Origin of the sequence: Janthinobacterium sp. Mn2066, assembly GCF_049319705.1 — a bacterium.
Lineage (GTDB): Bacteria > Pseudomonadota > Gammaproteobacteria > Burkholderiales > Burkholderiaceae_D > Janthinobacterium.
This window is the reverse complement of sequence record NZ_JBMOUF010000003.1, coordinates 1-230686: the sequence shown is the minus strand read 5'-3', so window position 1 is coordinate 230686 and position 230686 is coordinate 1. Positions and strand designations below refer to the sequence as shown.

207 protein-coding genes, 1 tRNA gene and 1 rRNA gene (1 of these 209 cut by a window edge) are annotated in these 230686 nt (G+C 59.7%); 74 read left to right on the top strand and 135 right to left on the bottom strand.

The window, feature by feature from the left end; translation table 11 throughout:
- Positions 1-326: the start of an NAD kinase gene (locus ACL9RI_RS07370; protein ID WP_422725928.1), read on the bottom strand. It extends 637 nt beyond the left edge of the window; the window shows 326 of its 963 coding nt (coding positions 1-326); its start codon is at positions 324-326; its stop codon lies beyond the left edge, outside the window.
- Between the two features lie 292 nt (positions 327-618).
- Between ACL9RI_RS07370 and ACL9RI_RS07365 the strand changes: the two genes are divergently transcribed.
- The 4 genes from ACL9RI_RS07365 to gloA all read left to right on the top strand — a co-directional run bounded on the left by ACL9RI_RS07365 (position 619) and on the right by gloA (position 3196).
- Positions 619-888 (top strand): hypothetical protein, encoded by a 270-nt coding sequence (locus ACL9RI_RS07365; protein ID WP_422725927.1) that lies wholly within the window; start codon positions 619-621, stop codon positions 886-888.
- A gap of 16 nt (positions 889-904) precedes the next feature.
- Positions 905-2209 carry a PQQ-dependent sugar dehydrogenase gene (locus ACL9RI_RS07360; protein ID WP_422725926.1) on the top strand — a complete coding sequence of 435 codons (1305 nt, stop codon included), beginning with the start codon at positions 905-907 and terminating at the stop codon, positions 2207-2209.
- A gap of 78 nt (positions 2210-2287) precedes the next feature.
- A complete protein-coding gene (locus tag ACL9RI_RS07355) occupies positions 2288-2710 on the top strand; it encodes an OsmC family protein (RefSeq protein WP_422725925.1) in 423 nt (140 codons plus the stop codon).
- 78 nt (positions 2711-2788) lie between these two features.
- Positions 2789-3196, top strand: a complete 408-nt coding sequence (gene gloA, locus ACL9RI_RS07350) for a lactoylglutathione lyase (RefSeq protein WP_422725924.1) — start codon at positions 2789-2791, stop codon at positions 3194-3196.
- A gap of 88 nt (positions 3197-3284) precedes the next feature.
- Here gloA and ACL9RI_RS07345 read toward each other — a convergent pair whose 3' ends face one another.
- The 7 genes from ACL9RI_RS07345 to ACL9RI_RS07315 all read right to left on the bottom strand — a co-directional run bounded on the left by ACL9RI_RS07345 (position 3285) and on the right by ACL9RI_RS07315 (position 8702).
- On the bottom strand, positions 3285-4595 hold the full coding sequence (locus ACL9RI_RS07345) for a TolC family outer membrane protein (protein ID WP_422725923.1): 1311 nt from the start codon (positions 4593-4595) through the stop codon (positions 3285-3287).
- Between the two features lie 149 nt (positions 4596-4744).
- Positions 4745-5068: a rhodanese-like domain-containing protein gene (locus tag ACL9RI_RS07340; protein WP_422725922.1), complete on the bottom strand. Its 324-nt coding sequence runs from the start codon at positions 5066-5068 to the stop codon at positions 4745-4747.
- A gap of 7 nt (positions 5069-5075) precedes the next feature.
- Positions 5076-5726: a protein-L-isoaspartate O-methyltransferase family protein gene (locus ACL9RI_RS07335; RefSeq protein WP_300752405.1), complete on the bottom strand. Its 651-nt coding sequence runs from the start codon at positions 5724-5726 to the stop codon at positions 5076-5078.
- 169 nt (positions 5727-5895) lie between these two features.
- Positions 5896-6546 carry a TetR/AcrR family transcriptional regulator gene (locus tag ACL9RI_RS07330; protein ID WP_300752404.1) on the bottom strand — a complete coding sequence of 217 codons (651 nt, stop codon included), beginning with the start codon at positions 6544-6546 and terminating at the stop codon, positions 5896-5898.
- Positions 6547-6692: 146 nt separating this feature from the next.
- Positions 6693-7469, bottom strand: coding sequence for a molybdopterin-dependent oxidoreductase (locus ACL9RI_RS07325; protein WP_422726134.1), 777 nt, complete (start codon positions 7467-7469; stop codon positions 6693-6695).
- Between the two features lie 5 nt (positions 7470-7474).
- On the bottom strand, positions 7475-8173 hold the full coding sequence (locus ACL9RI_RS07320; protein ID WP_422725921.1) for a cytochrome b/b6 domain-containing protein: 699 nt from the start codon (positions 8171-8173) through the stop codon (positions 7475-7477).
- Complete coding sequence (locus ACL9RI_RS07315; protein WP_422725920.1) at positions 8088-8702, bottom strand: hypothetical protein; 615 nt, start codon at positions 8700-8702, stop codon at positions 8088-8090. The genes ACL9RI_RS07320 and ACL9RI_RS07315 overlap by 86 nt, the downstream gene beginning before the upstream one ends.
- A gap of 137 nt (positions 8703-8839) precedes the next feature.
- Between ACL9RI_RS07315 and ACL9RI_RS07310 the strand changes: the two genes are divergently transcribed.
- The 8 genes from ACL9RI_RS07310 to ACL9RI_RS07275 all read left to right on the top strand — a co-directional run bounded on the left by ACL9RI_RS07310 (position 8840) and on the right by ACL9RI_RS07275 (position 16193).
- Complete coding sequence (locus ACL9RI_RS07310; RefSeq protein WP_422726133.1) at positions 8840-9796, top strand: GlxA family transcriptional regulator; 957 nt, start codon at positions 8840-8842, stop codon at positions 9794-9796.
- A 135-nt stretch (positions 9797-9931) separates the two neighbouring features.
- Entirely contained in the window at positions 9932-10660 is a 729-nt protein-coding gene (locus ACL9RI_RS07305) for an SDR family NAD(P)-dependent oxidoreductase (protein ID WP_422725919.1), read from the top strand.
- A 35-nt stretch (positions 10661-10695) separates the two neighbouring features.
- Positions 10696-11955: an MFS transporter gene (locus ACL9RI_RS07300; protein WP_422725918.1), complete on the top strand. Its 1260-nt coding sequence runs from the start codon at positions 10696-10698 to the stop codon at positions 11953-11955.
- 17 nt (positions 11956-11972) lie between these two features.
- Positions 11973-12827, top strand: a complete 855-nt coding sequence (locus ACL9RI_RS07295) for an oxidoreductase (protein WP_422725917.1) — start codon at positions 11973-11975, stop codon at positions 12825-12827.
- A 160-nt stretch (positions 12828-12987) separates the two neighbouring features.
- Entirely contained in the window at positions 12988-14493 is a 1506-nt protein-coding gene (locus tag ACL9RI_RS07290; protein ID WP_422725916.1) for a DASS family sodium-coupled anion symporter, read from the top strand.
- Between the two features lie 184 nt (positions 14494-14677).
- Positions 14678-15547 carry a GIN domain-containing protein gene (locus ACL9RI_RS07285; RefSeq protein ID WP_422725915.1) on the top strand — a complete coding sequence of 290 codons (870 nt, stop codon included), beginning with the start codon at positions 14678-14680 and terminating at the stop codon, positions 15545-15547.
- Between the two features lie 31 nt (positions 15548-15578).
- Positions 15579-15857, top strand: a complete 279-nt coding sequence (locus tag ACL9RI_RS07280) for a hypothetical protein (protein ID WP_422725914.1) — start codon at positions 15579-15581, stop codon at positions 15855-15857.
- Between the two features lie 60 nt (positions 15858-15917).
- Positions 15918-16193: a YkgJ family cysteine cluster protein gene (locus ACL9RI_RS07275; protein WP_422725913.1), complete on the top strand. Its 276-nt coding sequence runs from the start codon at positions 15918-15920 to the stop codon at positions 16191-16193.
- A gap of 4 nt (positions 16194-16197) precedes the next feature.
- Here ACL9RI_RS07275 and ACL9RI_RS07270 read toward each other — a convergent pair whose 3' ends face one another.
- Positions 16198-16548 carry a hypothetical protein gene (locus ACL9RI_RS07270; protein ID WP_422725912.1) on the bottom strand — a complete coding sequence of 117 codons (351 nt, stop codon included), beginning with the start codon at positions 16546-16548 and terminating at the stop codon, positions 16198-16200.
- Positions 16549-16593: 45 nt separating this feature from the next.
- A complete protein-coding gene (locus tag ACL9RI_RS07265; RefSeq protein WP_422725911.1) occupies positions 16594-16830 on the bottom strand; it encodes a hypothetical protein in 237 nt (78 codons plus the stop codon).
- Positions 16831-16978: 148 nt separating this feature from the next.
- Here ACL9RI_RS07265 and ACL9RI_RS07260 point away from each other — a divergent pair, with 148 nt between their 5' ends.
- The 3 genes from ACL9RI_RS07260 (at position 16979) to recQ (ending at position 21006) form a co-directional block, all read left to right on the top strand.
- Positions 16979-17749, top strand: a complete 771-nt coding sequence (locus tag ACL9RI_RS07260; protein ID WP_422725910.1) for a DeoR/GlpR family DNA-binding transcription regulator — start codon at positions 16979-16981, stop codon at positions 17747-17749.
- Between the two features lie 55 nt (positions 17750-17804).
- A complete protein-coding gene (locus ACL9RI_RS07255; RefSeq protein WP_422725909.1) occupies positions 17805-18953 on the top strand; it encodes an MFS transporter in 1149 nt (382 codons plus the stop codon).
- A 229-nt stretch (positions 18954-19182) separates the two neighbouring features.
- Positions 19183-21006: a DNA helicase RecQ gene (recQ, locus tag ACL9RI_RS07250; protein WP_422725908.1), complete on the top strand. Its 1824-nt coding sequence runs from the start codon at positions 19183-19185 to the stop codon at positions 21004-21006.
- A 13-nt stretch (positions 21007-21019) separates the two neighbouring features.
- Here the strand turns inward: recQ and ACL9RI_RS07245 are convergent, their stop codons facing one another.
- Positions 21020-21805: a helix-turn-helix domain-containing protein gene (locus tag ACL9RI_RS07245; protein ID WP_422725907.1), complete on the bottom strand. Its 786-nt coding sequence runs from the start codon at positions 21803-21805 to the stop codon at positions 21020-21022.
- A gap of 276 nt (positions 21806-22081) precedes the next feature.
- Here ACL9RI_RS07245 and ACL9RI_RS07240 point away from each other — a divergent pair, with 276 nt between their 5' ends.
- Positions 22082-22990 carry a DMT family transporter gene (locus ACL9RI_RS07240; RefSeq protein ID WP_422725906.1) on the top strand — a complete coding sequence of 303 codons (909 nt, stop codon included), beginning with the start codon at positions 22082-22084 and terminating at the stop codon, positions 22988-22990.
- Here ACL9RI_RS07240 and ACL9RI_RS07235 read toward each other — a convergent pair.
- Together ACL9RI_RS07235 and ACL9RI_RS07230 are read right to left on the bottom strand one after the other, a co-directional pair.
- On the bottom strand, positions 22974-24029 hold the full coding sequence (locus ACL9RI_RS07235) for a porin (RefSeq protein ID WP_422725905.1): 1056 nt from the start codon (positions 24027-24029) through the stop codon (positions 22974-22976). The two genes, ACL9RI_RS07240 and ACL9RI_RS07235, sit on opposite strands and share 17 nt — an antisense overlap.
- Positions 24030-24101: 72 nt before the next feature.
- Positions 24102-25397 (bottom strand): hypothetical protein, encoded by a 1296-nt coding sequence (locus tag ACL9RI_RS07230; RefSeq protein ID WP_422725904.1) that lies wholly within the window; start codon positions 25395-25397, stop codon positions 24102-24104.
- A gap of 124 nt (positions 25398-25521) precedes the next feature.
- On the opposite strand from ACL9RI_RS07230, the gene ACL9RI_RS07225 reads away from it, so the two are divergent.
- Positions 25522-26445 carry a LysR family transcriptional regulator gene (locus ACL9RI_RS07225; RefSeq protein ID WP_422725903.1) on the top strand — a complete coding sequence of 308 codons (924 nt, stop codon included), beginning with the start codon at positions 25522-25524 and terminating at the stop codon, positions 26443-26445.
- The gene (locus tag ACL9RI_RS07220) at positions 26442-27647 is read left to right on the top strand and encodes a cation:dicarboxylate symporter family transporter (protein ID WP_422725902.1); all 1206 of its coding nucleotides are present in this window, start codon (positions 26442-26444) and stop codon (positions 27645-27647) included. The genes ACL9RI_RS07225 and ACL9RI_RS07220 overlap by 4 nt, the downstream gene beginning before the upstream one ends.
- 56 nt (positions 27648-27703) lie before the next feature.
- On the opposite strand, the gene ACL9RI_RS07215 is transcribed toward ACL9RI_RS07220, so the two are convergent.
- On the bottom strand, positions 27704-30490 hold the full coding sequence (locus tag ACL9RI_RS07215; protein WP_422725901.1) for a M16 family metallopeptidase: 2787 nt from the start codon (positions 30488-30490) through the stop codon (positions 27704-27706).
- A gap of 182 nt (positions 30491-30672) precedes the next feature.
- Here ACL9RI_RS07215 and ACL9RI_RS07210 point away from each other — a divergent pair, with 182 nt between their 5' ends.
- Both ACL9RI_RS07210 and ACL9RI_RS07205 read left to right on the top strand, forming a co-directional pair.
- Complete coding sequence (locus ACL9RI_RS07210; RefSeq protein WP_422725900.1) at positions 30673-31635, top strand: LysR family transcriptional regulator; 963 nt, start codon at positions 30673-30675, stop codon at positions 31633-31635.
- A gap of 159 nt (positions 31636-31794) precedes the next feature.
- Entirely contained in the window at positions 31795-33081 is a 1287-nt protein-coding gene (locus ACL9RI_RS07205; RefSeq protein WP_422725899.1) for a Glu/Leu/Phe/Val family dehydrogenase, read from the top strand.
- Between the two features lie 109 nt (positions 33082-33190).
- On the opposite strand, the gene galE is transcribed toward ACL9RI_RS07205, so the two are convergent.
- Positions 33191-34210, bottom strand: a complete 1020-nt coding sequence (gene galE, locus ACL9RI_RS07200) for a UDP-glucose 4-epimerase GalE (RefSeq protein ID WP_422725898.1) — start codon at positions 34208-34210, stop codon at positions 33191-33193.
- Between the two features lie 78 nt (positions 34211-34288).
- Positions 34289-34969, bottom strand: coding sequence for a tRNA (guanosine(46)-N7)-methyltransferase TrmB (gene trmB / locus ACL9RI_RS07195; protein WP_422726132.1), 681 nt, complete (start codon positions 34967-34969; stop codon positions 34289-34291).
- A 383-nt stretch (positions 34970-35352) separates the two neighbouring features.
- Between trmB and ACL9RI_RS07190 the strand changes: the two genes are divergently transcribed.
- Positions 35353-36336: an NPP1 family protein gene (locus ACL9RI_RS07190; RefSeq protein WP_422725897.1), complete on the top strand. Its 984-nt coding sequence runs from the start codon at positions 35353-35355 to the stop codon at positions 36334-36336.
- A gap of 153 nt (positions 36337-36489) precedes the next feature.
- Here the strand turns inward: ACL9RI_RS07190 and ACL9RI_RS07185 are convergent, their stop codons facing one another.
- From ACL9RI_RS07185 to ACL9RI_RS07170, 4 genes are all read right to left on the bottom strand, one after another.
- Complete coding sequence (locus tag ACL9RI_RS07185; RefSeq protein WP_422725896.1) at positions 36490-36732, bottom strand: HNH endonuclease signature motif containing protein; 243 nt, start codon at positions 36730-36732, stop codon at positions 36490-36492.
- 81 nt (positions 36733-36813) lie between these two features.
- Positions 36814-37149 carry a group II intron maturase-specific domain-containing protein gene (locus ACL9RI_RS07180; protein ID WP_422726131.1) on the bottom strand — a complete coding sequence of 112 codons (336 nt, stop codon included), beginning with the start codon at positions 37147-37149 and terminating at the stop codon, positions 36814-36816.
- A gap of 56 nt (positions 37150-37205) precedes the next feature.
- Positions 37206-38150: a reverse transcriptase domain-containing protein gene (locus tag ACL9RI_RS07175; RefSeq protein WP_422725895.1), complete on the bottom strand. Its 945-nt coding sequence runs from the start codon at positions 38148-38150 to the stop codon at positions 37206-37208.
- A 17-nt stretch (positions 38151-38167) separates the two neighbouring features.
- Positions 38168-38241, bottom strand: a tRNA-Gly gene (locus tag ACL9RI_RS07170).
- 306 nt (positions 38242-38547) lie between these two features.
- Between ACL9RI_RS07170 and ACL9RI_RS07165 the strand changes: the two genes are divergently transcribed.
- The 5 genes from ACL9RI_RS07165 (at position 38548) to ACL9RI_RS07145 (ending at position 44627) form a co-directional block, all read left to right on the top strand.
- Entirely contained in the window at positions 38548-38796 is a 249-nt protein-coding gene (locus ACL9RI_RS07165) for a hypothetical protein (RefSeq protein ID WP_422725894.1), read from the top strand.
- Between the two features lie 568 nt (positions 38797-39364).
- Positions 39365-40783, top strand: a complete 1419-nt coding sequence (locus ACL9RI_RS07160; protein ID WP_422725893.1) for a mannose-1-phosphate guanylyltransferase/mannose-6-phosphate isomerase — start codon at positions 39365-39367, stop codon at positions 40781-40783.
- A gap of 79 nt (positions 40784-40862) precedes the next feature.
- Positions 40863-42326 carry an undecaprenyl-phosphate galactose phosphotransferase WbaP gene (wbaP, locus tag ACL9RI_RS07155; protein ID WP_422725892.1) on the top strand — a complete coding sequence of 488 codons (1464 nt, stop codon included), beginning with the start codon at positions 40863-40865 and terminating at the stop codon, positions 42324-42326.
- A 194-nt stretch (positions 42327-42520) separates the two neighbouring features.
- Positions 42521-43765, top strand: coding sequence for a hypothetical protein (locus ACL9RI_RS07150; protein WP_422725891.1), 1245 nt, complete (start codon positions 42521-42523; stop codon positions 43763-43765).
- Positions 43755-44627: a glycosyltransferase gene (locus ACL9RI_RS07145; protein WP_422725890.1), complete on the top strand. Its 873-nt coding sequence runs from the start codon at positions 43755-43757 to the stop codon at positions 44625-44627. Before ACL9RI_RS07150 ends, ACL9RI_RS07145 begins: the two co-directional genes overlap by 11 nt.
- Positions 44628-45024: 397 nt before the next feature.
- On the opposite strand, the gene ACL9RI_RS07140 is transcribed toward ACL9RI_RS07145, so the two are convergent.
- The 10 genes from ACL9RI_RS07140 to rfbF all read right to left on the bottom strand — a co-directional run bounded on the left by ACL9RI_RS07140 (position 45025) and on the right by rfbF (position 54552).
- On the bottom strand, positions 45025-45558 hold the full coding sequence (locus tag ACL9RI_RS07140) for a hypothetical protein (protein ID WP_422725889.1): 534 nt from the start codon (positions 45556-45558) through the stop codon (positions 45025-45027).
- Between the two features lie 197 nt (positions 45559-45755).
- Positions 45756-46100 (bottom strand): hypothetical protein, encoded by a 345-nt coding sequence (locus ACL9RI_RS07135; RefSeq protein WP_422725888.1) that lies wholly within the window; start codon positions 46098-46100, stop codon positions 45756-45758.
- 164 nt (positions 46101-46264) lie between these two features.
- Positions 46265-47239, bottom strand: coding sequence for a GDP-L-fucose synthase (gene fcl / locus ACL9RI_RS07130; protein WP_422725887.1), 975 nt, complete (start codon positions 47237-47239; stop codon positions 46265-46267).
- Position 47240: 1 nt separating this feature from the next.
- Positions 47241-48359 (bottom strand): GDP-mannose 4,6-dehydratase, encoded by a 1119-nt coding sequence (gmd, locus tag ACL9RI_RS07125; protein WP_422725886.1) that lies wholly within the window; start codon positions 48357-48359, stop codon positions 47241-47243.
- A 172-nt stretch (positions 48360-48531) separates the two neighbouring features.
- Complete coding sequence (locus tag ACL9RI_RS07120; protein WP_422725885.1) at positions 48532-49458, bottom strand: transketolase family protein; 927 nt, start codon at positions 49456-49458, stop codon at positions 48532-48534.
- Positions 49455-50264, bottom strand: a complete 810-nt coding sequence (locus ACL9RI_RS07115) for a transketolase (protein WP_422725884.1) — start codon at positions 50262-50264, stop codon at positions 49455-49457. Before ACL9RI_RS07115 ends, ACL9RI_RS07120 begins: the two co-directional genes overlap by 4 nt.
- 11 nt (positions 50265-50275) lie before the next feature.
- Positions 50276-51328: an NAD-dependent epimerase/dehydratase family protein gene (locus ACL9RI_RS07110; protein ID WP_422725883.1), complete on the bottom strand. Its 1053-nt coding sequence runs from the start codon at positions 51326-51328 to the stop codon at positions 50276-50278.
- A 46-nt stretch (positions 51329-51374) separates the two neighbouring features.
- Entirely contained in the window at positions 51375-52700 is a 1326-nt protein-coding gene (gene rfbH / locus ACL9RI_RS07105; protein ID WP_422725882.1) for a lipopolysaccharide biosynthesis protein RfbH, read from the bottom strand.
- A 14-nt stretch (positions 52701-52714) separates the two neighbouring features.
- The gene (gene rfbG, locus ACL9RI_RS07100; RefSeq protein ID WP_422725881.1) at positions 52715-53782 is read right to left on the bottom strand and encodes a CDP-glucose 4,6-dehydratase; all 1068 of its coding nucleotides are present in this window, start codon (positions 53780-53782) and stop codon (positions 52715-52717) included.
- A gap of 2 nt (positions 53783-53784) precedes the next feature.
- On the bottom strand, positions 53785-54552 hold the full coding sequence (gene rfbF, locus ACL9RI_RS07095) for a glucose-1-phosphate cytidylyltransferase (RefSeq protein WP_422725880.1): 768 nt from the start codon (positions 54550-54552) through the stop codon (positions 53785-53787).
- Positions 54553-54628: 76 nt separating this feature from the next.
- Here rfbF and ACL9RI_RS07090 point away from each other — a divergent pair, with 76 nt between their 5' ends.
- Positions 54629-54883, top strand: coding sequence for a hypothetical protein (locus ACL9RI_RS07090; protein WP_422725879.1), 255 nt, complete (start codon positions 54629-54631; stop codon positions 54881-54883).
- Positions 54884-55577: 694 nt separating this feature from the next.
- On the opposite strand, the gene ACL9RI_RS07085 is transcribed toward ACL9RI_RS07090, so the two are convergent.
- From ACL9RI_RS07085 to leuS, 20 genes are all read right to left on the bottom strand, one after another.
- Positions 55578-56741, bottom strand: coding sequence for a glycosyltransferase (locus tag ACL9RI_RS07085; RefSeq protein WP_422725878.1), 1164 nt, complete (start codon positions 56739-56741; stop codon positions 55578-55580).
- Between the two features lie 35 nt (positions 56742-56776).
- Complete coding sequence (locus ACL9RI_RS07080) at positions 56777-57820, bottom strand: acyltransferase family protein (RefSeq protein WP_422725877.1); 1044 nt, start codon at positions 57818-57820, stop codon at positions 56777-56779.
- 49 nt (positions 57821-57869) lie between these two features.
- A complete protein-coding gene (locus ACL9RI_RS07075) occupies positions 57870-58988 on the bottom strand; it encodes a hypothetical protein (protein WP_422725876.1) in 1119 nt (372 codons plus the stop codon).
- A gap of 206 nt (positions 58989-59194) precedes the next feature.
- Positions 59195-59953, bottom strand: a complete 759-nt coding sequence (locus tag ACL9RI_RS07070; protein WP_422725875.1) for a glycosyltransferase family 2 protein — start codon at positions 59951-59953, stop codon at positions 59195-59197.
- 45 nt (positions 59954-59998) lie between these two features.
- Positions 59999-61138: an acyltransferase family protein gene (locus tag ACL9RI_RS07065; RefSeq protein WP_422725874.1), complete on the bottom strand. Its 1140-nt coding sequence runs from the start codon at positions 61136-61138 to the stop codon at positions 59999-60001.
- A 108-nt stretch (positions 61139-61246) separates the two neighbouring features.
- Complete coding sequence (locus tag ACL9RI_RS07060; protein WP_422725873.1) at positions 61247-62461, bottom strand: GumC family protein; 1215 nt, start codon at positions 62459-62461, stop codon at positions 61247-61249.
- 176 nt (positions 62462-62637) lie between these two features.
- A complete protein-coding gene (locus ACL9RI_RS07055; protein WP_422725872.1) occupies positions 62638-64548 on the bottom strand; it encodes an SLBB domain-containing protein in 1911 nt (636 codons plus the stop codon).
- A gap of 55 nt (positions 64549-64603) precedes the next feature.
- Positions 64604-67576, bottom strand: a complete 2973-nt coding sequence (locus ACL9RI_RS07050) for a YjbH domain-containing protein (RefSeq protein WP_422725871.1) — start codon at positions 67574-67576, stop codon at positions 64604-64606.
- 376 nt (positions 67577-67952) lie between these two features.
- Positions 67953-68657: a DUF4197 domain-containing protein gene (locus ACL9RI_RS07045; RefSeq protein ID WP_422725870.1), complete on the bottom strand. Its 705-nt coding sequence runs from the start codon at positions 68655-68657 to the stop codon at positions 67953-67955.
- 229 nt (positions 68658-68886) lie between these two features.
- Positions 68887-70446 carry a tetratricopeptide repeat protein gene (locus ACL9RI_RS07040; RefSeq protein ID WP_422725869.1) on the bottom strand — a complete coding sequence of 520 codons (1560 nt, stop codon included), beginning with the start codon at positions 70444-70446 and terminating at the stop codon, positions 68887-68889.
- A gap of 3 nt (positions 70447-70449) precedes the next feature.
- Positions 70450-72654, bottom strand: coding sequence for an EAL domain-containing response regulator (locus ACL9RI_RS07035; protein WP_422725868.1), 2205 nt, complete (start codon positions 72652-72654; stop codon positions 70450-70452).
- Between the two features lie 5 nt (positions 72655-72659).
- On the bottom strand, positions 72660-74831 hold the full coding sequence (locus ACL9RI_RS07030) for an HDOD domain-containing protein (protein ID WP_422725867.1): 2172 nt from the start codon (positions 74829-74831) through the stop codon (positions 72660-72662).
- A gap of 204 nt (positions 74832-75035) precedes the next feature.
- The gene (locus ACL9RI_RS07025; RefSeq protein ID WP_422725866.1) at positions 75036-76316 is read right to left on the bottom strand and encodes a multidrug effflux MFS transporter; all 1281 of its coding nucleotides are present in this window, start codon (positions 76314-76316) and stop codon (positions 75036-75038) included.
- A gap of 192 nt (positions 76317-76508) precedes the next feature.
- The gene (locus ACL9RI_RS07020) at positions 76509-77711 is read right to left on the bottom strand and encodes a THUMP domain-containing class I SAM-dependent RNA methyltransferase (RefSeq protein WP_422725865.1); all 1203 of its coding nucleotides are present in this window, start codon (positions 77709-77711) and stop codon (positions 76509-76511) included.
- A 90-nt stretch (positions 77712-77801) separates the two neighbouring features.
- Positions 77802-78422 carry a 2-hydroxychromene-2-carboxylate isomerase gene (locus ACL9RI_RS07015; RefSeq protein ID WP_422725864.1) on the bottom strand — a complete coding sequence of 207 codons (621 nt, stop codon included), beginning with the start codon at positions 78420-78422 and terminating at the stop codon, positions 77802-77804.
- 10 nt (positions 78423-78432) lie between these two features.
- Positions 78433-78870 (bottom strand): CopD family protein, encoded by a 438-nt coding sequence (locus tag ACL9RI_RS07010; RefSeq protein WP_422725863.1) that lies wholly within the window; start codon positions 78868-78870, stop codon positions 78433-78435.
- An 88-nt stretch (positions 78871-78958) separates the two neighbouring features.
- The gene (locus ACL9RI_RS07005) at positions 78959-80224 is read right to left on the bottom strand and encodes a glutamate-5-semialdehyde dehydrogenase (protein ID WP_422725862.1); all 1266 of its coding nucleotides are present in this window, start codon (positions 80222-80224) and stop codon (positions 78959-78961) included.
- A gap of 38 nt (positions 80225-80262) precedes the next feature.
- The gene (holA, locus tag ACL9RI_RS07000) at positions 80263-81279 is read right to left on the bottom strand and encodes a DNA polymerase III subunit delta (protein WP_422725861.1); all 1017 of its coding nucleotides are present in this window, start codon (positions 81277-81279) and stop codon (positions 80263-80265) included.
- Between the two features lie 16 nt (positions 81280-81295).
- On the bottom strand, positions 81296-81910 hold the full coding sequence (gene lptE / locus ACL9RI_RS06995) for an LPS assembly lipoprotein LptE (protein ID WP_422725860.1): 615 nt from the start codon (positions 81908-81910) through the stop codon (positions 81296-81298).
- Between the two features lie 4 nt (positions 81911-81914).
- Positions 81915-84554 carry a leucine--tRNA ligase gene (leuS, locus tag ACL9RI_RS06990; RefSeq protein WP_422725859.1) on the bottom strand — a complete coding sequence of 880 codons (2640 nt, stop codon included), beginning with the start codon at positions 84552-84554 and terminating at the stop codon, positions 81915-81917.
- 179 nt (positions 84555-84733) lie between these two features.
- Here leuS and ACL9RI_RS06985 point away from each other — a divergent pair, with 179 nt between their 5' ends.
- Both ACL9RI_RS06985 and ACL9RI_RS06980 read left to right on the top strand, forming a co-directional pair.
- Positions 84734-85498: an AraC family transcriptional regulator gene (locus ACL9RI_RS06985; RefSeq protein ID WP_422725858.1), complete on the top strand. Its 765-nt coding sequence runs from the start codon at positions 84734-84736 to the stop codon at positions 85496-85498.
- A 77-nt stretch (positions 85499-85575) separates the two neighbouring features.
- Complete coding sequence (locus ACL9RI_RS06980; protein ID WP_422725857.1) at positions 85576-85941, top strand: VOC family protein; 366 nt, start codon at positions 85576-85578, stop codon at positions 85939-85941.
- Here ACL9RI_RS06980 and ACL9RI_RS06975 read toward each other — a convergent pair.
- Positions 85938-86834, bottom strand: coding sequence for a LysR substrate-binding domain-containing protein (locus ACL9RI_RS06975; RefSeq protein ID WP_183742360.1), 897 nt, complete (start codon positions 86832-86834; stop codon positions 85938-85940). The two genes, ACL9RI_RS06980 and ACL9RI_RS06975, sit on opposite strands and share 4 nt — an antisense overlap.
- 160 nt (positions 86835-86994) lie before the next feature.
- Between ACL9RI_RS06975 and ACL9RI_RS06970 the strand changes: the two genes are divergently transcribed.
- Entirely contained in the window at positions 86995-88173 is a 1179-nt protein-coding gene (locus tag ACL9RI_RS06970; protein WP_422725856.1) for an acyl-CoA dehydrogenase, read from the top strand.
- Complete coding sequence (locus tag ACL9RI_RS06965) at positions 88173-89420, top strand: CaiB/BaiF CoA transferase family protein (RefSeq protein WP_422725855.1); 1248 nt, start codon at positions 88173-88175, stop codon at positions 89418-89420. The genes ACL9RI_RS06970 and ACL9RI_RS06965 overlap by 1 nt, the downstream gene beginning before the upstream one ends.
- Positions 89421-89458: 38 nt before the next feature.
- Here ACL9RI_RS06965 and ACL9RI_RS06960 read toward each other — a convergent pair whose 3' ends face one another.
- The 5 genes from ACL9RI_RS06960 to ACL9RI_RS06940 are packed head-to-tail and all read right to left on the bottom strand — an operon-like array spanning position 89459 to position 92402.
- Entirely contained in the window at positions 89459-89785 is a 327-nt protein-coding gene (locus ACL9RI_RS06960) for a barstar family protein (protein WP_422725854.1), read from the bottom strand.
- Between the two features lie 19 nt (positions 89786-89804).
- A complete protein-coding gene (locus tag ACL9RI_RS06955; RefSeq protein ID WP_422725853.1) occupies positions 89805-90230 on the bottom strand; it encodes an ExbD/TolR family protein in 426 nt (141 codons plus the stop codon).
- The gene (locus tag ACL9RI_RS06950; RefSeq protein WP_422725852.1) at positions 90230-90913 is read right to left on the bottom strand and encodes a MotA/TolQ/ExbB proton channel family protein; all 684 of its coding nucleotides are present in this window, start codon (positions 90911-90913) and stop codon (positions 90230-90232) included. The genes ACL9RI_RS06955 and ACL9RI_RS06950 overlap by 1 nt, the downstream gene beginning before the upstream one ends.
- Before the next feature lie 11 nt (positions 90914-90924).
- Entirely contained in the window at positions 90925-91734 is an 810-nt protein-coding gene (dapB, locus tag ACL9RI_RS06945) for a 4-hydroxy-tetrahydrodipicolinate reductase (protein WP_422725851.1), read from the bottom strand.
- 20 nt (positions 91735-91754) lie between these two features.
- Positions 91755-92402 carry an outer membrane protein assembly factor BamE gene (locus tag ACL9RI_RS06940; RefSeq protein ID WP_422726130.1) on the bottom strand — a complete coding sequence of 216 codons (648 nt, stop codon included), beginning with the start codon at positions 92400-92402 and terminating at the stop codon, positions 91755-91757.
- A 195-nt stretch (positions 92403-92597) separates the two neighbouring features.
- Here ACL9RI_RS06940 and fur point away from each other — a divergent pair, with 195 nt between their 5' ends.
- Positions 92598-93029 (top strand): ferric iron uptake transcriptional regulator, encoded by a 432-nt coding sequence (gene fur / locus ACL9RI_RS06935; RefSeq protein ID WP_096238086.1) that lies wholly within the window; start codon positions 92598-92600, stop codon positions 93027-93029.
- Between the two features lie 51 nt (positions 93030-93080).
- On the opposite strand, the gene hrcA is transcribed toward fur, so the two are convergent.
- Entirely contained in the window at positions 93081-94091 is a 1011-nt protein-coding gene (gene hrcA / locus ACL9RI_RS06930) for a heat-inducible transcriptional repressor HrcA (RefSeq protein WP_183742344.1), read from the bottom strand.
- 92 nt (positions 94092-94183) lie between these two features.
- Positions 94184-94909, bottom strand: coding sequence for an HAD family hydrolase (locus ACL9RI_RS06925; protein ID WP_422725850.1), 726 nt, complete (start codon positions 94907-94909; stop codon positions 94184-94186).
- A 265-nt stretch (positions 94910-95174) separates the two neighbouring features.
- Here ACL9RI_RS06925 and ACL9RI_RS06920 point away from each other — a divergent pair, with 265 nt between their 5' ends.
- Together ACL9RI_RS06920 and ACL9RI_RS06915 are read left to right on the top strand one after the other, a co-directional pair.
- Positions 95175-95753, top strand: a complete 579-nt coding sequence (locus ACL9RI_RS06920; RefSeq protein ID WP_422725849.1) for a hypothetical protein — start codon at positions 95175-95177, stop codon at positions 95751-95753.
- Positions 95754-95790: 37 nt separating this feature from the next.
- Complete coding sequence (locus ACL9RI_RS06915; RefSeq protein WP_422725848.1) at positions 95791-96411, top strand: hypothetical protein; 621 nt, start codon at positions 95791-95793, stop codon at positions 96409-96411.
- Between the two features lie 181 nt (positions 96412-96592).
- Here the strand turns inward: ACL9RI_RS06915 and mmsB are convergent, their stop codons facing one another.
- The 5 genes from mmsB to ACL9RI_RS06890 are packed head-to-tail and all read right to left on the bottom strand — an operon-like array spanning position 96593 to position 102104.
- Positions 96593-97492 carry a 3-hydroxyisobutyrate dehydrogenase gene (gene mmsB, locus ACL9RI_RS06910; protein WP_422725847.1) on the bottom strand — a complete coding sequence of 300 codons (900 nt, stop codon included), beginning with the start codon at positions 97490-97492 and terminating at the stop codon, positions 96593-96595.
- A gap of 19 nt (positions 97493-97511) precedes the next feature.
- Complete coding sequence (locus ACL9RI_RS06905) at positions 97512-98651, bottom strand: enoyl-CoA hydratase/isomerase family protein (RefSeq protein WP_422725846.1); 1140 nt, start codon at positions 98649-98651, stop codon at positions 97512-97514.
- On the bottom strand, positions 98644-99429 hold the full coding sequence (locus tag ACL9RI_RS06900) for an enoyl-CoA hydratase (RefSeq protein WP_422725845.1): 786 nt from the start codon (positions 99427-99429) through the stop codon (positions 98644-98646). The genes ACL9RI_RS06905 and ACL9RI_RS06900 overlap by 8 nt, the downstream gene beginning before the upstream one ends.
- A complete protein-coding gene (locus ACL9RI_RS06895; RefSeq protein WP_422725844.1) occupies positions 99426-100586 on the bottom strand; it encodes an acyl-CoA dehydrogenase family protein in 1161 nt (386 codons plus the stop codon). The genes ACL9RI_RS06900 and ACL9RI_RS06895 overlap by 4 nt, the downstream gene beginning before the upstream one ends.
- A gap of 9 nt (positions 100587-100595) precedes the next feature.
- Positions 100596-102104: a CoA-acylating methylmalonate-semialdehyde dehydrogenase gene (locus tag ACL9RI_RS06890; RefSeq protein WP_422725843.1), complete on the bottom strand. Its 1509-nt coding sequence runs from the start codon at positions 102102-102104 to the stop codon at positions 100596-100598.
- 155 nt (positions 102105-102259) lie between these two features.
- On the opposite strand from ACL9RI_RS06890, the gene ACL9RI_RS06885 reads away from it, so the two are divergent.
- Positions 102260-103642, top strand: coding sequence for a short-chain fatty acyl-CoA regulator family protein (locus ACL9RI_RS06885; protein WP_422725842.1), 1383 nt, complete (start codon positions 102260-102262; stop codon positions 103640-103642).
- On the opposite strand, the gene ACL9RI_RS06880 is transcribed toward ACL9RI_RS06885, so the two are convergent.
- Genes ACL9RI_RS06880 through ACL9RI_RS06850 form a run of 7 tightly spaced genes read right to left on the bottom strand, consistent with a single transcriptional unit; the run spans position 103643 to position 110635 of the window.
- Positions 103643-104725, bottom strand: coding sequence for an adenosine deaminase family protein (locus ACL9RI_RS06880; RefSeq protein ID WP_422725841.1), 1083 nt, complete (start codon positions 104723-104725; stop codon positions 103643-103645).
- Between the two features lie 50 nt (positions 104726-104775).
- A complete protein-coding gene (locus ACL9RI_RS06875; protein WP_422725840.1) occupies positions 104776-105720 on the bottom strand; it encodes a nucleoside hydrolase in 945 nt (314 codons plus the stop codon).
- 27 nt (positions 105721-105747) lie between these two features.
- Complete coding sequence (locus tag ACL9RI_RS06870) at positions 105748-106779, bottom strand: ABC transporter ATP-binding protein (RefSeq protein WP_422725839.1); 1032 nt, start codon at positions 106777-106779, stop codon at positions 105748-105750.
- Positions 106780-106786: 7 nt separating this feature from the next.
- Positions 106787-107566 carry an ABC transporter permease gene (locus ACL9RI_RS06865; protein ID WP_183681364.1) on the bottom strand — a complete coding sequence of 260 codons (780 nt, stop codon included), beginning with the start codon at positions 107564-107566 and terminating at the stop codon, positions 106787-106789.
- Positions 107563-108402 carry an ABC transporter permease gene (locus ACL9RI_RS06860; protein WP_422725838.1) on the bottom strand — a complete coding sequence of 280 codons (840 nt, stop codon included), beginning with the start codon at positions 108400-108402 and terminating at the stop codon, positions 107563-107565. Before ACL9RI_RS06860 ends, ACL9RI_RS06865 begins: the two co-directional genes overlap by 4 nt.
- A 21-nt stretch (positions 108403-108423) precedes the next feature.
- Entirely contained in the window at positions 108424-109446 is a 1023-nt protein-coding gene (locus ACL9RI_RS06855; RefSeq protein WP_422725837.1) for an ABC transporter substrate-binding protein, read from the bottom strand.
- 58 nt (positions 109447-109504) lie between these two features.
- Positions 109505-110635, bottom strand: a complete 1131-nt coding sequence (locus ACL9RI_RS06850; protein ID WP_422725836.1) for a porin — start codon at positions 110633-110635, stop codon at positions 109505-109507.
- Positions 110636-110868: 233 nt separating this feature from the next.
- Between ACL9RI_RS06850 and ACL9RI_RS06845 the strand changes: the two genes are divergently transcribed.
- The gene (locus tag ACL9RI_RS06845) at positions 110869-111786 is read left to right on the top strand and encodes a LysR family transcriptional regulator (RefSeq protein ID WP_422725835.1); all 918 of its coding nucleotides are present in this window, start codon (positions 110869-110871) and stop codon (positions 111784-111786) included.
- A gap of 1 nt (position 111787) precedes the next feature.
- On the opposite strand, the gene rsmA is transcribed toward ACL9RI_RS06845, so the two are convergent.
- The 4 genes from rsmA to ACL9RI_RS06825 all read right to left on the bottom strand — a co-directional run bounded on the left by rsmA (position 111788) and on the right by ACL9RI_RS06825 (position 117559).
- Entirely contained in the window at positions 111788-112567 is a 780-nt protein-coding gene (rsmA, locus tag ACL9RI_RS06840; RefSeq protein ID WP_422725834.1) for a 16S rRNA (adenine(1518)-N(6)/adenine(1519)-N(6))-dimethyltransferase RsmA, read from the bottom strand.
- A gap of 51 nt (positions 112568-112618) precedes the next feature.
- Positions 112619-113662, bottom strand: a complete 1044-nt coding sequence (gene pdxA / locus ACL9RI_RS06835) for a 4-hydroxythreonine-4-phosphate dehydrogenase PdxA (protein ID WP_422725833.1) — start codon at positions 113660-113662, stop codon at positions 112619-112621.
- 74 nt (positions 113663-113736) lie between these two features.
- Complete coding sequence (locus ACL9RI_RS06830) at positions 113737-115185, bottom strand: peptidylprolyl isomerase (RefSeq protein WP_422725832.1); 1449 nt, start codon at positions 115183-115185, stop codon at positions 113737-113739.
- Between the two features lie 100 nt (positions 115186-115285).
- Complete coding sequence (locus ACL9RI_RS06825; protein ID WP_422725831.1) at positions 115286-117559, bottom strand: LPS-assembly protein LptD; 2274 nt, start codon at positions 117557-117559, stop codon at positions 115286-115288.
- 99 nt (positions 117560-117658) lie between these two features.
- On the opposite strand from ACL9RI_RS06825, the gene ACL9RI_RS06820 reads away from it, so the two are divergent.
- From ACL9RI_RS06820 to ACL9RI_RS06800, 5 genes are all read left to right on the top strand, one after another.
- Positions 117659-118726 carry an aminoglycoside phosphotransferase family protein gene (locus ACL9RI_RS06820; protein WP_422725830.1) on the top strand — a complete coding sequence of 356 codons (1068 nt, stop codon included), beginning with the start codon at positions 117659-117661 and terminating at the stop codon, positions 118724-118726.
- 60 nt (positions 118727-118786) lie between these two features.
- Complete coding sequence (murU, locus tag ACL9RI_RS06815; RefSeq protein WP_422725829.1) at positions 118787-119506, top strand: N-acetylmuramate alpha-1-phosphate uridylyltransferase MurU; 720 nt, start codon at positions 118787-118789, stop codon at positions 119504-119506.
- Positions 119506-120828: an aminopeptidase P N-terminal domain-containing protein gene (locus ACL9RI_RS06810; protein WP_422726129.1), complete on the top strand. Its 1323-nt coding sequence runs from the start codon at positions 119506-119508 to the stop codon at positions 120826-120828. The genes murU and ACL9RI_RS06810 overlap by 1 nt, the downstream gene beginning before the upstream one ends.
- Before the next feature lie 9 nt (positions 120829-120837).
- Positions 120838-121986, top strand: coding sequence for an FAD-dependent monooxygenase (locus tag ACL9RI_RS06805; protein WP_422725828.1), 1149 nt, complete (start codon positions 120838-120840; stop codon positions 121984-121986).
- Positions 121987-122058: 72 nt separating this feature from the next.
- The gene (locus ACL9RI_RS06800) at positions 122059-123003 is read left to right on the top strand and encodes a GGDEF domain-containing protein (protein WP_422725827.1); all 945 of its coding nucleotides are present in this window, start codon (positions 122059-122061) and stop codon (positions 123001-123003) included.
- Positions 123004-123010: 7 nt separating this feature from the next.
- On the opposite strand, the gene ACL9RI_RS06795 is transcribed toward ACL9RI_RS06800, so the two are convergent.
- From ACL9RI_RS06795 to ACL9RI_RS06785, 3 genes are read right to left on the bottom strand one after another with little or no spacing between them, the layout of a single operon-like run.
- On the bottom strand, positions 123011-124465 hold the full coding sequence (locus ACL9RI_RS06795) for an NAD(P)(+) transhydrogenase (Re/Si-specific) subunit beta (protein ID WP_422726128.1): 1455 nt from the start codon (positions 124463-124465) through the stop codon (positions 123011-123013).
- A gap of 8 nt (positions 124466-124473) precedes the next feature.
- The gene (locus ACL9RI_RS06790; protein WP_183681392.1) at positions 124474-124788 is read right to left on the bottom strand and encodes an NAD(P) transhydrogenase subunit alpha; all 315 of its coding nucleotides are present in this window, start codon (positions 124786-124788) and stop codon (positions 124474-124476) included.
- A gap of 22 nt (positions 124789-124810) precedes the next feature.
- The gene (locus tag ACL9RI_RS06785) at positions 124811-125923 is read right to left on the bottom strand and encodes a Re/Si-specific NAD(P)(+) transhydrogenase subunit alpha (protein WP_422725826.1); all 1113 of its coding nucleotides are present in this window, start codon (positions 125921-125923) and stop codon (positions 124811-124813) included.
- Between the two features lie 409 nt (positions 125924-126332).
- On the opposite strand from ACL9RI_RS06785, the gene ACL9RI_RS06780 reads away from it, so the two are divergent.
- On the top strand, positions 126333-126812 hold the full coding sequence (locus tag ACL9RI_RS06780; RefSeq protein ID WP_422725825.1) for an NUDIX hydrolase: 480 nt from the start codon (positions 126333-126335) through the stop codon (positions 126810-126812).
- A 31-nt stretch (positions 126813-126843) separates the two neighbouring features.
- Entirely contained in the window at positions 126844-127959 is a 1116-nt protein-coding gene (gene mnmA / locus ACL9RI_RS06775; RefSeq protein WP_422725824.1) for a tRNA 2-thiouridine(34) synthase MnmA, read from the top strand.
- On the opposite strand, the gene ACL9RI_RS06770 is transcribed toward mnmA, so the two are convergent.
- The 3 genes from ACL9RI_RS06770 to ACL9RI_RS06760 all read right to left on the bottom strand — a co-directional run bounded on the left by ACL9RI_RS06770 (position 127942) and on the right by ACL9RI_RS06760 (position 129916).
- Complete coding sequence (locus ACL9RI_RS06770; RefSeq protein WP_422726127.1) at positions 127942-128379, bottom strand: response regulator; 438 nt, start codon at positions 128377-128379, stop codon at positions 127942-127944. The genes mnmA and ACL9RI_RS06770 overlap by 18 nt on opposite strands.
- 29 nt (positions 128380-128408) lie before the next feature.
- A complete protein-coding gene (locus tag ACL9RI_RS06765) occupies positions 128409-129182 on the bottom strand; it encodes a 5'-3' exonuclease (RefSeq protein ID WP_422725823.1) in 774 nt (257 codons plus the stop codon).
- Positions 129183-129244: 62 nt separating this feature from the next.
- Positions 129245-129916: a glutathione S-transferase gene (locus tag ACL9RI_RS06760; RefSeq protein WP_422725822.1), complete on the bottom strand. Its 672-nt coding sequence runs from the start codon at positions 129914-129916 to the stop codon at positions 129245-129247.
- Positions 129917-130071: 155 nt separating this feature from the next.
- On the opposite strand from ACL9RI_RS06760, the gene ACL9RI_RS06755 reads away from it, so the two are divergent.
- The 8 genes from ACL9RI_RS06755 to nagZ all read left to right on the top strand — a co-directional run bounded on the left by ACL9RI_RS06755 (position 130072) and on the right by nagZ (position 139956).
- Positions 130072-131121: a YjgN family protein gene (locus ACL9RI_RS06755; RefSeq protein WP_422725821.1), complete on the top strand. Its 1050-nt coding sequence runs from the start codon at positions 130072-130074 to the stop codon at positions 131119-131121.
- Entirely contained in the window at positions 131118-132122 is a 1005-nt protein-coding gene (locus tag ACL9RI_RS06750; RefSeq protein ID WP_422725820.1) for a M48 family metallopeptidase, read from the top strand. Before ACL9RI_RS06755 ends, ACL9RI_RS06750 begins: the two co-directional genes overlap by 4 nt.
- Positions 132123-132229: 107 nt before the next feature.
- Entirely contained in the window at positions 132230-133840 is a 1611-nt protein-coding gene (locus ACL9RI_RS06745; RefSeq protein ID WP_422725819.1) for an FMN-binding glutamate synthase family protein, read from the top strand.
- A 279-nt stretch (positions 133841-134119) separates the two neighbouring features.
- A complete protein-coding gene (locus ACL9RI_RS06740; RefSeq protein WP_422725818.1) occupies positions 134120-135337 on the top strand; it encodes an MFS transporter in 1218 nt (405 codons plus the stop codon).
- Between the two features lie 33 nt (positions 135338-135370).
- Positions 135371-136798, top strand: a complete 1428-nt coding sequence (locus tag ACL9RI_RS06735; RefSeq protein WP_422725817.1) for a glycosyltransferase — start codon at positions 135371-135373, stop codon at positions 136796-136798.
- A complete protein-coding gene (locus ACL9RI_RS06730; RefSeq protein WP_422725816.1) occupies positions 136795-137400 on the top strand; it encodes a GNAT family N-acetyltransferase in 606 nt (201 codons plus the stop codon). Before ACL9RI_RS06735 ends, ACL9RI_RS06730 begins: the two co-directional genes overlap by 4 nt.
- On the top strand, positions 137397-138359 hold the full coding sequence (locus ACL9RI_RS06725) for a phytanoyl-CoA dioxygenase family protein (protein WP_422725815.1): 963 nt from the start codon (positions 137397-137399) through the stop codon (positions 138357-138359). Before ACL9RI_RS06730 ends, ACL9RI_RS06725 begins: the two co-directional genes overlap by 4 nt.
- 55 nt (positions 138360-138414) lie before the next feature.
- Positions 138415-139956 carry a beta-N-acetylhexosaminidase gene (gene nagZ / locus ACL9RI_RS06720; RefSeq protein ID WP_422725814.1) on the top strand — a complete coding sequence of 514 codons (1542 nt, stop codon included), beginning with the start codon at positions 138415-138417 and terminating at the stop codon, positions 139954-139956.
- Between the two features lie 65 nt (positions 139957-140021).
- Here nagZ and ACL9RI_RS06715 read toward each other — a convergent pair whose 3' ends face one another.
- Both ACL9RI_RS06715 and ACL9RI_RS06710 read right to left on the bottom strand, forming a co-directional pair.
- Positions 140022-140183, bottom strand: coding sequence for a hypothetical protein (locus ACL9RI_RS06715; protein ID WP_422725813.1), 162 nt, complete (start codon positions 140181-140183; stop codon positions 140022-140024).
- A gap of 82 nt (positions 140184-140265) precedes the next feature.
- Positions 140266-140580, bottom strand: coding sequence for a hypothetical protein (locus ACL9RI_RS06710; RefSeq protein WP_422725812.1), 315 nt, complete (start codon positions 140578-140580; stop codon positions 140266-140268).
- A gap of 235 nt (positions 140581-140815) precedes the next feature.
- Between ACL9RI_RS06710 and ACL9RI_RS06705 the strand changes: the two genes are divergently transcribed.
- A complete protein-coding gene (locus ACL9RI_RS06705) occupies positions 140816-141421 on the top strand; it encodes a TetR/AcrR family transcriptional regulator (RefSeq protein ID WP_422725811.1) in 606 nt (201 codons plus the stop codon).
- A gap of 6 nt (positions 141422-141427) precedes the next feature.
- Here ACL9RI_RS06705 and ACL9RI_RS06700 read toward each other — a convergent pair whose 3' ends face one another.
- Genes ACL9RI_RS06700 through ACL9RI_RS06690 form a run of 3 tightly spaced genes read right to left on the bottom strand, consistent with a single transcriptional unit; the run spans position 141428 to position 143901 of the window.
- The gene (locus tag ACL9RI_RS06700) at positions 141428-141703 is read right to left on the bottom strand and encodes a hypothetical protein (RefSeq protein ID WP_422725810.1); all 276 of its coding nucleotides are present in this window, start codon (positions 141701-141703) and stop codon (positions 141428-141430) included.
- 9 nt (positions 141704-141712) lie between these two features.
- Complete coding sequence (gene feoB / locus ACL9RI_RS06695; RefSeq protein ID WP_422725809.1) at positions 141713-143614, bottom strand: ferrous iron transporter B; 1902 nt, start codon at positions 143612-143614, stop codon at positions 141713-141715.
- Positions 143615-143616: 2 nt separating this feature from the next.
- Complete coding sequence (locus ACL9RI_RS06690; protein WP_422725808.1) at positions 143617-143901, bottom strand: FeoA family protein; 285 nt, start codon at positions 143899-143901, stop codon at positions 143617-143619.
- Positions 143902-144304: 403 nt separating this feature from the next.
- On the opposite strand from ACL9RI_RS06690, the gene ACL9RI_RS06685 reads away from it, so the two are divergent.
- Together ACL9RI_RS06685 and ACL9RI_RS06680 are read left to right on the top strand one after the other, a co-directional pair.
- Complete coding sequence (locus tag ACL9RI_RS06685) at positions 144305-144520, top strand: (2Fe-2S)-binding protein (RefSeq protein ID WP_422725807.1); 216 nt, start codon at positions 144305-144307, stop codon at positions 144518-144520.
- Between the two features lie 18 nt (positions 144521-144538).
- Positions 144539-145240, top strand: coding sequence for an energy transducer TonB (locus ACL9RI_RS06680; protein ID WP_422725806.1), 702 nt, complete (start codon positions 144539-144541; stop codon positions 145238-145240).
- A gap of 211 nt (positions 145241-145451) precedes the next feature.
- On the opposite strand, the gene ACL9RI_RS06675 is transcribed toward ACL9RI_RS06680, so the two are convergent.
- The gene (locus ACL9RI_RS06675) at positions 145452-146132 is read right to left on the bottom strand and encodes a Fe2+-dependent dioxygenase (RefSeq protein WP_422725805.1); all 681 of its coding nucleotides are present in this window, start codon (positions 146130-146132) and stop codon (positions 145452-145454) included.
- 417 nt (positions 146133-146549) lie between these two features.
- Between ACL9RI_RS06675 and bfr the strand changes: the two genes are divergently transcribed.
- Positions 146550-147026: a bacterioferritin gene (gene bfr, locus ACL9RI_RS06670; RefSeq protein ID WP_300759783.1), complete on the top strand. Its 477-nt coding sequence runs from the start codon at positions 146550-146552 to the stop codon at positions 147024-147026.
- Between the two features lie 50 nt (positions 147027-147076).
- Here bfr and ACL9RI_RS06665 read toward each other — a convergent pair whose 3' ends face one another.
- The 5 genes from ACL9RI_RS06665 to ACL9RI_RS06645 form a co-directional block, all read right to left on the bottom strand.
- The gene (locus ACL9RI_RS06665; RefSeq protein WP_422725804.1) at positions 147077-148414 is read right to left on the bottom strand and encodes an MFS transporter; all 1338 of its coding nucleotides are present in this window, start codon (positions 148412-148414) and stop codon (positions 147077-147079) included.
- 127 nt (positions 148415-148541) lie between these two features.
- On the bottom strand, positions 148542-150413 hold the full coding sequence (locus tag ACL9RI_RS06660) for an alpha-amylase family protein (protein ID WP_422725803.1): 1872 nt from the start codon (positions 150411-150413) through the stop codon (positions 148542-148544).
- Positions 150414-150452: 39 nt separating this feature from the next.
- Positions 150453-152801, bottom strand: coding sequence for a TonB-dependent receptor domain-containing protein (locus ACL9RI_RS06655; protein WP_422725802.1), 2349 nt, complete (start codon positions 152799-152801; stop codon positions 150453-150455).
- Positions 152802-153095: 294 nt separating this feature from the next.
- Positions 153096-154130 (bottom strand): LacI family DNA-binding transcriptional regulator, encoded by a 1035-nt coding sequence (locus tag ACL9RI_RS06650; protein ID WP_422725801.1) that lies wholly within the window; start codon positions 154128-154130, stop codon positions 153096-153098.
- Between the two features lie 25 nt (positions 154131-154155).
- Positions 154156-154770: a glutathione S-transferase family protein gene (locus tag ACL9RI_RS06645; protein ID WP_422725800.1), complete on the bottom strand. Its 615-nt coding sequence runs from the start codon at positions 154768-154770 to the stop codon at positions 154156-154158.
- Between the two features lie 225 nt (positions 154771-154995).
- Here ACL9RI_RS06645 and purB point away from each other — a divergent pair, with 225 nt between their 5' ends.
- The 6 genes from purB to ACL9RI_RS06615 all read left to right on the top strand — a co-directional run bounded on the left by purB (position 154996) and on the right by ACL9RI_RS06615 (position 161304).
- A complete protein-coding gene (gene purB / locus ACL9RI_RS06640; RefSeq protein WP_422725799.1) occupies positions 154996-156375 on the top strand; it encodes an adenylosuccinate lyase in 1380 nt (459 codons plus the stop codon).
- A gap of 188 nt (positions 156376-156563) precedes the next feature.
- Positions 156564-157088 (top strand): cytochrome b, encoded by a 525-nt coding sequence (locus ACL9RI_RS06635; RefSeq protein ID WP_422725798.1) that lies wholly within the window; start codon positions 156564-156566, stop codon positions 157086-157088.
- Between the two features lie 54 nt (positions 157089-157142).
- Positions 157143-157697, top strand: a complete 555-nt coding sequence (locus tag ACL9RI_RS06630) for a YceI family protein (RefSeq protein WP_422725797.1) — start codon at positions 157143-157145, stop codon at positions 157695-157697.
- A 144-nt stretch (positions 157698-157841) separates the two neighbouring features.
- Positions 157842-158414 (top strand): YceI family protein, encoded by a 573-nt coding sequence (locus ACL9RI_RS06625; protein WP_422725796.1) that lies wholly within the window; start codon positions 157842-157844, stop codon positions 158412-158414.
- Positions 158415-158582: 168 nt separating this feature from the next.
- Positions 158583-158852, top strand: a complete 270-nt coding sequence (locus tag ACL9RI_RS06620; RefSeq protein WP_422725795.1) for a GlsB/YeaQ/YmgE family stress response membrane protein — start codon at positions 158583-158585, stop codon at positions 158850-158852.
- Between the two features lie 298 nt (positions 158853-159150).
- Positions 159151-161304, top strand: coding sequence for a S46 family peptidase (locus tag ACL9RI_RS06615; RefSeq protein ID WP_422725794.1), 2154 nt, complete (start codon positions 159151-159153; stop codon positions 161302-161304).
- Positions 161305-161384: 80 nt separating this feature from the next.
- Here ACL9RI_RS06615 and ACL9RI_RS06610 read toward each other — a convergent pair whose 3' ends face one another.
- Positions 161385-161942 carry a hypothetical protein gene (locus ACL9RI_RS06610; RefSeq protein ID WP_422725793.1) on the bottom strand — a complete coding sequence of 186 codons (558 nt, stop codon included), beginning with the start codon at positions 161940-161942 and terminating at the stop codon, positions 161385-161387.
- 151 nt (positions 161943-162093) lie between these two features.
- Between ACL9RI_RS06610 and ACL9RI_RS06605 the strand changes: the two genes are divergently transcribed.
- Entirely contained in the window at positions 162094-163782 is a 1689-nt protein-coding gene (locus ACL9RI_RS06605) for a M14 family zinc carboxypeptidase (protein ID WP_422725792.1), read from the top strand.
- A gap of 85 nt (positions 163783-163867) precedes the next feature.
- Positions 163868-166042, top strand: a complete 2175-nt coding sequence (locus tag ACL9RI_RS06600; RefSeq protein WP_422725791.1) for an FUSC family membrane protein — start codon at positions 163868-163870, stop codon at positions 166040-166042.
- On the opposite strand, the gene ACL9RI_RS06595 is transcribed toward ACL9RI_RS06600, so the two are convergent.
- Both ACL9RI_RS06595 and ACL9RI_RS06590 read right to left on the bottom strand, forming a co-directional pair.
- Entirely contained in the window at positions 166030-167979 is a 1950-nt protein-coding gene (locus ACL9RI_RS06595) for an alpha/beta fold hydrolase (RefSeq protein ID WP_422725790.1), read from the bottom strand. The two genes, ACL9RI_RS06600 and ACL9RI_RS06595, sit on opposite strands and share 13 nt — an antisense overlap.
- Before the next feature lie 67 nt (positions 167980-168046).
- Positions 168047-169513: an amino acid permease gene (locus ACL9RI_RS06590; protein ID WP_422725789.1), complete on the bottom strand. Its 1467-nt coding sequence runs from the start codon at positions 169511-169513 to the stop codon at positions 168047-168049.
- A 50-nt stretch (positions 169514-169563) separates the two neighbouring features.
- Between ACL9RI_RS06590 and ACL9RI_RS06585 the strand changes: the two genes are divergently transcribed.
- Positions 169564-169758: a hypothetical protein gene (locus ACL9RI_RS06585; protein WP_422725788.1), complete on the top strand. Its 195-nt coding sequence runs from the start codon at positions 169564-169566 to the stop codon at positions 169756-169758.
- A gap of 66 nt (positions 169759-169824) precedes the next feature.
- Here the strand turns inward: ACL9RI_RS06585 and ACL9RI_RS06580 are convergent, their stop codons facing one another.
- The 4 genes from ACL9RI_RS06580 to ACL9RI_RS06565 form a co-directional block, all read right to left on the bottom strand.
- Complete coding sequence (locus ACL9RI_RS06580; protein ID WP_422725787.1) at positions 169825-171255, bottom strand: amino acid permease; 1431 nt, start codon at positions 171253-171255, stop codon at positions 169825-169827.
- 132 nt (positions 171256-171387) lie between these two features.
- Positions 171388-171846, bottom strand: a complete 459-nt coding sequence (locus tag ACL9RI_RS06575) for a RidA family protein (protein ID WP_422725786.1) — start codon at positions 171844-171846, stop codon at positions 171388-171390.
- A gap of 148 nt (positions 171847-171994) precedes the next feature.
- A complete protein-coding gene (locus tag ACL9RI_RS06570; protein WP_422725785.1) occupies positions 171995-173581 on the bottom strand; it encodes an ATP-binding cassette domain-containing protein in 1587 nt (528 codons plus the stop codon).
- 150 nt (positions 173582-173731) lie between these two features.
- Complete coding sequence (locus ACL9RI_RS06565; protein WP_422725784.1) at positions 173732-174844, bottom strand: NADH:flavin oxidoreductase/NADH oxidase; 1113 nt, start codon at positions 174842-174844, stop codon at positions 173732-173734.
- A 182-nt stretch (positions 174845-175026) separates the two neighbouring features.
- Between ACL9RI_RS06565 and ACL9RI_RS06560 the strand changes: the two genes are divergently transcribed.
- Positions 175027-175584 (top strand): hypothetical protein, encoded by a 558-nt coding sequence (locus ACL9RI_RS06560; RefSeq protein ID WP_422725783.1) that lies wholly within the window; start codon positions 175027-175029, stop codon positions 175582-175584.
- Positions 175585-175689: 105 nt separating this feature from the next.
- On the opposite strand, the gene ACL9RI_RS06555 is transcribed toward ACL9RI_RS06560, so the two are convergent.
- From ACL9RI_RS06555 to ACL9RI_RS06510, 10 genes are all read right to left on the bottom strand, one after another.
- Positions 175690-176199 (bottom strand): DUF1993 domain-containing protein, encoded by a 510-nt coding sequence (locus ACL9RI_RS06555; RefSeq protein WP_422725782.1) that lies wholly within the window; start codon positions 176197-176199, stop codon positions 175690-175692.
- A 64-nt stretch (positions 176200-176263) separates the two neighbouring features.
- Positions 176264-177220: a DUF2167 domain-containing protein gene (locus tag ACL9RI_RS06550; RefSeq protein ID WP_422725781.1), complete on the bottom strand. Its 957-nt coding sequence runs from the start codon at positions 177218-177220 to the stop codon at positions 176264-176266.
- Positions 177221-177368: 148 nt separating this feature from the next.
- A complete protein-coding gene (locus ACL9RI_RS06545) occupies positions 177369-178385 on the bottom strand; it encodes a succinylglutamate desuccinylase (RefSeq protein ID WP_422725780.1) in 1017 nt (338 codons plus the stop codon).
- Positions 178385-183088, bottom strand: a complete 4704-nt coding sequence (locus ACL9RI_RS06540) for an NAD-glutamate dehydrogenase domain-containing protein (protein WP_422725779.1) — start codon at positions 183086-183088, stop codon at positions 178385-178387. The genes ACL9RI_RS06545 and ACL9RI_RS06540 overlap by 1 nt, the downstream gene beginning before the upstream one ends.
- Before the next feature lie 153 nt (positions 183089-183241).
- Complete coding sequence (gene astB / locus ACL9RI_RS06535) at positions 183242-184582, bottom strand: N-succinylarginine dihydrolase (protein WP_422725778.1); 1341 nt, start codon at positions 184580-184582, stop codon at positions 183242-183244.
- A 9-nt stretch (positions 184583-184591) separates the two neighbouring features.
- A complete protein-coding gene (gene astD, locus ACL9RI_RS06530; protein ID WP_422725777.1) occupies positions 184592-186073 on the bottom strand; it encodes a succinylglutamate-semialdehyde dehydrogenase in 1482 nt (493 codons plus the stop codon).
- Entirely contained in the window at positions 186066-187112 is a 1047-nt protein-coding gene (gene astA, locus ACL9RI_RS06525; RefSeq protein ID WP_422725776.1) for an arginine N-succinyltransferase, read from the bottom strand. The genes astD and astA overlap by 8 nt, the downstream gene beginning before the upstream one ends.
- Positions 187113-187124: 12 nt before the next feature.
- Entirely contained in the window at positions 187125-188156 is a 1032-nt protein-coding gene (locus tag ACL9RI_RS06520; RefSeq protein ID WP_422725775.1) for an arginine N-succinyltransferase, read from the bottom strand.
- Positions 188157-188258: 102 nt separating this feature from the next.
- On the bottom strand, positions 188259-189500 hold the full coding sequence (gene astC / locus ACL9RI_RS06515; protein WP_422725774.1) for an acetylornithine/succinylornithine family transaminase: 1242 nt from the start codon (positions 189498-189500) through the stop codon (positions 188259-188261).
- 128 nt (positions 189501-189628) lie between these two features.
- The gene (locus ACL9RI_RS06510) at positions 189629-190573 is read right to left on the bottom strand and encodes a GlxA family transcriptional regulator (protein ID WP_422725773.1); all 945 of its coding nucleotides are present in this window, start codon (positions 190571-190573) and stop codon (positions 189629-189631) included.
- 197 nt (positions 190574-190770) lie between these two features.
- Between ACL9RI_RS06510 and ACL9RI_RS06505 the strand changes: the two genes are divergently transcribed.
- From ACL9RI_RS06505 to ACL9RI_RS06495, 3 genes are all read left to right on the top strand, one after another.
- On the top strand, positions 190771-191160 hold the full coding sequence (locus ACL9RI_RS06505; protein ID WP_422725772.1) for a MarR family winged helix-turn-helix transcriptional regulator: 390 nt from the start codon (positions 190771-190773) through the stop codon (positions 191158-191160).
- A 47-nt stretch (positions 191161-191207) separates the two neighbouring features.
- On the top strand, positions 191208-191492 hold the full coding sequence (locus ACL9RI_RS06500) for a hypothetical protein (protein ID WP_422725771.1): 285 nt from the start codon (positions 191208-191210) through the stop codon (positions 191490-191492).
- A gap of 173 nt (positions 191493-191665) precedes the next feature.
- Complete coding sequence (locus ACL9RI_RS06495) at positions 191666-192514, top strand: HDOD domain-containing protein (RefSeq protein WP_422725770.1); 849 nt, start codon at positions 191666-191668, stop codon at positions 192512-192514.
- Positions 192515-192653: 139 nt separating this feature from the next.
- Here ACL9RI_RS06495 and ACL9RI_RS06490 read toward each other — a convergent pair whose 3' ends face one another.
- The 7 genes from ACL9RI_RS06490 to queA form a co-directional block, all read right to left on the bottom strand.
- On the bottom strand, positions 192654-193280 hold the full coding sequence (locus tag ACL9RI_RS06490; RefSeq protein ID WP_422725769.1) for a glutathione S-transferase family protein: 627 nt from the start codon (positions 193278-193280) through the stop codon (positions 192654-192656).
- 69 nt (positions 193281-193349) lie between these two features.
- Complete coding sequence (locus ACL9RI_RS06485) at positions 193350-194048, bottom strand: helix-turn-helix transcriptional regulator (RefSeq protein ID WP_422725768.1); 699 nt, start codon at positions 194046-194048, stop codon at positions 193350-193352.
- 89 nt (positions 194049-194137) lie between these two features.
- Complete coding sequence (gene secF, locus ACL9RI_RS06480) at positions 194138-195160, bottom strand: protein translocase subunit SecF (RefSeq protein WP_422725767.1); 1023 nt, start codon at positions 195158-195160, stop codon at positions 194138-194140.
- 90 nt (positions 195161-195250) lie between these two features.
- Positions 195251-197119, bottom strand: a complete 1869-nt coding sequence (gene secD / locus ACL9RI_RS06475) for a protein translocase subunit SecD (RefSeq protein ID WP_422725766.1) — start codon at positions 197117-197119, stop codon at positions 195251-195253.
- A gap of 96 nt (positions 197120-197215) precedes the next feature.
- On the bottom strand, positions 197216-197548 hold the full coding sequence (yajC, locus tag ACL9RI_RS06470) for a preprotein translocase subunit YajC (RefSeq protein ID WP_422725765.1): 333 nt from the start codon (positions 197546-197548) through the stop codon (positions 197216-197218).
- 180 nt (positions 197549-197728) lie between these two features.
- On the bottom strand, positions 197729-198868 hold the full coding sequence (gene tgt / locus ACL9RI_RS06465; RefSeq protein ID WP_422725764.1) for a tRNA guanosine(34) transglycosylase Tgt: 1140 nt from the start codon (positions 198866-198868) through the stop codon (positions 197729-197731).
- Positions 198869-198880: 12 nt separating this feature from the next.
- Positions 198881-199930 carry a tRNA preQ1(34) S-adenosylmethionine ribosyltransferase-isomerase QueA gene (gene queA / locus ACL9RI_RS06460; RefSeq protein WP_422725763.1) on the bottom strand — a complete coding sequence of 350 codons (1050 nt, stop codon included), beginning with the start codon at positions 199928-199930 and terminating at the stop codon, positions 198881-198883.
- 177 nt (positions 199931-200107) lie between these two features.
- Here queA and recG point away from each other — a divergent pair, with 177 nt between their 5' ends.
- Complete coding sequence (gene recG / locus ACL9RI_RS06455; protein ID WP_422725762.1) at positions 200108-202234, top strand: ATP-dependent DNA helicase RecG; 2127 nt, start codon at positions 200108-200110, stop codon at positions 202232-202234.
- Here recG and ACL9RI_RS06450 read toward each other — a convergent pair.
- The 13 genes from ACL9RI_RS06450 to ACL9RI_RS06390 form a co-directional block, all read right to left on the bottom strand.
- On the bottom strand, positions 202231-205545 hold the full coding sequence (locus ACL9RI_RS06450) for an SNF2-related protein (RefSeq protein ID WP_422726126.1): 3315 nt from the start codon (positions 205543-205545) through the stop codon (positions 202231-202233). The genes recG and ACL9RI_RS06450 overlap by 4 nt on opposite strands.
- A gap of 27 nt (positions 205546-205572) precedes the next feature.
- Positions 205573-205698, bottom strand: a complete 126-nt coding sequence (locus ACL9RI_RS06445; RefSeq protein ID WP_422725761.1) for a hypothetical protein — start codon at positions 205696-205698, stop codon at positions 205573-205575.
- Positions 205698-206921 carry an MFS transporter gene (locus ACL9RI_RS06440; RefSeq protein ID WP_422725760.1) on the bottom strand — a complete coding sequence of 408 codons (1224 nt, stop codon included), beginning with the start codon at positions 206919-206921 and terminating at the stop codon, positions 205698-205700. The genes ACL9RI_RS06445 and ACL9RI_RS06440 overlap by 1 nt, the downstream gene beginning before the upstream one ends.
- Before the next feature lie 7 nt (positions 206922-206928).
- Positions 206929-207918 (bottom strand): Gfo/Idh/MocA family protein, encoded by a 990-nt coding sequence (locus tag ACL9RI_RS06435; protein ID WP_422725759.1) that lies wholly within the window; start codon positions 207916-207918, stop codon positions 206929-206931.
- 43 nt (positions 207919-207961) lie between these two features.
- Positions 207962-208765, bottom strand: a complete 804-nt coding sequence (locus ACL9RI_RS06430) for a DUF3025 domain-containing protein (protein ID WP_422725758.1) — start codon at positions 208763-208765, stop codon at positions 207962-207964.
- A 6-nt stretch (positions 208766-208771) separates the two neighbouring features.
- Positions 208772-209824: a dihydroorotase gene (pyrC, locus tag ACL9RI_RS06425; protein ID WP_422725757.1), complete on the bottom strand. Its 1053-nt coding sequence runs from the start codon at positions 209822-209824 to the stop codon at positions 208772-208774.
- A gap of 78 nt (positions 209825-209902) precedes the next feature.
- Entirely contained in the window at positions 209903-210238 is a 336-nt protein-coding gene (locus ACL9RI_RS06420) for a helix-turn-helix domain-containing protein (RefSeq protein ID WP_422725756.1), read from the bottom strand.
- Positions 210204-210596: a type II toxin-antitoxin system RelE/ParE family toxin gene (locus tag ACL9RI_RS06415; protein WP_422725755.1), complete on the bottom strand. Its 393-nt coding sequence runs from the start codon at positions 210594-210596 to the stop codon at positions 210204-210206. Before ACL9RI_RS06415 ends, ACL9RI_RS06420 begins: the two co-directional genes overlap by 35 nt.
- 164 nt (positions 210597-210760) lie before the next feature.
- On the bottom strand, positions 210761-211486 hold the full coding sequence (locus ACL9RI_RS06410; protein ID WP_422725754.1) for an amino acid ABC transporter ATP-binding protein: 726 nt from the start codon (positions 211484-211486) through the stop codon (positions 210761-210763).
- Between the two features lie 19 nt (positions 211487-211505).
- Complete coding sequence (locus tag ACL9RI_RS06405) at positions 211506-212198, bottom strand: amino acid ABC transporter permease (protein WP_422725753.1); 693 nt, start codon at positions 212196-212198, stop codon at positions 211506-211508.
- A complete protein-coding gene (locus ACL9RI_RS06400) occupies positions 212199-212948 on the bottom strand; it encodes an amino acid ABC transporter permease (protein WP_422725752.1) in 750 nt (249 codons plus the stop codon).
- Positions 212949-213029: 81 nt separating this feature from the next.
- A complete protein-coding gene (locus ACL9RI_RS06395; protein WP_422725751.1) occupies positions 213030-213986 on the bottom strand; it encodes an amino acid ABC transporter substrate-binding protein in 957 nt (318 codons plus the stop codon).
- A gap of 178 nt (positions 213987-214164) precedes the next feature.
- Positions 214165-216009 carry an ABCB family ABC transporter ATP-binding protein/permease gene (locus tag ACL9RI_RS06390; protein WP_422725750.1) on the bottom strand — a complete coding sequence of 615 codons (1845 nt, stop codon included), beginning with the start codon at positions 216007-216009 and terminating at the stop codon, positions 214165-214167.
- Between the two features lie 61 nt (positions 216010-216070).
- Between ACL9RI_RS06390 and ACL9RI_RS06385 the strand changes: the two genes are divergently transcribed.
- Positions 216071-216511 carry an acyl-CoA thioesterase gene (locus ACL9RI_RS06385; RefSeq protein WP_183681598.1) on the top strand — a complete coding sequence of 147 codons (441 nt, stop codon included), beginning with the start codon at positions 216071-216073 and terminating at the stop codon, positions 216509-216511.
- 15 nt (positions 216512-216526) lie between these two features.
- Positions 216527-218119 carry an alkaline phosphatase D family protein gene (locus ACL9RI_RS06380; RefSeq protein ID WP_422725749.1) on the top strand — a complete coding sequence of 531 codons (1593 nt, stop codon included), beginning with the start codon at positions 216527-216529 and terminating at the stop codon, positions 218117-218119.
- Here ACL9RI_RS06380 and ACL9RI_RS06375 read toward each other — a convergent pair.
- Entirely contained in the window at positions 218116-218985 is an 870-nt protein-coding gene (locus ACL9RI_RS06375; protein ID WP_422725748.1) for a LytR/AlgR family response regulator transcription factor, read from the bottom strand. The two genes, ACL9RI_RS06380 and ACL9RI_RS06375, sit on opposite strands and share 4 nt — an antisense overlap.
- A gap of 162 nt (positions 218986-219147) precedes the next feature.
- Between ACL9RI_RS06375 and ACL9RI_RS06370 the strand changes: the two genes are divergently transcribed.
- Entirely contained in the window at positions 219148-220320 is a 1173-nt protein-coding gene (locus ACL9RI_RS06370; protein WP_422725747.1) for an acyltransferase family protein, read from the top strand.
- Here ACL9RI_RS06370 and ACL9RI_RS06365 read toward each other — a convergent pair.
- From ACL9RI_RS06365 to ACL9RI_RS06350, 4 genes are all read right to left on the bottom strand, one after another.
- The gene (locus ACL9RI_RS06365) at positions 220317-221999 is read right to left on the bottom strand and encodes a long-chain-fatty-acid--CoA ligase (protein WP_422725746.1); all 1683 of its coding nucleotides are present in this window, start codon (positions 221997-221999) and stop codon (positions 220317-220319) included. The two genes, ACL9RI_RS06370 and ACL9RI_RS06365, sit on opposite strands and share 4 nt — an antisense overlap.
- 70 nt (positions 222000-222069) lie before the next feature.
- Complete coding sequence (locus ACL9RI_RS06360; protein WP_422725745.1) at positions 222070-223758, bottom strand: long-chain-fatty-acid--CoA ligase; 1689 nt, start codon at positions 223756-223758, stop codon at positions 222070-222072.
- 275 nt (positions 223759-224033) lie between these two features.
- Positions 224034-225083 carry an aminopeptidase gene (locus ACL9RI_RS06355; protein ID WP_422725744.1) on the bottom strand — a complete coding sequence of 350 codons (1050 nt, stop codon included), beginning with the start codon at positions 225081-225083 and terminating at the stop codon, positions 224034-224036.
- A gap of 1 nt (position 225084) precedes the next feature.
- Positions 225085-227163: a molybdopterin-containing oxidoreductase family protein gene (locus ACL9RI_RS06350; RefSeq protein WP_422725743.1), complete on the bottom strand. Its 2079-nt coding sequence runs from the start codon at positions 227161-227163 to the stop codon at positions 225085-225087.
- Between the two features lie 207 nt (positions 227164-227370).
- Between ACL9RI_RS06350 and ACL9RI_RS06345 the strand changes: the two genes are divergently transcribed.
- Entirely contained in the window at positions 227371-228564 is a 1194-nt protein-coding gene (locus ACL9RI_RS06345; protein ID WP_422725742.1) for a M20 aminoacylase family protein, read from the top strand.
- Between the two features lie 6 nt (positions 228565-228570).
- On the opposite strand, the gene ACL9RI_RS06340 is transcribed toward ACL9RI_RS06345, so the two are convergent.
- Positions 228571-229473: an NAD(P)-dependent oxidoreductase gene (locus ACL9RI_RS06340; RefSeq protein ID WP_422725741.1), complete on the bottom strand. Its 903-nt coding sequence runs from the start codon at positions 229471-229473 to the stop codon at positions 228571-228573.
- A 130-nt stretch (positions 229474-229603) separates the two neighbouring features.
- Between ACL9RI_RS06340 and ACL9RI_RS06335 the strand changes: the two genes are divergently transcribed.
- Positions 229604-230164, top strand: a complete 561-nt coding sequence (locus ACL9RI_RS06335) for an acyloxyacyl hydrolase (RefSeq protein ID WP_422725740.1) — start codon at positions 229604-229606, stop codon at positions 230162-230164.
- Between the two features lie 208 nt (positions 230165-230372).
- Here ACL9RI_RS06335 and rrf read toward each other — a convergent pair.
- A 5S ribosomal RNA gene (gene rrf, locus ACL9RI_RS06330) occupies positions 230373-230485 on the bottom strand.
- Positions 230486-230686: the final 201 nt, after the last annotated feature.

Here is a 230686-nt window from a genome sequence, read left to right as displayed (position 1 = left end):
AATGGCGCCAGCTGGCGCGCAATGCCCAGCATGGTGCCATCGCCGCCCATGACGATGGCGCAATCGGCGGCGGCGCCGATCTCGGCCGCCGTCATCGCGCATACGCCCGTGAACACCAGGTGCGCGGCCGTCTCCGCTTCAAACACGACGCGGTGGCCCAGCCCCTGCAGAAAGTCGACGATGCTGCGCACGGAGTCGACGATGCCGTCGGTATTCTGGCGCACGACCAGGGCAATGGTCTTGGCGCCCTGGTTAAAGTTCGGCACTGCGTTGGACTCTGCGGCAGGCAGGTCCTTGGGCAAGTCAGCGTGTTTATCGACGGGCATAAAAGTCTCGGCAAATGAATTCGGTGGCAATACGCCCCAGGCTTGCACCCGCCAGCAATCAAAAACTGCTGTCAAAATACTGTATATATGAACAGTATAGTGCGATGGCGGCATGCCCGCAAGAGGCGTTCGGTAAGTCTTGCATGCAGTGTAATCGGGATGGCAGGACAGGAATAGCACAAAAGAAGCCGCCATGTGTGCGTCAACGCGCCGTCGGCCCTCGTTTGTGCTTGTAGACTGGCTGGCAATGGCGCGATGTGCTTCGTGCGCCCCCCACACTACAGGAGGCCATATGGTTGCCGAACATGCCGACCGCAAGATCAATACCGATGAAAAGGTCAAGAATGATGGCGCGCGCCGCTTGCCGCATGAGCGCGACGAATCGCCCGATGCGCAGCACCCGAAACAGCGCGGCGTGATGAAACAGGCTGCCAGCGACCTGGAACAGGGCCTGGTCGATACCGACCGCCGTGCCCAGCCTGGGGTAGAAAAAGTCAAGCCGGCGCCGCCACGGCAAGCCAGGCCCGAAGCCGGGTCCGATACCGATACCAAACCAGACTGAACACCAGGGAGCCACCATGCGACAGCTTGCTTACGTCCTGACATTGACGGCGCTGGCCAGCGCCAGCCTGGCCCATGGCCAAACCATGCCGCCCGGCTTTGGTCCCAACCCCGTCTTGCCGGCGCCCGAGAAACAACTGATTCCCACCGTAAACGTGGCGCCCGTGCAGCGCTGGCAAGGCAAGGCGCACCCCACGGTGGCGGCCGGCTTTGCCATCAGCGCCTATGCGAGCGGCCTCGACCATCCACGCTGGCTGTATGTCTTGCCGAATGGCGACGTGCTGGTGGCGGAAACCAATGCGCCGCCCAAGCCCGACGATAACAAGGGCATCAAGGGCGCCATCATGCAGATGCAGATGAAAAAGGCGGGCGCCGGCACCACCAGCGCCAACCGCATCACCCTGCTGCGCGGCCTCGATGCACATGGCGTGGCGCAATCGCGCACGGTCTTCCTGCAAAACTTGCAGTCGCCGTTCGGCATGGCGCTGGTGGGCAACGATTTATACATTGCCAATGCCGATGCGCTGGTGCGCTTCCCCTACCAGGCCGGGCAGACCAGCATCACGGCGCAGGGCACGAAAGTGATGGACTTGCCTGGCGGCCCCATCAACCATCACTGGACCAAGAACGTGGTGGCCAGTCCTGACGGCAAGTTCCTGTATGTCTCGGTGGGGTCGAACAGCAATGTAGGCGAGAATGGCATCGCGGCGGAACAGGGCCGCGCCGCCATCTGGCAATTCGAGCGCGCCACCGGCAAGGCGCGCCTGTATGCCAGCGGCTTGCGCAATCCGAACGGCATGGATTGGCAACCGTCGAGCAAGGTGCTGTGGACGGCCGTCAATGAACGCGATGAACTGGGTAACGAGCTGGTGCCGGACTACATGACGTCGGTCAAGGATGGCGCGTTTTATGGCTGGCCCTACAGCTATTACGGCCAGCATGTCGACACGCGCGTCAAGCCGCCACAGCCCGATATGGTGGCCAAGGCGATCGCGCCCGACTACGCGCTGGGGGCGCACACGGCGTCGCTGGGCCTGGCCTTTTATGACAGCAAGCTGTTCCCTGAGCGCTATCAGGGCGGCGCCTTTATCGGCCAGCACGGCTCCTGGAACCGCAAGCCGTTCAGCGGCTATAAAGTCATCTTCGTGCCGTTTGCCCAGGGCGTGCCGTCGGGACCGCCACAGGATTTCGTCAGCGGCTTTCTGGACGCCGATGGCCATGCGCAAGGCCGGCCCGTCGGCGTCGCCGTCGACAAGGCGGGCGCGCTGCTGGTGGCCGACGACGTGGGCAACGTGATTTGGCGCGTGGCGCCGGCAAAGTAAAAACAGTGTGACGCAACGAACGGAAGCGCAAGGGTGTGGCGCGCATGATGAACGTTCATACCACGCAAGGAGGACATCATGAAAAAAACAGGATCGGCCGTCTGGAGTGGCGGCCTTAAAGACGGCAAGGGGTTTATTTCCACCCAAAGCGGCGCACTCGACAATATTCCTTACGGCTTCAACACGCGTTTTGAAGACAAGCCCGGCAGCAACCCCGAAGAATTGATCGGTGCTGCCCATGCCGCCTGTTTCACCATGGCCTTGTCGGGCCAGCTGGGCGAAGCGGGCTTGCGCGCTTCAGCCCTGAAAACCACGGCCGATGTGACGCTGGAAAAAATCGATGACAGTTATGCGATCACGGCGGTGCACCTGACCTTGACGGCCAGCATACCGGGGGCGACGGATGCGGTTTTCCAGGACGCAGCGCTGCGGGCCAAGCTGGGCTGTCCGGTGTCCAAATTGCTGGCCACGCAAGTGACTTTGGACGCCCATCTGGAATAAATTCTATGCCGGCCTCAGCAGAATCGTCGCAAAACGCATAAAATCCTGCCATTCCCCTATCACCATCAAGGATTTACGATGCGTATTTTGCACACCATGTTGCGGGTCGGCGACCTGCAACGCTCTATCGATTTCTACACCAAGGTGCTGGGCATGAAGCTGCTGCGCACCAGCGACAATCCGGAATACCAGTACACGCTGGCCTTCGTCGGCTATGGCGCGAATCCAGACCACGCGGAACTGGAACTGACCTATAACTACGGCACCAGCAGCTACGACCTGGGCACGGCCTACGGCCATATTGCCATCTCGGCCGAAGATATCGTTGCCGCCTGCGACGCGGCGCGCGCCAATGGCGGCAATGTCACGCGCGAACCGGGCCCCGTAAAAGGCGGCAATACCGTGATCGCCTTCATCACCGATCCCGATGGCTACAAGATCGAATTGATCGAGCGCAAGTTCGACGGCCAGGGTGCAGGACTCTAATCGCGGACTCTGATCTCATTACGGCGTACGAAAAAAAACCAGCCCCGTTACCGGTGCTGGTTTTTTTATGCCTGCCGAATGAACTGGATTATCTGTCGAGCAGCGCGTTCACGGGCATCAGGTCCGTTTCCTTCAGGGTGCCAGCCGCCGACTTCAGGCGCAAGCCATTCATGATGGTGTCGTAGCGGGCTTTCGACAGGTCTTTTTGCGTCGAGAACAATTGTTTCTGCGCATTCAAGACGTCGATATTGATACGCACGCCCACTTGATAACCCAGCTGGTTCGATTCCAGCGCCGATTTGCTCGACACTTCCGCCGCTTCCAGCGCCTTCACTTGCGCCAGGCCACTGTTGACGCCCAGGTAAGCCTGGCGCGCATTTTGCGCAGCCGTGCGGCGCGCCGTTTCCAGGTCGTTGCGGGCCTTGTCTTCCAGCGCGATCGATTCGCGCACCTTGCTGGTGACGGCAAAACCGCTGAAGATCGGGATGCTCCACTGCACGCCGATGGCGTTGTTGTTGCTGCCGCCCGCCCCCGCCGTGGTGTAGGTGTGGCCTGTGTTGGCGATCAGGTCCAAGGTCGGGTAATGGCCGGCACGGTTGCGACCGATATCACGCTTGGCCGACTCCACGTTGAACTGGGCCGTGACGACACCATAGTTCTGCTCTTCGGCCGACGATACCCACGGCTCGACGGCGGCAGGCTCGGGCGCATTGAGCAGCACGCCGGTGCGCATTGGCGCCAGCGCCGGCGCCGTTGTGCCGATAATGGTTTGCAGGGCGCTGCGCTTGTTGGCCAGGTCATTGATGGCGGCAAACTCTTGCGCTACCACCAGGTCGTACGCCGCTTGCGCTTCGTGCGTGTCGGTAATGGTTTGCGTGCCGACTTCAAAATTGCGCTTGGCCGATGCCAGCTGTTCTGTCGTCGCGACTTTTTGCGCCTGGGTCGCGCCCAGATTATCTTGCGCGCTCAGCACGTCGAAATACGCTTGCGCCACGCGGGTGATCAAATCTTGTTGCACTTGCGCGAATTGCGCTTCGGCAATCGCCTGCGCCAGCTTGCTTTGCTGATAGGTTTCCCAACGGTCCCAGCGGAACAGCGGTTGCGCCAGGGTCAGGTTATACGTATTCGTGTGGACATTCACGGTCGGCATGGTGATCTGGTTCGGACCGATCTGCTCAATATTGCCGCGCGTATTGCTGCCCGAAGCGGAAATTTGCGGCAGCAAACCTGCCATGCCTTGCGGAACCCTTTCCATGCCGGCCGACAGGGCAGCGCGCGCGCTGGCGTACTGCGCGTCATTGGCCAAGGCCTGTTGGTATACCTGGATGAGATCGGCCGCGTGCGCATAGCTCGAGAAAAAAGCGCTGGTCATCAGCACGGCGATAAGGGGTTTCCGCATTGCATTTCTCCGTTGGAGTCGTCAAAAGTTGATCAAATCAAAAATTTGGTACTGCCTTGCGCCCGTCTGATTCTGGATAAATGCGGGCTGCAATCATCCACAGGCGTGCACGCAGTGCGCGCCTGGGATCACATCTTTACTACGCGTACTTAGTATTTGGACATGGCGCTGTCGACTTGCACAGCCCAGGCATGCATGCCGCCCGTCAAATTACTGATCTTGCCAAAACCATGGTGCTCCAGGAAGGCAGCGACATTCAGACTGCGGGCGCCGTGATGGCAGATGCAAACGATCTCGGCATCTTCATCGAGATCATCGATGCGCCCAGGAATCGACTGCATCGGCATCAAGGTAGCGCCGTCGAGCTGGCAAATCTCGAATTCCCATGGTTCGCGCACATCGAGCAGCAAGGGACGCGGGCGGGCGGGATCAGCCAGCCAGGCGGCCAGCTGTGGTGCACTCAAATGCTCCATCGCCGTCTCAGAACTGGAAGTGCGACGGCGCCACTGCCTGCAGCGGCGCAACATTGGTTTCAAATACCTTGCGCGTATCGTAAGCCTTGTCCGAGCTGCGGGTGATCAGGTGCGCCGACATGATCGGTGCTTCACCGATGATGGCCAGGATGCGGCCGCCCACTTTCACCTGTTGCAAGATCGCCTCAGGCAAGACTGCCAGCGCGCCGGACACCACGATCACATCGTAAGGTGCAGCCTTGCTCCAGCCCTGGGCGCCATCGCCCAGCTCGACGGTCACGTTCGTCACGCCGTTGGCGGCCAGGGTTTGCTCGGCCAGCGTTTTCAGTTGCGGCACGATTTCCACCGTCGTCACATGACGCGCCTTGTGCGCCAGCAACGCAGCCATGTAGCCGCTGCCGGTGCCGATTTCCAGCACGTTCTCGTGCTTCTTGACAGCAACTTCTTGCAAAATACGGGCTTCCAGCTTAGGCGTGAACATGCTTTCACCGCCGCTCAGAGGAATTTCGGTATCGATGAACGCCAGGTTCTTATAGGCTGCCGGCACGAAATCTTCACGCTTGACCACATTCAACAGCTCCAGTACGTCGAGGTCCAGTACGTCCCATGGACGGATTTGCTGTTCGATCATATTGAAGCGGGCTTGTTCGATATTCATCTTTAGACTCGGTAAGTGAAGTAATAATCCGCCATTTTATCGTTGAACTGGCTGAAAGCACATGGTAACGATAAAGATGGGGGATGGAGGAAATTTGCGACGATCTGCAGATTTGAGGGGGTGAACCTTGGAAAATGGGCAACTGAACGGTAGCGTTCCTCTGCCGGCCTCAGTTTTTTGCGGGCGGCTGCAGGTACAAACCGCGCAAACTGATATCAATAAAGGTATGCATATAGTCCACAGGATCGATATCCTTGGGGTCGCACGGCAGGAAGGAATGCGTCCACATCATCAGCATGGTCACCGGCGCACTGATGATGGCGCTGACGATCACCGGGTCGACCTGGCGGAACTCGCCGCGCGCGATGCCGCGCGTGATCACGCTGGTCAGTAAACCGTTGCCGCGCGTCACCACTTCTTCGTTGTAAAACTGTGCCAGTTCCGGGAAATTGTTGGCTTCGGCCATCATCAGCTTGGTCAAGCCGGCCAGGCGCGTGGCGCCAAACTGTTCCCACCACTGCATCAAAATGCTGCGCAACAAGTCCGCGCTGCTGCTTTCGGAAGTGGCCAGGCTGTCTTCCACTTCGCCGATCGCATGCACGATATTGTCGCGCACCACGGCCTTGAACAGCTCCTGCTTGTTTTCGAAATACAGATACAAGGTCCCCTTCGACACACCGGCCCGCTTCGCCACATCCTCCAGACGCGTCGACGCAAAGCCCCGTTCGACGAACAAATCGAGGGCGGCGGCGAGCAATTCCTGTGGGCGGGCATCCTTGCGCCGCTCCCAGCGGGGCTTGGTATCAATCTGGGCGTGCATGTCTGATCCGGGTAACTTACTTTCGAGTCATTAATGTTAGCCCTGTATACCAGGCAGGTCAAGCGCCAGTGGCCCCTTAGCCGCCAATCGAAACGTAAATGAATTGCCAATCTACAACATTGGCAACATTTGCCGCCATGCTCGCTTCACGATCCCCCAAACCAGTTATACCCCTGGTTTTCCCAGTAACCACCCGGATAGTCATTGGTCACGCTGATCGCCACGATATGCTTGGGGTTCTTGTAGCCGAGCTTGGTCGGAATGCGCAGCTTCAGCGGGAAGCCGTATTGCGGTGGCAGCAGCTGGCCGTCATAGGTCAACGTCAGCAAGGTTTGCGCATGCAGTGCGGTGGGCATGTCGATGCTGGTCCAGTAATTGTCGGCGCAATGCAGCGAGACGTACTTCGCGGTGAGGTCGGCGCCTGCCTGCTGCAGGAAGTCGGCGAAGCGCACGCCGCCCCAGTGGCCGATGGCGCTCCAGCCTTCGATGCAAATATGGCGCGTGATCTGGCTCGCCTGTGGCAGCGCGCCCAGTTCCGCCAGGGTCCAGGCGCGCTTGCCCTTGGCCAGCCCACTGACCTGCAGCCGATAGCTGGCGGGGTCGACCTCGGGAACCTCATCGATGCCATAAAACGCGTTGAAGGGAAACGGGCGCGTGATCATCGATTCGGGATACGTGGGCGCCATCTGCCGCGGATTGAACAGCAGGGCTTGCGCCTGGTCGTTAAAACCCGACATTGTGCGCAGCATCATGTTGATGGAGCTGTCCGTGGACAAATCGCAGCCGGACAGCAAGGACAAGCCGCCCAGGGTCAGCACCTGCTTGCCCAGCAGCCGGCGCGCGGGATTGCCCAGTTCCTTGCGCGCATCGCTGAGGATGGCGTCAGCGTGGGAAGACATCGGCAGTCTCTTTTTATGCAGCATCATGGCTAGCGTCCTCGCAACATCAATAACAGCGAGCGCGGCACCAGGGCGACCATGATCACATGCACGACAAAGAACCCCAGCAAGAGCCCCATTGCCAGGAAATGCACCACGCGCGCGTTGTCATAGCCGCCCATCAATGTGCGCAGCAGCGGCAATTGCACGGATTTCCATAGCACCAGGCCCGACACGACAAGCAGCGCCAGGTCGATAATGACAATCCAATAGGCAAGTTTCTGCAAGCAGTTGTAGCGGCCGGGATCTGCATGGCCCAGCCTGCCACGTAGCGCGGCGACGGCATCGCTTGCCAGTGACTGCAGGCTGAGCGGCAACAGTTTTCGCCGCAGCCGTCCGCTAGCGATATTCCATCCCAGGTAGACAAGCAAATTGGCGGTCAATATCCACATGACCGCAAAGTGCCATTGCAAGGCGCCGCCCAGCCAGCCGCCCAGAGTCATGCCTGGAGGAAAATGGATCACTGGAAAAATCGGCGAGGCAGCATAGATTTGCCAGCCACTGCCGGCCATCAATGCGACAGCGCCGGCGTTGATCCAGTGCGTGATACGGACCCAGACGGGTTGAAGAGTGGCATGGCGCACGGCGGCCTCGCAATGACAATCAGAACTGCGGCGCCATGCCGTCTTTTTCGACGAACAACACTTGCGCTTCATACACGCCTTTCGCGCCTGCCGTGACCACGGCAAACATTTTTTTGCCGGCCATCAGGTCCGTTTTGCTGGCCGGAACCGGCGTCACCACGGGCACGTTTTTCGGCACGGTCACGGTGCTGCTGCCGCCCTTGTAGGACAGGTGCAATTCCTGGCCAGTGGCGCCGGTCACCATGGAGACGACATTGGCGTTGGTCATGGTGCTATTGGGACCGAAGTCATAGGCAAAATGCCCTTCGGCAGTGCCGCGCGCCGCTTCAGGGAAGACGATCAGCGACGTCGCCGTCAATTTGCCATCGCTGCCGGTGAGCGCCGGCGTGCCCACGTAAGAGCCGACCCTGGCGTCGGCCAGCCTGGCCGGCTTGAAGGCCGACACGCCGATATTCGGCTGGACATGGATAGCGACGGTGTCGCCGCTCTTGCGGTGGACGGTCAGCAGGTCGCCTTTGAAGGACACGATATCGCCACGGATGCGTTCCGGCTTGACGTCATGCGTTTGCGCAAACGACACGCTCGACAAGGCCATGGCGGCGCACAAGACGCCTAGTTTGTAATGAAACGACACGGGTTACTCCCTCTGGATAAATACGATTGAACTGCGATCAGTGTCTGCATGAACCATTCATGCGGCACGGAGGACTATACGAATTCGGCATGCGGGCGTATATTGTCCCGATCGACAATTACGGTATCGATCCTGCCATGCGGATTTTTATTCTTGCACTCGAGGGCGTGTTCGACACGGGCCTGGCCACCATGTTCGACAGCTTGAGCATGGCCAACGCCCTGGCGCAGGCAACGGGTATCGCGGCCGAGCCGTTCGACATCAGCGTGGTGGGCGTGCGGCCGGAAGTGCGCACGGCGCTAGGGATGCAGGTGCCCGTCCGCGCCATCGGCGATGCCGCTGCGCCGGACTGGATCATCTTGCCGGCGCTCAACCACATGAATGCCGAGGCGCTGGTGCCGGTACTCGGCCGTGACGATGTCATCGATGCCATGGCGGCCTTGCGCCGCTGGCACCGTGGCGGCGCCAGGGTTGCGGCGGCCTGCACCGGCACCTTCGTGCTGGCGGAAAGCGGCTTGCTCGACGGCCACGCCGCCACCACCACCTGGTGGTTGTCGGCCTTATTCCGGCAGCGCTACCCACGCGTCCACCTCGATGCCCATCGGATTGTCGTACCCAGCGGCAACGCGCTGACGGCAGGCGCTGCGCTCAGCCACCTTGACCTGGCTTTGTCCCTGATACGCAGCAGCAATCCCGAGCTGGCGACGCTGGTGGCCAAGTACCTGGTCTACGATACGCGGCTGTCGCAATCCGTGTATGCGATCTCGGACCATATCGCCCATGCGGACCCGCTGGTCGAGCGTTTCGACCGCTGGGTGCGCGAACACCTGGGCACGGCGATCTCGCTCGATACGGTCGCCGATGCCCTGGCGACCAGCAAGCGCACCCTGACGCGGCGCCTCAATGCCGTGTTCGGCAAGACCCCCGTCGAGTACATCCAGGACCTGCGGGTGGAACGTGCCGTGCATTTGCTCAAGACGAGCAAGCTGACCGTCGACCGCATCGCCGAGCAAGTCGGCTATGCCGACGGCGTGACCTTGCGCACCTTGCTGCGACGCAGGATAGGCAAGGGCATACGTGAGTTGCGGTCGTGATTCAGCCGCATTGATAACACGATGTAACTACTGATGATCCCCCGTCTGTATTTATTCCGCCGCCCCTCCGGCGTACAGTGAGCCTGTCCGATCAATATGGATCGGACCTCAGCGATCACTTACCTGGAGTTCATTATGTCCCAGCAGCAAAAAACCATCATCGTCACCGGTGCCTCGCAAGGCATCGGCGCAGGCGTCGTCGAAGCATTCCTGAACCGCGGCTACAACGTGGTGGCCACCTCGCGCAGCATCAGCCAGGGCGGCGCGTTCGTCCCATCGGACAGGCTGGCGCTGGTCGATGGCGACATTGCCGACGCCGCCACCGCAGCCAAGGTTGTCGACACCGCCGTGCAGAAATTCGGCGGCATTGACGGCCTGGTCAACAACGCCGGCATTTTTATCGCCAAGCCTTTCCTTGACTACACGCAGGACGATTTCAACGCGCTGGTACGCACCAACCTGGAAGGCTATCTGTACGTCAGCCAGCTGGTGATCAGGCAAATGCAGGTGCAGCAGCGTGGCGGCAGCATCGTCGGCATCAGCAGCACCCTGGTCGATGCGCCGAACACTGCGCTGACCGCCGCCGTGCCGATGATGACCAAGGGCGGCATGGACGCCGTCAGCCGCAGCCTGGCGTCGGAATTCGCCAAGGATGGCATCCGCGTCAACGTGGTCGCGCCAGGCTCGGTCGACACGCCGCTCTTGAAAGGCATACCGCACGACTTCCTGAAATCGCTGCACCCGCTGGGCACGATTTCCAGCGTGGCCGAGATTGCCGACGCAGTGCTCTACCTGACCGAAGCGAAGCAAGTCACGGGCGAAGTGCTGCGCGTGGACGGCGGCGCCCATAACGGCAAATGGTAATGCAGCGCTAACCCGGACCATAGACGGAGCCGATCATGAGCAGCAGCGCCAGCAGTACCCTGGCAAAAACGGACAGCGACAGTTACGCACAACGCAATGCCCGCTATTGGCGGCGCAACCTGGCGATCTGCGTGTTTGGTTCCTTTACTACCCTGGTCAGCCTGACGTTGCTGCTGCCCTTCCTGCCGATTTATGTGGAACAGCTGGGCGTGCATGGCAATGCCGCCATCGTCGAATGGTCGGGCATCGCCTTTGGCGCCACCTTCCTCGGCACCGGCCTCACGGCGCCGCTGTGGGGCTATCTGAGCGACCGCTACGGCCGCCGGCCCATGCTGATCCGCGCAGCCGTCGGCATGGCCTTGCTGATGCCCTTGATCGGCCTGGCGCACAATGTCTGGCAACTGGTGCTGCTGCGCCTGGCGGCAGGCTTGATCGGCGGCTACGCGTCTTCCGCCACGGTGCTGGTGGCCACGCAAACGCCGCGCGAGCAGGCCGGCTGGGCGCTGGGCATCCTGTCGACGGGCGCGCTGTCCGGCGGCTTGATTGGCCCGCTGATCGGCGGCTTGCTGCCGGGGCTGATCGGCATACGCCAGACTTTTTTCCTCGGCGGCGGCGTGATCGCCGTGGCGGCAGTGGTGACGATGCTGTTTGTCCGCGAAGACTTCCAGCCCGCGCCATCGACCGCAGCGCGGGCCGAACCGGTCAAGCTGGGCGGCGCGCTATGGCTGGCGGCTGCGCCGATGTTTGGCACCGCCATGCTGGTGCTGTTTTCAAATATGTCGATCGAACCGATCATTACCGTGTATTTACGCGAAATCGGCGTCGACCGCACCCAGGTAGTGCTGTGCGCCGGCGTGGTGATGGCCGCCTCGGCCTTCGGCAGCCTGCTGATGGCGGCGCGCCTGGGCCGCCTGGCCGACCGTATCGGCGGCGGCAAGGTGATTGTTTATTGCCTGCTGGCAGCGGGCGTCCTGCTGATACCGCAAGCATTCGTGACGCAATGGTGGCAACTGGTGGGCCTGCGTTTCCTGATGGGCATGGCGCTGGCCGGCTTGCTGCCGTCGATCGCCAAGGTCATCCGCCAGTCGGTGCCGGAAAAAGCGCTCGGCAAGGTACTCGGATATTCGCAATCGTCGCAATACGCGGGCCAGGTGCTCGGGCCCCTGCTCGGAGGCGCCCTGGGCGGCATGGCAGGCATGCGTTCGGTGTTTTTCCTGACCAGCGCACTGCTGCTGGCCGGCGCCGGCCTGAATTATCTGTTGCTGGACAAGCTGGCGTTGCGCGCCACCCCATAAACGAAAGAATGACTGCCATGGAAAACAAGAGTCACCATCATGCGCGCCGTACCTGGCTGATCACCGGCGTCAGTTCCGGCCTGGGCCTGGCGTTTGCCCAGGCTGCGCTGGCCGCTGGCCATACCGTGATCGGCACCGTGCGCAAGGAGGCCGATCGGGCCGGCTTCGAGCAGCTGGCAGAGAGACGCGCGCATGCCATCGTGCTCGACGTCAGCGACTTTGCGGCCATCGAACCGGCCGTGGCGCAAGCGGTGCAGGCTGTCGGCCCGATCGATGTGCTGGTCAACAATGCCGGCTATGGCCATGAAGGCACGCTTGAGGAGTCGCCGCTGGAAGATTTGCAGCGTCAATTCGAGGTCAACGTATTCGGTGCGGTGGCGATGATCAAGGCGGTGCTGCCGCCAATGCGCGAGCGCCGCAGCGGCTGCCTCGTCAACGTCACGTCGATGGCAGGCATTGCAGCGCTACCGGGCATTGCCTATTACAGCGGCAGCAAGTTTGCGCTGGAAGGCATCAGCGCATCGCTGGCGCAGGAAGTGGCGCCGTTCGGCGTGCGGGTGATCGCCATGGCGCCCGGCTCCTTCCGGACCGACTGGGCCGGGCGCTCGATGGTGCGGGCCCATCGCCACATCGCCGACTATGACGCCTTGTTCGATCCCATCCGCGACGCGCGCAAGGCCAAGAGCGGCGTGCAGGCCGGCTCCCCTGCCAGGGCGGCGCAAGTCTTGCTGCAGATCGTGGAAGAAGAACTGGCGCCGCGCCATCTGCTGCTCGGCAGCGACGCCCTGCAACTGGTGCGCGCGCGTATCAGTGCGCTGGCTGCCGAACTCGATCGGTGGGAAGCGGTGAGCTTGACGACCGATTATCTGTAACTGCTTTGAAAGAAATTGACCTGGGTAAAGTCCTTTTCAAGACCTTTCCTATCGTGCCCCTGTCATTATCAAGTTTGCATTATCATCCTTTATGATGTTGCCCGAAAGAATGCTTTCGGGGACCAGCAGCCATCGCGGCTGCCATTTGAAAGGATGAATGATGTACAAGACGATCAGCGAAATGTTGCGGCATTTCAAGGAAGCCGTGCCGTTCCGGCTGGTGCCGGCCGTGATTTCCACGGTGGTGCTGATAACCCTGTTGCTGCTGCCCACCCCGGATGGACTCACGCCCAAGGCCTGGTCGCTGGTGGCGATATTTCTCACCACTATCGTGGCGATTATTCTGAAAGTGATGCCGATCGGCGTGATGGCGATGATGGCCATCGTGATCGTGTCGCTGTCGCAAGTGACTTCAACGTCATCGAAGGGCGCCATCACGGATGCCCTGAGCAGTTTTTCCAATCCCCTGATCTGGCTGATCGTGGTGGCCATCCTGATTTCGCGGGGCTTGAAAAAAACGGGGCTGGGCAGCCGCATCGGCCTGATGTTCATTGCGCTGCTCGGCAAGCGCACCATCGGCATCGGTTATGGCCTGAGCATTTGCGAGCTGGTGCTGGCGCCGTTTACTCCTAGCAACACCGCGCGCGGCGGCGGCATCGTGCACCCGATCATGAAATCGATCGCCAACGCCTTCGATTCAGACCCGGCCAAGGGCACGCAGGGCAAGGTCGGCACCTACCTGGCGCTGGTCAACTACCACGCCAACCCCATTACCTCGGCCATGTTCCTGACAGCCACCGCGCCCAATCCGCTGGTAGTGGACTATGTCGCCAAGGTCAGCAACCAGAGTTTCCATCTGAGCTGGACCACCTGGGCCCTGTGTATGCTGCTGCCGGGCCTGGTGTGCCTGCTGGTGATGCCGTTAATCATCTATTGGCTGTCGCCGCCGGAACTGAAGGCCACGCCCAACGCCGTCGATTACGCGAAAAAGGAATTGGCACAGATGGGGCCGCTGTCGCCCTCGGAAAAAGTCATGCTGGGCACTTTCGGCCTGCTACTGGTGCTGTGGGCCAACGTGCCAGCCATGCTGTTCGGCCACGCCTTCTCGCTCGACCCGACAGTGGTCGCTTTCGTGGGCCTGTTCGTGCTGATCATCACGGGCACCATCGACTGGGACGACGTGCTGTCGGAAAAAAGCGCCTGGGACACCCTGGTGTGGTTTGGCGCGCTGGTGATGATGGCCGAGCAATTGAACAAGACGGGCGTGATCGCCTGGTTTTCGGCCGGCATGAAGGGCGCGATCGTGTCCAGCGGCATGGACTGGCTGCCGATTGCCGCGGTACTGGTGCTGGTGTTCGTGTTTTCCCACTATTTCTTTGCCAGCACCACCGCCCATATCAGCGCCATGCTGCTGGCCTTCCTGACGGTGGGCGCGCAGTTGATCCCGCCTGAATACATGGTGCCCTTCATGCTGATGATGACGGCCGGCTCGGCCATCATGATGACCCTGACCCATTACGCCACGGGCACCTCGCCCATCATCTTTGGCAGCGGTTTCGTGACCATGGGCGCCTGGTGGCGCGTGGGCTTCGTGATGTGCCTGGTCGAACTGCTGATCTTTGCCGTGGTCGGCACGGGCTGGTGGAAAGTGCTGGGATATTGGTAAAGTGAAAGCATCGCGAAAAACGGGCGGATCTGCACTTCAGCCCCCGTTTTTCGCAGTTCATCGCATTTCTGCCCAGCAGGCATATCAGCTTTGCTACATTCTCATCGACAGCTCGGCAGCCGCAGCGCGGCAGCCGGCTTTTTGACATTGAAGAGCAATAACAATCATAAATAAAGGATTTACCATGCGTACTTTGCTGGCCCTGTGCTGCGCCGCCGTCGCCCTGAGCGGCTGCATCATCATCACCCCCAACGATGGCGACATCCGCTATACCAGCGATGCAGGCAGCAGCACGGCAGGCAACCAGCAAACCATCCGCGACGAACGTCCCGTCAGCAGTGTCAACGGGCTCGACATCGACATGATGAGCCGCGCCGACCTCAGGATCGAAGTGCGCGTGGGTCCGGCGTCATCGCTGGCGATCGAGGCGGACAGTAATCTGCAGCCGCTGATCCATAGCGATATCAATGGCGATACCCTGCGCATCTGGAGCGATAAGAATTTGCGCAGCAACAATGGCATCACCATCGTTTACACCACGCCACAACTGAACAAGATCAGCGTTTCCGGCCCTGGCCGCCTGGTCGCCACCGGCTTGAATGGCCAGGACCTGAGCCTGGTACAACGCGGTTCACTGAAAAGCGAATTGTCAGGCAATGTCACGCACCTCGATATCGCCAATTACGGCTCGGGCACCATCAATGCAACGGCCCTGAACAGCGGCAATAGCGACGCCGTCGTCAATGGTTCCGGCCGCATCAACCTGGGCAATGTCCGTGGCGAGCGCGTCAATATAGCGGTGAACGGTTCGGGCAGCATCAGCGCCAGCGGCGCCGTGCAGCGCCTCGACGCCAACCTGAACGGTTCAGGCAATCTGAATCTGGCGACCCTGAACAGCGACACCGCCTACCTGGCCAGCAATGGTTCCGGCAACATCGACGCCACCAGCCTGAAGGAAGTCAACGCGCGCGCCGCCGGCTCGGGCCGCATCAGCGTGCATGGCAACCCGGCCAAGAGCACGGTGTCAGGCACCCGCGTCAGCATCGTGCGCTAAGCGCGCCTGGCCAGCACTTGCAAGCGCCAGTATGACTTTTCTCATTGCATGGTTGTTGCTCACGGCCATCTTCGTGGCCGTGAATGCCTGGGCGGCCCTGCACCGCCCCATGCGTTCTCTCTACATGCTGCCTTTCACCGCGCTGGTGTTTGCCACAGGCATCTACCAGTTAGCCGGCAGCCTGGGCCTGTTCAGCCGGCTGGCCCTGGCGCTGCTGGCCTTCTGCCTGGGCCTGTGGGGCACCGTGCACCTGTGTGCATTCTTCACCGAACGGCGCCACGCGCGCGCGCAAGGAAAAATACCGCGCTGACGGCCAGCCGGCACGGCTTGCTATACTGTCGGCCCTACACCTGCTTTCCTGATCATCCGAATGCCGTCATCCGCCCCCCTGGCGTGCCGCCCGTCCTGCGGCGCCTGCTGCACCGCGCCGTCCATCACCAGCCCGATTCCCGGCATGCCGAACGGCAAGCCGGCCGGCGTGCGCTGCGTGCAACTGGCCGATGACAACCGCTGCCTGATCTTCGGCCAGGCGGCGCGGCCGGCATTTTGTGGCGGTTTGCAACCATCCGCGGAAATGTGCGGCGACAGCCGCGAATATGCGGTGCACTGGCTGGGGGAACTGGAGCGGCTGACGGCGCCCGCCTGAGACTTCAAACGCTGTGCAGCATACTCTCCAGTACAAATTCAAGTTTGGCTACAGTAGTGTTGATGGCAGGAAGCACAGTCGCTTGCAAGCTGGCACAATCGATCTCGACTTGGATGCTTTGCGGCCGATGATTGCCGGGATACTTCCTCAGGGATAAACGTACGCTGGTGTCGGAGAGCCAATGATCAGCCTCCACCGACCAGCGCTGTTCGTCGAAGGCAAACAAGGCAGCATTGCGCTGCACGTCCCATAGCTGCGGGCTCAGCACCCACTGCGAATTGCCCGCTTCCCAGACACGCGCTTGCAACGCAAAACGCTGGTTGGGCGATGTCGATAATATTTCCATGGCTGCCATGATATGGCGAGGCGCCCGGCAAGAGACATGCGCTGGTGCGGCTGATCAGTCCCACTTTTCAGGGGACGCTTCCTTGCGCATGCGCTGGTATTCCATCAACAGCCCCACCGCGGTATAAGCCGCCAGTGCGATCAGGGAATCGCGCACGTCGCCCAGACCAAGCGTGCCATTGCGCTGCCAGTGCATGGTATTGAGTACCACCAGCAAGCCGGGCATGCCCCATCCACCTCGGCGGACGGCGCGAAACAACAAGGTTTTTGCGGTAGCGATATTCAAAAACATGATGCTCTCTCGATAGCAATTCCAATCTCACAACTCTAGCAGTAATTTATCTTCGTATGGAAATAGTTACATTCGGATCTCATCGCGCTTGACTCAATATGCACGTTTGCGTATATTTATCCTCATTAATGCACGTTTCTGACTAGCCATGACTTCTACCCTGCTCCTCAAACAACGCCAGACCCTGATCCAGCAACAGCTGCAAGCCGATGGCCGTGTGCTGGCGCTCGATCTGGCGCGCCAGCTCGATGTGTCGGAAGACACGATACGGCGCGACCTGCGCGAAATGGCCGCTGCCGGACTATGCCAGCGCGTGTATGGCGGCGCCCTGCCGCTGGCGCCCGATGGCGGCACCTTGAGCCAGCGCAAGCATGAATCGCCCGAACGCAAGGCCAGCCTGGCGCAGGCGGCCGTCTCGCTGGTGCGCGCGGGGCAGGTGCTGTTTATCGATGCGGGGTCGACCAATCTGGCAATTGCCAGCGCCTTGCCGCAGTTAGCGCTCACTATCATCACCAATGCGCCGTCAATTGCCATGGCCCTGATGGAGCGCACTGAGATCGAACTGATCATTGCAGGCGGCAGGGTCGACCGCCGCGCGGGCGCCAGCCTGGGTCCGCAAGCGCTGCGCACGGTTGAACGCATGCGGCCCGACCTGTGTTTCCTCGGCGCCTGCGGCGCCGACGTGGATGCGGGCGTGACGGCGTTCAACTACGACGAAGCCGAGTTCAAGCGCAGCATCGCCGGCGCCAGCAAGGCCGTGGTGGTGGCCGCCACCAGCGACAAGCTGGGCACGGCCGCGCCGTTTGGCGTGCTGGCCACCGGCCTGCTGCAGCATCTGGTGCTGGAAGCGGACGCCGATGCAGTGCACGCGGACGCGTTTGAACGGCTCGGCGTGCATGTTTTGCGCGCACGCAAATAATCTGCCAATCAATAATCTGCCAATACTCCCTAACCCTCTCACTGAAAAGCTCGTCATGCAACTCACCGGTACCCTGCAACAACGCGCCACGCGCCTGGTTTTCTTTGCGGCCGGCTTCGGCATGGCCGCCTGGGCTCCACTCGTGCCCTACGCCAAATCACGCCTGGGCCTCGATGAAGCCACCCTGGGCTTTTTATTGCTGTGCCTGGGCGGCGGCTCGCTGTGCGCGATGCCGTTTACGGGCGTGCTGGCGGCACGCTTTGGCTGCCGCAAAGTGATTCTCGCCGCTGGCTTGCTGTTCGTCGCGATCCTGCCGGGCCTGGCGTTGGCCAACAGCCCGCTGGAACTGGGCCTGGTATTGCTGCTGTTTGGCGCCGCCATGGGCACGTTCGACGTGGCCATCAATATCCAGGCCGTGATCATCGAGAAGGCCAATGGCGGCTCGATGATGTCGGGCTTCCATGCCTTGTTCAGCGTGGGCGGTTTCGCCGGCGCCGGCTTCATGGCCCTGCTGTTATGGCTGGGCCTGACGCCGGCCTGGTCCTGCGTGGTGATGATGGTGCTGCTGTGCGGCGTGCTGGCCGCTGCGCAAGCCCACCTGCTGCCGACGGTGTCGAACCCGGGCGAAAAAACGCCGCTGTTCGTGATGCCGCATGGCGCCGTGATCCTGATCGGCCTGATGTGCTTTATCGTCTTCCTGGCCGAAGGCGCCATCCTCGACTGGAGCGCCCTGTTCCTGACCACCACGCGCGGCGTAGCCGAAGCACAAGGCGGCCTGGGCTACGCTGCCTTCGCGATTGCCATGACACTGGGCCGTTTTACCGGCGACAAGGTAGTGCGCCGCTTTGGCGGAAAGCGGGTACTCACCTTCGGAGGACTGTGCGCGGCCAGCGGCTTCTTCCTGGCCGTGCTGGCGCCAGTTGCCAGCCTGGCCCTGGCCGGCTTCGTGCTGATCGGCCTGGGCGCCGCCAATATCGTGCCCATCCTGTTTACGGCGGCCGGCAGCCAGAAAGCCATGCCGGCCAGCCTGGCCGTGGCCGCCATCACCACCATCGGCTACGCAGGCATCCTGGCAGGTCCGGCCGTGATCGGTTTCGTGGCCCACGCCACCAGCCTGAACATTTCATTTGCCATGCTGGGCTGCGCCCTGCTGCTGGTCGCCGCCAGCGCGCGCCTGGTGGCAGCGTCCAAACAGGCTGCCTGATTCCTCCTTTCCCTGGCGGCGACGGTAAAAAACCGCGCCAGCCAGCGCCTGAACCACGACCGCGAGGCGCTCTCGTGGTAAGCTTCGACCCCGCGCCACATGCAAACGTTGCGCGGTGACCCCTCCTGTCATGTATACCCATTCAGTTCGGATAGTTCAGATATCGCCATGGCCTTGATCAATATGCCGTGGCCATGTCGGCCCGCTTTTGCGGGCAGAATAAGGCACTATGAATCAAGATCTTAACGAGCGCGCGCTGCATTTGCTGCAAACCGTTTTTGGCTACCCTGCTTTCCGTGGCCAGCAGGCCGACATTGTCGACCATGTCAGCCATGGCGGCGACGCGCTGGTACTGATGCCCACCGGCGGCGGCAAGTCGCTGTGCTACCAGATCCCCGCGCTGCTGCGCGATGGCGTCGGCGTGGTCGTCTCGCCGCTGATCGCCCTGATGCAGGACCAGGTCGACGCCTTGGCAGAGGTTGGCGTACGCGCCGCCTTCTTGAATTCCACCCAGACCTACGAAGAAGCCAGCCGCATCGAGCGCCTGGTGCGCACCGGCCAGATCGACGTGGTGTACGTGGCGCCCGAACGACTGATGACGCAGCGCTGCCTGGACCTGTTCCAGGCCTCGAAAATTTCCCTGTTCGCCATCGACGAGGCGCATTGCGTGGCCCAGTGGGGCCATGACTTCCGCCCGGAATACATCAAGCTGTCGGTGCTGCACGAGCAGTTCCCGGACGTGCCGCGCATCGCCCTGACAGCCACCGCCGATCCCCAGACGCGCGCCGAAATCGCCCTGCGTTTGCAACTGGACGACGCGCGCCAGTTCGTCTCTTCGTTCGACCGCCCGAATATCCGCTACCAGATCGTGGAAAAGGCCAACGGCCGCAAACAGCTGCTGGACTTTATCACCACCGAACACGCGGGCGACTGCGGCATCGTCTACTGTTTGTCGCGCAAAAAGGTAGAAGAGACGGCCGACTTCCTGAACGAAAACGGCATCCGCGCCCTGCCCTATCACGCCGGCATGGAGTACGCCAAGCGCAGCGCAAACCAGGCCCGCTTCCTGCGCGAAGAAAACATCGTCATGGTCGCCACCATCGCCTTCGGCATGGGCATCGACAAGCCCGACGTGCGCTTCGTGGCCCACCTGGACCTGCCAAAAAGCATCGAGGGCTATTACCAGGAAACGGGGCGCGCAGGCCGCGACGGCATGGCCGCCAATGCCTGGATGGCGTATGGCTTGCAGGACGTGGTGCTGCAGCGGCGCATGATCGATGAATCGGAAGCCGACGAAACCTTCAAGCGCGTGCTGGGCGTGAAACTCGACGCCATGCTGGGCCTGTGCGAAACCCTCAGCTGCCGCCGCATGCGGCTGCTCGAATATTTCGGCCAGCCCGCCACGCCCTGCGGTAATTGCGATACCTGCCTGGTGCCGCCCATCTCCTTCGATGGCACGGTGCCGGTGCAAAAACTGCTGTCGGCGATTTACCGGGTCGACCAGCGCTTTGCGGGCGGCCACGTGATCGACGTGCTGCGCGGCGTGGAGTCCGAGCGCATCAAGACCTGGCACCACGATTCCTTGTCCGTGTTCGGCATCGGCGCCGACCTGGGCGAAGCGGAATGGAAATCGATCCTGCGCCAGGCCATCGCGCTGGGCCTGGTCTCGGTCGACCATGAACAATACAGCTCGCTGAAACTGACGGACGCCTCGCGCCCCGTGCTCAAGGGCGGCCAGAAGGTGCAGCTGCGCCAGTACCAGAAACCCGTCAAGACCAGCAAGCGCAGCACCAGCGTGGCCAAGGGCTACGTGGAGACGGATTTGTCAGCCAGCGAACAGGCCATCTTCGACAAGCTGCGCTGGTGGAGGGTGGAGACGGCGCGCGCCCACAACGTGCCGGCGTATGTGATCTTTGTCGACGCCACCCTGCGCGAAATCGCCAAGGCCAAGCCCACCTCGCTGGAACAGATGCGCGGCGTGAGCGGCGTAGGCGAGAAAAAACTCGCTTCGTATGGCGACGAGATCGTCGCCATGATCATCGAACTGACCTGATCCCGGCTCCCCCTCAGGCCAGCAGCCATTGCCGGTAACGCCCTGCGGGTACGCCGGTGGCGGCGCGGAAGCGGTGGCTGAAATGGCTGGTGTCGGCGTAGCCGCAGGCGTCGGCCACCTGCTGCAGCGGCAAGCTGGTGGTTTTCAGCAGATGGCGTGCGCGGTCGATGCGGCGCTGGGCGATCCAGCTTGAGGGCGGCATGCCGAACGACACATGGAACATGCGCGCCAGGTGAAATTCGGACAGGCAGGCCACTTGCGCCAGCATCCCCAGGGTCAGCTTGCGCGCCAGTTCGGCCTCGATGAATTCGGCCAGGCGGCGGCGCACGGCCGGCGCCAGCCCGCCGCTGATGCGCGCCTGGCGCTGCGGCACGGCTTGCGAACGCAGTAATTCACTCAAGGTGTCATGCGTGACTTCATTGGCCCGCAACGCGGCATCCGGGCCATGCCACGGCATCTCGCTCAAGGCGCGGCACAGGCTGACGATGCGCGGATGCTCGAAATAGGTCCGGTCGGCCAGGGTCAGGCAGCGCGGTTCGCGGTCCAGCTCCACCACCGCGCGCCGCGTGAAATGCTCGGGCAAGAAATAAATATGCAACATGCGCACAGTGCCCCGCAATAGCCAGCGCGACTCATGCCAGTCAGGCAAGGCGCACAGCAGTTGCGGCGCACCGTGCGCGCCGGGTTCCTCGCGGCGTTCGGTGCCGTAGCCGCCCCCCAGGTAAAACGACAAGGTATGGTGGCCGGGCTGGATATACGCGGTTTGCGAGTGTTCGCTACAGCGATCCCATATCGCCATTGCAAGATTATCTCCGAGTAAAGCATAGCGTTCCAGCCGCGCCTCGGTCTGCGCCATGGTATGAAATACCTTGTGCGCAATATCGGCGGTGGGCGGGCTGCAGGCAGCTGGCATGGGTCGGGCGGACATCGTGTGATCGCAGAGTGATATTGGTACCGAAAAGCTTAACACGGCCGTATGCCAGGCGCCGGCCGGGCCGCAGAAGACCGCAAGCACAGACAATCGGCCGCCAGCGCCATCGGCCATGCTGTGGTTTTTCCCACCGGGTCGCCGAACATGAACCTCTTTCTTTACCTCCTCACCGTGCTGATATGGGGCACCACCTGGCTCGCCATCGCCTTCCAGCTCGGCGCGGTGCCGGCGCCGGTATCGGTCGCCTACCGCTTCTGGCTGGCGTCGGCGCTGCTGATGCTGATCCTGGCCGTACTGCGCAAGCCGCTGTGGCCGCCACGCCAGGCTTGGCGCTACCTGCTGGCGCAAGGCTTTGGCATGTTTTGCTGTAATTTCCTGTGCTCGTATTACGCCACCAAATGGGTGCCGAGCGGATTGGTGGCGGTCGTGTATTCCACTGCACCGATCTGGAGTGCGCTCAGCGGAAAAGTCTTCATGGGCCGCCAGATCCATCCGCAGATCATGCTTGGCGGGCTGTTGGGACTGGTTGGCATCGCCTTGCTGTCGTTGCCGCAAATGCGTGGCCACTGGCACGATGGCGGCATGCTGCTGGGCCTGGGGCTGGCATTGCTGGGCACGCTATTCTTTTCCACCGGCAGCCTGCTGTCGAGCCACATGCAAACGCTGGGCTTGACGCCGTGGATGACCAATGCATGGGCCATGCTGATCGGCGCCAGCATCGTCGGACTGGGCGCGCTGCTGCTCGGTATGCCGTTCACGCTGCCAGCCAATAGCCGCTACCTGGGCGCCCTGCTGTACCTCGCGCTACCTGGCTCGGTGATCGGCTTTACCGCCTACCTGCTGCTGGTCGGCCGCATCGGCCCGGACCGCGCCGCCTATTCGGCAGTGTTATTCCCGGTAGTGGCGCTGACGGTGTCGACCATCTTTGAAGGCTATGTCTGGACCCCGCCCGCTTTCGCGGGCCTGGCCCTGGTGATTATCGGCAACCTGCTGGCCTTCCTGCCAGGAAGACCAGCCCGCGCCCTGCAGACACCCGTTAAAACATGTGCATGATGCCGGCTGAAGTACCCGTCTGGCCGCGCTGGTTCAAGCGCGTGGTGCCGCCGGTGGCAAAGCCGCCATCAAACTTGTTGCGGTCGATTTCGGCGTACAGCACGGTGCGTTTCGACAGGTCGTAGCGCACGCCCAGCATGTACAGATCCTTCTTGCCGTCGCCGGCGGCCACCGTGGCGCTGGCCTTGCGGTTATGTACCTTGTTGCCATACCAGGCGCCCGTCACGTTGAAGCGCTCGCTGATCTTGTAGCTCAGGCCAGTCCAGCGCCAGGTCGCACGGTCGTCGCGGGGCACGATGGTGGCCTGTTTTTCATCGACATACCCGAGCGACAGCGTCACCGCTCCAAACGCATAGGCGCCACCCGCCGCGACGTGACTGTAATCCTTGTAGATAGGCGCGGCCGTGGTGCCGACGTTTTCCTTCGATGTCGTGTACGAGGCGCCCAGCTTCAGCGGGCCCCTGGCATACACGGCGCCGACGGCCTTGGCCGTGCCGCTGCTGCTGTCGCCCGCCACTTCGCCGGCCGCATACTCGGCGCGCACGGTGAATTCATTGAAACGGCCCGTGTATTGCACGTCATTGCTGTGGCGGATGCCAGCCGTCGACGACAGCGCGTAGGTGATGCTCGGGTAGCGGTAGACGAAGGGGTCGAAAGCGAGGATGGTTTTATACGCCACCGTGTATTGGCGGCCCAGGTCGATGGCGCCCCACGCGTTTTCCAGGCCGACGCGCGCCTCGCGCTGGAATAGCGCGCCGGTGGTGTTGTTCAGGGCCCCGGTGGCCGTATTAAAACCCGACTCCAGCAGGAAGTTGGCCTTCAGGCCACCGCCCAGGTCTTCCGTGCCCTTGAAGCCCAGCCGGTTGGAACGGAAGGTGCCGTTCGATCCCATCGTCACTACGCTGTCGCCAGCCTGGTTGACGTTGGTCTTGTTGCGCAGGCCGGCGTCGACCGAACCGTAAATCTCTACGTTCGATTGGGCCAGCACGAGGCCGGGCAAACCGCCCAGCAGGGCGATGCCGATGATTGCATGTTTCATGTTGTCTCCTGTGTTTTTATGGTGCTGCCGAGGGCCTATGGCTGGCCCTTTCGTGCAACGGTTTGTGACGCTTTATTTACGTGGATTGACTCTCGAAAAAAGGGATTGAGGAACGAAACCGGTCTTGATATGGCAGCCGCCGCCAAACTGCTGAGACTGTTTGACGCAGTCCGCCGCGATGCTGTCGGGCGTCGGCTTTTTGCCGTTGCCGATCCACGCCGACAAGCTGTCGAACACCGCCGCATACTCGGCGTCGGCCAGCTTGCTGTGATCGTGTTCATCGCTGAATACCTGCACCAGCTTGTCGCCATGGCCGGCCTGCCGCAGCAGATTGCGGTATTCGCTTTCATACTCGACCAGCGCCGTCGGATCATCGATCGCGTGCAGGCTGATGGCCGGTACATTCAAGGTGCCAGCCATGTCGGAATCCTGGGCCAGGTCCGCCACCGCCTGCGGGTCGGCGTCGAAACGCTGTACGCCGCGGTTGAGCGCCGCATCGTCATGCGAACCGTGGTACACCACGCCGCGGTTCGAGAAGGGATTGCGGCCGCCCAGCACGCGCTGGACCAGGTCCCGGAAGGTGAACGTGGCCCAGTTCAGGTGCGACACCAGGGTGCGCTCGGGAATCCGGATCACGCCCAGGATATCGTCCAGCTTGCGCTGCTGCTGCGCCGTGCGGCTGGCCGCCGGCAAGGCCACGCCCGTGCACTCGTTGACCCGCGCCGCCAGATCTTTCGATTTCAGCGTTGAATCAGCCGGCAGGCCCATCCACAGCGGGTATTGCGGCTCGTCCGGACGCGGGTGATTGCCGCAGTAATACTGGTAGACGGCGCGCAGATCGGCGCGGTGCAGGTAATTCAGGCTGCCACCGGCGAGCATGCCATTGGTCAGCACCATGCCGTCATACTGCTTGCCATACAGCTCGATGCCCTTGGCCGCCACATTGCCGCCCCACGACTGGCCGTGCAGGATGCTGCGCGCAGGCTGGCCAAAGCGCGCGACAAAAATCTGGCGCAGGTTTTCGGTATCCTCGGCCGCCATGCGCACGCCATAGCCGGGCCGGCGATAGGTGGAACCGGCCCAGGCATAACCCTGGCGCACGGTGACGGCAAAGCGCTGCAAGTCTTCGATATTGCTCTCTTGCGTGATGGCCGACAGGCGCGGTCCGCCATGGCTGTGCATGATCAGGGTGTGGTTCCACTGTTTCGGCATCGCGATCCAGTAAAAAGCGCCGTTCGCATCCTGCCCCTTGTAGCACTGCGCCACCGGGTCCAGGCCGGCCGGGCAGGAAGCCGCCGTTTGCGCCATGACGGCCGATGCGCTGACGCTCAGCGCCATGCCGAGTGCCATACCAAAAATTCGTTTCATGCAGGTCTCCGATAAGTCTTTGATAAACATGGTAGGGAGTTTTAAACCTAATGTAAAATATCTTGACTCATGCATTCCCATACTAAAAAAATATAACGATGGGGTATAACCCCAAGAGACCATCATGGAACTGAGACACTTGCGTTACTTCGTCGTCGTCGCCGAAGAGGGCCACTTCACGCGCGCGGCGGAACGGCTCGGCATGCAGCAGCCGCCTTTGAGCCTGCAGATACGCGCACTGGAAAACGAACTGGGTTTTGAGCTGTTCCGGCGCCATCCGAAAGGCGCCGAACTGACGGCCGGCGGCCATGCTTTCCTGAAGGAGGCGCACGCCACGCTCGACGGCTTGCAGCAAGGCGCGGCGCGGGCGGCACAAGCGGCGCGCGGCGCAGCCGGCAAGCTGTCGATCGGCTTTACCAGTTCTGCCGCGGCCCACCCTTTGATCCCGAAAATCGTGCGCGCCTACCGCGCCGCATGGCCCGATGTCAGCCTCGATTTCACTGAAGACAATGCGGCGCAATTGAGCGAGGCAGTGGCGGCCGGCAAAGTCAATGTGGCCTTCCTGCGCCTGCCCGTCAGCCGCCCGCCGGGCGTGCTGTTCGCCCATTTGCAGGAAGAGGAAATGCTGCTGGTACTGCCCATCGGCCATCCCGCGCTGCCACCCAAGCGCAGCAAGAATGCTCCGGCCGTGGCGCTGTCCTCGCTAAAAAATGAGCCATTCATCCTGGTGCGCCGGCACGGCGCGCCGGGCATGTATTCGAACCTGATGGATGCCTGCCTGCGGGCCGGTTTCACGCCATCAAAGGTGATCGAAGTCGAACGCATGCTGACCAATATCAGCCTGGTCGCGGCCGGCGCCGGCGTGTCCGCTGTACCAGCATCGATGAAGGGTTTTCATGCCGACAGCGTGGTGTATTGCCGCATCGCCGATGCCGGTCCCGGTCTCAGTGCACCGCTGACGCTGGCCAGCCGCGAACATGATATTTCACCGGCCGCGCGCCACTTCATGGACTTGACGCGGCGCGTGCTGGCCGGTGAAGCTGCATGAAGCTGGCGACGCTGCGCAGCCCGTTTTTCCAGATTCTTGCGGCGATTGCCTGCGGTATCCTGTTCGGCCTGTGGCAGCCGCCGCTGGCAGTTGCCATGCACCCATTGGGCACCTTTTTCATCACCATCATCAAGGTGATGGTGGTGCCGCTGATTTTCCTTACCGTCAGCGGCGGCGTCGCCGGCATCGGCAAACTGAAGCAACTGGGACGTATCGGCATCAAGGCGCTGCTCTATTTCGAAGCCTTGTCGGCCCTGTCGCTGATGACAGGCATCGGCGCCGCGCTGCTGCTGCGCCCCGGCGTGGGTTTCCATATCGATGCCGGCATGCCGGCGCATGCCGCGCAGCCGCCGGCACTGTCTTTTGCCATCGCCGACGCGCTCACGCACAGCCCCTTGCTGCAGGCGCTGATGCTGGCGCTGGCCTGCGGCACCGTGCTGGCGCTGCTGGGGCGGCGCGGCCAGGCTCCCGCTCAACTATGCGAACGGGCTGCCCAGGCCTTGCTGGCCGCGCTCAAAATCGTCCTCAAGGCAGCGCCGCTGGCAGCCTTCGGCGCAGTCTCCTGGTCGGTCGGAAAATACGGCCTGATGTCGGTCACGCCGTTGCTCAAACTGCTGGCCGCGCTATACCTGGCAACGGCCGTATTCGTGCTGCTGGTGTTGGGCGCCATCACGCACGCCTGCGGTTTTTCCGTACTGCGTTTTATCACCTACATCAAGGAAGAATTACTGATCGTGTTCGGCACCGCATCGTCGATCACGGCAATGGCGCCCCTGATGGAAAAAATGGCGCGCGCGGGATGCCCTGCGCCGGTGACCAGCCTGGTGATACCGGCCGGTTACTCCTTCAATCTGAACGGCAGCAATATCTACCTGGGCCTGGCGCTGGTCTTCCTGGCGCAAGCACTGGATATTTCACTCAGTCCGGCCCACTTGCTGTCCATCGTGGCGCTGGCGATGGTCACCTCCAAGGGCGCCAGCGGGGTCGCCGGTTCCGCCTTTGTCGCGCTGGCGGCGACCCTGGCTGCAGTGCCGGAAATTCCGGCGTCCAGCCTGCTGTTCATCGTCGGCATCGAACGTTTGCTGAAATGCCGGCCGCTGGCCAACCTGACTGGCAATGGCGTGGCCTGCCTGGCGATCGCCGCGTGGGACCGGCAACTGGACCGCCGCAAACTGCGCGCCTGCAGGCTGGCACGGACATAAAAAAACGGCGCCTGAACTACCTCAGGCGCCGTTCTCGCTTCGGACTACAGCGGAACTTACTTCGAGGCTACCGGCACGCCATCGGCGTCGAGCACCGTGACTTCGCCCCAGCCCAAGTCGCGCACGCCCGCTTCGATCTTGCGCAAGTCGCCGATCACTACCCACACCAGGTCGTCCGGCTGCACGAATTTGGCTGCCGCCTGCGCCAGCTGCGCTTCATTCAACTGGCGCACCTTGGCCGAGTAGCCAGCCCAGTGATCGTCCGGCAAGCCCAGGTTCACGCTGGTCAGGGCAGCCGATTCCAGCGCTCCCAAGGTTTCGAAGCGGCCCGCCAGGCGGGCGCTCATATTGCGCATGATGCTGTTGAACTCTTCGCCTTGCAGCGGACGCTCGCCAGCGACGCCGCGGATTTCCTTCGCCACTTCCTGCATTGCTTCACGCGTCTTGTCGGTCTGCACGGGAGCGAGCACCAAAAAGGCGCGCTGGCCGCGCAGATTGGTCAGCTGGCCGCTGGTGCCATAGCTCCAGTGCTTGTCCAGGCGCAGGTTGCGGTTCAGGCGCGAAGTCGCCATGCCACCAAAGTTTTGCATCACCGGTTCGATCGCCAGGTCTTCTGCCTGTCCCTGCACCTGCGACAGCTGTGCGGCGACGATGGTCGATTGTGGCGCATCGGGTTTGTCGATCAGGAACACGCGCTTGCCTGCCGTACGGCCAGGCGCGCTGGCCGGCTTGGCCGGTGCGCTGCCGCCCTGCCAGTTGCCGAACGACGCTTCCAGCGCCGGCATCAACTGCGCCAGGGTGGTGTCGCCGGTGACGATCACGGTGGCGCTGCCTGGCTTGAACCAGGTGGCGTGCCACTGGGCCACGTCGGCGCGCGTCAAGCCTTGCACAGTGCCGGCATAGCCGGAAGCGGGACGACCATAGGCCTGCTCCTTGCCATACAAAATGCCCGGTACGATGCGCATGGCCAGGCTGGTGGGCTGGGCCTTTTCCTGGCCGATCTGCGCCAGGCGGCGCTGCTTCTGCTGCGCAAACAACTCCTCGCCAAAGGCCGGATGCAGGGCGGCGTCCGCCATCAGGCCCAGCGACGGCGCCAGGTTGGCGGCCGTCGATTGCAGGCGCAGCAGGGACATGTCAGGCGTGGTGCCGGCGCTCAGGTTGGCGCCCAGCGATTCGAGCGCATCGGACAACTGGAAGGCGTTGCGCGTGCGCGTGCCCTTGTCGAGCATATCCATCGCCAGCGAAGCAGTGCCTGCCCTGGCGGCACTGTCAGAGGCGCTGCCGGCATCAAGCGCCAGGGTGACATTGACGATCGGCGCCGTGTGCCGCTGCAGCAGCACCACTTTCACGCCATTTTTCAGCTGCGCGTGCTCGATGGCGGGGAAAGCCACATCGGGCGGCGTGCCCAGGGCCGGCAGCAGCTTGCGGTCCAGCGTGGATTTTTCTGCGGCCAATGGTGCAAACGGCTTGACGGTCAGGGTATGGCTGTAAGCGTTGAGCCAGGCAGCGCCAGCGCGCCGCACCTGCTCGGGTGTGGCCTTGGAGCGCGCTTCCAGCTGGTCCAGATAGGCTTCCGGCGTGGCGCCGAAAGTGGCGTTCTCAGACAACAGGTTGGCACGGTGGCCCAGGCGCTCATTGGCCCGCGCGACAGCGGCAAAGCCGCTCGTCTTGGCACGCGCCAGTTCGTCCGCCGTTGGCCCCTCTTTCAGCAATTGCTGCAATACCTGATCCATCTCGCGCTCGACGTCAAGCGGCGCCACGCCCGGCTTGACGGTCACGATAATACTGAAGGTGCCGGCGATCTGGTTTTCATCGACACCCGCATTGACGGCCGTGGCCAGGCCTTTTTCAAATACCAGGCGGCGGTTCAGGCGCGCGCTTTTCGAGCCGGCCAGCACATCGGCGAACAGCGACAGGGCCGGAATCGACGGATCACCAAAGGCTGGCGCGTGGTAGCTGCGGTAGATGCGCGCCTGCGGCACGCGGTCTTCCATCTCGCTGCGGATATTGCTGTCCAGGCGGGGAATCCAGGTCTGCGTGCGCGGCAGCGGCGGACCCGGTGGAATCGCACCGAAGTACTGGTTCACCAGCGCCAGCGCGCGCTCGGGCGTGATGTCGCCAGCCAGCGAAATGACGGCGTTATTCGGGCCATAGAAGGTGCGGTACCACTGCTTGATATCGTCCAGCGAGGCTGCATTCAGGTCGTCCATGCTGCCGATGGTCGACCAGGAATACGGGTGCGAATACGGATACATCTGGGCGCTGATTTCTTGCCATACGCGCCCGTACGGCTGATTCTCGCCCTGGCGTTTTTCATTTTGCACTACGCCACGCTCGCGTTCGAGCATCTCTTTCGAAATGTAGTTGCCGAGGTAGCCCATGCGGTCCGATTCCAGGTACAAGGTGCGCTCCAGCGCCGAGACGGGGACGTCTTCATAGAAATTGGTGCGGTCGCCGTTGGTGGTGCCATTGCGGTTGTTCGCGCCCAGGTCATCCATCGCTTCGCGGAAGCCGTGCGGATAGTTTTCCGAACCGTTGAAGAAAAAGTGTTCAAACAGGTGCGCAAAGCCCGTCTTGCCGCGCTGCTCGTTGCGCGAACCGACGTGGTACCACAGGTTCACGGCCACTACCGGCACGCTGTGGTCTTCATGCACGATCAGGGTCAAGCCATTCTTGAGCACGAATTTCTGCTGCCTGATCTCGAAGGCGCTGCGCTGGAACGGCACATTGGCCGTCGCCACCGCACCGGGTTTGGCTGGCGCGGCTGGCGTGGCGGCGTGCAGGGGCGCGGCCATGTGCGCGAGCGCGGCCACGACGAAGGACAACAACAATTTCTGTTTCATTGAACACCTGAAAAATAGGACGATGGAAGGAGCCGGACTCGCGGCACAGGCAGGCGCTAGCCGCGAAGTGAAATATTTTGCCAGATTTTCCATGACAAACAATTATTTATTTCATTTAGGAAATTTTCTAATCAGTCATTAGTCCACTTTGCATTTGCGTCCAAAAACGGTACGATCCTGCGATGGAAACCAAATGGCTGGAAGACTTCATTTCACTCGCTGAAACGCATAATTTCAGCCGCTCGGCGGCCCTGCGCCATGTCACCCAGCCCGCTTTCTCGCGCCGCATCCAGTCGCTGGAAAACTGGCTCGGCATCGACCTGGTCGACCGCACTTCGTATCCCACGCGACTGACGCCAGCCGGCGCCGTGTTTTACGAGCAGGCACTGGAAATGCTGGGGCAGATCAACGGCGTGCGGGCGCTGTTGCGCGGCAAGCGCGCAGCCACGCAAACCAGCGTCGATTTCGCCGTGCCGCATACCCTGTCGCTGACCTTCATGCCGAAGTGGCTGACAGCGCTGGAACAAGGTTTTGCGCCGATCAACAGCCGCTTGATGGCCTTGAACGTGCACGATGCGGTGCTGCAGCTGGTCGATGGCGGCTGCGACCTGCTGCTGTGCTATCACCATCCGCGCCAGCCGGTGCAGCTCGATCCGGGCCGCTACGACATGCTGGTGATGGGCCGCGAGACCCTGCGCGCGTATGCCCGCTGCGGCCAGGACCGGGTGCCCGATTTCGTCTTGCCCGGCACCGCCAGGGATCCGTTGCCTTTTCTGTCGTACACCAGCAACGCCTACCTGGGACGCATGGTGGAATTGCTGGTGGCCGACGCCAAGACACCGCTATTTCTCGACACCTGCTACGAAACGGATATGGCCGAAGGCTTGAAGATGATGGCGCTGGAAGGGCGCGGCATCGCCTTCTTGCCCGAATCGGCCGTCATGCGCGACGTGAAGTACAAGCACCTGGCGCGTGCCGACGGCGGTGAGCCGGGATGGGAAATCGAACTGGAAATCCGCTTGTACCGCGAACGCCCATCCGGCCTGCGCCCCGGCAAGCCGATTGTGGAAAGCCTGTGGCAATACCTGGTGCAATCCCAGGAAGGCAAGCCGCGTCGCCGCAAGCCACGCCCAGTCACAGCATAAATCTGCAAGCCTCCATAACTATGCAATAAATGCATAACCGGATGCGCACAAAGCATTGGCCGGGGCATGAGGTGATCGCCTACGATGCGGTTCCGCTGCGCGCAGCCCTATCTTTGCTGCGCCTCTAACGTATTCGTATTGTCCAGGAGCTTATCAAGCATGACCAGCAAGCACGCACTTCCTTCCTACCTGAATCCTGAAGACCTGGGCCCATGGGGCGTCTACCTCGAGCAGATCGACCGCGTTACGCCTTACCTGGGCAACCTGTCGCGCTGGGTAGAAACGCTGAAGCGCCCGAAGCGCATCCTGACGGTCGACGTGCCTATCGAGCGCGATGACGGCACCATTGCCCACTACGAAGGCTACCGCGTGCAGCACAATCTGTCGCGCGGCCCCGGTAAAGGCGGCGTGCGCTTCCACCAGGACGTGACCCTGTCGGAAGTGATGGCCCTGTCGGCCTGGATGACGGTCAAGAATGCAGCAGTCAACGTGCCATACGGCGGCGCCAAAGGCGGTATCCGTGTCGATCCGAAGACCCTGTCGCGCGGCGAACTGCAGCGCCTGACCCGCCGCTACACGAGCGAGATCAGCATGATCATCGGCCCAAACAAGGATATCCCGGCGCCGGACGTCAACACCAATGAACAGGTCATGGCGTGGATGATGGACAGCTACGCCATGATCGGCGGCAATATGTCGACCGGCGTGGTGACTGGCAAACCAATTTCGCTGGGCGGCAGCCTGGGTCGCCGCGATGCGACCGGCCGTGGCGTGTACGTGGTCGGTTGCGATGCTGCCGCCAAGGTTGGCATGGCGATCGAAGGCGCGAAAGTGATCGTGCAAGGTTTCGGCAATGTGGGCGGCGTAGCTGCACGCATGTTCGCTGAAGCCGGCGCAAAGATCGTCGCCGTACAAGATCATAAAACTACCGTGGTGCACGCTGGTGGCCTGGACATCCCGCGTTTGCTGGCCCACGTGGCTGAAGCAGGCAGCGTTGAAGGCTTCCCTGGCGCCGAGGCATTCCTGCCACGCGAAGATTTCTGGGGCATCGACAGCGACATCCTGATTCCGGCCGCGCTGGAACAGCAGATCACCGCCGAGCGCGCACATAAAATCCGCGCCAAGATTATCCTGGAAGGCGCCAACGGCCCGACCCTGCCAGCTGCCGACGACATCCTGACCGAGCGTGGCGTACTGATCGTGCCAGACGTGCTGGCCAACGCCGGCGGCGTGACCGTCAGCTACTTCGAGTGGGCGCAAAACTTCTCGAGCTTCTTCTGGACCGAAGAAGAGATCAACAGCCGCCTGACCCGCATCATGCGCGAAGCGTTCGACGCGGTATGGCAAGTGTCGCAAGAGAAGAAAGTATCGATGCGCACCGCTACCTTCATCCTGGCCTGCACGCGCGTACTGCAGGCGCGCGAAGTGCGCGGCTTATATCCATAATGATGGCTTGAAAAACTGCCCAGGATATTTCAGATATCCTGGGACGCTTCAAAAAAAATCCCGCTCACGATATCGTGAGCGGGATTTTTTTATGCGCGCCTGATGTGCATCAAACGGCATAACCTTGCGGGTTCTGGTGCTGCCAGCGCCAGTGGTCGGCGCACATGTCATCGATATTCTTCTGTGCTTTCCAGCCCAGCAGTTCACGCGCCTGATCGGCCGAGGCGTAGCAGCTGGCAATATCGCCAGGGCGGCGCGGCACGATTTCGTAGGGTACGGTGCGGCCGCTGGCCGCCTCGAAGGCGCGCACGGTGTCGAGCACGCTGTAGCCATGGCCCGTGCCCAGATTGACGGTAAAACCACCGTCTTTGCTGAACAAGCGGTTCAAGGCGGCCACATGGCCCAGCGCCAGGTCGACCACGTGGATGTAGTCACGCACACCGGTGCCGTCCGGCGTCGGATAGTCGTTGCCAAACACGGCCAGGCGCTCGCGGCGGCCCACGGCTACCTGCGCGATGAAGGGCATCAGGTTGTTCGGGATGCCGGCAGGGTCTTCACCGATCAAACCGCTGGCATGTGCGCCCACAGGATTGAAGTAGCGCAATACGCCCATTTGCCATTGGGCATCGGCACGCACGAGATCGGCCAGGATCTGCTCGACCATCAGCTTGGAGCGGCCATACGGGTTGGTCACCGATAAGCGCGAGGTCTCCAGGATGGGCAAGGCTTCCGGGTCGCCATACACGGTCGCCGACGAACTGAAGACAAAACGCTTCACATTCGCAGCGGCCAGCACTTCCAGCAAGGCCACGGTACCCGTCACGTTGTTATCCATATACATCAATGGCTGCGCTACCGATTCACCGACCGCCTTCAGGCCAGCGAAATGGATCACCGCATCGATAGCATGCTCACGCAGCACCTGGGCCATGGCTGCGCGGTCGCGCACATCGGCTTCATAAAAAGGCATGCTCTTGCCGGCGATACGTTCGATGCGATTGACCGCTTCACGCGCACTGTTGCACAGATTGTCCACCGCAACGACATCATAGCCGGCCGCCAGCAATTCGACACAGGTATGCGAACCAATAAAACCGGACGCGCCGGTTACGAGTATCTTCTTGGGCATTATTTCAATCAATACAAAAAAATCAAGCTTAATCGAATTGCGCAGGCTTGCCAAGCAAGCAGGCTGCGATTGGAATCGTTACTTTTTGATGAATACCAGATCCCATACGCCGTGGCCCAGTTTCAGGCCGCGGTTTTCGAACTTGGTCAGCGGACGGTAGGCCGGCTGTGGCGCGTAGCCGTCGGCACTGTTTTGCAGCTGCGGCTCGGCGCTCAGCACTTCCAGCATCTGCACGGCGTAGTCTTCCCAGTCGGTAGCGCAATGCAGGTAGCCGCCTGGCGCCAAACGGTCGGTCAGCTGCTTGACGAACGGTGACTGGATCAGGCGGCGCTTGTTATGGCGCGCCTTGTGCCAGGGATCGGGGAAAAACACGTGGATGCCGGCCAGCGAGTTGGCAGGAATCATATGCGTGAGCACTTCCACGGCATCGTGCTGCAGCAGGCGCAGATTCGTCAGCGATTCCTCGCCGATCAGTTTCAGCAGGCTGCCCACGCCGGGCGTATGCACTTCCACGCCGATGAAATCCTTTTCCGGCATGGCCTTGGCGATATGCGCGGTCGTCGCGCCCATGCCAAAGCCGATTTCCAGGATCACGGGCGCCTTGCGGCCAAATACCTGTTCAAAATCCATCGATTCCTTGGCAAACGGCAGCAGGAATTGCGGCCCCAGCGTTTCAAGCGCGCGCGCCTGCGCCACGGACAAGCGCCCTGCGCGGGTAACGAAACTGCGGATGCGGTGTTCGGTCGGATCGTACATCATCGGCCGCACCGGGCCGTTTGCTGGGGTATCAGAAGACATGGAAATGAAGAAAACGTACAGGATAAGAAAAAGCCGTGCAGCGCGCCTCGGTAAACTGCCAGTGGTGCGCCATCGCGCGTACCAAGCTGGAGAGGCGCCGCACAGGCGCAGGCTGCATTATAACAGCCACATTATTGCGCCAGCCGCCTCGGTGCCTCCCGCAAAACCTGTTGCGCAGGTCCGGCCTTGTATTTTTTCGGCATGGTTTCATCCATGTCAACAGATTGTCATATACGCATTGTAATATCAGCTTGTTATTGTTTCCTCTGGGAATTATTTCGCCTGCTTTACGCCAGCGCTACAGGGCGCGGCACTTATACAGAAGATCATACAAAGGATATATGATGAACAAGACTTTCGCATCCCGCCGCTGCAATCTTCCCCGCTTGCTGAAAAACACCTTGGCGGCCCTCCCGCTATCGCTGCTGGCGCTGCACGCGATGGACGTGCGCGCGGATGAACTTCCACGCTGGGATACGGCCATCACGAAGTACAATGAAAAACAGGTGCGCAACTTCCATCCGGTATTCGATTTCGACTCGGATGGCTGCTATCCGGCGACCCCGTTCGACCGCAATGCGAATTTGCGCCAGAATCCGGGCCGCAACGCTACCGCCTCGCTGTCGGGCAACTGCCAATATAGCCACTGGGGCGTGTACGCCAACACGATACACCGTCAGTTGTGCAAGGCAACGGATGAAGGCGGTAACCAGGTCGAGCGTTGCGCACACCTTTACGAGCTGTACTTCGAGAAAGACCAGGCCGTCGGCTTGACCTTCCTGGGCGGCCACCGCCATGACGTGGAAACGGTCATCGTGTGGACCGGCAAGATCAATGGTCAGGGCGACTTTATCTCCCACACCAGCGTCAGCGCCCACGGCAAGTTCACCACCAGGCGGCTGGACGAGATCCTGAACCAGTGGGGACACCCGATGGTCGTCTACCACAAGGACGGCGCCGGCACCCACGCCTTCCGCTTCGCCAATGCCCAGGACAAAGCCAAAGTGGAATTCCTCGGCAACTGGGGCGAATTCTATGCACCCGACATCATCAGCCACTACAGCGCGCTGCCATCCTGGGACAACGATGAATGGACACGCTACCAGGCCAACCGCAACTACCGGCTGACCCTGGAAGGCTCCAACTTCGGCAGCGCCAGCTTCAAGACGCGCAATGACGGCGAAATCCTGAACAACGCCAACAGCGCGATCCCCCGCAACGACCCGTTCTGGCAAAATTTCTCGTTCTCGTTTGACGATGTGTGGGCGACGCGGGCGAAAGAATTCCAGGCCAATTATCCGCAGAATTATCAGCAGATCAGGGAGTAAACAGGCAGGGAAACGTCAGGAGACTGGAGCGGGTGAAGGGAATCGAACCCTCGTCGTAAGTTGGGTAAGGGGATGACCTCGCGGCCATCCCCTCCCCTAAGAACCGTACGTGCAAGTTTCCCTGCATACGGCTCAAGCAATCCATCAGTGCCACTATTTGAACATAGAGATACCGGCAGGACCGAGCTTCTCTCCAACGTGAAACTGCATATGGCAGTTCGGATGCAACAACGCCAGGTTGGTCAGCTTGTCCGATCCACGTTCAGATCGCTTGACGATATGGTGCAGATGCCATCCCGTCTCACGTGTAATCTTCTGTTCGCATACCGGGCATAAACCTTCCTGCCACCACCACAACCATCGCAGCTTGCGCCGCCCCTCCAGAGTCTTATCCATCCGCCATGCAAGCCGTTTGGAGAAGTAGTTATCATCCTTTGGGTCATATGGATTTGCTTCGCTGTTGATCTTGGCGTGAATCTACTTCGCATACCCACTCAAGACTGGCAGCAGCTTATCCTTGTCGGCGAAATACCAATCACGTCCTTTTACGCACCTGAAGTAGCGCTTCTTAATCCACTTCTTCCCCTTATTAGGGTGGCGTCTGCACGCCCAGCGCCACAACGCTTGCCAAATTTGATGGCCACATTTTGCAAACGTACGGGTTGAGTTTTGACTCCGATGATAGTTGGCCCATCCCCTGACAACTGGTGTGAGTTTTTCTATCACCTCAACCTGTGCTACACCCTGTCGTGTTCTCAGAAACTCCCGAATCTTGTCCAGGAACGCCTTCTGGTTTTTCTTGGAAGGTTGCACCAGCAGCCCTCTATCAAAATACCTGACGTCCCACCCGAGGAAATCGAAGCCATCGTTCACATGCGTAACTCCGGTTTTCCTCTCCGAAAGAACAAGCCCTCTGGTGGCAAGAATTTTTCCACCAAAGGTTTGACTACATCTTCCAACAACTCTTTCGAGCTGCCGGTAATAATGAAGTCATCCGCGTACCGCACCAGATTGACCTTCGCAGCCCTCGCTTCCCTCATAGTCCGAAACAAAGAGGTCAGTTCGTTTTGCAGCCCATGGAAGGTTAGGTTGGCCAACACTGGGGAAATGATGCCTCCCTGCGGAGTGCCGGCTTGCGTCGGGAATAATCTTCCCATCTCGACGAACCCTGCTTTCAGCCATTTTTGAAGAACGCCTTTGTCCATGCAGACATTGGCAATCAACCAGTCATGACTGATATTGTCGAAGCTGCCTTTGATATCCCCTTCGAGAATCCACTTCGGAGACACGTCACGGCTCAGTATATTTCGTACTTGGCCGATGGCATCCGCCGTCGATCGTTCCCGTCTAAAACCATATGAATGAGGATCGCCGACTGTTTCGGCTATGGGGTCCAGCGCTAACAGATGCAGCGCTTGCATAGCCCGATCACGCATGATGGGAATGCCCAAGGGGCGTCGTTCACCATTACTTTTCGGGATATAAATGCGACGTAGTGGCAGAGGCTTGTATCCTTGATACCAAGACTTTCTACCGCCTGCCATTTTCTGGGGTGCTCCAGGCCTGTTATCCACACCGGGAGTTTTTCGGCCACGATTCTCCGTTACCCTCCTCACAGCCAGAACTTTCGCTCCAGTGGATTTGGTCAGGAGTCTGTGCAGGGAGCGAACCGTCCGCCATTCACCTGCCTTTGCTGCCTTCGTAATGCCTGCTTGCAGCCTCGCGACAGTCTGATAAACCTTGATCCACGAAACGTCGTGCCAAGCTTTCCAGCCTGTGGAGGCAATATCACAATCGAGCTGACTTGCGTCCATATCAACCTCCGGTCGATTGGAGCGGGTGAAGGGGATCGAACCCTCGTCTTAGGTTTGGGAAACCTATGCTCTACCATTGAGCTACACCCGCGATCAGCGCATTTTACGCGGGTTGGCGACGACTTGGCAAACTTGCACCCATACCATCAGCGCACGATGGAAGCGTGCTCATGGTCATCAGAGGCCGCTGTATTGGACTGGCGTTCCAGGCGATGTGTTAACCTTGAACAACATATCCGTAAGAAAACATAAAATTTGCTTTAAGATAGAGTTGGATCATTGCTAATTTGCCTTATGAACTGTGTGACGCAGACTTACATGAAAAATGTTGTTACAATCGTGTACCAGTTTCATAAGTTTCAATTATTCCCTCTGTTCAACCAAAAAAGGATATTCCATGAAGAAAATTCTGATCGCTTCGGCAATCCTCTGCTTCGCTTCGGCACAAGCATTTGCTCAATCGGCTCCAGCTCCTGCCGCAGCTGCACCAGCAACTGGCACCGCCGCTGCAGGCGCAGCAGCTGGTACCACCGTTGCCGGCCTGAGCGTTAGCACCCTGATCGCTATCGGCGCTGCTGTAGCAGTGGTAGCAGGTGCTGCAAGCTCGGATTCGACCACCGCGCACGCTACCCCAAGCCATCATTAATCCTTAGCTGCCTTGGCAGCGACGGATAAGCCTGACGCCAGCTTGTTTACAAGCCTGACGTGAAGGTTTGATGAACGAAGAGAGTTCACTCTCACGTCCATGATAAAAGCCCCTTTTCAACTTATTGAAAAATGGGCTTTTATTTTTTAATGTGTGTAACGCATACTATTTTTCGTGTTTCTTGCGATGGTCTGATGAGAAACAATCGATCGTCCTTGTCAATTGCTAGTTGCGGTAGCACAGTTGCGCATGGCACCAAACAGGGGATCGATCACTTGACACTACCCCGTATCACAGACAGCATCAAAATTTCCTGGAGTTAGCTCGCAGGCAATATAGTCATTTTAGTATCACTGTTAACTGTATGTTGCTTTTTTGAGAGAAGTTCTCGTGCTCTGATGAAGATAACTACCAAGCAAATTACAATGTTCACCATCGTCACAAAAACACGCATTAAATCGCTTTTCAACGCTCATCTTTTTCAAATTAATAAATTTCGTTGTTAATTTTTAAAAATTTATCACTGCATTTTTTGTAAATTTGTTTTAATTTTCATATCGAATCATAGATGAATATTTCGCTAGTGCCAGTTATTCTTTGCGGCGGTTCCGGCACACGCTTGTGGCCTCTGTCCCGCGAAGCTTTCCCCAAACAATTTTTACGTTTGTCTGGCAAAGACAGCATGTTGCAGCAAACGCTACAGCGACTGACTGGTATTGCCGCACTTGCACCGGCCCTGCTCGTATGCAACGAATCGTCGCGTTTTATTGTTGCAGAACAACTGCGCGAAATCGGCATGAGCAATGCACGCATGCTGCTCGAACCAGTGCGCCGCAATACGGCGCCGGCCATCGCCACGGCAGCGTTGCAGGCGATGGAAAACGGCGACGATCCGGTATTGCTGGTATTGCCTTCAGACCATGTGATTCTGGATACGCCAGCGTTTCACCACGCTATCAGCCTGGCTCGTCATGCAGCAGAACAAGGAAAATTGCTCACTTTCGGTATTACGCCAACCGGACCTGAAACAGGCTATGGATATATCCGCGCAGAGGACGGTGAGGCTGGCCAGGTCCAGCGTATTATAGAGTTTGTTGAAAAACCGGCACTGGCGCTGGCTGAACAATACCTTGCCAGCGGCGATTACTTCTGGAACAGCGGCATGTTCCTGTTCCGCGCCAGCCGCTACCTGGAAGAGCTCGAACGCTTTCAGCCGGCTGTCGTCGCAGCCTGCCGTGATGCACTGGCAAAAGCAAAGAGCGACCTCGACTTCATCCGCCTGGATCACGATGCATATGCTGCCAGCCCTGACATCGCCGTCGACTACGCCGTCATGGAACGTACTGGCGACGCAGCGACTATAGCGCTGAACGCTGGCTGGAATGATATTGGTTCTTGGGCAGCCGTTTTCGATGTGGCAACAAAAGACGCCGATAACAATAGCGTCCAAGGCGATGTGTTACTGCAGGATTGCAACGATTGCCTGGTGCATGGCAACAGCCGTTTAGTGACCGCCATCGGCATGCGCAATACCGTCATCGTGGAAACCGCTGATGCTGTACTGGTCATGGATGCAGATCAGGCACAGCATACCAAGTCTCTCGTTGCACAGCTGATCAATCAAGAGCGCAATGAAGCCACCATGCACCGCGAAGTCTTCCGCCCATGGGGTTCGTACGACTCAATCGGCAATGGCGAGCGCTTCCAGGTCAAGCGCATCACCGTCAAACCAGGCGCCAAACTATCGCTGCAAATGCATCATCATCGCGCCGAGCATTGGATCGTCGTTTCGGGTACAGCCCAGATCACTAACGGCGACAAGGAATATCTGCTGACGGAAAACCAATCCACCTATATTCCCTTGGGCGTAGTGCACTCGCTGGCCAACCCTGGCAAAGTAGCACTGGAACTGATTGAAATTCAATCGGGCAGCTATCTGGGCGAGGACGATATCGTGCGGTTTGAAGACCGTTACGGTAGGGTTTAAGCAAGCGGCTAAGAGGTCTGGCTTTGCCAGCTCCCTTGGTTACATACTGAATGAAGTTTATAAGGTTTAGCAAGTCATCATGAAACCCGTCGAAGGCATTTTTGTACAAGAGGTCAAATGGTATTGCAGCAGCGTAGCAGAAAAGTATTTTCTGACGATTGCTGATGCAACGGCGCTATTCGCCGTATTCTGGCTAGCCGGAGCAGTAGCGCTGCATCGTAGTGAGTTGAACACCTGGGGCCTCGACAACTCACGTTTCCTGAGCTTTTTCCTGCTTTCGCTGGTGACCTTGGCCCTCTTCAAACTGAAGGGCCATCATGCCAAGCGCCGCCCCTACTCCAACGAAATCAGGGAGGTGCTCAAAATCGTGCTGATCATGGGCCTGATTGACGCCTCCCTGCTTTTCCTCGGCAAACGCAACTCTTCGCGTGCCGCACTCCTGATGACGTGGCTGCTGGCGCCTTGCTTTGTTCTGCTCTTGCGAGGCATGGTCAAATTCCTGCTATTGAAAGTGGGAGGCTGGATACGCCCGATGGTCATCATCGGTTGGGGCGACAATGCCTTGCAAACTGCACTTGCATTCGACGAAGAGGCATTGATGGGCTATCGTTTGATCGCTTTTTTGATTCCTGATGGACAGGAACGCTTCGAGCATCAATATCTGAACCGCAGTAAACAGGCCGTTCCCTGCATTTCTCTTGGGCCGGATCCTGAGTTAACGTTGAAAGCGCTGGGTGATCCCCATGCAGTAGTCGCCTTGGAACAAGGCGGCATCGATGCCTATCAAGGCATGATCCAGCAAGTGAGCCGACGCGTCGCCAACATGCAAGTGGTACCTGCCGTACGCGGCTTGCCACTCTATGGCATGGAGGTCAACCATTTCTTCACACACGAAGTGCTGCTGCTGACCATGCGCAATAACCTGGCGCGGCCGGGATTGCAACTAATCAAACGCTGCTTCGATTTGACGACATCCATTGCCGTGCTGATTGTCGGCTCTCCTGTGCTGCTGTGGATCGCTGCGAAAGTACTGGCATCAGGCCGCCCTATCTTCTACGGCCACAAGCGCGTAGGCCAGAATGGCAAGCATTTCCTGTGCTATAAATTCCGTACCATGGCCGTCAATGCTGACATACTGCTGAAAGAATTACTGGAACGCGATCCGCAGGCACGCGCCGAATGGGATCGTGATTTCAAACTGAAAAACGATCCCCGCATCACGTCTATCGGCCACTTCCTGCGCCGTACCAGCCTGGATGAATTACCACAGCTATGGAACGTGCTAAAAGGTGAAATGAGCCTGGTTGGGCCACGCCCGATTGTCGATGCCGAACTCGAACGTTATGGCAATCAGGTCGATTACTATCTGGAAGCAAAACCAGGCGTCACCGGTTTATGGCAAGTCAGCGGCCGAAATGACGTCAGCTACGATACCCGCGTCTATCTCGACGCCTGGTATGTCAAGAACTGGTCGCTGTTCAATGATATCGTTATCCTACTCAAAACGGTCAAGGTGATTTTCAAAAAAGACGGCGCCTATTAAGCATGACGATGTATGGCAGGAGAGCAGGTGTTCTGCAGACTCCTGCCGTAACATGCCAGCCATGCAGGCTGAACCAGCATCTGCCGATGAGTGTTACACACCGAAATACACATTTTGCAGCAACGTTGCCGGCTTCCAGAGTCCTGCGCGTGTATCTCCGTGGAATAATCCAAAAGCAAAAAGTGAATAACTGAGTGATTAATAAATTCCTTGCAAAAGCCAAACTGCTTAAACTAATACTGATGCGCGTCGTCGCAACAGGTTTGGCCCTCACCATCAGCATTGTCGTGGTGCGTGAGTTGCCTTTGGAACAGGTCGGACTATATTATCTTTACGTCACCTTGTCTTATCTGGCCAATGCGCTGATTTTCGTTGGTGCGGATTACAACCTGCAAAGACTGCTGCATGACCTGTCTGAAAAAAAATCCATCAATCTGCGCGAACTGTTCAAATATTTTTCATTGGTACTGATACCTGGCTTTCTGCTGGTATTTGCATTTGGCACGGCCTATATGTATGCGACCAGCGGAACCGGCCTGATCGTTGGTCTTGCCTGCGCATCGCTTGCCAGCATGACCTTCCTGTCCGCCTTGATGCGCAATCTCTTGCAATTGGCAGGCATGGCGACCAAATCGGCAATAGTCAATTTATTTGAACAGATGATGCGCTTGGGCATCACTATGCTGGTGATCAAGGCCGGATTTCATACGGGTGAGAGCATCATTGTTGCCAATTCGATTGGTGCGATGCTCGCGGCGGCATCGGGTCTCGGGCTGATCTACCACTTCACCACACGCGATAAAGGTGTCTACTTTTTCGGTTACACTAAACTCATCAAAAACATCATTCCCATCGGTTCGTCCGGCCTGATGAACTGGATGCAATTACAGGGTTATCGTCCCTATGTGAATTATGCCTTCCAGCGTCCGGACCTGATCGGCGCGGTATCCTTCCTGACCTCGCTGGGCAGCACGGCGGCCAACGCCTGCCTGGCGATTCTGGGACAGATCTGGATACCGAAGCAGTATGCCAGCCGTGGCGAGGCAACGCCGCGTTATTTCAAGATTGCCGTGGCCTGCATCATCGGCCTGGCGCTGGCATCGCTGCCGGCGGGCTGGGTCTTTCTGCATGCTACCAATCATCTCGATTTGATGCCCTATGTATTTTTGGTACCGGCTGGCGTCCTGGTCGAAGGCGGCAACACACTGATTGGCATTCATACCAATCATAGAAATGCGACCGGCCAGCCCTTGTGGATCATACCAATGGCGACCTTGGGGGGCATTATCGTTACCGCGCTTATCCTGATCTGCCCGATAGAGGCGAAAGCTTTGCCAATATTAATTGCTGCGGCCTTGATTTCTGGCCAACTCGCGATCCTGGCGATCATAGCCTCTCATAATATTTTCATCAAAAGGCGTCTTAGTGTTGAACAATAATATTACTGTATGCATTTTTGCTTACAATGAATCGGCGCGCGTCCTGCGATGCATCGACAATTTCAAAGATCTGTTCCCGATTATTGTTATCGATAATGACAGTACCGACGACATGCGCGAACGCCTGACAGCGGCCGGCCATCGTTATGTCACCATCAAGAATCCGGGATTCATCGAGACGCCCGATGTGATGGACAAGGTAGAGGCTGCGATTGATACCGACTACCTACTGATCGCTTCCGTCAGCGAATTCATACCGCTGGCACTGCTGCAACGTTATGCCAACGTCGCCAAAAACAATACGCACGACGTGGTGCGCGCATTCCGGGTCAGCGTCACTGCGGGGGAACCGATTCCGATCAGCGGCCAGCCGCGCAAGGGATTTCCGGGAGAATTACGCTTCTACAAAAAAGGCGCGGTCGACTATAGCGGCAATCAGGTACATGATCGCGGACGCATGGTGTGCGCTCCAGAAAGAGTGTTGAGCCTGGTGACCGACGAGTCCTGCCATTTCTATCAATTCCGCGACTATGATTGCGCTCGTACCGAGCGTACTCATGCCAACTACAATGACGTACTGGCAAAACAAAAATACGATGCGGGCACGCGCTTTTCATGGCTGAAAATGATTGCCCACTCCAGCAAACAGTTTTTGAACAGCTATGTCCGCTTTGGCAGCTGGCGCTTTGGCATGCTGGGGTTTCTGCATTCGTTCTATCGCTGGCACATGGAAATCGGCATCTGGCTGCGCATCTGGGAATGGGAGAACAATCTCTCGGGTCCTGGCGTCAAAGAGGCAAACAATACCCTGCGTACGCAATACGAAAAGAAACTTGCTGAAGAAAAGTTGGTGCTGAAATAAGTGTGCGCTTGCACGGCCTGACGATATCTCTCGCTCAGGCATTTTCAGGAATCACCAAAACGCCTGACACAACCGCAGAGAGCGGCAAGTCGTCGCGGCTGAGAACCGGAACCATGCAAATGCTCGCCGGGCGACTGGGACAGAAAGTACCGACACGCAGCAGAGGATGTCAGGCGCCATCAGCAGGGATAGTCACTCTGGCCGAATACCGACCAGCACGGTATCCCGACATATGTCATGCCAGGTGCATGCATCGCATGCACCATCGCCAGCTTAAAGCGATGGCTACACTGAGCTGCGCCGTTACGCATTAACTTGTTGCTGCAGGCTACTTCTTGCGCAGGCCTGCCTGGCGAGGCGACCAGGCCATCGACCTGCAGGCATTTTTTCTTGTCGCTTAGACTATATTGAAAAATTGACGGTAGCCATCTCTCATCCTGTAGAGGCAATCCTTGGTGAACCTTTGCACCGGTGGCTCAAGCTTCATGGCCACCAGCCACGACACCAATACCACGGCTATCATTGTGATGATCAATGCTGTCCAACGCCCCACACCGAATCTGACCATCCAGCCCATGGCAATACTTCCAGCCATTTGATGCAGCAGATAAATGGGAAACGTCATCAAACCCGCTGTCCTGGCGGCGCGTACTACTGCTTGCGGCAAGGTATGGAAATGGTGATTAAAACGAGCCGAATAGTATATGAATACGACCGAAAAAATCCATCGGATACAAGTCAGGTAAGCCGTGTAATCCATCACGGAATCCACATTCAGTGATCTGGAAGTCGCTATGATTTGCAGACAACCCGCAACAACGAAAATTGCAAACCACTTTGCATTTATATAGCCAGCATATTTCAGCTGATTCCACAACAGCACGCCAATCGAGAAAAAGATACCGTGATGCACCAGCAGCAACGCAAACATTTTTTTCCACCCATTTTTGTCAGGATGGCTGTCAATTACATCGTATTCCAGACAACGGACAGATACGTGGCAAACCAAAAATCGCACTGACGCAACCGACTACCAGAGAAAAATTCCTTATCCACGAAAACTTATTAATAAAACAACAGCATGAAAATCATGAAATAAAATCCCATTTCCATGCCCAGCGTCCAGTATCACGCGTCGATCATGGCGCCAAACGGGATAAACAATATCGCTCGCAAATAGCGCTGGATCAACTGAAATCCGCCATCTACCGTAAACAGGAAAAACAAAGTAATTGATGCGCAGATCCAGACGCACGGTCCCAACCGAATCACCCAGCTCACAAAGAATTCAAAATAGGAAGCGCGCTGTGCGGAAAAAGCAATAACAAAACCCGAGATGAAAAAAAATACCTGTACACCAATCCAGCCGAAATGTGAATAATCATAAATCTCGGGGAAGCCAGTTAATCCATGACTGACGCTTTTTGTTACCTTATTGGGATCGATTCCAGCCAGAAACCATAGTGATCCCACATCACTATTATCGCAGCGATGAACCGTAGAATATCTATCCCAATAATGTGCTTCGGATTAACCTGGCTTTCGCCTTTCATAATTTTCTTAAATCAATCTGGATACTGTGATTTTTCCGACCGGTGAAGAAATCTGTCGCTGCATCTTGACGATACAGATAAAAATTACTTCCGTGCGTTCAATATATTGGCGACATACCATTTATACGTTTCACGAAGTCCCGTTTCCAAATCGATCGATGCTTTCCAGCCCAACTGGTTGAGGCGAGTAACATCAAGTAATTTGCGCGGTGTGCCATCAGGCTTGCTTGCGTCAAATACGACGCGTCCCTGATAGCCTGTAACTCGGGCAATCGTTTCCGCCAGTTCACGTATCGTACAATCGATACCGGTACCGACGTTGATGTGACTTTGCATTGGCTGGGTTAGTGCTTTCAACGAAGCGCCATCCAGATTCATGACATGAATGCTGGCTGCCGCCATATCGTCGACATGCAGGAATTCGCGCATCGGCGTACCACTGCCCCATACCACCACCTCCTCATCCGCAGCGACTGTCGCTGCGTGAAAACGGCGCAGCAGCGCCGGAATCACATGGCTGTTTTCAGGGTGGAAATTGTCGTTTTGACCGTACAGATTCGTCGGCATGACCGAGCGATAATCACGGCCGTACTGACGATTGTAGCTTTCGCACAATTTAATACCAGCAATTTTCGCGATCGCATACGGCTCGTTCGTCGGCTCCAGTTCACCCGTCAGCAAGGCGCTTTCGGGCATGGGCTGGATGGCATTCTTGGGATAGATGCACGACGAACCCAAAAACAGCAACTGCTGAACACCATTGACGTGGGCCGCATTGATGATGTTCGATTGAATCACCAGATTTTCGTAGATGAAGTCGGCCGGGTAGGTATTATTGGCATGAATGCCGCCTACCTTGGCGGCGGCCAGATACACCTGGTCGAACTTGTTCTCTTCGAAAAATTTGGCCACCGCTGCCTGATTGGTCAGATCGAGTTCGCTACGGGTGGCCGTCACGATGCGATTGCGCGCATCTTTTTGCAGACCGCGCACAATCGCGCCGCCGACCATCCCGCGATGGCCCGCCACGAAAATATTCCTGATAGGGGTATCGCTCATCTTAACGCTCTACCGAAATCGATACGTCATGACCATGCATGTTCAGCAGGGCATGGCGCTTGGCCGCAATCAGATCATGCTGAACCATCTCGGCGCACATTTCTTGCGCGGTGATCTCCGGTACCCAACCCAGGATTTCCTTGGCCTTGGTCGGATCGCCCAACAGGGTTTCAACCTCGGTAGGACGGAAATAACGCGGATCGATTTCGACGATGATATCGCCGACTTTGACAGCCGGCGCATTGTCGCCTTCGACTTTGACGACGATGCCTTTTTCGTCGACGCCCTGGCCCTTGAATTCAATCGTGATGCCCAGCTCGGCGGCAGACCATTGGATAAACTCACGCACGCTGTACTGGACACCGGTGGCGATCACGAAATCTTCGGCGTGATCCTGCTGCAGCATCATCCATTGCATGCGCACATAATCCTTGGCATGCCCCCAGTCACGCAGCGCATCCATGTTACCCATGAACAGCACTTTCTCCAGACCCTGGGCGATATTGCTCATGCCGCGCGTGATTTTGCGTGTCACAAAGGTCTCACCGCGACGTGGCGACTCGTGGTTGAACAGGATACCGTTGCAAGCGTACATACCGTAGGCTTCGCGATAATTGACGGTGATCCAATATGCATACATTTTTGCCACGGCGTACGGGCTGCGCGGATAAAACGGGGTCGTTTCGCGTTGCGGGGTTTCCTGCACCAGGCCATACAACTCCGAAGTCGACGCCTGGTAGAAACGGGTCTTCTTTTCTAGACCCAGCAGGCGAATGGCTTCCAGCAGACGCAAGGTTCCCATGCCGTCCACATCGGCGGTATATTCCGGCGACTCGAAACTCACCGCAACATGGCTTTGCGCGCCAAGGTTGTAGACCTCATCTGGCTGAACTTCCTGCAGGATGCGGGTCAGATTGGACGAGTCCGACAAATCACCATAGTGCAGCTTGAAGCGGGAATTTTCAACATGCGGATCCTGGTAAATATGATCGATACGCTGGGTATTGAATTGCGACGCACGCCGCTTGATACCATGTACCTCATAACCTTTCTCAAGCAAAAATTCTGCCAAATAAGATCCATCTTGACCAGTTACTCCGGTAATTAAGGCTTTTTTCATTTTATTCAAACTCAATAAGGAAATTGAAAAATATTCAACGAATCAGAAATATATTCAATTATTTTTCAAAAATAACTGCATCAGCACCAATTATTCTCATATATCAGGAACGTTCAATACAGTGTGTATATCAAAACCATCAAGCAGCATGGCACTTCATGCTTCTTTCATTTTAATTTTTTTCAGCTGGTAAAACTTCTTTCAATTTCGATAGCAGCGAAGCATTATCGAGCCCGTGTTCGCGCATCAGATACGAATAGCTCCCGCATTTTTCCGAGAAGCGGTCTTGCATGCCATGGCGAATCACCCTGGCCCTGTCGCCGGATCCTGCGGCAACCAGTTCGGATACCAGGCCGCCAATACCGCCGCAAATGCTATGCTCTTCCAATACCACCAGGTTGTCCACTTGTGCCGCAAGCTCCAGCAATTGGGCCGTATTAAAAGGCTTGATGGCCGGCATGCTCCACACGGCGCAATCACCCAGTTGCTTGGCCAGTATCACTGCGGTGTTTACCATGGAACCAGTCGCAATAAACGCCGTGCTGTTGCCGCTGCCAGCGGCCACCGGCAACAAGTCGCCGATCGGCGCCGTTGGCACCGCCTTGTGCACGCCGCCGACATCCGACTTTCCAATACGAACGTAGACAGGCTCCTTGAACTGCAACGCGTGCTGCAGTGCATATGCCATCTCATACGCGTCGGACGGCGAGAGAATGGTGATGTTTGGCAATGGCCGCAACATCGCGATATCCTCGGTCGACTGATGGCTGCTGCCCAGGCTGCTGTAGACCACGCCAGCACCATCGCCGATAAACACGACGGGCAGGTTTTCATAGCAGACATCCATCTTGATCTGCTCAAGCACGCGCACTGGCACGAAGGCGCTCAGGCCATACACGATGGGCTTGAAGCCAGCCTTGGCCAAGCCAGCCGCCACGCCAACCATGTTTTGCTCGGCGATGCCGGCATTGATGAATTGTGCCGGGCAGCGCTGACGGAACTCATCGAAGAGCGCGTAGCCGTGATCTCCTGTCAACAGCAGGACCTTCGGATCGGCCGTGGCGGCATCGACAATGGCTTTTGAAAATGCAGATCTCATTTAACTTGCTCCAACTCGGTCATTGCGGCGCCAAATGTGTCTTCAGTGAGGCGGGTGTAATGCCAAATATTTTGATTTTCCATGAAGGAAACGCCTTTGCCTTTGACGGTCTTGGCGATAATCGCCTTCGGCGCGCCATTCTTGCTGGCTTTCAATTCGGTAAGCGCGTGCTCGAGCGCTGCCTCATCATGGCCGTCAAGCGTGATCGCCTCAAAACCAAACGCTTCGAATTTGGCTTGCAGGCTACCGAGCTGCATTACTTCCGCTGTTTTACCCATCGCCTGGAAGCCATTCTCATCGACGACCACGATCAAGTTGTCGAGCGCCCAGTGCTTGGCAAACAGCATAGCCTCCCACATCGGGCCTTCATTCATTTCACCGTCGCCGACCACCGCATAGCAGTACTGGTCGGTTTTGGCGAGCTTGGCGGCGAGCGCCATGCCGGTGCCAACCGACAGGCCATGGCCCAGCGATCCCGAGGTGACTTCACAACCTGGTATATGCGCATCGGACAAGCCTTTCAGGCGAGAACCGTCGCTGAAATAATTGTCCAGGTCGCTTTTCGGCAACCAGCCTTTTTCGTACAGGCAGGCATATTGCGCCATCACGCCATGGCCCTTGCTGAGCACCATGTAGTCTCGCTGCGCGGCTTGCGGGTCGTTGCCCGGATAACGTAAATGATTGCGGTACAGTACTGCCATGATCTCGATCAGCGAGAAGGCACAGCCGATATGCACGGTCGAGCCGGCATACGCCATCTTCAGCACTGTGGCGCGAAGTTTGGAAGAGTTAAATTCAGACATCATGAATTTCCGGATTAAGCACGGCTGGACAAGGATCGCGTCATCGTCCAGTCTGCGGTTTTACGAATGGCCGACGATAAATCGGTATGAACAATCAGGTTCAGCTCATTGCGTGCCTTGTCGACATCCGGAATGTAGCGCTGGACCGGCGCACCTGGCACCGGCGCGGCACTGACCGAATAACGCTCTTCGCCCAGCAAGACACGCGACACGGCCGCAGCCAGTTGCCGTATTGACAGTGCATCATCCGAACCGAGATTGTAGGCCTGACCGGAAGCACCATTGACCAGTATCGATAACAGCCAGATCACCATATCGGCGGCGTACAGGTAGGAACGATGGGCAGTACCATCACCACCAACCTTGATTTCCTGACCGGCCATGGCATCGCGAATGAAGTTTCCAGCAGCAAAATGCGCGTTCAGCGGCAGATAAGGCCCCAGCAAGGCGAAGACACGGGCGATGCGCGTTTCCATGTGGTGCTGGACACCAGCGCATTGCACCAGCCACTCGGCGACCCGCTTGCCCTGGCCATAAGCGGTGCCAGGCAGCAAAGTATCGGGCGCACCGACATAGTGTTCCGGTATATGCGTCATCGCGTCCGGCTGGCGGCCGTAGATGGCGCCTGAACTGGTCAGCAGATAGCGTCGGGCGCCGCAGCGGCGCGCCAGCTCCAGGGTTTCCCTGGTGCCGTTGACAATATCGTCAAACACCTGACGCGGATCGCTGCCGGCGTTGGCAACATCGGTCGCCGCATGCAGCACGATATCGATGGCATCATTGAGATGCGCCAGATCGGTCACGTCGCCTTGCACCAAGCGTACTGCCGGGTGCTGCGCCAGATGTGGCGCCTTGGCAATGAACGCCTCTGGACGGCGCGTCAACACATGCAAGCACAGATCGAGTTTGAATTGCTGATCAGCCCACAACAGCGTTTCCAGCAACCAGCAGCCGATAAAGCCGGTACCGCCGGTGATGAAGATGCGCTGCCCGGCCAATGCCCGCCACACCGACGGAGCGGTGTGGCGGGCAATCAGATCCAGATCGTCCGCAGCGACACCGGGCACATGCGTGCCACTTGCAGAGTATGCTTGAGACATTGCCTGGTGTCAGTTAGAAATTAACGCCGAAGAACTCTTCGATCTTGCTGATCGAGAAGTCCATCATTTCCTTGGTCAGGCCCGGGAAAACACCGATCCACAACGTATCGTGCATGATGCGGTCAGTATTGGTCAACTCGCCTGACACGCGGTAGTTACGGCCGATCATGTAAGGCTGGCGCGTCAGGTTACCAGCGAACAGCAAGCGGGTGCCGATCTTGTGTTGGTCCAGGAAGGTCAGCAGGCTGACGCGGTCGACGTTTGCTTCGGGACGGATGGTGATCGGGAAACCAAACCACGATGGATCAGAGTTCGGTGTCGCTTCCGGCAGGATCAGAAACTCTTCACAGTTTTTCAGACCCTCTTTCATGTAAGCAAAATTATCCTTGCGTGCTTGCACGAAACCTTCCGCACGGTTCAGCTGGGCAACACCGCATGCCGCTTGCATGTCCGTGATCTTCAGGTTGTAGCCCAGGTGGCTGTAGGTGTACTTGTGGTCGTAGCCTTCGGGCAGCGTACCGAGCTTGCAGCAGAAGCGCTGGCCACAGGTGTTGTCCTTGCCCGGTGCACAGTAGCAGTCACGGCCCCAGTCACGGAACGATTCGGCGATCGCTTTCAATTCAGGATTGTTGGTGAAGACGGCGCCGCCCTCGCCCATGGTGATGTGGTGTGCAGGGTAGAAACTCATGGTGCCGATATCGCCAAAGGTACCGCACATCTGACCGTTATACGTGGCGCCCAGAGCATCGCAGCAATCTTCCACCAACCACAGATTGTACTTTTTGCACAGCGCGACGATGACTTCCAGATTGAACGGATTGCCCAAGGTGTGGGCCAGCATGATGGCCTTGGTCTTGTCGGTAATGGCCGCTTCGATTTTCGAGGCATCGATATTGTAAGTACCCAGCTCGACGTCGACGAACACGGGAACCGCACCGAATTGCAGGATAGGATTAACGGTGGTGGGGAAGCCGGCAGCCACACCGATGACTTCGTCGCCGGGCTGGATGGCGCGTGCGCCCAGTTTTGGCGAGGTCAGCGCGGAAAAAGCAACCAGGTTGGCCGACGAGCCGGAGTTGACGGTGATCAGGAATTCGACACCGATAAACTTGGCCAGGCGCTTTTCGAATTCGTCATTAAAGCGACCGGTGGTCAGCCAGGCGTCCAGCGAGGCTTCGACCATCAGCTCCATTTCAGGTGCGCCCACGACTTTGCCCGCAGGAGGAATCACCGTCACGCCAGGTTCGAATGCTTTTGGTACACTGGCCAGCGCGCCGTATTGTGCCACCAGGGCAGCGATCTGGTCGCGGATTTGTTGTTGTGTCAATTGCTCGCTCATGATGCAGCTTTCAGTTAAGTATTTTGATAAGTAGTGATTTGTGCCAATGTAAAGGCACGCATATCGGCACCCTGGTCGCAGGCCTTATGCCACTCGACGATCTTGGCGATGGTCTGGCCAATATCCCAGCGCGGATGCCAGCCCAGCTGGCCACGGGCTTTCGAACAATCGAGCTTCAGATAGGTCGCCTCATGTGGATGATTCTGCCCGTCCAGCGACCAGGAGGCGCCCGCGCCCCACTCCTGCGTCATGCGTTCGATAATCCATTCGACCGGTTTGGCGTCGATGTCGTGCGGGCCGAAATTCCAGCCTTCGGCGTGCACCGGACCTTCGGTGTACAGTTTTTCAGCCAAGGTCAGGTAACCGCTCAACGGTTCCAGCACGTGCTGCCACGGCCTGATTGAGTGTGGGTTGCGGATCATCACCGGCTGGCCGGCACCAATGGCGCGCAGCATGTCGGGAATCAGGCGATCCAGTGCCCAGTCGCCGCCGCCGATAACGTTACCGGCGCGGCCACTGCCCAAGGCGATGCCGTGTTCGGCATATTTTTCGGCATTGAAAAACGAGCTGCGATAGCCGGCCGTGACCAGTTCCGCACAGCCCTTGCTGTTACTGTAGGGATCATAGCCGCCCATGGCCTCGTTTTCACGATAGCCCCATGGCCACTCGCGGTTTTCATAGCATTTGTCGCTAGTGACATTCACCACCGAGCGCACGCCAGGCGTAGCACGCACGGCTTCCAGCAGATTGACCACACCCATGACGTTGGTCGCGTAGGTTTCCACCGGATTGACATAGGAATAACGTACCAGCGGCTGGGCCGCCATATGGATCACGATTTCAGGGCGAGCTTCGGCCATCGCGCGCTGAAGCGCCACGCCATCGCGCACATCGCCGATGACCGAATGCATGCCGCCCGCCACACCAGCCACCTCAAACAAACTGGGCGTCGTAGGCGCTTCCAACGCATAGCCGGTCACTTCGGCGCCCAACTGCTGCAACCACAAACTGAGCCAGCCGCCCTTGAACCCCGTATGCCCCGTCAGGAAAACCCGCTTGCCTTGCCAGAATGCTGCATTCATGCTCAGGCTTTCCAAGGCGCGTTACCGGACTGCCACATTTCTTCCAACTGCACCTTGTCGCGCAGGGTATCCATCGGCTGCCAGAAGCCGCGGTGGAAAAACGCGTCCAACTGTCCTTCGGCGGCCAGGCGTTCAAGCGGCTGCTTTTCCCAGGTCGTGCTGTCGTCTGCGATGTAATCGATGACTTTGGGCGACAGGACAAAATAGCCACCATTGATCCAGGCGCCATCGCCTTGCGGTTTTTCCTGAAAGCTGTTGATCTTCTGGCCATCAAGCACCAAGGCGCCAAAGCGGCCAGGCGGCTGGGTTGCCGTCAGCGTCGCCAGTTTGCCGTGCGCCTTGTGGAAGGCGATCGATTCGGTGATATTGACGTCGCTGACGCCGTCGCCATAGGTGAAGCAGAATGCTTCTTCACCTTCCAGATATTGCTTGACACGCTTCAGGCGGCCTCCAGTCAGGGTATTGTCGCCGGTATCAACCAGCGTGACTTTCCAGGGTTCCGCACTGCGCGCGTGCACTTCCATCTGGTTATTTTGCATGTCAAACGTCACGTCCGACGTGTGCAGAAAATAGTTGGCAAAGTATTCTTTGATAACATAGCCTTTATAACCGCAGCAAATGATGAAGTCATTTACGCCATGGGCAGAATACGTCTTCATGATATGCCACAGAATTGGCTTGCCGCCAATTTCCACCATAGGTTTTGGCTTGGTTGACGTTTCTTCACTAATTCGTGTACCGAGACCACCAGCTAAAATCACTGCCTTCATTTCACACAACCTTAAAATTTAATGTATGCCAAAAATAGCGAGATTAATAAATTGAAATATTTCGAAGACTATTTTCATGCACATGAAATCTCGAATTCAAGAAATTTTGGAACTGCAACGCCTGTTTTTGAGTTTCTTTTTCAGAAAAAAAATGATTCAAAATTTCCACCCACAATATAATGCCATTTTCGCACATCCTGCATCCCATCAATCCAGCCGAACCGTCGACTGCTGGACAAATATAATCGGTCAAGCGCAACCGAAAACAACAGATGAAGAGCGTGTCATAAAATATAAGATTGACACGCTGTGCTGCTATACTCCAGCATGAAACTATAAAATTTCCACTCAGTAATACAAGTCAGTGGATTTCAACTGCATTCAGCATCAGCAAGAACAATGCGTCTCGCATCAATAATACGGTTTTCGCACGATATGGCGTTGCAGATCGATTTCCTCTACCAGTATGGGAGCATTAGCTCGATTAGCTAACGTCAATTCGCCGTGTGCTGGTCGAAAAAAAAGGCGCCTGCGACAGTCTGCGCTTCTTTCACTTCGCTATGACTGACGATGAGTTCAAGGGGGAGTTGACAATATTGCTTATAAATATAGCCGTCCCCCACGTTTACCATTTATAGTGCGAAGCGCTCATGCAAGCGCTCACCCTTCTCTATATCACGAGATTTTAGCATTGTTTTCTTGTACAACTGCTCAACTTGTTAAGGCTTCACCACAGTCAGCAAGGCTTTTGTAGAGAGATAAATCGAAACGGGCAGCCAGGCTCCGAACCGGGCAGCATGTGCAAGCTGAGTGGCATCCTCCCGGCCGGCCAGCCAACCTTGCAAGATGCCGCCCGGATGATACACGGGCGGCGCCGGACGGCTGTTGTTTTATTCAGTCAAACGCACCGATGGCAAGAGGCCCCGCATCCGCGCGGCCTCGATATTCTTGACTGGCCAGCACGGCGCCATCTTCAACGCCACACATCGACACAAAAATGACAATATTAACGAATGAATAAATGATCAGCCTGCGGCAGCTTCACGAACCTGCACAGGCAATTCCTGTACACCATTTTTTCGATACACTGCCAGGTGCGATTGAATGAAAATTTCGAACGAAAATAGTTCTTTCAGTCTTTCATTTCCACGCTCACCCATTTCCCTGCACGCAGGGTCCTCCAGAAGCCTGTCGATGTTTTTTGCCAATTGTCCGACATTTTCATTATCTGATAACAAACCACACACACCATCTTCGACCACCTCCGGGATAGCCTGCGTCTTGGTCGATAATATTGGCAAGTGATAATTCATCGCCTCAAGAAAAACCAGGCCAAACGATTCCCAGCGGCTAGGCATCAGGTACACATCGGCCGCAGCATAAAACTCGGCAATTTCTGACTGCCAGCCCAGCCATACGATACGATCTTCGATGCCCAACGATGCGGCTTGCTTGTGCAACTCGTCGCGCAGTTCGCCATCGCCACACACCAGCACCTTGAATGGCTTGCCGGACTTGACTGCCGCCACCGCATCAAGCATGACATCCACGCCTTTTTGACGCTCGAGACGACCGCAGAACAGAAATACGGTGTCACCATCCTTCAATCCCAGTCGGCTGCGCACATTTTGCCTTTGCGCCACCTTTTCGCTACCTGGAGTACGCAAGGGCAAGGAGTTGTAAATGACCACTGCCTTGGCAGAATTAATCAACCGGATTCTTTTGCCATACTCAACCATATATTTAGATGGCGAAATATAGGTATCCGTCACCAGGTCAAGAAACTTCTCGATCAACCAGTAGACCCACTTCTGCGGCACCGGCGTGAATTCATCGGCACCATAGGCATGGATAGTATGCAGTACCTTGACATCGGTTCCTGACAGAAATGCGCCAAGCCTGCCCATGAATCCGCCAAGGCTGGTGTGCGTATGCACCACTTTGTATTTTCCTGTGCGCAATAATGCTCTTACCTGTAGCACATTCTTGAACAAGTTCACGGGATTAAAGGAAGGCCGCTTTAAGAAGTGATGCACATCTTCAAAGCCACTTTCAACCTCCTTGTCTTGCGAGACACCCGATGGGTAGAACAATATCTCTCGCGATACGGATTTTATGCCATTCGACAGAGCGGAAATATATTTTCCCGAACCGCCCAGACTTTTTGAGGTAACAAATAAGATAGTCACAACGCGTATTCCATAAATTAAAAAAAATTACCAGATTAATGAGCGAATTGTTTTTCGAATTTTCTCTTCAGCACTCTCTTCACCGCTGCGCACATTGGTACTTCCACATACTTGTAAAAAACAACAGCGCTCACCAATACAAAAAACAATGAAACAAAGTAAATAACGACCAGAGAAATACTATCAAGGTAGCCTCTGCTATAGGCGAAGCGGAATATGCCGTATACAAATGGATGAATCAGATAGAGCGAGTAGGATGAATCACCAATCAAGGTAAACAACTTGATATTTCGCACCTTTCCAATTGTATCCATACCGGCAAGAGCGAACACCAGGATCGCCGCAGGGATACCGGCACAAATAACCCGGCCGAACTTTTCATAGTAACCAAGCATAACGATGAACATCACTATGGCGATCAATACCAGTACTGAATGCGCGAACATGCCAAGGTTGATTTTTTTTTGCGTATACAAATGCGCAATCAATACTCCCACGAAAAATTCAAGGATGATCGGGCTGGAAAAAAAAGTAACCAGTGCGATATCATCGTTAACTCTTAAAATCAGATTTGCTCCGACAACGAAAGAAGAAAGAAAAAGAAACAGTTTGAGTACCAGATTTTTTTTTACAGACAAAAACAGCATGAAGGAAATATAAAAAAACCACTCATACATCAATGTCCATCCAATCGCATATATAGGAAAAATACTGGTGGTTGAATTTGGTGCCCAATGCGGAAAAAACAGCAGGCTCAATAAAAAATGTGTAACCGTAAAATCGGCTGTTTTGAAGACGCCAGGAAAAAATACAAGAACAAATCCCAGTAGACAGGTCATGACCCAGTAAGTTGGCACTACACGTGAAACACGATTGATCAGGTACTGTCTGGGTGATGGATTATGTCGCGTAGACAGATAAAGTACAAAGCCACTGATGACGAAAAATAAGTCCACCCCCATCCCCCCCCACCAGGAAGTGAAATCACCCAGTACTATTTCATAGAAATGGCAATGAACCACCATTAGCGATGCCAACGCTCTGAGATACTGGATTGAATTGAATTTCTGCTTGATCATAAATATTTATACTTGTTCCAGGAAATCAGCACCAGCTAGCTTTGTACGTTTATACAGTTCTGGCCTCGGGTGCATGGGCTACCTCCACTCCCCAGGTTTTCCACCCAAGCATGCGCAAAAGTATTAGTGCGATGATGAACATCTGGATTGGTGCTTCGTTAAGATAACCCACGATGAAACCTGAAAAATATGTATAGATAGCGAGAATATAAATCACCGCTGCATTCCCATCCTTGGTACCTCTGAAAAAATATCCATAGCTGATACTCAAAATCCCGCCGAAGAAAATTCCACCAATAATCGGGCCAAAATCACCCAGATAAAGCACAAATTCGGCGAGATATCCGAAATTGATACTGACACCGATGGTCTTCAGATCCGGATATGTCAGGTTGGTCAGATATGTTGAAAAGATCGGCGGCTTTTCAGCATAAAACAGCCTCGGCACTGGCTGCAGTAATGCATCGAATATCTTCCAGGTATCCATATAGATCCTTGAAAAATAGGATCCGAGTACCTGATTATCAAAATAATCATATCTGTTATAAACAATCTTCAAAGGATCGGCCATGATATTTTCCACAAATAATTTATATATCTGTGGAATATCTGCGGTGCCGAACATCAACTGCTCACGGATTATGGTGTACAGCGGAGTAAATACCAGCAAGGCAACAAATACGAATACAGTTGAAAATCGAATAATTCTGACAGAATATCTTATATTCAGAAACAATAATCCGGCCATAAAAAAATAGACAAACAATGAAGCAAATCCAGTGGTAAAACAAAAAACAATAATAACCGCCATAAAGACATGGTCGATCAGGCTGGATTTTTTAAGATATACCTTGTTAAAATATGTGATACCTTTGAATTTAAAAAAGAACAAGAATGTCAGAAAAAAATAAGCAGCTCCACCGCCTTGGATCGCCTGCCGAAAACCCAGAGGATTGGAAAACGGGTTGCCTACCGATAAAAATCCGATTAATATCAGAACTCCGATCAGGGAAAACAGGAAATAATTTAGTCTTTTTTCCAGCTTCTCATCAAAAATAAAAATTCTTTTCTTGTAAGAGTTCTTAATTTCTTGAGGACCAGCCTTAAATTTGCTAGCAACCCAAAGACGGTGAAAGAAATATGTCGATAGAGCAAAAAAGAGGGACACGATAGTATCGTTGAACCATATTTCCCAATGCAGAGGCAATTCATTAGTGGCATAGCGATAATAAAATTTACCATACACAAAAAATGACGTGAACGCTAAATACGTAAACCACGGCGAAGACGTTCTCAGCCAAAGAAAATATTTGTCTTTGAAATTCATAATTCTTTTAATATTATTTATTCATTTCAGGAGTCTTGTGGCTATTTTTATTTCGCAAAAAAAGCACTCAACTTGAACATGATTATTTTCATATGCACGTACATGTCATAGAAAGCATCGCCACTTATTTTGTTTTTCTTTCTCGCAGCCAGCATCTCGTTGAGCAAAACAATCTTGGTTTTTGGCGTTCTGGAAAGACCTTCGTTCCCCATGGAAACATGATATTGCTCACAGAATCCAATCACCGACTGCTTGCTTAACCGCAGCACGAATTCATAGTCTCCGGCGATGCGAAACTCGGGGCTGAACTTGCCAAGATCCCTGAACGTCGACATTTTGTGCAGCGAGCCACAGTGCGTAAAAGGCATCTTCTTGCGCAGGCTACCCACAATATCGGCGATAGGATAATTTTCCAATTCGACAAATTTTCCTTCGCCGTCAACCAAGTTGATGCGTGGGTAAACCAGTCCCAGATTTGCGTCCGCTCCCGCAAGGGCAAGGCCACGCGCCAGACTATCCTTGTCCGAAAAATAGTCGTCAGAACCGATAAATGTCACCCAGTCATTGCTCACTTTCTCCAGCCCCTTATTCCAGGCATCGTAGACGCCGCGGTCCGGCTCGGAAATAAAATAGGAAATCTTGTCCATAAATCGATCGATGATCAACTGCGTACCATCAGTCGAACCACCATCGATGACGATGACTTCAGGGCGATATGTCTGTTCAAATATGCTGCAAAGGCATTTTTCCAATGTCTTTGCGCTGTTGTAAGTGGCAATTATTACTGTGCAGCTGGGCGTGTTCAATTAATTTTCCTTGGTATTATGGGAAGAGCTTGCCAATACGCCAGATCAGGCTTCCCTCATGCCGTTCCGACGATTATATGAATCTATCAAACGCTTGCCGAGAGATATTCCTGTTTTTTCTATATGCTTTTCAGTAATAGTCGCAACAAAATATGTCAGCGCAACCACTATCAAAAAAGACAATACTAACGTCAAATCCGGATTCATTACTTTATTCAATTTTTTTGAAATCACAGGAATAGCGCCCCAGGCAAAAATAAAGTGGAATATATACATGGAAAAAGATCGAATTCCAATTTTCGACAGGAGATAATTACTGGAATTTATTTTCCTCAAGAACAGTACAAGGAACGAGAAAGAAATACCAGAAATGGTCGGCACAATGGCACGCATCAAAAAATTATCTAGATTGAGAACATATAAAGCCAATGCTGAAAAAGCGAGCCATAAAGCAACCAGATAAACAGACGAGACTCTTGCTTCTTTTTCTTTTCCGTTTCTACAGAAAAAATAGGTCAATATCCCCAAAAGAAACGTGGGGATCTGGTTGACAATATTAAAGTAGAAGAAATCACTCTTATCTAGTCCAATCGACGTATATCTGCTTGCGAGCAACTGAAAGATGATATTGACGAAAAAAGCGAACATGATTACAGCAACTACTTTTTTTAAACTTCCGACCATGCCACTCTTCAAGAATGCGAACAGGAACGGGAAAATCAAATAAAAAGCCATTTCTGTACCAATTGACCAACCTCCAGGAACGATATTATTGTTTGCGGACGGCACAAAGCCGTGAATCAAAAGGAGATTGGCCATGACATTAAAAAATGTATATGGCTCGAATGAAGAAACAGTGCCTTCAAGGTAAAATTTCTTCAGGGTGAAAAATAAAAAATAAACAAAGCTGGCGACGTAATAGAGCGGGGCAATCCTGAAAAAACGTCTTATATAAAAAAATAGCAATGGCTTGCTGTCGTTCGAACGCGCTTCAGAGGAAAGGCTGAGCGTATATGCCGAGGCTACAAAAAACAATTGCACGCCAAACTGGCCATATTGAGAGACAACCGAGGTATAAAAGCTCAACCCCGGGATGGCTTGCGCAGTATGTACAAAAATGACCATCAAAATGGCAAAACCACGCGCCACATTCATATAGTCAAGTCGTTGAGCGGGAATACTCATTCAGGCATGCTCTGTCAAATTGGGTTGAAGGGTCATTGATCAAGATATAAAAACAAATTACCGCAGATATCCGCGGTAATTTTTTATCATGACGATTGTGGTAGAGCTTTATTTGGATTTCAAACTGTCAGACAATTTCCTCAGGCGCCTGGACTGCGCCGGGTTTGCCTTCATCCTTCGGAAAAATTCCCTGGCAAGTATCCAGAAGGTCGTAATTATGCCAACAAACAAAATGGTACTGACAACAATGACACCCCGATTGGGCTTGGACTTCTTGTCCGGCACTATCGCCGCATCAAGCACCTGAATGATCGAACCATCCTTTGCCTCATCGATTTTTGCAATTTCAAATTGCTTTGACATCAATTCAAATATTGTCTCCGCATATTTGACATCGCGAACTCGACGAACGTATTCCAATCCTGCTTCCGGCAGACGGCCAGAGCCGACCAGCATGTCACCCGAATCCCGATTCAGACCCGATTCCATCTTCTTCAACTGCTCTTTCAAACTGACCAATTCCTGACGTGCTCGAACATATTCGGGATTGGATCCGGTAGCAAACGTCTGCATCGCGTTCAACGCTACTTCCTTGGCTGCGATTTGGGCGCGCAACTCGGCCGATGATTTGATCAAGGCCTCAGCCTGTCCATTCAACTGAATCAGACCAGATTTTTCCTGCGTTTCCTTCAGTTTTACTTCGGAGTCAACCAATAGTTGCTTGGCCTGAATCAATTGCTTTTCGAAAAAGAGACGGCGCCGCGAAGCTTCGGTGATCGCCAAAGTTTGCGTCAATTTCTGAAGTTCTTCAACGTAGGCGTTGGCCAAGGCAGCGGCGCGCTTTGCATCCTTGTCCTTGACCTCAATAACGATGATGCCTTCCTTGCCAGAACCGATGGTACTGGAACTGAGCAACTGCAATCGGGTATCCGTCAGCGTCTTGGTGTCATATACCGACTGCAACTTGAAGCGCTGAATAATATTGTCACTCACGGTTCGGCTATTAAGCATGCCAACATACAGATCGCTTGGATTTTTCAGCAAAGAACTGCCGGACATGCCACCAAGCGCGCTCAGCTGTCCAAGGATTGCAGACGAACCTGATTGCGATTGCTGTGGCGGCAGCACTGACGCAGTACCACTGTAAATATTCGGCATCAAAAAGGATAAAGCACCAACGATGATACCGGCCATCAGTGGTATACCAATAATATAAAATTTTTTCCGAGCAATGATCGCCAATAAATCCAGTGCATTTATTTCTTCATCGTCATGCGTGGTATCTTCGACCATGACACCGGGGCGTACTGCCTTATCTTCCATTGTTTTATCCATGCATGTAATTAAAACTATATCTTCACGATTCATAATGCCCGACAAAACCATCACAAACCAGTACCACAGCGATAGTTGTAGAACTGCGCCATATCCATGGGAAGCAGCCCTCATCATCTATACCGCTGCGTGTAGCTCTGTCAGAATTTTTATATATTCAGGAATTAATCCTTGAGCACTTTCAATCCAGCGGCACCCAAACCAAACTGATAGAAAATAGCAGTCCAATCCTTCAAGCTCTGCATAAACGTGCTGCGCTCAATTTTTTCCGGCACCACCACTGTGTCGCCTGGATTGAGCGCCGTGCCACCGATACCGCTGAACCAACCCGTCCCTTGTCCGCTTTGCGCCGTGCCGTCCGCACGGATTATGTACATTTCGGATTTGTCCGCATTGGAAGTAGCACCGCCAGCTTGCTGTACATAATCGTTCACCGTACGTTGTGGTCGGTAAACAAAGGCGTTTTGCTGGAAAACCGAGCCTAGCACATCCACCGTACCAGGGCGCCGTGGGATCAGGATGGAATCACCATCTTGCAGCGGTATATCTGGAAGGTTTTTTACTTGCGTTTCAACACCAGGCAAATCAAGGACGATGCGGCCTTCGGCCTTGATGCTCCGCAGTTTTTGCACGATGCGGCGCTGCTGCTCGGCTTCAACCGTAGTCTTGGCGGCGCTGTCCTTGTCACCGGCAGCCGCTATGCGCTGAGTCGCATTCGATTCCAGATCGCGCTCAAAACGATCTGCCACCTGATCCAATTTGATTTGCTGGGCACGACGTACCGATTCACGCGTCAATTGTGTGGCGTACAGATAGCCATTTTCATTAGCCCCACCGACACGCGCGATCAGCTCGCGCAAGGTTTCGCCTTTTTTCAGCAAGAAAATCCCGCTTTGTTTTGCCTCGCCGGCTACGCGTACGTATTCATTCTGGATCTGTGCCTGGACCGGCACCGCACCGGGTGCAAATACCCGCAGGATGTCGGTAGGGTTGACGACGATACCGGCCAGCTTGCTACTGGAAATACCGCCATCGGCTACCAGTTCAAGTATTGTTTTATATTGATTGTCAACGCTCTTTTCAACAATCACCTGCTTGGTTTCTGCGGCCGAATCAAACCCGCCGGACCAGTTCACGACATCCGCCAGGCTGGCCTTGCCTTTCAATTCAAAAATGGCGGGTTGCTTCACACTGCCAGTCAGCGCTACCAACGGGCCAACTTCAGGGATGTAGATTACGTCGCCGTCACGCAGTGTAACGTCGTGACTCTTGTCACCTTTGACCAACATGTCATACAGATCGAATGTAGTTACCGTTTCCTTGCCACGCTTGAGCTGGATATTGCGCATGCTACCAGTGGCGTCCGGGCCGCCCGAAGTAAACAAGGCATTGAGCAAGGTACTCATGGAATTGAGGGTATACGTACCCGGGCTTACCGCATGACCAACCACATACACTTGTACCGCGCGCGTTTGCGCGATGCTGGCAGTCAGATCAAAGTTGGTGTAGATTTTGCTGATCGCCTTCTTCAAATAGCCCTGCAAGTCCTTGTATTGCACCCCGCTGACCTTGATGGAGCCGACGCGGGGAATGAAAATTGCACCGCTGCGGTCAACCGTTGCGCTGACGTCGATATCGACCATACCCCAGCCGCGCACCTGCAATTCATCGCCAGTGCCGATCACATATTCCTGATTCACCTGCACGCCATCGAGCGGCGAAAAAGTGGATGGCACATCACTAAACAAATCTTTACCGAAGATACTCAACTTTTTACCGGTCACGCCATCGACATACTCTTCGAATGCGCCAACGGATGCATCAGCAACGCTACGTTTGCTGGCGGTATTGGATAGGGAAGGTTTTGCCTGGCGAGACTCACTACGGCCACTGCGAATGCTGGGCAAGCCCCCGCCTCCCTGGTCATTTGCTTGTGCACGCGACAGGTCCGTACGAGGGATGTCACCCACGCCAAAATCCTGCGCTACTGCAAAGGAAGAGCCGGCGCCCAGCAGGCACGCTGAGAAGATCACGTGTTTCACGAGAGCCGGGGAAGTACGAAATTGCTTTTTCATGCTATTTTTGTCCGAATCAATGAATTTGTATAAGTAGAGGGAACACCAGGCGCATCTAGTATTTGGACTGCCAGGTCACGCTGACTTCTTTGGGGCCCGGGTTAATCGACAGGCCCGACTTGCTCTGATCACGTTGCGCATTCCACAGCCAGCTACCCATCGCATACCCCACCAAGCCACCTGCGACCGTGTCGGACACCCAATGCTTGCGGCCGAATACGCGACCGGCCGAGCCTACCGCTGCCACACTGTACAGCCAGGGAGCATCATATTCCTTGGCAAACGGCGTCACGGCGGCAAAGGCGATCGCCGAATGGGTCGAAGGAAAAGAGGCATCCGAACGGGATTTTCCGCTACCCACGCTGCTCCACGGACCGCGATCCTCATCAGGACGAGCCCGGCCAATCGCATATTTCCCTACCAATGCCAGGCCAGTTGCCGCAGCCACGGACTGCATGGAAATCAAGCCGGTATTCTGCATCCTGTCGTCACCGAGCGCGATAGCGGCGCCGGCCGCACCCACCAGTGCATATGGCATGGCTTTACCGAGCTTGTCCCAGTTACGGAAGGAACTGGAATTTTCATGCTTCTTGACGAAACGGTCGACTGGCTTGTCAACAAGTGCGGAAGCCACCGCCACGCCACCGATCAGCGCCGTCGCCTTCAGCCAGTCAGGCGGTGTCGGCATCGCCGAGGACGATTGCTCCAGGCGCGCGCGCATGGCTGGCCATGGGCTGACGAAGGGACGATCCGGTGGATTCACGGCAGGCAGATTCTGCTCATCAGGGCGCTCGGCAAAATTGCCCAGGCCATCGTAGCTATGCATATCGGCGCGTGGACGCTCGAACATGTCGTACAGGTCGCCAGGCGAAGCCACCATCTGGCCCACGTCGCGCGTCCATGGCGAAAGAGCAAAGCCGGCCGTCGATTGCGTATCCATCGGCAGCATGCTGTTCAACGGTATGGACAGGAACACGCCGCGGTCCTGATACGGTTGGGCTGGCGTACCCGGACTCGTGATGTCGTTGCCATTCGTATGCGTATACCAGGCGCCAACCTCGATGCCGGACTGAAAACGGCGCTTGAATTCCATGCGCACACCGTTGTCTTTTGCCAGAAAACGACCAACACGTGCCGTCACGGTGATATCGTGTGGCAAGCGATAATGCAGCGAGCCTATCGCCGTCACCGTTTTATAGTCACGGGAATCGAGCAAACCCTTGAAGCCGCGCTGCTGCAAGGCATCGATAGCCAGGTCGGCAGCCCAGCGGCTGTCTTTGGGCAGATACAGGACCTGGCCACCGGCGCCGCGGAACATGTCTTCATACAAACCAGCCGACAAACGCGTATACACGCGTTCGGCAGGATTATCATACTTATTCAGCAAAACGCGGCTCAGCGAGAAACGGCTACCGCGCAAGTACTCCGCCACATCGCTGCGCACGTGTGGCAACTCGCTGTTGGAAGGCTGCTTCACGCCCGACACAGTTTCCATCAACTGCAGGCTGGCGGCGCTGTTGAAGTACCAACCATCGCCAAGACGGCGGTCATAATTGGCCACGGCGGAAATCGAATAGCGGAAGGCGCCGCTCGGGTCATTGAAAAAGAAGCCTACCTTCGGCGCGATCTTGAAGCGGTTCGCCTCGCGGTCCAGCGATTTGACCTGGACCACATCACCGTCTACACCGAGACCGACGGCCAGCTTGCCGTCATTGTTCGCCGCATTAACTGCTTCGGCTGCCTTGACCACCACCGGCACAGGTATCTCAGCGGCTTGGCTGGCCGGCGCCGTCGCCAGGACGGGCGATACGGGAGCAGCGGCCGCTATGACTGGCGCAGCGGCGGAAACAGTGGCGGGAGCGGTGGCAACGGCAGGTTTGGACGCCGCTGGCTTATCGAGGAACTCTTGTAGCCAACCTTGTTGCTCATCGCGGATGACATCGCTCTTTTCCGGATAACGCAAGAGCACGACATCAAGAAACGCCTGGCGGTCGATCTTGCCGGCCAAATAATCGTTCAATTTCGGCAGGTCAAAAAACTCGTAGGTGGCGATAGGCTGGTCCAGCTTGGTGTACGTGATGCGCAGCGTCGTCACGCCCTTCGGCGTGAAAGCAACAGCGGTACGCGCCGCACGGCCCACGGCGCGGCCAAGATTCGAGATGCGGCTATTCGTCAGAGTCAGCGCCAGCGTATTGCCCTCTTGCTCAACGCGGATATTTTTATAATCCTGTTTCACCAAGGCGTTGACCAGGTCGGCGCCATAGCCAGCATCGCGGTGCCATTCTTCCTTGCTGGGCAGCGGTGGCGGATTTTTGTCATCGACAAAGTAAGCAGGCTCAAACACCTTCGGAATAAATTCGCGCTCGCCAAAGGGAATGCTGACCGAGGCATTCACGCTGAATTGGTCACGGCTGCGAGCTGCTTGCACGGCAAGCCAGCCCCAACGGTATTCGATACCAAGCGCAGGTCCCTTATGGCGTGCAGCAGCGCCAGTACTACGTGCAGAATAATCTCGGTAATAATTGGTCGTGTCATATTCGGCAACCATCGACCAGCGCGGCAAACTCGCTGGCGTCCAACGTGCACCGGCAAATAGCCCGTCCGGGCGCTTGCGGGCATAACCGAGGCTCGCTTCGATATTCTTGCTCTCACCAAAAGTTTTAGTAGCCACGACATACTGGCCTTTGAACAGTTCGGTACCGAACAAGTCCGTCATGCCTACAGCAACCGATGGCAGCCAATCCGTCTCTGTCCACAAGCGCAACTTTCCATCGAGTACTTTATCCTTATAGCGGCCATAGCCTTTGCCATAGTCAGGATCGCCATTATTGCCAAATGCAGGAATGCCCGTAATCGATACATACCGTCCAGTGACCTGCAAGAATGGCAGAATGCTCGAGGTTACCCACGTCTGTCCATATGGGCTGTTATAGCTATACCCCACGCTGAAAGTACCGTCAGTTTCCACCACGGCGCTGGGCATATTGATATAGCCGGATTGCCCACCCTGATTGGGTGTGGCCGCCATCGCGCTGGGCGCTCCAAGGATCAGACATCCACACCAGGTAGTTTTAATTGATTTTCTGAGTACGCTTAACAAATCTGACTACCTAAAATATCCTGTACCTGGAATTCCTGATAATGCCTAGAAAACAACCAGCGCAAGGGAAGCTGAAAAACGGAAAAAGGCCAACCTTGGGGCATCCAACATTGCCGCGCTTCGGTTCGCCACTAGAAATCTGACATGTTTTGGCGGCTAAATCCAGTCAGCCACACTTTCAAAATTTTATGTCGCAAGATTTTAACATTCTTCTCTTATGACAAATACGTAACTTGTTTCGCAAACACTACAAACACCAAACAAGACGCATTTCAATCGGAAAAATTATATATTTTACAACATTCTATTTCAAACTGCCAAACACCTTGCCAATAATCTTGCTGCCATACGAGAGCGGATCGCGGCGGATGGCTTTTTCTTCTTCGCCTATCATCAGGTACAAACCATCGAGCGCGCGGTCGGTGACATAGCCTTCCACCGTCGCTTGCTGCTGCGGCACCAGCCCGGTCTTGCCGATCTGGCTCATGGTGCTGTTGTATTTGCTGGACAAGCCAGACTTGTCGGTCACCGATTTAACAATCGGCAGGAATTTGACGGCCAACGGCGCGGCCGTCTTTTGCCGGAAAAAGTCAGTCACCGAGGTGTCGCCGCCAGACAGGATATTCTTGGCGTCGGTAACGCTCATCGACTTGACCGCGTCGATCAGCAAGGGCTTGGCCATCGGCACGGCCGATTCCGCAGCACGGTTCATCGACACCACCAGGTCATCCAGCTGCTGTCCGCGCCCTGTCATTTTCAACAAGGGCCTGGCCTGTTCCAGCACGCCTGGCAACTTGATCTTGACCTTGTCATTATTCAAAAAGCCATTTTCCACACCCAGCTTGGCGACGGCAGCGGCCGAACCGGCATCGAGCGCCGCCTTCAAGCCATTGCTGGCGTCCTGATTGCTCAAGGCGGCCAAGGGATTGGCGGCGATGGCAGGCGTTGCCCACAAAACGAGCATGCATGACAAGGGCGCAAGCAGGCCAAGGCGAGAGTTCGGGCGCATATTCTTCCTTTGTTGAAGGTGATTGAACAGATGGCGATTGAACAGACAAAACATCTTCGCCTGAAACATTAGCACATCAAAACTTCCGTACTGCAGCATTTTTTGGGCGCCTGCTCCAAGGACACACCGCCCGGGTGCGGGGAATGGAATATACAACAAACTCTGTTGTATTCACGCACGAAAGAATCCGGCAAAAAAGTTGCCTTCTAGACATTATTTTGCAGCAATGCTAGATATCCAAGGCTGCCAGCCGCTGGCGCGCCTGCGCCAGATCCGTCTCACGCATGCGCGCCGCCGTCTGCAGCACGGCTTTTTCTGCGCCGGCCACGCCGGCGGCGGCGGCCATCGACAGCCATAAGTACGCCTGCTGCAGATCGAGCGGCGCGCCCTGGCCGCTGGCGGCCATCAATCCCAGGTTGAACTGGGCGCGCGCATGGCCCTGCTGCGCGGCCAGCGCATACCACGCGCAGGCCGCCACATAATCCTGCGGCACGTCCTGGCCATTGTCATGCCGCAGGCCCAGCGCGAACTGCGCCAGGCTGTGGCCTTGCGCGGCGGCCCGGCGATAACAGGCACAGGCCTGCACGCTGTCGGGTGCCGGACCATCGTCGCGGTCATGCAGCACGCCCTGCATATACTGTGCCGGCGCATAATCCTGTTCGGCCGCGCGCCGGTACCAGTCCAGCGCCAGGCGCAAATCCTGCGGCACGCCCTGCCCGTTTTCATGGCGCAGACCCAGGTCGAACTGGGCACGTACATGGCCCTGGTCCGCCGCCTTGCGGTACCAGAACACGGCTTCCTGTTCATTGGCCGGCACGCCCTGCCCCTGCGCGTGCAGGTGCGCCAGCTGGTATTGGGCGGCCGGGAAACCCTGCTCGGCCGCCTGGCGGTAAAACACCAGCGCCTGCGCGTAATCCTGCGCGCCATGCTCGTGATGCAGGCCCAGGTTATGCTGCGCGGCAGCGTGGCCCTGGGCCGCCGCCTTGGCGTACCAACTGAGTGCTGCCTGCTTGTCGCCAGGGACGCCGCGGCCATTGTCATGGATCAGCCCCAGGTTGAATTGCGAGCTGGCGTGGCCCTGCTCGGCCGCGCGCCGGTACCATGCGATGGCGAGACGGTAGTCTTGCGGCAGCACCTCGCCATTTTCATAGCGCAGGGCCAGGTTGAACTGGGCTGGCGCATATCCCTGCTCGGCCGCCTTGCGCAGCCAGCCGCTGGCCTGCTGCCGGTCTTGCGGCACGCCCTGGCCATTGTCATAGCGTAGCCCCAGGTTGAACTGGGCCCGCGCATACCCCTGCTCGGCCGCCTTGCGATACCAATTGATGGCTTGCACGAAATCCTGCGGCACGCCCTTGCCGTTGTCATACATCATGCCGAGATTGTTTTGCGCGCCCGCGTCACCCTGCTCGGCCGCCCGGCTGAACCAGCGCATGGCCTGGCTACTGTCTTGCGGCACGCCCTGGCCCTTGGCATATAGCCAGCCCAGGTTGTACTGGGCCGCCGCATACCCCTGTTCGGCCGCTTTCAGGTACCAGTGCGCGGCCTGCGTGAAGTCCTGCGCCACGCCCTGCCCTTTCTGGCACATCACGCCCAGGTTGTACTGCGCGTGCTCCAGGCCTTGCGCAGCCGCCAGGCCATACCAGTGCAGGGCCTTTGCATAGCTTTGCCCAATACCCTGGCCGTTGAAATACATGAAGCCCAGGCTGTGCTGGGCATTCGCGTGGCCCTTCTCGGCCAGGCCTTTCAGGCGCAGATAATCGGCCGTGTAACTCGCCTCGGTCGCGTCCATGCGTCAGGCTTCGATGGCCAGCGGCCGCGGCGCAGGGTTCAGCGCATCGGCGATCAGGCGATCCTGTTCTTCCAGCACGGCGATGAAACTCGATAGCGAAATCGGCCGATGGTACAGATAACCCTGCATCGTGGTGCAGCCCTTGTCCTGCAGATAGCGCGCCTGGCCTTCCGTTTCCACTCCCTCGGCAATCAGGTGCAAACCCAGCCCGCGTGCGATCGAGATGATGGCCAGGATGACCGGATAGTGTCCGTTCTCGTCGTGAATTTCCTTCACAAACGACTGGTCGATCTTGATCGTGTGGATGGGGAAGCGGTGCAGGTAGGACAGCGAGGAATAACCGGTGCCGAAATCGTCGATGGCCACCGACACGCCCAGCTGGCACAACTTGTTCAGTTGCTCGATCGCGTACTGCGGATTGCGGATGCAGATGTTTTCCGTGATTTCCACTTCGATCTTTTCCGGCGCGATGCCATACCGCGTCAGCGCGCCGCGCATCTTCTCGAAAAAGTCGCCGCGGTCCAGGTATTGCGGCGACAGGTTCAGCGACAGGCGCACCGATTCTCCACCGGCCGCATTCCACTGCAGCAGGTCGCGGCACAGGGCGCCCAGCATCCAGTCCGAGATCGGCAGCATCAAGCCATTGTCTTCGGCGAATGGCAGGAATTCGCCGGCCGTGAGCAGGCCGCGCTGCGGGTGATTCCAGCGCATCAGGCCTTCCGCTCCGACGATGCGGCCCGTCGTCACATCCACCTGCGGCTGGTAATACATCTCCAGCTGGTTCAGCTCCAGCGCCTTGCGCAGGCTTTGCTCCAGCGCGATCTTCTGGTGCGATACATCGAGCATGGATTCGTGATAAAAACTGTGGCCATTCTTGCCCAATGCCTTGACCTGGTACATGGCGATGTCCGCATGGCGCAGCAATTCGTCGATGGTTTCGCCATCGCCCGGATAGATGGCGATGCCGATCGAGGCCGAGATGTGCACCTGGTTGCCATCGAGGTCGAATGGCTGGTGCAGGCATTCGAGGAATTTGTCGGCGATGGTGCGCGCATCCTGGCGGTCGCGCAATTCGGGCAGCACGATGGTGAATTCGTCGCCACCCTGGCGCGCCAGCGTGTCGCCACGGCGCAGACAATCCTTCAGCCTCAAGGCAACCTGCTGCAGCAGTTCGTCGCCCTTCACGTGGCCCAGGGTATCGTTGACCAGTTTGAAGCGATCCAGGTCGATGAACATCACGGCCAGTTCCGTCAGCTTGCGGCGCGCCTGAATCACGGCCAGGCCCAGGCGGTCCTTGAACAGCATGCGGTTCGGCAGGTCGGTCAGGATATCGTGGTAGGCCTGGTAAGAGATGACTTCTTCGGCGCGCTTGCGGTCGGTAATGTCGCGCGCCACGCCATAGGTGCCGAAATACTCCTGCTTGCGCGTCTCGTGTTCGGCGCCATGCACGCCGATCGAGGTCAGCGGAATCGTCATCAGGGTATTGTTGAAGGTGCGGTCGCTGCCGCCGCCGCTATGGCACTTCAGGCGCAGTTCGACATTGCGCGAAGCGCGGTCGTCCAGGCGCCGCTCGTTGAAGGCATAGCGCGCGCGCTCCTGGTCTTCATCGTGCACCAGGATCGAATAATGGCTGCCGATCAGCTCTTCGCGGCTGAAGCCCAGGATCTGCTGCACCCGGTCATTGATGAAGGTGATGCGTCCTTCATGGTTCAGGGTATAGATGATGTCGGGCGAGCTGTCGACCAGGTAGCGGTACATCTTTTCCGAGGTTTCCAGCTGCGAGGCGATACGCGCGTTTTCCAGCGCCAGCTTGCGCTTTTGCAGCGCGTTTTCCACCGTTTTCAGCAGCTCCTCGTGGCTGTAGGGCTTGCGCAAATAATCGTAAGCCCCCCGCTTCAAGGCGCCGATGGCCGCCTCGATGCCGACGTCGCCGCTCATCACGATCACATCACCTTCGATGCCGCGCCGGTTGATATGGTCCATGATTTCATGACCGCTCATGTCGGGCAGGCGCAAGTCCAGCAGGATCAGGTCGAACCGCAGTTTCGACAGCTGCGCCAGCGCCTCGCTGCCGCAGGTGGCCGTGTGCAGCAGATAACCGCGGTCCTTCAGCAATTCATGCAGGGACGCGAGCAGCCGGGGCTCATCGTCGACCAGCAGGATACGCGGGCAATTCTCAAGGTCGAACGGGGTAGCAGAGGAGTTCATGGACGTTACGAAAACAGGGCGGTGTTACCGAGTGCTGGCACGGCAGCGGCAGCAGTGCCTGGATAGGCAATGACACCGGTCTGCGCCAGTGGCAGCAGGATTTCAAACGAGGTACCGGACTTGCTGCTGCGGCAGCCGATGACACCATGCAAACGGGTGACCAGTTCATGCACGATGGACAAGCCCAAACCATGGTGCGCGCCTTCCTTGTTGCTGCGCACGGGAGAAAACAGGTTGGCCAGCACCTCGGGCGCGAGGCCGCTGCCGTTATCGCTCACGCACAGCTCCAGGTACAGGCGCCGGTCGCGGTTGACGTGGCCGCGGTTGCGCACCTCGATGCGCCCTCCCTCGGGCAGCGCCTCGATGGCATTCTTGAGCAGGTTGAGCAGGATCTGCTTGAGCGTGTCGGCGTCCGCCTCGACGTCGCAAGGTGCATCGTGCATATGCGTCAGCACCTCGATTTTCGCCGGCAGGAAATCGGTAGTGCGGAACAAGCGCAGCACATCGTCGACCACGCGCGCGCAATTGGTCACGCCGCCTGCCGCCACGGGCTGCAGGTCCGCCAGGCCGTGGATCAAATGGCCAACGCGGTCGATCTCTTCGTTCAGGATCGCCATCTCGCCCACCACCGGCTCCTGTTTCGCCAGCTTGTTATCGAGTACGCCCAAATAATTCTTGATGATCGAGAGCGGGTTATTGACTTCATGCACCACGCGACGCGACGCTTCGCGGTATTCCTCGGCCACGTGATCGAGCTGGCGCCGCGCATGGCCGCGTGCACTGACGGCCGCTTCCAGCGCGCTGGCCGCCTGGTTGCCATAGGCGCGCAAAAACCCTTCGCGCTTCTGGTTGGCGGGAATCTGCCAGGCAGCCACGCCGCCGATCAACACGCCCAGGCTGCGCTGGCCCGACACCAAAGGCAGGCACGCCAGGCTGTCGGTACCGAGAATGCGGAACAGCTGCTCCTCGACGATGCCCAGCCCCGGCATATCGCGCTTCAGGAAGGTCAAACGGCATTCCAGCGCCGACGCGGCCAGCGGACCGCCGTTCGCCAGCGGCACTGAAAAGCCGGCCAGGCGCTGCTGCTGTTCGCCAGCCGTCACGCCCACCAGTGCATGGCCGGTGGCGTTTTCCAGCAAGATGACGGTGGTCTCGAAATCGAACAGGATGCGCGCCGAGCGCGTAATCGCCTCGAACAGGCTGGTCTCGCCCTGCTGGCGGGCGAAGGTCTGGCCCACTTCGGACACCAGCACCATATTGCGCACGTCTTCGGACAGGCGCTGCTGCACCGGGTCGACCGGTGGCGGCGCATAGGCGGGCGGCGTGACGATGTCGTCGGCGCCGTCCAGGTCGATGCCCAGGTGCTGTGCCGCCTGTTCTACCTGGCGCGCGGCGCTGCTGGCAATCGCGCCCAGCACCTCTTCCTCGACGCCGCACAACTGGCGCGCCAGCATGATCGATTCGGTATCGTCGGCATGGCAGCACAGCAGGTGCGCCAGGCGCACGATGCGGATCAAAGGATGGCTGGCCTCCAGTCGCGCCAGCGGTTCATGGTGATACAGCACGCTGTCGGCCAGGAAGGAATCGAGGCGCCAGCGTTCGATCAGCCAGGCGCCCGCTTCGGCATGCGTGATTTGCAAGGTACGCTGCTCCACCGCGCACAGGGCGGCATCGTCGCGCGCCGTGAAATTGTAGGCATACTCCTTGGGCGCCGTGGCCAGCAGCGCTAATCGGCCTACATTGTGCAGCAGGCCCGCCAGGTACGCTTCCTCGGCCTGCGGGTAAGCCATGGCCTTGGCGATCGCGCGCGCCATGACGGCGGCCGACAGCGAACTTTTCCAGAAAGCGCGCAGATCGGTGCTGCCGGAATGGGGAAAGCTGTTAAAGGTCTGGAATACCGATTCGCTGATCACCAGGGTCTTGATCATGTCGGTGCCCAACGAGACCAGAGACTGTTCCAGGCTGATGCTGCGGCCATGGCGGTGGTAGGCCGAACTGTTGGCCACGCCCAGGATCTTGCTGGTCATGCCAGCGTCCTTGGCGATCAGGGCGGCCAGTTCGGGCATGCCGGCATCGTCGGCCTGCAGGTGAGCGATCAGTTTGATGAGGATCTGCGGCATGGCCGGCAGACGGGCAATCAGCAGGCGATTGCGTATATCTTGATCGGATTGATGCATCGTATCAGGCATTGCCGGTTCAAAAAGGAAGAGCGCTCAGCTGCGAAGCGCGGCCACGTTCAGGGGAATCCTCCACTCCTGCTTGCCAAAAATATACCGCCCGAGAGGATGCCGTAAAAAAGCCATAGTATCATTAAGCGTCGCAAATTACTTGCAATATAGAAAACCAAGTTGAAATAAATCCACCCTTATCCAACAAAACCTTTAGCGTTTGACGGAGCCCAGCAAGCGGTGGCGGAAGCGGCGCGAAATCAGCCATAAGGCCAGGGCCAGGCCGGTAAACGCCAGCTGGCCCGACGCCAGCCACAGCACGGAACCGGACAGCAGCGGCGAGATGACGCCGGCCACCACCGCCCCCAGCAGGGTGCTGGCAAACGACTGGCACGACGCCACCGTGCCGCGGATGTGCGGGAACAGGTCGAGCGCCAGCAAGGTCGCGCCCGGCCCCACCAGCGACATGCCGAAGGTGTAGAAGAACAGCGGCAGCACCGTCCATGGCAAGGCCGGCGGCAAGCACAGATGGAAGACCACGTTGACGCTGGACGCGCACAAGAGGAAGGCAAAGCCGATGCCGATCTGGCGCGCGAACGTGATCTTGCCGGCGATGCGGTTGGCCGCCAGCGCCCCCAGGAAGATGCCGCTCACGCAGGGAATGAACATCCAGCCAAATTGGGGTGGCGCCAGGTTCAGCTGCTTGGGCAGCATTTCCGGCGCGGCCGTGATGAACAGGAACAGGCCGGCGAAATTGAGGGCCACGATGCCGGCCTTGATGTGGAACAGGGGCGAGCGCAGGATCTCGCCGTAGCTCGACACCAGGAAACGCGGATTGAACGGCTGGCGCTTTTCCGCGGGCAGCGTCTCGGGCAGGCGCCAGTAGCAGAACGCCAGCAAGATCACCGTGTAACACGCCAGGAACAGGAAAATCGTACGCCAGTCGAACCAGACCACGATCCAGCCGCCCAGCACGGGGGCGACGGCGGGGGCGATGGAAAAGATCATCGTCACCAGCGACAGCAAACGCGCCGCCGCCGTATCGGCATACAGGTCGCGGATGATGGCGCGGCTGATTACCACGCCCGCACCGGCCGAAACGCCTTGCAGGATGCGGAAGAACCACAGGTAATGCACGGTATGGGCCGAGGCGCAGCCGAGCGAACCGATGGCAAACATCACCAGCGAGACGAGGATCACGTTGCGCCGGCCGAAGGTGTCGGAGATCGCACCATGCCACAGCACCATGCCGGCAAAGGCCAGCATGTAGAACGTCAGCGACTGCTGCACTTCCAGCGGCGACGCCTGCAAGGTGCTCTGGATATTGCTGAACGCGGGCAGGTAGGTATCGATCGACAATGGCCCCAGCATCGACAGGCCGGCCAGCATCGTCGCCAGCGCCCCCCGGCTCAGTGGCGCCATATGGCTGGGAGTCGGAGGCGGCACCGGCGTGACCGGATCTGGCGGCACATTGGCCGGCGGGGTGGGAAACATGGACTATCCAAAGTGACGCGCGGACCAGGATAGGCCGGCGCGGTTTTGCTGCATTGAGACTACAAATTTCTGAGCTTTTAAAACACCTGAGAAAACCGTAGCGAGCGGAAGGGAGAGGTAGCCGAGAAGCGCAACCGTACTTTGGTACGGTGAGCATCGCAGGCTGCCTATCCCGACGCGCAGCAGGTTTAATCAGCTATTTTTTGGTTTGGCTTCTTCGCGGCGGTTATACCCTGCGACCATATCGAAGCGGAACAAACGGCATTCCAGCGCGCCGTTGAAGAATGGCGTCTTGCGTGCTTCCTTCAAACGCAGCAGCTTGGGCAGGCCCAGGTCGGCCGTGAACAGGAACACGGTCCAGCCGGCGAAACGCTGTTTCAGGGTGGTGCCCATGGCCGAATAGAACGAGGTCGACAATTCGTCTTCCGGAATGGTGCTGTCGCCGCGCACGCCGATACGCTCGCCATACGGCGGGTTGGTCAGCATGATGCCGGCCACGTCGCTCGGCGGCTTGACTTCCTGCGCTTCGATCTGCTTGAGCGGCACCTCGAAACGCACGCCGGCGCAACGCAGGTTGTGGCGCGTCATGGCCACCATATCGCCCGAAATATCGCTGCCGAAAATCGTCGGTTCCGCCGGCAAAGGGTTGGCCTTGATGGCGTTTTTCATGGCGTTCCACGGCGCCGGATCGAAATCGTGGAAGTTTTCAAAGGCGAACTGGCGCGCGGCGCCCGGCGGAATGCCCTGCACCATTTGCGCCGCTTCGGCCAGGATGGTGCCGGAACCGCACATCGGGTCGAACAACACCATGCCCGGCTTCCAGCCCGACACGCGCAGCAAGCCGGCCGCCAGGTTCTCGCGCAGCGGCGCATCGCCCGTTTCTTCACGCCAGCCGCGCTTGAACAGCGCTTCGCCCGAGGTGTCGAGGTAGACGGTAAAGGTGTGCGCGTCGAGGAAGCCGACAATGCGCATGTCCGGCGTCTTGGTGTTGACAGATGGACGCTCGTTGAACTGGTCGCGGAAGCGGTCGCAGATCGCATCCTTGATCTTCAGAGTGGTGAACTCCAGGCTGCGCAGCGGCGATTTGACGGCCGTGACATCGACGCGGATCGTGTGATGCACGCCGAACCAGTCTTCCCACGGCTGCGCCAGGGTCAGGTCATAAATATCGTTTTCCGTCTTGTAGCCGGAATGGGCCATGCGCATCAGCACGCGTGAAGCGATACGCGAATGCAGGTTGATGCGGTAGGCGTCGAGCAGGTCGCCCGAGCAATGCACGCCGCCCGGTACCTGGTTATGTACCTTCAGGGTCGTGCTGTCCTGGGCGATCTCGCCCAGTTCTTCGGCCAGCGCCGCTTCCATGCCGCGCGGGCATGGGCAAAAATATGAAGCCATGGTTGGTGTACCCTTTATCCATTGTGTTGAGCGCCCGCTAGATTACAGGCGCTGCTTACTACGTTAAAAAAATGCATTAAAAAACTGCTCTTATTTACTGTCTGCCAGCGCGCGTTCGACAAAATCGAGGCGGTCCTGGCCCCAGTAGCCTTCGTCATCGACGATGTACCACGGCGAGCCGAAGACACTGGCGGCGGTAGCCGCTTCGGTGTTGGCGTCGTACTCGGCCTGCACGCTGGCGGTGGCCGAGGTTTTCAGCAGCTGGCGGCCGTCGTAGCCGGCATCCGTGGCGATCTGCACCAGGGTGTCTTCATCGCCGATATTGCGCTCTTCGGCCCACAGGCCGCGCATGATGGCCTGCGCCAGCGCCAACGAGGCATCCACGCCATGCGCCAGGCGCGTGGCGATGATCAGCTTGGCCGATGCTTCCGGCGATACCGGGAAAAACTTCGGCTGCACGTTCAACGGCACGTTCAGAAACGCCGACCAGCGCGCCAGCTCGGCCAGGCGATAGGCCTGGCGCTGCGGCGCGCGCTTGGCCAGCGGCAAGCCGCCCGACACGCTGAAGACCTTGCCCAGGTCGAAGGGGCGCACATCGATTTGCGCGCCGGTCCTGGCGGCGATTTCGATCAGGCGCGCATGCCCCAGATAGGTCCACGGCGAATGGGGCGCAAAAAAATACTGCACTGTCTTGTTCTGGCTGACACTCATATTATCTCTCTTAAAAAGGCTTGACCACGACCAGCACGACCACCGCCAGCAGCATCACCACCGGTACCTCGTTGAAGTAGCGGAACCAGGTATGGCTGCGTTTGTTGAGACCTTTTTCAAACTTGCGCAGGATGGCGCCGCAAGCATGGTGATAACCGATCAACAGCACCACGAAGGTCAGCTTGGCGTGCATCCAGCCCGGCATCTTGAAGCCGCCTTCGGCGCCGCCATACAGCATCCACAGCAGGATCAGGCCAAACACCATCGCCGGCAACATCAGCAGGGACATGAAACGATACAGCTTGCGCGCCATCAGCAGCAGGCGTTCGGTGGCCACCGTTTCGGTTTCCATCGCCAGGTTCACGAAGATACGCGGCAGGTAAAACAGGCCCGCAAACCAGGACATCACAAAAATGATGTGCAGCGCTTTAATCCAGAGAAAGAGCATGGAGGTTCCAGTGTCAGAGGTGTCGAAAGGAGTGACGGGCCGGCTGGCCCGTCTGGAGTATCTTATTTGCGTACCTTGTTTGCGTACCTTATTTGCGTACTTCGCCATGGCCGAAGACCACGTATTTGAGCGAGGTCAGGCCCTCCAGTCCGACCGGGCCGCGTGCGTGCAGCTTGTCGTTCGAGATGCCGATTTCGGCGCCCAGGCCATATTCGAAACCGTCGGCAAAACGCGTCGAGGCGTTCACCATCACGGAGGCAGAATCGACTTCGCGCAGGAAGCGCAGCGCATCGCTGTAGTCTTCCGTGATAATCGATTCCGTATGCTTCGACGAATACTGGTTGATATGGTCCATCGCTTCATCGATGCCATCGACCACCTTCACCGACAGGATAGCCGCCAGGTACTCGGTCGACCAGTCTTCCTCGGTGGCGGCCACCAGGTGCGGGTAGCCGGCCAGGATCGCATGGCTTTCAGGATCAGCGCGCAGCTCGACCTGCTTCGTCAAGTACAGTTCGGCCAGCTGCGGCAGCACTTGCGGCGCGATGGCGCGCGCCACCAGCAGGGTTTCCATGGTGTTGCAGGTGCCATAGCGGTGGCACTTGGCGTTAAAGCCTATGTCTACAGCTTTCTTCAGGTCGGCCTTCGCATCGATATAGACGTGGCAAATGCCGTCCAGGTGCTTGATCATCGGTACGGTGGCCTCCTGCATCAGGCGCGCGATCAGGCCCTTGCCGCCGCGCGGCACGATCACGTCCACGTATTGCGGCATGGTGATCAAGGCGCCCACGGCGGCGCGGTCGGTAGTGTCGATCACTTGCACGGCATCGGCCGGCAGGCCGGCGCCCAGCAAACCTTCCTGTACCAGTCTGGCCAGGGCGCGGTTGCAATGGATGGCTTCCGAGCCGCCGCGCAAAATGGTCGCATTACCGCTCTTGATGCACAGGCCGGCCGCGTCCACCGTCACGTTGGGGCGCGCTTCATAGATGATGCCGATGACACCCAGTGGCACACGCATCTGGCCCACCTGGATACCCGTCGGGCGGTATTTCATGTTCGAGATTTCACCGATCGGGTCGGCCAGCGCAGCGATCTGCGTCAAGCCTTCGACCATGGTGGCAATCGCCGCGTCGGACAGGGTCAGGCGGTCCAGCATGGCCAGCGCCAGGCCGGCGGCGGCAGCCGCATCGAGGTCGCGCTGGTTGGCCTCGCGCAGCAGGCCGGCATCGCGCACGATAGCGGCGGCGATCAGGGTCAGGGCGCGGTTGCGCGTGGCGCTGTCGGCGCGGGCCATGGCGCGCGAAGCGGCGCGGGCACGCGTGCCGACGTCCTGCATATACTGATTGATGTCCATGCTCTTATCCACGCTCTTGTCTGTTTTATTATAAAAATCTAACCCCGCGCGACCCGCAGCGCCAGTTGCAGCATGGCGTCCCAGGCGTCGCCCGCGTGCCCCTTGGCGCGCAAACCCTTGATCATCTTGTCAACCTGCGCCGCTTCCTGCAGCGCCGCGTCGAGCACGGGCAGTGAAATGCGCCGCAGTGCCGGCTCCATCATCCGCTCGCGCGGGCCCCAGATACGGTATTCCTTCAGTAGTGCCCCCAGCGGACGCCCCTGCGCCATCCCCGCCTTCAATTTTAACAGCGTGCGGATTTCTTCGGAGACCGCCCACAAGACCAGCGGCAAGGCTTCGCCTTCGCCCTTGAGACCTTCAAGCATGCGCACCAGGCGCGCCGGATCACCGGCCAGCATGGCTTCGGACAGCTTGAAGACATCGTAGCGGGCCACGTTCAGCACCGCGTCCTGCACTTGTTCGTACGTCAGCTTGCCCGCGTCATGCAGCAAGCCCAGTTTCTGGATTTCCTGGTGCGCCGCCAGCAGATTGCCTTCCACGCGGTCGGCAATAAAATCGATGCTGGCGCGTTCGGCGCTCTGCCCCTGGGCCGCCAGGCGCTGGCCTATCCAGGCCGGCAACTGCGCCCTTTCCACATTGGGAATCTCGATATACACGGCTGCCTGCTGCAGGCTGGCCACCCAGGCCGCCTTCTGCGTTGCCCAGTCCAGCTTGGGCAAGGTAATCAGGGTCAGGTTGTCGGGACTGAGATTTTTCGCATAGCTTTGCAGGGCCGCGCCGCCATCCTTGCCCGGCTTGCCGGTCGGGATGCGCAATTCAATCAGCTTCTTGTCTCCAAACAAAGACAGTTCCTGGTTGGCGGCCAGCAGCTCACCCCATTTGAAGCTGCGTTCCACCGTCAGCACGTCGCGTTCGGAATAACCTTGCGCGCGCGCGGCGCGGCGGATCTTGTCGGCCGCTTCCAGCGCCAGCAAGTGCTCGTCGCTGGTGATCACATACAGTTGCGCCAGCGGCTTGCCTACATGTCCGTCCAGCGCTTCTATCCGCAATTGCATGCTGTTCCCGTTCCGCTTACTTCTGCTCGGCCGGCACGGCAGGCGTCACCGGCGTGACAGGCGCCAGCGGCGCTACCGACATGGCCGGCAGCACCGGCTTGATCGCAGCCAGGCGGCGCATGATCTGTTGCACCATGTCGTTGCGCATATCGCGGTACAGGCCCGCTTCTTCCGTTTCCTGGGCCAGCAGCTGCGCTGAATTGAAATTGATCGGACGAACCAGGCTGATGGTCGTTGGGCCCAGCAACTGGTTCCCCGCCTTGTCGGTCACGCGGAAGACGATCGAGTAGCCAAGCTGGTACTGGCTGACCTGGCCTGAACTGCCCAGTGTCAAAATGGTCTTCGTACGATTCTTCTCCGGATCGTTGATCACCTCGAACTCGGCGTCTGCCGCATCCTTGGTATCGACGATTTCCGTGCTGCCGACAGCGCGGATATAACGCTTCAAGTCGATCGCCAGCGGCGACGAATCAGGCAGCGAGATATGCATGGTCGCGAACGGCAGCATGAAGCTGCCATTCGTGCCGCGCAGATGAAAACCGCAAGCCGACAGCAGGACGGCCAGGCCCAGCGCCAGCATGGCGCGCCATGCACGCCCGCCCAACAACGATACGGAAGAAGAAGTCGTCATAGTGTTACACCACGATGCTGATTAACTTGCCAGGCACGACGATCACTTTCTTCGGCGTGGTCTCGATGTACTTCTGCACACTTTCACATGCCAGCGCGGCCGCCTCGATGCTGGCTTTATCTGCATCCTTGGCCACCGTGATGGAACCGCGCAGCTTGCCGTTCACCTGGATCATCATTTCGATCTCGGCCTGTTCCAACGCAGCCGGATCGACTTGCGGCCAGGCAGCGTTGAGCAGGTCGCCGTGTACGCCAGCGTAACCCAGTTCTTGCCACAGCACGTGGGTGATGTGCGGTGCGACAGGGTTCAGCAGGCGCAGGAAGATCGAATAGCCTTCGGCGATCAGCGCGTTCGACTGTGCGCTGTCGTCCAGCTTGGCCGATTCCAGCGTATTGAGCATCTTCATGCAAGCCGACACCACGGTGTTGTACTGAATGCGCTTCAAGTCGTAATCGGCTTGCTGCAGGATCTTGTGCAATTCGCGGCGCAGGTTTTTCTGCACCTCGCCCGTGGCGGCGGCAGGGCCGGCGGCCAGCGCTGCCTGGATCGTGGCCGACTTGGCATAGCCGAAGTTCCACACGCGGCGCAGGAAGCGGTTGGCGCCTTCGACGCCGCTGCCCGACCATTCCAGCGTCTGTTCCGGCGGCGACGCGAACATGGTAAACAGACGGGCCGTGTCGGCGCCATACTGTTCGATCTGCGCTTGCGGGTCGATGCCGTTGTTTTTCGACTTCGACATTTTTTCCGTGCCGCCGATTTCCACCGGCTGGCCATCGGCCACCAGGATCGCGCTTTGCGGGCGGCCCTTGTCATCCAAAGCCAGGCGCACGTCGTCCGGATTGAACCAGGTAGTCTTGCCGGCAGCGTCCTTGCGGAAGTAGGTTTCGTTCAGCACCATGCCTTGCGTCAGCAGGTTCACAAAAGGCTCGTCGAACTTGACCAGGCCGAAGTCGCGCATGATCTTGGTCCAGAAACGCGCATACAGCAAGTGCATGACGGCGTGTTCGATGCCGCCGATGTACTGGTCCATCGGCATCCAGTAATCATTGCGCTCGTCGACCATGGACTCGCTCGCGCCTGGCGAGGTATAGCGCATGTAGTACCACGACGAATCGACGAAAGTATCCATGGTGTCGGTTTCGCGGCGCGCAGGCTTGCCGCACTGCGGGCAGTCGCACTGCAGGAAGGCTTCATATTTGTTCAGCGGATTGCCCGTGCCGTCCGGCACGCAGTCTTCCGGCAGCACCACCGGCAAGTCTTTTTCCGGCACCGGCACCACGCCGCAGTCGGCGCAATGAATCATCGGGATCGGCGTGCCCCAGTAGCGCTGGCGCGAAATGCCCCAGTCGCGCAGGCGGAAGGTGGTTTTCTTTTCGCCCAGGCCCAGTTCAGCCAGGTCGGCGGCCACCGCGTCCACAGCGGACGCGAAATGCAGGCCGTCGTATTTGCCGGAAGCGATGCAGACACCATCCTTCTCGCCATACCATTCCTGCCAGGCGTCCGTCGAGAACTCCTTGCCCTTGATCTCGATCACTTGCTTGATCGGCAAATCGTATTTCTTGGCGAAGCCGAAATCGCGTTCGTCATGCGCCGGCACGCCCATCACGGCGCCGTCGCCATAGGTGATCAGCACGTAATTGCCGACCCAGACTTCGACTTGCGCGCCGCTCAAAGGATGGGTGACGAACAGGCCGGTCGGCATGCCCTTCTTCTCCATCGTCGCCATGTCCGCTTCGATCACGGAGCCCAGTTTGCACTCGGCGTTGAAGGAGGCCAATTCGGCATTCGTTTGCGCGGCGTGGATCGCCAGCGGGTGCTCGGCCGCGACGGCGCAGAAGGTCACGCCCATCACGGTGTCGGGACGGGTGGTAAACACATACAGCTTGCCGTCGCCGATTAGCGAGCCGGCGGCATCCTTGATCTGGTGCGGGAAAGCGAAGCGCACGCCGGTCGACTTGCCGATCCAGTTGGTTTGCATGGTGCGCACGCGCTCGGGCCAGCCCGGCAGCTTGTCATCGACATAGGCCAGCAGCTCTTCCGCGTAATCGGTGATGCGCGCGTAGTACATCGGGATTTCGCGCTTTTCGATCAGCGCGCCCGAACGCCAGCCGCGGCCATCGACCACTTGTTCATTGGCCAGCACGGTCTGGTCGATCGGGTCCCAGTTCACGGTGCCGGTCTTTTTGTAGATGATGCCTTTTTCCAGCATCTTCAGGAACATCCACTGGTTCCATTTGTAGTATTCAGGCTTGCAGGCGGTCATTTCGCGCGACCAGTCGATGGCCAGGCCCATCGATTCCATCTGCTGCTTCATGTGGGCGATATTCGAATACGTCCATTGCGCAGGCGGCACGTTATTGGCCATGGCCGCGTTTTCCGCCGGCATGCCAAACGCATCCCAGCCCATCGGCATGAGCACGTTGTAGCCGTTCATGCGCAGGTAGCGGTACATCACATCATTGATCGTATAGTTGCGCACGTGACCCATGTGCAGCTTGCCCGAAGGGTAAGGTAGCATCGAGCAGGCAAAGTACTTGCCTTTTGGGAAACGCGGGTCGTGTTCGACGGCTTTGTAGGCGTCGATCGCCTTCCAGTGCGATTGGGCGGCTTGTTCGACGTCGGCGGGACTATATTTATCTTGCATGATGTGCGGCCAATAGTGAATATGAACCGAGCATTATACTGGTTGTCGCCGCCCGATAGCGCGGCGCGCCGCCTGCCCGGCCTGGCATATTTTTGCAACTCCCCAGTAAACACCAAGCATCGCTCCTGGCCAGCAGTGTGTAATATGCAGCAATCTTATTCTTTGCATCAATCCCGGCCATGATTGTCTACCAGGAATATCCGCCACTTCCCGCCTTGCGGCCGTGGCTGGCCTGCGTCTGGACCTGTCGCGTGCAGGCCAGCGCCACGCCGCTCACGCACCAGGTCTTGCCCGACAATTGCATCGACATCCTGTGCCAGGACCAGCAGGAATCGAGCTTTGCCGTCGGCATGATGACGGCGCCAATCCACGTTGTCAGCCAGGGCCTGGTGCAGACGGTGGCCGCCCGCTTCAAGCCGGGTGCGGCGGCGCGCTTCTTTGCCCTGCCCCTGTGCGAGCTGAACGACGGACGCACTGATTTACAGTCACTGTGGGGTCGCGGCCTGGCAACGCGCCTGGCGGATGCACTGTGGAGCGACCCGCTCGACGATGTCCAGCGAATTGCTATTTTGCAAGATCATCTGCTGCTGCGCCTGCGTTCTGGACCGCCACCGGCTCCAGCTGGCCTGACAGGCCACGCCATCGCACTGATCGAGCGTACCCAGGGCAGGCTGCGCGTCGACAGCCTGGCGGAACAATTGCACGTCTCGCGCCAGCACCTGGCCCTGCAATTCCGGCACAAGGTCGGCATCAGCCCCAAGCTGTTTGCCCGCATCTGCCGCTTTCGCGCCACCAACGCCGCCTTGCAGCGCGTGCAGGGCGCGCCGGACTGGGCGCAGCTTGCCCTGGAGCATGGTTATTTTGACCAGTCGCACCTGATCCACGACTTCCAGGATTTCGCGCACAGCGCGCCCGAAACCTGGCTGGCCGGCAAGCAACTTTGACTATCTTCCATTTTTACAATCACGCCAGGCGTACCGGTGGCATGATGGCGTCACTCACACACCTACAGGAGCAGAACATGATCAAGGGCTTGCGCACCGTCACCTATCCCGTCCCCGACCTGGAGCAAGGCAAGGCCTGGTACAGCCAGGTGTTTCATATGCAACCGTATTTCGACCAGCCGTTTTATGTGGGCTTTGCCATCGCCGGCTTCGAGCTGGGCCTGCTGCCGGGCGGCACACCGGGCACGCAAGGCAGCGTGACGTACTGGGGCGTGGAGGGTATCGAGGCGGAAACCGAGCGGCTGATTGGCCTGGGCGCCACCCTGCACCACCCGATCACGGACGTGGGCGACGGCATCCGCACGGTGGAATTGCTCGATCCCTTCGGTAACCAGATCGGCCTGATCGATAACCCGCATTTCGACACTTCCAAGGTGATTTAAGCGGCCTCGCCTTGCAGCCACAGCCGAAATTGCTGCAAGGCCAGCTTTTCATGCGCCGCTTCCGGCGTAATCAGATAATAAGCGCGCTTGCCCCGCAGCGGGCGGTCGCAGACGATCAGCAACTCGCCGCGCGCCAGTTCCGTTTCCACCAGCATACGCGGCAGCAAGGCCACGCCCTGGCCTTGCGCCGCCGCCATCGACAGCATGGAAAACAATTCATAGCGGGCGCCGTAGCGGGCCAGCGCGCCATCGACCTGCATGGCGTCGAACCACTGGCGCCAGGCGCCGGGCCGCGTGCTTTGCTGCAATAAAGTCAATTCCAATAAATCCTGCGGCTGCCAGCTGCTGCGCTGCGCCAGCAAACGGGGGCTGGCGACAGGCACGATATCTTCATGCATCAGCAAGGTGGCGCGCGTACCCGGCCAGCGCGCCAGTTGCTCGGGCGTGCCCGCATACAGGGCGGCATCGTATTCCGTATCGGCAAACATGAATGGTTTCGTGTAGGCGTCGATATGCACGATGATATCGGGCTGCTGCGCGGCCAGGCCGGGCAGGCGCGGCATCAGCCAGCGGGTGGCGAAAGTGGGCACTGACGCCAGCTGCAAGGCCCCGCCACCGCCCTGGCGCGCCATGGTGTCCAGGGTATCGCGCTCCAGGCCATCGAGGCGGGCCGCGATCTGGCGCGCATACGAGGCGCCTGCTGGTGTCAGCAGCACGCCATGGCGCGTGCGCTGGAACAATTGCACGCCCAAAAAACTTTCCAGCGATGAAATCTGGCGCGAGACGGCGCTTTGCGTCAGCGACAATTCGCGCGCCGCATGGGTATAGCTTTGGTGGCGGGCAGCGGCCTCGAAACAATGCAAGGCTTGCAACATGGGGATTTTGCGCGACATGGCGATGACCGTCAAAGAAAACGCCAGTATGCCGCAAGATATGCGTCAGACGCATGTCTGGGTGCGAAAAAATCGTTTGCCTCGGGCACGATGAAAATCTACCATGAGCCACATTCAATCTTGCGCCGGCCATCCTCGGCGCTCACCTGCGAGGCCCGTGATGAGCAAAGCTGTATTCGACTGGAATTCCCCCCTGCTGCTGGACGAACAACTGACGAGCGACGAGCGCGCCGTGCACGATGCCGCGCGTGAATATTGCCAAGGCAGCCTGGCGCCGCGCGTGCTCGAATCGTTCCGCCACGGCCGCACCGACGCCGCCATCTTCCGCGAAATGGGCGCACTGGGCTTGCTGGGCACGACGATACCGGAACAATACGGCGGCGCCGGCCTGAACTATGTCTGCTACGGCCTGGCCGCACGCGAAGTCGAGCGCGTCGATTCGGGCTACCGCTCGATGATGAGCGTGCAATCGTCCCTGGTGATGGTGCCCATCAATGCTTTCGGCAATGAAGCCACCAAACAAAAATACCTGCCGAAACTGGCGACCGGCGAATTCATCGGCTGCTTCGGCTTGACGGAACCGAACCACGGCTCCGATCCGGGCAGCATGGTGACGCGTGCGCGCAAGGTGCCGGGCGGCTATAGCTTGTCGGGCGCCAAGATGTGGATCACCAACAGCCCGATCGCCGATGTGTTCGTGGTGTGGGCCAAGGATGACGAAGGCGCGATCCGCGGTTTCGTGCTGGAAAAAGGCTGGAAGGGCTTGTCCGCGCCGGAAATCCACGGCAAGGTGGGTTTGCGCACCAGTATCACCGGCGAAATCGTGATGGATGAAGTGTTTTGCCCTGAAGAAAACGCCTTCCCCGACGTGCGCGGCTTGAAAGGCCCGTTCACTTGCCTCAACAGCGCCCGCTACGGCATCGCCTGGGGCGCGCTGGGCGCCGCCGAAGACTGCTACGTCAAGGCACGCCAGTACACGATGGACCGCCAGCAATTCGGCCGCCCGCTGGCCGCAAATCAGCTGATCCAGAAGAAACTGGCCGACATGCTGACGGAAATCACGATGGGCTTGCAAGGCTGCTTGCGCCTGGGCCGCATGAAAGATGAAGGCTCGGCTGCCGTGGAAATCACCTCGATCATGAAACGCAACAGCTGTGGCAAGGCGCTCGATATTGCCCGCATGGCGCGCGACATGATGGGTGGCAACGGTATTTCCGACGAATTCGGCGTGATCCGCCACCTGGTCAACCTGGAAGTGGTCAACACCTACGAAGGCACGCACGACGTGCACGCGCTGATCATCGGCCGCGCCATCACCGGCATCGCCGCCTTCAACTGATGTCTGGCCTCGCTTCTACCCTGCGGCCAGCGCCGCTTACAGGTTTACGCGTGCTGGACCTGTCGCGCGTGCTGGCCGGGCCGTGGGCCGGGCAATTGCTGGCCGACCTGGGCGCCGATGTCGTCAAAGTCGAGCAACCGGGCCGCGGCGATGATACGCGCACCTGGGGCCCGCCCTATCTGCAAGATGCAGACGGCCGCGACACCGCCGAGGCCGCCTATTTCCAGTGCGCCAACCGCAACAAACGTTCCTTGTGCATCGACCTGGCCGCGCCCGAAGGGCAGGCGCTGGTGCGCAAGCTGGCGGCCGAGGCCGACGTGCTGCTGGAAAATTTCAAGCTGGGCGGCTTGAAGCAATATGGCCTCGATGCAGCCAGCTTGCTGGAACTCAACCCGCGCCTGGTGTATTGCTCGATCACCGGATTTGGCCAGGATGGGCCGTACGCGGCGCGCGCCGGCTATGACTTTTTGATCCAGGGCATGGGCGGCTTGATGAGCATCACGGGCGTGCCCGATGGCCAGCCGGGCGCCGGGCCGCAAAAAGTGGGCGTGGCGCAAACCGATATCATGACGGGCCTGTATGCCACCGTGGCCGTGCAGGCGGCGCTGGCCGAACGCGCGCGTTCAGGCCTGGGCCAGCATATCGACCTGGCCTTGCTCGACGTGCAAGTGGCGGCGCTGGGCAACCAGGCCGCCAACTATTTGTGCGGCGGCAAGGTGCCGCAGCGCATGGGCAACGCGCATCCGAATATCGTGCCCTACCAGGACTTCCCGACGGCCGATGGCGACATGATTCTGGCGATCGGCAACGATGGCCAGTTTGCGCGCTTTTGCGCCATCGCCGGCCACCCGGAATGGGCCCAGGATGAGCGCTTCGCCACCAACCCGCAGCGCGTGGCGCACCGCGCCATCCTGATTCCCATGTTGCGCCAGACTACCGTCATGCGCACCACGGCGGAATGGATCACCGCGTTTGAAGCGGCAGCCGTGCCTTGCGGCCCCGTCAACCGCATCGACCAGGTATTTGCAGACCCGCAAGTGATCGCGCGCGGCTTGAAAGTGGAGATGCCGCATCCGACGGCAGGCAAGGTGGCGCTGGTGGCCAATCCCGTGCGCCTGTCCGCCTCGCCCGTGCAATACCAGCGGCCGCCACCGTTGCTGGGCCAGCATACGGACGAAGTGCTGCAGCAATGGCTGGGCTTGGATGACAAGGAAATCGACGGCTTGCGCGAGCGCAAGGTCGTCTAAAGCAAAACGCGGAACAGCCGAAACTGTCCCGCGTTTTTTTATTTCAGCACCAGTTTCAGCGCCGGCTTTTCGCCGTAATCTTCATAACGCTCATTGATGCCGGCCACGCAGAAGGTGATTTCTTCCAGTAAATCAGGCACTTGCGCTTGCATGCTTGCCCCATCCTGTACCACGATGTCCAGCACTTCATTGGGCTTCAGACGGAACTTCGTCATGTTTTCATCATCGCGCAGATAGCTGAGGCAATCGACCCAGGCGTCGATAGTATTGCCATAGAACTCGGGGAAGCCGAAAACCTGCACGCATTGTGCGTGAAAGCGGGCTTCGTCGGTGATGTCTTTTCCATTCAGTACGACTGTAGGCATAGCAATTCTTTTCTTTCTATCAAAGGGGCGGCGCCGGATCGGTGACAAATCCGAGCCGGTGCAACCCGTGGGACTGGGCGGCGGCCATCAGCTGGGCCACCGCTTCATAGCGGGTATGCTTATCGATGCGCAATTGCAACTGCGGCGGCGTGGCCTGCCGCGCCGCCTGCGCCAGGCGCGCCTCCAGCATGGTCGAAGTCACCGCCTGATTATTCCAGAACAGACGCCCGTCTGCATCGAGCGCCAGCGTGACCGTCTCGCCGGGCGCCGCTGCCGCATTGACATTGGCTTGTGGCAATTCCAGCTGCAGCGCTTGCGTGAACACGGGCGCGGCCAGGATAAAAATCACCAGCAAGACCAGCATCACATCGACCATGGGCGTGACATTGATGTCAACCATCGCGGGGTTCTGGTATCGCCCCTGCTGGAAAGCGCCGAACGCCATCATGCCTCCTTGTGCTGCATGTGCACGAGCGCATATGCATGCAGATCATGCGCAAAGGCATCGAGTTCGGCCAGGGTCAGGCGGTTGATCCGGTTCAGGCCGTTATAGGCCAGCACGGCAGGGATGGCCACCAGCAAGCCGGCCGCCGTCATGATCAAGGCTTCGCCGACCGGGCCCGCCAATTGCTCCACCCGCAAGGCGCCCCCCTGCGACACGGTCGCCAGCGCATGATAAATGCCCCAGACCGTCCCCAGCAAACCGACAAACGGCGCCGTGGCGCCGATCGACGCCAGGGGGGTCAAGCCCCATTCCAGGCGCACGGTGGCATGCTGTATGGCATCGCGCAACAAGCGCGTCAATTGATCGGCAAGCGGCAAGCTGGCGTCCAGCGATGCCTTGCCTTGCCGGGCCTGGGCCTGGACTTGCGCCAAGGGCAGATAAATGCGCTCGGTATCGCCCAGCGCCAGCACGGCCAGGCCATCGTCCAGCCTGGGCGCTGCCCAAAAATAAGGCAGATGGCGGGCGCCGCGCCGTATATGCCAGGCGGAGACACCCTTGCTCAGCATCAGATACCAGCTCAGCAGGGACATGGCCAGCAGGACATACGCCACACAGTGACTGGCGGCGTCACCCTGGTTCCAGTATTGCGCCAGGCTCAAGTGATTCACTGTGCCTGGCGCCATGATCGCTAGTCCTAGTTTTTCAGCGCCAGCACATCTTGCATGTCGAACAGGCCGGTCGGCTTGTCGGCCAGGAAACGCGCGGCGCGCAGGGCGCCGTGCGCGTAGGTAACGCGGCTGCTCGATTTATGGCTGATCTCGATGCGTTCGCCAATGCCGGCAAACAGCACCGTATGGTCGCCCACGATATCGCCGCCACGGATGGTGGCAAAGCCGATCGTCGATGGATCGCGCTCGCCCGTCACGCCTTCACGGCCATAGACGGCGCATTCCTTCAGGTCGCGGCCCAGCGCGCCAGCCACCACTTCGCCCATTTGCAGGGCAGTGCCCGACGGTGCATCGACCTTGTGACGGTGATGGGCTTCGACGATTTCAATGTCGTAGCCTTCAGACAAGCTTTTCGCGGCCAGTTCCAGCAGTTTCAAGGTGACGTTAACACCCACGCTCATGTTCGGCGCGAACATGATGGCGGTTTTTTCGGCGGCGGCGGCAATCGCTGCCTTGCCTGCCGCATCGAAACCGGTGGTGCCGATGATCATCTTGATACCATGTTCGGCGCAGTAGGCCAGATGCTGCAACGTGCCTTCCGGGCGCGTGAAATCGATCAGGTAATCGGCGTTGGCCAGGCCCTTGGCCAGATCCGATTCGATCAGCACGCCAGCAGGTTTGCCCAGGAAGGCAGCGGCGTCCTGGCCTACGGCTGGCGAGGCGGCGATATCGAGCGCGCCGGCCAGCACGGCGTCGGGCGCATTGCCCACCGCTTCGATCAGGATATGGCCCATGCGGCCACTGGCGCCGGCGATTGCAATTTTCAATTGAGTCATGTTGTTTCTCTTGCTGCTACTTATTTGGTGGGCTCAGCGGCCGGCGTCGCCGCAGGTGCAGGGGCTGCTTCCGGCGCCGGTGCAGGGGCCGGCACTGCATCAGGCTTGCTCACTGGAATACCAGGTGCGGCATCGGCTGGCACCGGCACGGCGCTAGGCGCCACGGGCGACGGCGCGACGGCGGCCGGCGCATCGGCCTTGGCGACCTTGGCGAACGGCGATGGGCCAGCGATACGGTCGATGTATTCTTTCTCGGTCGGCAAATTGCCGCCTTCGAAGCGCGCTACCTTGCCATCCTTGTCAAAGTACACGACCACGCGGCTGCTGGTGGTTTCGCCATTGCCCTTGGCCAGGCGGAAAGGGTAATCCCAGCGGTCGGCATGGAAGATATCGGTCAGCAGCGAAGTGCCGAGGATGAAGCGGACCTGGTCGCGCGTCATGCCGACCTTCAGCTGCGCCAGCATTTCTTCAGAAACAAAGTTGCCTTGCTGAATCACTGGGCGGTAGGGCGAGAAAAACCACATGAATTTCTGCAGCGGCGTAATGGTGGTTGTTTGCGCGCCACTATCAGGCACGACTTCCTTGCCTTCCTTGAGGGTAACAGCAGGCTTTTCGCCCAGAATGCCACGGCTGGCACAGCCAGACATTGTCAATGCAACACAGACCATGCCTGCCACGACTGGTGCTCGAAATGAAATACGGTGCCAGGGAGATGGCAATACAGCCGGTGTTACGCGCATAAATGACCTCAATTTGATGAACAAAACGCCAGGAGTGACCGGCCCGCCAAAAAATGCATATTTTGGCACTCCCCGCTAAAACGCTATATGATAAAGCACCTGACCCACATACGAGCAACAAACATGAGTAACAATCCTAGTGATCTCAAGGCAAGCGGCCTGAAAGCGACCCTGCCAAGGCTGAAGATACTCGATATCTTCCAGAGTAGCCCGGTACGCCACCTGACAGCAGAAGACGTCTACAAGATTCTGCTGGCCGACAATATGGATGTCGGTTTGGCAACTGTCTACCGTGTCCTGACCCAGTTCGAACAGGCTGGCTTGCTTAACCGCAACCATTTTGAAACCGGCAAGGCGATTTTCGAGCTCAACGAAGGTTCCCACCACGACCACCTGGTCTGTCTGGACTGTGGCCGCGTGGAAGAATTCTTCGACGAAGAAATCGAAATCCGCCAGCAAAAAGTCGCCGAAGAGCGCGGCTTTAAAATCGCCGAACATGCTTTGGCCATTTACGGCAACTGCATCAAGACGGCTTGCCCCCATAAAGCAGCCTGACGCATGCCGGCCGTTCCCGCAAGGGCGCGGCCGGCGCAGTACTGATCTCGCTCAATGATGGCTAAGCGCGTTGGATAACAGCTTGGCCGTGATATCGACAATCGGAATCACCCGTTCATACGCCATGCGCGTCGGGCCGATCACGCCCAGGGTGCCCACGATCTTGCCGTTGACTTCATACGGCGCCGTCACCACGCTCATTTCATCCATCGGCACCAGGTTCGATTCGCCGCCGATAAAAATCTGCACGCCCGTCGCCTTGCTCGATACGTCCAGCAACTGCATCAAGCCCGTCTTTTGCTCGAACATATCGAACATCTGGCGCAGCGAATGCATGTTCGATGACAGATCGCTCACGCTGAGCAAGTTGCGCTCGCCCGAGATCACCATGTCATCGCTATGGTCGGCCATCACTTCACTGCCCGCCTCGACGGCCGCCTGCATCAGGCAGCCCATGTCGTCGCGCAACTGGCGCAACTCGCTTTGCAGGCGCACGCGCACCATGTCGAACGACAGGCCGCCATAATTCTGGTTGATATAGTTGGCCGATTGCACCAGTTGCGCCGGCGTATAGTCCGCCTCCGTCAACAGCAGGCGGTTTTGCACGTCGCCGCCCGGCCCGACGATGACGAGCAGGATGCGTTTTTCGGACAAGCGCAAAAATTCTATCTGCTGGAACACCGATTCACGGCGCGGGCTGAGCACCACGCCGGCAAATTGCGACAGCGACGACAACATCTGCGCCGCATTGGCGATGGTTTTTTGCGGCGTCTGCAATTGCAGGCGCGACTCCACCAGATGTTCGTCCAGGTGCTTGACGGTCAGCAAAGTGTCGACAAAGATGCGATAGCCGCGCGGCGTGGGAATGCGGCCGGCCGAGGTATGCGGGCTGGACACATAGCCGAGCTCTTCCAGATCCGCCATGATATTGCGGATGGTCGCCGGCGACAGATCCAGGCCGGAAATCTTCGACAAGGCGCGCGAACCGACCGGCAGGCCGTCGGCGATGTATCGCTCGACCAGGGCTTTCAGCAGTGTTTGGGCACGGTTATCGAGTTGCATGATGTTGTTTATTTAAACAATGTTCTGGTACGCAAGGGCAGCTTGATGCGCCCTGAAGTAGCTATTATGCACGTTCGCCCGGCCTGCGGTCATCAATCTTCCAATTGCCCCTGTAGCCAGAACAGCAATTCGTCAAAGTTGGCGCAAATCGCGTCGGGCTGCACCCCGGCGGCCAGATGGGCGTCGCTACCGCGGCGATTCATCCAGACGGCGCGCATGCCGGCATTCTGGGCACCCGTGACATCGAAATACAGATCGTCCCCCACATACACGGCCTCGTGCGGCGCCACACCCAGCGCTTCACAGCCCGCCAGGAAGATCGTGGCGTCGGGCTTGGGCACGCCAAAGTCGGCGGCGGCGATCGATATCCTGAAATGCTGCGCCAGGCCGATAATATCAAGATCGGCATTGCCGTTCGAGATGGAACCGACCAGCAAACGCTGCTGCAGCCAGGCCAGGCCAGGCAACACGTCGTCATAGGGCGTGACCTGGTTGCGGGCAGCCATGAAATGCCGGAGCGCCGCCTCGATCAAGGCCGGATCTTCACCGGCCGCCGCGAAGGCCGAGCGCAAGCCGGCGCGCCGCACCTCGATCAGATTGCCATGCAGCTGCGGCTGCGCCTCCAGCAAGACCAGCCGCTGCTGGCGCATGGCCTCGATGGAAAATTGCTGCGCCACCTTGGGCGCGTGGGCAGTCAGCCAATCGTGTAGCACGACTTCCGCCGCCGCGATCACGGGCGCGATGGGCCACAGCGTATCATCGAGGTCGAACAGGATGGCCTTCGGCGGTACGACAGTTTTTTTATTAGCAACGGACATCAGATATCGAATCATTCACAAAAAGTGCCGCACGCAATCGCACGGCTTATGGTTATTGTCGCATTGATCGGGGCTGACGGCATGCTTGCGTGCTTGACAAATGGGGGTGAAATCGGCAGCCACACACGCTTTGACGCGAAAAATTGTTACAGGGAGATACAAGGCGAGATCAATCGGCTTGCCAGATAGACTAAAATAGGCGCCATTCCAATACGGCGCCAGCGTCCGTGTTGCGCTACCCTACTTAATTCGTTTTGGAGAATGTATGAAAAATTTGTACCTGCGCTCGATGCTGGCGGCGGCTTGCGCCGTCACTCTGGCAGCCTGTGGCGGCGGCGGCGGCAATCTGTATCTGACCGGCAGCGTCACCGGCCTGGCAAAAGATGGACTGATTCTCCAGAATGGCAGCGAATCGCTGCCGATTACCTCGGGTTCCACCACTTTCACCTTTAACACCCTGCTCAATACCGACGACAGCTATAACATCACCATCAAGCAGCAGCCTACGGGCGCCGTTTGCACGGTCATCGATGGCAGCGGCAAGGCATCGGCGTATAGCGTCGGCCTGGCCAGCATCAGTTGCCTCACCAACCAATATACCCTGGGCGGCACCATCACCGGCCTGACCGCCGATGGCCTGGTGCTGGTCAACGGCTCCGGCAAGAGCAGCCCGCTGGCCGGCAGCACCACCTTTGTCTTTGGCAGCACCGTCGGCGATGGTTCCCCGTACAACGTGAACGTGCTGACCAATCCACCGGGACTGACTTGCACTATCAGCAACCCAGTCGGCACCATGGGTTCAAGCAACAACACCAGTCTCGTGGTTGGCTGCACGCCGAATTAAGCCTGGCACTGGCATCCTTATTTAATTGGAGAAATACATGAAGTCATTCAGCCTGCGCCCTTACATTGCGCTGCTCATTACCGTCGGCCTCGCCGCTTGCGGCGGCAAAGCGACCTACGACGTCAGCGGTACGATTACCGGCTTGAGCAACAGCGGCCTGGTGCTGGCCAACGGCAGCGATACGCTCAGCGTGCCTGCCGGCGCCACCACCTTCACCTTTGCCAACAAGATCGATTACGGCGCATCCTATAACATCGTGGTGCAAACCCCGCCTGCGCACATGAATTGCACCGTTTCAGGCGGTTCGGACACGGCTGGCCACTACGTCAGCATCCAGGCCATCGTCAATTGCCAGCAAAATACCTATACCGTGGGTGGCACGATCACCGGCCTGACCGTCGATGGCCTGGTACTGTCCAACGGCAGCAATAGCAGCCCGCTGACCGTATCGAAAAATCCAGGCGCCGATCCGCTGGCCTTTACCATGCCAACCGCGGTGGCCGATGGCACCTCGTTCGGTATCAGCGTCACCACCAGCCCGGCCGGCCTGGTGTGCTCGGTATTGACGGATCCAGCAACCGGCTTGTCCACCGGCGTGGGCATCATGGGTTCGGCAGCAGTCACGTCCGTCAAGATTGCCTGCAACCCGGCAAGCTAATGCAAGGAGCAAGGGGCAGCACAGGCGCTGCCCCTTACATCACCAAAATAGATAACTGATATTTGAAAGATAAATTGGAGTTATATGTGGCAATGCAACATAATGCATCTGTCTCCTCCAACTCTTCCAAGAATTGGATTTAGCCCGCTTTTACCAGCGGGCTTTTTTTTGCCTGAAATAATCAGGACTGCTTCACATCAGGCTTGAGCATGTGCACGATGCTGGAAAAATCCTGCTGCGCATAACCGGACTGGGCGTGCATCTGATACAACTGGCGCACCAGACCGCCCAAGGGAGTCGCCGCATTGACGGACAAGGCCGACTGCTGGGCCAGCCCCAGGTCTTTCAGCATCAGCGCCGTGCCGAAGCCGCCGCTGTAATTGCGCGAAGCGGGCGTGCCGTCCATCACGCCAGGCCAGGGGTTGTACACTTCCAGGGTCCAGTTGCGGCCCGAACTCTTGGCCATGATGTCGGACAACACTTTCGGATCGAGGCCATGCGCCACGCCCAGGTTCAAGGCTTCGGACGTGCCTGCCATCAAAATTCCCAGCAGCATGTTGTTGCAAATCTTCGCCACCTGCCCTGCACCGGCCTCGCCCGCGTGGAAAATGTTCTTGCCCATTTTTTCCAGCAAAGGCCGCGCCTGCTGCAAGGCCGCTTCCGGTCCGCCGACGATAAACGTCAGGGTGCCGGCCGCCGCGCCCGCCGTGCCGCCCGACACGGGCGCGTCGAGCATGGCAAAACCGCGCTTGGCGGCTGCTTCCGACACCTGGCGCGCCACGTCGGCAGCGATGGTGCTGCAATCGATCAGCAAGGCGCCGGGCCTGGCGCTATCGAGTACACCGCCCTCGGCCAGGTACAGCTCTTGCACGTGTTTGTTGGCTGGCAGCATGGTGATGACGGCGTCCGCCGTCTGCACGGCCGCACTGGCGGACGCGGCTGCCGTGGCGCCCGCCTCCACCAGTGCAGCGACGGCGGCCGGCGCCAGGTCGAATACGGAAACGTGAAAACCGGCGGCCACCAGGTTGCGGGCCATCGGCGCGCCCATATTGCCCAAACCGATAAAAGCGATATGCTGCATCTTGATCTCCTCTGTTCTTTTAATGTAGGTCGCCCAGTGGATGCTGTGTCCACGGCGCGGCAAAATACTCGTCCAGATACGTGCTGCTGATATCGTCCAGGCTGGCCGGCAACCATCGCGGCGCATTGTCCTTGTCGATCAGCAAGGCGCGCACCCCTTCCGCGAAATCGGGGTGGGCGCAGCATTGCACGGCCACGATCAATTCCAGCTGGAACACTTGCGCCAGGCTCAGGTGCCGCGTGCGTTCACGCATGGCCCATACCAGCGCGGCTGACGTGGGCGCGCCCTTGGCCAGCGAGTGGGCCGCCTTTTGCAGCCAGGCCACATCGCCATCGTAGGCGGCAATCGCGGCCACCACTTCCGGCAAGGTCGGCGCTTGCGTGAGCGCGGCGATGGCATCGAAGTTGGTGCGCACTTCCGACACAGGCAGCAGGGAGGCTGGCGCCGAGAAACCGCGCAGCAAACGGTCCAGTTGCTGATGATTCGCTTGCGGCGTCGCTTGCCATTGGGCCAGGGTCAGCGCCTCGAGCACCATGGCCCGCTCTTCCTGTTGCAAGAAATAATCACCGAGCCCTGCAAACAAGGCGTCGGCCGCGTTCATCGGCGCCCCCGTCAAGCCCAGGAACAAGCCGCTGCGCCCCGGCATGCGGCCCAGGAACCAGCTGCCGCCCACGTCGGGAAACAGGCCGATGGTGATTTCCGGCATGGCGATGCGCGTGCTTTCCGTCACCACGCGATGGCTGGCGCCCGCCAGCAAGCCCAGGCCGCCGCCCATCACGATGCCGCCGCCCCACACCAGCAGCGGTTTCACATAGGTATGGATGCGATGGTCAAGCCGGTATTCTTCCTCAAAGAAAGCCAGCGCCAGCGGATTGGGCACCACACCGGGCTGTTCCACCACGGCCGCGCGCAGGCTGCGCACGTCGCCGCCTGCGCAAAAAGCCTTGTCGGTGGACGATAACAGCACCACGCAAGCGACCTGTGCATCATCGGCCCAGCGCACCAGCGCGCCATCGATGGCCCGTATCATGTCCAGGGTCAGGGCATGCAGCGATTTCGGTGCGTCGAGGGTGATGACGCCCAGTTTCATGCCGCCGGGACAGGCGCGTTCCTCGACTTTGACGGTATCAACCACGGGTTTATCCACGCTATTAACCATTCTTCCACTCCGCTGGACGCTTTTCCAGGAAAGCCAGCACACCCTCTTTCTGGTCTTGCGTATCGAACAGGCCCAGGAACAGGGTGCGTTCGTCGGGCAGGGATTGCGCCAGGGGTTTGCTGCGCGCGCCCTGGATCAACGATTTGCACGCCGTGACGCTGCCGGGACTCTGGCGCGCCACCTTGGCCGCCAGCGCCAGCGCCGCCGTCAATCCCTGGCCGCTAGCCACCACTTCCTCGACCAGGCCGATCGACAGCGCCCTGGCCGCATCGACCCGTTCGCCACACAAAATCATGCGCTTGGCCCAGCCTTCGCCGACCAGCCAGGCCAGGTTTTGCGTGCCGCCTGCGCAGGGCAGCAAGCCGACGGAGGCTTCCGGCAAGGCCATTTGTGCATGCTCTTCGGCAATGCGAATATCGCAAGCGAGCGCGCACTCCAGGCCGCCGCCCATGGCATAGCCATTGATGGCGGCAATACTGACGCCACGGAATGCGGACAAGGTCTCGAATGCCTCGCCAAACGCGGCCGCCATGTCGAACGCCATGGTCTTGTTGCCGTCAGCGAAAACTTTCAAGTCGGCGCCAGCCGAAAAGAACTTGGTCCCGCCGCCCGTGATCACCAGCGCATACACGTCAGGATCGGCATTGAGGTCTTCCACCAGTTCCTTCAGGGCACGCAGGCTGGCCAGGGTCCAGGTGTGGGCTGGTGGATTGTCGAGGGTGACGAGGGCCGTGTGTTCGCGCCGCTCCAGCAGCAGATTGCTATATGTTTTAGTCATCGTAGGGTCTCCGTGGCGCCGTCTTTCAAGATCGCTCGCGCGACGATCAGGCGCATGATTTCATTGGTTCCTTCCAGGATCTGATGTACGCGCGTGTCGCGCACATGGCGCTCCAGCGGATACTCGCGGATGTAGCCGTAGCCGCCGTGCAATTGCAATGCATCGTTGGCCACATTGAAACCGACGTCAGTGGCGAAACGCTTGGCCATGGCGCAGTACGCGGTGGCGTCCGGGCTTTCCTGGTCCAGCTTCCAGGCAGCCAGGCGCACCATCTGGCGCGCCGCCACCAGTTCCGTCAGCATGTCGGCCAGCTTGAATTGCAAGGCCTGGAACTGGGCCAGTTCGCGGCCAAACTGCGTGCGCTCCTTCATGTAGGCTTGCGCCCGCGTCAAAGCGGCCTGGGCGGTGCCCACCGAGCACGTGGCGATATTGATGCGGCCGCCATCGATGCCCTTCATGGCGATGGCAAAACCCTCGCCTTCCGCGCCCAGCAAGTTGGCGACCGGCACTTTCACCTGGTCGAAGCTGATGATGCGCGTAGGCTGGCTATTCCAGCCCATTTTTTCTTCTTTCTTGCCATACACGATGCCGGGCAAATTGGCCGGCACGGCAAACGCGGAAATACCGGCCGCGCCCTCGCCGCCCGTGCGTGCCATGACGATCAGCATATCGGTCTGGCCCGCACCGGAAATAAAGGCTTTCGTACCGTCCAGCACATAAAAGTCCCCCTCCTTGACGGCCTTGGTGCGCAAGGAGGCAGCATCGGAACCCGATTGCGGTTCCGTCAGGCAATAGCTGGCCAGCTTCTGGCCGGCCGCCAGCGCAGGCACCCACTCGTCGCACAAGGCTTCCCGGCCCCAGCGCGACAGCATCCAGGTGGCCATATTGTGGATGGTGATATACGCGGTGGTCGAGGTGCAGCCACCGGCCAGCTCTTCAAAGACGATGGCCGCATCCTGGCGCGACAAGCCCAGGCCGCCCCAGCGCTCCGGTGTGTACAGGCCGCAAAAACCCATCTCGCCGGCCTTGGCGATGGTGTCCACCGGGAAAATCGACTCCGCATCCCAGTGCGCCGCATGCGGTGCCAGTTCGCCTTCGGCAAACGCGCGCGCCGCCAGCTGGAACTCGCGCTGCTCGTCGCTCAGTTCAAAGTCCATGCCAGCTCCTTACTTGAGGCTGATGGTGGTATTGACCTTGCCCACCGATGCCGCATCCGTAAACCAGCGCTGCGTGACCGTTTGCGTCTGCGTGTAAAACAGCACGACCTGCTTGCCGAACGGGCCCAGGTCGCCCAGTTTCGAGCCGCGCGAACCCGTGAAGCTGAACAGGGGCACCGGCACGGGAATCGGCACGTTGATGCCCACCTGGCCCACGTCGATTTCTTCCTGGAAATAACGCGCGGCCGCGCCGCTTTGCGTAAACAGCGCCGTGCCATTGCCGTTCGGATTCGCGTTCACCAGGGCAATCGCTTCATCGAGCGTATCGACTTCCACCACGATCAAGACCGGGCCAAAGATTTCCTGGTCATACACGGCCATGCCCGGTTTCACGCCAGACAGAATGGTGGGGCCGACGAAGTTGCCGTTCGGATAACCCACCACTTTCACGTCGCGGCCATCGAGGGTCAGGGTCGCGCCCTGTTCCACGCCCTTGGCGATCAGGCCAAACACGCGCTCTTTCGCTGCACACGAGATCACGGGGCCCAGGTCCGGGTTATCCTTGCCCGCGCCCACGGTCAGGGTTTGCGCTTTTTTAGAGAGTTCCGGCAACCAGTCGCGCGCTTCGCCCACCAGCACGGCCACGGAAGCGGCCATGCAGCGCTGGCCGGCCGCGCCGAAACCGGCGCCCAGCAACTGGTTCAGGGTCTGTTCCTTGTTGGCATCTGGCAAGACGACCGCGTGGTTCTTGGCGCCCATCATGCATTGCGCGCGTTTGCCATTCAGGCTGGCGCGCTGGTAGACATGCGTGCCCACCTTGCTGGAACCGACAAACGAAATCGCCTTGATGTCCGGATGGTCGCACAGGGCGTTGACTACGTCTTCGCCGCCGTGGATCACGTTCAGCACGCCGGCAGGAATACCCGCTGCTATCGCCAGGCGCACCAGTTTTTCCGTCACCAGCGGATCTTGCTCGGAAGGTTTCAGCACGAAGGTATTGCCGCAGGCAATCGCCATCGGGAACATCCACAACGGGATCATGGCGGGGAAATTGAACGGCGTGATGCCGGCGCACACGCCCAGCGGCTGCAGCACGCTGTAGGTGTCGACGCCGCCAGCCACGTTTTGCGCGAATTCGCCCATTTGCAGGGTGCCGATATTGGCCGCGTGCTCCACCACTTCCAGGCCACGGAAGACATCGCCTTCCGCGTCCAGCAAAGTCTTGCCCTGTTCCATGGTCAGGGTCGCGGCCAGGTCGGCCATGTTTTCACGGATCAGTTGCTGCAATTTCAAAAAGATGCGGGCGCGCGCGCCGATCGGCGTCTTGCGCCAGGTTTTAAAGGCGCGCTGGGCGGCAGCGATGGCCGCGTTGACTTCATCGGGCGTGGCGAACGGTACATGGGCCAATACTTCTTGCGTGGCCGGGTTGACGACATCGCGCCAGACGGTGGTTTTGGATTCCACCCACTCGCCATTGATCAATAAGGGTACGGTAGGGATATTGTTTTGCGTGGTCACTCTGTGTCTCCTGATTTTAAGGATAGGTCTGTTTGCATTATTCGCACAATACTGGCTGCGAACAAGGCGTGAAAATGCGAGATAATGCAAAGCTGAATCTGTTAATCTGCGAATATTGTAAATTTGCAGATTCCACAAAGTCGGGAGACAACGCGATGGCAAAGGTTTTCATGGGCGTGCGCCTGCAGCGGCTGCGCGAAGAACGGCGCATGACGCAGGTGGCGCTGGCCAAGGCCCTGGGCATTTCGCCCAGCTACCTGAACCAGATGGAACGCAACCAGCGCCCGCTGACGGTGCCCATCCTGCTGCGCATCGGCAGCGTGCTGGGAGTCGATCCGCAAATCTTCTCGGAACACGACAGCGCCAGCCTGGTGGCCGACGTGCGCGACGTATTCGGCGAATTGCCCGATGCGCCGCCCACCTCGATGGCGGAACTCAAAATGCTGGTGGAAAACATGCCCGAACTGGCGCGCTCGATCCTGCTGCTGCAGCGGCGCTACCGGGTCATGGCCGAACGGGCCGATACGCTGGCTGCGCGGCTGGACGACGGCAGCCGTGGCGCCAGTTCGGCCGCGCCATCCACCGATGAAGAGGTGCGCGAATACCTGAACCGGCGGCAAAACTACATCGATGAACTGGACCGGGCGGCGGAAGCCGTGGCCGAAGAGCTGCCTGGCGGTCAGCGCACCCACGATGCGCTGCAAGCGCGCTTGCTGGAGCGCCACGGCATCCGCGTGCAATTGTCCGATGGCGATGCGGGCATGGTGCGCAAGCACCGCTACGACGCCCAGCAGCATATCCTGTGGCTGCCCGACACCCTCACGGGCGGCCAGCGCGCGTTCCAGATGGCGGCGCAAATCAGCCTGCTGGAACACAGCGCCCTGATCGATGCGCTGGTGCTGGCGGCCGGTTTTTCGGGCGCGGGCGCGCAAACGGGTGCGCGGCTGGCCTTGTCGAATTATTTTGCGGGCGCCCTGCTGATGCCCTACCAGCGCTTCTTGCAGGCAGCGGAAAGCCGCGCCTACGATATCGAGCGCCTGGCGCACCAGTTCGGCGTGGGGTTTGAAGCGGTCTGCCACCGCCTGAGCACCATGCAGCGCCCCGATGCAGCCGGACTGCCCTTCTTTTTCGTGCGCGTGGACCGCGCCGGCAATGTCTCGAAACGCCAGTCAGCCACCGACTTTCACTTTTCCCGCGTGGGCGGCACCTGTCCGCTATGGATCGTCTACGACGCCTTCAGCCATCCGGGCCAGGTGCTGACGCAGGTGGCCAGCATGCCCGATGGCTGTACCCATCTGTGGATCGCGCGCCAGGTCAGCACGGCGTCGCCCGGTTTCCGGGCGCCGGGCAAGACCTTCGCCGTGGCGCTGGGCTGCGATATCTCGCAGGCGCACCGGCTGATTTATTCGAAGGGGCTCGATTTGCACGACCCGGCAGGCGCCACGCCGATCGGCACGGGCTGCAAGGTATGCGAGCGGCAGGCATGCCCGCAGCGGGCGTTTCCATCCTTGCTGCTGACACCACCGATATCGGCTTGATTATTCCGTGACCCGCGCGCGCAGCGCGTCGAACTGGCGCGTAAAGTCGACCTGCCAGTCGCGCCGCGTGCTGTCGTCGATCCAGGCCGCATCCAGGCCATTGAGCATGAAGCCGCGCATGTCGTCCAGGCCGAAGCCGAATTCGCGCATCATCAGCCAGGCGCCCGTCGGCGTCACGTGGTGCAGGGTCGGATCGTCCGAATTCGGATGCAAGCGGAGGCCCAGCCTGGCCATCTCGCGGATAGGATGGTCGAGCGCCCAGCGTTCCGGCGTCAAAGTACGCAAATAATAGGAATTGGTGGGCACCACGGTAAATACCAGGCCCCGCTCGGCATACCGCTGCGCCAGTGCGGGATTGTCGACGATGGTGTAGCCATGGTCGACCCGGTCAATTTTTAACAGGTCGACCGCCGTTTCCACGTTCATCCACGGCATGCCGAATTCGCCCGCATGCGCCGTGCATTTGAAGCCGGCTTCGCGCGCCAGGCGGTAAGCCTCGGCAAACAGTTCCGGCGGACGGTCGTTTTCACGGTAATCGATGCCGATGCCGATCACTTCGGGCGCGCGGTAGGCTTTCATCCACTCCACCATCTGTACCGCTTCAGCCGGACTGGCTTCGCGGTCGATGCTGGGGATCAAGCGCCCGACGATGCCGAAATCGCGCTGCGCATCGCGGATGGCGGCCACCATGGCGTCTTGCGCCGCCTCGTAGCGGATGCCCGAGACGCGCACGGTACCGGTCGGGTTCCAGAAAAACTCGGCATAGCGCACATTGTGGCTGTGCGCATCTTCCAGGTATTCATAGGCCAGGCAATACAGGTCCGTTGGCGAGATGATCAGGTGCGCATCGAGCGCGCGCAGCACCCGCAGCACGCCTACCGGCTTGTCGCCGCGCGTATAAAAAGCGTCGATTTCTTCGGGCGTGACGACATTGCCGCTCTTCGCGGCCAGCGCGCGGAAGGTAGCCTGGCGCACCGTGCCGAACAGGTGGCAATGCAGCTCCACCTTGGGCATGGCGTGGACAAACTGTTCAATGGTCAAAGCAGTGGTCAGGGAAGAAGCAGGCAAGATGTCGGTGCTCATGAAACTCGATTCGTTAAGAGTAGAGGGCTTACAGCAGGATCACAGCAAGGTCACAGCAAAATCGCCGTCAGGCGGCGCATCAAGCGTTCGATGGCGGCAGGGCCATCGGCCAGCATCGCCACCTGCGTGTTGATCGGTGCGCGGCGCGGCACGCGGAATTCGCACACTGTCATGCCGCGCGTCAGTTCGCCCTTCAATTCGACGGCCACGTGGGCTGGCTGGAACTGGAACAGCTGCGGTGCTTCCAGGTACAGGGCCACCACCGGGTCATACATGGGCATGGGCACGGAACCGTCGCTGCTGCGGATGCGCACATAGGCTTCCAGGTAGCCGGCCAGGGTCAGGGCGCGCGGCGTGCCGATGGTGCGCAAGCGCTCCACTTCCACCTTGGTCACCAGCAGCTGGCGGCACAAATTCAAACCGAACATGCGCAGCGGGATGCCGGCCTGGAACACTTGTGCAGCCGCTTCCGGGTCCGAATAGATATTGAATTCGGCCGCGGCAGTATGGTTGCCCTGGTCGGTCGAGCCGCCCATCAAGATGATTTCCACGATCTTGCCGGCGATATCGGGCGCCTTGCTCAGCGCCGTGGCCAGGTTGGTCATCGGCGCAATCGCCAAAATCGTGATCTGGCCAGGATTAGCTCGTACAGCATCGATCAGCGCATCGACGGCATGGCCGGGCGCATCGCTGGCCGCACCAGGCGGCAAGGGCGTGCCGGTGGTCGGCATGCCGGTGTCGCCCAGGATGCGCTGCGCCGTTTCGATCTCGCCCACCAGCGGCTGCTCGCAACCGCGGTAGATCGGCACCGTCAGGCTGTCATTGGCCTTGATGCGCAGGGCATTGTCGTAGGTGATGTCGACTGGCGCATTACCGGTCGCCACGCTCACGCCCAGCCATTCGATATCGGGATTGCTGCCCAATAGCAGCATCGTCAGCCAGTCGTCAAAACCGGGATCGGTATCGAGCCAAATCTTTTTCAGGGTCTTGTCCATGGAGTGTCCAGTCGCATCAAAAGAGGGTCAAGCTTGCAGGTGCAGGGCATGATCAACAGGCAGCACGAAGCTCACCGCCGTGCCTTCGCGCCAGGCGGCGTTGGCGGCGGTGCTGATGCCCTTGACGTGGCCCAGCGGCGTATCGAGCAGGTATTCCACCGTGTCGCCCAGGAAGCCGCGCGCCAGCACCGTGCCCGGATACTGGCCTGCCGTATCGTCGGCAGCGCACACGCGCACCTTGTCCGGGCGCCAGCCCAGCGCCGTGGTGCCGGCTGCCACTGGGGCCGTGTAGGCCAGGCGCGTATCGCCGTGGCACAGCGCGCCGTTGCGGTAATCGAACAGGTTTTCCACGCCCATGAAGTTGGCCACGAAACGCGACGATGGCGTATTGAACACGGCTTCCGGCACGTCGAGCTGCTCGATGCGCCCGCCATTCATGACCACGATGCGGTCGGACAAAGCCAGCGCTTCTTCCTGGTCATGCGTCACGTACAACATGGTGATGCCCAGCTCGCGCTGGATGCGGCGCAGCTCGGCGCGCATCTGCACGCGCAGCTTGGCGTCCAGGTTCGACAGCGGTTCATCGAGCAGCAGCAGGGCAGGTTCGACCACGATGGCGCGCGCCAGCGCCACGCGCTGCTGCTGCCCGCCGGACATCTGCGCCGGCAAACGCGTCTCGAAACCACTCAGACCCACGGCCGCGATCACCGCTTCGACCTTGGTCTTCAATTCGGCGGCGGGCACCTTGCGCAAACGCAAACCGAACGCCACGTTGTCATACACATTCAAGTGCGGGAACAGCGCATACGACTGGAACACCATGCCGATATTGCGTTTATTCGGCGGCAGCTTGCCGATGTCGCGACCATTCAAGACGATGCTGCCCGACTGCAGCGGCATCAGGCCGGCAATCGCGCGCATGGTGGTGGTCTTGCCGCAGCCGCTGGGGCCCAGCAGCGAGATCAGTTCTCCCTGCTCCACTTTCAGGTCCAGGTCTTTCACCGAGGTGGTGTTCTTTGCGTAGCCGAGGTTCAGCTTGTGCAGTTCCAGATAACTCATGGTGTCCTTACATGTATTTTGAAATGCCCAGCACCTTCTCGGTCACCAGCACGAAGGCCATGGTGAACAGCACCAGCAAGGTGGAGATGGCGGCGATCGATGGATCGAAGCTGTTTTCCATATGGCCCAGCATCTCGATCGGCAAGGTGCTGATGCCGGGGCCCGTCAGGAACAGCGAGACGGGCACCTGGTTGAACGAGGTAACAAACGCCAGGAAGAAGGCGGCGATCACGGCGTTGCGGATATTGGGCAGCACGATCATGGCGAAGGTGCGCAAACGCGAGGCGCCCAGGGTGATGGCCGCATCTTCGATATCGACGCGCAGGTTGACCAGGCTGGCGTACACCACCCGCACCGCGTACGGTATCAGCAGCGCGATATGGCCGATCAGCAGCCCCAGGTAGACCGGCGCATTGATCGTCAGCACCAGGTGATTGAGCAAGCCCAGACCGACCAGGATAGCCGGGATGATCAGCGGCGACGTCAGCACCTGGCGGATCACGCCGATGCCCGGCGGCGGCATGCGCGAAAACGCATACGCGACGGGGATGCCCAGCGCCAGCGCCACCACGGTGGCAATCAGGCCGATCTCCAGGCTGGTCTGGAAGGCGCGGCGGAAGTCCGGCGCAGCCCACACTTCAAAGATCCAGCGCAGCGAATACGAGGGCGGCGGGAACACCATGGTTTCGCCGCCGGAAAAACCGGCCAGCACCACGATGGCGAAGGGTCCCAGCAGGAACAGGAACACCAGCCACAGCATCAAACGCGACAACAGACTTTGCTTCATACAGAACTCCGGCTAGACGAGATACGTTTGAGGACCGCATTCACCAGCAGGGTCATGCAAACCAGGATGACGGCGATCACATTGGCCGCGCCAAAGTCACTCTCCACGCTGACCTTCTGGTACAGCAGGGTTTCGAGCATCAGCACCTTGGTGCCGCCCAGCAGCGCCGGCGTGACATAGGCCGTGACGCAGCCCGTAAACACCAGGGTGCCACCGACTACCAGGCCTTCCTGCGTCAATGGCAGGGTGACCTTGCAAAACACTTGCCAGGGATTGGCACCCAGGGTGGCGGCAGCCGGCTCCACGTCGCGCGGCAGGTTTTCCAGCGCGCCCGAGAGCGACATCAGCATCAGCGGCAGCAGCAATTGCAGCAGGCCGACAAACACGGCAAACTCGCTGAACAGCAACCGCAGGGGCTCGTCGGTAAAGCCCATGCTGACCAGCGCTGCGTTGACGGCGCCGTTACGGCCCAGCAGCACGATCCAGGCATAGGTACGGGCAATCGGCGAGACCATCAGCGGCAGGATCATCATGCCGACCACCATGCCGCGCCAGCGCGGCGTGACCTTGGCGATCGCCTGCGCGGCCGGGTAGCCGAGGATCACCGAGGCAATGGTCACCATCGCGGCGATGCGCAGGGTGCGCCAGAAGATGGTGCGGTTGAACTCTTCCGAAAAGAAGGCGACGAAACGGTCGACACCCCATTGCATGCCGTCGCCGACACGGAAGGCGTCGACCAGCAGCGCCAGCACCGGCAGCAGGAAGCAGACGACGATAAAGATCAGCGCGGGCAGGACCAGCAGCAGGCCCAGGCGTTTTTTAGGATCAGCAAACATGCGGTTCTCTCTTCGTCACCACTATTTGCTCATGGCCTTGTTCCACTTCTCCATCCAGTTCGAACGCTGTTTCAGGATGACGTCAGGCTTGACGAACTTGAGCGAGCTGATTTGATCGGGACCATAGGTATTGAACTGCGCGGCCGCCACCGACAAACGCACTTCCTTGTTGACGGGCGAATCGACCAGGTTGGTCGCCAGCTGCGTCTGCACTTCCTTGGACAGCCAGAAATCCATCAGCTGGTAAGCCAGGTCCGCATTCTTCGATTTGGCGACGATGCCCATCACGTTCATGCCAGCGGCCTGGCCTTCGGCGGGAATCGCCCATTTCAGGGGCAGGCCCGTCTTGAGCATTTGCGACCAGGTGAAGCGGGCCACCGGCGCGGCCCAGATCTCTTCCTGCGCGAACAGCGCCGCCAGTTGCGCGCTGTTTTTCGAGAACGTCACCACATTGCCCTTCATGCCGGCGATCTTGGCAAATCCCGTGGCGTAGTCGTCGGTCTTGCCGCCCCAGGCCGCGTCGGCCATGCGCAGCATCAGCGGACCCTGGGTGGTGCTCACGTCAGGAAAAGCCACGCGGCCTTTCAGTTCGGGGCGCCAGAGGTCTTTCCACGAGGTCAGCGGCGCGATCTTGTCGCTGCGGTACACCAGGCCCACGGAATACAGGGTGTAGCCGACGGCGAAATTGCCGCCGATCGGATTTTTTGCCACATCGTACAACTGGCCGTAGTTGCTCAGCTTGCTGTATTCCATGGGCTGGATCAGCCCCTTTTGCGCCGCTTCCAGCATGCCGGAATCGGACAGCAGCACCAAGTCGATCACCGGGTTGTTGCGGTGGGCAACCAGTTTGGCGATGCGGTCGGCGTTATTACCCGTTTCCACCTTGATTTCGCAACCGCACTTGGCCTTGAACGGCTCGTACACATACTTCATGAACAAGGGCTGGGCAATCGGATAGGCCGAAATGACCAGCTCGCGTTTTTCCGCGTGAGCGGCATTGGCCAGCAAGCCGAGACTCAGGGCCAGCAAAAGTTGCTTTTTCAAGGTGCGTCCTTTCAAGGGGCGGCGCTAGGAGACAGCGCCTGTAAAGATGAAATCGATATCAGAAATAATGTCGCATGCCGACAATCAACACGCTTTGCGTCTTGCCTTGCGACGCGCCGAAACCGAATACGCGCGCGAACGTCGCATCGCCGGCTGCCTTCTGATAACTCCAGGTAACGGCCACGTCCGTGCGCTTGGAGAGGAAGTAGTCGGCCTGGAAGTTGACCTGATGCCATTTCGGCGACTTGTTGATCACGTCGTATTTACCGGTGGTAAAGAAATACGAGGCGCCCAGGTTCAGCGCTTCCGTCAGCTTGTGGTTCATGTTCAGATCCACGTTTTGCAAGGTCAGGCTGCTTTGGTCCAGGTAGTGGTAGCGTACATTGGTGTACAGCAAGCCAAACTTGGTCCTGCCCACATTATAAAAGCCTCCCGTGCCGGCGATGGCCTGGCTGCGTACGCCGGCCGCGCCCTTCAGTGCGCTCTTGTTGAAAATCAGCAAGGGACTGGCGTAATCGTTGCCCAGTGCGCCATCCGGCGCAGCAGGATTATTCGGGTAGTCGAATTTGGTGTACGCCAGTGCCCAGCTGAATTCATCGACTTTGTAGCCAGTACCCACGCTGTAGGCGCGGTTCTGGTTGGAATTTTCTGCATTCTCGCTGTAGCCATACAGGCCCGTGAACGACAGGTTGCGGATGGTCGGGCTGACATATTTGATGGCGTTCTGCACGCGCAGGTTGTTATAGCCATTGTCATTGTCGCCGATATGCACGCCATTACTGGCGATCACCACCGGGCCCAGGTAATCCTTGACGGCCTCATACTGGCGGCCCAGGGTCAGGGTGCCCTTGTCGCTGCTGGACAAGCCCACATACGACTGGCGGCCAAACAGGCGGCCGCTCTGTGCCGAGGTGCCCGTCATCACGTTGAAACCGTTTTCCAGCACAAATAAAGCTTTCAAACCGTCGCCCAGGTCTTCCTGGCCGCGAAAACCGATGCGGGGATTCTGGTTGCTGCCGCTGATGGCATGCGTCAGGGCATGGCCGCCTTCATCCGAGGTGTAGCCGATACCGGCCGACAGCAGACCATATATTTGTACACTGCTTTGCTCCTGCGTCTGGGCCTGCGCTGCCGCTTGCGCCGCCAGCAAGCCACCCACCACCATTGTTCCCGTCATCCATTTGTTCATCGCCGCCGCCCTTGAGAGTTTATCCGCTGAATTTTTGTAAGTTCTTGTGATTTTTTATGATTACGTCGCTTGAATCTGCGGCTGCCGACGGTGACGGCGCTGCATTTCAAGCACTGCCCATGAATTTGTTGTTTTCATGATAAGTAAAGACCAGTCCAGAATATGGTAAATTGCGGGATAAGAAAATTTGTTTATTTTTATAAATCCATTACTTTTTTTAATAAGCAAACCGCATGCATGAACTGAGCAAGAAAATCTCATTGCGACATTTGCAAGCTTTTTCCACGCTGGCCCGTGTAAACAGCTTCAGCAAGGCTGCACAAGAATTGTGCGTGACCCAGCCAGCGCTAAGCGCGTCGATCAAACTGTTGGAAAATCAGCTGGGAAAGAAGTTGTTTAATCGCACAACTCACCAGTTGGAATTGACGCGCGAAGGCAAGCTGGCGCTGGACTACACCACGCATTTGCTCAATACGGCCAGCAATACCTTTGCCGATATCCAGCGCGCCATCGGCAGCGGGCGGCACCGTATCCGCATCGGCGCGATTCCGTCGGCCATGGCGATGACGGCCGTGGTGGTGGCGCGCTACAACGAGCAGCATGGCGATGAAGTGGAAATCGTCCTGTCGGACATGCCCAACGATGGCTTGCTGCACGCGCTGCACTCGGGCCAGCTGGATTTTTGCGTGGGCATCGAAGTGCCGGGCTCGGCGACACTGGAAACGGTGGGCCTGTTCGAAGATGAGCTGGTGCTGGTGACGGCAGGCCGGCATGCGCTTGCCTCGCACAAGGAAATCCGCTGGGAACAGCTGGCGGGCCAGGAAATCGTGGTATTTACCAAGGGCAGTATCTGGGAATTTGCTTCCAGCGCCCTGCACCAGCACGGCTTGAACCCCACCAGCCTGTATCAGATGGTGCACAGCGAATCGTTGTACGGCGTGGTACGCGCCGGCATCGCCGTCGGCATCATGCCCAGCCTGTACACCACCTTCCTCAACGATGAAGACTTGCACGTGGCGCCGCTGCGCCAACCTACCTGCAAGCGCAAGATCGCGCTGATGCGGCGCAATGAAATCAGCCGCAACCACCATGTCGACGATTGCTTTTCAGCGCTGCGGCAAGACCTGCAACAAGTCGATCACTGGTTCTGAATTACTCAGGAGCCTTCAGCAGGTTCGCCAGCGCAACATACTGCTCCAGGCTCACGGTTTCCGGACGCAGGGTCGGATCGATGCCGGCGGCGATGATCTGCTCTTCCGTGAACATGCCTGCCAGGCAATTGCGAATCACCTTGCGACGCTGCGAAAACGCTTTCATGACCACCGCTTCCAGGGTTTCCTGGTCGCATGGCAAGCGCTTGGCCACCGGGATCATGCGCACGATGGCCGATTCCACTTTCGGCGGCGGGTCAAACGCCGTCGGCGGCACGATGAACAGCAGCGACATGTTGTAGCGCCATTGCAGCATCACCGACAGACGGCCATACGCCTTGCTGCCCGGTTCGGCGACCATGCGCTCGACCACTTCCTTTTGCAGCATGAAATGCTGGTCCAGCACCAGCGGTGCAAACTCTGCCAGGTGAAACAGCAGGGGGCTGGAGATGTTGTATGGCAAGTTGCCCACGATACGCAGCTTTTGGCCAGCCGGCACGGGAATTTGCGCAAAGTCGAATTTCAGCGCGTCGCCCGAATGGATGGTCAGCTTGGCCGGATTAAACGTCTTTTCCAGGCGCACGATCAGGTCGCGGTCCAGCTCGACCACATGCATCTGCTTCAAGTGGCGCAGCAACTGTTCCGTCATGGCACCCAGGCCAGGGCCGATCTCGACCATGGCATCGTCTGCCTGCGGCGCGATGGCGGCCGTGATGTCATCGAGGACGAAGCGGTCATGCAGGAAGTTCTGGCCAAAGCGTTTGCGGGCTACGTGTTTCATATGCTGTTTTTCTATAAATGCGGTAAGGCGGGGTGTAACGAAGCGGAAGGATCAGGTACGGGAACTGGCTGTCAGCATGGCTAGCGCCGTGCTCAAGGCTTGCTGCATGCTGTGGCAATCGGCCAGGCCCAATCCTTGCGCGGCCAGGTCCAGCGCCGTGCCATGATCGACCGAAGTGCGGATCAAAGGCAAACCGAGCGTGACATTGATGCCACGTCCGAAGGTGGCGTATTTCAGCACCGGCAAGCCCTGGTCATGGTACATGGCCAGCACGCAATCGGCATCCGCCAGATATTTCTGCTGGAACAAGGTGTCGGCCGGATACGGTCCGCGCGCATCGATGCCGCGCGCCTGCGCCGCCGCAATTGCCGGGGCAATCACGTCGATTTCCTCGCGTCCCAGATAACCGCCCTCGCCCGCGTGCGGGTTCAGGCCGGTGACCAGGATGCGCGGCGCGGCGATGCCGAACTTGTGCTGCAGGTCGGCATGGATGATGTCCAGCGTGACGGCCAGGCTGTCGGCCGTAATCGCGGCCGGCACGTCTTTCAGGGGCAAATGGGTGGTCGCCAGCGCCACGCGCAAGTGCGGCTGGCCATGGCCCGGCTCGCCGGCCAGCATCATCACCACCTGTTTGGTCTGCGTCTTTTCGGCCAGGTATTCCGTGTGGCCGGAAAAAGCCACGCCAGCGTCATTGATCGTGCTTTTTTGCAACGGCGCCGTGACCATGGCGCCAAACCAGCCGGCCTGGATGCCTTCCACGGCCGCATCCAGGGTGGCCAGCACAGAACGGCCATTGTCCTTGTCGAGCACGCCGGGGATGACATTATTGACGGTAGGAATATCGATCACGGCCAGGCGGCCCGGACCGAAATGCGGCAAGCCGCTATTGCGCACGGCTTGCAGGGACAGCGCCGCCAGGCGGATCTCGGGATCGATCAGGCTGGCCGTCAGCGCCAGGAAGGCCGCGTCGCCCAGCAAGATGCAGTTGGCCTCGTGGCGCATGGCCCAGGCGGCGCGGATCGAAATTTCAGGTCCGACACCGGCCGGTTCGCCACAGGTAATGGCAATCGCCGGACGAACGCCAGAACTGGCCATGGAACGTACTGCCGCGCCGGGCGCCACAGGAGAGGATGGATGCTGGGCACTCACGCGCGGTTCCTTCACGTTACTTACTGGTCGTCCGGGCGAATCTCAACGTAGGCGCGGTCGCGCACTTCGCGGGCCCAGTCTTCCGTTGCTTCTTCCAGCTTGCGCTCGCGCAAGGCATTGCGGGCGGCGTTGCGTTCTTTCTCTTTCGAGACGTCGTCGGTCTTGCGCTCCAGCACTTCGATCAAGTGATAACCAAAGCTCGATTCCACCGGATCGCTGATCTGGCCTGGCTTGAGGGCATTCATTGCCGTTTCAAATTCCGGCGTGGTGTCGCCTGGCGACAACCAGCCCACGTCGCCGCCTTTGCTGGCCGAGCTATCGTTCGAGAACTGGCGGGCCAGGTCTTCAAACGTGGCCGTCTTGTGCTCGATGCGCTCCTTGAAGTCCGCCAATCTGCGCTTGGCATCGGCGGCCGTCATGGTCGGCGTAACCTTCAGCAAGATGTGGCGCGCATGTGTCTGCTGCACGGCATCCACGGCTTGCGCTTCGGCCGCAGTGCGGCGGTCCACCAGTTTCAGGATATGGAAGCCGGTATTGCTCTTGATGATGGGCGTGATCTGGCCTGGCTTCAATTTCAGCAACTGCTCCGTAAACAGCGGCGGCAGACGGTCGCTATTGCGCCAGCCGACCTCGCCGCCGCTCAGCGCATCGCTGGCGTCGGAATAAGTGGCGGCCATCTTGGCGAAATCGGCGCCCGTGCGCAATTGACGGCTGACTTCTTCGGCGCGTGCGCGGCGTGCGGCGATCTGTTCCGGGCTGGAGTTTTCAGGGATGCGCACCAGGATTTGCGACAGGTTCAGTTCGACCTGCTCGCTGGCAGCGGCTTTTTCAGCGGCCAGGAAGTTGTCTACTTCGGCGTCGGAAATCTGGATCTTGGCATCGACTTCATGCTCGCGCAAACGCTGCATGATGATTTCATCACGAATTTCTTCGCGGAAGGTTGCAAATGGCGTGCCTTCTTTTTCCATTTGGTTACGCAAGTCCTGCACCGTCATTTTTTGCTGTTCAGCAATACGACCGATGGCGCGGTCCAGCGTGATGTCATCCACGCGCACGCCCATTTCCTTGGCCAGCTGCATTTGCGCGCGCTCCACAATCATGCGTTCCAACAATTGACGGCGCAGGTCGGCAGGGTCGGGCAGCGGCACGTTCTGCGCCTTCATGCGCTGTTCCACGCTCTTGATGCGCGCAGCCACTTCATTGCGCGTGATCACATCATCATTGACGACGACAGCGATCGAATCGATGGTCTGGCCGCTGCTCGATGCAGGCGGGGTGAACCCCTTGACGGGTGCTGCAGCCGCTGGCGCCGCTGGTGCAGGCGCAGCAGGCGTGGTGGCAGCCGCCGCTACGGGAGCAGCAGGAGTTGCCGGCGTGGCAGGGGTTGCAGCCTCTTGCGCCCAGACACTACTGGTCGTCGCGCCGGAAACGGCGCACAACAAAACCGCTGCAATTTTGAGTTGGTGCATACTGGCATTACGCATAATGTGTAGAGCGCTCATGAGTTCAGGTGAATAAAAAAACCGGTTTGCGCCAGCGCCAGGGGCACCGGCGGCGGCACTGCCCATCTTAACGGATAGGCGGGTTCAATGGCTGGTAGCCAGGGATGGTTTTGGTAAATGTTTCCAAGCCATTCGCCCCCAGCCCCAGGCCATTCGACAGGCCCGTCAATTCCAGCTGGAAGAAAATAGGCGTCGAAGCATTATTGGACGAGGTCACGAAACGCTGCGCCCCCATGCGGAACACCCAGCAATCACCCTTGTATTCGAGGGCAATCAGGCTCTCCAGCATGCGGCGGTCCAGCAGCGAGTAACTGATGCGGCCCACGCCATACAAACGATCCGTCAGCGGCCATTGGGTCGACACATCCGTATTACGGAAACCGCCAGGGCCGCTCTGATAACGATTGGCAATATTCAATACTTTTTTCGGACCGGGCTGATATTGCAAGGAGTACGTTGAGCTGGTCAACTGGTGCTCGGACGGATTGTACTGCACCAGGCTGTCGACGGTCCAAGTCTCCGACACGCGGCCCGTTGCCGCCAGCAAGATATCCGAACGCGTCTGGTTGACGGGCGTCGTCGAAGCAAGCTGCACGCGCTGGTCGGCAAAGTAGAAACGCTGGCCAAACGTCAGGCGCAGGCGCTCGGCGCCATCAGGCTGCAAAAAGCGCGAAACGAGCGCCGCCGTCACCTGGTTGGCGTCACCGATACGGTCGCTGCCGATAAAGCGGTTTTCGGAAAAGATCTGCGTCAGGTCGAAAGTGCCATTGGCCGTATCGAAAGTCGGAATTTGCGATTGGTCGCGGTACGGCGTGTAAACGTAGAACAAGCGCGGCTCCAGCGTCTGCGTGCCGCCCTTGGCGCCAAACAGATTGGTGTCGCGCTCAAACACCAGGCCGCTATCGACCGACACTGTCGGCACCGTGCGCGTCAGCGAGGTCTTCGCGTACTGCACCGTCGAATTGGGATTATTGTCAATCTGATAGGCGCTGGCATTGAGCATCAGCTTGGGCGTGATGAAATAGCCGGGTCGAACGATGGGGAAACTCACTTGCGGCACGGCAACCACGCGCGTCCCCTGCACCAGCGTCGGGTGCGCAAAACGCGTCACTTCACTATCGAACGACCAGTCGAAACCACCCCACACATCATATTTTCCGGCGTGGAAGTTGACCGATGGCAAGCGATCATACGGGCGCGCGACGAACGCGTTGGGGTCGGTGGCGGCGGCAGGGTCTTGCAAGACCTGGTAATTCTGCGCGCGCACCGTCAGGCTCCAGTCCTCGGTGCGGTAATCGGTGCGCAGTTCGCGCAGCAACTGGCGCTCGGTGGCCGAGGCCACGTTTTTCGAGAAATCGTTGGGGTAATTATTATCCGACGCATCGCGGAAGGTCCAGCCATACGTCCAGCCGGTAGCCAGGTCCTGCTCATGCGTGGAGCGGATCATGTAGCGGTCGGTTTTGGTCTGTTTATCGTTATGCAAGTACTCGACATAGGTTTCGCCGTGATACTTCAACCCGTCATCGGTCTCGCCCAGGTAGCGTGCATCGGCGCCAAACTGGATACCGCGCCGCTGGATGTACTTCGGATACAGGGTCAGGTCGCGGTTCGGCGCGATATTCAGGTAATACGGCACCGTCAGCTCAAAACCGTTCTTCGAGGCAAAACCTGGCGTAGGCGCCAGCCAGCCCGAGCGGCGCGCGCCCGACAGCGAAAACGAAATGCCCGGCGTGCCGAGGATGGGTACGCCCTTGAAATAAATGATGGTCTGGCCACCCGTGCCCACATCGCGGCCCGTGTCCAGGTTCAGGGTGCTCGACTGCAGATACCAGTCCGGATTCGGTCCTTCGCAGGTACTGTAAGTGCCATTGATGACGTTGGCTTCATCGGGATTGATGAAATCGACCCGTTCAGCCTTGCCCTGGCCATGGCCCACTTCAAAGCGGTAAGTCGGATTGAGCAGGAAACCCTTGCCCGTTTCCATGTTCAGCTTCAGCACATCGCCGGTGTAAGAGTCGCCGAAACGCTTGAGCTTGACATTGCCCGCCGCATCGAACTGGTCTTCAACTTGTTTGTAACAAGCTGTATCGGAGGTCAATTTTGTGGTGGTTCCCCGCTCAATCACGACATCGGTGTCGAGATTGATCTCCCGTTCCGGTCGGCCATCCATGCTTTCCGCCGTCATGACGGTGGGCGCATTCGGGTCTTCCACATGCACCGGGCGCTGAACGGCCGGGCGCTGGGCTTTCTGGGCGTAAGCAGGCACCGCCGTAGCAGCGACGAGCGCGCTGATGGCGAAAGCCCAGCGCTGCGAGGGGGGGGAGGCCGAAAACCAGCTCATGAATTGGACGGGGTAAGCACCATTGACAGGCGATTTTTTGATTTGAATCCCTTATTATATGGGAATCTGCATCATCAACCCGATTCCACAGGCCGCTTAATGTCATTCTCTTCCAATTCCCCCGCCGCGCCGGCCCAGACCGACGCTCGCCTGACCCTGTTGAAAGCCTGGTTGACCTCGCTTAACCTCGTCGCGCCCGATTCCGCCCGCCCCGCTTCCAGCGATGCCAGCTTCCGCCGCTACTTCCGCCTGGACGTCTTGCCCGGCGCCACGAACTTGCCAGGAAATACACTGATTGCCATGGATGCGCCGCCCGAGCGTGAAAACGTGCCGGCCTTCGTGAAGGTGGCCGGCCTGCTGAAAAAGGCCGGCGTCTCCGTGCCCGAGATCATTGCGCAAGACCTGGACAACGGCTTCCTGCTGCTGTCCGACCTGGGTACCACCACCTATCTGGACGCACTGAACCACGACAACGCTGCCGTGCTGTACGCCGAAGCGCTGGAGTCCCTGATGAAAGTCCAGCAAGCCAGCGAACCGGGCCTGCTGCCCGAATTCGACCGCGCCTTCATCTTGCGCGAAATGAATCTGTTCCCGGAATGGTTTATCGGCAAACACCTGGGCGCCACCCTGACGGACGTGCAGGAAACCCAGCTGAACAAGGTCTTCGAAGCCATCACGGCGAACATCTTGTCGCAACAGCAAGTTTTCATGCACCGCGATTACCACTCGCGCAATTTGATGCATATCAACGACGGCTCCATCCCGAATCCCGGCATCCTGGATTTCCAGGACGCCGTGTTCGGCCCGATCACCTACGATATCGCCTCGCTGCTGCGCGACGCCTACATCCAGTGGGATGAAGAACTGGTGCTCGACTGGGTGATCCGCTACTGGCAGCGCGCCAAGCAGCTGGGCCTGCCGGTGAATCCCGATATCGACGCCTTTTACCGCGATTTCGAATTCACGGCCCTGCAGCGCCATCTGAAAATCCTGGGCCTGTTCGCGCGCCTGAACTACCGCGATGGCAAGAGCTTGTACATGGGCGACCTGCCAACCGTACTCGACTACGTGCGCAAGACCGCCAACCGCTACACGGAACTCAAGCCGCTGGTGCGTTTGCTGGACACGCTCGAGAATAAAACCCCGCAAGTCGGTTATACCTTCTAAGCAGACTGCGCGGCCTGAGCCGCGCCTCATTTACCGAACACATCAGAAACGAGTACCACCATGAAAGCCATGATCTTCGCCGCCGGCCGCGGTGAACGGATGCGTCCGCTCACCGATACCTGCCCCAAACCGCTGCTGAAAGTACGCGGGCGCCCCCTGATCGTCTGGCATGTGCTGAACCTGGTGCGCGCCGGCATCACCGAGATCGTCATCAACCATTCGCACCTGGGCCATCTGATCGAAGCAACCTTGGGCGACGGCAGCCAGTTTGGCGCGCGCATCGCCTACTCGCCTGAAAGCACGCCGCTGGAAACGGCCGGCGGCATCGCCCAGGCGCGCCACTTGCTGGGCGATGCACCGTTCCTGGCCATTTCCGGCGATATCTATTGTCCGTATTTTGACTTCAAGCAAGTGCTCGACGTGCTGGCCGACAAGGACGTGCTGGGCACGCCTTACCCGGCCGACCAACGCGACATTGCCTGGACCTATCTGGTGCCCAATCCCGACCACCATCCCCAGGGCGACTTCGGCCTGACCTTGTATTCGATCAATAATACGGGCACGCCAAAATGGACGTTTGGCAATATCGGTGTCTACCGTCCTGAAATGTTCGACGGCATTACGCCGGGCAGCCATGCCGGGCTGGGCGACCTGCTGCGCAAATATGCGGACCTGGGCCGTATCGGCGGCGAAGTCTATCCCGGTGAATGGACCAATGTGGGCACGCCGGCGCAGCTGGACGCGCTCAACGGCATTGCTGCCAAGGCCAGCGCATCATGATGGCCAACTACGCGGCACGGCGCGCGGCGCTGATGGCGCAAATGCTGCCGGGCAGCGTGGCCATTATCGCCACCGCGCCCGAAGTGCCGCGCAATAGCGATTGCGATTATCCGTATCGCCACGACAGCTATTTTTATTACCTCAGCGGTTTTACGGAACCGCACAGCGCACTGGCGCTGGTGGCCGCCAGCGCCACGGCACCCGCGCGGGCCATCCTGTTTTGCCGCCCCAGGAATACCGAACGTGAAATCTGGGATGGCTTCCGCCATGGCCCCGAAGCGGCGCGCGTGACCTTCGGCGTCGATGCCGCCTTCCCCATCGAAGAACTCGATCTGGAAATGGTCCGCCTGCTGGCCGATGCCCCAGCCCTGTATTACGCGCTGGGCGGCAGCCTGGATGCCCAAGTCAAGCTGTGGCTGCAGCAAGTGCGGCAAAAGGCCCGTAGCGGCATCACCGCGCCCGCTATCGCACACGACCTCAGCGGCTTGCTCGACGCCATGCGTCTGTTCAAGGACAGCGAAGAACAAGCCCTGATGCGCCGTGCAGCAGACATTTCCAGCGCAGCCCACGCACGCGCCATGCGGGCCACGCGTCCCGGCCTGCATGAATATGCGGTCGAGGCAGAACTGCTGTACGAATTTCGCCGCAACGGCGCACAGTTCCCCGCCTATTCCTCCATCGTGGCGGGCGGCGCCAACGCCTGCATCCTGCACTACAGCGCCAATAACGCCGTCCTGAACGATGGCGACCTGCTGCTGATCGACGCCGGCTGCGAACTCGATGGCTACGCCTCCGACATCACGCGCACCTATCCGGTCAATGGCCGCTTCAGCGGGCCGCAACAGGCCTTGTATGAGCTGGTGCTGGCGGCGCAGCAGGCGGCGTTCGATGTGATACGCCCCGGCAGCGCGCAAAGCGCCATCCATGAAGCGGCCGTGCAGGTGCTGGCGCAGGGCATGCTGGACTTGCACCTGCTGGACCGGCAGCAGCACGGCAGCGTACAGGACGTGATCGCCGATAAAAGCTATCTGCCGTTTTATATGCACGGCACCAGTCACTGGCTGGGCATGGACGTGCATGACGTGGGCGCCTACCGCAACACCAGCGCTGCCGGCAAGCCGTGGCGCGCATTGGAGGCGGGCATGGTGCTGACGGTGGAGCCGGGCATCTACGTGCGCCCCGGCCCCGGCGTGCCGGAACAGTTCTGGCATACCGGCATCCGCATCGAGGACGATGTACTGGTCACGCCGCAAGGCCATGAAATTTTCAGCACGGCGCCCAGGAGCATCGCTGAAATCGAACAACTGATGTCACAGGATTAAAGCCGTAGCATGCATACACCGCCCTCTTACGATTACGATCTCGCCATCTGCGGCGCCGGCCCGGTCGGCATGGCGCTGGCCGCGCTGCTGGTGCAAGGCGGATCAAGCGCCGGCGGCATCGCCCTGCTCGACGCCAAATCCATCGCGCAGGCCAGACGCGATCCGCGCACCATCGCCCTGTCGCACGGCAGCCGCCAGATCCTCGAAGCGGCGAACACCTGGCCCGTCGAGGCGACACCGATCCACCAGATCCACGTCTCGCGGCGCGGCCATTTCGGCCGCAGCCTGATGGACCGCAGCGAGCATCAGGTCGAAGCCCTCGGTTATGTGGCCCGCTATGGCGCGGTGGTCGGCGTACTGGCCGACGTGTGTGCCAGCCTGGGCATCGCCAGCCTGCGCCCGGCGCGGGTAACCGCTAGCGCGGAAGATGCGGATGGCGTCAGCATCGCCATCGATCAGGATGGCGCCGCGTCCAGCTTGCGCACGAAGCTGCTGGTGCAGGCAGAGGGCGGCCTGTTCGGCCAGCAGCAGGAGCGCAGCCTCTCCCGCGACTACGGCCAGAGCGCCATCATCGCCCATGTGCGCGTCAGCAGTCCCATCGCCCACCGCGCCTACGAACGCTTCACCGACGAAGGTCCGCTGGCCCTGCTGCCGCAGGACGATGGCTACGCGCTGGTCTGGTGCGTGCCGCCCACGCGCGCCGAACAATTGCTGGCACTGGACGATGCAGCCTTCCTGGCCCGCCTGGACACCGCCTTCGGCAGCCGCATGGGACGTTTTATGCACACCACGCCGCGCCTGGCCTATCCGCTGGGCCTGAACGCGCAGGCAGGCGGCACGGCGCGCACGGTGGCCATCGGCAATGCGGCGCAAACCCTGCACCCGGTCGCAGGACAAGGTTTGAACCTGGGCCTGCGCGACGCCGCCGTGCTGGCCCGCGTACTGGTGCAAGACAATAACCCGGCAGGCCTGGCACGCTACGCCGGCTTGCGCCAGGCCGACCGCAGCACGACCGTGCGCATCACCGACACCATGGCGCGCATCTTCACGGGTACGGCAGCCACGCAAGGGCTGCTGGGTCTGTCGCTGGGATTGCTCGATGTGGTCAGCCCGGCGCGCAGGACGCTGGCAGAACTGATGATGTACGGCCGGCGTTAAAGGGAAAGAGGCATGGAGTAAACTTCGGGCAAATGCGACAATGGGCTCCACCTGGATTTAGGCGACAGTCCCATGACAGATGCATTGCCCGCAGCACCCACTGCCGCTCTTCCTGAAGTATTGTTCTCCCGCCTGCTGGAAGCTTCCCTGGACGCCGTCATCATCATCGATGAGCAATGCCGCATCTGCTACATCAATGGCGCCATGCAGGCCTTGTCAGGCTATGCCGGCGGCGAACTGCTGGGCCAGCCCCTGAACGGCTTGCTGCCGGACGCAGTGGCAAGCCAGCACGACCATCTCGTCCTCGACTACCTCCGCAGCTCGCGCACTTCCAGCGTGCTGGGCAAGATACGCGAATTCGCCATCCGCCACCGCAATGCGCAAATGATCCCGATCGAGATGAAGGCGCTGGACCTGGGCGTGGTCGATGGCATGCGCTATTTCGGCGCCTTTCTGCTCGACGTGCGCGAGCGGCGCGAACTGGCAGCCAAAAACGCCAACCTGCTGGCGCAACTGGAACAGCAAGCCTTGTGCGATGCGCTCACCGGCTTGCCGAACCGGCGCGCCTACGAAGCGCAGGCAACGCAAGCCATGGCGCGCGCAGCGCGCAATCACAGCCCATTGACGGTGGGCGTGGCAGACCTCGACCACTTCAAGAAAATCAATGACCGCTACGGCCATGCCGTGGGCGATGCAGTGCTGCGGACGGTGGCGCAAGTGCTGCGCGAAACGGGCCGCGTGACCGACGTGGCAGCGCGTTTGGGCGGTGAAGAATTTGGCTTGCTGTTCCCGGACGCCAGCGTGAAGCAGGCCGCCAGGGTGGCCGAACGCATCCGTGCCGCCGTGGCCGCCGCCATCACCATGCTGCCTGACGGCTGCCCGCTGCACGTCACCATCAGCATCGGCGTGGCGCCCCTGGCGGCTGGCGCCACGCTGGACGCGGCCATGTCGGATGCCGACAAAGCCTTGTACACGGCCAAGCACCAGGGCCGCAACCAGGTGGTTGCGGCCGGTTGAGCCAGCGCTATTCGACTGCTTTGAGCATATCTTCGATCACTTTCTTGGCGTCGCCAAACACCATCATGGTGTTCGGCTGGTAAAACAGCTCATTGTCCAGGCCCGCATAACCGGAGGCCATCGAGCGCTTGTTGACGATGATGCTCTTGGCCTTATAGGCTTCCAGGATGGGCATGCCGGCGATCGGCGATTTCGGGTCTTTGGCGGCCGGGTTGACGACGTCATTTGCGCCCAGCACCAGCACCACGTCGGTCTGGCCGAATTCGCCATTGATGTCTTCCATCTCGAACACCTGGTCATACGGCACTTCCGCTTCGGCCAGCAGCACGTTCATGTGGCCCGGCATGCGCCCCGCCACCGGGTGGATCGCATATTTGACGGTGACGCCCTTGTGGGTCAGCTTTTCCACCAGCTCCTTGAGCGAGTGCTGGGCGCGCGCCACGGCCAGGCCGTAGCCAGGCACGATGATGACGGTTTCCGCATTGCCCATGATGAAGGCGGCATCGTCGGCCGACCCCGATTTCACAGGGCGCTGTTCCTGCGCCGCGCCGCTGCCAGCCTGCGGCGCATCGCCGCCGAAGCCGCCCAGAATGACGTTGAAAAACGAACGGTTCATGGCCTTGCACATGATGTAGGACAGGATCGCGCCACTGGAGCCCACCAGCGAACCGGCGATGATCAGCATCGAGTTATTCAGCGAAAAGCCGATGCCGGCCGCCGCCCAGCCCGAATAGCTGTTCAGCATCGACACCACTACCGGCATGTCGGCGCCGCCAATCGGAATGATGATCAGCACGCCCAGCGCAAACGCAATCAGGGCCATGATGATGAACGGCGTCCACGCAGGCTGCAGACCATCGGCAAAGCAGAACACCAGGCCCAGGGCGACCATCACCAGCGCCAGCACCAGGTTGAGCATGTGCTGGCCCTTGAAGCTGACGGGCGCGCCCTGGAACAGGCGGAACTTGTATTTGCCCGACAGCTTGCCGAAGGCGATCACGGAACCGGAAAAGGTAATCGCGCCGACAAAGGTACCGATGAACAACTCAAAACGATTCCCGAGCGGCAGCGCCTCGCCATGCCGGGCGATATTGAAGGCCCATGGTTCCGACACGGCCGCCACGGCGATGCAGACTGCGGCTAAGCCGATCAGCGAATGCATGGCTGCCACCAGTTCCGGCATCTTGGTCATTTCCACGGTCTTTGCCAGGTAAGTGCCGATGGCGCCGCCCACCACGATGCCGAGCACCACCAGCGGCAAACCCAGGCCACCCGTTTGCTGTTCCTTCAGTTTCAGGATCAGCGCCACGGTGGTAATGGCCGCAATCGTCATGCCCGCCATGCCGAAGGCATTGCCGCGGCGCGCCGTCGATGGCGACGACAAGCCTTTCAAGGCCTGGATGAAGCACACGGAAGCGATCAGGTACATCATCGTCACCAGATTCATGCTGATGAAGCTCATGGGATCGCTCATGCCTTGTCTCCTTGCTTGGCCTTCGGCTCTTTTTTACGGAACATTTCCAGCATGCGCTGCGTGACCAAAAAGCCGCCAAACACATTGACGGCGGCCAGCGCCACGGCCACCGTGCCGGCCACCTGCGCCAGCAGGCCTTCGGTCAGGCCGGCCGCCAGCATGGCGCCGACGATGATGATGGCGGAAATGGCGTTGGTGACAGCCATCAGCGGCGTATGCAGCGCCGGCGTAACGGTCCAGACGACGTGGTAGCCCACATAAATGGCCAGCACGAAGATGATCAGATTGGTGATGGTGTGACTGATTTCCATGACGCGATTCTCCCTGTACTCATTATTTTCGTAAGATGGCTGTATCCGCACACACCAGGCTGGCCTTGATGATTTCATCCTCGCGGTCGATCAGCAGCTGATCGTCCTTGTCGATGATCAGCTTGAGGAAATCGAGCACGTTGCGCGCGTACAGGGCCGAGGCATCGGCCGCCACCAGGGTCGCCAGGTTCGGTTCACCGACGATGTAGACACCGTGCTTCACCACCGTCTTGCCCAGTTCGGACAAGGGGCAATTGCCACCCTGCTCCACCGCCAGGTCGACGATGACGGAGCCCGGTTTCATGGCTTTCACCGTCTCTTCGGAAATCAGCACGGGCGCGGCGCGGCCCGGGATCAGGGCGGTGGTGATGATGATGTCGGCCAGCTTGGCCCGTTCGTGCACCAGTTCGGCCTGGCGCCGCATCCAGTCGGCCGGCATGGCGCGCGCATAACCGCCGCTCCCCTTGGCGATTTCCTTTTCTTCGTCGGTGAGGAAGGGCACGTCGAGGAATTTGGCGCCCAGCGACTCCACCTGCTCCTTGACGGGCGGGCGCACGTCGGACGCTTCGATCACGGCGCCCAGGCGCTTGGCCGTGGCAATCGCCTGCAGGCCCGCCACGCCCACGCCCATGATCAGCACGCGGGCCGCCTTGACGGTGCCGGCCGCCGTCATCAGCATCGGCATGAAGCGCTGGTAGGTATTGGCGGCCACCAGCACCGCCTTGTAGCCGGCGATATTGGCTTGCGAGGACAGCACGTCCATCGACTGGGCGCGCGTGATGCGCGGCACGGCTTCCAGCGCGAAGGCGGACAGGCCGGCCGTGGCCATGGCGGCGATATTGTCTGCGTCGAACGGATTGAGCATGCCGATCAACACCGTGCCGCTGGCCATCAGCGCGCGTTCCCCGGCGTCGGGTGCGCGCACCTTGAGCACGATGGCGCTGCCATAGGCGTCTGCTGCCGTGCCTATCTGCGCACCGGCAGCGAGATAAGCGTCATCGGGGATCGAGGCATGCAGGCCCGCTCCCGACTGCACGATAATCTGATGCTTGGTTGCCAACTTCTTGACTGTCTCGGGCGTTGCCGCCACCCGCGTCTCCCCTGGCCGTGTTTCAGCCGGTATTCCTATCCTCATGACGCCTCCGCTAGTGATAAGTAAGTAGAATCTAACATGGAAAGCTGTACATAAAACGTTTATCAACCAGCAACTTCTAGACATCTGGCACTAATTTCTTTCATCAACACTGCAGCTGTTCTGGCTGGCAGCGGTTCCCTTCATCCAAGAAAATTTGTGTCAATTTCACCACAATTTACTGTGCGTGCACGCTTGTTTTGACCACGCGGAGCGCCTATATTGACGGGCGCAACGGGCGCCTTGCCGCCAGCTGCCACATGCTAGTGCAAGCACCGGCCTGCCTGTCAGTGCCTCCCGCCGCTATTTGCTAAAACGTTGTCATTTATCAATATGTCCGCGCAACTAAACGCCGGGTTCAAACCGCGCGCGCAGAACAAGATAAAATGTCGGCTCTTTCAAGGATGGAATCATGCCGAGAATCTGGAAACCCTCTGTCACCGTCGCCGCCATCGTCGAGCGAGACGGCCTGTTTTTACTGATTGAAGAAGAGACCAGCGAAGGCATCAAGCTGAATCAACCGGCCGGCCACCTCGATCCGTTCGAGTCGCTGGAACAGGCGGTGATACGCGAAACGCTGGAAGAAGCAGCCTACGATTTCATTCCCACCGCGCTGGTCGGCATGTATATGTCGCGCTACCGCTCGCTGCGCACGGGTGAGGATGTGACGTATTTGCGCTTCACGTTCTGCGGCACGGCCGGCGCACAGCACGACCGGCCGCTCGATGACGGCATACTGCGCACCCTGTGGATGACGCGCGACGAACTGGCCGCATGCCAGGAACGCCACCGCAGTCCGCTGGTGCTGCAGTGCGTGGACGAATACCTGGCGGGCCGGCGCGCGCCGCTGGCGCTGCTGCACACGCATGCGTCGGTTTTCAATAGCGCATAGCAATATTATTTAAAGTACACTGGAAAGCAAGATGAGCAAGAAGAAAGTCGTGATCGGTATGTCAGGCGGGGTCGATTCCTCGGTCGCGGCATGGATGCTGAAGGAACAGGGCTATGAAGTGATCGGCCTGTTCATGAAAAACTGGGAAGACGACGACGACAGCGAATACTGCTCGACGCGCCAGGACTGGATCGACGCGGCCAGCGTGGCTGACGTGATCGGCGTCGATATCGAAGCCGTCAACTTTGCCGCCGAATACAAGGACCGCGTCTTTGCCGACTTCCTGCGCGAATACCAGGCCGGCCGCACGCCGAACCCGGACGTGCTGTGCAACGCCGAGATCAAGTTCAAGGCTTTCCTCGACCACGCCATGACCCTGGGCGCCGACCTGATCGCCACCGGCCACTACGCGCGCGTACGCCAGTCGCCCACCATCGCGGGCCGCTACGAATTGCTCAAGGCCGTCGACGCCAGCAAGGACCAGAGCTATTTCCTGCACCGCTTGAACCAGGCGCAACTGTCTAAAACTTTATTTCCGCTCGGTGAAATCCCGAAAACGGAAGTGCGCAAGATCGCCGAGAAACTGGGCCTGCCGAACGCGCAGAAAAAAGATTCGACCGGCATCTGCTTTATCGGCGAGCGCCCGTTCCGCGAATTTTTGAACCGCTACCTGTCGTACAAGCCGGGCCCGATGAAAACGCCGGACGGCAAGACCGTGGGCGAACACGTGGGACTGAGTTTTTATACGCTGGGCCAGCGCAAGGGCATCGGCATCGGCGGCGTGAAGTCGTACCAGAACGCCGATGGCAGCAGCGACGCCTGGTATGTGGCGCGCAAGGATATCGTCAACAACACCCTGTACGTGGTGCAGGGCCATGACCATCCGTGGCTGCTGTCGCCCGCCTTGGGCGCCGACCAGGCCAGCTGGATCGCAGGCAGTGCGCCGCAGGCGGGCGCCCTGTCCGCCAAGACGCGCTACCGCCAGGCCGATGTGGCTTGCCAGTTGCAGCCGGAGGGACTGGAACACTTCAGCCTGGCCTTCGACCAGGCGCAATGGGCCGTGACACCCGGCCAATCGGCCGTGCTGTACGACGGCGACGTATGCCTGGGCGGCGGGATTATCGCCAGCTCAACCGGCCTGGCCTGATTCCTGCGATGGCTGCGCTGCCGCCTGCGCGGCAGCAGCCAGCGCCTGCTGCTTGCGCACCATCGCGATGACGGTATTGCGCACGGTTCTCAGGACCGTGTCGGCCATGAAGGGCTTGACGATAAAGCCCGACACGCCCATCGCATGCGCCGCCTGCAGCGAGGCGGCGTCGATACCGCCCGAAACCATGAAAATAAGCGTCTTCGGATACTGCTCGCGGATGGTCTGCACCACATTGCTGCCATCTTCCACCTGTTCGCGCGCGATACAGACGAAGTGCGGGCGGTGCTTGACCAGCAGCGCCAGCCCCAGCGCGCTGGTATGCGTCTGGCCGCACACATCGTAGCCGCCATCGATCAAGACCGTATTGAGCAGGCCGCGCGCCACGGCACTGCTGTCGATCAGGACTGCCTTTAACATCATGATTTACTTCCCTTGTTATTACCTGACTACTTTTCCCACGCGAGCTTGTTCCAGGTCACGCCTAAAGTGACGTCCGTTTTCAGCGCCACTAACTTTCTTGAAAGATACAGTATTTCGCGCTCATTTCGCAGGCTTTCACCGAGTGCGCCCGGCAAAATGCCGGCGCCCGCCATCACGGCGTCGATATTGCCGTAGGCGCGCAACAGTTTGGCGCCCGTTTTCAGGCCGATTTTCGATACGCCGGGAATGCTGTCGGTCACGTCGCCCATCAGCGCCAGCAAGTCGGGCAGCAGTTCCGGCGGCACGCCGAATTTTTTCTCGACCCAGGCATGGTCGTGCCAGACGCCCTTGAAGTGATCCCACACCAGCGCGCCGTGGGCGATCAGGCCGTGCAAATCCTTGTCGGTGGTGGCGATCACGGCCGCGCCGCGCCCTTCGTGCAGCCAGCGCATGACGGCCGTGCCGATCACGTCGTCGGCCTCGACTTCAGGAATGCTGACCACGTGCATGCCGAAGCTTTCCAGGGTGGCGTAAAAGCCGGGCAAGGCGTCGCGCAGCACTTGCGGCATCGGCTGGCGCCCTTCGCGGTAGCCGGCATACAGCGCGTGGCGCCAGGTGGGGCCGCCGAAATCGAAGGCCGGCAGGATATGCGTCGGTTCGTGGTCGTTGATCAGGGTGCGGAACGACGACAGCGCATGGCGCAGCGCGATCTCCGCCTTCAGGTCGGAATCGGGTTCAGGACTGGCTTCGTAGACGCGGCGTACGATATTCAAGCCGTCGATAGCGAGGAGTCGGGCCATGCGGTAGTTGGGTGCAGATTGAATCGTTCATTTTACCGTATGGCCCCACGATGGGGCCCAGGCTATTTGGCAAAGTCATAAGGGCCGCCTCTTTCCAGCGCACGCTGGTAGGCCGGCCGCGCATGGATGCGCTGTAAAAATGCCGTCAATTTGGGCAGGCGCGCATCGAGTCCCGCGCGCGAGGCGGCCGCTTCCAGCGGAAAGCTCATCTGGATATCGGCGGCGCTAAATGCATTGCCGGCAAACCAGGTGCTTGTTTCCAGTTCCGCTTCCATATACGCCAGCTGGCTGGTGATATTGGGCAGGATGAAGGTGTTCTTGACCTTGTGCGCGATGCCGCGCGCGATCGGCTTGATGAAGAAAGGCATGGGCGACGATTCCACCTTGTCGAAGACCAGCTTCAGCAGCAGCGGCGGCATGGCCGAGCCTTCCGCGAAATGCAGCCAGTAGGTCCAGCGCAGCTTTTCCGGCGTGCCCGCAGGCGGCACCAAACTTCCCTTGCCATAGCGCTCCAGCAGATACTCGATGATGGCGCCCGATTCGGCGATGGTATTGACGCCGTCGGTGATCACGGGCGACTTGCCCAGCGGGTGCACGGCTTTAAGCTCGGCCGGCGCCAGCATGGTCTTGGGATCGCGCTGATAGCGCTTGATCTCGTATTCGAGGCCCAGCTCTTCCAGCAGCCACAGCACGCGCTGCGAGCGCGAATTATTCAAATGATGGACGACGATCATGGCGCTGGCCTCGGGCAAAAGTGAAAACCCAGTATAGCCGGGACGACCGCTGCGTGGCGCGGCATAGTGCGCGATGACCATCAAGACAAGTTTACAATTGATAACTTTTCAAGTTTGGATTATCTTGTTTGTTTCCAACAAGTAAGGAAACTCTCGTGGATGTCGATGTCAACAACAATACCAGGCGCGAAACCATCACCTTCAGCGCTACCGGCAGCGAATACTTCCGGATCTGGATCGTCAACCTGCTCTTGAGCATCGTCACCCTGGGCATTTACTCCGCCTGGGCCAAGGTGCGCCGCAACCGCTATTTCTATTCCAGCACCCATCTGGCCGGCGGCAGTTTCGAATACCACGGCAATCCCGTCGCCATCCTGAAGGGCCGCATCACCGCGCTGGTACTGATCGCCGGCTACAACATCGCTTTCCAGATTTCTCCCCTGATCGGCTTTGTCATGCTGGTGCTGATGATGGCCGTGCTGCCCTGGCTGGTCTGGAAAAGCCTGCAATTCAAGCTGTACAACACCAGCTACCGCGGCATCCGCTTCGGCTTTGGCGGCACGGCCAGGGAAGCCTATAAATACTTCCTGTGGCTGCCCATCCTGAATACCTTCACGGCGGGCTTGCTGACGCCTTTGCTGCACCAGCGCGTCAAACGCTTCCAGCACACGCAAAGCCGCTTCGGCACCAGCCACTTCAGCTTTGACGCCACGGTCGGCAGCTTCTATAAAACCTACCTGCTGTTCTTTGCACTGCTGCTGGGCGGCTTCATCGTGCTGATCGGCTTTGTGTTTGGCAGCGTGTTTGCCGCTTTCGCCAGCAATGCTGGTGCTGCAACCAAGGCGGGCAGCATCTTCGGCGCCATCGCCGCGCTCTACGCGTGGGCCTTTATCGTGCTGCCGCTGTTCCTGACCATGATCCAGAACCTGATCTGGAACCACACGCGCCTGCAGCAGCACCAGTTCCAGTCGCAACTGACCTGGGGCCGCAGCACCTTCATCATGCTGACCAACCTGGTGGGCATCGTCATCACCCTCGGCTTGTTTACGCCTTTCGCCCACGTGCGCTGGCTGAAATACCGCCTGGAAGCGACTTCCCTGCTGGCGCAAGGCAGCCTGGACGAGTTTGTCGCTACCACTGGTGAGCAAGTCAGCGCCACTGGCGAAGGCATGGTCGACCTGCTGGACTTCGACCTGTCGCTGTGACGTCGATCGACCACGATGCGGGTGCAGTGCCGGCCCGCTATTTCGACGGCCACACCTCGCGCCTGTACCAGGTGACGCTGACCGTGTCCGATGGCGTGGCGGTGCTGGCGGGCGACATCGAACGGCGCTGTCCGCTGGACCAGCTGCGCGTGTCCGAGCGCAGCAGCCACGCCGTGCGCAAGGTCAGCTATCCCGATGGCGCCTACCTGGAAATCGCCGACCAGGCAGCCTTCAACCGCCTGCTGCACGACACCGGCCACCGCGATGGCTGGGTAGTGCGGCTGCAGCAAAGCTGGCGCGGCGCCGTGCTGGCGACAATAGCCACCATCGTGGCCCTGTGGCTCAGCTATCTGTATCTGCTGCCCTTGGTGGCCAAGGGGGTCGCGTATGCGGTTCCGCAGTCGGTAGAACGGCAACTGGGCCAGGGCGTGCTCGATATGCTGGACCGCCACGTATTCGCCCCCAGCGAACTCGATGGCGCGCGCCAGCAAGCCCTGCGGACCAGGTTTGCCCGCCTGACCGTGCCAGGCGACGACATGCCGCAGCACCGCATCGTTTTCCGCAAAAGCAGAATCGGCCCGAACGCGTTTGCCCTGCCTTCCGGCGATATCGTGCTGACCGATGAAATGGTGGCACTGATGCCCGATGACGACGCCATCATGGGCGTGCTGGCGCATGAACTGGGGCATTTGCAAAAGCGCCACCTGACGCGGCGCATCATCCAGACGTCCGCCGTCGGCGCTGGCGCGGCGCTGTTGTTCGGCGACGTGTCGACCGCAGTGGCAGCCTTGCCGCCGCTGCTGCTGGACCTGAAATATTCGCGCGACGTCGAGCGCGAAGCCGATGACTACGCGATCGCCATGCTGCGCCAGAACGGCATCGCGCTGGAACACCTGGCGCAAGTGTTTGTTGCCCTGGGCAAGCTGGGCGATGCACCGCCGTATTTGTCCAGCCATCCGGCCAGCGCCGAGCGCATCGCACGCATCCGCGCCGCCCAATAAGCAAGCCGAAAAGCACATCCGCCACGGGCTGATTCCTGGCTGTGGCGGCAAGAAATGCAAATCACCGGTACACTCAGCATTATCAGTCTGACCTTACCGGAGTGCCCATGCACCTTGTATCATTTCGCTACCTGACCTTTTTTGCGACGGCCGCCATCTTTGTTCTTTCCCTGTTTTTCTATGATCATTACTGGCTGCCCGTGCTGGCCGGTGCGCTGACCCTGCTGGGCATCAGCGACATGCTGCAAACCAAACGCGCCCTGCGCCGCAACTATCCCATCCTGGCCCATTTCCGCTTCCTGTTCGAGAGCATCCGCCCCGAAATCCGCCAGTACTTCCTTGAGAGCGATACGGAAGCGACGCCGTTCTCGCGCAGCCAGCGCAGCATCGTCTACCAGCGCGCCAAGGAACAGACCGACAAGCAGCCTTTCGGCACCCAGATCAATGTGTATGAAGCCGGCTATGAATGGATCAACCATTCCATCGCGCCGGCCAAGGTGACGGACCATAATTTCCGCATCGAGATCGGCAACCACCCGGACTGCCCGCGCGCCAAGCCGTATTCGGCCAGCGTCTTCAATATCTCGGCGATGAGCTTTGGCGCACTGTCGGCCAACGCCATCCTGGCGCTGAACGGCGGCGCGCGCAGCGGCGGCTTCATGCACGACACGGGTGAAGGCAGCATCAGTCCCTACCACCGCGAAAACGGCGGCGACCTGGTATGGGAAATCGGTTCCGGCTACTTCGGCTGCCGCAACCAGGACGGCACCTTTTCAGAAGAGCGCTTCATCGCCAACGCCAGTTCCGATCAGGTCAAGATGATCGAACTGAAAATGTCGCAGGGCGCCAAGCCCGGTCATGGCGGCGTGCTGCCAGGGCCGAAAGTGACGATCGAAATCGCCACCACGCGCGGCGTGATGGTGGGTGAGGACTGCGTCTCGCCGGCATCCCACAGTGCGTTTTCCACGCCGCTGGAAATGCTGCATTTTATTGAACGCCTGCGCAATCTGTCGGGCGGCAAGCCGACCGGTTTCAAGCTGGCGATCGGCCATCCATGGGAATTTTTCGGCATCGTCAAAGCCATGCTGGCCACCGGCATCACGCCCGACTTCATCGTGGTCGACGGCAGCGAAGGCGGCACGGGCGCCGCTCCTGTGGAATTTACCGACCATGTGGGCACGCCGCTGCAGGAAGCGCTGGTACTGGTGCATAACACGCTAGTGGGCGCCAACTTGCGCGACAAGATCAAGATCGGCTGCTCGGGCAAGATCATCACCGCCTTCGACATCGCCCGCCTGCTGGCGCTGGGCGCCGACTGGTGCAATTCGGCGCGCGGCTTCATGTTCGCGCTGGGCTGCATCCAGTCGCAAAGCTGCCACACGGACCGCTGCCCCACCGGCGTGGCCACGCAAGACCCGCAGCGCCAGCGCGCGCTGGTGGTAAGCGACAAGATCACCCGCGTGGCCCACTTCCATCAAAACACCATGAAGGCGCTGGCCGAACTGATCGCCGCCGCCGGCCTGCAGCACCCGCAAGACCTGCGCCCGCACCACCTGGTGCGGCGCATCTCGCCCAACCAGGTACGGCTGGTGTCGGCCCTGCTGCCCTTCCTCGATGCAGGCCAATTACTCGATCCTAGCCAGTTGCCGCAGCTGCCGCCCGTGTTTGGCCTGTACTGGCCCAAGGCACAGGCAGAGTCGTTCCAGCAATTAGCCTAGGCACCTGAAAATTCTCACCTGATTGTTGCTGGGCAGCCACGCTGCCCAGCGCCCTTTGCCAGTCCTCCTCCCCGCATTCTTCCTCTAGCCTGCTGCTCTGGCTGCCCATTCGGCGGCCTGTTTTCGCGTGCTTAAAATTAATACCACCTAATAACCACTTGAGTTATTATAGAATCCAATCAAATACCAAATATAAGGTAAATCCTGCCACCTTAATACCACTTCCAGGGTAGTGCGGCAGGGGAGACGATCGCTGGGACTACTCTTGCAGGTAAAAAAATGTTCGAAAAAAGAAAGCATTTGCTGTACTTCGCGATGTTTTTCATCTTGTACGAGCTCACCGTCTATCTGTCGAACGACATGATCATGCCGGCCATGCTGCAAGTGGTCAAAGACTTCAACGCCTCCAACCGCAACATCAGTTTTTCGCTGAGCCTGTACATCCTGGGCGGCAGCATGCTGCAAATCTTCCTCGGCCCCATCGCCGACAAGGTCGGCAAGCGCAAGGTGATGCTGGTCGGTAACGCCCTCTTCCTGCTGGCCACCCTGGCGATCCCTTTTGTCAGCAATATCAACCAGTTCCTGATCGCGCGCTTTTTCCAGGGCATGGGTTCCTGCTTCATCTTCATCGGCTACGCCATGATCCATGAACTGTTCGACGACAGCGACGCCGTCAAGCTGACCGCCATTTTGTCGAACACCACCGTATTTGCGCCATTGATCGGCCCCGTGATCGGCAGCGGCATCATCCACGTGCTGCCGTGGCAAGCCATCTTTGGCGTGTCGCTGCTGCTGGGAAGTATCGCCTGGATCGGCCTGTACAAATTCATGCCCACCGGCCTGATCTCGCCAGGCAAATTCGAGCTGGCCAAGGTGCGCGACAGCTACCTGACCATCGTGCGCAACCGCAAATTCATGTTCGGCATTTTTATTGCCGCCATCTCGATCACGCCGCTCACCGCCTGGATCGGCCTGTCGCCCGTGCTGGTCATGGAGCATATGCAGGCGTCCTACACCACCTATATCGTCTATCAGTGCGTGATCTTCACGGGCTTTATCGTCAGCAGCGTGGCCATCCAGCGGCTGGGCAAAAAACTGCAGCTGGAACGGCTGATACGCCAGGGTGGCGCACTGGCCATCATCGGCTTGCTGGGAGCGGGCTTGCTGCGCGACTCCGGCCACCTGTTCATCGCCTGCATGTTTGTCTTTTCCGCCGGCTTCGGCCTGTTCAACGGCTCGCTGATCCGCCTGTCGCTGATGGCCACCGGCGTGTCGATGAGCCTGACCTCGTCGGCCATGAGCCTCTTGTACTGCGTGTATATCGCGGCCGGCCTGGAACTGTACAACCTGGTGTGCGACCGCTACGGCTATTCGATTTCCACCTACGCGCTGTTCAATGTGCCGCTGGCCGTGTGCATCTATCTGGGCTTGCAGCTATTCGTGCGCCGCCACGAAGCGCAGCAGGCGCGCCTGGCCCATGCCGCCTCCGGAGCCTGACTTTTTTACTGACGCCGACAGAGAGGAGCATGCATGCCGCATTTCGATCTCGAGTACGAAGTATTGATGAAGAACCTGAAGTCCGATTTCCTCGCCTGCAAAAAGTGGGAACTGTATTGCGGCCTGCAGTATGTCAGCCAGAACAATGGCCATGCCTGGCTGCGCACCTTGCAGGAACGCTATCGGGTCCACCTGGCCGAACTGCAGCAGCAGGTGCGCCGGCACTTTCATTTGTTCGACGCCCGGCGCACCTCCTCCCTGCTGGGCATCCCCACGCGGCAGATGGAGGATGGCGAACGCCTGATCCACCGCATCTGGATGGGGGGCAGCCTGCCGCCGGTGGCGGCGCAAGCCGTCAGTCAATGGCAGGCCGCCATCGATGACGTGATGCCTGCCGACGATTTTCATTACGGCTTCAAGCTATGGGTGTGGGATGGCGCGCAACTGCACGGCGACCCGGCGTTTACGCCCGATGCCGGCCCGGACTACCAGCTGGGCCACTATGCGGCGGGCCGCCATGTGCACCGCGTCTGCAGTCTCGAAGCGCTGGCTGCGCGCCTGGCGCCGGCCCAGTTGCCCTTGCTGCGCACCTTGCATGCGCAACGTTATTTCGTCAATCTGGCCGACTTTTTCCGCCTGCTGATCCTGCAGGAATATGGCGGCATCTATGTCGACGTCGATACCATGCCGTATAAATCAGCCACCATCTTCCTGGCCAAGCCGGAGGTGCCCGACTACACGCATTTCCGGCGCGATGGCCGCACCGGCAAGCTGCGGCGCTGCGTGGTCAGCTGGATGAACCTGATCAACGATGAAAACGGCGTGCTGGTGGCCAAAAAGAACGATCCCTCCGTGCGTGCCATCGTGCGCCAGATGTGCACAAAGCTGCTGGCCATGCCATCCGATGTACCCGATAAACGCCTGCAGCCGCAAGCGGCGCGCCGCTACGCCACGGCCCTGCATGACGCCACCTATGGCGTGTGGAAGGAAAGCCTGGGCGAGAGCCTGGTCAGCTACGACGCCATCGCCCAGGCCCATTCCGTGCTGCACGAGCCGCACACCGAAACCATGATCAGCGGCGTGCATGGCATGCGCCTGGTGGTCGATGCTTTCACCAATGCCCCCGTGCCGCTGGACCAGGACGAGCAGCGCAGCTATGAAACGTGCATCGCCACCCTGGAAGCGCGTGGCTGGCAGCTGGAGGACGCGATGGAACTGGAACGGCTGGTGCACATCTGCCGCAGCGAAGAAGTGCCGCGCATGGCGTATGCCCCCCAGTTGCGTGCGGAGCCGGCCAGCTGTCATTATTATTCCTTCCTGTCCGACGATGAAAAGCTGGACCGCGTCAACGCCCTGTTCGGCGCTTACCTGATCAGCAAGAATGCCGCACATATCGAGCGCGGCAATTTCTGGCGCAAGACGCGCGGCCACGCGCATACCGAAGGGGCGAGGCAACAGTGACGACACAGATCCACTTTATCCCCGGCAGCGCCACCAGCCCCGCGCAGCGCGCGCGCATGGCGGCCCTGCTGTTCGCCACCAGCTACCTGGAGTACTGCTCCTACGCCAACAAGCTGGGACTGCCGCTGGTGGCCCTGCAGCAGCGGCAGAATATCGATCCCTACCTGCCGCATATCGAGGCCATGGTCGACGCCCGGGAACGCTTCACGGGCTTTTATAACGCGGCCACCATCGCCGACTACGCCGCGCTGCCTGCCGTTTCATATTACCGCGACGAGATGCGCAGCATGGATGCCGAATATGAAGCCTTTATCGATGCCCATGCGCGCCCCGACGACCTGTTCGTGGCCAGCCTGGCCATCGAGGAAGGCTATCGGGGCCAGGGCCTGTTCCATGCGCTGTTCGCCCGCTTGCGCGCGCTGGCGCAGGAAAAACACAGCCCGCGCATCGTGCTGGCCGTATGGGAACAGGGCGACGCCTTTGCCATCTACCTGAAACAGGGCTTTGTATCGCTGGGCCGCTACGACGGCGCCTACCCCGTATTTTTCGACCGCCTGCATTTTCTCGCTTATGACCTGACAGCACGGAGGAACGTGACATGAACACAATCGACAATATCGACAAGAACAGCATCGCCACGCGCAACCTGTCGACGGTAGCCAAACAGGCGTTTCGCCTCAATACGCGCGACGATGACGCCCCCCTGCGCGTGCTGTCCGAAGAAGACTGGGCCTTCTGGCGCCACAACGGTTATATCGTCATCAAGCAGGCGGCGGAACTGGACAAGATCGCGCGCCTGGAGCAGCTGATGTGGGAATTCGAGGAACTCGATCCGGCCGATCCGTCGACCTGGTATCCACCCGCCAAGTCGCTGCTGAAAAAGACGGAACTGAGTTTTAATGCGGGCATGATCGAGCTGTATCACCATCAGTATCTGTGGGACACGCGCCAGACGCAGCGCATCCACGACGCCTTTGCCGACGTGTGGGGCACGCACAAGCTGTGGGTCTCGATCGACCGCATGAATTTCAACCTGCCGCCGGAGCCGGGCTTTGAATTCAAGAGCTTCATGCACTGGGATTACGACCCCGATACGGACCCGCAAAACGTGCAGGGCGTGCTGTCCATCAGCGACCAGACGGACGAGGAAGTGGGCGGCTTCATCTGCATCCCTGAACTGTTCCGCAACTACGACGCATGGCGGCGCGACCAGCCGGCAAACTGGGACTGGTACCGGCCCGACGTGGCAGCGCTGGAAAAGGTGCGGGTGCCGCTGCAAAAGGGCGATCTGCTGATCTTCAATAGCAAGCTATGCCACGGCATACGGCAAAATACGTCGAAGGAGAAGGTCAGGCTGGCACAATACATTTCCATGATGCCAGCGCAGCCCGACAATACCACCCTGCGCGACTGGCGCATCCGCGCATGGCGCGAACGGCTGGCCCCGGAAGGCTACAGCCTGCACGGCGATCCACGGCAGTGGGAACAAAAAAAGTATCATATGGCGCAACTGAGTCCGCTGGGTGAGCAGTTGCTGGGCCTGCGCGACTGGCAAGACTGACCGTAGTATCACATTCATCATCGATAGCATAAAACATAGACGGAGGAGCAGTAACATGGAGCAGGAGTTGCGGGAAAAGGTAGGACAGTTATTCATGGTGGGCTTCGACGCCCTGCAGGCGAACGACCATATCAAGGCCCTGATACGACAAAAGAAAGTGGGCGGTGTGATCCTGTTCCGCCGCAACGTGCACACGCCGGCGCAGGTATCAAGCCTGTGCCGCGAACTGCAGGAAATCAATGCGGAAGTGTCCGACACGCCGCTGCTCATTTCCATCGACCAGGAAGGCGGCATGGTGATGCGCATCGAACAGGGCGTCACGCCGATTCCGGCCGCGATGGCCTTCCAGGCGGCCGGTTCCGTCGCAGACTGTGAACGCATGAACCGCGTCAGCGGCGACGAGATGCGCCAGATCGGCATCAACATGCTGCTCGCGCCCGTGCTCGACGTAAACAACAACCGGTTGAACCCCGTGATCGGCGTGCGCGCCTATGGCGAAGACGCCGCCACCGTCATCGAATACGGCACGGCCGCCATGCGCGGCCAGCGCGCCAGCGGGATTGCCGTGACGGCCAAGCACTTCCCCGGCCACGGCGACACGGCCGTCGACACGCACTACGCGATGGCCCTGGTGCCGCACGATAAGGAACGTTTGCACGCGGTGGAACTGGCGCCGTTCCGCGCGGCGATTGCCGGCGGCGTCGACGCCATCATGACTGCGCACGTAGTCTTCCCTGCCTTCGAAGCCGACACCAGCGTGCCGGCCACCTTGTCGAAGGCCGTGCTGACGGATCTGCTGCGCGGCGAAATGGGCTACCGGGGCGTGGTGATTTCGGACTGCCTGGAAATGGCCGCCATCTCGGAAGGCATCGGCATTCCGAAGGGCGCGATTGCCACCTTGCAGGCGGGCGCCGACATCGTCCTCATTTCGCACCGTGAAGAACAGCAGCACGCCGCCATCGAGGCCGTGCTGCAAGCGGTGGAAAAGGGCGAGATCGAGATCGCCCGCATCGATGAGGCGCTGGCGCGCATCGCTGAACTCAAGCGCGTGCAGGCAGTGCAGGACTGGCGCGAACGCCCGGTGGCGCCACCGGCGCTGATGCAGCCGGAAGCGATGGCCCTGTCACACAAACTGCAAAAGGCGGCGCTGCGCGTGCAAGGTACTTTCCGGGCACTGGACGCCAGCCAGCCCGTCACCCTGCTGACGGTGGAAGTGCGTTCGCGCAGCGAAATCGATGAGGTGGCGCTGGGCCGCAACAAGGAAGCGCGCAGCTCCATGCTGCCGGCGCTGCTGGAAGCGGGACTGGACGTGCGCGAATATGCGCTGTCGGCCGAAGCGCTGGACGATGAAGTCGATGCCGCCATCGCCTTCGCCCAGGGCGCGCAGCAAATCGTGCTGCAGACGTACAATGCCATGTTCGTCGACGGCCAGCGCCGCCTGGTGGGCGCCCTGCCGCACGACAAACTGTGGCTGGTGGCGGGCCGCCTGCCCTACGACCTGGACCTGGCGCCCGACGCACAGGGCCGTTTGGCGTCGTTCGGCTGCCGTCCGGCCGCGCTGGCGCCGGTGGTGGAAAAACTGGCTGGCAAGGCATAAGCCATCTTGCTTGCAGGCGTAAAAAAACCCGCAACTGCGGGTTTTTTTATGTGCCGGACCGGGATTCAGCGCTGCGCTACGGCCGGCAAGGTCGCCACCGCCAGCAAGGCGAACGGCCCCAGGAACAGGCCGATGCCGAACCACACGCCGCCGCGCCGGCCACGCCATGTGGCCAGCAGCCAGGTGGCAATCGCAAACAGAAACATGAACGTCAGTAGTATCGCCATTGCCACTCCTTGTCAGATGCGTCAGATGCGGAAGTACCCAGTGTAGCGCAGGCAGCCGCTCGTGGCTACCCGCCAGCCCCCATCATCCATGCCATTGCGACGATAGGCGCACCTTGCCAAAGTGGCGCGACAGATATCCGCCCATGGCGAGGAAGCCGAGCAGGAGGCAGAGTGATGCGGGGCTGATGGCCGCCGGCATGCCTTGATGAGCCAGCAGAAGTCCGCCAGCCACGCCATTGGCCGTGCCCCAGATAAAATTGAGCAGCGGTGATGAACGCCCGACGCCCCTGGGCGTGGCGAAGGGCGTGGGAAACCATTCGCCTCTCAGCCCGCTTGCCAGGTGCGGGATGCAATTGCAGAGTAATGCTCCGGTCAACAACAGTGCGATGTAGTGCATGCAGTACCTCTGTCAGAGTAAGAAAAACAGGTCATAACGGCAATCCAGTTATGCGAGGATATATTCGCATAACTGGATTGTAGAGGATATCCTCGCATATCTCAACCGAACTTTATTAGTTGCATGGCGTACACCCGTCTTTCCGCTGCTTTCGCTATGCTGCAAAATATGAGAGGATCATCTCTCATATTTACAACTACCTTTCGCGTTGCACGCGCAGCGCACCTTCCGACTTATGCCAAATTTACCAGTCACGGGCGCGCAAGCGCCAAAAAGACAGCGCGGTCATCTGCGCGTCGCCGCCATCATCGAGGCGGGCGCCGACATATTCATGGAAAAAGGGTTTGAGGGCGCGACGATGACCGAGATCGCAGCGCGCTCGGGAACGGCCATCGGCTCGCTGTACCGCTTCTTTCCGTCCAAAGAATCACTGGCCGATGCGCTGCTGCTGCAGTACACGCAGCAGGTCATCAGCGGTTTGGCTGAACTGGAACAAACAGTATCGGGCATGGGCACCGATGGCGTGGCCGATGCATTGGTGGATTTCATGCTTGCGCTGCAGTCGCAGCGCAGCTTTGCCATTAGCCTGGTGGAGGAGCGCGGCGGGCGCGAGGAAGGCCGGCTTCAATTTCGCGCCGCCATGCGCGATGGCATGGCGGCAATACTGCGCAAGGCGCTGCACGGCCTGACGCCGGCGAAATCGAAGGTCGCGGCAGTCGTCGTCCTGCATCTTCTCAAGGGGATCACGACTGCCAGCGATGAAAAACCCGCCATGCGCAGGATGCTGCTGGCGGAGATACGTGCATTGGTGCGCCTCTACCTGGTATCAGCGCACCCCTGAAGGCGACTAGCGCTGCACGTGCATCATGATGACGCGCTTGGTGCTGCCATCGGCGGGCGGCGTGTTCGCCGGCGGTTCAGGCGTATCGCAGGAACCGCAGGAACCGCAACCGCTGCCGCAGCCTGGCGCGACCTTGAAGAGGTTCGACATCTTCGCCTCATCGAGACCGCAGCGCACCAGGCCACGCACGATGGCGCGGCGCACGCCGGCCGGCAGATACTTGGTTGAAAAATGTAGCATGGCGGCTGCGACGATCAGGGCGACGATAATGGTTTGCCACATAATTAGCTCCTAGGCTCCGAACATGAGGGCGACGCGGTAGGTAATGAAGGACGCGCCGTAGGCCAGCGCAAACATATAGCCGGCCATGATCAGTGGATAACGCCAGCCGCCCGTTTCACGCTTGACCACCGACAAGGTCGACAGACACTGTGGCGCAAACACATACCAGGCCAGCAGCGACAAGGCGGTGGACAGTGGCCACGATTGGGAAATCAAGGGGCTCAGTGCGGTGGCCAGCGAATCGCCCGTTTGCGACAGCGCATACACGGTGCCCAGGGCGCCGACCGCCACTTCGCGCGCGGCCATGCCCGGCACCAGCGCAATGCAGATCTGCCAGTTGAAACCGATAGGCGCAAAGATCACTTCCAGGCCACGGCCCAGGATACCTGCCATGCTGTAGTAGATAGGCGGATGGGTGGCGTGGTCCGGCGGACCAGGGAAGGTGCTGAGGAACCACAGGATGATCATCAGGGTCAGGATGATGGTACCGACGCGCGTCAGGAAGATCTTGGCGCGCTCCCACAGGCTCACGGCCAGGTTGCGCAGATGCGGCCAGTGATAGCTTGGCAGTTCCAGCAACAGCGCCTGCTTGCCGCCGGTGCCCATGCCGCGCTTCATGATCCAGGCCACGGCCATGGCCGACACGATGCCGGCGAAGTACAAGGTAAACAGCACCAGGCCTTGCAGGCTGAGGAAACCCCACACCTGGCGTTCCGGAATGAAGGCGGCAATGATCAGGGCATACACGGGCAGGCGCGCCGAACACGTCATCAAGGGCGCAATCATGATGGTGACCAGGCGGTCGCGCGGGTTCTGGATGGTGCGCGCCGCCATCACGCCGGGAATCGCGCAGGCAAAGCTCGACAGCAGCGGAATGAAGGCGCGGCCGGACAAGCCCACGCCGCCCATCATGCGGTCCAGCAAAAAGGCCGCGCGCGGCAGGTAGCCGCAGTCTTCGAGGCTAAGAATAAAGAAGAACAGGATCAGGATTTGCGGCAGGAATACCAGCACGCTGCCGGCGCCGCCGATCACGCCTTCGACCAGCAAGCTTTTCAGGTAACCGTCAGGCATATGTGCCGTCAGCAGGGCGCCCAGCTGGCCCATGCCGTCGGTGATCATGTCCATCGGCGTGGTGGCCCAGGTAAACACGGCCTGGAAGATCAGGAACATCAGCACGGCCAGGATGATCGGGCCGAACACCGGGTGCAGCACCACATTGTCGATTTTTTCCGTCAGGTTGCCGCTGTCGCGCACGTCATTGCTGACGATGGACAGGATGCGGCGCACTTCGCGCTGCGTTTCTTCGACCGGCACGGCGTCGATCGCCGACAGCGGCTTGGCGTCCACCTGCGGCAAAGGCAGCATGGCGTCGATCGCTGCGAGCAGGGCCTTTTCACCATCGTGCTGCACCGCGACCGTCTCGACCACGGGCATGCCCAGTTCCTGGGACAGGCGGGCCGCGTCGATCACCATGCCGCGCTTGCGCGCCACGTCGGTCATGTTCAGCGACAGCAGCATCGGCAGGCCCAGGCGCTGGACTTCCAGCACCAGGCGCAGGTTCAGGCGCAAATTGGTGGCGTCGACCACGCAGATGATGGCGTCGGGACGGGGGTCGCCCTTGCGCATGCCACCGACCACGTCGCGCGTGATCGCTTCATCGGGGGTGGTGGCGGACAGGCTGTAAGCGCCCGGCAAGTCGAGTACGCGCACCGGCTTGCCGGCGGGCGAAGTGAAATGGCCTTCCTTGCGTTCGATGGTCACGCCGGCGTAGTTCGCCACTTTCTGGCGCGCGCCTGTCAAACGGTTGAACAGGGCAGTCTTGCCGCAGTTCGGATTGCCCAGCAGGGCGATTTGTGGATGCTGCGGCGACTTCTGTACACCTGATCCTACGCTAGTTTCTACGGCACCCATATTTATTCCGGTTGAATCGACGGTTGAATCGTAATCAGCGCGGCCTCGAAGCGGCGCAGGGCGAAGGTGGCATTACCGACCTTGATGGCCAGCGGATCGCCGCCGGGAATGCCGCGCTTGAGCATGCGGATATGCTCGCCGGGAACGAATCCCAGCTCCATCAAGCGCCGGGCCAGGTCGACGCCGCCCTCCATCTGGTCTGCCGCGAACGGCGTGATATGTAACACGGTGCCGCTCTGGCCGACTGCCAGCGCATCGAGCGTCATCAGGGGTGGAACTTGAGTCATGGGCAATTCCGTTCATAGAGAGGGGTATTCCATCGCCTGTTGTGGTGTTGTGGAATACCGACAACCGGGCCAACGCGGAAGTATGCAGGGGGCGACCGTGCAAAACAATACCAGCATTATAAACATGAATGCGAATTGTTTTTATTTGGCGGCAGGATCGCCATTTCATAGGAGAAATCCCTTGTAAGCCTGCAAACATGCGGTGTCGGCCCCGGTTCCCTGTCGCCCGCCGGGGCCCGCTTTTGAACGTACGTTTCATCAAATCGCTTGCAAAGTTCCGTTCTTTGCGCGACAATTAAACGTAATGATAATGATTCTCATTAAAATGAGAACAAAAACAAGAATGCCGTCCAGTAAGAATTATTTCTACCGTGTAGGTTTTATCTAGCCAGAAGGTGCATCAATGATTGTATGTGTCTGCAACAACATATCTGATCGTGAAATCCGTCAAGCCGTCGATCTGGGCCTGTCCACCATGGCCGAATTGCGGCGTGACCTGGGCGTGGCCACCTGCTGTGGCAAATGCCATACCTGTGCGCGGGAAGTGCTCAAAGAGCATCTGGATGCGACTGCCGTGCTGCGCGAAACAGTCATTTCGCGCGCCGTACTGACCACTTAACAGAAAGCGATGAACGCCATGACGATGATGCCACCACCTGTAACGGTGCAGGCTGTGCAACAATTTGCCACCTTCGACAAGAAGCGCAGCAAAATGGTGCCGCTGACGGCGATCCTCGTCCTGCATATCGCCGGTTTCTACGCGATTCAAAGCGGCCTGCTGAGCCGCGTGGTGAGTGCGGCCATACCGACCATCACCACCGTCAGCATCGTTGCGCCACCGGCGCCGCCGAAACCGCCCGCACCTGCCGTACCGAAAACCGTGGAGCTGAGCGCTCCGACACCCAAGGCGATTATTCCGCCGCTGCCATTGATCGCCGTGGCGCCGACCGAGCCGACCATCACGCCACCGCAGCCAACACGCTCCGAAGCGGCGCCGGTTGCCACCACCGCACCGGCCGCGCCATCGACACCGGCGCCTTCGCCGCCAGCACCGGCGACGCCGCGCACCGTCAGCAGCGTGGAGTACATCAAGCCGCCGCAACTGATCTACCCGAATCTGTCGCGCCGCCTGGGCGAGAGCGGCACCGTGGTACTGCGCGTGCTGATCAATGAAAAAGGCTTGCCCGAGCAAATCCTGATCCACAAATCGACCGGCTACAACAACCTCGATGAAGCGGGCCGCCAGGCTGCGCAACGCGCGCTGTTCAAGCCGATGATAGAAAACGGCAAGGCCGTTCCCGTGTACGTATTGCTGCCCCTGACCTTCCAGCTCAGCTAGCCCGCAAGCGCCGCCACCAGCCCTGGTGGCCCAACCGCCCAGCCAGCCCGCAAGCATCGCAACTTGTTGCCCTGCTTGCTTTTTTGCGCCCTGTTTTTTTCACTGTTTCTGTCAAGCGATTTGCTTGTTTCAAGTCTGCCAGCCTACATCCCCGGGCCCGGCAGACTTTTTTTTGCATGCGCATTTGAGCGCACGCCCCGCCCGTTTCACCTTATAACTCGGCCCACATGCGTAAAAGATTGTGGTAATGGCCGGTCAGCCCCACCGTCGCTTCCGAATCGCCATGGGCGCCGCGCACTTGCTGGATATTCTGGTCCAGCTCAAACAGCATCGAGCGTTTCCAGTCATCGCGCACCATGCTCTGGGTCCACAGGAAAGAGCAGATGCGTTCACCGCTGGTGACGGGCAGCACCTTGTGCACGCTGCTGGACGGATAGACGATCAGATCGCCGGCCGGCAGCTTGACTTCATGCGTGCCATACGAGTCCACCACCACCAGTTCACCTCCTTCATATTCATCGGGTTCGCTGAGGAACAGGGTCGACGAGACATCGGCGCGCATCGATTGCATGCCGCCTTTCGGCGTGCGGATGGCGCCATCGATATGCAAGCCATAATGCTCGCCGCCCGCGTAGCTGTTGAAGAATGGCGGCAGGATGCGCAGCGGCAGCACGGCGGCGAAAAACAGCGGATTATTCATCAGGGTGCGGCTGACGATTTCCCCCAGTTCCAGCGCCAGCGGCGAGCCTTCCGCCAGCTGGCGGTTGCGCTTGACCTGCGCCCCTTGCGCTCCCACGCTGGCGCGGCCATCGACCCAGTCCGTCTGCGCCAGGCGCTGGCGAAATTGCGTCACCTGCTCTGGCGTCAATACGCCAGGAATATGCAGCATCATCTTGCTATCCTTTGTAGAAACATCGCCCTGTGATTATCGCATTCGAGGGGGGCTGCGAACACGGGAAAGGGCAAGAAAATGCTCACGGTTCGCATTTGCCATTGCCAGCGATGACACAAAAAAGTTGCCATCAAGTTGCCATAAACGCAAATGAGAATATCCCTCATTTTCTTTAACAAATTTAAATTGGTGAAATGTGGCCAATTACTTGAGAATGGGTTTTATTCGCACGTTATTTACGTTAAAAAGACGGAAAATCGTCGTTTTAGATCAAAAACGCGCAAGATTTTGCGTTATCATGCGGGCATAGCGAAACCGGTGCACGATGCGCCGCCAGGCAGCCCATGCGCCACCCAGCAGCGGCCGCCACAGCAGCCGGTTTCATCATCGAACGCAGCACAGAACAAAGGAAATGCCATGAAGGGCGATAAAGAAGTCATCCGCTTGCTCAACGCACAGCTCACCAACGAACTGTCCGCCATCAATCAGTACTTCCTGCATGCACGCATGTACAAGCACTGGGGCCTGGAAAAACTGGGCAAGAAAGAATACGAAGAATCGATCGGCGAAATGAAACACGCCGACAAGCTGATCGACCGCATCCTGATGCTCGACGGCCTGCCTAACCTGCAAGCGCTGCACAAGCTGCTGATCGGTGAAAACACGCCGGAAATGCTGGAATGCGACCTGAAACTGGAACGCGCTGCGCACGCCACCGTCAAGGAAGGCATCGCCACCTGCGAAAAAGCGGGCGACTATGTGTCGCGCGACCTGTTCCTGATGATCCTGGAAGACACGGAAGAGCATATCGACTGGCTGGAAACGCAGATCGACCTGATCGCCAAGATCGGCATCCAGAACTACCTGCAAAGCCAGATGGCTGTCGAGGAATAATCCTCGCGCCTGTCAGACGCGCAGAAAAAACCGGCTCAATGCCGGTTTTTTTACGCCTGCCGCGCTGCCGCCTTCAGCTTGACGAACAGCACGGTCACGGCCGCGCACAGCAGCAGCGCGCCCGCCAGGCGGATCACGTTTTCCGGATTGCCGCCCAGCCAGCTGTGGTAATACAGCGGCAAGGTAAAAATCTGGATGATCATCGGGATCACGATGAACATATTGAAGATGCCCATGTAGACTCCCGTACGCTCGGGCGGAATGCTGCCGGCCAGCATGATGTAGGGATTGCCCATGATGCTGGCCCACGCCAGGCCGATGCCTACCATCGGCAGCAACAGCAGCGCCTCGCTATGGATCAAGGGCAGGCACAGCATGCCGATGCCGGCCGCTGTCAGGCACACGCTGTGCATGATCTTCGGGCCGAAGCGGCGCGTAAATGGCACCAGCGCAAAGGCCGCAATAAAGGCGATGAAGTTATAGAACGCGCCCACCTGCCCCGTCAGCAAGCCCGCATCGCGAAAGCCCTGCGAAGCCGGATCGGTGGTGTGGAACATGGTGGTCGACAGCGACAGGGTGATGTACTGCCAATAGCAGAACAGCGCATACCACTGGAACAATTTCACCACCGCCAGCTGCTTCATGGTGGGCGGCATTTCACGCACGGCCAGCACGATATCGCCCAGCATATGGCGCCAGCCCGGCGGCCGCGCGCGGATCTCTTGCAGCTCTTCCGGCGTCAACGGGTGTTCCGGCGCCGTCTTCAAGGTCCACAGCACCGAGGCGATGGAAAAGAAGGCGCCGATCATGAAGGCGACGATCACGATATGCGGGATATGGCTGCTGTTGACGGCATCCTTGTTCATGCCGAACAAGACCAATAACGATGGCGTCAGGTAGGCCAGCGTCTGCCCCAGCCCCGTGAACGCGCTCTGGGTCAGGAAGCCGATCGAGTGCTGTTTTTTATCGAGCTTGTCGCTGACGAAAGCGCGGTACGGCTCCATCGTCACGTTATTGGCCGCGTCGAGTATCCACAACAGGCTGGCCGCCATCCACAGGGTCGGGCTGAAGGGCATGGCCAGCAGGCCGAGGCTGCACAGGATGGCGCCGATCAAAAAGTACGGCGTGCGCCGGCCCCAGCGCGTCACGGTGCGGTCGCTCATGGCGCCGATGATCGGCTGCACCAGCAGCCCCGTCATGGGACCGGCCAGCCACAGATACGGCAGGCTGGCCGCATCGGCGCCCAGGTAGTTGTAGATCGGGCTCATGCTGCTTTGCTGCAGGCCAAAGCTGAACTGGATGCCGAAGAATCCGATGTTCATATTGACGATCTGCCAGAACGACAGATGCGGTTTGTGCAGCGTCGTCGTATATCCCTTGGCGCTCATATATTTTCCCAATAATTATCGACACCTAATAAAACCGTAGCGAGCGGATGAGAGTTACGGCTGAGAAGCGGAGCTGTGCGCATGCACAGTGAGCATCGCAGGCCGTAAATCGCGACGCGCAGTAGGTTTAATTAGGTGTTTCAGAGAGACGCTCAAGCCACAGCATAGCCCATGGTGGCAAGCTCGCCTTGCCGGCCAGTTCTGTGCCGGTGACACCATCGCGCCAGCGGCCTGCGGGCAAGTCGCACGCCACGCTGTCACCGCTGAAATTGCTCAGGTTCAGAAAATCCGGGCCACGCATCAGCGCCAGCACGGCGCCATCACGGGAAGGCAGCAAGGTACGCGGCGCATCGGCGGCCAGCGCATCGTGCCGGCTGCGCAAGGCGATCAACTGGCGCAGGCCTGAAAACAGCCGTCCCGTGACGCTGTCCCTGTCGTGGCGCAAGGCCAGCAGACTGTCGTCAAACGGCGGGCGCTGCAGCCAGCGGCTATCCATCGCCCGGTCGGGCCGCTGGATATAGGCATAGTCATTCGTCATGCCCAGTTCATCGCCCATGTACAGCATCGGCAAGGCGCCGAAGCTGAGGGCCAGGCCGTGCAGCAGCAACAGGCGGCGCAGCGCCAGCTCGGTCTGCTGCGTATCGGCTGCGCTTTCCAGGCCGCTCAAGGAGGCGGCCATGCCATTGCTGCCATGCGCCTTGTCGACGCTGCTGCTCTGGAAGGCGTCGCCGCGCGCATAACTGCCGTTGGCGCCCGCGAAAAAACCGGCGATGCGCGCCAGCCGCGCCGGGCCATCGGCACCCGCTTCATTCAACAGCACGTTCCAGCCGATGTCGTCATGGCAGCGCACATAACTGAGCCAGCATGCCGATGGCGGCAACGGCGGCGTGGCTTGCACCACTGCCCGCAGCAGCGCCGTATTCTGCTCGGCCAGCGCGCCCCAGCCCGCCGCCATCAGGCTGCTGTGGTAGGCGATATGGCATTCGGGCGCCGCGTCGCTGCCAAAATACGCGGGCAATTTCGGCGTGGCGACGATGGCTTCCGCCTTCATCAGCACGCCAGGCGCCACGATGTCGACGATGGCGCGCATGGCTTGCAGCAGCCAATGCGCTTCCGGCTGGTTCATGCAATCGGTCCCCTCGCGCTTCCACAAGAAGGCGGTGGAGTCGAGACGGAACACTTCCACGCCCCGGTTGGCCAGGCCCAGCATGGCTGATACCATCGCGGTAAACACGGCCGGATTGGCGTAGTTCAAGTCCCATTGATACGGATAAAACGTGGTCCAGACCCAGCGCTGCAAGGCAGCATCAAACGTGAAATTACCGGGCGCGGCCTGCGGGAAGATTTGCCCCAAGGTCGCTTCGTAGCGGTCCGGCATGCCGCGGTCCGGGAAGGTATGGAAAAATTCGCGCAGCAGCGGATCCCCATTTTTTGCGCCCAGCGCCCACGCATGGTCGTCGGCCACGTGGTTCAGGATCAGGTCCGAGCACAGGCTGATGCCCGACGCACGCAATTGCGCCGTGAGGGACTCCAGGTCGGCATTGCTGCCCAGGTCAGGATCGACTTCATCGAAACTGGCCACCGCAAAACCGCCATCGCTTTCACCGGCGCGCGGCCGCAGGAATGGCAGCAGATGCAGATACGTCACCCCCAGTTCACGCAAGTGTGGGATGCGCTCCGCCACGCCATTCAGGCTGCCGCCAAAGCGCTGCACATAACTGCTGTAGCCCAGCATGGCCTGGTTGGCAAACCAGTCCGGCTTGAGTAGCCGTTCGGCGTCCAGCTGCAGCAGCGCCGCCGGACGGGCCGCATGCAGCCGGCCCAGGTTTTCCATCAGGTCGCAAAACCAGGGCAGGAAATCGCGGCGGCCACCGTACAGCCGCGCCAGGCGTTCGAACAGCACGGACTCATGCCGTGTGTAGCGGCGCGCCGCCTCGGCGCGCAACTCGGCAGGCAAGGGTTCCAGCAAACGCTCAAGCGGCGTCAGGTCAGACATCATAAGTGCGATCCAGTGTAGAACGGGTTTTTAAAACAGTTTTTAAAACGTATATTTCAGGCTGACCTTGGCGGAACGGCCCGTGATCGAACGGGCCGCATGGCCATCGCTTTCCACTTCCGTGTAGCCGATCTTGTCGAGCAGATTGTTGGCGCTCAGCGAGACCTGGGTTTGCGGCGTGAGCTGGTAATTGATGAAGGCGTTCAGTACCTGGTAAGCGGGCAGGATGATGGTGTGCGCATCGTCGCCCCACGATTTACCCGTGCCGATATAAGTGGCGCCAAAGGTGGCCTTACCCATTTCATAGGTCGGCGCCAGCTGGTACACCACCGGCGCCTGGCGGCGTGGGCTGTTGCCGATTACCGATTCATCACCAGGGGCCGTGCCCGTAATGCGCGCATGGGTGTAGGTCAGGCCGCCCGTGATGTGGAAGGCGCCGGCGCTGTATGCCGTTTCCAGTTCCACGCCCTTGGCGTCGTAATCGTTGGCAGTGCTGATCTGGGTGGTCGCCTCGTAGTTGCTTTCCTTGGTTTTCGCCTGGAACACGGTCACGAAGGCGCTGACCGGACCCTGGCGCCATTTCACGCCGCCTTCGATTTGCTTGACGGTGTTGATGTTGACGGGCGCGCTGCCGTCGAGCGGCGTGCCGAACAGGATGCGGTCGGCATTGAAGGCCACGCCTTCGCTGACGCGGGCAAACACGGCCAAGTTTTTCTGCAGTTGGTAATTGCCGCCCACCGAATACGAGGTGTGGTTGAGCGAGTAATCGACGCGCTCCACCGTGCCTGGCTGATACTGCAAAGCGCCGCTGGCATTGGCAGTGGCGATATTGGCCGTGCCGCTGGCGCGCTGGCGGTCCTGGCGCACGCTGGCGTCGAAGTTCAGCGGGCCGCTTTCCCAGCCCAGGTTCAGGTAGGGCGAGGTGGTCTTGTAATCGACATCGATGGCGCGCGAGCAGCAGGCGCCAAACGCCGGGCCTTCCAGGCCTGGCGTGGCGCTGGCCGTTTGCAGCAGCGCAGGTTTATCGCCCGTCGCCTGCATCAGGTACTGGTTGAAGTTCCAGGTCAGGCCCAGTTTTTGATCAGACAGATACAGGCCGGCGGTGGTGGTCAGCTTGCCGCCGCTGAGTTCAAACGTCTTGGCCAGCTTGGTGTCGCTCAGGGTATTGCCCACCTTGTCGATCGAGGTGTTGAACACCACGGCGGAAAACGCGCGGCCATTGTAGGCCTGGCCCGCATTGGGCCCGCTGGCGAAAATATAATTGCCGACCTGGCCGTTATCGCCGGCGAAGACGCCCGTGAAGCGGCCCGAGTTTTGCGAGGTGCGGAAGTTTTCGCTGAGCTTCCAGCCATTGCCCAGGTTGAACGACGATTCCAGGCCGATCGAATCGCTGCGCACGCGCAGGCCATCGTTGACATTGGTGGCGCTATGGCTGTTGTCCTTGTTCAGCACCACGTCCGGTACCCAGTACGGCGAATAGAAGCTGGCCGTGCGCGGGTCGATGCCGGGAATGGTGGAAATCTGGCCATTCGTCACTTGCACGGGAACCGGCAACGCAGTCGGCGATTTGTCATCGAGGTGCTTGAACGAGACGCGCACAAAACCATTGTCGAATTCATGCGTGATGTTGCCGCGCACCTGGCCGCCGTCTTCGCTGTTGACGCCCGTATGGCGGATGCCTTCGCCGGTACGGTAGGAGCCGCCGATGAAGTAGCGCGTGCGGTCGGAAATCTGGCCGCCATAATCGAAGTCGACGCGCGTTTCATCGTAACCCACGCCACGGCTGATGCCGATGCTGCCGCCTTTATCTTCGCCATTCTTGCTGATGAAGTTGATGATGCCGCCCGGCGAGTTGGTGGCCAGGGTCGAGGCGGCGCCACCGCGCACCACTTCCAGGTGGTCGAGCGTGCCGTCGATCTTGACGAAGCTGTCGGGCGTGGCGAAATTGAAGTCGCCAAATTGCAGCACCGGCAAGCCGTCTTCCTGCATTTGCACGTAGCGCGAACCGCCGGCGGAAATCGGCAAGCCGCGCACGGTAATGTTGGCATTGCCCTCGCCGCCCGACGATTCGGCGCGCAAGCCTGGCACCGCGCGCAAGACTTCCGCCGCGCTGGTAGGCGCGTTATTGAGGATGGTGTCGAGCTCCATGGTGCTGACCGAGTTACTCGACTTCATTTTCGACGCCCCCACGGCAGTGCCGGTGACGACCACGCGCTCCAGGTTCAGGCCATCGGTCGGTGTGGTGGGGGCAGCTGGCGTGGCTGCGGGTGCGGCAGCGGGTTTGGCAGATTCTGTATCGGTGGTTTGCTGCGCCTGCGCGGCGCCCATCTGCAGCATCGCGACTGCGACGGCCGCAGCCATGCAGCCCAATTTGGCAATACGTGTGTCCATCTTTGTCTCCGGTGTTGTGCGTGGCTGCATCGGGGCAGCCCCTGTTATTAGTCCAGTCCGCTACGCAGCAGGCGCAAACGCTGGACAGGTACGCCATTATTCATCGAATGAAAATTTATTGCAATCGATTGCATATAAGCGCCGCAACATGGGATTTGCGTTGTTTTTACGCAAAATCGAGCAGATTCACCTAGGGGAAATGAGCGCCATTGCTGGAAATGGCAAGATTTTCATGTTGCGGCGCAACATGAAATATCAGAAAAAATTGAGGGTTATTGCAATCGGTTGCAGCGATTACATTGTGCTCGATGCACGTACCATGAGTTCGGTCGGCAATTGCTGCGAGACCAGTGGCGCGCCATCGACCAGCGCCAGCAGGGATGACACCAGCGCCCGCCCCGCCGCGCGCATCGGCTGGCGCACGGTGCTCAGGGGCGGGTGAAAATACGCGGCCAGTTCGATATCGTCGTAGCCGACCACGGCCACCTGTTCCGGCACCGACAGGCCCTGCTGGCGCAAGGCGCTGATGGCGCTCATCGCCAGCAAATCGCTGCAGGCAAAGATGGCGTCGAAGGCCAGGCCCCGCTCGGTCAATTGCTGCACCGCCAGCGCGCCGCCCTGCGGCAGGAAGGAACCGGCCACGTACAAATCTCCATCGCGCGCGACGCCGTGCGCGGCCAGCGCTTGCAGATAACCCTGGTGGCGCTGCGCCACCTCAGGCAGGTTGATGTCGCCAAAGAAGGCGATGCGGCGGCGGCCTTGCGCCAGCAGATGGTCGGTGGCCAGCCGGCCGCCGGCCACGTTGTCGCCACCGACCGTGCAATACAGCTGCTGCGGCAGCTGCGCGCCCCAGACAACGATCGGCACCTGGCGCGCCGCCAGCTGGTTCAACTGGTCATGGTGGCGCCACTGGCCGATCAGGATGATGCCGATCACGCGCCCGCTGTCGAAGGACTGCGCCGCCGCATCCAGCGTTTCCGCATCCACGCGGGAAATGAGCATGTCGAAACCCTGCTCGGTCAGCGCATCGGCCAGGCTGCCCAGCATGCCGAGGAAAAACGGGTCGGACAGATGCTGGCGCGTGGCTGCGTCATACGGCACCACCACGCCCACCGTGCGGTTTTGTTTCAGGCGCAGGTTTTGCGCGCCGATATTGATCGAGTAATTGAGCGAGCGCGCCAGCTCCATCACGCGCGTGCGGGTTTCTTGATTGACCAGCGGACTACCGCTCAGGGCGCGCGAGACGGTCGACGTCGACACGCCGGCCAGGCGCGCAATGTCGGCCATTTGCAGGCGCTGCTGCGCCTTGGTATCGGTGCTTTTTTGCATGGAGAGGGGGCTGGTGCGCGACCGCTTACTGCGGCAGCGTGTCCTTGAACGACGGGCGCTCGGACAGTTTGTCGAACAGGCGCGCCAGGCCCGGATGGTCGCTGCGCCAGTCGATCTCGGGAAAGCGGAAGCTGATCCATCCCAGTGCGCAGCCCACGGCCACGTCGCCCAGGGTGTAGTTCTTGCCGGCGCAATACGCGTGTTCGCCCAGGCGCTGCTCCATCGCGGCCAGGCCCAGGGTCACCTTGCTCAGCTGGCGTTCTATCCATTCCGCACTCTGCTGTTCGGGCGGACGCAAGGTGCGCTCCAGGCGTGCCAATATGCCGGCGTCCATGATGCCGTCGGCCAGCGCTTCCCAGGACTTGATCTCGGCCCGTTCACGGCCATTGCCGCCAGCCGGCAGCAGCTTGCACACGGGCGTGAGCGTGTCGAGGTATTCGACGATCACGCGCGAATCGATGAGCGCGCTGCCATCTTCCATCACCAGGCAGGGCACCTTGCCTAGCGGATTGGCCAGGGCGATGCGCGTTTCGGGCACCCAGACGTTTTCCAGCTCGAATACATAGTCGAGCTTTTTCTCTGCCAGCACGATGCGGACTTTGCGGACATACGGGCTGGGAAGGGAACCGATCAGTTTCATGGGCACTTTATGATGAAGGAGCAACTATCAGTATAGCATCGGGGGAGTCGGCATTTTGGCGCGCAGCGCCCCATGATGGGTCCAAAAGCCGCAGGCGGCAGGCTGGCACGCTGCCAGCGGTGGTAAAATCTCGCTTTATCGTGGCGCCGCCTGCATCGCAGCATCGCTATATCAGTGCCCCTGCGCACCACAGACCAACCGTTTCTTTAACTTGCGTCCGCTCTCATGACTTCTACTACTCCGTACTCCACGCTGTCGGCCCTGTCTCCGCTCGACGGCCGCTACGCCGGCAAGACCGATTCGCTGCGCCCGATCCTGTCCGAAGCCGGTTTCATGCACCACCGCGTCAAAGTGGAAATCTCCTGGCTGCAAGCGCTGTCCTTGGCCGGTTTCGCTGAAATCAAGCCTTTTTCGGCAGAAGCCAACGCCCTGCTCGACAAGATGGCGGCCGAGTTCTCGGAAGCGGACGCGGCCCGCATCAAGGCGATCGAAGCGGTCACCAACCATGACGTCAAGGCCGTCGAATACTGGTTGAAAGAACAAGTGGCGGACGTGCCGGAACTGGTGGCCGCCTCCGAATTCATCCATTTCGCCTGCACCTCGGAAGACATCAACAACACCTCGCACGGCATGATGCTCAAGGCGGCGCGCGATGGCGTGATGCTGCCGGCGCTGCAAGGCGTGATCGCCAAGCTGACGCAGATCGCGCACGACAATGCCGACGTGCCGATGCTGTCGCGCACCCATGGCCAGACGGCCAGCCCGACCACCCTGGGCAAGGAATTTGCGAACGTGGTGGCCCGCTTGCAGCGCGCCGTGAAACGCATCGAACAAGTGGAAATCCTGGGCAAGATGAATGGCGCGGTCGGCAATTACAACGCGCATCTGTCCGCCTACCCGCACTTCGACTGGCCGGCGTTTTCGAAAGCCGTCATCGAACAGCGCCTGGGTCTGGTGTTCAACCCGTACACGATCCAGATCGAACCGCACGACTACATGGCCGAGCTGTTCGACGCCTTCGCGCGCGCCAACACCATCCTGCTGGACTTGAACCGCGATATCTGGACCTATGTCTCGCTGGGCTACTTCAAGCAAAAACTGAAAGCGGGCGAAATCGGCTCGTCGACCATGCCGCACAAGGTCAACCCGATCGACTTTGAAAACTCGGAAGGCAACCTGGGCCTGGCCAACGCCGTGCTGAAACACCTGTCGGAAAAACTGCCGGTGTCGCGTCTGCAGCGCGACCTGACCGATTCGACCGTGCTGCGCAATATCGGCGTGGGCCTCGGCTACACCCTGCTGGCCTACGACAGCTGCCTGCGCGGCCTGAACAAGCTGGAAGTGAACCACGCGCGCCTGGCGCAAGACCTGGACGCCACCTGGGAAGTGCTGGCCGAGCCGGTACAGACGGTGATGCGCCGCTACGGCATCGAAAATCCTTACGAACAGCTTAAAGAGCTGACCCGCGGCAAGGGTATTTCGAAGGAAGCGCTGCAGGAATTCGTCAACGGCCTGGCGATTCCGCAAGACGCCAAAGAGGTGCTGCTGACCATGACGCCAGCGAACTATATCGGTATCGCTGCCCAGCTGGCCAAGGCGATCTAAGGCAATCCTAGCCACAGTCTGTACTACCCGTATCCACGCAGTTTTATACCGCCGGGCAACATTTTTTGTTGCCCGGCGTTTTACTTTCAGTCTTTCTTGTAGAATCTCCAGCACGCAGCGCAATTTGCTTTTCTTTGGTATATTAGGCCGAATTAGTCCTAACACGTACTATTTCAAGAGAGCCACCGATGCAACGCTACACCACCACTGCCATCATCCTGCACTGGCTGACCGCCCTGCTCATCATCAGCGCGTTCACCCTGGGCCTGGTCATGACCGACATTCCGGGCCTGACTCCCGCGAAACTGAAATACTTTTCCTGGCATAAATGGCTAGGCGTAACGGTGCTGGCGATTGCTGCCATCCGCTTGCTGTGGCGCAAAGCCAACGTGCCGCCACCGCACCCGGCCAGCATGGCTACCTGGCAAAAGAAAGCGGCCGATGGCATGCACATCCTGCTGTATATCCTGATCTTCGCCGTGCCTGTCTCCGGTTATCTGTACACCCTGGCTGCCGGCGTGCCCGTGGTGTACCTGGGTCTGTTCCAGTTGCCTGTCTTCATGGGACCGAACCCGGAGCTTAAGCCCCTGTTAAAAGAAATCCATTATGTTCTTAACATGACGATGGCTGCTGCCGTGGCCGCTCACGTACTGGCCGCGCTCAAGCACCAGTTCATCGACCGCGACGGCGTGCTCAAGCGCATGCTGCCGTAATCCTTAATAATCCCAGCCCCCACTCTTGCTTACTGACTACCCAGGAAACTCACGATGAAACTCACCCATAAAGTCGCACTGGCCTCCCTGATGGGCCTGTCCCTCGCCGCCACCGCCGCCACCCTGCTGAAAGCCGATACGACCAAGAGCAGCGTATCGGCCACCTTCAAGCAAATGAATGTACCGGTGGAAGCGAAGTTCAAGAAATTTACCGCCGCCATCGATTACAACCCGGCCACGCCGGACGCCTCGAAGGCCACGGTAGAGATCGAAACGGCCAGCATCGATATCGGCGATCCGGAATACAACAAGGAAGTGGCGAAGAAAGAATGGTTCAATGCCGCCCAGTTCCCGAAAGCCACCTTTGTCTCGAGCAGCATCAAGGCTGCCGGCGCCGGCAAGCTGACGGTGACGGGCAAGCTCAATATCAAGGGCAAGGCCACCGACGTGACCTTCCCGCTGAGCGTAAAAGCCGATGGCGGCAAATACACGTTTGACGGCGTGCTGCCGATCAAGCGCCTGACCTACAACATCGGTGAAGGCGAGTGGAAAGACACCAGCATGGTCGCCGACGAGGTAACCATCAAATTCCACGTTGTAACTCAGTAAGACTTGCGCATTTAGACTTGATCCACCGTCCATGACGGCGCCTGGCCGTACGTTCGTACTGCCTGCGGCAAGGCGCCTTGTCCTGAACGCTTTTCAAGACTTACTTATTTTCAGACCCAAAAACTGTTCAATCCTAGGATATCCATGAAATTCAAGCACTTGATGATCGCCATGCTGGCAGCCGCCAGCGCGGGTTCGGCCATGGCCGCCGATACGTATAACATCGACCCGACCCACACTTATCCCAGCTTCGAAGCGGACCACGGCGGCATGTCTTTCTGGCGCGGCAAGTTCGACAAGACCAAGGGCACCGTCACGCTGGACCGCGCCGCCAAGACGGGTAGCCTGGACATCGTGATCGATGCCAACTCCATCGATTTCGGCCTCGAAGCGATGAACGCGCACGCGAAAAAAGCGGAAATGTTCAACGTCGAAAAATTCCCTGAAATCACGTACAAGAGCAAATCGTTCAAATTCAACGGCGATCAATTGACCGAAGTCGATGGCGAACTGACCTTGCTGGGTGTCACCAAGCCCGTGACGTTGACGCTGGACCGTTTCAAATGCGCGGTCAATCCACGCTTCAAGCGCGAAGTGTGCGGCGCCAATGCAACGGCCCAATTCAAGCGCAGCGACTTTGGCCTGAACTACGGCATGCCGGCGTTCTCGCCGGAAGTCAAACTGGCAATTCAGGTAGAAGCCATCAAGGCAGACTAGTTTTTACCTGCTTGCTGTATCAAAGCCCGCCTCGCTGCCCGCAGCCAGGCGGGCTTTTTTTGCCGCATTTCCCTATCGTGCGGCATCAATATCAAATCACTACCAGACTAGCATCGGTATCAGCGTTTTCACCATTGTCCTCATCTTCACCATCCCTCGGAGGAGTATATGAACTTCATTATCTGGATCGTCATCGGCGGTGTGATCGGCTGGCTAGCCAGCATGGTCATGAAAACCGATGCGCAACAAGGCATCTTCCTCAATATCGTGGTCGGCATCGTGGGCGCCTTCCTGGGCGGCTGGCTACTGGCGCCATTGTTTGGCACGGGCACCATCAATAACGATAATTTCAGCCTGTCTTCACTGCTGGTCTCCTTCCTGGGCGCCGTCATCTTGCTGGGCATCGTGAACCTTTTACGCCGCGGCAAACTTCGCTAAGTCCCCATTTCCCTGAAACAAGCCGGGCCTTCCTCAGTCCCGGCTTTTTTATTACTCCCAAGGAAGTTGTCTGGACAATACCACAGCCACCACAAGGAAAAATGCGCCCTGGCGGGGCATTACTGCCTAGGAAAAAGGCACAATCATTATCTATTTGATACCAATATTTCCTGTGCCATACGGAAAATGTGATTGACTAGTCACGATTCGGTGGGGATACTCTATGTCGCCCGCTGACTTTTATCACCGGGCAACACGCTGATTCCGACTTCCCTACACGTAAAAGAACAGAACTCGAATGAAAAAATCTCTGATTGCGCTCGCTATCCTGAGCAACTTCGCACACGCCGACGAAGGCATGTGGATGCCACAACAGCTGCCACAAGTAGCCAAGGAATTGAAAGCGGCCGGCCTGAAACTGGACCCGGCTACCCTGACCAAGCTGACCGAATTCCCGATGGGCGCGATCGTCAGCCTGGGCGGCTGCTCGGCATCGTTCGTCTCGCCGGAAGGCCTGGTTGCCACCAATCACCATTGCGTCTACAACAGCGTGGCCGTCAATTCGACCAAGGAACACGATTACCTGGCCAATGGCTTCCTGGCAAAAACCTACGCTGAAGAATTGCCAGCCGCGCCGGGCAGCCGCATCTTCGTGACCACGGCCGTGACCAATGTCAGCGACAAGATCATCACCGCCGACGTGGCAAAACTGCAAGGCAAGGCACGCATCGACGCGATCGAGAAAAACCAGAAGTCCCTGGTCGCCGAATGCGAAAAAGATGCCGGCTTCCGCTGCACCGTGTCGGCCTACTACGGCGGCCTGGAGTTCTACCTGATCAAGCAACTGGAAATCCGCGACGTGCGCCTGGTGCACGCGCCGCCAGCGGGCGTGGGCAAATTCGGTGGCGACACCGATAACTGGATGTGGCCACGCCACACGGGCGACTACGGTTTCTACCGCGCCTACGTCAGCAAAGACGGCAAAGCGGCCGACTACAGCAAGGACAACGTTCCCTACCACCCGAAACACGTGCTGAAACTGGCCAAGGATGGCTTGAAAGAAGGCGACTTCGTGATGGCGCTGGGCTACCCGGGCCGCACCAACCGTCACCGCCTGCCATCGGAAGTGGCGTTCACGTTTGACTGGAACTACCCGGCATTCGTGAAAGCATCGGGCGAAACGCTGGCCATCATCGCGCGTGAAACCAAAGACAACAAGGACGTTGCCCTGAAATACGCAGGTCAAGTGGCTGGCGTGAACAACTACTACAAAAACCGCCAGGGCATGATCGATTCCTACGCGGGTAGCGACTTCCTGGCACGCAAGACCAAGGAACATGAAGAGCTGAAAGCCTGGGTCAACGCCAATCCGGCACGCAAGGCGGAATACGCGAACGATATCGAGCAAGTGGAAAAACTGATCGCCGAGCGCGATGCGGACACCAAGCGCGATTTCTTCCTGGGCTACTCGCAACCGCGCCTGCTGAGCACGGCACGCAGCCTGTACCGCCTGGCCAACGAAAGCACCAAACCGGATGCAGAACGCAAGTCCGGCTACCAGACGCGCGACCTGCCACGCCTGACGTCGAGCATCACGTCGGTTGAGCGCACCTACGATGAAAAAGTCGACAAGGCGCTGGTACTGAACAGCCTGGCCAAGTACGCCGCCGAGCCAGCAGCACAACGCCGCGCCAGCTTCGACGCCGCCATCGGCATCAAGGATGGCATGTCGCAAGCCGACCTGGCCGCTGCGCTGGACAAACTGTATGCCGGCAGCAAACTGGGCGACAAGGAAGAACGCGCAGCGTGGCTGAAACGCACGCCAGCCGAATTCCAGGCCAGCCATGACACCTTCATCCAGGCGGCCGTTGCCCTGTACCCTGATTCGCTGAAAAACGAAGCGGAAGAGGAAGAACTGGCCGGCAAGATCCAGCAAACCTACGCCAACTACATGAAAGCAAAAATCGCCTACATGAAGAGCAAGGGCCAAGCCGTCTACCCTGACGCCAACAGCACCCTGCGCGTGACCTTCGGCCGTGTTGCCAGCCGCGACCATGGCGCCGATGGCACCACCTGGACCGCATTTACCACCGTCAATGGCGTCGTGGCAAAAGCCACCGGCGAAGGCGAGTTTAATGCACCAGCGAAACAACTGGCAGCGATCAAGGCCAAGGACTTCGGTAAATACGTCGATCCGAAGCTGAAAACCGTGCCAGTCGACTACCTGGCGACGCTGGACATCACCGGTGGCAATTCCGGTTCGGCAGCGCTGAACGCCAAAGGCGAATTCATCGGCCTGGCATTCGACGGCACCCTGGACTCGATCATTTCCGACTGGGACTACAACAAGGCCAACACGCGTTCGATCCAGGTCGACCTGCGCTACATCCTGTGGAACATGAAACACGTCGATCACGCAGACAATCTGCTGAAAGAAATGGGCGTCGAGTAATTGCCTGATAACAATAACAACAAGCCCGGCAACGGGCGGTTGTAAGCTGAGCCACTCCTGCGGGAGTGGCTTTTTTTCGTCTATCGCCTTACTTTGCTGAATAGATACGGCGCCGCCTGCTCCCGGCCAAACACCTGCAACTTGGCAGTGCCCAGCGGCAGCATCACCCGCGTTTCTTCTTGCAACAGCAAGGCCAGGTCGGCGCCCGGATAATGCTGCGCCAGCAAGCCGTGTTCATGCCGTGCCAGGCTGCTGGCCGGTATCACGATGCGATAATCCCCGGCGCCAAAATCGAGCAGCAAGGCTGCCGGCCCGCCGGCTGCCAGCCCCGGCAGCGCAGTAATGCGCAGCCGCGTGCCATCCTTGGCCAGCTCAACTGCCGCCCACACGGGCAAATCGCGCTGCAGTTTGCCGGCCTGAACCCTGGCCGCCTGCGTGCGGCTGGCCGACAGCAGGCGCACATCGGCAGCCGTATCGGCTTGCGCGCCGTCGAGTGCCAGCAACCAGCCCCGGTAGCGTATCAAGGCCCCGTCCGCCACCGCCACGACGCTGCCGCCTTCGGACCGGAGTGGCGGCGCCGCGCTGGCGGCCGCTGCCAGCATGCTGGCGCACAAGATCATTGCCGCTTTGCTCCACATGGCGTCTCCCTGGAGTTGATATTTCCTATACATATCACAATTAACAGCACAGAGCGCCAGCACACATCAAGGCCGGGGGCCGGTGCTACAATAATCACCTTACCGGCGTGCTGACCCAGCGCGCTTTCACGCCTTCCGGAATCAGACCGCCATGCCATCAGATTTGCGCACAACTTACGAACTCGGTAACCATAACCAGACCACGACCTGGCTGGAATGCATTACTTTCTACAAAGAACTCGCAGCACGCTACCCGCAAGTGCTGCATTTCGAACAGATCGGCCTGTCCGACTCGGGCGTGCCCATCCACGCTGGTGTCGTCAGTGCGGACGGCGTGTTTGACCGCGAACAAATCAAGCGCGAAGGCCGTACCGTCTTTTTCAACAATAACGGCATCCACCCGGGCGAGCCGGAAGGCATCGATGCCTGCATGGCCATCGTGCGCGACCTGTGCGTGGAACCGGCGCGCCTGGCCGCACTGGGCAAGACGGTCTTGCTGTTCGTGCCCATCTACAACGTCGATGGCAGCCTGAACCGCGCCAATACTTCGCGCGTGAACCAGGATGGCCCGGAGCAATTCGGTTTCCGTGGCAATAGCCGCCATCTGGACCTGAACCGCGATTTCATCAAGTGCGACAGCCTGAACGCGCAAGTGTTCAACCGCCTGCTGACGAACTGGGATCCGGACGTGATGGTCGACACGCATACGTCCAACGGCGCCGACTACCCGTACACCATGACCCTGATCCACACACAGACGGATAAACTCGGTAATGGCCTGGGCCCCTTCCTGCAAGACACCATGCTGCCGCATATCTTTGCGCAAATGGAACAAGCTGGCTGGCCGACTTGCCCGTACGTCAACCCTGTCAAGGATAGCCCGGACCACGGCATCGCCGAATTCCTCGAAGTACCGCGCTTCTCGACCGGTTTTGCCGCCCTGCATAACGTCATCGGCTTCATGCCGGAAACGCATATGCTCAAACCGTTTGCCGACCGCTATGCCTCGATGCGCGCCCTGCTCGACATCACCATGGCGTTTACCGTGCAGCACGGTGAACAGATCCAGCAACTGCGCGCGCAAGCCAAGGCGGCCGGCCGCACGCAGGCGGCCTGGCCCGTCAGCTGGAAGATGAACGAAGCACAACCATCGACCTTCCGCTTCAAGGGTTATGCCGCCAAGTACACACCGAGTGTACTGGGCGACTACCAGCGCCTGTCGTATGACCGCTCGCAGCCGTGGGAGCGCGATATCGCCTATTACAACCGCTTCGATGCCGATGTGGTGGTGCCGGCGCCGAAATCCTATGTGGTGCCGCAAGCCTGGCGCGAAGTGATCGAGCGCCTGCGCTGGAACGGCGTCGAAATGCACCGCATCACCGAAGAACAGACGGTAACGGCGCGCTACTACCACATCAGCGGTGTGCGTACGCGAGCGACTCCGTATGAAGGCCATATGTTCCACGAGCAGGTGGAAGTGGAAGCGCGCACGGGGCAATTCATCTTGCAGGCTGGCGACTACGTCATCTCGCTGGACCAGGACAATGCCCGCTACGCGGTGGAAACCCTGGAACCGCAGGCCCACGACAGCTTCTTCCGCTGGGGTTTCTTCAATAGCGTGCTGGAGAAGAAAGAAGCGTTTTCCGATTACGTGTTTGAAGACATGGCGTCCGAACTGCTGCGCGATGAACCTGCGCTGGCAGCCAAGTTTGCCGAGTGGAAAGCAGCGAATCCGGCCTTGCTGAGCAATCAGGAAGCCGTGCTCGACTTTATCTTTGAAAATTGCCAGCGCTTCGCCGAGCCTGAATGGCGGCGTTATCCAGTCATTGCCCTAGTGTAAAAACAGGGCCAGATTTGCGGTAACACGGCGCTGCATCGGAGATCCCGATGCGGCGCTTATTTTTACGTCTGCCCACAAGGTCACCATGCACTACGCACTCAATCTGCGCACCTTTATTTACAGCCACTATTTTTACCTGGGCTTGCGGGTGGCCTTCGGCCTGGTCGGCCTGACCTTGCTGACCCTGGCCATCAGCGACAGCGATACCGCCATGACGGTCTGCATCGGCGCCCTGTGCACGACATTGATGGACATGCCCAGTCCATTGCGCCACAAATTCAATGAAATGCTGTCCTCGGTACTGCTGTGCAGCGCCGTCACCCTGCTCATCAGCCTGTGCGCACAAGTGCCGTGGCTGCTGATGGCGGTGCTGGTGATCGTCAGCTTTTTCGCCAGCATGATGGTGGTGTACGGCAAGAAATCGATGCCCTTGCAACTGGCGGCCCTGTTCATCATGACCATGTCGATGGAACACCACATGACATGGCAGCAAGCTTTTCACCATGCGGGCCTGTTCATGCTGGGTGGCCTCGCTTACCTGGCCTATGCCATGGGCGTGGCCTGGTTCTTGCGTCACCGCATCAAGCAGCAAGTGCTGGCCGAAGCCCTGTTCGAACTGGCCGCGTATATCGATATCAAGGCTGATTTCTACGACACGCGCTTCAACCTGACGGAACAGTTCAACAAGCTGGTGCGCCACCAAAGCATCCTGGCCGACCGCCAGCAAGCGTCACGCGACTTGATCTTGCGCAGCCACAAGAACAGCAAGGACGCCATCGTGGTGCAAGTGCATGTCTGCATGCTGGACCTGTATGAATTGATCTTGTCCACCCACACCGATTACGCGCTGCTGCGCCAGCACCTGGCCGATTCCGACGTGTTGAAGTCCTTGCACGACCTGGCCTACAAGGCGGCGCGCGATATCGAGTCCGTGGCCTATGCGGTCACGCGCAAGCGCGCTTCGTATGCGCATATCCAGTATGACCAGGAATGGGGCGAGATCGAAGCGGAAATCGCCCGCCTGCATGCCAGGGGGGAGAGTGCGCAGGAAGCGCTGGCGCCCCTGCGTGCCCAGCGCAACAAGATACGCGCCTTGCTGAAAATGATTGCTGAACTGCATGTAGCCAGCCAGAAAGTTTCCGAGCACGTGCCATTCTGGCGCGGTACCGACATGGCGCCCTTCCTGTCGCAACCGAAATACGAACTGGGCACCCTGTTTGCCAGCATGCGCATGGAGTCGCCCGTGTTCCGCTTCGCGCTGCGCGTCTCGATGGCCATCTGCGCCGGCCTGGCGATTGCCCACTGGCTGCCGTATGCGGCCCACAGCTACTGGATCGTATTGACCATCGTCATCATCTTGCGGCCCACCTTCAGCATGACCCGCCAGCGCCGCGCCGACCGCATCATCGGCACCATCATCGGCTGCGTGCTGACGGCGCTGGTGATCCGTTTCGTGCACAGCGACATGCTGCTGATGGCGATCTTGTTCCTGGCCGTCATCGCCATGCCCACCTTTATTTACCTGCGCTACCGCTATACGGCGATTGCCGTCAGCCTGATGATCTTGTTGCAGCTGCACCTGGTGGCGCCCAGCAACCCGCACCTGGTGACGGAACGCCTGATCGACACCTTCATCGGCGCGGTGGTGGCCACCGTCTTCAGCTTCGTGCTGGCCAGCTGGGAATATCAAAGCCTGCCCAGACTGGTGCGCCAGGTACTCAACGTCAACCTGGCCTATATGCAAACCAGTTTCGAGTTATTGCAGGGAAGAACTTTCGATGATATTGCCTACCGCATCGAGCGCAAGCGCCTGATGGATAGCCTGGCCGCGCTCAGCTCGGCGCTGGTGCGCATGCTCGATGAACCGGCCAGCAAACAGCGGGCGGTAGAAGACATCAACCTGTTCATCGTGCAAAACTATTTGCTGGTGGCCCATGTGGCGGCGCTGCGCTCGATCCTGGGGCGCCACGCGCACGAACTGCCTGTGACGCAAGTCAATGCACTGTTGACGCACAGCCATACGCAAATCTGTTTGACGCTCGCGCGCGCACTGGAACAGCTCGACAGCAAGACCGGTATCGGCACGCCGCTAGCTGGTCAGCCAGCGCCGGCCAGCGCTGACACCAGCTGGTCCGGCTGGCCGCTGGTCCAGCGCCGCATCCGATTGTTGCAGGCAGATGCGGACAAGATCGTGGTTCATAGCGCGGCGATCGTGCAGATTACGTCGCCGCGCCAAATGACGGACGCTTATTTCAGATAGCGTTCGAACCATGCCAAGGTGCGCTGGCGCAAGTCGCGCTGGTGCTCGGGCTTGCGGAAGGCATGGCCTTCGCCGTCGTAGATGAACAGCGACGATGGCACGCCCATGGCGCGCAAGCCATGCCAGAATTCCAGCGACTGGGCGGCCGGGGTTTCCACGTCGCGCTCGCCCACATAGATCAGGGTCGGCGTCCTGGCGGCCTTGATCGATTCGATCGGCGAAGCGCGGCGGTAGACTTCCGGATTGTCATAGGCGGACGCGCCAAAGAAGGGGATCATCCACTGGTTGATCCCGTTCTGGCCGTAATAACTGATCCAGTTGGCCACGCCGGCGCCGGCCACGGCCGCCTTGAAGCGGTCGCTATGCGTCACGCCCCACATGGTCATGAAGCCACCGTAGGAATGGCCGATCAGCCCCAGGCGCTGGCCATCGATGGGCGCTACTTTTTGCGCCGCATCGATACCGGTCAGGATATCGCGCCAGTCACCGCCACCAAAGTCCGCCATGTTGGCGCGCGTAAATGCCTGGCCCTGGCCGAAGCTGCCGCGTGGGTTCGGCAGGAACACAAAATAACCTTTGTCGGTGAACTCGCGGATCTGCGAACTGGCGTCCACATAACGTGGCGAAGCTGCCGCGCCCGGGCCGCCATGCACATTGACGATCATCGGATATTGCTTGCCAGCCTCTACCTTCACCGGTCCCAGCAGCCAGCCCTGCACTTTATATCCTTCATTACTCCAGCCCACATTCTGCACGCTCACTTGCGGCGAAAAATGCTCGTTATCGTGCGTGATCTTTTTCAGTTGCTGCCATGGACCCGCCACCAGGTAGGAAGCATGCGTAAAATCTTCCTGGGCGGCCGCCGCTTGCTTGCCATCGGCGCTGAACGACAAGCGGCCGTCAAGGGCGCCGCTGCTGATGGCGCCCAGCAAGAACGGTTCTGCCGGGCCTTTTTCTGCGTCGAGCGGCACCAGCGCCAGTTGCGAATCGATCAGGGCGGTGGCCAGCAAACCATTGCTGCGCCACACGACACCATTGAAGGTGCCGCGATAGTCGGGCGTCAGGTTGCGCGGCGTGCCGCCCGCCAGCGGTACCGTGTAGATATCGCCGCCAACCGAACCAAAGTCGCTCATCAGGCCGCCGATGAAGGCCACCGTCTTGCCGTCCTGCGACACCGAGGGCGCATTCATTTGCATGGCGGGCGCGGCGATCACGCGCAAGGCGCCCGTGGTGGCGTCGATATGGCTGAGCTTGGCAACCCACCAGTTGCTGTCGCCATTGCCTTGCGCACTCGTGGCGACAAAACCGCGGCCATCGGGCGTCCAGTTGTATTCATAGACATAGGTGTCGGCCGGCGACAGTAAACGCAACTCGCCGCCAGCAGCCGGCACCACCCCGATGCGCTGGGCGTCATCTTCGCTACCGACTTCCCCCACCTGGCGCGCGCCCGCTTCCACCGCGCCGGCCAGCTTGCGCGCCCCCACGGTAGCCAGCAAGGCCAGTTGCTTGCCATCGGGAGACCAGCGGGCCGTGCTGGCCACGCCTTTTACACTCAGCAATTCTTTCGACTGGCCCTGCTCCAGGCTGGCCAGGTACACGCTCGCCTTGCCGGCCTTGCCATCGTAGCCGATAAAGGCCAGCCGCTTGCCATCTGGCGACCAGCTCGGTTTATCGTAGGAACAAACGGCGCAGGGGTCGAATTGCTGCACGATGGCGCCATTCGCGGCGTCGCGTACGATGATGGCGCCATGCGGGCGCTGCAGCTGGCCGCCGGGCTGGCTGACTTCATTGTTGGCTTCGATGGCGGCGATGCGCTGGCCATTGCCGGACAAGGCCACGGCGCGGTAGTCGCGCAAGACAGGCGTTTGCGCAGGCGCAGCCTGTACGGTAGCGCCCAGCAACACACTGCCCAATACAGCCAAAGTTCTTATTTTCATCCTATCACTCCAGTCATCAATAAAAAACCGCCGGCAGGCGCGGCGGTTTCGGAACTACACAGCATATTTATTTTTTGCCCAGATGCGAGTGCCGTATGCTGTACAGGAAGTAGATGGCGACCGTGACGGCCATCCACACACTGAAGACCACAAACGTGGTGTGCGGCAAATCGCGCATGATATACAGGCAAGCGAGCACGCTGAGGCCAGGGATTACATACGGGCCGAACGGCACGCTGAAGCCTTCGATGCGGTTGCTGCCCTGCTTGTGGCGCAGCACGGGTACGGCAATCGACACCACCATGAAGGCGGTCAGGGTGCCGATACTGACCATATCCCACAGATAGGTAGCATCGACCGTGCCGGCCACCACGGCCACCACCAGGCACACCATGATGGTGTTGCTGACCGGCACCAGGGTACGTGGGTGGATTTTCTGGAACGATTTCGGAATCAGGCCGTCGCGGCTGATGGCGAACAGGATGCGCGTCTGGCCGTAAATCGTCACCAGGGTCACGCTGAAGACGGAAATCACGGCGCCAGCCGACAATACCAGCGCCGGCCAGGCCTGGCCGGTGACGTTTTGCAGGATCACCGCCAGGCCCGCTTCCTGGCCATCAAACAGTTTGGCCTGTTGCGCGCCCAGCGCCGCCACGGCCACCAGCAGATAAAACACGGTGACGATCAGCAAGGCGCCAAGGATGCCGCGCGGCACATTGCGCCTGGGATTTTTCACTTCATCACCGGCCGTGGCGACCGTATCCAAGCCGATAAACGAGAAAAACACGGTGCCGGCCGCCGCCGTCACGCCCGTCATGCCGGCAAAACCCTTGCTATTGTCGGCATTGAAAAAGGGGAAGAAGTTGTCGGCGTTGAAACCGGAAAATGCGATAACGATGAAAAAGATCAGGATGGCCAGCTTGATCAAGACCATGATGGCATTCATCAGGGCCGATTCCTTGGCGCCGCGCAACAGCAGGAAACCGCACATGGCGATCAGGAAGATGGGCGGCAGGTTGATATGGCCGAAATTAAATTCCACGCCATGGGGGCCGGAGATGATCATCGGCGAACGCAGCATTTCCGGGATATGCCAGCCGAAAGCATTTTGCAGGAAATTATTCAGGTAGGACGACCAGCCGATGGCCACTGCACTGCCCGCCAAGCCATATTCCAGCAACAGGCAGGCGGCCATGATAAACGCCAGGAATTCACCGACGGTGGCGTAGGCAAACGAGTAGGAAGAACCGGACGCCGGGATGCGAAACGACAGTTCCGCATAGCACAGCGCCGTCAGGCCGGCCGTGACGGCGGCGATCAGGAAGGACAGGATGACCGATGGCCCCGCCTTGGGCACGGCTTCCACCATGGTAAAGAAAATACCCGTGCCGATGGTGGCGCCCACGCCGATCATGGTCAGGGAAAACAGGCCGATGGAGCGGCTCAAGCCGCTGCTGCTGAGGCCTTCACCGTGGTCGACCGTGGTATCGATCGGCTTGGTGCGGCAGAGTTTCTGGACCAGGGTTAGGCTCACTAGACATCCTTCTTCTTATCGGACTTACAACATCAGACATGCTCATCGGCATGACCACTGAAAACGCACGAATCGGCATTCCGGCCCTGTCTGCCAAAAAGCGGAAAACATCGTGTCCATTTTCAAAACTAAGCGATTATAGGGCTTTCACCGATCCAGCCAAACAGAACTTTGATGTATGGATACAACGCTGGCAGGGCGTTGCAAACGGGGCAGAGGCAACAAAAGGAGAGCAATATTGCTGAGTTGAAATAAAAAAGCGCGCCGCTGCAAAAGCAGGGGCGCGCCCGGATCTGATTGTTCAGATAAGTTTATTTTTTATGCTGCGGTGCATCGGCTGGCGGCCAGCCTGCCTCGTAGCCCTGCGGCACTTCATCGCGCAAGTCGGTCGGCTTCAAGCCCAGTGCGTAGTACAGCACGGTCAGCAGGATCAGCCAGGCCGGGCCGATGATCAGGGCCACGCGAGTATCGGGGAAATACGCCATCAAGCCGATCACCAGGGCCAGGAAAGCCAGCGAAATCCAGGAACCATACGGCGCGAACGGCATGCGGAAGGCCAGGTTCCTGATTTCCAGCGGGCTCAAGGTCTTGCGGAACTGCATCTGCGTTACCAGGATCACGCCCCAGGTCCAGACGGCGCCGAAGGTGGAAATCGACGTGACCCAGACAAACACTTTTTCCGGCACCAGGTAGTTCAGCAGCACGCCGACCAGCAGCGCCAGCACGGACACCATGATGGCGCGGCTAGGGACGCCACTGGCGTTGGTTTCCGCAAATGCCTTCGGCGCCTGGCCTTGCAGCGCCAGGTTGTACAGCATGCGGCCCGTGCTGAAGATGCCGCCATTGCACGACGACAAGGCCGCCGTCAGTACCACGAAGTTGATGATGCCGGCTGCCGTCTTGATGCCCAGGCGTTCAAACGTCATCACGAAAGGACTGCCGGTGGTGCCGATTTCATTCCATGGATAAATGGACAGGATCACGAACAGGGCGCCCACATAAAAAATCAGGATGCGCCAGAACACGGAATTGATGGCGTCCGGAATCGATTTCTTTGGATTGGCCGCTTCGCCCGCCGTCAGGCCGATCATTTCCACGCCCAGGTAGGCAAACATCACCATCTGCAGCGACATCAGCACGCCTTGCGCGCCATTCGGGAAGAAGCCGCCATGCGTCCACAGGTTGGAAATACCGATGGCCACGCCACCGTTACCGAAGCCAAAGATGATCATGCCGGCGCCGCCGATGATCATCAGCACGATGGTGACGACCTTGATCAGGGCAAACCAGAATTCGAATTCACCATAGGCTTTCACGGCCAGCAGGTTGATCGCGCCCATGGAAGCCAGGGCGGCCAGGGCCCAGATCCAGTGCGGCACGCCGGGGAACCAGATGCTCATGTAGATGGCGACAGCGGTAATTTCCGCGATGCACGTGACCAGCCACAGGAACCAGTAGTTCCAGCCCGTCAGATAACCTTGCAACGGGCCCAGGTAATCCTGTGCATAGCGGCTGAACGAGCCGGCCACGGGATTGTGCACGGCCATTTCGCCCAGGGCGCGCATGATCATGAAAATGACCGCGCCACCAATAATATAGGACAGCATGATGCCGGGACCGGCCATCTTGATCGCATTGCCCGAGCCCAGGAACAGGCCCACGCCGATCGCGGCGCCCAGCGCCATCAAGCGTATCTGCCGCTCGCCCAGGCCGCGGTGCAAGCTGTGTTCACTCGTTTTCATTACCGTGTCTCCGTGATTTTTTCGATGCGCCGGCACACCCGCCCCCGTGGCGGTTCCGCTCTTGCAGGGGAGAATGAGGCGGCCGGCCGGCGGGTGATCGCCGGCGCGTAGTCAGACCGTCAGGTCAGATGTTTATGCTAACTCGGCGATCAGTTCGATCTCGACGCAAGCGCCCAATGGGATTTGCGCCACGCCAAAGGCGGAACGGGCGTGCTTGCCACTATCGCCGAACACCTCCACGAACAGTTCCGAAGCGCCGTTGGTGACCAGGTGCTGTTCCGTGAAGGTGGCGGTGGAATTGACCAGGCTCATGACCTTGACGATGCGTCTGACTTTGTTCAGGTCGCCGCCGCAAGCGTCTTGCAGGGTGGCGATCAATTCAATGGCGATGCCGCGGGCGGCCACTTTGCCTTCTTCGGTGGTCACGTCCTTACCCAATTGGCCGACCCAGATCTTGCCATCCTTCTTGGCCAGGTGGCCGGACAGGAACACGGTGTTGCCCGTGCGCGCATGCATCACATACGCGGCAGCTGGCGCGGCAACGACTGGCAATTCGATGTTGAGGGCTTTGAGTTTTTCGTAAAACGACATGCTATTTCTCCAAGAAACAATATAAATGACAACCGAGCAATACTAAATAACATCATATTGGTGAAACGCCAGTTTTAGTTCACAAATAAGCTCGGTTATTCAGTGGATTATACCGACAATCAAAGCGAATCCAGCACGGATACGCGCATCAAAGTGTTGCTTTATGGCACCTGCCATGGGCGCCAGGCTGCAAATGCAGGTGCTGATCGTCGAGCAGCAATTCCTGCAAGAATGCCTGGTCGTGCGACACCACCAGCAAGGCGCCCCGGTACAAGCGCAGCATGTGCGCCAAGGCCTGCAAGCTGGCCAGGTCCAGGTGGTTATCGGGTTCATCGAGCAATAGCAATTGCGGCGGAGTATGCGCATACAGTTCCGCCGCCAGCGCCACTTTCATGCGCTCGCCACCGCTCAGCAAACGGCTGGGCACGGTGGCGCGCGCTCCCGCCATGCCCAGCAGCGCCAGCCGCGTGCGCAATTCGCCTTCCGCCAGCACACTATTGCGTGCCTGCAAACGCTGTATGGCACTCAGGTCGCCATCCTGGCCGCCTGCATGCTGGTCCAGCCAGGCCAGCCGCGCATGGCAGCGCAATTGCCCGCTGACCGGCGCCAGTTGCCCGGCGATCACGCGCAGCAAGGTCGACTTGCCGCTGCCATTGTCTCCTGTCACGGCCAGCCGTTGCGGGCCGCCGAGTAGCAGGTTCAAAGGCTGTGCTGAGCCGTGCGGCAAGACGAGATCACGCAACTCCAGCAGCAGCTTGCCATTCGGCACCACACTGTCCGGCGCCAGCAGCAAGCGCTCAGCGTCCGGCGCGCAGCGGGCGCTGGCGTCCAGCACCCGTTGCCGTCGCACTTGCTGTGCCTGCTCGGCGCGCAGACGCAAGCGGCCCTGGCTATCCTGGCTTTTTTCTTTTTTTGCGTCGAGCAGCAACTTGCTTTGATTGCCTTCCCGCCCTTCCCGCTCACCACGGCTGACTCTTTTTTGCTGGCGTTCCATTTGCTGCTGCGCCTCGCGCTGGGCGCGGCGGGCGCCCGCCTTTTCGGACTGCAAGGCAGCAGCAAAACCAGCCTGTTCCAGTATCCGCTGCTGTGCGTAAACATCGTAATTGCCGCCATAGCTGCGCAAGCCCTGCGCCGACAATTCGACGATCTGGTCCACATGCGCCAGCAGATTGCGGTCGTGGCTGATCAATAGCAAGCCACGCGGCCAGCGCGCCATCTGGGCCAGCAGGCGGGCGCGCTGCTGCGCGTCCAGATGGTTGCTTGGTTCATCGAGCAACAGCCAGTCGGCCTGCGACAACCACGCCCCTTGCAGGGCGATGCGCTGGCGTTCGCCACCGCTGAGGTTCAGCGTGGCAGTTTCCGGCCCAACATGCGGCAGGCCGATCTCATCGAGCGCCTGCCGCAAGCGGGCAGCGACATCCCAGCGCTCACCCACCAGCGCGTAATCGTCAGGCTCCACTGAACCTGCAGCGATACGGTCCAGCGCGGCCAGCACGGAGGCTACGCCAGCCAGCGCCGCCACCGTGGGATAGCGGTCGGGGGCCAGGTCTTGCGGCACATAATGCATGCTGTCATGCTGGCCTGCCAGCAAGCGGCCCAGCACGCTCTTGCCGACGCCGTTATCGCCAACCAGGCCGATACGGTGCGGGGCAAATGTAAATTGCAAATCGGAAAATAACATCCTGCCATCAGGCAAGACATGGGAAAGACGGTCGAGTTGTAATACGGCAGGCATCGATACTCCTTGAGCAAGGCAAGCAAACCCGTTCAGCGAGTGGCTGGCGGGAAGGGCTGGGCCGTGCACAGCACGGCAGTATCAATGGTCCATGTCGATTCGTCCTTGCGTATAGGGAAGTGAAACCTCAGTGTAGCAGAGCTGGCGGGTTCAGCGCTGGCCCAAGGTCGTGTCGCCGAACAGGTCTTTCAATCCACGCGGTTGCGAGCGCCAGTATTGCGGCGGCGCTTGCACCTGCGCGCCCAGCTGGGCAGCGGCATGCCAGGGCCAGCGCGGGTCGAACAAGATGGCGCGGGCCAGTCCCACCATGTCGGATTGACCGCCAGCAATAATATCCTCCGCCTGCTGCGCTTCCGTGATCAAGCCGACGCTAATCGTCGGCAAGCCCGCATCGCGCTTGATGCGTTCGGCAAATGCCACCTGATAGCCAGGACTCAACGGTATTTTCTGCTGCGGCGAAATGCCGCCGCTGGAAACGTGGATAAAATCGGCGCCCACACGTTTGGCCTCTTGCGCGAAAAGCACGCTTTGTTCGATTTCCCAGCCCCCTTCGACCCAGTCGGTGGCGGAAATGCGTATCCCCACCGCCATGCTGGACGGCACGGCCGCGCGCACGGCTTCCAGCACTTCCAGCGGAAACCGCATGCGGTTTTCCAGGCTGCCGCCATAGGCGTCGGTGCGGTGATTCGATAGGGGAGACAGGAACTGGTGCAACAGATAACCGTGGGCCGCATGCAATTCGATGCCCTCGATACCCAGCGCCTGTACGCGCTGCGCAGCGGCAACGAAAGCGCCCTTCACTTGCAGCAAACCCATTTCATCGAGTGCAATCGGCACCGTTTCGCCGGGTGCATGGGCTATCGCCGACGGCGCCACCGTTTGCCAGCCGCCCTCGGACAAATGCACGCAGGCGCCGCCCTGCCATGGCGCGCGGCTCGACGCCTTGCGTCCCGCATGCCCCAGTTGCACGATCAGCGGTATCGGCGAGTGGCGGCGGATCGCCTGCACCACCTGCCCCAGTGCAGCCTGGTTGGCGTCCGACCACAAGCCCAGGTCATCGGCCGAAATGCGCCCTTCCGGCGACACGGCCGTCGCTTCCGTCATCAGCACGCCAGCGCCGGACAAGGCCAGATGGCCCAAATGGATCATGTGCCAGTCGGTGGCGTTGCCATGCTCGGCCGAATACTGGCACATGGGCGCGATGGCGATGCGGTTGGTCACCGACAAGGGCCCGAGGGCGTAGGGCGTGAATAACTGGCTCATGGATGACTCCGGCAAGGGGGAGGCTTGATTTTACTGCGCTTTATCAAAGTGGGTGGCACGGGGAGATTCATACCGGCAACTTACACCTGCTTACGTCTGATACACGCGCGCACCTAGCTTGGCGGAAACTGACCCGCTAATCTGAGCACATCAATAACAACACCACCATCCGAGGACAGCATATGAACACCACCGTCGCCACCACCGCTACCGCCAGCCGCATCCACCCATTGGTCGCCGGCGCTGCCGTTTCCGTTATCGTCGCCAGCCTGGTCGGCGTGGCCGCCATGGCCGGCTGGCTGCCCAGTTCGCACAGCGCCACCGCGCCTGCCTCCGCCATTCCTGCCGATGTGGCCGCCATGACACCGGCCAGCGCCTCCGCACTGGCGGCGCCAATGCCCGCCCCTGTCGCGGCGCCCGTGGTAGCGCAAGTTGCACCGGAGCCTGCGCCCGTGGTTCACAAAAGAGTGGCGCACCGTACGCAAGTGGCGCAATCGGCCCCGGTCTATAACGATGACAATGGCTACCGCGAACCGGTGCGCCAGCAACAGCCGGTGCAGGCACAAGCGCCAGCCCAACCTAACTATGTGGGTATCGGCGCCGGCGCCGTGATCGGTGGCTTGCTCGGCAATCATGTCGGTGGCGGCCGCGGCAAGGCGCTGGCGACGGTGGCCGGCGTGATCGGTGGCGGCATGATCGGCAATGCCGTGCAGAACGAAGTGCAGCAACCTCAACGCTAAAAACCTACTGCGCGGCGCGATTTGCGGCCTGCGATGCTCACTGTGCATGCGCACAGCTCCGCTTCTCAGCCACAACTCGTTGCCGCTCGCTACGGTTTTTGAAAATCAGTCGTACGGACCTAAAAAGTCCAGCTTGCCGATATCCACGCCGTTGTTGCGCAAGATGGCGTGGACCATGGTAACGTGGAAATAGAAATTAGGCAGGGCAAAGCTGAGCAGGTAGTCGTCGCCCGAGAATTTTTTGCCTTCATCACTCCAGTTCAGCACCACTTCGCGCTGGGCGCTGCCAGCCAGCTGGCCGGCGTTGACGCTGTCGATATAGGCGATGGTGTTGGCGATACGTTCCTGCAATTGATCAAACGAGACTTCGTTATCCTCGAATTTGGGCGCGGCCACGCCGCTCAGGCGTTCGATGGACAGTTTTGAGGTATCGCTGGCGCGCTGCACTTGCGCCGTCAAGTCCAGCATATCGGGCGCCAGCTGCGCGCCCAAGACGATCTCGGGCACGATGCCCCCTGCCTCGACATGCGATTGCGCCTTTTCCAGCAAGGTGGATACCACGCGCAAGCCGCGAATGAACACGGGGACGGTTGCCTGATACATGGATACGGACATGGCTGACTCCTCAGAATTAATGATGAGCCAGTGTACCCGACACCCTGTGCACAGGCACGCGCGCTTACTTGTCCAGGTTGACCTTGTCCGCTGGTGCAGGCGGCTCACTCTGTTGAGGCTGCACCGCATGTTTCTTCTTGAAAATGCTGCCAAAGAACTTGACGATGGCCGCACCGGCGCCCACCACTACCAGTATCAAGGCCTTTTTGAAGGCCAGCAGCAGCGCCAGCAATTTGCCAAACAAACCCAGTTTGCTGGCCACGCCGCCCGCCACCAGCGCTGCCAGGCCATATTCGGCCACTTTATCCGTCTTGCTGTCGAAATCCGTATAACGATTGCCGTCCGTAAATTCCGTAAAGCCCGTCACCTGCTTCATTTCTTTCTTGATCGACTCGATCTGTTCGATACTGGCAATCGCATTCAAGTTCAGCACGCCTTCACGGCCCAGCACGCGCACGTTGTAATTCAGCGAGTGTTCACCGCTGTCGATCTTCAAGTCCTTGGCCCAGTACAACTTGTGCGACTGCTTTTCATAGCTGGGTTTTTCCGCCCAACCCACCAGTTGCATGCCCGGATAACCCTGCTTCTTGCGCTCCGCGTTGCCATCCAGCACGGACGCCTGCATATCCTTCAGCAACTCGTCATACTTGATGCTGTCGGCATCGTCATCCTTGATATGGCCTTCCTTTTCATAGGTGACGATCACGCCCCAGCTGTCGCGCTCGAGGACGCTGGTGCCAGCCGGCACGATCATGCCCAGCGACTCAAAGCCCGGCGGATTGCCCCAGGCATCGACCAGCACGCGCTCGGCGTCCGTGGGCGACAGATAACGGAAATTGGCAGGCAGATCGAGCGTGGCGATGCCGCCAGGTAAAGTGATTTTGCCGCGCTGAAAATGTAATTGCGCCAGGAATTGCTCGGCAGTCATGGTCTTTGCAGGCGCTGCCTCTTCAGCCGGGGCAGCCGCCACCAGGCTGGTAAGGGTCAGGCACAGCAGCGCAGTCAGTAAACGTTTCAACATGATGAATTTGGAAGTTTTCAAAAGAGAAATATTCTAAACCACGCACGATTGACTGATGCACAATTATTTCCAAAAAGCATTTTTGCCATGAAAAAGCGCCAGGCGGGTTACCCCGGCCGGCGCCATGTGCCAATCAAACGCAAGAAAATCAGGACACGCGCACCACCATCAAGCCCGCGCGCAAGCCCACGCGCACGTCCGGATTCGGAAATACCACCAGTTCTTCCGCATGCTGGACCTTATAGCGCACGTCACCATCGCTGGCGATCAAGGCATGCTGCGGCAAGGCGGTGAAGTTTTGCGTGCTGCGGTCAAAGGCCATGCGGAAATCATCGCTGTGCTTGATGATTTCCTGCGCCACCTTGAACACGTGGGGCGCCGCCTTGACGGGTTGCGCAGGGCCCCCGCGCAGCAAGCCATCAAGCGCCCGCGACACCTCGTCGAACAGCGACAAATCGTTCTGTCCCAGGGTGCCCACGCGGCCCAGCTCCACCGTGCTGGCGGCCGCGCCAAAATGCTCGGCCGAGTAATAGCTGTAAGTACCCGCCGATTGCGGATTCATGATGATGGCGCCGATGGCCGCCTGGCCCAGCCAGTCGATCAGCTGCGCCTTGGCGACATCGGGCACCAGGTCGGGCACGATGGCAAATGTGGGATACACCGAAGGCCGGATCGCCGTGTGCAAATCCAGGTGCCAGCGCACGGGACCGGCGCCGCTGAAAAACGCGCTGGTGGCGGCGATCATGTCGTCGGCGCGCGCCGCTTCGGCAGCACTGGCCAGCGCGCCGCGCACGGGACGGAACATGCGGTTCAGGTCAGCGTCGATAAAACGCTTGCCCGCCCGTATCGCATCGACATTGCCTACGCAAACGAGCAGGTCGACGGCCAGCGCCGACGCATCGCGCGACAAGGCGTCGAGCAGATAGGCCAGCACTTCGATCGGCCCCGTCTCGTCGCCATGCACGCCGACCGAGACGGCCACGCTGGGCCGGTGCACATCGGCGCTGGCATGCCTGACCTGCAGCATGCCGGGCGCCGGCAGGGCCACGGCGAAACCGGCGTCGGCAAACAGCCGCGCCACGGCGCTGAAGTCGGCTTCGGCCAGCGCCTGCACGGCCGGCGGCAAGCCGCCGGACTGTGCACCTTGAAAGGCGTCTTGCGTCATTACACGGCCGCTTCCGTCGTGACTTTATTGACCGCCTCGGACAAGGTCCAGACGTCCAGCATGGCTTGCTCCAGCTCCGTCGCCGCCACATAGGCCGACAGACCCAGCGCACCGGTCACCGCATCGACCGCCTGGCCAGCACCTGCGTCGGCACGCGCCAGCACCTGTGTCAACAGACGCTGCTGGGTACGGCGCAGGGCTTGCTGCGCATAGCTGCGCAACTGTTCCTGCGATTTACCGGACGCCGCCAGTTTCAAACCGCGCTCCAGGGTATCGATACCGGCCTGGCTACGCAGGGCCAGGCCCACTTGCAAAAAGGCCGCCAGGTCCATCGAGGCCGGACGCTGCACCGACAGCGCAGGGAACAGGAAGCCGGCGACCACTTCCAGCGCATCGACCGCATCCCAGGCCAGCACGAAAGCCGGGCTCAGGCCAGGCGTCAGCGATGCTTCCGACTTGACGCCGACCGATTTGAGCAAGCTACGCTTCGATTCCACGCCAAACAGACGGGTCAGTTCAGCCAGGCCGGCGCCACGCAATTGGTCCGCCGGGATAGCCAGCACGCCGGCGATCATGGTTTGCTGCAGTGCGCGCGTTTGTGCATCGACCTTGATCGACACGGCGCGTGGAATCGTCAGGGCGTCGGCATCGAGCGCGTCAAACACGGGCGCCAGGTTCAGGGCGACCCATGCCTGGCCCCAGGCCAGGATCACGGCCGACTCGTCGACGCCATGTTCCGCCGCCAGGTCGCGCAGCATCAATGGACCGCAGCGGTTGACCACTTCATTGGCCAGCACGGTCGCCAGAATGGCGTTGGCCAGCGGGTGGTCGAGCGCAGAGCGGGTCGCCACCAGCAACGATGGGAAGTACGGCGTGAGGACCGGCGCTGCCCAGGTTTCATCCGTCAGCGGCAGGCTGGAGAGGATGCGCTTGTAGCGGTTCTTCACGTTGGCGATCACCACCGCCAGTTCGGGCGTCGTCAAGCCACGGTTATCGAGCTTGCGGCGTGCCAGTTCGGCCACCGATGGCAGCTGCTCCAGTTCGCGCGACAGGGCGCCCTCTTCTTCCAGGCTGGCGATCAGGGCGGCGTAGCCATCCTGCACCGCGCCCTCGCTTTGCGCCTGCAATTCGCGCACCAGCAAATGCGTCTGCTGCGTGTTGTCGCGCAAGACCAGGCGTTCCACGTCATCCGTCATCGCATACAGCTCGCGGTTGCGGTCCGCTTCGGACAATTTGCCCGCATTGACTTCCACGTCCAGCCAGATCTTCACATTGACTTCATGGTCCGAGCAATCCACGCCGGCCGAGTTGTCGATCGCATCGGTGAAGATGCGGCCACCGGCCAGCGCGAATTCGATACGACCCGCCTGCGTCGCACCGAGGTTGCCGCCTTCGGCTACCACTTTCACGCGCAGCTCATTGCCGTTGACACGGATATGGTCATTCGCGCGGTCTTTCACTTGCGCGTGGGTTTCCGTGGACGCCTTGATATAGGTACCGATACCGCCGTTGTAGAACAGGTCTACCGGCGCTTTGAGGATGCGGTGCATCAGTTCTTCCGGCGCCAGCGAGGTCTCGCTGATATCGAGCGCAGCGCGGATTTCCGGCGACAGCGCGATCGTGCGCGCGGAGCGTGGGTAGACGCCACCACCGGCCGAGATCAGCTCCTTGTTGTAGTCATCCCACGACGAGCGCGGCAAGGCGAACAGGCGTGCACGCTCTGCAAACGAAACGGCGACATCCGGTGTCGGGTCGAGGAAGATATGGCGGTGATCGAATGCGGCCACCAGTTTGAGCTGGCGCGACAGCAGCACGCCGTTGCCGAACACGTCGCCCGACATATCGCCCACGCCCACCATGGTGATCGGGGTGGTGTTCAGGTTATGGTCCATTTCATAGAAATGGCGTTTCACCGCTTCGAATGCGCCCTTGGCCGTGATGCCCAGTTTTTTATGGTCGTAGCCATTCGAGCCGCCCGAAGCAAATGCATCGCCCAGCCAGAAACCGCGCTGCACGGCGATGCCGTTGGCGATATCGGAGAAGGTCGCCGTGCCCTTGTCGGCCGCCACCACCAGGTAAGGATCGGCTTCATCGAAGCAGACCGTGTCAACTGGCGGCACGATATTGCCCAAGGAACGGTTGTCGGTGACCTCCAGCAGGCTGGAAATGAACAGGCGGTAGACGGCTTCGCCTTCGGCCGCGATGGTTTCGCGCACGGCGTCCTGCGGCATCATCTTGCAGACAAAACCGCCCTTGGCGCCGGCCGGCACGATGACGGCATTCTTCACCATCTGGGCCTTCACCAGGCCCAGTACTTCGGTGCGGTAGTCTTCCATGCGGTCGGACCAGCGCAAGCCGCCACGGGCTACCGGGCCGCCGCGCAAATGCACGCCTTCGAAGCGGCGCGAGAAGACAAAGATTTCGCGGTAAGGACGCGGTTCCGGCACCAGCGCCAGGCTGCTGGTATCGAACTTGAAGATGATCTTGTCGCCGGCTTGACCATTCTGGAAGTAGTTGGTGCGCAGGGTGGCGCTCATCAGATCGGCCAGCGCGCCGAGGATTTCTTCGGTATCCGCATGGTTGATCGATGGCAGGCCAGCCTTGATGGTGGCCAGCGACGCCAGGGCGGCGGCGTGCTGCTCGCCGGACAGCGCTGGATTGAAGCGCTGCAGGAAAGCGTCCACCAGTGCCTTGACGTGGGCCGGCTGCTTGCGCAGGCTTTCGGCAATGTAGCGCACCGAGAAGCGGCTGCCCGTCTGGCGCCAGTAACTCATATAAGCGCGCACCAGCTGCACTTCGCGCGTCGACAAACCGCCTTCGATGACCAGGCCATTCAGGCGGCCATCTTCGGCCGTATCGTTGAACAGGGCGGCAAACAATTCCTGCGCCACCGTGACGACTTCCGGCTGTGCCAGTTTGGCGGCGCTGGCGGCATCGACCGTCAGGCTGGTGACATAGTAGCGCGTACCGTCGCTCGATGAAATCGAATAGGTCTGTTCGCGGTCAATCGCCACGCCGGCGTTATGCAGCGCCGGCAAGATCGCCGACAGCGATGGCACGCGGTTGGCCGAGTAAAGGCGGATGGTGGTGACGTCGCCCGTCTCGATGCGCGCCGAAATGTGGGATGGATCGCCATTGCGCAAGATGGTGTCGAGGTCGCGCACGGCCACGGCTGGCGCGGTGGCGGCCACGTAATCGAGCGGCAAGGTAGCGCACAGCTTGCGCAAGCGGGTGCGCAGGGCCACGTCGGGCACGGCGTCGGCGACGGCCGAAAAACCATTGTGCCAGCCATCGAGCACGCCCAGCAGCGGTTGTTCGATATCCGTTTCCAGGTCCAGCGGATAGCGCGCGGCATGGGCGATCAGGTAGACGCGCGCCAGCGGGCCGTCGGCCACCAGGGTTTGCATGCTGACGTGGGTAGCGCCCGAGCTGCGTTGCAGGGCCTTGGCCAGGCTGGAGGCGACACTGGCGCTATAGCGCTCGCGCGGCAGGTAGACCAGCACGTTCAGGTGGCGCGCATACACGTCGCGGCGCGCAAAGACCTTGGTGCGCGGCTGCTTGTACAGCGAGACGACGGCGCCGCATACTTGCGCCAGCCAGTCGAGCTCCGCTTCCAGCGCTTCGGTGCGCGGCAGCGATTCGAGAATTTCACGGAATTTCTCGGCGCGGAAGCCTTGCTGGCGCACGCCGGCCAGGCTCAATACCTTGGCCACGCGGCCGCGCGCAAACGGCAGCGCCGCCAGCGGAGTGGAATTGCCGGCGCGGGTAAACAAGCCAACGAAGCAATGCTCGCCCAGGATCGCGCCTTGCGCGTCGGTGTCGCGCACGCCGATAAAATCGAGCTGCTGGTCGCGGTGCAAGGTGCCGGCCACGTCGGCCTTGACGATGGACAGCGCCGATACACGCTTGGACAGCGTATCGAAATCGCCGGGGATATTCGCCAGGCAGCTGCCGTAGACCGGGTGCGCCGTATCCTGCAGCACGCCGATGCGGCTGGGGATATCGCGTTCCAGTTCGCGCACACCCGGCTTGACGCGGTAATAGGCATAACCGAAGACTTCAAAACCACCGTTGCGCGCCCACTCCAGGAAGGCCGCCACTTCCGCGCCTTCTTCGCCCTGCTGTGACGCAGCGGCAGCGACAGCCGCCAGGCGCTCGCTCATGGCGCCCGCATCGCGGCGCACGACGGCGGCGTCGCGCGCCACCAGGTCGATCGCGGCAACCAGCGCGGACAACGCTTCGGGCGCCAGTTCTTCATCCAGCAGGCACAGTACATACGATTCGAGCGGATCGCCAGCCTGGCGCACGGCTTCCACCTTGCCATCGGCCGCGCGGCGCACGGGCAGCACTGTATTCATCACGCCGCGCACGGCCAGGTGCTGGCGGCGCATGGCCATGACGATGGAATCGACCAGGTAAGGCATGTCCTGGTTCAGGATCAGCAAGGCGCTGGCCGTGCCGCCACGGCCATCGGCGTAGCGCAAAGTAGCGATCTGGCAGCCACTGCCGGTACGCTGCGCCGCCTGCGTGAAGCCGTCCACCAGCACGGGCGCCAGGCTTTCGGGCGCAATATCGGCCAGGTCTTCGGCGTCGAGCGAGTCGAGCCAGGCTTGTACCAGTTGAACAACCGGCGCAGGAACGCTGCCAGCCTTATTGACCAGCTCCAGCGTTTGTGTGCGCAAATCTTGTGGCGTTTGATTCATCTTGCATCTCCATTACGGTCATGTGAATGTCCAACGCTGTCGTTCGGGCTTGTGGCTGGGCGGCAGCGCTGTTAAAAGACGGGGGTCGCCCGTCCAATTCTGTCTGTACTACGAATAGTCTGTCCCTGATTTCTTGTTTATTTTTTCTATCGCCTACAAATCATACAATCCCGGTAAGTTGAGGATGATCGTCAATTCTTCAAGCGCTGCATGCACTTCCAGCGCCAGCTGCGGATCGGCCAGGTCGCCCGGTTCCAGATGGTCGCGGTAATGCTGCCCGACCCAGGCCACCAGGCGATGGTACAGCGTTTCCGTCATGATCACGCCCTGGTGCATGGCGCGCGCTTCCGTCTCGGTCAACGCCACGCGCAGGCGCAGACAGGCCGGGCCACCGCCATTGCGCATGCTCTGGCGCAAATCAAAATGGATCAATTCATCGACCGGCCCGCCGCTGGCCACCAGGCCTTCCAGGTAGCGTGAAACGGCCTTGTTTTCCTGGCATTCCTGCGGTATCACCAGCGCCATCTTGCCGCCATCCTTGCTCAGCAACTGGCTGTTGAACAGATAACTGCTGACGGCGTCCGCGATCGGCACCTGGCCCGTGTCCACGCGCAGCGCCTGCAGTTCGGCGCCGGTGGCGGCCACGGCACGGTGCAGCTGCGACAGGCTGGCCTCTTCATCGGCAAATGCCTGCTCATGGTAGAACAGCACATTGCCATTGCCGACGGCGATCACGTCGTTGTGGAAAACGCCCTGGTCGATCACGTCCGGGTTTTGCTGCACGTAGACGGTGCGCCTGGCATCGAGGCCATGCAGGCGCGCCACGGCTTGCGAAGCTTCCAGGGTCTGGCGGGCCGGGTAGCGTTTCGGTGATGGCGCCGACGGGTCGAATTCCACGCGGCCATATACGAACAGTTCCACCGAGGGCGCGCCGTGGGACGCGCCCAGGCGCGTGTGGTTGGCCGCGCCTTCGTCGCCAAAGGCGGGCGTCGAGGGCAGCGCATCGTGCACGGCGAAGTGCTGTTCGTCCTTGAAAATGGCGCGCAGGCTGCGCGCCGATTGTGCATGTTCAAACGCGCGGTGCAATTTGTTATTCAGGTTGGCGGCCGTGAAATGCACGCGGCCATCCTGCGTGTCGGCCGACGGGCTGACGGTGGCGGCATTGGCGGTCCACATGGGCGAAGCGGAATACGCACACGCCAGTATCACCGGCGACTCCTTGTAGGCACGCGCCAGCACTTCGGCGTCGCTACCCGTAAAGCCGATACTGCGCAGCAGGCGGAAGTTGGGCCGGTCCTGCGGCGGCAGCAAGGCTTGTGCAAAACCGCGCGCGGCCAGTGCGCGCATCTTGGCCAGTCCCTGCAAGGCTGCCTGCTTCGGATTCGAAGCGCTTTTCACATTGCTGAACGAGGCCACGTTGCCAAACGAGAGCCCCGCGTAGTTATGCGATGGGCCGACCAGGCCGTCAAAATTGTATTCGCGCGTGCTATGCATGGTATTCCTTTAAAAATTCAGGCCGGGCGACAGCTTGGCCGGCATTTCCAGTACGCCATTCTCGATCGAGGCGACCGGGTAGGCGCAGTAATCGGCCGCGTAATAAGCGCTCGGGCGATGGTTGCCTGATTTACCGATGCCGCCGAACGGCGCCGTGCTGGCTGCGCCCGTGGTCGGGCGGTTCCAGTTGATGATGCCGGCGCGGGCGCGCACCTGGAAGGTTTGCCACAAGGCCGGATCGTCCGACAACAAGGCTGCCGCCAAACCGAATTCGGTGGCGTTCGCCACTTTCAGGGCAGTCTTGAAGTCGGCCACGCGTATCACTTGCAGCAAGGGGCCGAACCACTCTTCGTCGGGAATGCCGGTGGCATTGGTCACGTCGACGATGCCGGCCGTGACGAAGCCTGCCTGCGGATTCAACTGGCGCATCTGCAGCAAGCTGACGCCACCTTTCGCGACCATATCGGCCTGCGCCTGCACCAGGCGCGCGGCCACGGCGGCGGAGACCACAGGGCCCATGAACGGTTGCGGCTGGGCGTCGGATGCGCCTATGCCCAGTTTGCCCGCCACTTCCACCAGGCGCGCCACAAAGGCGGCACCGGCGGCGTTATCCTGCACCACGAGGCGGCGCGCGCAGGTGCAGCGCTGGCCGGCCGACACAAACGCGGAGAAAATCGCGTGGTGCACGGCGGCGTCCACGTCCTGGATATCCCACACCACCAAGGAGTTATTGCCGCCCATTTCCAGCGCCAGCATCTTGCCCGGCTGGCCGCCGAACTGGCGGTGCAGGCTGACACCCGTCTGGCAGGAACCCGTAAACAGCACGCCGTCGAGCAAAGGCTGGGCGCCCAGCGCCACGCCCGTGTCGCGACCGCCGTTGACGAGGTTGATCACGCCATTGGGCACACCGGCCTGCTGCCACAGCTGCACCGTTTTCACGGCGCTACGCGGCGCATATTCGCTGGGTTTGAAGACCACGGTGTTACCGGCGATCAGGGCCGGCACGATGTGGCCATTGGGCAGGTGGCCGGGGAAGTTATACGGGCCGAACACGCCGAACACGCCATGCGGGCGGTGGCGCAGCACGGCGTCGCCATCGGCGACTTTGCTTTGCGTGATGCCGGTGCGCGCGTTGTACGACTGCACCGAAATATCGATCTTGTTGGCCATGGTGGCCACTTCCGTGCGCGATTCCCACAGCGGTTTGCCCACTTCTTCCGAGATCAGCAGCGCCAGTTCTTCGGCATGTTCCTTCAACAGGTCGCGGAAGCGTACACAGATGGCGATACGTTCTTCCACCGGTGTCTCGGCCCAGCCTTCAAACGCGTCGCGGGCAGCCTGGCAAGCCTGTTCCACCTGTGCCGGGGTCGCTTCCAGGCTGGCCCAGGTCTGCTTGCCGTTCGATGGATCGACGGTGACCAGTTCACGGCCGCCGCCAGCGCTCCAGGCGCCGTTGATGAAGTTCGATTGCGTGCTATTGAGATCAGGCATGGGGATTCTTCCTCGGGTTGAGTGACAAGGTGCGCACGGTGTCGCCGTGCTGGCAACGCAGCAGCTGCAGTTCATCGTCGGACAAGGCCAGCTTGCCGCCGTGCGGATTCGCGTTCGAGACGATCATGCGGAAATCCTGTAAATCGGTGTTCGATACCAGGTAAGGCTCGGCGTCGGCGGTCTCGTCACCCAGTGCTTCCGCGTCGGCAAGCACGGCCGGCATGCTGTCGCGCATGGCGCGCAGTTCCGACACGCGCGCCTGCAGCACGGGACCGGCGTCGAAAATATCGACATAGCCTTCGAAGTGCAGGCCTTCCTGTTCCAGCAGCCGGCGCGCCGGCGCCGTGCTCAGATGCACCTTGCCGATCACTTCCTGCGCTTCGTCGGGCAGGTAGGCAACATACATGGGCTGGCGCGGCATCAGCTCGGCGATGAACGATTTCTTGCCCAGGCTGGTGAGATCGTCGACGTGGTGGAAATCCATCTTGAAGAAATGGCGGCCCAGGCCTTCGTAGAACGGCGAGCTGCCGTCCGGCGCCTGGTAGCCGCGCATTTCGGCGATCAGCTTTTCCGTGAACAGCTGCGGGAACTGGGCGATGAACAGGAAGCGGCTTTTCGACAGCAGCTTGCCGTTGTTGCCGCTGCGGTAGTCGGGGTGCAAAAACAGCGAGCACAGTTCGGTGCTGCCCGTCAGGTCATTCGACAGGTACAGCGTTTCCATGCGCGTAAACACATCGAGTTCGCGGCTGGAATGAACCAGGGTGCCGATGCGGTAGTTATAAAACGGCTCTTCCAGGCCCACCGCGCCCTTGATGGCGCACACGCCGGCCAGGCGGCCCGTGTCGGTGTCTTCCATCACGAACATATAGTCGCGCTGGGGCACGGGGATGGTTTCGGCAAACGAGGCGCAGGCGATTGCCAGGCGGTCGCCCAGCATTTTCATGTCGGGCTTGAGGGTGGTCATGCCGGTGCCGACCTGGCTGGCCAGGTCGTACAGGGCGTCCAGGTCATTGGCGTTGATGGCGCGTACTACTAGCATACAATGTCTCCCTTAGATGCGTACGCAAATGACGCTGTCGCCGGCGGACACGGCCAGCGCTTCGAGCAGTTCGGCCGGCAGGCCGACCGTGTCCTGCGCTTCGAGCGCATCGCAGCTGAACGTCACGGCGCGGAAATTGCGCTCGGCGCCGGAAGCGATCGCATAGTTTACTTTCAGGCCGGTGCGGCTGGGCGCGGCGCCCAATACGGCGCGGCGCGTGAGCGAACCGGTGAACGAGCGCAGCGAATTCTTGTGGGCTTGCAGGATAGGGCCGCCATCGAAAATGTCGATGTAATCGTCCGCTTCAAAGCCTTCCTCCGTCAGCAGATTAAAAGCCAGCTCGCCGCTCGGGTGGATCTGGCCCATGGCCGCCTGCGCGTCGCCTGGCAGCAGCGGCACGTACACGGGGTAATGCGGCATCAGTTCGACGATCAGGGTGCGGTTGCGCGCCCCGCCGATGACTTTTTCGGCATCGAGAAAATCCATCTGGAAGAACTTGCGGCCCAGCGCATCCCAGAATGGCGACTGGCCGTCGCTATCGGTGATGCCGGCCAGCGGCACGAAGAAGCGGTCGCCGAAACGGTGCGGCGCCAGGACAGCAAACAGCAGGCGCGCACGCGACAGCAAGGCCGCTTCCAGGCCCGCCTGGTCCATATTGCGCACATAGAAACCGGACAATTGCGAGTACGCCGTCAGCTCCGAACACAGGGTCAGCGCATGCACGCTGTGGCTGATGTTCAGGTCGCGCGAGACTTGCTGGATGACGTCGTTGCGGAAAGAAAAATAGGTGCCGTTCGAGCCGGCCGAGGCAAAGATGGCGGCCGTGCCGGCAATGCTCTTGTCGAGCAGGGATTCAAGCACGAAGAGATACGACTCTTCGCTGGGGATGTCGACGTGGGCGGCAAACGAGGCGATGGAGCGCTCGACGGAGGCGGCGATTTTCTCGCGCGTCTTCGGCAGGGTATGGACACCCGGCATGGTTACCGCGGCCAGCGCTTCGAGGGCCGCGATATCTGCAATTTCTACCGGACGGACAACATACATGGATACTCCTTCAATGCAGATGATACTGGGGCAGAACCAAGACGGCCCGCGGCTAGGCCGCGGGCCGGTGCGATCACATGGAGATCACGAGGTGATCAGGACTCAGGCCTTGATCAGGCTTTCCACGGCAGCGCGCAGCAGGCGGCCAGCTTCAGCGATCTGTGCGTCCGAGACGATCAGGGCCGGCGCCAGGCGCACCACGTCCATGCCGGCGATCAGCACCATCAAGCCTTGCAGCTCGGCCGCTTTCTGGATGTCTTTCGCGCGGCCTTTGTAGGCATCGCTGACGACCAGGCCCAGCAGCAAACCGCTGCCGCGCACGGCCGAGAACACTTGCGGGTAGTCCGTGATCAAGCCTTGCAGCATGGCGATGGTGGCCACGCTGGCTTCCTTGACGCGGGCCAGGAAGGCTGGCGTGTTGATCGTTTCCAGCACTTTCAGGGCCACGGTGGCAGCCAGCGGGTTGCCGCCGTAGGTGGTGCCGTGGGTGCCGACGGCCAGGGTTTGCGCCAGCGCATCGGTGGTCAGCATGGCGCCGATCGGATAGCCATTGCCCAGGGCCTTGGCAGCCGTCAGGATGTCTGGCGTGACGCCATAACCCATGTAGGCGAACAGCGCGCCGGTGCGGCCCATGCCGGACTGGACTTCATCAAAAATCAGCAGGGCGCCGGTCTTGTCGCACAGGGCGCGCAGTTCCTTGAGGAATTCCGGATTGCCAGGCACCACGCCGCCTTCGCCTTGTACCGGCTCGACGATCACGGCGCACACGTCGTCGCCGATGGCGGCGCGCGCCGCTTCGATGTCGTTGTAGGCGATATGGTTGATTTCCTGCGGCAGCGGCTCGAAGCCTTCCGTGTACTTGGCCTGGCCACCGACGGAGACCGTGAACAGGGTACGGCCATGGAAGGAGCTGAAGCAGGAAATAATGCGCGATTTATGCGCGCCAAACTTGTTGTGCGCGTATTTGCGCGCCAGTTTCAGGGCCGCTTCATTGGCTTCCGCGCCGGAATTGCAGAAAAACGCGCGGTCGGCGAAGGTCGCTTCCGTCAGCGCTTGCGCCAGGCGCAGCACGGGCTCATTGGTGTAGCCGTTGCCCAGGTGCCACAGCGAATTGATTTGCTTGGTCAAGGCATCGACCAGTACCGGATTGCAGTGGCCCAGGCTGGTCACGGCAATGCCGGAAGTGAAATCGAGGTAATGCTTGCCGGCCTGGTCCCACAGGTCCAGGCCAGCGGCACGCACCGGCACCATGGCGGCGGGAGCGTAGGTAGGCACCAGGAACTGGTCAAAGGTTTCCCGGGTGACTGGGCGCGCGGTTACGGTCGAATCAAGCTTGGCATTCATAGCATTTCCCCATCAGTATGTTAGGTACTCCCGCAGCTACGACAGCTACGCGTGTACGGCATTATAAAAAGCGGGATGCTAAAACTCTTTTGAATCTGCGACAAGGATTTTCACAATTGATCACTGCTTCATATCGGCGGCATCAGCTTGCGCTGGCGTTCTTCGCGGGGAGTATTGCCAAATAAGGTGCCAAAGGCCGTGGAAAAGTGCGATCCCGAGGAGAAACCGCACATCAGGCCGACTTGCACGATGGAATAATGTGTATCAAGCAATAATTGCCGCGCCCGCTGCAAGCGCAGTTCCAGGTAGTAGCGCGAGGGCAGGCTGCCCAGGTATTGCTTGAACAGCCGCTCCAGCTGGCGCCGCGACAGGCCCACCAGGCTGGCGATGTCATCCGTCGACAGCGGTTCTTCGATATTGGCTTCCATCAAGGTCACGGCTTCAGACAATTTCGGCTGCAGCAGGCCGAAACGCGCCTGCAAGGCCACGCGCTGGCGCTCTTCCTTGCCGCGCACCTTGTCCACGCACAAGGCTTCCTTGATCAGCGCCTGCACGTCGGCGCCAAATATGGTGTCGATCAGGGTCAGCGCAAAGTCGATGCTGGCGGCGCCACCGCAGCAGGTGATGTGGGGGCCATCGATATCGAACAAATGCGGCGTCAGAATGGCCCGTTCGGCCTTGGCTTCCGCGTCGGCGTACAAGGCCCAGGGCAAGGCGATCCGCACGCCATCCATCACGCCGGCGTCGGCCAGCCACAGCACGGCCGCGCCCACGCCCCCCCAGAACGGCGCCGAGCGGGAGCGTTCGATCACGGCGCGGCACAGTTCGGCGCGCAAAGGCGTTTCCGTTTCATCGGCCACCAGCAGCGCGATATGCCAGTTGCCGCCCTGCTCGGCCACTTGCGCCGGCGTGCGGATGTCGAGTTGCAGCGCGTCCGGCCCCAGCGCGCGCGCGCACAGGCGCAGCGGCTGCACCAGGCCGGCCCAGGTGATCGATTCGGCATCGCCGGCATGGATCAGCAACAGGCGCACAGGTTTATCGAGGCCGATACGGGCAAGGTTGGCGAAGGACATCGGCAGGGGCGGGTCGGAGCAATGGCTGGGGTCCGGCTATGATACTCGGGTTCGCACCATTTTGGACCACGGAGTTCTTCATTGCCGGGCCCGTCATGTGCGCGGCCGGGTGCACCGGAAAAAAACGGGGCAGAAGGATATAATCATGGCCTATGGGTGAACGATATTTAAAAAGTATCCGGCTGCTGGCCGAATGCATGCAAGACTTCGAACGCTTTGCAAGCGACTTCGTGCGCGGGTATGGCTTGACGCATGCACAATTCGACATCATCGCCACGCTGGGTAATACCAGCGGCATGTCCTTCAAGGAACTGGGCCAGAAAACCCTGATCACCAAGGGCACGCTGACGGGCGTGGTCGACCGGCTGGAGCAAAAGGGATTAGTCGTCAGGAAGCGCTGCACGCGCGACAAGCGCTTATACTTCGTGCGCCTGAGCTGCGAGGGGGAAAGCCTGTTTAACGAGGTCTTCCCCAAGCTGACCAGGGAAGGCCAGAGTTTATTTACCGGCTATACCGAAGACGACTTTGTGCGCCTGGAAACAACACTGGCGGGACTGAAACATGCCATCGCCAACAGCCGTAGCTGACAACATATCAGACAGACTCAGATTCAAACAAGACAAAGGAAACCAAGTTGAAAACCACCCTGCTCGACGGCAAAAAACCCGCACATTTCGATAAACACATCATCGGCAACCTCTTGCTCAACGCCAGCACGCCGGAACTGGTACGCCAGGAAAAACTGATCATCGGCGTGCGCAATGAGGACGGCGAAATCTACCGCCTGATCGGCGCAACCAAGCACAACAGCTTCATGAACGCCGTCGAAGAACTGTTCGACCTGGGCTTGACGGATGAACTGGAAGGCAGCGACGAACTGGTCGAAGGCTGCGACGCGATTTTCAGCGAGAATAATTAAGCGCCTTCGAATATTAATAAGCAAACACCAATATTTTAAAAAAGACATGCCGCGGCGACTGTGGCATGTCTTTTTTTATTTGCGGGGAAGTTGCTGCTCCATCCAGCCACTATTTGCGAAAAGATCACATTTAAAAAGTTCTGTGAAGAAATATTGCGAGTATAATTTTTTCAATGAACAGACTCGACGCCTTTAAAAGCATCGCCGCACAAGCTGCTCGTGGCGAGCTGACCTTTCCTGCCAATGTGGATGCCTCGCTGAAACTGCAGCAGGCGCTGGCCGATCCCGATTGCCATATCGAGGCGGCCGCCAAGCTGGTGCAGGCAGACCCGCTGCTGGCCGCGCGTACGGTGGCGATTGCCAATTCGGTGGCGTTCAACCGCTCGGGCAATGAAATCACCAGCGTGCGCAATGCCGTGCAGCGCCTCGGCGTGCGGACCTTGCAGTCGGTAGTGGCCTCGCTGATCGTGCGCCAGCTGGGCAGCACCATCAGCGATCCGGTGCTGCAAGCCAAGGCCAACCAGCTGTGGGAGCATACGGCCCATGTGGCGGCGCTATCGCAGGTGATCGCGCGCCGGGTGACCAAAGTCGACCCGGATACGGCGCTGTTTGCCGGTATCGTGCATGAAGTGGGCGGCTTTTATCTGCTGTCGCGCGCGGCCGAGTTTCCTGGCATCCTCGATGGCGATCCGCATGACTGGGTCGAGCATGGCGAACAGGCGATCGGCCATGGCGTATTGACCAAACTCAAGGTGCCGGAAGCCGTGATGCAGGCCATCACCTCGCTGTGGGAAGGCTTGCGCGCGATTCCACCGGAATCGCTGGGCGACACCCTGCTGCTGGCGAACGACCTGGCGCCGGTCGCCTCGCCCCTCAATGAAAGCCCGGCCGCCATCGCCGTGCGGGCTGCCCGCGCCGCCCGCAGCATCGATTGCGTGATCGGCGACGAAGCCACCTTGTCGAGCATCCTGGCCGAGTCGGACGACGAAGTGCAGTCGCTGCTCAAGGTGCTGATGCACTAAGAGTGTACAAAAAACAGGACAAAAAAAACCCGCTCGAAAGCGGGTAAAGTCCAAAGCTAGGGATGTCCTGAAAGAGACAGCCCTATCTTAGGCGCGCCAAATGGCCTGCTCCGTGCGTTGGCACACTTAGCGCACACATTCATGCGGGAATCAGGGTCACTTCCGTTGCTTGCCAGGCGCGCAACTGCTGCACCCGCTGGCGCCAGGCCAGCAGATGCGGGTAGGGCGCCAGCGGCAAGTTGAGGCGTTCGCTATACATCAGCGGCGCGGCCACGGCAAAATCGGCCAGGGTCAAGCTATCGCCGCTCAACCACTCACGCCCCGCCAGGTGGGTATCGAGCACGGTCGCGTAGGTAGCCAGTTCACGCTCGCCGCGCGCCACTTCCAGCGGATCGGGCCCGCCCTGGCCCGTCATGCCTTTCCACGCATGTTCCCATGCCAGCACGGCCACGGCCGGTGCAAAATGCTGGCTAGCCCAGAACAGCCAGCGGTTGACGTCGGCGCGTGCCTGTGGCGCCTGCGGATAAATCGTCTGTCCCGGTACCTGGTCAGCCAGGTACTGCATGATGGCGCACGATTCCCACAGCAAGAAGTCGCCATCGGCCAGCACCGGCAGCTTGCCATTCAAGTTCAGCTCGCCCAGCAGGCGGCGGTCATCGGCGCTCATCAGGTTGACTTCGGTCAACTCCAGAGGCAGCTCGAGGTGGATCGCCGTCATCAGGGCACGGCGGGCATTGGAAGACATGGGGTGGTGGTATAAACGCATGGCGCAAACTCCGGTCAGTGAAGAAGACGTCATCGTAGAATCCGGCACTGACAGTTTTTGTCAGTAGCCTCAGTCCTCCGGATCGATATCGTATTTTTCGCGCCAGACCTTCAGCAGCGCATGGCGGCGCGTGGGATAACGCTCGCCGCTGTCCACGCTGGCGATGCGGTCGATGCGGAAATGGCGGTAATCGCCGCGCAATTCGCACCAGGCAGCCAGCAGGCGCTTGCCCTCGAAATACGCCAGGGCGAACGGCCACACGGTGCGCTCGGTGGCGGCGCCGTGTTCATCCGCATAGCCCATCGTGATTTTCTGCTCGTGGCGGATGGCTACACGCACCGGCTGCACGAAACGGTCAGCCACTTCGCTGCCATCGGCGGGCCGGCCCAGCGGCACCCACAGGCTGGTGCCCGCCATGCTGTCGCGCAGATCGCTGGGGGACGCGGCGGCGATCTTCGCCAGCGCCTTGTTGGCGGCCTGCGCCAAGTCCGCATCGCCCTGGCGCCGCACCCAGCGCGCGCCCAGCACCAGCGCTTCGAGTTCGTCGGCGCCAAACATCAGCGGCGGTAAAAATACGCCCTTGCGCAGCACATAACCGATGCCCGCCTCGCCCTGCAACGGCGCGCCCAGTTCGGCCAGGGTCTGGATGTCGCGATAGATGGTGCGTTCAGATACGCCCAGTTGCTGCGCCAGCACAGCCGCCGTCACCGGCACCCGCTTGCCGCGCATGGCGTCCATCAGCAGGAATAAACGGCCGCTACGGCTCATGGCACTCTCGCTTTACACAAATCGCTACCTCAATAAAAAATGCCGCCCGGCTTGCGCGGGGCGGCATCGCTATGGCCTCGAACGCTTACTTAAACTACGGCGCCGTCGGTTTCGTCTTTTTCCTTGACCGGCTTGATCAAGTCTTCACGCTTCACGCCCAGCCACATGGCAATCGCGGCAGCGACGAACACGGACGAGTAAATACCGAAGCAGATACCGATGGTCAGCGCCACGGCGAAGTAATGCAGGGTCTGGCCGCCGAAGAACAGCATCGACAAGACCATCATCTGGGTACAGCCGTGGGTGATGATGGTACGCGAGATGGTGCTGGTGATCGCATTGTCGATCACTTCATGCACGGTCGCCTTGCGCTGCTTGCGGAAGTTTTCGCGGATACGGTCGAAAATAACCACCGATTCGTTGACGGAGTAGCCCAGCACGGCCAGGATCGCCGCCAGCACCGTCAGCGAGAATTCCCACTGGAAGTAGGCGAAGAAGCCCAGGATGATGACCACGTCATGCAAGTTCGCGAAAATGGCGGACACCGCGTATTTCCACTCGAAGCGGATCGCCAGGTAAATCATCACGCCGATGATCACCATCACCAGCGCGTTCAAGCCGTTTTGCGCCAGCTCTTCACCCACTTGCGGACCGACGAATTCCACTTTTTGCAAGTCGACCGATTCATTGCCAGCCGCATCGATACAGGCGTTCTTGACGACGTGCTCGCCCTTGTCGGTGACCGTATCGATACCCTTGGTGGTGCCGTTTTCAGCCTTGCACAGGGCGTCGAACACGCGCAGCGAGGTGTTGGCGGCGCTGACGTCTTTTTCCACCGGCAGGCGGATCATCACGTCGCGCGCCGTGTCGAAGCTGGTCACGCCCGGCTCTTCATAGCCCATGCCGATCAGGGTGTGGCGGATGCCTTCCAGGTTGGCCGCTTTCGGGTACTTGACCTCCATCACGGTGCCGCCCTTGAATTCCACCGACAGGTGCAAGCCCTTGTGCACCAGGAAGAACACGGCGGCAACGAAGGTAAGAGCCGAAATCACGTTGAAAATCAACGCATGGCGCATGAAGGGAATATCTTTTTTGATCCGGAAAAATTCCATGAAATCCTCTGTATTCTGTTCTGTGCGTCCGGCGGCTGGGCCACCGGACGCTATCGCTGTTGACGCTATTGAGTAAGCCTGGCTGGTGGCTTATTTGCCGGTGATGCCAGGCACCCAGACCGTGCCGATCGACAGCGTGGTCAGCTTTTTCTTGCGGCCATACCAGAGGTTGACCACGCCGCGCGACACGAAGACGGCGGAGAACATCGAGGTCAGGATACCCAGGCAGTGCACCACGGCAAAGCCGCGCACCGGTCCGCTACCGAAGGCCAGCAGGGCGATACCGACGATCAGGGTGGTCACGTTCGAGTCCAGAATCGTGGCCCAGGCGCGATCAAAACCAGCCGCAATCGCTGCCTGCGGCGTACTGCCGGCGCGCAGCTCTTCCCGGATACGTTCGTTAATCAGCACGTTGGCGTCAATCGCCATCCCGAGCGCCAGCGCAATCGCCGCGATACCCGGCAGTGTCAGCGTAACCTGGATCATCGACAGCAGAGCGATCAGCAGCAACAGGTTGCAAGCCAGGGCCAGCACGCTGAACGCGCCGAACATCATGTAGTAGATAATCATGAAGACGGCGATCGCGAGGAAGCCGTACATGGTCGAATGCAGGCCCTTGGCGATGTTTTCAGCGCCCAGCTGTGGTCCGATGGTACGTTCTTCAATCACCGTCATTGGCGCCGACAGCGCGCCCGAGCGCAGCAGCAGCGCCAGTTCATTGGCGTTTTCAGCGCCGCCCATGCCGGTGATCTGGAAGCGCGAACCGAGTTCCTGCTGGATAGTCGCCACGGACAACACTTCAGGCTTGCCTTTTTCAAACAGTACGATAGCCATGCGCTTGCCTACGCGTTCGCGGGTCGCTTCACGCATCTTGCGGCCGCCGTCGCCGTTCAGGTCGATCGATACGGATGGCTGTTGATTCTGGTCAAAGCTGGCCGTGGCGCTGGAGATATAGTCGCCCGTCAGGATCACGTCTTTCGACAGCACGACAGGAACGCCCTTGCCAACGGTAAACAATTCCGAGTTGAATGGGATCGCGCTCGACAGTTCGTTGCCAGGCACGATGGTTTCATCGACCAGGCGCACTTCCAGGGTAGCCGTGCGGCCGATAATGGCTTTCGCGCGGGCCACGTCTTGCACGCCAGGCAATTGCACCACGATACGGTCAGGACCTTGCTGCTGGATCAATGGTTCAGCCACGCCCAATTCGTTGACACGCTTGGACAGGGTCGAGATATTTTGTTTTACGCCTTCGTCCAGCGTCGATTTCAGGGCGGCCGGTTTCAGGCTGACGATCAGTTTCAGATCGCTGCCATCGCCGGTATCGGCAAATACCAGGTCTTGCATCTGGTCGGACAGCAGGTTTTTCGCTTTCAGGCGCGTATCGGCGTCGCGGAAGCTGATTTCAATAGTGTCGCCCACGCGCTCGATGCCGGCATGACGGATATTCTTGTCGCGCAACAGGCTGCGCGCACCGGACTGGATGCCTTGTACTTTCTTGGTCAAGACGGCTTTGCTGTCGACCTGCATCAGGAAGTGCACGCCACCACGCAAGTCCAGCCCCAGGAACATCGGCAAGGCATGCAGTTTCTGCATCCATTTCGGCGTATTGGCTTGCAAATTGACGGTGACCACATAGGTCGGATCGCTAGGATCGGTATTCAGATCTTTTTCCAGTACCGATTTTGCCTTGAACTGGGTATCGGGATCCGCGAAACGCACGCGTACGGAGGCCAGGTTGCCAACGCCGTCAAAGGTTGCGCCTTCCGAATTGACATTCTCTTTCGTCAATATTTGCTCGACTTGCGCTGTCAGATCGCTCGTCACTTTGACAGTCGACTTGGCACTGGTCACTTGCAGCGCCGGTGATTCACCGAAATAATTGGGTGCCGTGTACAGTGCGCCCAGGAACAAGGCGACGGCAATGATGATGTATTTCCAGGCAGGGTAGCGATTCATATTGATTCAGCGTTCAGTGTTGAGCGTCGGAGGCGTCGCGTAGGGCGGCCGGTAGCCGCCCCGGTCAGTCATCACACGGGTGATGACCGCGAAAAATTACAGTGCCTTCAGGGTGCCTTTTGGCAACAAAGTGGTGATAGCGCTTTTTTGCACCACAACTTCGGTGCCGCTTGCCACTTCGATGGTGACGTAGGTATCGACGACCTTGACGACACGGCCCAGCAAGCCGCCGGCGGTCACGACTTCGTCGCCTTTAGCCAGCGCGTCCATCATTGCCCTTTGCTCTTTGGCGCGTTTTTGCTGTGGGCGGATCATCAGGAAATACATGACCACGAACATCAATACCAGCGGCAGGAAGCTGGTCAGGTTGCCGCCGAGGCCCAGGGCTTCGGTAGGGGCTTGCGCGTAAGCGTTGGAAATGAATAACACGGTGACTCCAGTTCTAATCAGTTTGAAAAATAGCGCTGTATTCTAGCATTGGCTTATTACGGCATGCCCTTATTTGCAGGCATGGCAGCTTTAAGTGGGGCTAAAAAGGCATTATGCAATGCTTTCTCGCCCTCACCAAGCGTCAACTTAATACCAAATTATCATTGCATTGCTATTAACTCAGGCGCCACGGGCCCGTTCAGCATGAAATTGCAGGGTAAATGCATGGAAACGGTCTTCATCGAGCGCTTCACGCATCTGGCGCATCAAGTCCAGGTAGTAGTGCAGATTATGGATGGTATTCAAGCGGGCGCCGAGGATTTCCTTGGAGCGGTGCAAATGATGCAGGTAAGCACGCGAGAAATTGCGGCAAGCGTAGCAAGTGCAGGTTTCATCGAGCGGCGCCTGGTCTTCCTTGTATTTGGCATTCTTGATCTTGATGTCGCCAAAACGGGTAAACAGCCAGCCATTGCGCGCATTGCGGGTCGGCATCACGCAATCGAACATGTCGATGCCGTTCGAGACGCCGGCCACCAGGTCTTCCGGCGTGCCGACACCCATCAGGTAATGGGGCTTGTTGGCCGGCAGGCGCGGGCCCACGTGGGCCAGCATGCGCATCATGTCTTCCTTCGGCTCGCCGACGGACAGGCCGCCGATGGCCAGGCCAGGGAAATCGATCTCTTCCAGCTTGGCCAGGGATTCGTCGCGCAGCATTTCATACATGCCGCCCTGCACGATGCCGAACAGCGCATTCGGGTTTTCACCACGGTGGAATTCGTCTTTCGAGCGCTGCGCCCAGCGCAAGGACATGCGCATGGATTTCGCTGCCTCTTCGATGGTGGCCGGACGGCCGGCGATTTCGTACGGCGTGCATTCGTCGAATTGCATGACGATGTCGGAATTCAAGACGCGCTGCACCTGCATCGATACTTCTGGCGACAAAAACAATTTATCGCCGTTGATCGGCGAATTGAAATGCACGCCCTCTTCCGTGATCTTGCGCATGGCACCCAGCGAAAACACCTGGAAACCACCGGAATCGGTCAGGATCGGCTTGTTCCAGCCCATGAAACCGTGCAAGCCGCCGAATTTCTCCATGACGGTGTTGCCTGGACGCAACCAGAGGTGGAAAGTATTGCCCAGAATAATCTGCGCATCGATCTCATTGAGTTCCAGCGGCGACATGGCTTTCACGGAGCCGTAAGTGCCCACTGGCATGAAAATCGGCGTCTGCACGACGCCGTGGTTCAGTTTCAAGGTGCCACGGCGTGCATTGGTCAGGCCGCTCGTGTCAGTCTTGAGTAGGGTAAATTCCAGCATGCGGATTCTTTCTTATTGTGTAGGAGTCAAATTCAGAGGCGCGCGCGATTGCGTGGTCAGCAGCATCGCGTCGCCATAACTGAAGAAACGGTAGTTTTGTGCAATCGCATGCGCGTAGGCGCTGCGGATCGGCTCGTAGCCGGCAAAAGCCGAGACCAGCATCAGCAGGGTCGATTTCGGCAAATGGAAGTTGGTGATCAATCGCGTGACGGTTTTAAACGCATAGCCAGGCGTGATGAACAGGGCCGTATCGGCGCTGCCGGCCACCAGTTGCCCCGTTTGCGACGCCGATTCCAGCGCGCGCAGGCTGGTGGTGCCCACCGCCACCACGTCGCGGCCCGCCTCTTGCGCGGCACGCACGGCGTCCACGGTTTCCTGCGGCATGGTGTACCACTCGGTATGCATCTTGTGTTCGCTGAGCACTTCGGTGCGCACGGGCTGGAAGGTGCCGGCGCCCACGTGCAGGGTCACATAGGCAAAGTTGACGCCCTTGGCCTTCAGCTGGTCGAGCAGGGCCTGGTCGAAATGCAGGCCGGCCGTCGGCGCGGCCACGGCGCCCGGCACTTTATTGAAGACGGTCTGGTAGCGCGTTTCATCGAATTCGTCCGCATCGTGTTCGATATACGGCGGCAGCGGCAGGCGGCCATGCGCCTCGATCAGCTCGAAGACGTCGGCATCGAAGTGCAGGGTAAAGAATTCGCCGGCGCGCTGGCCGACCGTCACATCGAAAGCGTCGGCCAGGCGGATGCGGCAGCCCGGCGGCGGTGATTTCGAGGCGCGTACCTGGGCCAGCACGGTGCGGTCATCCAGCACGCGCTCGACCAGCGCCTCGATCTTGCCGCCGCTTTCCTTGACGCCAAAGAAACGCGCCTTGAGCACGCGGGTGTTGTTCATCACCAGCAGGTCGCCCGCCTGCAGCAGGCTGACGATGTCGGCAAACTGGCGGTCAAACAGGGTCTCGCCGTCCAGGTGCAGGAGGCGCGACGCACTGCGTTCGGCCAACGGAGTTTGCGCAATGTTTTCTTGCGGCAAATTGAAATCGAAATCGGAGAGCGAATACATGCGTTTGCTTCAAAAAGTACGTGAAAATGATTAGAAATGCGCAACTGGACATCTGGCACTATACTGTGTGCCTATACAGGCATTACAATAATCAGCCGCAAGTTCATCTGATCGCGGTACGCCAGGGATGTGCCGGACAACCCTCTATTTTACGCTAGCGGCGCCAAAACCTTGCATATGCCCGATTCTAAGCCCGATCTTAAGCCTGACTCTCAGCAAGATCTTCCTCCCGCAGCCAAGCCCGCCGCCAAGCCGAAAGCCGCCAAAAAGGTGGTGACTACGGAAAGCCGGCTGGCCAAACTGGGCTTGCGCACCGATATGGACCTGGTGCTGCACCTGCCGATGCGCTACGAAGACGAGACCAAGGTCTACACCATCCGCGACGCCTGCCAGCACGGCGGCGAATCATGGCAAGTGGAAGGCGTGGTCACCAAGTGCGAAGTCAATTTCAAGCCGCGCAAGCAATTGCTGGTGACGATCGCCGATGAAACGGGCAATCTGCTGCTGCGTTTCATGAATTTTTATGGCAGCCAGGTCAAGCAACTGGCCGAAGGCACGCGCGTACGGGCCCGCGCCGAACTCAAACACGGCTTTTTCGGCGCCGAAATGGTGCATCCGACCTACAAGGTTGTCAACGAAGGCGCGCCGCTGCCGACCGCGCTCACGCCCGTGTACCCATCGGGCGAAGGCTTGTCGCAGCACGTCTTGCGGCGCGCGATCGCCGACGCCATGCGCCGCATCGACTGGCAAGACACCCTGCCGGAGCGGCTGCTGCGCGAGCTGCAGCTGTCCCCCTTCCAGGCCGCCGTGCGCCTGCTGCATTACCCGCCGCAAGCCATCGATGAAAGCGCGCTGATGGACCGTTCGCACCCGGCCTGGGTGCGCATGAAGTTCGATGAACTGCTGGCCCAGCAGCTGTCGCTGAAACGCGCCCAGCGCGCGCGCCGCTCGAAAGGCGCGGCCGCCCTGCCCGTGATCGGCGCCCTGTCGCAGGCGTTCCAGGCAGCCTTGCCGTTCAAGCTGACGGGCGCACAGGCGCGCGTGCTCGATGAAATCCGCGCCGACCTGCGCCAGCCCTACCCGATGCAGCGCCTGCTGCAGGGCGACGTCGGCAGTGGCAAGACGGTGGTGGCGGCCCTGTCGGCCACGCAGGCGATCGACAGCGGCTACCAGGCAGCGCTGATGGCGCCCACCGAAATCCTGGCCGAACAGCATTTCCGCAAGATCGCCGCCTGGATGGAGCCGCTGGGCGTGACAGTGGCCTGGCTGACGGGCAGCCTGAAGAAAAAGGAAAAAACGGCGGCGCTGGCCCTGATCGAATCGGGCGAAGCGCAGCTGGTGATCGGCACGCATGCGCTGATCCAGGACAACGTGCAATTTGCCAAACTGGGCCTGGTGATCGTCGACGAGCAGCACCGCTTCGGCGTGGGCCAGCGCCTGACCCTGCGCAACAAGGGCGATAGCGCGGCCGTGCCGCACCAATTGATGATGTCGGCCACGCCAATCCCGCGCACCCTGGCCATGACCTATTACGCCGACCTGGAAGTGTCGGTGATCGACGAGCTGCCGCCCGGGCGCAGCCCGATTGTCACGCGCGCCATCGACCAGAACCGGCGCGACGAAGTGATCGCCCGCGTGTATGCGGCCGCGCTGGAAGGCCGGCAAGTGTACTGGGTCTGCCCGCTGATCGAGGAATCGGAAGCGCTGCAGCTGCAAACGGCGACCGACACCTACATGATGCTGGCCGAAGCCCTGCCCGCGCTGCAGGTGGGCCTGGTGCACGGCCGGCTGAAACCGGCGGAAAAACAGGAAGTGATGGACGCCTTCATCGCCGGCCACTTGCACGTGCTGGTGGCCACCACCGTGATCGAGGTAGGGGTGGACGTACCCAATGCCTCGCTGATGGTGATCGAGCACGCCGAGCGTTTCGGCCTGTCGCAGCTGCACCAGCTGCGCGGGCGCGTGGGCCGCGGTTCGGCCGCCAGCGTCTGCCTGCTGCTATACCAGGGACCGCTGGGCGGGGTGGCGCGCCAGCGTTTGATGACCATGCGCGAAACCACGGACGGCTTTGAAATCGCCCGCCGCGACCTGGAAATCCGCGGTCCCGGCGAATTCCTCGGCGCGCGCCAGTCCGGCCAGGCCATGCTGCGCTTCGCCGACCTGGAAACCGACCAATGGCTGGTCGACCAGGCGCGCGACGTGGCGCACGACCTGCTGCACGACAGTTCTCCCGCCAGCGCCGCCGTGGTGGAAACGCATCTGGCGCGCTGGCTGGGCAACAAGGAAGAGTTTTTGAAGGTCTAAATTGGCAGCGGTGCGAAAATCGCTTGCAAATCATCGTGCGTGATCGCCAGCTTTTGTGCCGGACCTTCGGCCAGCACCGCGTTGGCCAGTTCAGCCTTGCGGTGCTGCATGTCCTGGATTTTCTCTTCCAGCGTGCCCTTGGCAATCAATTTGTAGACGAAGACCGGCTTGTCCTGGCCGATGCGCCAGGCACGGTCGGTTGCCTGGTTTTCAGCCGCCGGATTCCACCACGGATCGTAATGAATCACGGTGTCGGCCGCAGTGAGATTGAGGCCGACACCGCCAGCCTTCAGGCTGATCAAAAAGAGCGGCACGGCACCTTGCTGAAAGGTCTGTACCTGTGCGCTGCGGTCGCGCGTGTCGCCGGTCAGCAAGGCATAGGCGATGCCGCGCTCGCGCAGTTGTTCCTCGATCAGCGCCAGCATACTGGTGAATTGCGAAAACAGCAGTACTTTGCGCCCCTCAGCCAGCAGGGAGTCGAGCATCTGCATCAGTTCCTGCAGCTTGGCCGATGGCGCCCCGCCCTTCTTGCCAGCGCCCGCCACCAGGCGCGGATCGCAACAGACCTGGCGCAACTTGAGCAAAGCTTCCAGGATCACGATCTGGCTGCGGGCCAGGCCTTTGGCGGCGATCTCCGCACGCACTTTTTTATCCATCGCCAGGCGCACCGTCTCGTACAGATCGCGCTGCGCACCAGCCAGTTCGACTTCGCGCACCATCTCTGTCTTGGCCGGCAATTCCTTGGCGACCTTTTCCTTGGTACGGCGCAGCAGGAAGGGCTTGATGCGGCGGATCAGGAAAGCGTTGCGCGCACTGTCTCCCAGCTTTTCTATCGGTTTGCGGAACTCGGCATTAAAAGTTTTTTCATCCCCCAGCAAGCCCGGCATCAGGAAGTGAAACTGCGCCCACAATTCACCCAGGTGATTTTGCAGTGGCGTGCCGGTCAGGCACAAACGGTGCGTGGCCTGCAGCAGACTGGCAGTCTGGGCCGCCTTGGCGCGGCTGTTCTTGATATATTGCGACTCGTCGAGGATCAGCAAATGGAAGCGCTGGCTGCGCAGCGCCGCTTCATCGCGCGGCAGCAGCGCGTAGGTGGTCAGCACCAGGTCGTACTGGCCGATCTGTTCAAAATGCTGCGCCCGCTGCGGACCGTGGAGCAGCAACACCCGCAAGCCGGGCGCAAAACGTGCAGCTTCAGCCTGCCAATTGCCCATCAGGCTGGTCGGCGCCACCACCAGCGCCGGCGCCGTCAAACGTCCCGCTTCTTTTTCCAGCAGGATGTTGGCCAGCGTCTGGATGGTTTTACCGAGTCCCATGTCATCGGCCAGGATGCCTGCGAAATGATACTCGCGCAGGAACTGCATCCACGCCAGTCCTTCCGCCTGGTAGGGACGCAGCGCCGCTTGCAGGCCAAGCGGCGCTGCAACCTGGGCGACGCCGGTGAAACCATGCAGTTTCGCCCCCAACTGGCGCAGCCGTTCGCCGCCCGTCCAGCGCAATTGCACGCCTGCTTCCAGTTCAGCCAGGCGGGCCGCATCGAGCACAGGCAGGCGCAGACCCTCGCCGATGCGTTCCTTGAAATACAGCTCGCCCAAGGTGTGCAAGATGGGCTTGATGCGGCTCCATGGCAGCGCCACCTTGACACCATCGGGCAGCCTGGCGATCAGGTGTGCAGCATCGTCGTGCAGGGACAGCGCGGACAGATTGAAGTGCCCGGGTGCTTCGCGTATCAGTTGCAGCAGCACCGGCAGCAAGGACGTGCGCTGGCCATTGACAACGATCCCCAATTCCAGCGCGAACCAGGCGTTGCCGTCCTCTCCCGCATCATCAACTTCGGCATACCATGCCTCGATCTGTTCGAGCTCATAACGGTAGCCTGGAGCGTACTCGATCAGCCAGCCCTGCTGGCGCAAGGCGGGGATGCCATGCGCCGCGAAATCGATCCAGGCGGCTTCGCCCGGCAGTTGCAATATGCCCGTCATCGAGCGCAGTGGTGAGGTGGCGGTGTCTGGAATGGAAAATCCCATGATGCGCAAGGTGGTCATGGCCGCCTTTTCCGCACTGGCGTCACGCTTGATCGTCTCATTGCCGCCGGCTGTATGGCGCTGCAGCTTTTGCGCGGCATCGGCCGAAGCCCGCATGCCGTCATAGTCAAACGCCAGCAGCGCGAAGTCGTGCGGCGGCGCGGCGGGAGTATCACTGTCTATGCTACCGAGCAGCAGAAAAGGACGGCCCGCAATATCGCGCCGGACAATCTTGCGCAGCTCTGGCGGTGGCGCGACGACGCGCTCCAGTCCTTGCGACGTCAGTGCCCGCGTCAACAACCCGCGCTGACTGGCGGCTACGCGTGGTGCGCTGGCCACCAAGGCATGGCGCTCCCGGGGTGTCAGGTTGGCCAACCTCTCTGGCAAGATCAACGGCCCCATTGCTTCGCCGTGCACAAACAGCGCTGGCTGCGTCGCCAGCACATGCTCGAGCGGTGCACCGTCCTGCGTTTCCCAACGCAGCATGACGCTGTCATCTTCCTGCACCGCCCAGGCCAGGTGCGCATGGCGAGCATCGGTCCCCAGCACCGGAATCAGCATACCGGCCTTCAAATCATCGGGCGTGGCGGCACGGAACAGACGCTGCCCTTGCAACACCCCCTGCAATAGTTCCGCCCCGATGGCGCCACATATCTCGGCAACAGCGCGGGCAAATTCGGCACCGCTACGCAACAGGAAAAACAGGTGCGCAGCATAACGGTCTTCCGGCGCCATATAGCCCGGAGGGTTGTTGCGTATGTCATACAGATTGGCCAGCACGGCTGCCGACATGATCGCGCCGTTCGCCCGCAGGCGTGCGCGGCACAGCAGCAGTTCAAGCCTGCCGGAAGCGTTCGGCATCAGCACATACACCAGACGATACATGGCTTGTGCCAAGGTACCGCCACGCTTGACTACCGGCTTGGGTACAAGCGCCTGCGCCAGGCCCTGCAACCAGGACTGTAGCACCGGTGACAGGCTATCGCCGGACACCACGACAGGCTGTGGCGGTGTCAATTCCAGGTAGTGCGACAGTACCGCCACCACATGCTTACAGTTATAATCCATGGGGCAACTGCAATCGCCATCGAAGCGCACGCCGCGCGGCCCCGACTTGATACGCACATCCTGTCTGTAGCGCTGACCGCCGCTGCCGCTGACCTCGCCCCTGAGTTCATCGCCACTACGCGTCACGGACAGCACTTTTCCACGGCGCGCATAATCGCGGCCGCGCTGCAAGGTACCTGTATCAAAGCCGGCGGCAATGTCATCGGCACTAAAGGTCATGCTCACAATACTGTCCCGTCATCAGCTTTACATGCACAGCCACAGCCGGTTCGCCAGGTCGAACATGAAATCGGGGCGCAGATACGCCATGAAAATCACGGCCAGCAGTACAACGCCGACCACACGCCACAGCCAGGTGCGCCGCGTAGCCATTATGCGACCGCCACGCCACGCTTGACGGCCCGTTCATCGATGGGCAGGTTGATCAGCGCGGCCAGCAGGCCCAGGCCGATGGTGATCATCCAGACCACGCGATAGGTGCCTTGCTGTTCATACAGGAAACCGCCCAGCCAGGCGCCCAGGAAGCTGCCCACCTGGTGCGAGAAGAAGACCATCCCGGCCAGCATCGACAGGTGTTTCACGCCAAAGATGCCGGCGATGATGCCATTCGTCAGCGGCACGGTCGACAGCCACAGCAGCCCCATGCCAGCGGCGAAGAGATACACCGACCACGCTGACACGGGCGCCAGCAGGAAGAGCGCAATGACGGCTGCGCGGGTCACGTAGATGGCCGACAGCAGATGGCGCTTGGCGATTTTCCCACCGAGCTTGCCCGCATAATAGGAGCCGATAATATTGAACAAGCCGATCAGCGCCAGCGCCGTGACGGCAATATTCGGGTTGATCAAACCCTGGTCCTTCAGGTAGGCGGGCAAGTGCACGCCGATGAAGACCAACTGGAAACCACAGACAAAATACCCGGCCAGCAGCAGCCAGAACGAGCGGTTGCCGACCGCTTCGCCAAATGCAGCGCCGACGCTTTGCTGCGGTCCGTCGCCAGGCGCGACAGGCGGCTCGCGCAAAAAAAACGCCATCGGGATCATGGCCGCCACCACCAATAACGCCAACACATAAAACGCGTTCTGCCAGCCCACGGCAGAAATCAGCTGCTGTTCGACCGGCATCATCAGGAACTGGCCGAAGGAGCCAGCTGCCGAGGAAATACCGAAGGCCCAGGAGCGCTGCTCGGGCGGCGCACTGCGGCCGATAATGCCGCTGATGGCGCCAAATGCCGTGCACGCCAGCGCCAGGCCGATGAAAACGCCCGAGCCGATGATGAACAAACTGGGCTGCGTCACGAGCGCCATCCACAACAGGCCCGCCATATAGCTGATGGCGCCGAAAATGACGACGCGCATGGTGCCGTAGCGGTCGGCCGCCATGCCGGCAAACGGGCCAAATACGCCCCACATCAGGTTTTGCATGGCCAGCGCCAGCGAATAGGTTTCGCGCGTCCAGCCATTGGCCTGCGAAATCGGCTGCATCCAGAAACCCAGGCCATGGCGCACCCCCATGGCCAGGGTCAGCACGACCCCGCTGGCGATCAGGACGGTTTTCAGGCTGGGGCGGCTGGTATTGGTCAGTGCGTTCATCATTGCCAGCTCAAGCCTGGTCGGCGCTGTAGACCAGGCCGATCTGGCGGCGCATGGCGTCGAGACTGGCCATCAGCGCCACGCTTTCATCGTGCGGCATGATGGGGCTTTCCGGCAGGCCGGCGCGGATACAGCGCATGGCCTCGATGGCTTCGTGCGCATAGCCATTGCCGATAAACGGGGCAGCGACAATGCGGCGTTCGCCATCCATCGGTTCGACGATCAAATGATCTGGCCGATAAAAACGGTTCGGCAGGCGGATGCGTCCCAGGGAACCGGAGATCGTCATTTCCGTCGGCGTCAGCGCGCGCAAGCTGCAGGCACATGAAGAGGTGCCGCCGCCGGCATGGCGCAGCGCAAACACCACTTGTTCATCGACGCCGGTGACGCCCATTTCCGCCAGCGCCTGCACTTGCGACACGGGACCGAGAAAGAAGGCCGCCATCGACAGCGGATAGATGCCGACGTCGAGCAAGGCGCCGCCACCCAGCTCCGGATTGAACATGCGGTGTTCGGGCGGGAAAGTGGCGACAAAGCCGATATCGGCCTGTATCTGGCGCACGACGCCGATCTCGCCGCTGGCGATGATGCGTTTGGCTTCCTGCGCGGCCGGCAGGAAGCGGCTCCACATGGCTTCCATCAGGAACAGTTTTTTCTCGCGCGCCAGTGACACTACGGCTTGCGCTTCGCGTGCATGCATGGTGAACGGTTTTTCGCACACCACATGCTTGCCGGCGGCCAGGCACATCAGGGCATTTTCCGCATGCTGGGTGTGTGGCGTGGCGATGTAGATCACGTCCACGTTCGCATCGTCAGCCAGCGCCTGGTAAGAGGCATGGCGGCGTTCGATATCGAATTCGGCGCCGAAGGCCTGGGCCCCGGCGCTGCTGCGCGAAGCCACCGCCACCAGCTGCGCACCGGGCGCATCGCGCAAGCCCTGCGCCATCGCGCGGGCGATCTTGCCCGTACCAAGTATGCCCCAGCGTATCACTTTATCCATGCCTGTCTCCCCTGTCCTCTTGCCGCTGCGCGGCTTGTTGTAGTTAGATGGACGGCTTGCGTTTTGCCCTGAACACCGCCGTATCGTTGTAAAAATCATCGTCCTGCCCATCGCACCAGCCGGGCAGTCCCAGTACGGGCAAGGGCGTAAAGTCAGCCGTCGTCAAGCCTTGCTGCGCCAGGTCCTGCGCCACGCGCTGATCGAGCCAGGCACGCCGTGCGGCGGCGTCCAGCACAAAGTAGGCGTCGCCGGCAAAAATCACGCGCGTGTGCGCCGTGATGGCCTTGTAGGGCGCCACCAGTTTTTCCATCAGCGCGTGGCCAAACAGCCAGACTTCGGCGTCGCCGCCATCCGCAAATTTGTCGCGCAGCGCGATGAAGGCGCTGCGCCAGTCATGCCCGCGCAAGGCTGCCTCCAGCGCGCGGCCGGAGTCGCTGTCGCGCAGCACCAGCAAGGCCGAGTTTTCATCAAAAATCGTGGCGCCGTCGCGCGCAGGTCCGCGCGATTTACCGACGCCCGACAAGGCGATCTGCGCCGCCTGCAGGGCGTTCAATTGCCGCTTGATGAGGGGAAAAGTCAGCCACACAAGGGCATTGAAAAAATCGTGCAGATTGTCGCGCGTGGGCACGCCACCGGTGGCGCCAATAAACTCTTCGTATGCCACGCCTTCGGGCAAATCGCCTTGCGGCACGAAGCCCAGCGGCAAGCCGCCTGGATTACGCAAATCGAGCGCGCGCGCCTGCAGGTTGAGCGCGGCGATGACCGTGTCGCGCTGCAGGTTGAGCCGGCCCCGCGCCGGCAGCACCGAGGCATACCAGGGGCGGGTCCAGTCTATCGATGGCAGCATCGGTCCTTACACCATCTTCCAGTTGATTTGCTCGCCTGCGTTGAGCGGGATGACATGGCTGTCGCCCAGCGGCAGCGAGGCTGGCAGGGTCCAGCTTTCGCGCTTCAAGGTGATGGTGTCCGTGTTGCGCGGCAGGCCGTAGAAGGCCGGGCCGTGGAAGCTGGCGAAACCTTCCAGCTTATCGAGCGCGCCGGCCCGTTCGAACGCTTCGGCATACAGTTCCATCGCGTGCAAGGCCGTGTAGCAGCCGGCACAGCCGCAGGCCATTTCCTTGGCGCCCTGCGCGTGCGGCGCCGAATCGGTGCCCAGGAAGAAGCGCTCATCGCCACTGACGGCCGCCGTCATCAGCGCCAGGCGGTGCTCTTCGCGCTTCAGGATAGGCAGGCAATAGTAGTGGGGACGAATGCCGCCCTTGAAGATCTCGTTGCGGTTGTACAGCAGGTGATGGGCCGTGATGGTGGCGGCGATCGGGCCTTCCGCTTCGGCCACGTACTGCGCCGCATCCTTGGTGGTGATGTGTTCAAACACCACGGACAGGGCCGGGAAGGCGCTGCGCAGCGGGCGCATCACGCGTTCGATGAAGACGGCTTCGCGGTCAAAAATATCGATTTCCGGGTCCGTCACTTCGCCGTGCACCAGGAAAGGCATGCCCACTTCCTGCATCACTTCCAGCACCTTGTAGCAGTTTTTCAAGTCTGTCACGCCGAGGTCGGAATTGGTGGTGGCGCCGGCCGGATACAGTTTCACGGCTTGCACCACGCCGCTGTCCTGGGCGCGGCGGATTTCATCGGGCGAGGTGTTGTTCGTCAGGTACAGCACCATCAGCGGATCGAATTGCACGCCTGCCGGCACGGCGGCCAGGATGCGCTCGCGGTAGGCGATGGCGTCGGCCGTGGTGGTGACGGGCGGCTTCAGGTTGGGCATGACGATGGCGCGGCCGAACTGGCGCGCGCTATGCGGCAGCACGCTGGCCATGGTGGCGCCATCGCGCAGGTGCAAATGCCAGTCGTCTGGACGGGTGATGGTGATGCTGGAAGGGGTTTGCTCGGGTGTGGACATGGCGGCTGCTCTCAGGCGGTCATTGCGAATGCCGCCATTTTACCAGCCACCGGGCCGCCGTACCCGTGGTCCCGATGCTCAAAGCAGGGCCAGTTTCAGGTGGCCAATGGCGTTTTCTGCTGGTTTAACGCGGATCTCGATGTCGTAGCCGAGCCGGTTCAAACAATCCATCAGCTTGCGTTCGGACAAGCCTGAAAAATCACCGCGCAGCATGCCCGACACTTTCGGCTGCACGATGCCCATGCGCCGTGCGGCTTCTTCCTGCGTCAGCTCCAGTTTGCGCATGGCGTTGCGGATTTCGCCCACCAGGCCGGACTTGATTTGCAGTTTTTCAGCGTCGGGCAGGCCCAAGTCGGCAAACACGTTGCCGCTGGACGGTTCAAACTCGATGCCATCCACGATGCGTTTGTTCATGTCGTAACTCCTCGATCAACAATTGTGCGCTATGCAAGCGGGCCCGCACCAGATCCATCTCTTGCTTGGGTGTCGCGATACCGCTCTTGCTCTTCTTTTGAAAACAGTGCAATACAAACACCGCTTCCTCGAACTTCACCGTGTAGACGGCACGGTAGGTGCCGCCCGCATCGTCCTCGACGATTTCCAGTACGCCGGCGCAGCCAAAACCATGCAAGACCTTGGCGCTGTCGTGCTTGTCACCGCGCTGCGCCAGATCGAGCGCATGGCCGAAAAACGAACGTATTTCCACTGGCAAGGCCATCAATTCTTTCTTGGTGGCGCCGACCCAGAGCAGTGGTTTATGGGTGATCTTCATAAATTATACCTTTATTAGTATAAAAGGAAAGAAGAAAGTGTCAGACGATCAGCGTAAAGCCGATTAACTCAGCCACGTTTGTGACAGAGCAAACGCAGGAGCAGCACAGATGGCAAAACGGCCGGTGTGCGCCGGCCGTTTTTCAATACGGAAATACAGCGAACTCAGTGGATAATTTTCGCCAGGAAATCACGGGCGCGGTCCGAGCGCGTGGTATTGAAGAAATCATCCTTGCTGCAATCTTCGATGATCTTGCCCTGGTCCATGAAGACGATGCGGTTGGCCACGCGCCGCGCAAACCCCATCTCGTGCGTGACGACCATCATCGTCATGCCATCCTGCGCCAGGCCCACCATCACGTCGAGCACTTCGTTGATCATCTCCGGATCGAGCGCCGAGGTCGGCTCATCGAACAGCATGGCGATCGGGTCCATCGCCAGCGCGCGCGCAATCGCCACCCGCTGCTGCTGGCCGCCCGACAGCTGGCCCGGAAATTTATCTTGCTGCGACAGCAAGCCCACCCGGTCCAGGTATTGCAAGCCCTTGGCGTTGGCTTCATCGGTGCTGCGCCCCAGCACCTTGAGCTGGCCGATGGTCAGGTTGTCGCGAATCGACAGATGGGGAAACAGTTCGAAATTCTGGAACACCATGCCGATGCGCGCGCGCAGCTTCGACAGATTCGTCTTCGGATCATTGACGCTAATGCCATCGACCACGATCTGCCCCTGCTGGATCGGTTCCAGGCCATTGACGGTCTTGATCAGGGTCGACTTGCCGGAACCGGACGGGCCGCAAATAACCATCACATCGCCCTTGGCCACGTTGGTGCTGCAGTCGCTCAGCACCTGGAACTGGCCATACCATTTGCTTACATTGTTCAGTTCTATCATCTTGCTCTTTCTTTCCGGTTTAGCGAATGATGGTTACGCGTTTCTGCAGGCGCTTCACCAGCCACGACAGCGCATAGCACAGCACGAAATACACCACGGCAACAAACACATACATTTCCACCAGGCGGCCGTCGCGCTGCGCAATCTTCGAGGCGGCGCCAACGAAATCGGGGATCGACAGCACGTACACCAGCGAGACATCCTGGAACAGCACGATGGTTTGCGTCAGCAGCACGGGAATCATATTGCGAAATGCCTGTGGCAGCACGATGCTGGCCATGGTTTGCCGGTAATTCATGCCCAGGGCCTGGCCGGCCCAAACCTGGCCACGGGAAACGGACTGTATGCCGCTACGCATGATCTCGCAATAATAGGCCGCCTCGAACAGGATGAAGGTGATCAGCGCGGAAGAAAACGCACCCACCTTCACCGGCTCGGCAGCGCCGATGATCCAGGCGGCAATATATGGCACCAGAAAATAAAACCAGAAGATGACCAGCACCAGCGGAATCGAGCGTATCAGGTTGACATAGCTGGCCGCCACACCCGAGACGACACGGTTGCTGGACAGCCGCATCAGCGCCAGCGCAGTGCCCAGCACGATGCCGCCCAGCATGGCCAGCAGCGTCAGTTGCAGGGTAAACACCATGCCGGTCTTGAACAAATATACCCAGGAGCGCGAAATGACATCGAAGTCGAAATTGGCGAACATCTAGTGGCCTCCCGTCTTCGCCCCGGCGACGACAAAGCCGGGAATCGCCACCTTTTTTTCGATCAGCTGCATTCCCACCACCACCAGCAGGTTGACGACAATATAGATGATGGTGGCCGCTGAAAACGCTTCAAAAACCTGAAACGAGAATTCCTGGATGGCGCGCGCGCTGGCCGTCAATTCCACCAGGCCAATGGTCAGGGCCACGGAACTGTTCTTGATGATGTTCAGGAATTCACTGGTCAGCGGCGGCAAAATCACGCGCGCCGCCATCGGCAGCAAGATGAAACGATAGGTTTGCGGCAGGGTCAGGCCCAGCGCCGTGCCGGCCAGTTTTTGTCCGCGCGGCAATGCCTCGATGCCTGCCGTGACTTGCACGGCCACCCGCGCAGAAGTAAAAAATCCCAGGCATAACACCGCTGTCACAAACGGCGCATTCGGCAAGGACTTGACCCAGCTACCCAGCTCCGCCGGCAGCAATTCGGGCATCACGAAATACCACAAAAACATTTGCACCAGCAGTGGCACATTGCGAAACAATTCCACGTAGGCATTGGCAAGGCCGACGATCCATTTATTCGGCAAGGTACGCACGGTGCCGATCACCATGCCCAGTACCAGCGCCATGAGCCAGGCCACGCCGGCGGTAGCCAGGGTCCACGTCAAGCCAGCCCACAGGGTGTCCAGATAGGTGTGCACGCCGTCGGGTGACATTTCCCCGAAGATATGCCAATTCCAGGTGTAATTCATGCTTGTCCTTCCCATGCAGCGGCAAGGTGCCCCGCAAATAAAACGGGAGGCTTGCGCCTCCCGCATGAATATGCCGCGTACTTACTTCTTCTTTTTGTCCGAGGTCTTTTGCGCTTCCGGGACGGCCGCATAAGCTGCCGGGTCGCCGGAGTCGGTCGGATTGGCCAGCACGGCCTTCAATTGCGGCGGCATGGGGAAGTTCAGGTTGATGCCCTTGGGTGGAATCGGCGCGGTGAACCACTTGGCGTAGATGCGGTTGATATCATCGCTCTTGTACAAACGGACCAAGGCATCGTCAACCGCCTTCTTGAAAGCAGGGTCGTTTCTGCGCAGCATGATGCCGTAAGGCTCTACCGACAGCGCTTCTTTGGTGATCTCATAATCGCCGGGATTCTTCGCGCTGGCCACTTGCGACGCCAGCAGGATGTCGTCATTCGCTTCAGCCACTGCGCGCCCCGTTTCCAGCATCAAGAACGATTCGGGATGGTCCTTGGCAATGGCGATATTCATGCCCAGGTTTTTTTCCTTGTTCAGTATCGTCATCTGCTTGAGGGTGGACGTGCCGGCGGTGGCCACCAGGGTCTTGCCGCGCAAGTCTTCCAGGGTCTTGATGTTGGCCGTCTTTTTCGACAGGATGCGGTTGCCGATCACAAACATGGTGGGCGCAAACGCCACCTGCTGCTGGCGTTCCAGGTTATTCGTCGTCGAGCCGCATTCGAGGTCGACGGTGCCGTTGGCAATCAGGGGAATGCGGTTGGCCGACGTGACGGGATTCATCACCACTTTGAGCTGGCTCAAGCCCAGGTGTTTTTGCAGGGCCGTGACGACCTTCATGCACAGGTCGATCGAATACCCCTGGTATTGCTGTTTATCGTCGAGGTAGGAAAACGGCACCGAACCGTCGCGCACGCCGAGGGTAATGGAACCGGCTTTCTTGATCTTGGCCAAGGTCCCCGTCAACTCCTGGGCAGTGGCAGGGGACATGCTGCCGAGGGCGCCAATGCTGAGCAAGGTGGCGGCTATTCTGGTTAATTTCATTCATTCTCCTGGACGGACAAACCGGGGCGAACCCCGTACGAAACAACGCTGGTGCAGACGCCACCAATACCATTAATTTTATTTCATTTTTGACGTAACGCTCATCATTTTCTCAATTGGATATCAAATAGTAGCGATACGCAGTGCGCATCGCCGCCGCTGTGGCATTTGCAGACGCTTATTTCGTTACGTCCAACTCAGCCAATTCATCTTGCTCATCATCCTGATTCGCCTGCTGGCGTTGCCACATCTGCGCATACAGGCCATCGGCAGCCAGCAGTTGCGGATGCGTGCCGCGCTCGACGATGCGGCCATGGTCGAGCACCAGGATTTGCTGGGCGTCGGCCACCGTCGACAAGCGATGCGCAATCACCAGCGTGGTGCGGTCCCTGGCGATTTCTTTCAACTGCGACTGGATCGCCTGTTCCGCCTTGGAATCGAGCGCCGAGGTGGCTTCATCGAAGATCAGAATCGCCGGGTCTTTCAGCAGGGTACGGGCAATCGCCACGCGCTGTTTTTCACCGCCCGACAGTTTCAAGCCCCGCTCGCCCACCATGGAGTTGTAGCCATCAGGCAAGCTCTCGATGAAATCGTGGATCGAGGCCGCCTTGGCCGCCGCCACGATGGCTTCACGGCTGGCGCCCGGTTTGCCATACGCAATGTTGTATTCGATGGTGTCGTTGAACAGCACCGTATCTTGCGGCACGATACCGATGGCGGCGCGCAAGGAATCCTGCGTGACGTGGCGCAAGTCCTGGCCATCGATGGTGATGCCGCCGCCATCGACTTCATAAAAGCGGAACAGCAAACGCGACAGGGTGGACTTGCCCGAGCCGCTATGCCCGACCACGGCCGTGGTGGTGCCGGCGGCGATTTGAAAATCCACATCGAACAGGATTTGCCGCTTGGCTTCATAGTGAAAATCGATATGGTTGAAACGCACGGCCGCACCGCGCGTCATCAGCGGTACGGCATCGGGTGCATCGGCGATTTCACGGTTTTCATCGAGCAACGCAAACAAGCGCTCCATATCGGCCAGGCTTTGCTTGATTTCACGGTAAATCACGCCCAGGAAATTGAGCGGAATATACAGCTGGATCATGAAGGCATTCACCAGCACCAGGTCGCCCAGGGTCATGCTGCCGGCGATCACGCCCACCGTGGCGCGCCACAAGATCAAGGTGACGGCGGTGGCGATGATCAGCGACTGGCCTGTGTTGAGCAAGGACAAGGAAGTCTGCGATTTCACAGCCGCCGTTTCATAACGTTTCAAGCCTTCGTCGTAACGTTGCGCCTCGTAATCCTCGTTGCCGAAATACTTTACTGTTTCATAATTGATCAGGGAATCGATGGCCTTGGTATTCGCCTTCGAATCGAGGTCGTTCATGGTGCGGCGGAAATGCGTGCGCCAGTTCGTCACCAGCACCGTAAAGGCGATATACGACACCAGCGCGACGGCCGTAATCACGGTAAACCAGATGTCGTAATGCAGCACCAGGTAGCCGAGCACCAGGGTGATTTCCACCAACGTCGGCAAGATGTTGAACAGGGTGTAGGAAATGAGCGAACCGACGCTGCGCGTGCCGCGCTCGATGTCGCGCGTCATGCCGCCCGTCTGGCGGTTCAAATGAAAGCGCAGCGACAAGGCATGCAGGTGGCGGAACACTTGCAGCGCGATGGTGCGCACGGCCCGCTGCGTGACCCTGGCAAACAGGAATTCGCGCAATTCCGTAAACAAGGTGGTCGACAGACGCAGCAAGCCATACGCTACCAGCAAGCTGACGGGCAGCACCAGCAGCGCCTGTGGATGCGCGGCCGTGACCGTCATGGCGTCGACCAGTTTTTTCAGCACCAGCGGCACGCCCACGTTGGCCAGCTTGGCGCCCACCAGGCAGAGCAGTGCCAGCAGCACGCGCCATTTATAGACCCATAGATACGGCAGCAAGGTCTTGATGGTGGAAAAATCGCTGCGGCTGGCGCTAGCTGGCGGGCGAGTGGGAGGGGTAGTCGGGGAGCGGCGCATGGCGAAGGTTGGCTTTTTATGGTTCAATCGGGGCAATTGTAGCCTTTCATGAGAATAAACGATGAGTACCTCCCCCGCCCGCCCCGATAACTGCCTCGCCTCCGGGCTGCCCGCCGGGAAAATGCCCGAACTGCGCATGATGCCCGCGCCATCGGACGCCAATGTCTATGGCGACGTTTTCGGCGGCTGGATCATGGCGCAAGTCGATATCGCCGGTTCATTACCCGCCACCCGGCGCGCCAACGGCCGCGTGGCTACCATTGCCGTCAACTCTTTCGTCTTCAAAAACCCCGTGTTCGTCGGCGATTTATTATCCTTCTACGCCGATATCGTCAAGGTCGGCAATACCTCGATCACCGTCAACGTGGAAGTGTATGCCGAGCGCAACCGCCTGCAGGCGTGCACGGTCAAAGTGACGGAAGCCACCCTGACCTACGTCGCCACCGATTCGGACCGCAAGCCGCGCAAGGTGCCGCCGATCGAAACCCTGCTGTCACACTAATCCCCCGCTTCTGCCGTGGATAGCCAGCGCCGCATCTTTTTGCTCAGCACGGCACGCATCGCCGCGCTGGCCGCTGCAGGCGGCGCACTGTCCGGTTCCAGCGCCAGCGCGGCGACGCGCATCAATGGCGCCGCTTATCCATTTGCGCTGGGCGTCGCTTCCGGCTCGCCCTTGCCCGACGCCGTGGTGCTGTGGACGCGCATCTGCCACGACCCGCTGCATGCGGCCGCCACGCCAGCCATCGCCTTGAGCGTACGCTGGGAGATGGCCGACGATGAAGCGTTTCGGCGCATCGTTGCACGAGGATCGGCGCAAGCCACGCCGGCACTGGCGCACAGCGTACACGTTGACGTGGGTGGGCTGGCGCCCGGGCGCTGGTATTGGTACCGCTTCATGCTGGGCGACGCCGTCAGCCCGGTCGGCCGTACGCGCACGGCGCCCGCCTCCGATACCCTGCCCGCCACACTCAAACTGGCGGTGGCTTCCTGCCAGCACTGGGAGTTTGGCGCCTATGCGGTGCACAGGCATATTGCGGCAGCCGCACCCGATCTGGTGGCGTTCCTGGGCGATTACATTTATGAGTGGGGCCCGTATCAGCTGCAACACCCGGCCCGGGCCGTACGTAGCAACGAAAGTTTTACGCTCGACGAATACCGGGCCCGCTACGCGCAATACAAGAGCGACCTCGACCTGCAGGGCGCGCACCAGGCCGCGCCATGGATCGTCACCTGGGACGACCATGAAGTGTCCAACGATTACGCGAATGACCGCGACGAATTGCTCACACCCAACTTCCTGGAACGCCGGGCGGCCGCCTACCAGGCATTTTATGAACACATGCCGCTGCGCCTGCTGCCGCTGGGCCGGCGCGGTTTCGTCGACATGCGCATCTACCAGCGCTACGACTGGGGCCGCCTGGCCCGTTTCCACGTACTCGACGACCGGCAGTACCGCGCCCACCACGCTTGCGCCAGGCCCGGACGCGGTGGTTCGAATTCGGTCACCACGCGCAGCTGCCCCGATCTGCTGAAACCGGAACGCACCATGCTGGGCGAAGAACAGCAGCGCTGGTTGCAAGCCGGGCTGGACAAATCACCGGCGCACTGGAATATCCTGGCCCAGCAAACCTTGATGGCACAATCGAGCCAGGTGCCCATCCTGAAGCCTGGCGACGAGCGGATCTGGACCGATGGCTGGGATGGCTACCCGATGGCGCGCCAGCATTTATTGAATAGCTTGCACAGCAGCGGCGCGCGCAACCCGCTGGTGCTGTCGGGCGACGTACACACTTTTTATGCCACCGAACTGAGCCGCGATGCCATGCGGTCCGCCAGCCGCGACAATCCCGTGATCGCCACCGAATTTTGCGGCACCTCGATCACGTCCAGCTCGCGCCCGCAAGCGCGCACGGCCGAGTACGTGGCGATGAACCCGCATATCCGCTACGGGCGCAGCGACAAGCGGGGGTATATGTTGCTCAATATTACTCCGGAGAAAACTACGACGGCGTTCCTGGGCCTGGACAATGTGCGCGACAGTGCATCGAATATCGCCACCCTGGCCAGCTTTACGGTACACGACGGCAAGCCGGGCTTGCAGCGTGGCTAAGAAGCCATCGACAGGTTTTTCAAGGCATCGCGATAACGCCGGCTGACCGGCACTTCACCCCCCGTCCGCAGGCCGGCGCGTGCATCGCCCGACTCCAGTGGCGTGATGGTTTGCACGAAATCAAGGTTGACGATGTAGCTGCGGTGCACGCGCACGAAGCGCTTGCCATCGAGCCGCCGCTCGATGGCGGCCATGGTCGAGCGCAGTGGATAATCATGCCCGCGCACATGCAGGTTTACATAGTTGCCCCACGCCTGTATCCATTCGATTTCAAAGGCTGGCAACAAAAAATCCTTGCCCAGCTTGCGCACCAGGAAACGTTCAGGCTGCTGCACCGGTTCCACGGCCGGCCCTTCGTCGGGTTCCCCCAGCAAGCTCGCCTCGCCTTGCCAGCGCATCAGTAGCAAGCGATAAAAACCCAGCACCAGCAAGACCTCGAAATAAGAGCGCACATCTTTCAGATACTCATACGGCAGTTCGCGCCACCATGCACCGAAATCGTAATTGCCGCCCTGGCTCCAGTAGACCAGCTTGCGCAAGGACACCATGGCCGCCACATGCACCAGGCTGTACACCACCGAGGCGGCCAGGTGCCAGCGCAGGTTCTTGCGCTCGAACACCAGCTGCAGCGGCCGGAACTGTTCTGCCAGGATAACCACGGGTATCAGCGCCAGCAACACCATATTGCTGCTCCATTCCCACACGGCCACTTCCCAGAAGGGCACAGCAAGTCCGGAACGGTGCAGGTCGACCCAGACCAGCCAGCTATTCATGATGGCCTGGTTCAGATACAGCACAATCCAGAATCCTGGCTCGGCCACATGGCGCCAGCGTTGATAGCGTTGCAACAAGGCAGTCGAAGACATGTTCAGGGAGTCAAGGCAGAGAGAATGACAGGATTGTACGGTCCCAGGGCCGTCCCAGGGGCTGCTATTCGTCACAGGCAGCCGTCCGCTGGTCACTTCATGCTGGCTGGCAGGATGCATGCTGCCTAAGCTGGCCTTCTTTTCACTCTTCTTGCATGGACCATGAGCCCTGATTCCCGCCGTCACGATATCGATGCCTTGCGCTTTCTCGTTTTCAGCCTGCTGATCTTTTACCACACAGCCTTGCTATACCTGCAAGGGTCAGACTTTCATATGCACAGCAGCTATGCCACCGACTCATTGAATATGGCGCTGGTGTTTACCAACCGCTGGCGCATGGAAATCGTCTTCATCGTTTCCGGCGTGTCGTGCGCGATGATGTCGCGTCCCTCGCGTGGCGCCTTTTTGTGGCGGCGCGTCAAGCGGCTGCTGCTGCCGCTGCTGTTCGGCATGGCCATCATCATCCCGATCCAACCGTATTGCGAGGGTGTCAGCAAGGGCCTGGTGGAACCCGGTTATGGCCAATTCCTGCTGCACTATTTTGGCGGCTATGCCTGGCCCGCCGGGGCATTTTCGGGCTGGCAATATGGGTTTACCTGGAATCACCTGTGGTACCTGGTGTACCTGCTGCTGTACACCGTCGTGCTGGTGGCGCTGCAGCCATTGCTGGACCGCATAAAACCCGTGTTCCAGCGCCTGCGCGGCTGGCGTCTGCTGGTCTTGCCAACCCTGCCCACACTGGCGGTAATGGCATTGCTGAGGATGCGCTATCCGGAAACCCATGCGGTGGTGCATGACTGGTACGCGCACGGCATCTATTTCACGATGTTTTTATATGGCTGGTGGCTGGGCAATGACAAGGGGCTGTGGACAGAACTGGCACGCCTGCGCTGGCATACCCTGGTCTTGGGGCTATGCGCGTTTGCCGCATATATGTTTTTTGACAAGATCCATTCGGAACACTTGCTGACCTGGGCGTCGCTGGGTTCCTGGCCCATGCGCAACCTGTACATGTGGCTGGCCATCTGCACCATCCTGGGATGGTCGCATACGCTGTTGAACCAGCCCTTTACCTGGCTGCCATGGGCGCGGCAAGCCGTGTTTCCCTGGTACATATTGCACCAGAGCGCCATCATCCTGCTGGCCTACTGGCTGGTGCCCTTGAAGCTGGGCCCGGTGCTGGAACCGCTGCTGATACTGACGGGCACGGTGATGGTGTGCTGGCTGGGCACCTCGCTGCTGATCAGCAAGGTGTGGTGGCTGCGTCCCTGCTTCGGCTTGCCCGCCCAGCCAAACAGGCGTTTGGTGGCGGACAGGGCATTACCGGTGAATTAGGCAGCTTTCTTTTCATCGCGCAATTGACGGCGCAGGATCTTGCCGACGTTGGTCTTCGGCAATTCATCGCGGAACTCGATGTATTTCGGTTTCTTGTACGCCGTCAATTCATGTTTGCAGTGTTCGCGGATCTGCTCCACCGTCAGGTTCGGATCCTTGCGCACGACAAACACTTTCACGGCTTCGCCCGAGTTGGCGTCCGGCACGCCGATGCAGGCGCATTCGAGTACGCCAGGGCAGGACGCCACCACGTCTTCCACTTCGTTCGGGTACACATTGAAGCCGGACACGATGATCATGTCTTTCTTGCGGTCGACGATGCGCACATAACCGCGCTCGTCCATGATGCCCACGTCGCCCGTCTTGAAAAAGCCATCAGGCGTCATCGACTTGGCCGTCTCATCGGGGCGCTGCCAGTAACCGGCCATCACTTGCGGCCCTTTCACGGCGATTTCGCCCGGTTCGCCCAAGGCCACTTCCACGCCGTCATCATTGACGATGATCACTTCCGTCGACGGGATAGGCAAGCCGATGGTGCCCGTAAATTCCGTGATGTCGACGCGGTTGCCCGTTACCACCGGCGACGTTTCCGACATGCCATAGCCTTCGATCAGCGGGCAGCCAGTGACCTTCAGCCAGCGTTCAGCCACATTGCGCTGCAAGGCCATGCCGCCGCCGTTGCACACTTTATAGCTCGAAAAATCGAGCTTGGCGAAATCGGGGTTGTTCAGCAAGGCGTTGTACAAGGTATTGACGGCCGGGAAGACGACAATCTTGTGCTTGGCCAATTCCTTCACGAAACCGGGAATGTCGCGCGGGTTCGGGATCAGCAAGTTCAAGCCGCCCAGGCGCATGCCCATCAGCGCGCTGACCGTCAGGGAATAAATATGGTACATCGGCAAGGCGCACACAAAACCCATCGAGGAGGCGCGCATGTCGCGGGTCATCACCGGTGCGATCCAGGCCTCGTTTTGCAGCACGTTGGCGATCACGTTGCGGTGCAACAGCATGGCGCCTTTCGACACGCCCGTAGTGCCGCCCGTGTATTGCAGGAAGACGATATCATCATGCCCCTGGTTAGCGGGCGTCAAGGTCATGCCGGCGCCTTCGGCCAGCATCTTGTTGAAGCTGATGGCGCCCGGCAGCGAAAACGCAGGCACCATTTTCTTGATCTTGCGCACGACGAAATTGACGATGGTGCCTTTCAAGCCGCCCAGCAAATCGCCCATGGTGGCGACGATCACATGCTTGACCTGCGTGTGCGGCAGCACTTCCTGCACCGTGGTGGCAAAGTTTTCCAGCACGATGATCGCCTCGCTGCCCGAATCGGTCAGTTGGTGCTGCAATTCGCGCGGCGTGTACAGCGGGTTCACGTTGACCACCGTGTAGCCGGCCCGCAAAATCGCCGCCATCGCCACCGGGTATTGCAAGACGTTCGGCAACATGATGGCCACGCGCGCACCCGGTTGCAAGCCCTTGCTTTGCAGCCAGGCGCCCATTTGCAGGGACAGCTTGTCCAGCTCGCGGTACGTCATGAACTTGTCCATGCAAACGAACGCGTTGCGGTCCGCATATTTCTGGAACGATTCTTCCAGCAAATGCGTCACGGAACGGTATTGCGTGCAATCAATCTCTGCCGGCACACTGTCCGGGTACGACTTCAACCAAATCTTGTCCATCTCGCCTCATCTTTATCTGTATAAAAGGTGCACCGCCATAGCGCACCCTGTTGCCATGTCACTTGCTGCCCTATGCTGCTACTGCCACCTTGGGCTCATCGCGCAAGGCCCTGCGTAAAATCTTGCCGACGTTGGTCTTCGGCAATTCCTCACGGAATTCAATGTATTTCGGCCGCTTGTAGCCCGTGAGCTGTTCCTTGGAATACGCCATCAGGGCCGCCACGGTCAGGTTCGGATCCTTGCGTACCACAAACACTTTCACGGCCTCGCCCGAATGTTCGTCCGGCACGCCGATGCAGGCGCACTCGAGCACGCCAGGGTGGGCCGCGATCACGCCTTCCACTTCGTTCGGATACACATTGAAGCCGGAAACCAGGATCATGTCTTTCTTGCGGTCAACGATACGCACGTAGCCGCGCTCGTCCATGATGCCCACGTCGCCCGATTTGAAATAACCGTCGGCCGTCATCACCTTGGCCGTCTCGTCCGGACGGTTCCAGTAGCCGGACATGACTTGCGGGCCACGAATGGCGATTTCACCCGTCTGGCCCAAGGCCACTTCCTTGCCATCGTCATCGAGGATCACAATGTCAGTCGAAGGGATAGGCAAGCCTATGCTGCCCGTAAATTGCGTGCTGTCTGCGCGATTGCAGGTGGCAACGGGGGAGGTTTCCGACAAGCCATAACCTTCGATGATGGACACGCCCGTGATGCGCTGCCACTTGTCATTGACGGCTTGCTGCACCGCCATGCCGCCGCCATTGGCAATCTTCAGGCCCGAGAAGTCGAGCTTGGCAAAATCGGGATGATTGGCCAGCGCGTTGTAGAGGGTGTTGACCGCCGGCAGCAAGTTGAATTTGTACTTGCCCAGCTCCTTGATCAAGCCAGGAATGTCGCGCGGATTCGGGATCAGGATATTCAGGGCGCCCACGCGCGTACCCCACAGCGCGCACGCCGTCAGCGCGAAGATATGGTACAGCGGCAAGGCGCATACGACGATCAGTTGCTCCTTGCTGTTCGGGTCCAGCGCCGCGCCCGACCAGGCTTCCGTTTGCAGCACATTGGCAATCACGTTGCGGTGGCTCAAGGTTGCACCTTTCGACACACCCGTGGTGCCACCCGTATATTGCAGGAAAGCGGCGTCATTGATCGTGACTTCGACCGGCGTCAGCTTCATGCGACTGCCGAGCGACAAGGCAGTGTTAAAACGCATGGCGTTCGGCAAGGAATATGCGGGCACCAGCTTCTTGACGTTGCGCACGACAAAATTGACAAGCGTGCCTTTCAAGCCGCCCAGCATGTCCCCCATGGTAGCGACGATGATATGTTTCACGGCCGTCTTGCTCAGCACTTGCTCGACGGTATGGGCAAAGTTTTCCAGCACGATGATCGCTACACTGCCCGAATCGTTGAGCTGGTGTTCCAGTTCGCGCGCCGTGTACAGGGGATTGACGTTGACCACCGTGTAGCCGGCACGCAGCACGGCCGCGATGGCGACCGGATACTGCAGCACATTGGGCATCATGAGGGCGACCCGCGCGCCTTTTTTCAGGCCCCGGCTTTGTAAAAAGGCGCCCAATTGCCGCGAGTACAGTTCGAGTTCGGCATAGGTGAGAAATTTGTCCATGCAGACATAAGCGTGGCGGTCTGCATACTTTTGAAACGCTTCTTCCAGCAAGTGCACCAGCGAGCGGTATTGATCAGGATTGATGTCGCTGGGAACGCCGGGGGGATACGACTTCAGCCAAATTTTGTCCATCCTGTGCCTCTTGTCTCGAATAATCGTTGGTGTAGCCGGCGCACATTGCCGGCGCGGATTATTGCTGCGGATTCTAGTGTCCTGCAGTCATTGAGCATTCTAAAGAGCAATTGCTCTATGCTACTAACGCGATGCTATCGGGCGCGGCGCTTCCATGCAAGCGCTTTCAACGGTATTTGAGCATGTATTCCAGAGGCATTTTGTGCTGCATTGCAGCATGAAAAATACGGCCTGGCTGGATAAGCCGTCTTGGTAAATACAACAATCTTTACGGGTCACGGGCTGGACAATTGCTGCAGCACGCGTCGACGCTCGGGCTTGTCCAACAGAGACATTGTGTGCACTGCAGCATAAAAAGCACGAAAGTTCTTTTTTTCTTCCAGCAATTTTTCGAAGGCCGGCAAGAAATCATTGTAGGTAGCGACGGAAGCCAGGTGCGCATTGCTCAAAGGCTGCTCGAACCAGCGGTCATAACCGGCGTAACCACCCCAATTTTGTTTCAAAACCTGGTATTCGGCTTTCAGGTCGGTAAACACCTGCGCCTTGCGGATCCGTTTCTCGGCATCGCTGGCATCGCTGGCGTACGCCGTTTCCAGTTGCCCCCGATACTTCAGCAATAGCGCCAGGAAGTCCTTGCGCCGCGCCGCATAGCGAGCGTAGTCGTCGCGCATGGCATCGCTGCCCGCATGGGCCAGCCAGCGCTGCACGCCCGCCTCTTCCACGGCCACAGCAAACGATTCATTGAAGGCGGAATCGCCCTGTACATACACGACCTGATGCGCGAGTTCATGGAAAATCATGCGCGCCAGTTCGGCATCGTTGTAATGGATAAAGGTCGACAGCAGGGGATCGTCGAACCAGCCCAGGGTGGAATATGCGGGCACGCCGCCCACCTGCACATCGTAATGCTGTGCACGCAAGGTCTCGGCATAGGCCAGCGCCTCATCCTTGCTGTAATACCCACGGTAATTGACGCAACCGGCGATAGGAAAACACCATTGCAAGGGCTTGAGCGATAGCTCGGGCGCGGCCACCACATTCCACAGCACAAAGGGCCGTTGCAAGGCCGCGTAATTCTTGTAGCTGCCATTGTCGGGCAAGCCCAGTTCATCGACGGCGAAGCGGCGTATCTGCTGCGCCTTGGCCAGGCGCGCCTTCAGGCGGGGATCGGTGGCCGGATCTTTCATCCAGTCATCGACCGGGCGCGCGCTCGACCATAGTGAATATTGCCCTTGCGCCGCCTGGGTGTAGTAGCGCAACTGGGTGCAGCCGGCCAGGCTCAGGCAGAGCACAAGCGCCAAAGGCAAGCCGAGCGTGCGGCGCATCTCAGGCCGCCGCCTTTTCCACTTGCACCAGCGTATCGTAAAAGGTGGGCGCCCGGCCCATGTCCGTCAGGCGCTGGCTGGTGACTTCGTTGGCGTTCTTGCCGTCGCTGGCCAGCTTTTTCCACCAGACGGACAAGCCCACCACCAGCCCTTTGCGCGCCTTGTCCGTGACCCTGGCCCTGGCCACGAACGAGCCACGGTCATTGAAGATGCGCACCATGTCGCCGGCCGCAATGCCGCGCGCGGCGCAGTCCTCGGGATGGATGTCCAGATGCGGTTCGGCTTCCGAGGCACGCAAGCTTTTCACGTTGACGAAGGTGGAATTCAGGAAATTGCGGGCCGGCGGCGAAATCATCGCCAGCGGATAACGGGCCGCCAGCGCAGGATTGCTGGCCAGCGATTCATACGGCGCAATGTAAGCCGGCAAGGGATCAAGCCCCGCCTGCGCCATCGCTTCGGAATAAAACTCGCAGCGCCCCGATGGCGTGGGGAAACCGCCTTGCGCAAACGGCGCATCGGGCATGGCCAGTTTTTGCCAGCCGGTCCGCTTCAGCGATTCCCAGTCGAAATGCACGGCGCGCACATCGGCCGCATCGAACGCCTGGGCCGCCAGCGCATCGTCGCTTTCCTGGAAGCAAGGGTCATCAAAACCCATGTGGCGCGCCAGCAGGCGGAAGATTTCCGTATTCGCCTTGGCCTCGCCCAGCGGCGCCACGGCCGCATTATTGGCCATCATGTACAGATGACCATAGGTGGCGTGCGCATCGATATGTTCCAGCTGCGTAGTGGCGGGCAAGACGATATCGGCGTAATCGACCGTATCCGTCTGAAAATGTTCGAGCACCACCGTAAATAAATCCTCGCGGGCAAACCCTTGCGCCACCTTCGAGGAGTCCGGCGCCACGGCCAGCGGATTCGAGTTATAGACAATCACGGCCTCGATTTGCGGGCCGAACTCGGGCGAGCTGGTTTTCAGCAAATCGTCGCCGATGGTGCTCATATTGATGGTGCGCGGCGTGCCCTTCAGCAAATCAGGGCGCTGCAAGGCCTTGCGCTGGATAGGGAAAGATCCCGAACTCGACAATTGTATGCCGCCGGCCGCATGGCGCCAGGCGCCCGTCAAGGCAGGCAGGCAAGCAATATTGCGCACGGCCATGCCACCGCCATGCACGCGCTGCACCCCGTAATTGGTGCGGATGGCGGCGCCTTCGCCATTGCGCGCCGTCTGGCCATACAAGCGCGCCAGTTCCACCACTTCCTGCACGCTGATGCCGCACACTTGCGCCGTCCGCTCCGGTGGCCATTCGGCGGCGCGCTGTGCCAATTGTTCATAGCCCAGCGTGTAGTGGGCGATATAGTCATGGTCGACCAGGTCTTCCGCGATCAGGACATGCATCAAGCCCAGGGCCAAGGCCGCATCAGTGCCTGGCAGCAAGGCGATATGCTGGTGGCATTTCTCGGCCGTCAATGAACGATACGGATCGATCGCGATCAGAGTGGCGCCACGCCGTTTCGCTTCCTGCGCCCGCATCCAGAAATGCAGGTTGGACGCAATCGGATTGCCGCCCCAGATAATGATCAACTTGGCATTCTGGAATTGTTCCAGGTCCGTGCCGATGCTGGCGCCCACCGTATAGCGGTAACCGGTGGCGCCGGCCGAGGCGCAGATGGTGCGGTCCAGCAACGATGCACCGAGTTGGTTGAAGAAGCGGGACGACATCGATTCGCCCTGCACCAGGCCCATGGTGCCGCAATAGCTGTAGGGCAAGATCGCTTCCGGCGCCCGCGCTGCAATCGGTTTCAAACGCGCCGCGATGGTCGCCAGCGCCTCCTCCCAGCTGATCGCCTCGAACTTGCCTTCGCCTTTCTTGCCTGTCCGGCGCAGCGGCGTCCGCAAGCGGTCGGCATGGTAGGTGCGTTCCGTGAAGCGCGACACCTTGGTGCACAGCACGCCCGCCGTGGTCGGATGGTCGGGATCCCCCTTGACTGCGGTGGCCACGCCATCGGTCACCGTCACCAGCAAGGCGCAGGTATCGGGGCAGTCGAGCGGGCAAGTGGCGCGGACTTGGGTAGTGATCATGGTGCAATCCAAAAACGTGAGGGGAAGGTAATACTGTAAACGATTTCCACGTACTTGCTGATGCGGCAATGGCAGACTCGGGCGTGCGCTGGATTTACAAAGCAAACACGGGCTACAATGCTTGCTTCGCCGCCCATGTTTTTGATCAAGCATATGCGGCCCGGTGCGCCATACACGGTTGCGCGCCTGCATACACAGGAGAATTCGATGAAACTGGTTGATCCCATCATAGCGTTTCAATCCGAGCTGCAACGTATCCGCCGCGACCTGCACGCGCATCCCGAGCTGTGCTACGAAGAACAGCGTACCTCTGATGTCGTCGCCGCCAAGCTGACGGAATGGGGCATTCCCGTCGTGCGTGGCCTGGGCCGGACCGGTCTGGTCGGCATTATCCAGAATGGCACGTCCACGCGCGCCATCGGCCTGCGTGCCGACATGGATGCCTTGCCGATGCAGGAAATCAATACTTTTGAGCATGCATCGCGCCATCCTGGCAAGATGCACGCCTGCGGCCATGACGGCCATACGGCCATGCTGCTGGGCGCCGCTTATCATTTGGCACAGCACCGCAATTTCGACGGCACCGTCTACCTGGTCTTCCAGCCCGCAGAAGAAGGTGGTGCCGGCGCGCGTGAAATGATCAACGACGGCTTGTTTACCCGCTTTCCGATGGATGCCATCTATGGCATGCATAACTGGCCAGGTGCTGAAACGGGCACCCTGAGCGTGGTGGAAGGACCGATGATGGCTTCCAGCAACGAATTCTATGTCACCGTCAAAGGCAAGGGCGCCCATGCAGCCCAGCCACACAAGGGTATCGACCCGGTGATGGTGGCCGTGCAAATCGCGCAAAGCTGGCAAACCGTCATCACCCGCAACAAGAGCCCGCTCGATACGGCCGTGCTGTCGATCACGCAAATCCATGCCGGCAGCGCCACCAATGTGATTCCCGATGACGCCAGCCTGGTCGGCACCGTGCGCACTTTCACCACTCCCGTGCTGGACCTCATCGAAGAGCGCATGCGCGAAATCGCCGTCCATACGGCTGCCGCCTTCGGTGCGGAAGTGGAATTCAAGTTCAAGCGCAACTATCCACCGCTGGTCAACCACGCGAAGGAAACCGCGTTTGCGGTGGAAGTCATGAAGGCCGTGGTCGGCGCCGACAAGGTCAATGACAAGGTCGAACCGACCATGGGGGCGGAAGATTTCGCCTTCTTCTTGCAGGAAAAGGCTGGCTGCTACATCTTCATCGGCAATGGCGACGGCGACCATCGCGATGGCGGCCACGGCCTGGGCCCATGCGTGCTGCACAATGGCAGCTACGACTTCAATGACAATCTGTTGCCGATCGGCGCCAGTTTCTGGGTCAAGCTGGTTGAAGAAAGCTTGCCGCAAGGCTAGAGTGCACTAACTCAGCTTATCCGGGCCGTTTCCCAGGCGCTGGCCCGGATTCAATGCTTCCAGGGCCAGCAGGGCCGCCGAATGGTCCGCCAGCGCATGGTTTTCGGCCAGCACTTCATATCTCTGCGTCACCAGTTGCGTAACAGGCAGGCTGAGCTGGGCAGCGGCGGCCGCATCCAGGATATTATGCATATCCTTGAGCTGGGTTTTCACCTGACCTCCGGGAACAAAGTTACGCTCAAGCATGCGCTGCCCGTGCACTTCCAGAATCCGGCTTTCCGCAAAGCCACCGCGTATCGCCGTGCGCACCGCCGCCGGATCGGCGCCCGCCGCCTGGGCCAGCAACAAGGCTTCCGCCACGATATTCAAGGTGGCGCCCACGATCAGCTGATTGCACAGCTTGGCTACCTGGCCGCTGCCGGCCGGGCCGACCAGGGTTGGCCGTCCCATTACCGCCAGGATCGCTTCCACGCACGCATAATGCGCAGCGCTGCCGCCGGCCATGATGGCCAGGGTTCCCGCCTCTGCACCAGCCACCCCACCGGATACGGGCGCATCGATAAAACCATGGCCATGTGCAACCAAAAGTGCATGCAATTGCTGCGCCTCGCTTTGCCTGGTCGAGCTCATGTCGATCCATAAGGTATCGGGTGCCAGCGCCGGCAAGGCAGTGGCAATGACTTGTTCGACAATAGGCCCTGCCGCCAGCATCGAGATCACGATATCGGCCCCGGAGACCGCATCCATCAAGGTGTTGGCAACCAGAGCATCGCAAGATAACAACGATTTGGCCTTGCTCTGCGTGCGATTCCAAACTGTGACAGAATAGCCAGCTTGCAGCAAACGGCGCGCCATCGGTTCGCCCATCAGACCTATACCCAGGAAGGCGATCTTTGTAGAGAATGTCACTGCAGCTCCTATTGCCTGAAGTTAAATAATGGTAAGAATAGGTTCTACACTTGCTAAACCCACTACAATCAGCGGCGCGCTACCCATGGCTAGTGCGCAACCGATGGCTAATTTTACGATGAAAGAATATATGTCCTACCAGAAACAAGCATTAAAATCCCTGGCGCTGGCCGCTGCCTTGCTGGCTAGCCACGCAGCCTTCGCTTCCGACGACAAGCTGATCGACTCGGTGTATGGCGAATTCGCCACCGGTACGCAAACCCAGATGGTACGCGCCGGCGTGACTTCCGACTGGAGCCAACGCTGGTTCCAATCGAACGGTACGCACCTGAGCGGCTACTGGGATGCGAATGCTGGCGCATGGCAAGCCAACCGCTATCAAAACGTCGAAGGCGCAAAGCAGCATCTGTACGATATCGGCTTTACCCCGGTATTCCGCTTTGAACGCGACGATAAAAAGGGTTTCTATGCAGAAGGCGGCATCGGCGTGCATTTGCTGTCGAAGCTGTATGACAATGCCACCTATCGCTTGTCGACCCACTTCCAGTTTGGCGACCACGTCGGCGTTGGCTACGTGTTCAACAATAAATGGGAAGTCGGCATGAAGATCCAGCATTTCTCGAACGGCGGCTACAAAAAGCCGAACACCGGCGTGAATTTCCTGAACATCAAAGCGGCTTACCACTTCTGATCGATCGAAACTGAAATGAAAAAGCAGCGCGCAGCGCTGCTTTTTTTTCGCCTCGGGGTCAGACCCCACACCAGCCAGCATGATTGCACCAGCGCGCCTCAAGGGGGTCTGACCCCAGCCGTTCAGGTGTTGGGGTTCATTCCAGCAAAATCAGCAGACGTAAAAAAACCCCAACCGGATCACCGGAAGGGGTTTTTTCGAATAACAAGCCTGACAATAACCTACTTTCACACTGGTTGCAGCACTATCATCGGCGCAAAGTTGTTTCACGGTCCTGTTCGGGATGGGAAGGGGTGGGACCAACTTGCTATGGTCATCAGGCATAACTTGTAATGACGCTTGTTCTCAGTGGAGCAACAAGGCCATGAATCTGGAAGAAGCAAAGATCGGGGTAATGAATAGTTGTATCAACACACACGCAACGTTGTACCGTCTTATCCTCTGCACCTGCTAAGGTTATAGGGACAAGCCGTACGGGCAATTAGTACTGGTTAGCTTAATGCATTACTGCACTTCCACACC

Excerpts from the sequence above, each read along its gene's own strand:
- ACL9RI_RS06585 (WP_422725788.1), top strand. The coding sequence starts at position 169,564 with ATGACCACTGAAAACGCACGAATCGGCATTCCGGCCCTGTCTGCCAAA.
- ACL9RI_RS07120 (WP_422725885.1), bottom strand. The coding sequence starts at position 49,458 with ATGAGATCTGCATTTTCAAAAGCCATTGTCGATGCCGCCACGGCCGAT.
- secD (WP_422725766.1), bottom strand. The coding sequence starts at position 197,119 with ATGAATCGCTACCCTGCCTGGAAATACATCATCATTGCCGTCGCCTTG.
- hrcA (WP_183742344.1), bottom strand. The coding sequence starts at position 94,091 with ATGCAACTCGATAACCGTGCCCAAACACTGCTGAAAGCCCTGGTCGAG.
- ACL9RI_RS07050 (WP_422725871.1), bottom strand. The coding sequence starts at position 67,576 with ATGGCGGCCACACCCAATCAGGGTGGGCAATCCGGCTATATCAATATG.
- rfbH (WP_422725882.1), bottom strand. The coding sequence starts at position 52,700 with ATGAGCGAGCAATTGACACAACAACAAATCCGCGACCAGATCGCTGCC.
- ACL9RI_RS06845 (WP_422725835.1), top strand. The coding sequence starts at position 110,869 with ATGCATGAACTGAGCAAGAAAATCTCATTGCGACATTTGCAAGCTTTT.
- ACL9RI_RS07280 (WP_422725914.1), top strand. The coding sequence starts at position 15,579 with ATGACTTTTCTCATTGCATGGTTGTTGCTCACGGCCATCTTCGTGGCC.
- ACL9RI_RS06710 (WP_422725812.1), bottom strand. The coding sequence starts at position 140,580 with ATGCACTACATCGCACTGTTGTTGACCGGAGCATTACTCTGCAATTGC.
- ACL9RI_RS07285 (WP_422725915.1), top strand. The coding sequence starts at position 14,678 with ATGCGTACTTTGCTGGCCCTGTGCTGCGCCGCCGTCGCCCTGAGCGGC.
- ACL9RI_RS06485 (WP_422725768.1), bottom strand. The coding sequence starts at position 194,048 with ATGAGCCGTAGCGGCCGTTTATTCCTGCTGATGGACGCCATGCGCGGC.
- ACL9RI_RS07325 (WP_422726134.1), bottom strand. The coding sequence starts at position 7,469 with ATGCTGCATAAAAAGAGACTGCCGATGTCTTCCCACGCTGACGCCATC.
- ACL9RI_RS06445 (WP_422725761.1), bottom strand. The coding sequence starts at position 205,698 with ATGGCTACGCGGCGCACCTGGCTGTGGCGTGTGGTCGGCGTTGTACTG.
- ACL9RI_RS06610 (WP_422725793.1), bottom strand. The coding sequence starts at position 161,942 with ATGTGGAGCAAAGCGGCAATGATCTTGTGCGCCAGCATGCTGGCAGCG.
- ACL9RI_RS06850 (WP_422725836.1), bottom strand. The coding sequence starts at position 110,635 with ATGAACAAATGGATGACGGGAACAATGGTGGTGGGTGGCTTGCTGGCG.
- ACL9RI_RS06575 (WP_422725786.1), bottom strand. The coding sequence starts at position 171,846 with ATGTCGTTTTACGAAAAACTCAAAGCCCTCAACATCGAATTGCCAGTC.
- ACL9RI_RS06975 (WP_183742360.1), bottom strand. The coding sequence starts at position 86,834 with ATGTCGCGCAAAATCCCCATGTTGCAAGCCTTGCATTGTTTCGAGGCC.
- ACL9RI_RS07290 (WP_422725916.1), top strand. The coding sequence starts at position 12,988 with ATGTACAAGACGATCAGCGAAATGTTGCGGCATTTCAAGGAAGCCGTG.
- ACL9RI_RS07005 (WP_422725862.1), bottom strand. The coding sequence starts at position 80,224 with ATGGACATCAATCAGTATATGCAGGACGTCGGCACGCGTGCCCGCGCC.
- ACL9RI_RS06690 (WP_422725808.1), bottom strand. The coding sequence starts at position 143,901 with ATGACTCAAGTTCCACCCCTGATGACGCTCGATGCGCTGGCAGTCGGC.
- ACL9RI_RS07265 (WP_422725911.1), bottom strand. The coding sequence starts at position 16,830 with ATGTTTTTGAATATCGCTACCGCAAAAACCTTGTTGTTTCGCGCCGTC.
- ACL9RI_RS06925 (WP_422725850.1), bottom strand. The coding sequence starts at position 94,909 with ATGTCCGTTGCTAATAAAAAAACTGTCGTACCGCCGAAGGCCATCCTG.
- ACL9RI_RS06740 (WP_422725818.1), top strand. The coding sequence starts at position 134,120 with ATGTTCGAAAAAAGAAAGCATTTGCTGTACTTCGCGATGTTTTTCATC.
- ACL9RI_RS07275 (WP_422725913.1), top strand. The coding sequence starts at position 15,918 with ATGCCGTCATCCGCCCCCCTGGCGTGCCGCCCGTCCTGCGGCGCCTGC.
- holA (WP_422725861.1), bottom strand. The coding sequence starts at position 81,279 with ATGCAATTGCGGATAGAAGCGCTGGACGGACATGTAGGCAAGCCGCTG.
- ACL9RI_RS06580 (WP_422725787.1), bottom strand. The coding sequence starts at position 171,255 with ATGAAAACGAGTGAACACAGCTTGCACCGCGGCCTGGGCGAGCGGCAG.
- ACL9RI_RS07115 (WP_422725884.1), bottom strand. The coding sequence starts at position 50,264 with ATGATGTCTGAATTTAACTCTTCCAAACTTCGCGCCACAGTGCTGAAG.
- leuS (WP_422725859.1), bottom strand. The coding sequence starts at position 84,554 with ATGCAAGATAAATATAGTCCCGCCGACGTCGAACAAGCCGCCCAATCG.
- mmsB (WP_422725847.1), bottom strand. The coding sequence starts at position 97,492 with ATGCAGCATATCGCTTTTATCGGTTTGGGCAATATGGGCGCGCCGATG.
- ACL9RI_RS06875 (WP_422725840.1), bottom strand. The coding sequence starts at position 105,720 with ATGGACAAGACCCTGAAAAAGATTTGGCTCGATACCGATCCCGGTTTT.
- ACL9RI_RS07060 (WP_422725873.1), bottom strand. The coding sequence starts at position 62,461 with ATGGAAGATAAGGCAGTACGCCCCGGTGTCATGGTCGAAGATACCACG.
- ACL9RI_RS06620 (WP_422725795.1), top strand. The coding sequence starts at position 158,583 with ATGAACTTCATTATCTGGATCGTCATCGGCGGTGTGATCGGCTGGCTA.
- ACL9RI_RS07040 (WP_422725869.1), bottom strand. The coding sequence starts at position 70,446 with ATGGACGCGACCGAGGCGAGTTACACGGCCGATTATCTGCGCCTGAAA.
- wbaP (WP_422725892.1), top strand. The coding sequence starts at position 40,863 with ATGAAACCCGTCGAAGGCATTTTTGTACAAGAGGTCAAATGGTATTGC.
- galE (WP_422725898.1), bottom strand. The coding sequence starts at position 34,210 with ATGCCCAAGAAGATACTCGTAACCGGCGCGTCCGGTTTTATTGGTTCG.
- ACL9RI_RS06960 (WP_422725854.1), bottom strand. The coding sequence starts at position 89,785 with ATGCCTACAGTCGTACTGAATGGAAAAGACATCACCGACGAAGCCCGC.
- ACL9RI_RS06625 (WP_422725796.1), top strand. The coding sequence starts at position 157,842 with ATGAAATTCAAGCACTTGATGATCGCCATGCTGGCAGCCGCCAGCGCG.
- ACL9RI_RS06790 (WP_183681392.1), bottom strand. The coding sequence starts at position 124,788 with ATGGAAATCAGTCACACCATCACCAATCTGATCATCTTCGTGCTGGCC.
- ACL9RI_RS06805 (WP_422725828.1), top strand. The coding sequence starts at position 120,838 with ATGCATACACCGCCCTCTTACGATTACGATCTCGCCATCTGCGGCGCC.
- ACL9RI_RS06490 (WP_422725769.1), bottom strand. The coding sequence starts at position 193,280 with ATGCGTTTATACCACCACCCCATGTCTTCCAATGCCCGCCGTGCCCTG.
- ACL9RI_RS06680 (WP_422725806.1), top strand. The coding sequence starts at position 144,539 with ATGACGATGATGCCACCACCTGTAACGGTGCAGGCTGTGCAACAATTT.
- ACL9RI_RS07025 (WP_422725866.1), bottom strand. The coding sequence starts at position 76,316 with ATGTTTCCCACCCCGCCGGCCAATGTGCCGCCAGATCCGGTCACGCCG.
- ACL9RI_RS06860 (WP_422725838.1), bottom strand. The coding sequence starts at position 108,402 with ATGTTTGCTGATCCTAAAAAACGCCTGGGCCTGCTGCTGGTCCTGCCC.
- ACL9RI_RS07355 (WP_422725925.1), top strand. The coding sequence starts at position 2,288 with ATGAAAAAAACAGGATCGGCCGTCTGGAGTGGCGGCCTTAAAGACGGC.
- ACL9RI_RS06350 (WP_422725743.1), bottom strand. The coding sequence starts at position 227,163 with ATGATCACTACCCAAGTCCGCGCCACTTGCCCGCTCGACTGCCCCGAT.
- ACL9RI_RS07010 (WP_422725863.1), bottom strand. The coding sequence starts at position 78,870 with ATGCTCTTTCTCTGGATTAAAGCGCTGCACATCATTTTTGTGATGTCC.
- nagZ (WP_422725814.1), top strand. The coding sequence starts at position 138,415 with ATGGAGCAGGAGTTGCGGGAAAAGGTAGGACAGTTATTCATGGTGGGC.
- ACL9RI_RS06745 (WP_422725819.1), top strand. The coding sequence starts at position 132,230 with ATGCACCTTGTATCATTTCGCTACCTGACCTTTTTTGCGACGGCCGCC.
- ACL9RI_RS07310 (WP_422726133.1), top strand. The coding sequence starts at position 8,840 with ATGCGGATTTTTATTCTTGCACTCGAGGGCGTGTTCGACACGGGCCTG.
- ACL9RI_RS07335 (WP_300752405.1), bottom strand. The coding sequence starts at position 5,726 with ATGAATATCGAACAAGCCCGCTTCAATATGATCGAACAGCAAATCCGT.
- ACL9RI_RS06785 (WP_422725826.1), bottom strand. The coding sequence starts at position 125,923 with ATGAGGATAGGAATACCGGCTGAAACACGGCCAGGGGAGACGCGGGTG.
- ACL9RI_RS06900 (WP_422725845.1), bottom strand. The coding sequence starts at position 99,429 with ATGACTAAAACATATAGCAATCTGCTGCTGGAGCGGCGCGAACACACG.
- ACL9RI_RS06410 (WP_422725754.1), bottom strand. The coding sequence starts at position 211,486 with ATGATAGAACTGAACAATGTAAGCAAATGGTATGGCCAGTTCCAGGTG.
- ACL9RI_RS06635 (WP_422725798.1), top strand. The coding sequence starts at position 156,564 with ATGCAACGCTACACCACCACTGCCATCATCCTGCACTGGCTGACCGCC.
- queA (WP_422725763.1), bottom strand. The coding sequence starts at position 199,930 with ATGTATTCGCTCTCCGATTTCGATTTCAATTTGCCGCAAGAAAACATT.
- ACL9RI_RS06595 (WP_422725790.1), bottom strand. The coding sequence starts at position 167,979 with ATGAAAATAAGAACTTTGGCTGTATTGGGCAGTGTGTTGCTGGGCGCT.
- ACL9RI_RS07300 (WP_422725918.1), top strand. The coding sequence starts at position 10,696 with ATGAGCAGCAGCGCCAGCAGTACCCTGGCAAAAACGGACAGCGACAGT.
- ACL9RI_RS06760 (WP_422725822.1), bottom strand. The coding sequence starts at position 129,916 with ATGATCGTCGTCCATCATTTGAATAATTCGCGCTCGCAGCGCGTGCTG.
- ACL9RI_RS07140 (WP_422725889.1), bottom strand. The coding sequence starts at position 45,558 with ATGTTTGCGTTGCTGCTGGTGCATCACGGTATCTTTTTCTCGATTGGC.
- ACL9RI_RS07230 (WP_422725904.1), bottom strand. The coding sequence starts at position 25,397 with ATGAAACGAATTTTTGGTATGGCACTCGGCATGGCGCTGAGCGTCAGC.
- ACL9RI_RS06985 (WP_422725858.1), top strand. The coding sequence starts at position 84,734 with ATGATTGTCTACCAGGAATATCCGCCACTTCCCGCCTTGCGGCCGTGG.
- ACL9RI_RS07295 (WP_422725917.1), top strand. The coding sequence starts at position 11,973 with ATGGAAAACAAGAGTCACCATCATGCGCGCCGTACCTGGCTGATCACC.
- gmd (WP_422725886.1), bottom strand. The coding sequence starts at position 48,359 with ATGAAAAAAGCCTTAATTACCGGAGTAACTGGTCAAGATGGATCTTAT.
- ACL9RI_RS06435 (WP_422725759.1), bottom strand. The coding sequence starts at position 207,918 with ATGGATAAAGTGATACGCTGGGGCATACTTGGTACGGGCAAGATCGCC.
- ACL9RI_RS06355 (WP_422725744.1), bottom strand. The coding sequence starts at position 225,083 with ATGCGCCGCACGCTCGGCTTGCCTTTGGCGCTTGTGCTCTGCCTGAGC.
- ACL9RI_RS06820 (WP_422725830.1), top strand. The coding sequence starts at position 117,659 with ATGTCATTCTCTTCCAATTCCCCCGCCGCGCCGGCCCAGACCGACGCT.
- ACL9RI_RS07205 (WP_422725899.1), top strand. The coding sequence starts at position 31,795 with ATGACCAGCAAGCACGCACTTCCTTCCTACCTGAATCCTGAAGACCTG.
- tgt (WP_422725764.1), bottom strand. The coding sequence starts at position 198,868 with ATGCTGGAATTTACCCTACTCAAGACTGACACGAGCGGCCTGACCAAT.
- ACL9RI_RS07255 (WP_422725909.1), top strand. The coding sequence starts at position 17,805 with ATGCAACTCACCGGTACCCTGCAACAACGCGCCACGCGCCTGGTTTTC.
- purB (WP_422725799.1), top strand. The coding sequence starts at position 154,996 with ATGACTTCTACTACTCCGTACTCCACGCTGTCGGCCCTGTCTCCGCTC.
- ACL9RI_RS07090 (WP_422725879.1), top strand. The coding sequence starts at position 54,629 with ATGCACATGAAATCTCGAATTCAAGAAATTTTGGAACTGCAACGCCTG.
- ACL9RI_RS06450 (WP_422726126.1), bottom strand. The coding sequence starts at position 205,545 with ATGACCTTTAGTGCCGATGACATTGCCGCCGGCTTTGATACAGGTACC.
- dapB (WP_422725851.1), bottom strand. The coding sequence starts at position 91,734 with ATGACTCAATTGAAAATTGCAATCGCCGGCGCCAGTGGCCGCATGGGC.
- ACL9RI_RS06950 (WP_422725852.1), bottom strand. The coding sequence starts at position 90,913 with ATGGCGCCAGGCACAGTGAATCACTTGAGCCTGGCGCAATACTGGAAC.
- ACL9RI_RS06550 (WP_422725781.1), bottom strand. The coding sequence starts at position 177,220 with ATGTTGAAACGTTTACTGACTGCGCTGCTGTGCCTGACCCTTACCAGC.
- pdxA (WP_422725833.1), bottom strand. The coding sequence starts at position 113,662 with ATGGCCAGTTCTGGCGTTCGTCCGGCGATTGCCATTACCTGTGGCGAA.
- ACL9RI_RS06780 (WP_422725825.1), top strand. The coding sequence starts at position 126,333 with ATGCCGAGAATCTGGAAACCCTCTGTCACCGTCGCCGCCATCGTCGAG.
- ACL9RI_RS07225 (WP_422725903.1), top strand. The coding sequence starts at position 25,522 with ATGGAACTGAGACACTTGCGTTACTTCGTCGTCGTCGCCGAAGAGGGC.
- ACL9RI_RS07305 (WP_422725919.1), top strand. The coding sequence starts at position 9,932 with ATGTCCCAGCAGCAAAAAACCATCATCGTCACCGGTGCCTCGCAAGGC.
- ACL9RI_RS06395 (WP_422725751.1), bottom strand. The coding sequence starts at position 213,986 with ATGAAATTAACCAGAATAGCCGCCACCTTGCTCAGCATTGGCGCCCTC.
- ACL9RI_RS06390 (WP_422725750.1), bottom strand. The coding sequence starts at position 216,009 with ATGCGCCGCTCCCCGACTACCCCTCCCACTCGCCCGCCAGCTAGCGCC.
- ACL9RI_RS06715 (WP_422725813.1), bottom strand. The coding sequence starts at position 140,183 with ATGGCGATACTACTGACGTTCATGTTTCTGTTTGCGATTGCCACCTGG.
- ACL9RI_RS06770 (WP_422726127.1), bottom strand. The coding sequence starts at position 128,379 with ATGTTAAAGGCAGTCCTGATCGACAGCAGTGCCGTGGCGCGCGGCCTG.
- ACL9RI_RS06965 (WP_422725855.1), top strand. The coding sequence starts at position 88,173 with ATGTCTGGCCTCGCTTCTACCCTGCGGCCAGCGCCGCTTACAGGTTTA.
- ACL9RI_RS06725 (WP_422725815.1), top strand. The coding sequence starts at position 137,397 with ATGAACACAATCGACAATATCGACAAGAACAGCATCGCCACGCGCAAC.
- ACL9RI_RS06940 (WP_422726130.1), bottom strand. The coding sequence starts at position 92,402 with ATGGTCTGTGTTGCATTGACAATGTCTGGCTGTGCCAGCCGTGGCATT.
- ACL9RI_RS06385 (WP_183681598.1), top strand. The coding sequence starts at position 216,071 with ATGAGTACCTCCCCCGCCCGCCCCGATAACTGCCTCGCCTCCGGGCTG.
- ACL9RI_RS06865 (WP_183681364.1), bottom strand. The coding sequence starts at position 107,566 with ATGAAGCAAAGTCTGTTGTCGCGTTTGATGCTGTGGCTGGTGTTCCTG.
- pyrC (WP_422725757.1), bottom strand. The coding sequence starts at position 209,824 with ATGTCCACACCCGAGCAAACCCCTTCCAGCATCACCATCACCCGTCCA.
- ACL9RI_RS06895 (WP_422725844.1), bottom strand. The coding sequence starts at position 100,586 with ATGGACTTTGAACTGAGCGACGAGCAGCGCGAGTTCCAGCTGGCGGCG.
- ACL9RI_RS06825 (WP_422725831.1), bottom strand. The coding sequence starts at position 117,559 with ATGAGCTGGTTTTCGGCCTCCCCCCCCTCGCAGCGCTGGGCTTTCGCC.
- ACL9RI_RS06630 (WP_422725797.1), top strand. The coding sequence starts at position 157,143 with ATGAAACTCACCCATAAAGTCGCACTGGCCTCCCTGATGGGCCTGTCC.
- ACL9RI_RS06920 (WP_422725849.1), top strand. The coding sequence starts at position 95,175 with ATGAAAAATTTGTACCTGCGCTCGATGCTGGCGGCGGCTTGCGCCGTC.
- ACL9RI_RS06685 (WP_422725807.1), top strand. The coding sequence starts at position 144,305 with ATGATTGTATGTGTCTGCAACAACATATCTGATCGTGAAATCCGTCAA.
- ACL9RI_RS07065 (WP_422725874.1), bottom strand. The coding sequence starts at position 61,138 with ATGAGTATTCCCGCTCAACGACTTGACTATATGAATGTGGCGCGTGGT.
- ACL9RI_RS06970 (WP_422725856.1), top strand. The coding sequence starts at position 86,995 with ATGAGCAAAGCTGTATTCGACTGGAATTCCCCCCTGCTGCTGGACGAA.
- ACL9RI_RS07030 (WP_422725867.1), bottom strand. The coding sequence starts at position 74,831 with ATGCATCAATCCGATCAAGATATACGCAATCGCCTGCTGATTGCCCGT.
- ACL9RI_RS06700 (WP_422725810.1), bottom strand. The coding sequence starts at position 141,703 with ATGTGGCAAACCATTATCGTCGCCCTGATCGTCGCAGCCGCCATGCTA.
- fur (WP_096238086.1), top strand. The coding sequence starts at position 92,598 with ATGAGTAACAATCCTAGTGATCTCAAGGCAAGCGGCCTGAAAGCGACC.
- astD (WP_422725777.1), bottom strand. The coding sequence starts at position 186,073 with ATGCCTGATCTCAATAGCACGCAATCGAACTTCATCAACGGCGCCTGG.
- ACL9RI_RS06495 (WP_422725770.1), top strand. The coding sequence starts at position 191,666 with ATGAACAGACTCGACGCCTTTAAAAGCATCGCCGCACAAGCTGCTCGT.
- ACL9RI_RS07160 (WP_422725893.1), top strand. The coding sequence starts at position 39,365 with ATGAATATTTCGCTAGTGCCAGTTATTCTTTGCGGCGGTTCCGGCACA.
- ACL9RI_RS06810 (WP_422726129.1), top strand. The coding sequence starts at position 119,506 with ATGGCCAACTACGCGGCACGGCGCGCGGCGCTGATGGCGCAAATGCTG.
- rfbF (WP_422725880.1), bottom strand. The coding sequence starts at position 54,552 with ATGAAGGCAGTGATTTTAGCTGGTGGTCTCGGTACACGAATTAGTGAA.
- astB (WP_422725778.1), bottom strand. The coding sequence starts at position 184,582 with ATGCATAGCACGCGCGAATACAATTTTGACGGCCTGGTCGGCCCATCG.
- lptE (WP_422725860.1), bottom strand. The coding sequence starts at position 81,910 with ATGACGACTTCTTCTTCCGTATCGTTGTTGGGCGGGCGTGCATGGCGC.
- ACL9RI_RS06570 (WP_422725785.1), bottom strand. The coding sequence starts at position 173,581 with ATGCCTGCCGTATTACAACTCGACCGTCTTTCCCATGTCTTGCCTGAT.
- ACL9RI_RS07330 (WP_300752404.1), bottom strand. The coding sequence starts at position 6,546 with ATGCACGCCCAGATTGATACCAAGCCCCGCTGGGAGCGGCGCAAGGAT.
- astC (WP_422725774.1), bottom strand. The coding sequence starts at position 189,500 with ATGAATGCCAAGCTTGATTCGACCGTAACCGCGCGCCCAGTCACCCGG.
- ACL9RI_RS06520 (WP_422725775.1), bottom strand. The coding sequence starts at position 188,156 with ATGTATGTTGTCCGTCCGGTAGAAATTGCAGATATCGCGGCCCTCGAA.
- ACL9RI_RS06600 (WP_422725791.1), top strand. The coding sequence starts at position 163,868 with ATGCACTACGCACTCAATCTGCGCACCTTTATTTACAGCCACTATTTT.
- ACL9RI_RS07270 (WP_422725912.1), bottom strand. The coding sequence starts at position 16,548 with ATGGCAGCCATGGAAATATTATCGACATCGCCCAACCAGCGTTTTGCG.
- ACL9RI_RS06420 (WP_422725756.1), bottom strand. The coding sequence starts at position 210,238 with ATGAACAAACGCATCGTGGATGGCATCGAGTTTGAACCGTCCAGCGGC.
- secF (WP_422725767.1), bottom strand. The coding sequence starts at position 195,160 with ATGGAATTTTTCCGGATCAAAAAAGATATTCCCTTCATGCGCCATGCG.
- ACL9RI_RS07175 (WP_422725895.1), bottom strand. The coding sequence starts at position 38,150 with ATGGACGCAAGTCAGCTCGATTGTGATATTGCCTCCACAGGCTGGAAA.
- ACL9RI_RS07365 (WP_422725927.1), top strand. The coding sequence starts at position 619 with ATGGTTGCCGAACATGCCGACCGCAAGATCAATACCGATGAAAAGGTC.
- ACL9RI_RS07340 (WP_422725922.1), bottom strand. The coding sequence starts at position 5,068 with ATGGAGCATTTGAGTGCACCACAGCTGGCCGCCTGGCTGGCTGATCCC.
- ACL9RI_RS07220 (WP_422725902.1), top strand. The coding sequence starts at position 26,442 with ATGAAGCTGGCGACGCTGCGCAGCCCGTTTTTCCAGATTCTTGCGGCG.
- ACL9RI_RS06735 (WP_422725817.1), top strand. The coding sequence starts at position 135,371 with ATGCCGCATTTCGATCTCGAGTACGAAGTATTGATGAAGAACCTGAAG.
- ACL9RI_RS06375 (WP_422725748.1), bottom strand. The coding sequence starts at position 218,985 with ATGTCTTCGACTGCCTTGTTGCAACGCTATCAACGCTGGCGCCATGTG.
- ACL9RI_RS06545 (WP_422725780.1), bottom strand. The coding sequence starts at position 178,385 with ATGACGCAAGACGCCTTTCAAGGTGCACAGTCCGGCGGCTTGCCGCCG.
- bfr (WP_300759783.1), top strand. The coding sequence starts at position 146,550 with ATGAAGGGCGATAAAGAAGTCATCCGCTTGCTCAACGCACAGCTCACC.
- ACL9RI_RS06660 (WP_422725803.1), bottom strand. The coding sequence starts at position 150,413 with ATGATGTCTGACCTGACGCCGCTTGAGCGTTTGCTGGAACCCTTGCCT.
- ACL9RI_RS07245 (WP_422725907.1), bottom strand. The coding sequence starts at position 21,805 with ATGGCGATATGGGATCGCTGTAGCGAACACTCGCAAACCGCGTATATC.
- ACL9RI_RS06345 (WP_422725742.1), top strand. The coding sequence starts at position 227,371 with ATGAAACTGGTTGATCCCATCATAGCGTTTCAATCCGAGCTGCAACGT.
- murU (WP_422725829.1), top strand. The coding sequence starts at position 118,787 with ATGAAAGCCATGATCTTCGCCGCCGGCCGCGGTGAACGGATGCGTCCG.
- ACL9RI_RS06400 (WP_422725752.1), bottom strand. The coding sequence starts at position 212,948 with ATGAATTACACCTGGAATTGGCATATCTTCGGGGAAATGTCACCCGAC.
- ACL9RI_RS07235 (WP_422725905.1), bottom strand. The coding sequence starts at position 24,029 with ATGAAACATGCAATCATCGGCATCGCCCTGCTGGGCGGTTTGCCCGGC.
- ACL9RI_RS06430 (WP_422725758.1), bottom strand. The coding sequence starts at position 208,765 with ATGCTGCCATCGATAGACTGGACCCGCCCCTGGTATGCCTCGGTGCTG.
- ACL9RI_RS06560 (WP_422725783.1), top strand. The coding sequence starts at position 175,027 with ATGAACACCACCGTCGCCACCACCGCTACCGCCAGCCGCATCCACCCA.
- ACL9RI_RS06885 (WP_422725842.1), top strand. The coding sequence starts at position 102,260 with ATGGCAAAGGTTTTCATGGGCGTGCGCCTGCAGCGGCTGCGCGAAGAA.
- ACL9RI_RS06555 (WP_422725782.1), bottom strand. The coding sequence starts at position 176,199 with ATGTCCGTATCCATGTATCAGGCAACCGTCCCCGTGTTCATTCGCGGC.
- ACL9RI_RS06335 (WP_422725740.1), top strand. The coding sequence starts at position 229,604 with ATGTCCTACCAGAAACAAGCATTAAAATCCCTGGCGCTGGCCGCTGCC.
- ACL9RI_RS06540 (WP_422725779.1), bottom strand. The coding sequence starts at position 183,088 with ATGAATCAAACGCCACAAGATTTGCGCACACAAACGCTGGAGCTGGTC.
- ACL9RI_RS07345 (WP_422725923.1), bottom strand. The coding sequence starts at position 4,595 with ATGCGGAAACCCCTTATCGCCGTGCTGATGACCAGCGCTTTTTTCTCG.
- ACL9RI_RS06705 (WP_422725811.1), top strand. The coding sequence starts at position 140,816 with ATGCCAAATTTACCAGTCACGGGCGCGCAAGCGCCAAAAAGACAGCGC.
- fcl (WP_422725887.1), bottom strand. The coding sequence starts at position 47,239 with ATGAGCGATACCCCTATCAGGAATATTTTCGTGGCGGGCCATCGCGGG.
- ACL9RI_RS06505 (WP_422725772.1), top strand. The coding sequence starts at position 190,771 with ATGCAAGACTTCGAACGCTTTGCAAGCGACTTCGTGCGCGGGTATGGC.
- mnmA (WP_422725824.1), top strand. The coding sequence starts at position 126,844 with ATGAGCAAGAAGAAAGTCGTGATCGGTATGTCAGGCGGGGTCGATTCC.
- recQ (WP_422725908.1), top strand. The coding sequence starts at position 19,183 with ATGAATCAAGATCTTAACGAGCGCGCGCTGCATTTGCTGCAAACCGTT.
- ACL9RI_RS06655 (WP_422725802.1), bottom strand. The coding sequence starts at position 152,801 with ATGGACACACGTATTGCCAAATTGGGCTGCATGGCTGCGGCCGTCGCA.
- ACL9RI_RS07185 (WP_422725896.1), bottom strand. The coding sequence starts at position 36,732 with ATGGATAAGACTCTGGAGGGGCGGCGCAAGCTGCGATGGTTGTGGTGG.
- ACL9RI_RS07055 (WP_422725872.1), bottom strand. The coding sequence starts at position 64,548 with ATGAAAAAGCAATTTCGTACTTCCCCGGCTCTCGTGAAACACGTGATC.
- ACL9RI_RS06905 (WP_422725846.1), bottom strand. The coding sequence starts at position 98,651 with ATGGTTAATAGCGTGGATAAACCCGTGGTTGATACCGTCAAAGTCGAG.
- ACL9RI_RS06360 (WP_422725745.1), bottom strand. The coding sequence starts at position 223,758 with ATGGACAAAATTTGGCTGAAGTCGTATCCCCCCGGCGTTCCCAGCGAC.
- ACL9RI_RS07035 (WP_422725868.1), bottom strand. The coding sequence starts at position 72,654 with ATGAACTCCTCTGCTACCCCGTTCGACCTTGAGAATTGCCCGCGTATC.
- ACL9RI_RS06440 (WP_422725760.1), bottom strand. The coding sequence starts at position 206,921 with ATGATGAACGCACTGACCAATACCAGCCGCCCCAGCCTGAAAACCGTC.
- ACL9RI_RS06370 (WP_422725747.1), top strand. The coding sequence starts at position 219,148 with ATGAGCCCTGATTCCCGCCGTCACGATATCGATGCCTTGCGCTTTCTC.
- ACL9RI_RS06675 (WP_422725805.1), bottom strand. The coding sequence starts at position 146,132 with ATGATGCTGCATATTCCTGGCGTATTGACGCCAGAGCAGGTGACGCAA.
- ACL9RI_RS06800 (WP_422725827.1), top strand. The coding sequence starts at position 122,059 with ATGACAGATGCATTGCCCGCAGCACCCACTGCCGCTCTTCCTGAAGTA.
- ACL9RI_RS07080 (WP_422725877.1), bottom strand. The coding sequence starts at position 57,820 with ATGATCAAGCAGAAATTCAATTCAATCCAGTATCTCAGAGCGTTGGCA.
- trmB (WP_422726132.1), bottom strand. The coding sequence starts at position 34,969 with ATGATGTACGATCCGACCGAACACCGCATCCGCAGTTTCGTTACCCGC.
- ACL9RI_RS06605 (WP_422725792.1), top strand. The coding sequence starts at position 162,094 with ATGCCATCAGATTTGCGCACAACTTACGAACTCGGTAACCATAACCAG.
- ACL9RI_RS06880 (WP_422725841.1), bottom strand. The coding sequence starts at position 104,725 with ATGAGCACCGACATCTTGCCTGCTTCTTCCCTGACCACTGCTTTGACC.
- ACL9RI_RS06830 (WP_422725832.1), bottom strand. The coding sequence starts at position 115,185 with ATGCACCAACTCAAAATTGCAGCGGTTTTGTTGTGCGCCGTTTCCGGC.
- ACL9RI_RS06795 (WP_422726128.1), bottom strand. The coding sequence starts at position 124,465 with ATGAGCTTCATCAGCATGAATCTGGTGACGATGATGTACCTGATCGCT.
- ACL9RI_RS06870 (WP_422725839.1), bottom strand. The coding sequence starts at position 106,779 with ATGAGTTATCTGGAACTGCACAAGCTGAACCTCGGCTACGCAAAGAAC.
- ACL9RI_RS07240 (WP_422725906.1), top strand. The coding sequence starts at position 22,082 with ATGAACCTCTTTCTTTACCTCCTCACCGTGCTGATATGGGGCACCACC.
- rfbG (WP_422725881.1), bottom strand. The coding sequence starts at position 53,782 with ATGAATGCAGCATTCTGGCAAGGCAAGCGGGTTTTCCTGACGGGGCAT.
- ACL9RI_RS07190 (WP_422725897.1), top strand. The coding sequence starts at position 35,353 with ATGAACAAGACTTTCGCATCCCGCCGCTGCAATCTTCCCCGCTTGCTG.
- ACL9RI_RS07015 (WP_422725864.1), bottom strand. The coding sequence starts at position 78,422 with ATGAGTGTCAGCCAGAACAAGACAGTGCAGTATTTTTTTGCGCCCCAT.
- ACL9RI_RS06645 (WP_422725800.1), bottom strand. The coding sequence starts at position 154,770 with ATGAAACTGATCGGTTCCCTTCCCAGCCCGTATGTCCGCAAAGTCCGC.
- ACL9RI_RS06415 (WP_422725755.1), bottom strand. The coding sequence starts at position 210,596 with ATGAAGATCACCCATAAACCACTGCTCTGGGTCGGCGCCACCAAGAAA.
- ACL9RI_RS07020 (WP_422725865.1), bottom strand. The coding sequence starts at position 77,711 with ATGGCTTCATATTTTTGCCCATGCCCGCGCGGCATGGAAGCGGCGCTG.
- ACL9RI_RS06915 (WP_422725848.1), top strand. The coding sequence starts at position 95,791 with ATGAAGTCATTCAGCCTGCGCCCTTACATTGCGCTGCTCATTACCGTC.
- astA (WP_422725776.1), bottom strand. The coding sequence starts at position 187,112 with ATGCTAGTAGTACGCGCCATCAACGCCAATGACCTGGACGCCCTGTAC.
- ACL9RI_RS06615 (WP_422725794.1), top strand. The coding sequence starts at position 159,151 with ATGAAAAAATCTCTGATTGCGCTCGCTATCCTGAGCAACTTCGCACAC.
- ACL9RI_RS06955 (WP_422725853.1), bottom strand. The coding sequence starts at position 90,230 with ATGGCGTTCGGCGCTTTCCAGCAGGGGCGATACCAGAACCCCGCGATG.
- ACL9RI_RS07215 (WP_422725901.1), bottom strand. The coding sequence starts at position 30,490 with ATGAAACAGAAATTGTTGTTGTCCTTCGTCGTGGCCGCGCTCGCGCAC.
- ACL9RI_RS07210 (WP_422725900.1), top strand. The coding sequence starts at position 30,673 with ATGGAAACCAAATGGCTGGAAGACTTCATTTCACTCGCTGAAACGCAT.
- ACL9RI_RS07165 (WP_422725894.1), top strand. The coding sequence starts at position 38,548 with ATGAAGAAAATTCTGATCGCTTCGGCAATCCTCTGCTTCGCTTCGGCA.
- ACL9RI_RS06565 (WP_422725784.1), bottom strand. The coding sequence starts at position 174,844 with ATGAGCCAGTTATTCACGCCCTACGCCCTCGGGCCCTTGTCGGTGACC.
- ACL9RI_RS06510 (WP_422725773.1), bottom strand. The coding sequence starts at position 190,573 with ATGTCCTTCGCCAACCTTGCCCGTATCGGCCTCGATAAACCTGTGCGC.
- rsmA (WP_422725834.1), bottom strand. The coding sequence starts at position 112,567 with ATGAAACACGTAGCCCGCAAACGCTTTGGCCAGAACTTCCTGCATGAC.
- ACL9RI_RS06365 (WP_422725746.1), bottom strand. The coding sequence starts at position 221,999 with ATGGACAAGATTTGGTTGAAGTCGTACCCGGACAGTGTGCCGGCAGAG.
- ACL9RI_RS06765 (WP_422725823.1), bottom strand. The coding sequence starts at position 129,182 with ATGGCCCGACTCCTCGCTATCGACGGCTTGAATATCGTACGCCGCGTC.
- feoB (WP_422725809.1), bottom strand. The coding sequence starts at position 143,614 with ATGGGTGCCGTAGAAACTAGCGTAGGATCAGGTGTACAGAAGTCGCCG.
- ACL9RI_RS06665 (WP_422725804.1), bottom strand. The coding sequence starts at position 148,414 with ATGAGCGCCAAGGGATATACGACGACGCTGCACAAACCGCATCTGTCG.
- gloA (WP_422725924.1), top strand. The coding sequence starts at position 2,789 with ATGCGTATTTTGCACACCATGTTGCGGGTCGGCGACCTGCAACGCTCT.
- ACL9RI_RS07045 (WP_422725870.1), bottom strand. The coding sequence starts at position 68,657 with ATGCGCCCGAACTCTCGCCTTGGCCTGCTTGCGCCCTTGTCATGCATG.
- ACL9RI_RS07260 (WP_422725910.1), top strand. The coding sequence starts at position 16,979 with ATGACTTCTACCCTGCTCCTCAAACAACGCCAGACCCTGATCCAGCAA.
- ACL9RI_RS07360 (WP_422725926.1), top strand. The coding sequence starts at position 905 with ATGCGACAGCTTGCTTACGTCCTGACATTGACGGCGCTGGCCAGCGCC.
- ACL9RI_RS06980 (WP_422725857.1), top strand. The coding sequence starts at position 85,576 with ATGATCAAGGGCTTGCGCACCGTCACCTATCCCGTCCCCGACCTGGAG.
- ACL9RI_RS06405 (WP_422725753.1), bottom strand. The coding sequence starts at position 212,198 with ATGTTCGCCAATTTCGACTTCGATGTCATTTCGCGCTCCTGGGTATAT.
- recG (WP_422725762.1), top strand. The coding sequence starts at position 200,108 with ATGCCCGATTCTAAGCCCGATCTTAAGCCTGACTCTCAGCAAGATCTT.
- ACL9RI_RS06650 (WP_422725801.1), bottom strand. The coding sequence starts at position 154,130 with ATGCAAAAAAGCACCGATACCAAGGCGCAGCAGCGCCTGCAAATGGCC.